The 230,686-nt window shown below is 40.2% G+C and carries 213 protein-coding genes, 12 pseudogenes, 1 riboswitch and 1 other annotated feature (2 of these 227 cut by a window edge); of the genes and pseudogenes, 174 read left to right on the top strand and 51 right to left on the bottom strand.

Annotation, left to right across the window (positions count from 1 at the left end):
• The 7 genes from NQ550_RS19690 to NQ550_RS19660 form a co-directional block, all read right to left on the bottom strand.
• A protein-coding gene (locus NQ550_RS19690) for a sensor histidine kinase (RefSeq protein ID WP_025580197.1) crosses the window boundary here: on the bottom strand, positions 1–140 show its start. It extends 1,225 nt beyond the left edge of the window; the window shows 140 of its 1,365 coding nt (coding positions 1–140); the start codon lies at positions 138–140; the stop codon falls past the left edge of the window.
• Entirely contained in the window at positions 131–793 is a 663-nt protein-coding gene (locus tag NQ550_RS19685) for a response regulator transcription factor (protein WP_025580196.1), read from the bottom strand. Before NQ550_RS19685 ends, NQ550_RS19690 begins: the two co-directional genes overlap by 10 nt.
• 38 nt (positions 794–831) lie before the next feature.
• Positions 832–1,209, bottom strand: coding sequence for a NisI/SpaI family lantibiotic immunity lipoprotein (locus NQ550_RS19680; protein ID WP_025580194.1), 378 nt, complete (start codon positions 1,207–1,209; stop codon positions 832–834).
• Positions 1,202–1,945 carry a lantibiotic immunity ABC transporter MutG family permease subunit gene (locus NQ550_RS19675; protein ID WP_025580193.1) on the bottom strand — a complete coding sequence of 248 codons (744 nt, stop codon included), beginning with the start codon at positions 1,943–1,945 and terminating at the stop codon, positions 1,202–1,204. Before NQ550_RS19675 ends, NQ550_RS19680 begins: the two co-directional genes overlap by 8 nt.
• A gap of 2 nt (positions 1,946–1,947) precedes the next feature.
• Positions 1,948–2,694 (bottom strand): lantibiotic immunity ABC transporter MutE/EpiE family permease subunit, encoded by a 747-nt coding sequence (locus NQ550_RS19670; RefSeq protein ID WP_025580191.1) that lies wholly within the window; start codon positions 2,692–2,694, stop codon positions 1,948–1,950.
• Positions 2,695–3,399 carry a lantibiotic protection ABC transporter ATP-binding protein gene (locus tag NQ550_RS19665; RefSeq protein WP_025580190.1) on the bottom strand — a complete coding sequence of 235 codons (705 nt, stop codon included), beginning with the start codon at positions 3,397–3,399 and terminating at the stop codon, positions 2,695–2,697.
• A 707-nt stretch (positions 3,400–4,106) separates the two neighbouring features.
• Positions 4,107–4,277: a transposon-transfer assisting family protein gene (locus tag NQ550_RS19660; protein ID WP_081703285.1), complete on the bottom strand. Its 171-nt coding sequence runs from the start codon at positions 4,275–4,277 to the stop codon at positions 4,107–4,109.
• 9 nt (positions 4,278–4,286) lie between these two features.
• On the opposite strand from NQ550_RS19660, the gene NQ550_RS19655 reads away from it, so the two are divergent.
• From NQ550_RS19655 to NQ550_RS19600, 12 genes and pseudogenes are all read left to right on the top strand, one after another.
• Positions 4,287–4,769, top strand: a complete 483-nt coding sequence (locus tag NQ550_RS19655; RefSeq protein ID WP_044996722.1) for a hypothetical protein — start codon at positions 4,287–4,289, stop codon at positions 4,767–4,769.
• A gap of 4 nt (positions 4,770–4,773) precedes the next feature.
• A complete protein-coding gene (locus tag NQ550_RS19650; protein WP_025580185.1) occupies positions 4,774–5,148 on the top strand; it encodes a TnpV protein in 375 nt (124 codons plus the stop codon).
• Positions 5,149–5,279: 131 nt separating this feature from the next.
• Positions 5,280–5,876 (top strand): helix-turn-helix domain-containing protein, encoded by a 597-nt coding sequence (locus NQ550_RS19645; RefSeq protein WP_029677128.1) that lies wholly within the window; start codon positions 5,280–5,282, stop codon positions 5,874–5,876.
• Between the two features lie 74 nt (positions 5,877–5,950).
• Positions 5,951–6,714: pseudogene (locus NQ550_RS19640) on the top strand (IS5 family transposase).
• A gap of 10 nt (positions 6,715–6,724) precedes the next feature.
• Positions 6,725–7,216, top strand: coding sequence for a hypothetical protein (locus tag NQ550_RS19635; RefSeq protein ID WP_259838574.1), 492 nt, complete (start codon positions 6,725–6,727; stop codon positions 7,214–7,216).
• Positions 7,217–7,392: 176 nt separating this feature from the next.
• The gene (locus NQ550_RS19630) at positions 7,393–7,641 is read left to right on the top strand and encodes a type II toxin-antitoxin system prevent-host-death family antitoxin (protein WP_021905858.1); all 249 of its coding nucleotides are present in this window, start codon (positions 7,393–7,395) and stop codon (positions 7,639–7,641) included.
• Between the two features lies 1 nt (position 7,642).
• A complete protein-coding gene (locus NQ550_RS19625; RefSeq protein ID WP_025581298.1) occupies positions 7,643–7,942 on the top strand; it encodes a type II toxin-antitoxin system RelE/ParE family toxin in 300 nt (99 codons plus the stop codon).
• A gap of 43 nt (positions 7,943–7,985) precedes the next feature.
• Positions 7,986–8,207: a hypothetical protein gene (locus NQ550_RS19620; RefSeq protein WP_025581299.1), complete on the top strand. Its 222-nt coding sequence runs from the start codon at positions 7,986–7,988 to the stop codon at positions 8,205–8,207.
• Positions 8,200–9,003, top strand: a complete 804-nt coding sequence (locus tag NQ550_RS19615) for an LPO_1073/Vpar_1526 family protein (protein ID WP_025581300.1) — start codon at positions 8,200–8,202, stop codon at positions 9,001–9,003. Before NQ550_RS19620 ends, NQ550_RS19615 begins: the two co-directional genes overlap by 8 nt.
• Before the next feature lie 617 nt (positions 9,004–9,620).
• The gene (locus NQ550_RS19610; protein ID WP_205163130.1) at positions 9,621–10,013 is read left to right on the top strand and encodes a hypothetical protein; all 393 of its coding nucleotides are present in this window, start codon (positions 9,621–9,623) and stop codon (positions 10,011–10,013) included.
• Positions 10,014–10,133: 120 nt separating this feature from the next.
• On the top strand, positions 10,134–10,355 hold the full coding sequence (locus tag NQ550_RS19605; protein WP_015525478.1) for a helix-turn-helix domain-containing protein: 222 nt from the start codon (positions 10,134–10,136) through the stop codon (positions 10,353–10,355).
• Between the two features lies 1 nt (position 10,356).
• Entirely contained in the window at positions 10,357–10,497 is a 141-nt protein-coding gene (locus NQ550_RS19600; RefSeq protein ID WP_172730369.1) for a hypothetical protein, read from the top strand.
• 17 nt (positions 10,498–10,514) lie between these two features.
• Here NQ550_RS19600 and NQ550_RS19595 read toward each other — a convergent pair.
• Positions 10,515–11,278: pseudogene (locus NQ550_RS19595) on the bottom strand (IS5 family transposase).
• Between the two features lie 49 nt (positions 11,279–11,327).
• Here NQ550_RS19595 and NQ550_RS19590 point away from each other — a divergent pair.
• From NQ550_RS19590 to NQ550_RS19530, 13 genes are all read left to right on the top strand, one after another.
• Complete coding sequence (locus NQ550_RS19590) at positions 11,328–12,845, top strand: N-6 DNA methylase (protein ID WP_025580686.1); 1,518 nt, start codon at positions 11,328–11,330, stop codon at positions 12,843–12,845.
• A complete protein-coding gene (locus NQ550_RS19585; protein ID WP_025580688.1) occupies positions 12,832–13,962 on the top strand; it encodes a restriction endonuclease subunit S in 1,131 nt (376 codons plus the stop codon). Before NQ550_RS19590 ends, NQ550_RS19585 begins: the two co-directional genes overlap by 14 nt.
• Before the next feature lie 3 nt (positions 13,963–13,965).
• Positions 13,966–17,412 (top strand): type I restriction endonuclease subunit R, encoded by a 3,447-nt coding sequence (locus tag NQ550_RS19580; RefSeq protein ID WP_025580689.1) that lies wholly within the window; start codon positions 13,966–13,968, stop codon positions 17,410–17,412.
• A 13-nt stretch (positions 17,413–17,425) separates the two neighbouring features.
• The gene (locus tag NQ550_RS19575) at positions 17,426–18,922 is read left to right on the top strand and encodes a DUF3800 domain-containing protein (protein ID WP_025580690.1); all 1,497 of its coding nucleotides are present in this window, start codon (positions 17,426–17,428) and stop codon (positions 18,920–18,922) included.
• Between the two features lie 53 nt (positions 18,923–18,975).
• On the top strand, positions 18,976–19,617 hold the full coding sequence (locus NQ550_RS19570; RefSeq protein ID WP_025580692.1) for a hypothetical protein: 642 nt from the start codon (positions 18,976–18,978) through the stop codon (positions 19,615–19,617).
• 18 nt (positions 19,618–19,635) lie between these two features.
• Positions 19,636–20,088 (top strand): DUF4869 domain-containing protein, encoded by a 453-nt coding sequence (locus NQ550_RS19565; protein ID WP_025580693.1) that lies wholly within the window; start codon positions 19,636–19,638, stop codon positions 20,086–20,088.
• Positions 20,078–20,479, top strand: a complete 402-nt coding sequence (locus tag NQ550_RS19560; RefSeq protein WP_025580694.1) for an ATPase — start codon at positions 20,078–20,080, stop codon at positions 20,477–20,479. The genes NQ550_RS19565 and NQ550_RS19560 overlap by 11 nt, the downstream gene beginning before the upstream one ends.
• A 1-nt stretch (position 20,480) precedes the next feature.
• Positions 20,481–21,152 (top strand): hypothetical protein, encoded by a 672-nt coding sequence (locus tag NQ550_RS19555; protein ID WP_025580696.1) that lies wholly within the window; start codon positions 20,481–20,483, stop codon positions 21,150–21,152.
• A 69-nt stretch (positions 21,153–21,221) separates the two neighbouring features.
• Positions 21,222–22,136, top strand: a complete 915-nt coding sequence (locus tag NQ550_RS19550) for a HamA C-terminal domain-containing protein (RefSeq protein ID WP_025580697.1) — start codon at positions 21,222–21,224, stop codon at positions 22,134–22,136.
• A 22-nt stretch (positions 22,137–22,158) separates the two neighbouring features.
• A complete protein-coding gene (locus tag NQ550_RS19545; protein WP_025580699.1) occupies positions 22,159–24,690 on the top strand; it encodes a DEAD/DEAH box helicase in 2,532 nt (843 codons plus the stop codon).
• Between the two features lie 108 nt (positions 24,691–24,798).
• Positions 24,799–25,836, top strand: coding sequence for a hypothetical protein (locus NQ550_RS19540; RefSeq protein WP_259838555.1), 1,038 nt, complete (start codon positions 24,799–24,801; stop codon positions 25,834–25,836).
• A gap of 245 nt (positions 25,837–26,081) precedes the next feature.
• Complete coding sequence (locus NQ550_RS19535) at positions 26,082–26,330, top strand: type II toxin-antitoxin system prevent-host-death family antitoxin (RefSeq protein WP_025580702.1); 249 nt, start codon at positions 26,082–26,084, stop codon at positions 26,328–26,330.
• 1 nt (position 26,331) lies between these two features.
• The gene (locus tag NQ550_RS19530) at positions 26,332–26,631 is read left to right on the top strand and encodes a type II toxin-antitoxin system RelE/ParE family toxin (protein WP_025581235.1); all 300 of its coding nucleotides are present in this window, start codon (positions 26,332–26,334) and stop codon (positions 26,629–26,631) included.
• Positions 26,632–26,955: 324 nt separating this feature from the next.
• Here the strand turns inward: NQ550_RS19530 and NQ550_RS19525 are convergent.
• A pseudogene (locus NQ550_RS19525) lies at positions 26,956–27,099 on the bottom strand (relaxase/mobilization nuclease domain-containing protein); the annotation flags it as partial.
• On the bottom strand, positions 27,066–27,389 hold the full coding sequence (locus NQ550_RS19520) for a plasmid mobilization protein (protein ID WP_025581237.1): 324 nt from the start codon (positions 27,387–27,389) through the stop codon (positions 27,066–27,068). The gene NQ550_RS19520 and the pseudogene NQ550_RS19525, both read right to left, overlap by 34 nt.
• Positions 27,390–27,674: 285 nt before the next feature.
• Here NQ550_RS19520 and NQ550_RS19515 point away from each other — a divergent pair, with 285 nt between their 5' ends.
• From NQ550_RS19515 to NQ550_RS19505, 3 genes are read left to right on the top strand one after another with little or no spacing between them, the layout of a single operon-like run.
• A complete protein-coding gene (locus NQ550_RS19515) occupies positions 27,675–28,430 on the top strand; it encodes an 8-oxo-dGTP diphosphatase (RefSeq protein ID WP_025581238.1) in 756 nt (251 codons plus the stop codon).
• A gap of 55 nt (positions 28,431–28,485) precedes the next feature.
• Positions 28,486–28,695, top strand: a complete 210-nt coding sequence (locus NQ550_RS19510; protein WP_025581239.1) for a hypothetical protein — start codon at positions 28,486–28,488, stop codon at positions 28,693–28,695.
• Between the two features lie 24 nt (positions 28,696–28,719).
• On the top strand, positions 28,720–29,250 hold the full coding sequence (locus tag NQ550_RS19505; protein ID WP_025581241.1) for a hypothetical protein: 531 nt from the start codon (positions 28,720–28,722) through the stop codon (positions 29,248–29,250).
• Positions 29,251–29,427: 177 nt separating this feature from the next.
• Here NQ550_RS19505 and NQ550_RS19500 read toward each other — a convergent pair whose 3' ends face one another.
• The 5 genes and pseudogenes from NQ550_RS19500 to NQ550_RS19480 all read right to left on the bottom strand — a co-directional run bounded on the left by NQ550_RS19500 (position 29,428) and on the right by NQ550_RS19480 (position 32,032).
• Entirely contained in the window at positions 29,428–30,225 is a 798-nt protein-coding gene (locus NQ550_RS19500) for a YhfC family intramembrane metalloprotease (RefSeq protein ID WP_161293065.1), read from the bottom strand.
• A 19-nt stretch (positions 30,226–30,244) separates the two neighbouring features.
• Positions 30,245–30,547: a hypothetical protein gene (locus NQ550_RS19495; RefSeq protein WP_025581243.1), complete on the bottom strand. Its 303-nt coding sequence runs from the start codon at positions 30,545–30,547 to the stop codon at positions 30,245–30,247.
• A 9-nt stretch (positions 30,548–30,556) separates the two neighbouring features.
• A complete protein-coding gene (locus tag NQ550_RS19490) occupies positions 30,557–30,763 on the bottom strand; it encodes a helix-turn-helix transcriptional regulator (protein ID WP_003865061.1) in 207 nt (68 codons plus the stop codon).
• On the bottom strand, positions 30,760–31,089 hold the full coding sequence (locus tag NQ550_RS19485) for a DUF6442 family protein (RefSeq protein WP_005608366.1): 330 nt from the start codon (positions 31,087–31,089) through the stop codon (positions 30,760–30,762). Before NQ550_RS19485 ends, NQ550_RS19490 begins: the two co-directional genes overlap by 4 nt.
• Before the next feature lie 179 nt (positions 31,090–31,268).
• Positions 31,269–32,032 (bottom strand): annotated as a pseudogene (locus tag NQ550_RS19480) (IS5 family transposase).
• A 235-nt stretch (positions 32,033–32,267) separates the two neighbouring features.
• Between NQ550_RS19480 and NQ550_RS19475 the strand changes: the two are divergent.
• Together NQ550_RS19475 and NQ550_RS19470 are read left to right on the top strand one after the other, a co-directional pair.
• A complete protein-coding gene (locus NQ550_RS19475) occupies positions 32,268–32,447 on the top strand; it encodes a hypothetical protein (RefSeq protein WP_008705291.1) in 180 nt (59 codons plus the stop codon).
• A 624-nt stretch (positions 32,448–33,071) separates the two neighbouring features.
• Positions 33,072–33,197, top strand: a pseudogene (locus NQ550_RS19470) (helix-turn-helix domain-containing protein); the annotation flags it as partial.
• A 237-nt stretch (positions 33,198–33,434) separates the two neighbouring features.
• Here the strand turns inward: NQ550_RS19470 and NQ550_RS22185 are convergent.
• The 6 genes from NQ550_RS22185 to NQ550_RS19435 form a co-directional block, all read right to left on the bottom strand.
• The gene (locus tag NQ550_RS22185; protein ID WP_025580613.1) at positions 33,435–34,034 is read right to left on the bottom strand and encodes a response regulator transcription factor; all 600 of its coding nucleotides are present in this window, start codon (positions 34,032–34,034) and stop codon (positions 33,435–33,437) included.
• A complete protein-coding gene (locus tag NQ550_RS19455; protein WP_025580612.1) occupies positions 34,015–35,319 on the bottom strand; it encodes a sensor histidine kinase in 1,305 nt (434 codons plus the stop codon). Before NQ550_RS19455 ends, NQ550_RS22185 begins: the two co-directional genes overlap by 20 nt.
• Before the next feature lie 33 nt (positions 35,320–35,352).
• Positions 35,353–36,000 carry a hypothetical protein gene (locus tag NQ550_RS19450; RefSeq protein WP_021738928.1) on the bottom strand — a complete coding sequence of 216 codons (648 nt, stop codon included), beginning with the start codon at positions 35,998–36,000 and terminating at the stop codon, positions 35,353–35,355.
• Positions 35,991–36,695 (bottom strand): hypothetical protein, encoded by a 705-nt coding sequence (locus NQ550_RS19445; RefSeq protein ID WP_025580610.1) that lies wholly within the window; start codon positions 36,693–36,695, stop codon positions 35,991–35,993. Before NQ550_RS19445 ends, NQ550_RS19450 begins: the two co-directional genes overlap by 10 nt.
• On the bottom strand, positions 36,688–37,389 hold the full coding sequence (locus tag NQ550_RS19440) for an ABC transporter ATP-binding protein (RefSeq protein ID WP_081703311.1): 702 nt from the start codon (positions 37,387–37,389) through the stop codon (positions 36,688–36,690). Before NQ550_RS19440 ends, NQ550_RS19445 begins: the two co-directional genes overlap by 8 nt.
• A 121-nt stretch (positions 37,390–37,510) precedes the next feature.
• The gene (locus NQ550_RS19435; protein WP_024726896.1) at positions 37,511–38,551 is read right to left on the bottom strand and encodes a hypothetical protein; all 1,041 of its coding nucleotides are present in this window, start codon (positions 38,549–38,551) and stop codon (positions 37,511–37,513) included.
• 302 nt (positions 38,552–38,853) lie between these two features.
• On the opposite strand from NQ550_RS19435, the gene NQ550_RS19430 reads away from it, so the two are divergent.
• The 12 genes from NQ550_RS19430 (at position 38,854) to NQ550_RS19375 (ending at position 49,043) form a co-directional block, all read left to right on the top strand.
• On the top strand, positions 38,854–39,078 hold the full coding sequence (locus tag NQ550_RS19430) for a helix-turn-helix domain-containing protein (RefSeq protein ID WP_008368839.1): 225 nt from the start codon (positions 38,854–38,856) through the stop codon (positions 39,076–39,078).
• A gap of 146 nt (positions 39,079–39,224) precedes the next feature.
• Positions 39,225–39,428: a hypothetical protein gene (locus NQ550_RS19425; protein WP_004614949.1), complete on the top strand. Its 204-nt coding sequence runs from the start codon at positions 39,225–39,227 to the stop codon at positions 39,426–39,428.
• A 287-nt stretch (positions 39,429–39,715) separates the two neighbouring features.
• Positions 39,716–40,033 carry a DUF3847 domain-containing protein gene (locus tag NQ550_RS19420; RefSeq protein ID WP_025580607.1) on the top strand — a complete coding sequence of 106 codons (318 nt, stop codon included), beginning with the start codon at positions 39,716–39,718 and terminating at the stop codon, positions 40,031–40,033.
• A 2-nt stretch (positions 40,034–40,035) separates the two neighbouring features.
• Complete coding sequence (gene mobQ / locus NQ550_RS19415; protein ID WP_025580606.1) at positions 40,036–41,508, top strand: MobQ family relaxase; 1,473 nt, start codon at positions 40,036–40,038, stop codon at positions 41,506–41,508.
• Positions 41,509–41,555: 47 nt separating this feature from the next.
• A complete protein-coding gene (locus NQ550_RS19410) occupies positions 41,556–42,296 on the top strand; it encodes a CHC2 zinc finger domain-containing protein (protein ID WP_025580605.1) in 741 nt (246 codons plus the stop codon).
• The gene (locus NQ550_RS19405) at positions 42,181–43,521 is read left to right on the top strand and encodes a virulence-associated E family protein (protein WP_172730352.1); all 1,341 of its coding nucleotides are present in this window, start codon (positions 42,181–42,183) and stop codon (positions 43,519–43,521) included. Before NQ550_RS19410 ends, NQ550_RS19405 begins: the two co-directional genes overlap by 116 nt.
• Before the next feature lie 270 nt (positions 43,522–43,791).
• Complete coding sequence (locus NQ550_RS19400; protein ID WP_015540918.1) at positions 43,792–43,977, top strand: hypothetical protein; 186 nt, start codon at positions 43,792–43,794, stop codon at positions 43,975–43,977.
• A 107-nt stretch (positions 43,978–44,084) separates the two neighbouring features.
• Complete coding sequence (locus tag NQ550_RS19395; RefSeq protein ID WP_025580601.1) at positions 44,085–45,707, top strand: recombinase family protein; 1,623 nt, start codon at positions 44,085–44,087, stop codon at positions 45,705–45,707.
• A 114-nt stretch (positions 45,708–45,821) separates the two neighbouring features.
• Positions 45,822–46,526: a hypothetical protein gene (locus NQ550_RS19390; protein WP_025580600.1), complete on the top strand. Its 705-nt coding sequence runs from the start codon at positions 45,822–45,824 to the stop codon at positions 46,524–46,526.
• A 56-nt stretch (positions 46,527–46,582) separates the two neighbouring features.
• Entirely contained in the window at positions 46,583–46,825 is a 243-nt protein-coding gene (locus NQ550_RS19385; protein ID WP_025580599.1) for an HTH domain-containing protein, read from the top strand.
• Positions 46,826–47,005: 180 nt separating this feature from the next.
• On the top strand, positions 47,006–47,311 hold the full coding sequence (gene trxA / locus NQ550_RS19380) for a thioredoxin (protein WP_025580598.1): 306 nt from the start codon (positions 47,006–47,008) through the stop codon (positions 47,309–47,311).
• A gap of 22 nt (positions 47,312–47,333) precedes the next feature.
• The gene (locus NQ550_RS19375) at positions 47,334–49,043 is read left to right on the top strand and encodes an FAD-dependent oxidoreductase (protein WP_025580596.1); all 1,710 of its coding nucleotides are present in this window, start codon (positions 47,334–47,336) and stop codon (positions 49,041–49,043) included.
• A 304-nt stretch (positions 49,044–49,347) separates the two neighbouring features.
• Here the strand turns inward: NQ550_RS19375 and NQ550_RS19370 are convergent, their stop codons facing one another.
• Complete coding sequence (locus tag NQ550_RS19370) at positions 49,348–50,031, bottom strand: Crp/Fnr family transcriptional regulator (protein ID WP_044996608.1); 684 nt, start codon at positions 50,029–50,031, stop codon at positions 49,348–49,350.
• 93 nt (positions 50,032–50,124) lie between these two features.
• Here NQ550_RS19370 and NQ550_RS19365 point away from each other — a divergent pair, with 93 nt between their 5' ends.
• The 12 genes from NQ550_RS19365 (at position 50,125) to NQ550_RS19310 (ending at position 60,927) form a co-directional block, all read left to right on the top strand.
• Positions 50,125–50,898, top strand: coding sequence for a DUF134 domain-containing protein (locus NQ550_RS19365; RefSeq protein ID WP_025579658.1), 774 nt, complete (start codon positions 50,125–50,127; stop codon positions 50,896–50,898).
• A 32-nt stretch (positions 50,899–50,930) separates the two neighbouring features.
• Positions 50,931–51,248, top strand: coding sequence for a hypothetical protein (locus NQ550_RS22980; RefSeq protein WP_025579660.1), 318 nt, complete (start codon positions 50,931–50,933; stop codon positions 51,246–51,248).
• Between the two features lie 82 nt (positions 51,249–51,330).
• Positions 51,331–54,255: an EAL domain-containing protein gene (locus NQ550_RS19355; protein WP_025579662.1), complete on the top strand. Its 2,925-nt coding sequence runs from the start codon at positions 51,331–51,333 to the stop codon at positions 54,253–54,255.
• 120 nt (positions 54,256–54,375) lie between these two features.
• Entirely contained in the window at positions 54,376–54,645 is a 270-nt protein-coding gene (locus tag NQ550_RS19350) for an FmdB family zinc ribbon protein (RefSeq protein ID WP_008705279.1), read from the top strand.
• A gap of 159 nt (positions 54,646–54,804) precedes the next feature.
• Positions 54,805–55,704, top strand: coding sequence for an NAD(P)/FAD-dependent oxidoreductase (locus NQ550_RS19345; RefSeq protein ID WP_008705277.1), 900 nt, complete (start codon positions 54,805–54,807; stop codon positions 55,702–55,704).
• A gap of 113 nt (positions 55,705–55,817) precedes the next feature.
• Positions 55,818–56,687, top strand: a complete 870-nt coding sequence (locus tag NQ550_RS19340; protein WP_022379859.1) for a 4Fe-4S binding protein — start codon at positions 55,818–55,820, stop codon at positions 56,685–56,687.
• Positions 56,688–56,699: 12 nt separating this feature from the next.
• Positions 56,700–56,951, top strand: a complete 252-nt coding sequence (locus NQ550_RS19335; RefSeq protein WP_008705273.1) for a sulfurtransferase TusA family protein — start codon at positions 56,700–56,702, stop codon at positions 56,949–56,951.
• Positions 56,951–57,268 (top strand): thioredoxin family protein, encoded by a 318-nt coding sequence (locus NQ550_RS19330; RefSeq protein WP_025579665.1) that lies wholly within the window; start codon positions 56,951–56,953, stop codon positions 57,266–57,268. Before NQ550_RS19335 ends, NQ550_RS19330 begins: the two co-directional genes overlap by 1 nt.
• Positions 57,269–57,296: 28 nt before the next feature.
• Positions 57,297–57,503 carry a sulfur carrier protein ThiS gene (gene thiS, locus NQ550_RS19325; protein WP_025579667.1) on the top strand — a complete coding sequence of 69 codons (207 nt, stop codon included), beginning with the start codon at positions 57,297–57,299 and terminating at the stop codon, positions 57,501–57,503.
• Entirely contained in the window at positions 57,504–58,340 is an 837-nt protein-coding gene (locus NQ550_RS19320) for a HesA/MoeB/ThiF family protein (RefSeq protein ID WP_008705270.1), read from the top strand. It begins immediately after the preceding gene.
• 36 nt (positions 58,341–58,376) lie between these two features.
• The gene (locus NQ550_RS19315; protein ID WP_025579669.1) at positions 58,377–58,808 is read left to right on the top strand and encodes a M67 family metallopeptidase; all 432 of its coding nucleotides are present in this window, start codon (positions 58,377–58,379) and stop codon (positions 58,806–58,808) included.
• Positions 58,809–59,232: 424 nt separating this feature from the next.
• Positions 59,233–60,927, top strand: a complete 1,695-nt coding sequence (locus NQ550_RS19310; RefSeq protein WP_226840121.1) for a two-component system response regulator — start codon at positions 59,233–59,235, stop codon at positions 60,925–60,927.
• 243 nt (positions 60,928–61,170) lie between these two features.
• Here the strand turns inward: NQ550_RS19310 and NQ550_RS19305 are convergent, their stop codons facing one another.
• Positions 61,171–62,754 (bottom strand): glucose-6-phosphate isomerase, encoded by a 1,584-nt coding sequence (locus NQ550_RS19305; protein WP_025579671.1) that lies wholly within the window; start codon positions 62,752–62,754, stop codon positions 61,171–61,173.
• A gap of 371 nt (positions 62,755–63,125) precedes the next feature.
• On the opposite strand from NQ550_RS19305, the gene NQ550_RS19300 reads away from it, so the two are divergent.
• From NQ550_RS19300 to NQ550_RS19265, 8 genes are all read left to right on the top strand, one after another.
• The gene (locus tag NQ550_RS19300; RefSeq protein ID WP_025579672.1) at positions 63,126–64,076 is read left to right on the top strand and encodes an ABC transporter permease; all 951 of its coding nucleotides are present in this window, start codon (positions 63,126–63,128) and stop codon (positions 64,074–64,076) included.
• 2 nt (positions 64,077–64,078) lie between these two features.
• Entirely contained in the window at positions 64,079–65,437 is a 1,359-nt protein-coding gene (locus NQ550_RS19295; RefSeq protein WP_025579673.1) for an ABC transporter permease, read from the top strand.
• 15 nt (positions 65,438–65,452) lie between these two features.
• A complete protein-coding gene (locus NQ550_RS19290; protein WP_025579674.1) occupies positions 65,453–66,460 on the top strand; it encodes an ABC transporter ATP-binding protein in 1,008 nt (335 codons plus the stop codon).
• 1 nt (position 66,461) lies between these two features.
• A complete protein-coding gene (locus NQ550_RS19285; RefSeq protein ID WP_025579675.1) occupies positions 66,462–67,475 on the top strand; it encodes an ABC transporter ATP-binding protein in 1,014 nt (337 codons plus the stop codon).
• A gap of 260 nt (positions 67,476–67,735) precedes the next feature.
• The gene (locus NQ550_RS19280) at positions 67,736–69,400 is read left to right on the top strand and encodes a peptide ABC transporter substrate-binding protein (protein WP_025579676.1); all 1,665 of its coding nucleotides are present in this window, start codon (positions 67,736–67,738) and stop codon (positions 69,398–69,400) included.
• Between the two features lie 296 nt (positions 69,401–69,696).
• On the top strand, positions 69,697–70,200 hold the full coding sequence (locus NQ550_RS19275; RefSeq protein WP_025579677.1) for an NUDIX hydrolase: 504 nt from the start codon (positions 69,697–69,699) through the stop codon (positions 70,198–70,200).
• 146 nt (positions 70,201–70,346) lie between these two features.
• Positions 70,347–70,472: a hypothetical protein gene (locus tag NQ550_RS19270; protein WP_259838520.1), complete on the top strand. Its 126-nt coding sequence runs from the start codon at positions 70,347–70,349 to the stop codon at positions 70,470–70,472.
• A gap of 126 nt (positions 70,473–70,598) precedes the next feature.
• The gene (locus tag NQ550_RS19265) at positions 70,599–71,618 is read left to right on the top strand and encodes a M42 family metallopeptidase (RefSeq protein WP_025579680.1); all 1,020 of its coding nucleotides are present in this window, start codon (positions 70,599–70,601) and stop codon (positions 71,616–71,618) included.
• 214 nt (positions 71,619–71,832) lie between these two features.
• Here the strand turns inward: NQ550_RS19265 and thrH are convergent, their stop codons facing one another.
• On the bottom strand, positions 71,833–72,435 hold the full coding sequence (thrH, locus tag NQ550_RS19260; RefSeq protein WP_025579681.1) for a bifunctional phosphoserine phosphatase/homoserine phosphotransferase ThrH: 603 nt from the start codon (positions 72,433–72,435) through the stop codon (positions 71,833–71,835).
• 594 nt (positions 72,436–73,029) lie between these two features.
• Between thrH and NQ550_RS19255 the strand changes: the two genes are divergently transcribed.
• From NQ550_RS19255 to NQ550_RS19240, 4 genes are all read left to right on the top strand, one after another.
• Complete coding sequence (locus tag NQ550_RS19255) at positions 73,030–73,497, top strand: MarR family winged helix-turn-helix transcriptional regulator (protein ID WP_025579683.1); 468 nt, start codon at positions 73,030–73,032, stop codon at positions 73,495–73,497.
• Between the two features lie 36 nt (positions 73,498–73,533).
• A complete protein-coding gene (locus NQ550_RS19250) occupies positions 73,534–75,267 on the top strand; it encodes an ABC transporter ATP-binding protein (protein WP_025579685.1) in 1,734 nt (577 codons plus the stop codon).
• Entirely contained in the window at positions 75,260–77,143 is a 1,884-nt protein-coding gene (locus NQ550_RS19245) for an ABC transporter ATP-binding protein (protein WP_025579686.1), read from the top strand. Before NQ550_RS19250 ends, NQ550_RS19245 begins: the two co-directional genes overlap by 8 nt.
• A gap of 179 nt (positions 77,144–77,322) precedes the next feature.
• Positions 77,323–78,330, top strand: a complete 1,008-nt coding sequence (locus NQ550_RS19240; protein ID WP_025579687.1) for a GTP-binding protein — start codon at positions 77,323–77,325, stop codon at positions 78,328–78,330.
• Between the two features lie 728 nt (positions 78,331–79,058).
• Here NQ550_RS19240 and NQ550_RS19235 read toward each other — a convergent pair.
• The gene (locus NQ550_RS19235) at positions 79,059–82,391 is read right to left on the bottom strand and encodes a TRAP transporter large permease subunit (RefSeq protein ID WP_173702289.1); all 3,333 of its coding nucleotides are present in this window, start codon (positions 82,389–82,391) and stop codon (positions 79,059–79,061) included.
• Positions 82,392–82,946 carry a TRAP transporter small permease gene (locus tag NQ550_RS19230; protein WP_025580891.1) on the bottom strand — a complete coding sequence of 185 codons (555 nt, stop codon included), beginning with the start codon at positions 82,944–82,946 and terminating at the stop codon, positions 82,392–82,394.
• Positions 82,947–84,021: 1,075 nt separating this feature from the next.
• On the opposite strand from NQ550_RS19230, the gene NQ550_RS19225 reads away from it, so the two are divergent.
• The 7 genes from NQ550_RS19225 to NQ550_RS19195 all read left to right on the top strand — a co-directional run bounded on the left by NQ550_RS19225 (position 84,022) and on the right by NQ550_RS19195 (position 92,862).
• Complete coding sequence (locus tag NQ550_RS19225) at positions 84,022–84,414, top strand: VOC family protein (protein ID WP_020993212.1); 393 nt, start codon at positions 84,022–84,024, stop codon at positions 84,412–84,414.
• A gap of 171 nt (positions 84,415–84,585) precedes the next feature.
• Positions 84,586–86,418 carry a cache domain-containing sensor histidine kinase gene (locus tag NQ550_RS19220; RefSeq protein ID WP_025580894.1) on the top strand — a complete coding sequence of 611 codons (1,833 nt, stop codon included), beginning with the start codon at positions 84,586–84,588 and terminating at the stop codon, positions 86,416–86,418.
• Complete coding sequence (locus NQ550_RS19215; protein ID WP_008705249.1) at positions 86,418–88,031, top strand: response regulator transcription factor; 1,614 nt, start codon at positions 86,418–86,420, stop codon at positions 88,029–88,031. Before NQ550_RS19220 ends, NQ550_RS19215 begins: the two co-directional genes overlap by 1 nt.
• Positions 88,032–88,258: 227 nt before the next feature.
• A complete protein-coding gene (locus NQ550_RS19210) occupies positions 88,259–89,557 on the top strand; it encodes an ABC transporter substrate-binding protein (RefSeq protein WP_025580896.1) in 1,299 nt (432 codons plus the stop codon).
• 74 nt (positions 89,558–89,631) lie between these two features.
• The gene (locus NQ550_RS19205) at positions 89,632–90,516 is read left to right on the top strand and encodes a carbohydrate ABC transporter permease (RefSeq protein WP_025580898.1); all 885 of its coding nucleotides are present in this window, start codon (positions 89,632–89,634) and stop codon (positions 90,514–90,516) included.
• On the top strand, positions 90,513–91,352 hold the full coding sequence (locus NQ550_RS19200) for a carbohydrate ABC transporter permease (protein ID WP_025580899.1): 840 nt from the start codon (positions 90,513–90,515) through the stop codon (positions 91,350–91,352). The genes NQ550_RS19205 and NQ550_RS19200 overlap by 4 nt, the downstream gene beginning before the upstream one ends.
• A gap of 118 nt (positions 91,353–91,470) precedes the next feature.
• Complete coding sequence (locus NQ550_RS19195) at positions 91,471–92,862, top strand: GH32 C-terminal domain-containing protein (protein ID WP_025580901.1); 1,392 nt, start codon at positions 91,471–91,473, stop codon at positions 92,860–92,862.
• A gap of 166 nt (positions 92,863–93,028) precedes the next feature.
• Here the strand turns inward: NQ550_RS19195 and NQ550_RS19190 are convergent, their stop codons facing one another.
• Positions 93,029–94,252, bottom strand: coding sequence for a dicarboxylate/amino acid:cation symporter (locus NQ550_RS19190; RefSeq protein ID WP_259838501.1), 1,224 nt, complete (start codon positions 94,250–94,252; stop codon positions 93,029–93,031).
• A gap of 173 nt (positions 94,253–94,425) precedes the next feature.
• On the opposite strand from NQ550_RS19190, the gene NQ550_RS19185 reads away from it, so the two are divergent.
• Positions 94,426–95,898, top strand: coding sequence for an ISNCY family transposase (locus tag NQ550_RS19185; RefSeq protein WP_025580906.1), 1,473 nt, complete (start codon positions 94,426–94,428; stop codon positions 95,896–95,898).
• Between the two features lie 165 nt (positions 95,899–96,063).
• Here the strand turns inward: NQ550_RS19185 and NQ550_RS19180 are convergent, their stop codons facing one another.
• On the bottom strand, positions 96,064–96,579 hold the full coding sequence (locus NQ550_RS19180) for a DUF2798 domain-containing protein (RefSeq protein ID WP_025580908.1): 516 nt from the start codon (positions 96,577–96,579) through the stop codon (positions 96,064–96,066).
• A 420-nt stretch (positions 96,580–96,999) separates the two neighbouring features.
• On the opposite strand from NQ550_RS19180, the gene NQ550_RS19175 reads away from it, so the two are divergent.
• From NQ550_RS19175 to NQ550_RS19145, 7 genes are all read left to right on the top strand, one after another.
• Positions 97,000–97,392, top strand: coding sequence for a VOC family protein (locus NQ550_RS19175; protein WP_019163158.1), 393 nt, complete (start codon positions 97,000–97,002; stop codon positions 97,390–97,392).
• A gap of 95 nt (positions 97,393–97,487) precedes the next feature.
• Positions 97,488–99,269 (top strand): sensor histidine kinase, encoded by a 1,782-nt coding sequence (locus NQ550_RS19170; protein WP_025580910.1) that lies wholly within the window; start codon positions 97,488–97,490, stop codon positions 99,267–99,269.
• Positions 99,251–100,768: a response regulator gene (locus tag NQ550_RS19165; protein WP_025580913.1), complete on the top strand. Its 1,518-nt coding sequence runs from the start codon at positions 99,251–99,253 to the stop codon at positions 100,766–100,768. The genes NQ550_RS19170 and NQ550_RS19165 overlap by 19 nt, the downstream gene beginning before the upstream one ends.
• A 98-nt stretch (positions 100,769–100,866) precedes the next feature.
• Positions 100,867–102,876, top strand: coding sequence for an alpha-amylase family protein (locus NQ550_RS19160; RefSeq protein ID WP_019163155.1), 2,010 nt, complete (start codon positions 100,867–100,869; stop codon positions 102,874–102,876).
• Positions 102,877–102,899: 23 nt separating this feature from the next.
• Positions 102,900–104,207 carry an extracellular solute-binding protein gene (locus NQ550_RS19155; RefSeq protein WP_025580915.1) on the top strand — a complete coding sequence of 436 codons (1,308 nt, stop codon included), beginning with the start codon at positions 102,900–102,902 and terminating at the stop codon, positions 104,205–104,207.
• A gap of 75 nt (positions 104,208–104,282) precedes the next feature.
• Entirely contained in the window at positions 104,283–105,179 is an 897-nt protein-coding gene (locus NQ550_RS19150; RefSeq protein WP_019163153.1) for a carbohydrate ABC transporter permease, read from the top strand.
• Between the two features lie 12 nt (positions 105,180–105,191).
• Complete coding sequence (locus tag NQ550_RS19145) at positions 105,192–106,025, top strand: carbohydrate ABC transporter permease (protein WP_019163152.1); 834 nt, start codon at positions 105,192–105,194, stop codon at positions 106,023–106,025.
• A 69-nt stretch (positions 106,026–106,094) separates the two neighbouring features.
• On the opposite strand, the gene NQ550_RS19140 is transcribed toward NQ550_RS19145, so the two are convergent.
• A complete protein-coding gene (locus NQ550_RS19140) occupies positions 106,095–107,318 on the bottom strand; it encodes a dicarboxylate/amino acid:cation symporter (protein ID WP_259838489.1) in 1,224 nt (407 codons plus the stop codon).
• 428 nt (positions 107,319–107,746) lie between these two features.
• Here NQ550_RS19140 and NQ550_RS19135 point away from each other — a divergent pair, with 428 nt between their 5' ends.
• The 3 genes from NQ550_RS19135 to NQ550_RS19125 all read left to right on the top strand — a co-directional run bounded on the left by NQ550_RS19135 (position 107,747) and on the right by NQ550_RS19125 (position 110,404).
• The gene (locus tag NQ550_RS19135) at positions 107,747–108,130 is read left to right on the top strand and encodes a DUF3783 domain-containing protein (RefSeq protein ID WP_022380976.1); all 384 of its coding nucleotides are present in this window, start codon (positions 107,747–107,749) and stop codon (positions 108,128–108,130) included.
• A 28-nt stretch (positions 108,131–108,158) separates the two neighbouring features.
• The gene (locus NQ550_RS19130) at positions 108,159–109,280 is read left to right on the top strand and encodes a glycerate kinase family protein (RefSeq protein ID WP_025581049.1); all 1,122 of its coding nucleotides are present in this window, start codon (positions 108,159–108,161) and stop codon (positions 109,278–109,280) included.
• A 188-nt stretch (positions 109,281–109,468) separates the two neighbouring features.
• Complete coding sequence (locus NQ550_RS19125) at positions 109,469–110,404, top strand: LysR family transcriptional regulator (protein ID WP_022380974.1); 936 nt, start codon at positions 109,469–109,471, stop codon at positions 110,402–110,404.
• Positions 110,405–110,422: 18 nt separating this feature from the next.
• On the opposite strand, the gene NQ550_RS19120 is transcribed toward NQ550_RS19125, so the two are convergent.
• Entirely contained in the window at positions 110,423–111,322 is a 900-nt protein-coding gene (locus tag NQ550_RS19120) for an AraC family transcriptional regulator (protein WP_022380973.1), read from the bottom strand.
• A gap of 403 nt (positions 111,323–111,725) precedes the next feature.
• Here NQ550_RS19120 and NQ550_RS19115 point away from each other — a divergent pair, with 403 nt between their 5' ends.
• From NQ550_RS19115 to pduB, 4 genes are all read left to right on the top strand, one after another.
• The gene (locus NQ550_RS19115) at positions 111,726–112,964 is read left to right on the top strand and encodes a galactokinase (RefSeq protein ID WP_025581048.1); all 1,239 of its coding nucleotides are present in this window, start codon (positions 111,726–111,728) and stop codon (positions 112,962–112,964) included.
• 569 nt (positions 112,965–113,533) lie between these two features.
• Positions 113,534–114,136, top strand: a complete 603-nt coding sequence (locus NQ550_RS19110; protein WP_173702528.1) for a hypothetical protein — start codon at positions 113,534–113,536, stop codon at positions 114,134–114,136.
• Positions 114,137–114,258: 122 nt separating this feature from the next.
• Positions 114,259–115,101: an Rpn family recombination-promoting nuclease/putative transposase gene (locus tag NQ550_RS19105; RefSeq protein WP_025581047.1), complete on the top strand. Its 843-nt coding sequence runs from the start codon at positions 114,259–114,261 to the stop codon at positions 115,099–115,101.
• 368 nt (positions 115,102–115,469) lie between these two features.
• Positions 115,470–116,186: a microcompartment protein PduB gene (pduB, locus tag NQ550_RS19100; RefSeq protein ID WP_008705201.1), complete on the top strand. Its 717-nt coding sequence runs from the start codon at positions 115,470–115,472 to the stop codon at positions 116,184–116,186.
• A 229-nt stretch (positions 116,187–116,415) separates the two neighbouring features.
• Here the strand turns inward: pduB and NQ550_RS19095 are convergent, their stop codons facing one another.
• Positions 116,416–117,735: an IS4 family transposase gene (locus NQ550_RS19095; RefSeq protein WP_118568905.1), complete on the bottom strand. Its 1,320-nt coding sequence runs from the start codon at positions 117,733–117,735 to the stop codon at positions 116,416–116,418.
• 520 nt (positions 117,736–118,255) lie between these two features.
• Here NQ550_RS19095 and NQ550_RS19090 point away from each other — a divergent pair.
• From NQ550_RS19090 to NQ550_RS22675, 8 genes and pseudogenes are all read left to right on the top strand, one after another.
• Positions 118,256–118,744: a DUF2798 domain-containing protein gene (locus tag NQ550_RS19090; RefSeq protein WP_008705200.1), complete on the top strand. Its 489-nt coding sequence runs from the start codon at positions 118,256–118,258 to the stop codon at positions 118,742–118,744.
• 202 nt (positions 118,745–118,946) lie between these two features.
• Positions 118,947–119,945, top strand: a complete 999-nt coding sequence (locus tag NQ550_RS19085; RefSeq protein ID WP_025580840.1) for a sulfate ABC transporter substrate-binding protein — start codon at positions 118,947–118,949, stop codon at positions 119,943–119,945.
• A 70-nt stretch (positions 119,946–120,015) separates the two neighbouring features.
• Positions 120,016–120,852, top strand: coding sequence for a sulfate ABC transporter permease subunit CysT (cysT, locus tag NQ550_RS19080; protein WP_025580839.1), 837 nt, complete (start codon positions 120,016–120,018; stop codon positions 120,850–120,852).
• Positions 120,852–121,676 carry a sulfate ABC transporter permease subunit CysW gene (cysW, locus tag NQ550_RS19075; protein WP_025580838.1) on the top strand — a complete coding sequence of 275 codons (825 nt, stop codon included), beginning with the start codon at positions 120,852–120,854 and terminating at the stop codon, positions 121,674–121,676. The genes cysT and cysW overlap by 1 nt, the downstream gene beginning before the upstream one ends.
• A 1-nt stretch (position 121,677) precedes the next feature.
• Positions 121,678–122,736, top strand: coding sequence for a sulfate/molybdate ABC transporter ATP-binding protein (locus NQ550_RS19070; RefSeq protein WP_025580837.1), 1,059 nt, complete (start codon positions 121,678–121,680; stop codon positions 122,734–122,736).
• Positions 122,737–122,847: 111 nt separating this feature from the next.
• Positions 122,848–124,593: an adenylyl-sulfate reductase subunit alpha gene (locus NQ550_RS19065; protein ID WP_025580836.1), complete on the top strand. Its 1,746-nt coding sequence runs from the start codon at positions 122,848–122,850 to the stop codon at positions 124,591–124,593.
• Positions 124,590–124,904 carry a 4Fe-4S dicluster domain-containing protein gene (locus NQ550_RS19060; RefSeq protein WP_008705189.1) on the top strand — a complete coding sequence of 105 codons (315 nt, stop codon included), beginning with the start codon at positions 124,590–124,592 and terminating at the stop codon, positions 124,902–124,904. The genes NQ550_RS19065 and NQ550_RS19060 overlap by 4 nt, the downstream gene beginning before the upstream one ends.
• 57 nt (positions 124,905–124,961) lie before the next feature.
• Positions 124,962–125,048, top strand: a pseudogene (locus NQ550_RS22675) (DUF6783 domain-containing protein); the annotation flags it as partial.
• Here NQ550_RS22675 and NQ550_RS22670 read toward each other — a convergent pair.
• A pseudogene (locus NQ550_RS22670) lies at positions 125,016–125,108 on the bottom strand (DUF6783 domain-containing protein); the annotation flags it as partial. The pseudogenes NQ550_RS22675 and NQ550_RS22670 overlap by 33 nt on opposite strands.
• A 45-nt stretch (positions 125,109–125,153) precedes the next feature.
• On the opposite strand from NQ550_RS22670, the gene cysD reads away from it, so the two are divergent.
• The 6 genes from cysD (at position 125,154) to NQ550_RS19030 (ending at position 131,094) form a co-directional block, all read left to right on the top strand.
• The gene (gene cysD / locus NQ550_RS19055) at positions 125,154–126,053 is read left to right on the top strand and encodes a sulfate adenylyltransferase subunit CysD (protein ID WP_025580835.1); all 900 of its coding nucleotides are present in this window, start codon (positions 125,154–125,156) and stop codon (positions 126,051–126,053) included.
• A gap of 1 nt (position 126,054) precedes the next feature.
• Positions 126,055–127,695 carry a sulfate adenylyltransferase subunit 1 gene (locus tag NQ550_RS19050; protein ID WP_025580834.1) on the top strand — a complete coding sequence of 547 codons (1,641 nt, stop codon included), beginning with the start codon at positions 126,055–126,057 and terminating at the stop codon, positions 127,693–127,695.
• Between the two features lie 157 nt (positions 127,696–127,852).
• On the top strand, positions 127,853–128,041 hold the full coding sequence (locus NQ550_RS19045; RefSeq protein WP_259838474.1) for a hypothetical protein: 189 nt from the start codon (positions 127,853–127,855) through the stop codon (positions 128,039–128,041).
• Positions 128,042–128,213: 172 nt separating this feature from the next.
• On the top strand, positions 128,214–128,468 hold the full coding sequence (locus tag NQ550_RS19040; RefSeq protein ID WP_008705184.1) for a hypothetical protein: 255 nt from the start codon (positions 128,214–128,216) through the stop codon (positions 128,466–128,468).
• Positions 128,469–128,546: 78 nt separating this feature from the next.
• Complete coding sequence (locus NQ550_RS19035; RefSeq protein WP_022380571.1) at positions 128,547–129,311, top strand: SGNH/GDSL hydrolase family protein; 765 nt, start codon at positions 128,547–128,549, stop codon at positions 129,309–129,311.
• A gap of 265 nt (positions 129,312–129,576) precedes the next feature.
• On the top strand, positions 129,577–131,094 hold the full coding sequence (locus NQ550_RS19030; protein WP_022380573.1) for a 4Fe-4S dicluster domain-containing protein: 1,518 nt from the start codon (positions 129,577–129,579) through the stop codon (positions 131,092–131,094).
• Between the two features lie 171 nt (positions 131,095–131,265).
• Here the strand turns inward: NQ550_RS19030 and NQ550_RS19025 are convergent, their stop codons facing one another.
• The 3 genes from NQ550_RS19025 to NQ550_RS19015 all read right to left on the bottom strand — a co-directional run bounded on the left by NQ550_RS19025 (position 131,266) and on the right by NQ550_RS19015 (position 134,589).
• Positions 131,266–132,522, bottom strand: coding sequence for an RNA-guided endonuclease InsQ/TnpB family protein (locus NQ550_RS19025; protein WP_259838470.1), 1,257 nt, complete (start codon positions 132,520–132,522; stop codon positions 131,266–131,268).
• Positions 132,523–132,540: 18 nt separating this feature from the next.
• Positions 132,541–132,951: an IS200/IS605 family transposase gene (tnpA, locus tag NQ550_RS19020; RefSeq protein WP_025580237.1), complete on the bottom strand. Its 411-nt coding sequence runs from the start codon at positions 132,949–132,951 to the stop codon at positions 132,541–132,543.
• Positions 132,952–133,542: 591 nt separating this feature from the next.
• Positions 133,543–134,589 carry an FAD:protein FMN transferase gene (locus tag NQ550_RS19015; protein ID WP_081703288.1) on the bottom strand — a complete coding sequence of 349 codons (1,047 nt, stop codon included), beginning with the start codon at positions 134,587–134,589 and terminating at the stop codon, positions 133,543–133,545.
• Between the two features lie 244 nt (positions 134,590–134,833).
• Here NQ550_RS19015 and NQ550_RS19010 point away from each other — a divergent pair, with 244 nt between their 5' ends.
• The 12 genes from NQ550_RS19010 to NQ550_RS18955 all read left to right on the top strand — a co-directional run bounded on the left by NQ550_RS19010 (position 134,834) and on the right by NQ550_RS18955 (position 151,830).
• Positions 134,834–135,016 (top strand): DUF6472 family protein, encoded by a 183-nt coding sequence (locus tag NQ550_RS19010; RefSeq protein ID WP_008705180.1) that lies wholly within the window; start codon positions 134,834–134,836, stop codon positions 135,014–135,016.
• Between the two features lie 47 nt (positions 135,017–135,063).
• Positions 135,064–135,693, top strand: a complete 630-nt coding sequence (gene upp, locus NQ550_RS19005) for a uracil phosphoribosyltransferase (RefSeq protein WP_025580233.1) — start codon at positions 135,064–135,066, stop codon at positions 135,691–135,693.
• A 548-nt stretch (positions 135,694–136,241) separates the two neighbouring features.
• Positions 136,242–136,384 (top strand) — a sequence feature (ribosomal protein L10 leader region).
• A 41-nt stretch (positions 136,385–136,425) separates the two neighbouring features.
• Positions 136,426–136,929, top strand: a complete 504-nt coding sequence (rplJ, locus tag NQ550_RS19000) for a 50S ribosomal protein L10 (protein ID WP_025580230.1) — start codon at positions 136,426–136,428, stop codon at positions 136,927–136,929.
• Between the two features lie 110 nt (positions 136,930–137,039).
• Positions 137,040–137,411 (top strand): 50S ribosomal protein L7/L12, encoded by a 372-nt coding sequence (gene rplL / locus NQ550_RS18995; RefSeq protein WP_008705176.1) that lies wholly within the window; start codon positions 137,040–137,042, stop codon positions 137,409–137,411.
• Between the two features lie 87 nt (positions 137,412–137,498).
• Positions 137,499–139,589 (top strand): right-handed parallel beta-helix repeat-containing protein, encoded by a 2,091-nt coding sequence (locus NQ550_RS18990; protein ID WP_025580228.1) that lies wholly within the window; start codon positions 137,499–137,501, stop codon positions 139,587–139,589.
• A 209-nt stretch (positions 139,590–139,798) separates the two neighbouring features.
• Positions 139,799–143,659: a DNA-directed RNA polymerase subunit beta gene (gene rpoB, locus NQ550_RS18985; RefSeq protein ID WP_025580227.1), complete on the top strand. Its 3,861-nt coding sequence runs from the start codon at positions 139,799–139,801 to the stop codon at positions 143,657–143,659.
• Between the two features lie 17 nt (positions 143,660–143,676).
• The gene (gene rpoC, locus NQ550_RS18980; RefSeq protein WP_025580226.1) at positions 143,677–147,432 is read left to right on the top strand and encodes a DNA-directed RNA polymerase subunit beta'; all 3,756 of its coding nucleotides are present in this window, start codon (positions 143,677–143,679) and stop codon (positions 147,430–147,432) included.
• Between the two features lie 309 nt (positions 147,433–147,741).
• Positions 147,742–149,649: a serine/threonine-protein kinase gene (locus NQ550_RS18975; protein ID WP_025580225.1), complete on the top strand. Its 1,908-nt coding sequence runs from the start codon at positions 147,742–147,744 to the stop codon at positions 149,647–149,649.
• Positions 149,630–150,448, top strand: a complete 819-nt coding sequence (locus tag NQ550_RS18970; RefSeq protein ID WP_025580224.1) for a PP2C family protein-serine/threonine phosphatase — start codon at positions 149,630–149,632, stop codon at positions 150,446–150,448. The genes NQ550_RS18975 and NQ550_RS18970 overlap by 20 nt, the downstream gene beginning before the upstream one ends.
• Positions 150,449–150,461: 13 nt before the next feature.
• Positions 150,462–151,103 carry a hypothetical protein gene (locus NQ550_RS18965; protein WP_259838461.1) on the top strand — a complete coding sequence of 214 codons (642 nt, stop codon included), beginning with the start codon at positions 150,462–150,464 and terminating at the stop codon, positions 151,101–151,103.
• Positions 151,037–151,690 carry a hypothetical protein gene (locus NQ550_RS18960; protein WP_259838458.1) on the top strand — a complete coding sequence of 218 codons (654 nt, stop codon included), beginning with the start codon at positions 151,037–151,039 and terminating at the stop codon, positions 151,688–151,690. Before NQ550_RS18965 ends, NQ550_RS18960 begins: the two co-directional genes overlap by 67 nt.
• Positions 151,690–151,830, top strand: coding sequence for a hypothetical protein (locus tag NQ550_RS18955; protein ID WP_154108133.1), 141 nt, complete (start codon positions 151,690–151,692; stop codon positions 151,828–151,830). The genes NQ550_RS18960 and NQ550_RS18955 overlap by 1 nt, the downstream gene beginning before the upstream one ends.
• A 112-nt stretch (positions 151,831–151,942) precedes the next feature.
• On the opposite strand, the gene NQ550_RS18950 is transcribed toward NQ550_RS18955, so the two are convergent.
• Together NQ550_RS18950 and NQ550_RS18945 are read right to left on the bottom strand one after the other, a co-directional pair.
• On the bottom strand, positions 151,943–153,043 hold the full coding sequence (locus NQ550_RS18950; RefSeq protein WP_025580220.1) for a serine hydrolase: 1,101 nt from the start codon (positions 153,041–153,043) through the stop codon (positions 151,943–151,945).
• Between the two features lie 113 nt (positions 153,044–153,156).
• Entirely contained in the window at positions 153,157–154,170 is a 1,014-nt protein-coding gene (locus NQ550_RS18945; protein WP_025580219.1) for an N-acetylmuramoyl-L-alanine amidase, read from the bottom strand.
• A gap of 783 nt (positions 154,171–154,953) precedes the next feature.
• Between NQ550_RS18945 and rpsL the strand changes: the two genes are divergently transcribed.
• The 19 genes and pseudogenes from rpsL to NQ550_RS18850 all read left to right on the top strand — a co-directional run.
• On the top strand, positions 154,954–155,370 hold the full coding sequence (gene rpsL / locus NQ550_RS18940) for a 30S ribosomal protein S12 (protein ID WP_008705161.1): 417 nt from the start codon (positions 154,954–154,956) through the stop codon (positions 155,368–155,370).
• A 224-nt stretch (positions 155,371–155,594) separates the two neighbouring features.
• Positions 155,595–156,065 carry a 30S ribosomal protein S7 gene (gene rpsG / locus NQ550_RS18935; protein WP_020993199.1) on the top strand — a complete coding sequence of 157 codons (471 nt, stop codon included), beginning with the start codon at positions 155,595–155,597 and terminating at the stop codon, positions 156,063–156,065.
• 71 nt (positions 156,066–156,136) lie between these two features.
• A complete protein-coding gene (gene fusA / locus NQ550_RS18930) occupies positions 156,137–158,203 on the top strand; it encodes an elongation factor G (RefSeq protein WP_044996708.1) in 2,067 nt (688 codons plus the stop codon).
• Positions 158,204–158,476: 273 nt separating this feature from the next.
• Positions 158,477–159,670, top strand: coding sequence for an elongation factor Tu (gene tuf, locus NQ550_RS18925; RefSeq protein ID WP_019163091.1), 1,194 nt, complete (start codon positions 158,477–158,479; stop codon positions 159,668–159,670).
• A gap of 122 nt (positions 159,671–159,792) precedes the next feature.
• Positions 159,793–160,140 (top strand): annotated as a pseudogene (locus tag NQ550_RS18920) (TnpV protein).
• A 107-nt stretch (positions 160,141–160,247) separates the two neighbouring features.
• A complete protein-coding gene (locus NQ550_RS18915) occupies positions 160,248–160,628 on the top strand; it encodes an eL24 family ribosomal protein (RefSeq protein WP_259838451.1) in 381 nt (126 codons plus the stop codon).
• A gap of 55 nt (positions 160,629–160,683) precedes the next feature.
• Positions 160,684–161,049: an SdpI family protein gene (locus tag NQ550_RS18910; RefSeq protein WP_025580138.1), complete on the top strand. Its 366-nt coding sequence runs from the start codon at positions 160,684–160,686 to the stop codon at positions 161,047–161,049.
• A 49-nt stretch (positions 161,050–161,098) separates the two neighbouring features.
• The gene (locus tag NQ550_RS18905) at positions 161,099–161,290 is read left to right on the top strand and encodes a DUF6019 family protein (RefSeq protein ID WP_008705135.1); all 192 of its coding nucleotides are present in this window, start codon (positions 161,099–161,101) and stop codon (positions 161,288–161,290) included.
• 37 nt (positions 161,291–161,327) lie between these two features.
• Positions 161,328–161,642 carry a DUF3784 domain-containing protein gene (locus NQ550_RS18900; protein WP_019163087.1) on the top strand — a complete coding sequence of 105 codons (315 nt, stop codon included), beginning with the start codon at positions 161,328–161,330 and terminating at the stop codon, positions 161,640–161,642.
• A 150-nt stretch (positions 161,643–161,792) separates the two neighbouring features.
• Positions 161,793–162,734, top strand: coding sequence for a helix-turn-helix domain-containing protein (locus NQ550_RS18895; protein ID WP_025580140.1), 942 nt, complete (start codon positions 161,793–161,795; stop codon positions 162,732–162,734).
• A 399-nt stretch (positions 162,735–163,133) separates the two neighbouring features.
• Entirely contained in the window at positions 163,134–163,745 is a 612-nt protein-coding gene (locus tag NQ550_RS18890; protein ID WP_025580142.1) for a MerR family transcriptional regulator, read from the top strand.
• A 113-nt stretch (positions 163,746–163,858) separates the two neighbouring features.
• The gene (locus NQ550_RS18885; RefSeq protein WP_025580143.1) at positions 163,859–164,614 is read left to right on the top strand and encodes an ABC transporter ATP-binding protein; all 756 of its coding nucleotides are present in this window, start codon (positions 163,859–163,861) and stop codon (positions 164,612–164,614) included.
• Entirely contained in the window at positions 164,580–165,848 is a 1,269-nt protein-coding gene (locus tag NQ550_RS18880; protein WP_025580144.1) for a hypothetical protein, read from the top strand. The genes NQ550_RS18885 and NQ550_RS18880 overlap by 35 nt, the downstream gene beginning before the upstream one ends.
• Before the next feature lie 472 nt (positions 165,849–166,320).
• Positions 166,321–166,986: an energy-coupled thiamine transporter ThiT gene (locus tag NQ550_RS18875; RefSeq protein ID WP_025580146.1), complete on the top strand. Its 666-nt coding sequence runs from the start codon at positions 166,321–166,323 to the stop codon at positions 166,984–166,986.
• Positions 166,987–167,070: 84 nt separating this feature from the next.
• Positions 167,071–167,532, top strand: coding sequence for an NUDIX hydrolase (locus NQ550_RS18870; protein ID WP_025580147.1), 462 nt, complete (start codon positions 167,071–167,073; stop codon positions 167,530–167,532).
• A 70-nt stretch (positions 167,533–167,602) separates the two neighbouring features.
• The gene (crcB, locus tag NQ550_RS18865) at positions 167,603–167,968 is read left to right on the top strand and encodes a fluoride efflux transporter CrcB (protein WP_008705128.1); all 366 of its coding nucleotides are present in this window, start codon (positions 167,603–167,605) and stop codon (positions 167,966–167,968) included.
• A gap of 452 nt (positions 167,969–168,420) precedes the next feature.
• Positions 168,421–169,353 (top strand): calcium/sodium antiporter, encoded by a 933-nt coding sequence (locus NQ550_RS18860; protein ID WP_025580149.1) that lies wholly within the window; start codon positions 168,421–168,423, stop codon positions 169,351–169,353.
• A 77-nt stretch (positions 169,354–169,430) separates the two neighbouring features.
• Complete coding sequence (locus NQ550_RS18855; RefSeq protein ID WP_025580150.1) at positions 169,431–170,051, top strand: DUF3786 domain-containing protein; 621 nt, start codon at positions 169,431–169,433, stop codon at positions 170,049–170,051.
• A 126-nt stretch (positions 170,052–170,177) separates the two neighbouring features.
• A pseudogene (locus NQ550_RS18850) lies at positions 170,178–170,666 on the top strand (hypothetical protein); the annotation flags it as partial.
• Between the two features lie 72 nt (positions 170,667–170,738).
• On the opposite strand, the gene NQ550_RS18845 reads toward NQ550_RS18850, so the two are convergent.
• The 7 genes from NQ550_RS18845 to NQ550_RS18815 form a co-directional block, all read right to left on the bottom strand.
• Complete coding sequence (locus tag NQ550_RS18845) at positions 170,739–172,244, bottom strand: response regulator transcription factor (RefSeq protein WP_025580154.1); 1,506 nt, start codon at positions 172,242–172,244, stop codon at positions 170,739–170,741.
• On the bottom strand, positions 172,213–174,024 hold the full coding sequence (locus NQ550_RS18840) for a sensor histidine kinase (RefSeq protein ID WP_118509166.1): 1,812 nt from the start codon (positions 174,022–174,024) through the stop codon (positions 172,213–172,215). The genes NQ550_RS18845 and NQ550_RS18840 overlap by 32 nt, the downstream gene beginning before the upstream one ends.
• A 21-nt stretch (positions 174,025–174,045) precedes the next feature.
• A complete protein-coding gene (locus tag NQ550_RS18835; protein ID WP_025580157.1) occupies positions 174,046–175,116 on the bottom strand; it encodes a Gfo/Idh/MocA family protein in 1,071 nt (356 codons plus the stop codon).
• A gap of 11 nt (positions 175,117–175,127) precedes the next feature.
• Complete coding sequence (locus NQ550_RS18830; RefSeq protein WP_025580158.1) at positions 175,128–175,949, bottom strand: carbohydrate ABC transporter permease; 822 nt, start codon at positions 175,947–175,949, stop codon at positions 175,128–175,130.
• A complete protein-coding gene (locus NQ550_RS18825; protein ID WP_025580160.1) occupies positions 175,946–176,824 on the bottom strand; it encodes a carbohydrate ABC transporter permease in 879 nt (292 codons plus the stop codon). Before NQ550_RS18825 ends, NQ550_RS18830 begins: the two co-directional genes overlap by 4 nt.
• Before the next feature lie 91 nt (positions 176,825–176,915).
• Positions 176,916–178,217 (bottom strand): ABC transporter substrate-binding protein, encoded by a 1,302-nt coding sequence (locus NQ550_RS18820; RefSeq protein WP_025580161.1) that lies wholly within the window; start codon positions 178,215–178,217, stop codon positions 176,916–176,918.
• A gap of 272 nt (positions 178,218–178,489) precedes the next feature.
• A complete protein-coding gene (locus tag NQ550_RS18815; protein WP_019160295.1) occupies positions 178,490–179,701 on the bottom strand; it encodes an IS110 family RNA-guided transposase in 1,212 nt (403 codons plus the stop codon).
• Between the two features lie 361 nt (positions 179,702–180,062).
• Between NQ550_RS18815 and tnpA (NQ550_RS18810) the strand changes: the two genes are divergently transcribed.
• The 18 genes from tnpA (NQ550_RS18810) (at position 180,063) to NQ550_RS18725 (ending at position 200,320) form a co-directional block, all read left to right on the top strand.
• On the top strand, positions 180,063–180,506 hold the full coding sequence (tnpA, locus tag NQ550_RS18810; RefSeq protein ID WP_044956734.1) for an IS200/IS605 family transposase: 444 nt from the start codon (positions 180,063–180,065) through the stop codon (positions 180,504–180,506).
• Between the two features lie 186 nt (positions 180,507–180,692).
• Positions 180,693–180,971 (top strand): hypothetical protein, encoded by a 279-nt coding sequence (locus NQ550_RS18805; protein ID WP_055058321.1) that lies wholly within the window; start codon positions 180,693–180,695, stop codon positions 180,969–180,971.
• Entirely contained in the window at positions 180,958–181,290 is a 333-nt protein-coding gene (locus NQ550_RS18800) for a hypothetical protein (RefSeq protein ID WP_330366506.1), read from the top strand. Before NQ550_RS18805 ends, NQ550_RS18800 begins: the two co-directional genes overlap by 14 nt.
• A gap of 294 nt (positions 181,291–181,584) precedes the next feature.
• A complete protein-coding gene (locus NQ550_RS18795; protein ID WP_025580240.1) occupies positions 181,585–182,208 on the top strand; it encodes a DUF6088 family protein in 624 nt (207 codons plus the stop codon).
• Complete coding sequence (locus tag NQ550_RS18790) at positions 182,195–183,109, top strand: nucleotidyl transferase AbiEii/AbiGii toxin family protein (RefSeq protein ID WP_025580241.1); 915 nt, start codon at positions 182,195–182,197, stop codon at positions 183,107–183,109. Before NQ550_RS18795 ends, NQ550_RS18790 begins: the two co-directional genes overlap by 14 nt.
• Before the next feature lie 231 nt (positions 183,110–183,340).
• Positions 183,341–183,416: riboswitch (cyclic di-GMP riboswitch) on the top strand.
• A 216-nt stretch (positions 183,417–183,632) separates the two neighbouring features.
• Positions 183,633–185,411, top strand: coding sequence for an ABC transporter substrate-binding protein (locus NQ550_RS18785; RefSeq protein ID WP_025580242.1), 1,779 nt, complete (start codon positions 183,633–183,635; stop codon positions 185,409–185,411).
• Positions 185,412–185,469: 58 nt separating this feature from the next.
• Positions 185,470–187,707, top strand: coding sequence for an ATP-binding protein (locus NQ550_RS18780; RefSeq protein ID WP_259838409.1), 2,238 nt, complete (start codon positions 185,470–185,472; stop codon positions 187,705–187,707).
• A gap of 170 nt (positions 187,708–187,877) precedes the next feature.
• Entirely contained in the window at positions 187,878–188,720 is an 843-nt protein-coding gene (locus NQ550_RS18775) for a MurR/RpiR family transcriptional regulator (protein WP_029677143.1), read from the top strand.
• Between the two features lie 332 nt (positions 188,721–189,052).
• Entirely contained in the window at positions 189,053–190,969 is a 1,917-nt protein-coding gene (locus NQ550_RS18770; protein ID WP_025580245.1) for a beta-glucoside-specific PTS transporter subunit IIABC, read from the top strand.
• A gap of 67 nt (positions 190,970–191,036) precedes the next feature.
• On the top strand, positions 191,037–192,470 hold the full coding sequence (locus tag NQ550_RS18765; protein ID WP_025580246.1) for a 6-phospho-beta-glucosidase: 1,434 nt from the start codon (positions 191,037–191,039) through the stop codon (positions 192,468–192,470).
• 644 nt (positions 192,471–193,114) lie between these two features.
• Complete coding sequence (locus NQ550_RS18760; protein WP_025580247.1) at positions 193,115–194,755, top strand: AAA family ATPase; 1,641 nt, start codon at positions 193,115–193,117, stop codon at positions 194,753–194,755.
• A 333-nt stretch (positions 194,756–195,088) separates the two neighbouring features.
• The gene (locus NQ550_RS18755; protein WP_025580248.1) at positions 195,089–195,598 is read left to right on the top strand and encodes an RNA polymerase sigma factor; all 510 of its coding nucleotides are present in this window, start codon (positions 195,089–195,091) and stop codon (positions 195,596–195,598) included.
• Position 195,599: 1 nt separating this feature from the next.
• On the top strand, positions 195,600–196,253 hold the full coding sequence (locus NQ550_RS18750; protein WP_025580250.1) for a zf-HC2 domain-containing protein: 654 nt from the start codon (positions 195,600–195,602) through the stop codon (positions 196,251–196,253).
• A 188-nt stretch (positions 196,254–196,441) separates the two neighbouring features.
• Complete coding sequence (locus NQ550_RS18745) at positions 196,442–197,296, top strand: YitT family protein (protein ID WP_025580251.1); 855 nt, start codon at positions 196,442–196,444, stop codon at positions 197,294–197,296.
• A gap of 90 nt (positions 197,297–197,386) precedes the next feature.
• Positions 197,387–198,700 (top strand): Na+/H+ antiporter NhaC family protein, encoded by a 1,314-nt coding sequence (locus NQ550_RS18740; RefSeq protein WP_025580253.1) that lies wholly within the window; start codon positions 197,387–197,389, stop codon positions 198,698–198,700.
• A 153-nt stretch (positions 198,701–198,853) separates the two neighbouring features.
• Positions 198,854–199,495, top strand: a complete 642-nt coding sequence (locus NQ550_RS18735; RefSeq protein ID WP_025580254.1) for a MerR family transcriptional regulator — start codon at positions 198,854–198,856, stop codon at positions 199,493–199,495.
• Positions 199,476–199,787, top strand: coding sequence for a YbjQ family protein (locus tag NQ550_RS18730; RefSeq protein ID WP_008705112.1), 312 nt, complete (start codon positions 199,476–199,478; stop codon positions 199,785–199,787). Before NQ550_RS18735 ends, NQ550_RS18730 begins: the two co-directional genes overlap by 20 nt.
• 104 nt (positions 199,788–199,891) lie before the next feature.
• The gene (locus NQ550_RS18725; protein ID WP_025580256.1) at positions 199,892–200,320 is read left to right on the top strand and encodes an SseB family protein; all 429 of its coding nucleotides are present in this window, start codon (positions 199,892–199,894) and stop codon (positions 200,318–200,320) included.
• A gap of 118 nt (positions 200,321–200,438) precedes the next feature.
• Here the strand turns inward: NQ550_RS18725 and NQ550_RS18720 are convergent, their stop codons facing one another.
• Positions 200,439–201,806 (bottom strand): MATE family efflux transporter, encoded by a 1,368-nt coding sequence (locus NQ550_RS18720; RefSeq protein WP_025580257.1) that lies wholly within the window; start codon positions 201,804–201,806, stop codon positions 200,439–200,441.
• 358 nt (positions 201,807–202,164) lie between these two features.
• Between NQ550_RS18720 and NQ550_RS18715 the strand changes: the two genes are divergently transcribed.
• Entirely contained in the window at positions 202,165–202,623 is a 459-nt protein-coding gene (locus NQ550_RS18715) for a ferritin-like domain-containing protein (RefSeq protein WP_025581036.1), read from the top strand.
• 73 nt (positions 202,624–202,696) lie between these two features.
• Here the strand turns inward: NQ550_RS18715 and NQ550_RS22975 are convergent.
• A pseudogene (locus NQ550_RS22975) lies at positions 202,697–202,882 on the bottom strand (hypothetical protein); the annotation flags it as partial.
• On the opposite strand from NQ550_RS22975, the gene NQ550_RS22300 reads away from it, so the two are divergent.
• The 11 genes from NQ550_RS22300 (at position 202,850) to NQ550_RS18665 (ending at position 214,158) form a co-directional block, all read left to right on the top strand.
• Positions 202,850–203,005, top strand: coding sequence for a hypothetical protein (locus NQ550_RS22300; RefSeq protein WP_330671080.1), 156 nt, complete (start codon positions 202,850–202,852; stop codon positions 203,003–203,005). The pseudogene NQ550_RS22975 and the gene NQ550_RS22300 overlap by 33 nt on opposite strands.
• Positions 202,993–203,742: a glycoside hydrolase family 5 protein gene (locus NQ550_RS18710; RefSeq protein ID WP_330671079.1), complete on the top strand. Its 750-nt coding sequence runs from the start codon at positions 202,993–202,995 to the stop codon at positions 203,740–203,742. Before NQ550_RS22300 ends, NQ550_RS18710 begins: the two co-directional genes overlap by 13 nt.
• Before the next feature lie 422 nt (positions 203,743–204,164).
• A complete protein-coding gene (locus tag NQ550_RS18705) occupies positions 204,165–205,211 on the top strand; it encodes a LacI family DNA-binding transcriptional regulator (protein ID WP_227296139.1) in 1,047 nt (348 codons plus the stop codon).
• A 256-nt stretch (positions 205,212–205,467) separates the two neighbouring features.
• Positions 205,468–207,117 (top strand): glycoside hydrolase family 32 protein, encoded by a 1,650-nt coding sequence (locus NQ550_RS18700; protein WP_025581032.1) that lies wholly within the window; start codon positions 205,468–205,470, stop codon positions 207,115–207,117.
• Between the two features lie 550 nt (positions 207,118–207,667).
• Positions 207,668–208,984 (top strand): ABC transporter substrate-binding protein, encoded by a 1,317-nt coding sequence (locus NQ550_RS18695; RefSeq protein ID WP_025581031.1) that lies wholly within the window; start codon positions 207,668–207,670, stop codon positions 208,982–208,984.
• A gap of 72 nt (positions 208,985–209,056) precedes the next feature.
• Positions 209,057–209,953: a carbohydrate ABC transporter permease gene (locus NQ550_RS18690; protein WP_025581030.1), complete on the top strand. Its 897-nt coding sequence runs from the start codon at positions 209,057–209,059 to the stop codon at positions 209,951–209,953.
• Positions 209,954–209,966: 13 nt separating this feature from the next.
• Positions 209,967–210,818 carry a carbohydrate ABC transporter permease gene (locus tag NQ550_RS18685; RefSeq protein ID WP_025581029.1) on the top strand — a complete coding sequence of 284 codons (852 nt, stop codon included), beginning with the start codon at positions 209,967–209,969 and terminating at the stop codon, positions 210,816–210,818.
• A 340-nt stretch (positions 210,819–211,158) separates the two neighbouring features.
• Positions 211,159–211,518 (top strand): MATE family efflux transporter, encoded by a 360-nt coding sequence (locus tag NQ550_RS18680; RefSeq protein WP_025581028.1) that lies wholly within the window; start codon positions 211,159–211,161, stop codon positions 211,516–211,518.
• Positions 211,519–211,845: 327 nt separating this feature from the next.
• Positions 211,846–212,952, top strand: a complete 1,107-nt coding sequence (locus tag NQ550_RS18675) for an RNA-guided endonuclease TnpB family protein (RefSeq protein WP_330671078.1) — start codon at positions 211,846–211,848, stop codon at positions 212,950–212,952.
• Positions 212,953–213,122: 170 nt separating this feature from the next.
• Positions 213,123–213,599, top strand: a complete 477-nt coding sequence (locus tag NQ550_RS18670; RefSeq protein ID WP_242833536.1) for an MATE family efflux transporter — start codon at positions 213,123–213,125, stop codon at positions 213,597–213,599.
• A complete protein-coding gene (locus NQ550_RS18665) occupies positions 213,529–214,158 on the top strand; it encodes an MATE family efflux transporter (RefSeq protein ID WP_242833538.1) in 630 nt (209 codons plus the stop codon). The genes NQ550_RS18670 and NQ550_RS18665 overlap by 71 nt, the downstream gene beginning before the upstream one ends.
• Positions 214,159–214,381: 223 nt before the next feature.
• On the opposite strand, the gene NQ550_RS18660 is transcribed toward NQ550_RS18665, so the two are convergent.
• From NQ550_RS18660 to NQ550_RS18645, 5 genes and pseudogenes are all read right to left on the bottom strand, one after another.
• Positions 214,382–216,412 (bottom strand): right-handed parallel beta-helix repeat-containing protein, encoded by a 2,031-nt coding sequence (locus NQ550_RS18660; protein WP_025577710.1) that lies wholly within the window; start codon positions 216,410–216,412, stop codon positions 214,382–214,384.
• 568 nt (positions 216,413–216,980) lie between these two features.
• On the bottom strand, positions 216,981–218,165 hold the full coding sequence (locus NQ550_RS18655) for an SAM-dependent methyltransferase (protein WP_025577714.1): 1,185 nt from the start codon (positions 218,163–218,165) through the stop codon (positions 216,981–216,983).
• Positions 218,166–218,457: 292 nt separating this feature from the next.
• Positions 218,458–218,649: pseudogene (locus tag NQ550_RS23100) on the bottom strand (IS1634 family transposase); the annotation flags it as partial.
• Positions 218,650–218,737: 88 nt separating this feature from the next.
• Positions 218,738–218,860, bottom strand: coding sequence for a hypothetical protein (locus tag NQ550_RS18650; RefSeq protein ID WP_259838393.1), 123 nt, complete (start codon positions 218,858–218,860; stop codon positions 218,738–218,740).
• Positions 218,861–219,002: 142 nt separating this feature from the next.
• Positions 219,003–219,308: pseudogene (locus tag NQ550_RS18645) on the bottom strand (IS1634 family transposase); the annotation flags it as partial.
• Between the two features lie 347 nt (positions 219,309–219,655).
• Between NQ550_RS18645 and NQ550_RS18640 the strand changes: the two are divergent.
• The 11 genes from NQ550_RS18640 to ureB all read left to right on the top strand — a co-directional run.
• The gene (locus NQ550_RS18640) at positions 219,656–220,378 is read left to right on the top strand and encodes a GntR family transcriptional regulator (protein WP_025577717.1); all 723 of its coding nucleotides are present in this window, start codon (positions 219,656–219,658) and stop codon (positions 220,376–220,378) included.
• A gap of 269 nt (positions 220,379–220,647) precedes the next feature.
• The gene (locus NQ550_RS18635) at positions 220,648–222,219 is read left to right on the top strand and encodes an amidohydrolase family protein (RefSeq protein ID WP_025577718.1); all 1,572 of its coding nucleotides are present in this window, start codon (positions 220,648–220,650) and stop codon (positions 222,217–222,219) included.
• Between the two features lie 35 nt (positions 222,220–222,254).
• Positions 222,255–223,676: a YfcC family protein gene (locus NQ550_RS18630; protein WP_025577720.1), complete on the top strand. Its 1,422-nt coding sequence runs from the start codon at positions 222,255–222,257 to the stop codon at positions 223,674–223,676.
• 43 nt (positions 223,677–223,719) lie between these two features.
• A complete protein-coding gene (locus NQ550_RS18625) occupies positions 223,720–224,691 on the top strand; it encodes an SIS domain-containing protein (protein ID WP_025577721.1) in 972 nt (323 codons plus the stop codon).
• 59 nt (positions 224,692–224,750) lie between these two features.
• Positions 224,751–225,611: a PfkB family carbohydrate kinase gene (locus NQ550_RS18620; protein ID WP_025577722.1), complete on the top strand. Its 861-nt coding sequence runs from the start codon at positions 224,751–224,753 to the stop codon at positions 225,609–225,611.
• Positions 225,612–225,631: 20 nt separating this feature from the next.
• Complete coding sequence (locus tag NQ550_RS18615) at positions 225,632–226,741, top strand: SIS domain-containing protein (protein WP_081703191.1); 1,110 nt, start codon at positions 225,632–225,634, stop codon at positions 226,739–226,741.
• 66 nt (positions 226,742–226,807) lie between these two features.
• Positions 226,808–227,644: a sugar phosphate isomerase/epimerase family protein gene (locus tag NQ550_RS18610; protein WP_025577724.1), complete on the top strand. Its 837-nt coding sequence runs from the start codon at positions 226,808–226,810 to the stop codon at positions 227,642–227,644.
• A 24-nt stretch (positions 227,645–227,668) separates the two neighbouring features.
• Positions 227,669–229,150 carry an ABC transporter permease subunit gene (locus NQ550_RS18605; RefSeq protein ID WP_025577726.1) on the top strand — a complete coding sequence of 494 codons (1,482 nt, stop codon included), beginning with the start codon at positions 227,669–227,671 and terminating at the stop codon, positions 229,148–229,150.
• The gene (locus NQ550_RS18600) at positions 229,143–229,865 is read left to right on the top strand and encodes an amino acid ABC transporter ATP-binding protein (RefSeq protein WP_025577728.1); all 723 of its coding nucleotides are present in this window, start codon (positions 229,143–229,145) and stop codon (positions 229,863–229,865) included. Before NQ550_RS18605 ends, NQ550_RS18600 begins: the two co-directional genes overlap by 8 nt.
• Positions 229,866–230,178: 313 nt before the next feature.
• On the top strand, positions 230,179–230,481 hold the full coding sequence (ureA, locus tag NQ550_RS18595) for an urease subunit gamma (RefSeq protein WP_008705098.1): 303 nt from the start codon (positions 230,179–230,181) through the stop codon (positions 230,479–230,481).
• 14 nt (positions 230,482–230,495) lie between these two features.
• A protein-coding gene (ureB, locus tag NQ550_RS18590; protein ID WP_019163039.1) for an urease subunit beta crosses the window boundary here: on the top strand, positions 230,496–230,686 show its 5' portion. It continues 169 nt past the right edge of the window; only the first 191 of its 360 coding nucleotides appear in the window; the start codon lies at positions 230,496–230,498; its stop codon lies beyond the right edge, outside the window.

Raw genomic sequence — 230,686 nt, 5'->3', positions numbered from 1 at the left:
GCTCTTGTAGCTAATCCAGCATTTACAGCAAGTCCCTCCAAACCAGAAGGGACAATAATTGCCGCTACCAGCATGACAATGAGGGAGATAGCAAACTGGCGAAACAATATTTTCAATGTAGGTTTCTTTTTCACTCCCATTTATATCCTATCCCCCATACGGTGCTGATCGGACTTATTTTGAAATGCTCCAATTTCGCACGAATATTTTTTATATGCGTTGAGATCGTAGAGTTATCGCCTATTCCATCAAACCCGAAAACGGCTTCATAGATTTGTTCTTTTGCAAAAACCTGTCCCCGGTTTTTCGCAAGGTATTCACAGATTGAATACTCGCTTTTGGTAAGGGGAACCGGCTGTTCTGAAACATACAGTACTTTTGCGGAAAGGTCAAATCTTATATCAGGCTCAAATGAAAGTGTGCTGTGATGCTCCCTTTTTTCTCTGCGTAAATGTGCCGCGACACGGGCGCGAAGCTCCTGAATACGAAAAGGTTTCGTAATATAATCATCCGCACCGATGCCCAATCCAAACAATATATCTTCCTCTAATGTCTTTGCGGTCAGAAAGAGAATCGGGCAGTCTACCATATTCCTGATCTGTTTGCAAAACTCAAACCCGTCTGTGCCAGGCATCATCACATCCAAAAGAATGAGGTCATAGAAATGCAGCTTTTTGATGTCTACATCATCCGCATTTTGACAGACTGTTATCAAATATCCATCTTTCCTCAAACTGTTCTTAATCAATTCCAAGATAGAAACTTCATCGTCAACTACAAGTAAGTGGGTCAAAAAATCACCTCCCGCCCCATTATACCACATTGTCGAGGTTACTCATCATTATTTTTAATGTCAGCTTTCCGATATTCATTGTTGATATTTACAGCTACGGCATTGCTTATATCCACATCCACAATACTGTAAACGTAGCCGAAACTGAAATCTTCCCCCGCCACATTTTTGAAGCGTTTCGATACCTGCCCGATTTCTTCTTGCAGTTCTGACATTTCAAGACATTCATCCGTTATGGTATATGTCAGGCCGTTATATGAAATTTCATCATAGTTTGCGGCGTTCAGCTCATAATACGGCAGAGATTCATTTAACGCCTTATTTTTATCGGCGGTATCGCGGAGCGCACCGCAGGCCGATAAGCATATAAGACTTACAAGCACAATTACCACGGCAAACAGGCACTTTTTATTCACTGTTTTTACCTCCCTCCCAACCATGAAACCAAACCAAACTGGCAATCAGCAGACAAACAGTGCAGCATACAGAAATAATCATACCGCTGAAAAAATCGGTTTTTACCTGTGCATACAGTTGGGGGCTATCCCATGCAAGCACAGTGTAATCCATAGCACGAACGCCCCAGGCCCAGGGAATATATTTCCATGTAGCGTCACCAAGCCCTGTTATCATAAGGGCAGCTATTAAACTCCCTGCAATTCCCAATCCCATAGATGCACCTTTTCCGAAGCTCATTCCCACAAACAAATGAATCAGGTAAATGGGAAGCATGGTAATCAACAATAGAATCCCTGCTTTCAGGTAAAGGCTTGCCGGAGCATCCCTATATAGTGCAGCGAATGTTCCTAACGCTAAAAATGTTGCGCCAAAAGCACAGATCATCAGAAAACCAAGTTTACCAATATACGTTGCCATGCGAGATGGGATTGTTCCCAACAAAAGCTGATAATGCCCGGCCTGATTTTCAATCTGAACAACCAGGCCCACAATAATGCCGATCAGAAACGGGAACGCAACGGCCAGCACTTCCAGATAGGCACTGATTTTGGTTGCCAGTTCCCATCTGGATATATGATAGTAACCCGCAAAAATCGCCGCACATATAATCGGAATCATGCTGTGCATATAGAGCAAAATGCTATGTTTACACTTCTGATATTCTGCTTTCCAGCAGCGAACCACAGATACCATAGTTACCCCACCTCCTTTTTCTCAAACCATCTTGCAGTTAAAAATGACAGCGCCGCAAACCAGGCCAGCGAAATGACCAATACAAGTATAATCATCCAAAATGCCATTGCCGTACTCTGATCTGCAACCGGCTCACCATTAGGCAAAATACCTAACACGGAAATCATAAGATGCGGCACCCAGCTATACGGGCAGATCATCCACAAAGAGGTTGTAGCCGTGAAAATCCCTAAAACGCTTCCAAGTCCGGCATTAAGAATAACCGTGACAAAGATACCAACTTTTTTTGATAACCATAAGCACAGCGGAACTTCCCATAGGCTTGCAATGACAATACAAGCTGTTCCGGCCGCAGCCTGCCAAATTCCGATTGTCAGGGGAATTTCGTTGATAACTAATATTGCAAAACCGCCCAACAGATTTAGCGCCAGGAAAATGAAATTCCCCACACAGGAGTAAATACCGGCCACTCCAATTTTTGCTTTCCAGACTTTGTTCTGCGAAACAGGCAATGAAGCAACGGCACGATATTTTAGTTTGCCATTATCCCGCTGTTCAATCAAGGCACAGGTGAGCGTAAGGAATCCAGGATAAAGCAGGTTATACCACCAATTATAAGAATTGAGCTGGAACCAAAGAGGGGCAAAAAAGTTCATAAGCGCAGTTACAAACGGGGCCAGAACGATCAGCGTTTTTGTGAAAGTTCTCTTATGCTTTAGGTTCTCTGCCTGAATATATGCCATCTCCATTTAATATCCCTCCTTACCATTTCTGCGAATAACATCCATAAAGAGTTGTTCCAAATCTTCACCGGCGCGAAGCTCTCCCTCATATCCAAGGACGCCGCCAGCAATGATACCCACATGATCTGCAATCTGCTGGACTTCTGACAGAATATGGCTGGACAAAATAACTGTAATCCCTTTGCAGGGAAAAGAGCGAATTAACTCTCGAAGTTCCTCAATCCCTAAAGGGTCAAGGCCGTTAGTCGGTTCATCCAGAATCAAAAGCTGGGGACTGTTCAGCAATGCAATAGCAATACCAAGCCGCTGCTTCATACCAAGAGAAAACTGCCCGGCCCGTTTCTTGCCGGTATTCGTGAGCTGGACAATTTGCAATACCTCGTTAATTCGTGCATCGTCCAGGCCGAGCAATGTAGTTCTGACTTTGAGATTTTCGTATGCAGTCAGATTTTCGTAAAGCGGGGGCATCTCAATCAAAGCACCGATATGCTCCAGATCATTCCGCTTCCACGGGTGGCCGTCAAACTCGATGCTTCCCGATGTGGGGCGCAAAATGCCGGTGAGCATTTTTAAGATCGTGGATTTGCCAGCCCCATTCGGCCCCAGCAGACCATAAACCGAGTTGCGCCGGATGTTCAGTGACACATTGTTTACCGCCATTTGCCCCTTGAAATTTTTGCAGAGGTCAGTCGTTTTCAAAATCATATCCATATAATCAAGTCCTTTCTTTGATTTTACGGATAGCATACCGGGCAATTTTGAAGATTTCATAAAGATTCCCGAAAACAGAATATGAACAATACACCGTAACCGTGGAGCATATCGCAACAAAGCACCAACCTACGCATTTAGGGCCTTAAAAAGCCCTATATTTCAAGGCTTTTCCCGCATAGTCGGCGGGGTATGTGAGTGTTTTATTCTATCCCCGCCATAGTGCCGCTCTAAATGCGTAGAATTTACCAGCAGAAAATCGCCGGTTTCTCTGGCTCCATACTCCCAGATATGGTATCATGGAAAAAATCAATCTGACGGGGGTATCAGGATGGACGGACAAGAAAAGCTGCTGGACTATGAAACAATCAAAGCCGCCGTTGCCGAGCTTCCCGCTGGAACAAGAATAACGATCAAGAGGGCTGCACCCTCTTACGCCGCTTTGCGGCTATCACCTGTACACCCCCGAAACAGATACACCCGCTGCGCGTCTGTACCTATTTCGGGGGCTAATAATGACTGTAACCTACGCCTTTCGGGGCTGATAACCGCCAGTTTCAAGGCTTCTCCCGCACGTTTGCAGAGGTGGGCGAATACTTTATCCTATCCCCGTCAATACTGGGTTCTAAATGCGTAGGAACAGGCAAAAAGAAAAGACGCCGGACGCAAGCGGCCACATGGCCGCCGCGCCCGGCGTCTGCTGTTATTTATTCGTTCTCGTCTGTGAAATAGAATTTCTGGCTGTCATAGTCAGAATCCGTCATACGTTTCAGCTTGGAAAGGGTCTGCTGGGCCAGCGTCCACATATCCCCGTCCATACCCGGCATGGCTGCGGTGATCTTGCCTATCGTCCTGCGTCGGTCTGCGTTGTGGTACATACAGTTAAAATGTTGTTACCGGAAGCTGGCACGTTGGAACGGGCAGCGACTTACCGGGACAAAAAAATCAAACCGCTGTTTCTTCAGATAAAAAATAAGGTTGGGGCAATGGCTGCACAGGTTAAAGAACTTACAAAAGAGGTGGAAAATTGGAAGAGCAAATATCAAAAGCTGAAACAAAAATATAACGGTATTCAGAAGGAGTTGGATGATATGCGTAAAGAAAATCATAAATTATCAGAAGAAAAGAATATAATGCAAGGCGTTTCTGATAGGTATGATCGTGTTGTGCGTGTTCTGGGAATAGAGACGGTAGATGCGGCAGTACAGCAGGATATTCGCAATGAGAAAGCTCTGGAAGAAAAGCAGCGGATGGAACAAATGCCGAAGGGAAGTATTCATGAAAGATTAGCCTGGGGAATAAAAAAGAGTGAGATGGAGAATCAGCAGCGTAAGAAAAATAAATCAAAAAATAGAGAAATGGAGAGATAAAATCATGGAAAAACACATTTATGATGAAAAGAATGGATTAAGCTATACCCTGTGTGGAAATTATTATTTGCCGGATCTGGTATTGAATGAAGAAGAACCGACATATGGAAAATATGGAATGTTACGGAAACAGTTTTTGAAAGAACATAGACCAATACGGTATCAAAACTTGTTATTATCTGGCAAGCTGACAGCACATCTGAATCAGATTGACCAGGAAGCAACAGAGCAGGTAGAAGTGTTAATGAAACAGATGGTAGAAAAACAGGGTGTAAATGAAAACTTAAAGAGGCAGGATCAGATGAGGTGGGTTAGATTGATGAATAATGTCAAAGCCAGCGCGGAAGAAATTGTGATGAGAGAAATAATTTATGTGTAAGAATAGATGGTAAAGACATGAGATAAAAATTAATTAGAAGTTAAAAAAACAGAATGATAATTAAACAAAGGCTCAATTGTAAACATGAACTAGTAACGATATAATTATAGCGAGAACAGGAGGTGAGAACAATGCGTATTGGTGAACAGATAAAAAACTATAGAAAAACTGTGGGATTAACACAAGAACAGGTGGCAAATTATCTGGGAGTGTCAACTCCTGCGGTAAATAAATGGGAAAAGGGAAATACATATCCGGATATCTCATTACTTCCAGCTTTGGCACGATTATTGAAAATTGATATGAATGAATTGTTTTCGTTTCGTGAAGAATTGACCGAAAAAGAGATTGGACTATTTGTGAATGAACTTTCGGAAGTTTCATTGGACAGCTTTACAAAGGCTTTCGAGATGGCATCTCGTAAAATACAGGAGTATCCTCATTGCGACTTATTAATTTATAAGATCGCAACTGTTCTGAACGCATCTTTGACTTTGTCAGATCTTAATGACGAAGAACGAATGGAATATAATACAGCTATCATTGAGTGGCTGGAACGAACAGCAGATAGTCAGGACGAAAGAGTGAGAAATTCAAGTGTTTTTATACTTGCAACGAAATATGTCCAAATGGAGAAATATGAAGAAGCAAATGTCCTTTTGAAAAAAATTCCTGATACTGTAATTGATGCAACGATTATGAAAACAAGTGTACTAGAGCGTGTCTGAAAAATAAAAATTGCACAAAACGCATGTTTTATTTCCCTTTTTCATGATAAAATAAAGAAAAAGGGGTGTTCACTATGTTGAGACGATATGAGTTGACTGATGAAGAATGGCTTCGCATTGAACCTTTATTACCTCCTGAAAATACTGGAAAACAAGGACGTCCAAGGAAAGACAATCGTATCATTATGAATGGAATTGTATGGCTTGCACGTAGTGGGGCACCTTGGCGCGATCTTCCTGAACGTTATGGTTCATGGAAAACTGTCTATAGCCGATTCCGAAAATGGATCGATGATGGTATCCTTGATAATATTTTCCGTATTTTAAGTCTTGAAGCAGAATTGGAAGAATTATCCATTGATGCTTCTATTATCCAGGCGCACCAGCATAGTGCCGGTGCAAAAAAAGGGGGCCTTCAAATGAAATCGGGCATAGTCGTGGAGGAGCCAGCACCAAAATCCATGCGGTAGTAGATGCCTATGGATATCCAGTTTATTTAATGATCAGTGAGGGACAGCGTAATGATATCAATTATGCAATCCCTTTGCTCGATCAAATTGAAATAAACGGAAGCAATGTGTTAGCTGACCGAGGATATGACAGTAATAAATTGCTTGATTATGTGTACGCACGCGGTGGAGAGCCAACCATTCCATCCCGAAAGGGAGCTAAATTTGAACGTCATTGTGATTGGTGGTTATACAAAGAACGCCATTTAGTAGAAAAGTATTTTCTGAAATTAAAAGCATTCCGACGAATCGCTACACGTTATGACAAATTAGCTGCAACCTACTTGGGATTTATTTGTATCGCCTCAATATTAATTTGGTTAAAATAAACAATTTAAAATGTTTTTCAGACACGCTCTAGCGCATCAGGAAGGAACAGATACTGCTGCGTTATTCTTGGAGGGAAAATTGCTACAGGCAGTTATCAATGTCCAAAGCTACTTGTATAAGTTAATAGAAATGGAAGAAGAGACAGGAAATCATGATAAAGCAGAGAAAATTGCTGAGGTTACAGATCAAATGATATCACTGTTTGGACTATGGAATTACGGCAACACAGTGCCATATCTGCTGATTGCTGGATATCGAAAAAACGTAGAAAAATGTGTTCAATTAATTAAGCAATTATTAAGCGAATCACAGAAGCCTTGGAATATGACACAATCTCCTTTGTATTACAGGTATGAAGATACTGCACAGGGAAAAGCCTTTTCGGGAATTGGAAAAAATTTTGTTCGTGAATTGTATTCGGAAATTGAAAATAAGAAAGAGTATGAATTCTTGAGAGGGAATAAGGAACTCGAATCAATTTTTGAGGAACATTTAAAATAAGTTGTAAAAATATATAGAGATAGAAAAGCTGTAAAAATCTACGTTGAATTTTACAGCTTTTTGTGTATAATAAAAGTAACAGAAACAATATGAATATGGACTGCATAGTAGGTTGTGCTCATGAGCGAGAAGCGAATGCGAATGTCCGCTTTATCAAGGAAAGGAGCTGAAAAAATATGGCAAATATTTTACCAGTGTCTGATTTGAGAAATTATAATGAAGTTCTGAAGAACTGTCATAAAGGAGAACCAGTATATCTGACAAAGAATGGCAGAGGACGTTTTGTAGTTATGGATATTGAAGACTATGAGCGTGATCGTGCAGAGAAAAAGCTTCTCCTGAAGCTGCAGGAAGCTGAAGAAGCAGTGAAAGATGGCGAAGGTTGGCTGGATCTGGACGAACTGAAAGCACTTGTGGGGGAATAAGATGTTAAAATTGCGGATCAATCCGATTGTTGCAAAGGATTTGAAAAACATCCGAGATTATATTGCTGAAGATAACGAAGAATATGCAGCAAAGACCATAAAGGAAATTTACGGTAAATTTGAAAACCTTCAGATGTTTCCTGGAATGGGGTCAGATCTTTCAAAACGAGTCAGCTTTCGGACGGACTATAAATATGCGATATGGGAAGATTATGTGATTATCTACAAGATAGGAAAAGAGTATGTAGAGATTTATCGTGTGATTAATAGGTATCAGGACATTACAAGGATTTTTGAGTAAGATTTATAATACTTAAAAAGCCGGTGCATGAGGAAGCATAATTATGGATAAAGTAATAATTTGGGTTAATGAAAACAAGGAATGGTTTTTTAGCGGTATTGGAGTAACTATTGTAACATTGATATTTGCAGCAATAAGAAAAGTATTTTGTAAGAAAAAGCAAGAAAAAAAGCAGACAAGGATAGAGCAAGTTAATTATGGTACAAAAAGTACTCAAATAGGAATTCAAAATAACTATTATACGAAGGAGAAAAGCGGTGAGTGATGAAACAAAAATAATACAAAAAGCAGCACTGGGATCTGATACAACACAGATTGGGGAACAAAATAATTATTATGGTATGACAGCAGAAGAAGCGAGTAATTTAGCTATAAAATTGTTTATGGATAATTTTCCTAGACTGCAAGAAGAAGCCAAGAAGATTGCTAAAGAGCGAGCAGAAGAATTGTGTAAAAATATAGTAGATAAACTAAAAAAACAAGGGAAAACAAATTTCTCTGAATTTTCAGATCCTGATATTCAATATATTTTAAATAAGTCACATCAGGAATATGCACGATTTGGAACTCAAACATTACATGATTTGTTAAGTGATCTTATTGTTAACAGAATAAATTATGATAATGACTACTATATGAAAATCCTTTTAGATGAAGCTGTAGAAATTGTAAAATCACTATCAGAAGTTCATTTAAATTATCTTTCGCTAATATTTTTATGTAAAGAAATAAGGATGAATTCTATTAATTCTATTGATTTACTTAAAGAACATTGTGAATATATTTGCTCAAAAATGCCAATTACAAATGGGATAGAGAGCAGTGTCCCCTTTTTATATATGCTTAGATTATTAACTATTTCTTTAGGAAATGCAGACGAGGTGTATGCGAAAAGATACAATTTGGATATAGGCAAGGTTAAAGAAATACTACCATTAGCAATGAATAGTATTCCAGGGGATTATAGTTTAACCCCAGTAGGAATTATAATTGCAATTATAAATATACATAATAAAACAAATCTAAATTTAGACTTTAAAATATGGATAAAATCTGTTTAAAGAAATATTGAAAAATTGTCTTAGGAAAATGATAACATATATTTGATAACAAAATGATAACACCGTTCAGTACAGCCTATGGATTTAGGACAGTAGGACACATATAAAACCAAACAGAACCATAATACCAATACTAAAAAGTATAGTGTCAAGATTTTATTTGCGAGTTTGAATAGTTGATATTTTTTGGCACTCCTCTTTGGCACTTTTTTGATAATCTTCTTTGTAAGAATCAGAAAATCCGAGCCATACGGAGCACCCGAGAAAACATCAAAAAAGACACAAAAACATAGAGAAAAAAATTAGAAGCCTTGCATCAGAGACCATCCTGATGCAGGGCTTTTTCAGTCCTGAAAGAAGAGAAAAAAAGAAACCTTAAAGAAATCCACATCTGGAGAAAATGCAGTAAATAAGCTGTTTCCAGCCGTTCTGAGAGAAAAGTTACAAAAGAATCTTATCAAAAGTATGCCTGAAAAGAACCTGGTGTTGTATGCATCGCCGGGAGAAAAAGGCAGAAAGAAAAAAGTAAAAATAGTGCAGTATCCCGGAAGAGCAGGAAAGGGAAGTTTTTACAAGTGAGTTTGCTAAAAAAATGCAAAGTGGGTGTGCGAAGGGACGTGGAGAAAAAGGAAAAAGCCGTTTTTGGGATTCTGGTTCTGGGAAAAGATTGGCGTAAAATCAACGTTTTTCAGGCTTTTGGGGATTCCGGAATGCGGTTTTGGGAAAAGAAACGATGTGATAATCCTGATTTTGGGAGGATAATGTCAGATTTGGGAACATTTCTGGGAAAGGAAGACAGCATAATTGAATTTCAATGCAATGTGATGCTGTCCGGTCTGGAAGCCGGGGAATACAGCTCGGATTTTGTCTGTGAGAAACAGAATGGTGATTTGATGGTCAGGGAGTGTGTGGAACGAAGATTCTTAAAGAAGCCAATGACTGTGAAGTTACTGGATGCATCAAGGGAGTACTGGACAAGAATTAAAAAATTGTTGATGATGTTTTTATGAGAACACGCTTTATATATAATTTAGAGATTGAAAAAATCAATTTCAGATTGAAATAAATCGGATTTGATAATATAATGAAAAGAAATGATAAATAGTTGTAATGATACGAAAGGGATAATAATGGCAATCAGATACAACAAATTATGGAAGAAATTAATAGATGAAAATATGATGAAAGTTGACCTTAGAGATCAGGCAGGAATTACAACAAACGCACTGGCGAAACTAGGGAAGAATGAACATGTAAGTACACAAGTTTTGGAAAAAGTATGTAAAGTATTGCATTGCGAGATACAGGATATCATGGAATTTGTTCCAGACGAGGAAAGGGAAGAAAAGTAATATGGCTAAGAAGAAAACAACTGAAAAGGCATTAAACATAGATAATATTTTATTTAATTGTAGAGATTATTTGCGTGCGGCACGTAACTCCGGCTCATTCTTTGAAAAAAGAGATATGATGCTTACGCTAGAGCGTGTCTGAAAAACATTTTAAATTGTTTATTTTAACCAAATTAATATTGAGGCGATACAAATAAATCCCAAGTAGGTTGCAGCTAATTTGTCATAACGTGTAGCGATTCGTCGGAATGCTTTTAATTTCAGAAAATACTTTTCTACTAAATGGCGTTCTTTGTATAACCACCAATCACAATGACGTTCAAATTTAGCTCCCTTTCGGGATGGAATGGTTGGCTCTCCACCGCGTGCGTACACATAATCAAGCAATTTATTACTGTCATATCCTCGGTCAGCTAACACATTGCTTCCGTTTATTTCAATTTGATCGAGCAAAGGGATTGCATAATTGATATCATTACGCTGTCCCTCACTGATCATTAAATAAACTGGATATCCATAGGCATCTACTACCGCATGGATTTTGGTGCTGGCTCCTCCACGACTATGCCCGATTTCATTTGAAGGCCCCCTTTTTTTGCACCGGCACTATGCTGGTGCGCCTGGATAATAGAAGCATCAATGGATAATTCTTCCAATTCTGCTTCAAGACTTAAAATACGGAAAATATTATCAAGGATACCATCATCGATCCATTTTCGGAATCGGCTATAGACAGTTTTCCATGAACCATAACGTTCAGGAAGATCGCGCCAAGGTGCCCCACTACGTGCAAGCCATACAATTCCATTCATAATGATACGATTGTCTTTCCTTGGACGTCCTTGTTTTCCAGTATTTTCAGGAGGTAATAAAGGTTCAATGCGAAGCCATTCTTCATCAGTCAACTCATATCGTCTCAACATAGTGAACACCCCTTTTTCTTTATTTTATCATGAAAAAGGGAAATAAAACATGCGTTTTGTGCAATTTTTATTTTTCAGACACGCTCTAGTGTTCTTGAGGTTTATCGGCGAAAAGTATGAGGATGGAATTGAAAATCTAAAACAGACACTTAAAGAGCAGGGATTAGATCCGGAAGATGAGAACATTAGAGCAGCATTCTTTGATGATGCTACTTTTGCAGATGGTACATATAATTTACCACCAGAAGCAAGATGGTCGACTATTATCAGTACACCGGCACCACAGCTTAATGTTGCACTTGATACAGCTTTGCAAAGGCTTGAGGAAGAAGATCCACAGTTGAAAGGCTGTTTTGTTAAAGGAACATTTACAGCACGCAATTTAGCAGCTAATGATATAAAGAAAATTGTTGATGAAGTGAACAAAATCAGTCATAAGACATTTGGAGAGGAAAAAGACCTTATTGGTCGTGTATACGAATACTTTCTTAAGGAGTTCGCAGTAAATGCTACAAAGGAGGAAGGAGAATTTTATACACCTCATGACGTAGTTCAACTTATTGCAACGATGATTGAGCCTTATGATGGCACCTTATATGATCCTTGCTGTGGTTCAGGAGGAATGTTTATTCAGAGTGCTGAACTTGTAAAGTCAAAGCAGGGAAACTTAAATGGTATCAATATATATGGTCAGGAAAAAGAACCGGCTACATATCGCCTTGCGAAAATGAATTTGGCTTTGCGTGGAATAAGCCATAATTTAGGAGAAGAAGCAGATTCATCATTTACACATGATTTACACAAGGGGCTGCACTTTAACTATATTATGGCAAATCCACCTTTTAATCTGAAAGGCTGGTATAATGACAATTTGAAAAATGACCCTCGTTGGTCTGACTATCAAACGCCACCTGAAAGTAACGCAAATTATGCCTGGATTTTGCATATACTTTCACATTTGAAGAAAACTGATGGAGTAGCGGGATTCCTTCTTGCAAATGGTGCATTGAATGATAGCGATACATTGGAAATACGTAAGGAACTGATTCAGAATGATAAAATTGAGGCTATCGTTGTTCTGCCAAGAGAATTGTTTATTACTACAGATATTAGTGTTACTCTGTGGATTCTGAATCAGAATAAAAAAGGCGGAAAATATCATAGAAGAAATCTCCGAAACCGCGAGCACGAGATGCTCTTTATGGATTTACGCCAATGGACAGAAAATTCTGTTAAGGGTGAGAGCAAAAAGAAAGTTCGGTTGGATACAGAACAAATTGAGAAGGCAGCAGAGATTTATCACACATGGCAATGTGAGGGGATTGACGGAACAAACTATGAAATACCAGAACTTTATCGCAGTGTTGGTATAGATGAAATTGAAAATAAAGGCTGGGCTCTTACACCGAGCAAATACATTGAGTTTATTGATCATGATTTAGAAATTGATTATGAAAAAGAAATGGTTCGTATTCAATCTGAAATGAAAGAGATTATGATGCAGGAAAAGAAATCCCAGCAGATGCTGGAAGAAGCATTTAGGGGGATTGGATATGGGATTGACTAAATATAAAATCGGAGAATTGATAGAAATAGTTGATGAAAGAAACAATCTTGGTATTAGAGATTTTTTTGGAATCAATATTAATAAAGAGTTTATGCCTACTGTTGCAAATACTGAAGGTTTAGATGAAACTAAGTATAAAGTGGTTAGAAAGAATCGTTTTGTTTATAGCGGGATGCAAACAGGTCGAGATGAATGCATTAGAGTAAGTATGTACAACAAAGATGTTCCGATATTGGTATCTCCTGCATATACAACGTTTGAAGTTGTTGCGACAGATATCGTTAATCCGTTGTATTTCTTTATGAAATTTCTTTCTAAGGAAAAGGATAGATATGGTGCTTTTTGTAGTGATGGAAGTATTCGTTCAAATCTGGATTGGGATGTGTTTTGTGATATTGAACTTGAACTGCCGCCACTATCAATTCAACAAAATTATGTAGATATCTATAATGCTATGCTGGAAAATCAGAAAGGCTATGAGCGTGGTTTGTATGATATAAAACTTGTTTGTGATGCGTATATTGAAGATTTGAGGCGAGAGATGCCTTGTGAAGCAATTGGTTTCTATATAGAAGAGGTCAATCAAAAAAATATTGGTAATCTCAAGTTGGATTCTGTACGAGGTATAGCCACAAGTAAAGAATTCATCAATACTAAAGCTAATATGGAGGGAGTTTCTCTAGAAAATTACAAGGTAGTAGAGCCTGGAATGATTGCTTTTATTTCTGACACTTCACGAAGAGCAGATAAAATGTCGATAGCTTTGAATCAGTCGGAAGAGAACTATTTAGTATCGTCAATATCAACTGTAATACAAACTGATAATACTAAACTACTTCCTAAATATTTGTATTTATTTTTTTGCAGAACAGAATTTGATCGTTATGCCCGTTTTCATTCGTGGGGGAGTGCAAGAGAAACATTTAGCCTTGATGATATGAAAGAAGTACGAATGCCACTTCCATCTATTGACGTTCAAAAATCCATAGTTGGTATCTATGAAGCATACACAATACGAAAAGAGATTAACGAAAAACTCAAAGCACAAATAAAAGACATCTGTCCAATTCTTATTAAAGGCTCAATAGAAGAGGCGACAAAAGCAAAGGAGGCATAGTCTATGGCAAGATTAAAAGAATACAATGGTCATTATTGTGAATCAGAATATGAATATGCCTTCATTGGCTTTTTGGAAGCGGAAGGTTGGAAGTATTCTTCTGGTAATAATATCCGTCGTATTACAAAAAGAGATGTACTGATTGCTGATGATTTCAAGAAGTTTATAGCAGACACCAACCCGGATTTGACAGAAGACGAGGTGACACAGATATATGATAATGTTCGTCTTGTAGGTGCGGAAAGTGATTTTGCTACTTTGCATAAAGTATATGGCTGGATGGTAAATGGTGTTCAGTTTACGACGCAGGATGGATTGCCAAGAATGATACCACTTATTGATTTTGATAATTGGGATAAGAATATTTTCCGTGTAGTGAATCAGTTTACAGTAGAATATACAAATAATGGTCAAAAAGAAAATCGCAGACCGGATGTGCTTCTGTTTGTAAATGGTATGCCCTTGTGTGTCGTTGAACTTAAAAATCCCGTTGATGCCAATGCGACTATTTATGATGCTTGGGAACAAATTAATATTCGATACTGGAGAGATATTCCACACCTTTTACATTATTGCCCTTTGGCTTGCATTTCAGATGGTGTGAAAACAAGATTAGGTACAGTACGTACACCTTACGAGCATTTTTATGCTTGGCGTAGAGTAAACGAAGGAGATGTTGTATCCACTCTTCCTTTTGCAGAAACAGAAACTATGATAAAGGGTGTTTATACACCAGAGCGGTTCGTGGAGATTTTTAGGGACTATATCTATTTCCAAGATAGTATTTACGACAGTGATGAAGTAGAAATCGTATGCCGATATCCTCAGTTCTTTGCAGCAAAACTTTTAAAACAAAGTATTGTAAATTCTGTTGTTACGAGGAGTGGTAAAGGTGGTACATATTTTGGAGCAACTGGATGTGGAAAAACATATACGATGGCTTTTCTCGCACGTCAGCTTGCACTTCGTTGTACTGATATTCCGGAAATCGGTTCACCAACAATTATATTAATTGTTGACAGAGATGAACTGCAAAAACAAGGTTCAAAGCTTTTTACAAAGAGTAAAGAGTTTCTTAATCTGGGAGAAGTATCTGTTGTAAAAAACAGAACACAATTAAGGCAGGAACTTGGTGCAAGACAAAGTGGTGGTTTTTATATTTGTACCATTCAGAAATTCTGCGATAGGGAAGATGACAAAATCGGACTTATCAATGATAGGCAGAATATTATATGTTTTTCAGACGAGGCTCACAGAACACAGCTTGAACATTCTAAGAAAATTCAGTTTAGTAAAGATGCCGATGAAAATATGAAAGCTATGGTTTCAAAACCATATGCAAAAGTATTGAAGGAAGCATTTCCACATGCTACTTTCGTTGGTTTTACCGGAACGCCTATTGCGGAAACTTATCAGACCTTTGGTGATGAAATTGACCGATATACAATGGATCAGGCAGTTGCAGATGGGCTTACTGTTTCCATTAAGTATCATCCGCGTATTGCAAAGGTATTGCTTGATAATAAAAAAGTAAAAGAAATTGAGAATTATTATAAAAAATGTGCAGATGATGGTGCAATATATGAGGATATCGAAGCAAGTAAGAAAGCAATGAGCTCCATGGAAATAATTCTTGGTGAGCCTTCCAGACTTGAGCGTCTTGCTACAGATATCCACAACCATTATGTTGCGTCTTGTGCAGGTGATCCGGATAGAATACAAAAAGCAATGGTTGTATGTTCTAATAGAAAGATTGCTTATGCATTATTACAGAAGTTTAAGGATAAATACTCGGAATGGTTTGAGGAAAAGAAATCACCTGATGGGGTTTCTGTAACAGAAGAGGAACTGAAAGAATTGAAACCGATGCCATTTATGGCAATGGTATCTAGTGTCGGCAGTAATGATGAAAAAGATATGTATGATTATCTTGGCGGAGTTAAAAATGATAAGCGTTCAGAAGAATTGGATGCTGCTTTTAAACAGGAAAAATCAAATTTCAGTATTGTCATTGTTGTAGATATGTGGATTACGGGCTTTGATGTTCCTTGCCTTACATATTTATATAATGATAAACCTCTCAAAAAGCATTTGCTGATACAGACAATAAGCCGTGTAAACAGAAAATATCCGGGGAAAGAATATGGTATGGTTATCGACTATATTGGTATTCGCGACAACATGCGTGAAGCCATGAAGGTATATGGAGGAGATACATCTGTTGCACCGACATCCGATGATGTTGAGCAGGCTACATCAGTGTTTAGAGAAGAACTAGAAGTGTTGAAAAACATGTTCACAGGTTATGATTTATCACCATTTTTAAATTCGGAATGTGATCCGATAGAACGATACAGACTCCTTGCAAAAGCAGCGGAATATGTATTTGTATCAACAGAAGAATTACAGTTGGAAGGAAATAAAGGTGTTCAGAAAGTATCTTTCAAAACCTACTTTTTAAAGACAGTAAAACGAATGAGGGCAGCTTTTGATATTTGTCAGCCTTCCGGTTATCTTGGGGAAGAAGAATCTGCACTTGCACAATGCTTTATGGCTATAGCAGGTTTTGTTCGTAAGATGAGCGGAACAAGTGAAGTAGACACTGATACGATGAATCGTGCAGTTTCAAAGATGGTTGAAGAAGCATTAAAATATAATCAGGTGGAAAGTGTTCTTGAAAGCGGAGAGGAAGAAGATATTTTTTCACCGGAATATTTTGAAAAATTATCTGATGTCAAAATGCCGGCAACTAAATTGGAACTTCTTGTGAAAATGCTCCGTAAACAAATTAAGGAATATGGAAAAGTTAATCAGTTAGCTGCAAAATCATATCAGGAAATGTTGGAAAAGACGATTGCAGAATATCATGAAAGACGTAAACATCTTACTGCTGAAGAAGCTGGTGAAGCACAGGAACAGGCATCAGAGGATATCATTAAGATTGCAACGGAACAGGCTTTAGCTATTCTTCGTCAGATGAACGAAAATAGGGAGAGTTTTCGAAAAATTGGCTTAACATTTGAGGAAAAAGCATTCTATGATATTTTGATTTCTTTGTGTGACCAATATAACTTTGAATATGGAACAGATAAAGAAGTGGATGGTGTTATAGTCAATGATAAATGTAAAGCTTTAGCAAAGAAAATAAAAGATATTATTGATACAAAGTCTTCGTTTGCCGACTGGCTCAATAACCAAAATGTAAGAAATGGATTGAAATTGGAAATTAAAATATGCTTGGTGAAGAATGGTTATCCGCCACAGTATAGTCCGGAAGTATTTAACAAAGTTATGGAACAGGTGGAGAATTTTGAGGAGTATTCTGGAACAGAAGGTATAGGAAATGAAGCATCTACTTCTGGGAAAATTTATGAGTATAAGCCAGAGTATAAGGTGATGATGGTTGCGGAAGATTCGTCGAAGTATGGTGATTCAAAAAATAATCAGTAGGGAGGTGCTGAATATGAAATACATGTTTTTCTATGATGAAACAGAGCATAGTAGAAAAATTAATTATGAGACTGTTACTGCGAATAATTACTGTGATAATTTTATAACTGGAATTGTAGGGTGGAATGCAGAAGAAAATGAATGTATTTCTGACAGATATCTTGCTTTTGAATCGAAGTATACTTATAGAAAAAAAGACGGAGAACTAAAAAGCCAGACTATGAAAGCAAAAGATTTTAGGCTGGGGTTTGCGTCTCTTAATAATCATACTATTGAGTTTTATGAAGACCTTGTATCATTGCTTGATGATAAAATAGTTATATATTTCTCTGTGTTCAGCAAAATAGAATATGTTATTAACCAATTATTTGTAAATTATCACAGTTCTATGTTTATTGATGTTGATTACATGAAATACTCAATAATTAAGGCTATCAATATATATCGACCACAAAAGGTGATAGAAGCAATCTATAAAGAACCACAAATATTTGTTAAAGAACTACGGTCTTTTTTAGAAGATAGGATTATTAATAATCAAGCTAATAATACTTTGAAAGAATGTGAGAATCAAGCTTTTGAAGAAGTACTTATACTGCTTGAGGACACAGAGGTACCCGAAACATTAGATTGGTCCTATTTTGCACCTTTTGATGGATTTAAGAAGTTATTGACAGAGATGAATATTTATGAATATCAGTTGATGATTGACCGAGAAGGGAAAGAATCTCATACATTGAATTCTGCAATAGATGTAGGTCTTGAAAATGTCACCGAAGAAGATTCTAAGGATTATGTTGGAATCAGAATGGCGGATATGCTTGTTGGATTAATATCTCGCTTGATGCAATCATTGAAGATATCATTAACCGGAAATTATAAAGAAGGGAAAATTAAGAGGACTCTTTTGGATTCTGGCTGGTTTGCAGTGAATCAAAGGCAACTTGATTTGTATAAGAAATTATATCTGGCAATTTGTGAGAATAATAAATATTGGTATAAAACTTTTTCTGGAATATATTCGGATGATTTAGTGTCTTTTGTAGCACTTCTTCAATTTATGAATCATTTTTCAGATGCAGATGAGATTCGTAAAAGGAATATAGAAATGCAACCAGAGTATTATAATGCCTTTGTTTGCGAGAGTTTGAACAAACGTTACGAAATAATGAGAAATAAATTGCCGATTTATCCTATATTAGAAGATGACAAAAATTATTTTTACAATCAAAGAGGTGCAATAGTTTATAAGGATATTAGTAATCAACCTATGTTGCCCTTATACAGTAGAAAGAATGAATTCTATGTTCTTTCAGTTGGATTTTCACAGAATGGAACTCCATTAGTAACAATCTCTGAAAATGATAAGCCGATATGTTATAGGTTGCCGGAGGATTATGGAGAATGGGCAATGAATGTAGTTGGAATGGCTAATATGGGTGAAAGATTATTCCCATGTAAAGTAGTGTTTTCGTTAATTGATGGAAGGTATTTGGTTGATATTTTATAACATTTAGGGAGTTCAGTAATTTATATTTATAGTATTAAAAAGTGGGTGAATAGATGGAAAAAATTTCTTCATATAATGTAGATATAGATAAAACAGCATATATGAATTGGAGAACCAGACCGCATCAACCGATTCATGATATGATGATTATTGCTGACGGATATATGAAGGCAGCGATAATGCTCGCACAGGACTGTTTGCAGGACAATATGGATAAGAAGGCTGATATTGTGGTTTTCCCAATATTGTTTTCGGCAAACCATGCAATAGAGTTGTATCTAAAATCTATAAACTGGTCTTTGAATATGTTGCTTAATGAGAAAGAGTCCTTTTGCGGAGGGCACGATATCAGGCAGATATGGCATACAGTAAAAAAACGTATGATAAGTTTTGAATCCGATAAAGACCAGAGAAAACAATTTAAGGAAATGACAAAAGAACTCGACGACTATATTTTAGAATTATATGACAAAATAGATAAAGACCATAATGCTAATGCAAAGATGAAAAATATGGATTTTTCACGGTATCCGTTTAATACAGATGACGAATATCATTTTTATATTGAGAACTATGGAAATGAGGTTGTAGATTTGGAAATGTTTGTGGAGGTATTCAAAAAAATAGGTGATAACTTAAATTGTATTGCTGGATATTATGAAGAAATGGCAACGTTTGTTTCTGATTATGATTGAGAGAAGGAGTGACACCGAATGATAGATATATATACAGAAAAAAATGATTCTAAAGACTGGATACTTCAAAACGATTTGTATTTCAATTTGAATACAGGTAATGAAGAAATGTCTCAAAATGAAATAAATCTCATTCAGCAAGTAGATGAGGCGAAGTTGACACCGGATAAGCATATTGAAACAAAATATGGTTTAGGTACAATCCGTAATTTGTCATCTGGCTGCAAGACATTACTTAATATTGTAAAGCATCCTGATAAGGTGGTGAATGTAGAAGAATGTGGTCCGAATGTGCTTAAAATAATTTTTACTATGGATAATATAAAGATTTATATGTCCAGACCATCGCTTTTTGATATCCCGGATGATGTGCAAATCAGATTCAATGATTCTGATATAGTGACCGGAGGGAAAGGATATAATGCCTGGTGGGGCAAGGAGTATGAAAGGAGAGAAGCAGATGATTTATAAGAATATTACATTTAAAGCAGATCCATTTTCATACAATCTGGAATTTGACGATAGAATAACTCTTGTTGGCGGAAATAGCGGTACCGGTAAAACAGTGCTTTATGAAATGTTAGAAGATCTACGATTAACTAACGAATACAAAGCTATAAAATTGTTTAATTACAAATCAGATAATTTCTCAGAATCGATTGAACAGTGCAGAGATAATTTTATTGTAGTCGATAATGCAGATAATTTGATTAATGATGAGGTCAGACGTTTTATTAATTTTGAGCCGTCGAATCAATATATGCTTTTCCTACGAAATTGCGACGGACTAAATGTATCTGATAAGAGCTTTAAGGTGTTGAAGTTTGACAATAATAGGATAACACTGGAAGAGGAGTTGTGATATGAAGTATTTATGGACAGAAGATACCGGCGCAGGACTTCACTTCTGGAAATTGGTTAACCAACTTTTCTTTAATGATGCACTTGTGGTCGAAAGTAAAGAAAGCAATCAGGGCTTATTGGATGCATTGGCAGAGATAGATATGAAAGAGGACGATAAGTATTATATTTCGTTTGACTATGTGGTTGATAATCAGGATATTCGTAATAAGTATCGTATGTTGAAATCAATAACAGATAAGGCAGAAGGAAAGATTATCATTCTGGATATGATTTGTTTTGAATATCTGATTCTTGCTTTTGATAAGCTGGTGACATGGACAGGCACTGGAAAGACAGATAAAATCAAGATCCGTGAAGAGGTTTTATCAGCAATTGAGGATCATAGAATCAACTTGTCAAAGATTGATGATGTGAAGACATTACAGTACTTGGCAGGTTTTAAGAGATACTCTACAGAGCGTGTGATGAAATCATTGGTGGGTGAATTTACACAAAACGAGAAGTGGTCCGTTAAGGGTTCGCTTATGGGTGAGTGCTGGTACAAGGATTGTTGTGTGTCAGAACATCCGGATAATCTGAGGTGTGGTAAGCCTGAGATTGAGGATGGGAATGAGAAGATGAGAATGCTGATACAGTCGGAGGAAGTACATCGCATATTAGAGTTCATGTAAATTGGTTATTTCTGAGTAATATTAAATTCTTTGAAATAACTATGAAGGAAAAGTGGCGGAGGCGGATTATTGAAGGAGAAGGATATATTGAAGAGGCTTGTTAAGAATGATGCCTTGTTCAGAAATATACACGTAATAACACAAAATTATGATATTATTCCAAAGGACAAAAATCACATGGGAGCTTATATTGAATTCCAAGATTTGAATGAGTTACGTGAAGATTTTTTGGAGGAACTGATAGATTCGATTGTTGACTGGATATATAGCTCCGACAAGTTTGCGGAGTTGAAACAAAAAGCAATGGATAAAGGAAAATCAGATGCTGCAGCAACTCAGGAGGTTGGTAGAAAAGCAAGGCAGAAGTTTAGAGCTGACCATAATACTGATGAATTGTTAATCCAGGGGCAATTCGGAGAATTATTATTATTTCATTTTATACAAAAATTTATGCAGGCAACACCTTTATTGAGAAAAATGAAGATAGCTACATCTTCAGAACATGAAAGATTTGGTGCGGATGCAATTCATTATAAAATTCAGGATGCAAAAAATATTATAATCCTTGGAGAAGCAAAAACATATAGTAGTAATTACAAATTTGCCACAGCATTTTCTGATGCATTAAATAGTATTGTTAATACATATAAAGAGCACAGGAGAGAGTTAAATCTTTATGTGCATGAGGACTTTTTGGATAATGAGATGAATCAGGTTGCAGAAGATTACTTGAATAATACACTTGAAAATGTTGAGGTTCATTTAGTTAGCATAATTACCTATAATGAAAATAAAAAATTGGAATTTGATACGGAGACAGGGATTAAAAATCAAATAGAGACGATAATTGCAGAAAGATATCATTTGTTTGATAATAATAAAATTGATATTGAGAATAATCCTATACTGAGGCGGATAACATATATTGTTTTTCCTGTATGGGATTTGAAAGGTTTGGTTGAAGAATTCCAAAAGATGATATGATTCAAAATGAGGTACATGATCTATGGAAGAGAAAATGAAGCAAGTTCTTTATAAATGGCTTGAAATTGATCTGGTTAATATTGCTAAAAAAATGGGACTGTCAAACAAAAGTTGTGATGTAAATTTAGAGTTACTTATGGATACAATTCGGTGTCTTGATTATGAATCTATTGTAGTTAAAAAACCATCGGTTAATTATATTATTACTGTTATCGGTTTAATGTGGGAGCATGTTGATCATACTAAATTTGATTTAAGAAAATTCGTTATTAAAATCTTATCACGTATCGGATATCCTACTTCTGCAATAATATGTGATAAAGATTTCGATAAAGAGAACGGAACTTTTTCAGGATTAGATAGTTGGATAGATGAGGTTGCTCTGACAATTAATCAAACGAAAAATGAGATTATGGTTGCTAACCAAAAATATCTTCTTACAGATTATCAAAAACAGATATGGGATAGTATGGATAACGATAAGGTATTGGGAATATCGGCACCGACATCAGCGGGGAAATCTTTTGTTATTCTTTTGAAACTTGTAGATAGGTTGATAAATGATAATATAGATATTGTATATATTGTTCCGACTTTAAGTTTATTAAATCAAGTAACTGAGGATTTTAATAGAGAATTGAAAAAAGTTGGAGTAACAGATTATTGGATTTCAAATTCATTTGATGATCAACAATTATCGAATAAAAAGAATATTTATATTATGACACAGGAAAAAGCCATAGCTGCTTTTTCTGATACAGAGAAGGCCTTTACAAAAAGATTGATACTTGTAGCAGATGAAATCCAAAATATTGAAAGAATAAGAGAGGACAAGGATCAAAGAGCTAAAATTTTATATGACACTTTAATTGAATTTAGATATAAAGATAATGTTGAACAAATTATTATATCGGGACCTAGAATAGAAGAAATTGAAAAAGTTGGTAAAAGTATTTTTGGCATTGAAACAAAAGATCATACAACGGATATTAGCCCGGTACTCAATTTAACATATAGTATAAAAAAAGTTGATAAAAAATATTACTTGAAACAGTATTGTGCATTGACGCAGGAACCATTGACTTTAGAAATTGAAAATGCAGAAATTATTGAGGGATATGGAAAAAAACAGTATACGGATAGGTATTTGTCATATCTAAACAATGTAGTAAAAGGAGTAGGTGAGAATTGTCAAAATATAGTTTTTTCACCGACTTCAGATTCCGCGAGAAAGATTGCAATGGCCTTAGGTGACACAAGCAACGGGATTGAAAGAGAACTTATTGAGTATTATGGTATGACGGTTAGAGAAAATTATTCTCTTTGTAAAACATTGGAAAAAGGGGTTGCGTATCACCATGGAAAGTTACCTATGCATGTGAGAAGAACCTTAGAAAAAGCTATAGCAGATAAAAAAATAAATACGGTTGTGTGTACGACTACCTTATTGCAAGGAGTCAATTTGCCGGCTCAGAATGTTTTTATTAGGAACCCACATCTTTATGTTAAGAAACAAAAGCAATCTTCTGAATTGACGAATTATGAGATGGCTAATTTGCGAGGTCGGGCAGGAAGATTGTTAAAAGATTATATAGGTCGAACATTTGTGATGGATGAGGATGAGTTTATAGATTCGGAAGGCTACGAGCAACTTGAATTATTTGAAGATGTTACCAAGGAACTTCCCTCAGGCTATGAACAAAAGTTTGAAGAATATAAAGATTTTATAGAGGAAGCATTAGATAATAATACGCCAGTAGATGCAACTATGAAAAAATATGGATATATTATTTCATATATAAGACAATCTGTTTTGAAGTATGGTGCTGAATCGCGTGGTCGTATGAAAAATGTTGGAATAAAGCTTACACAAAAACAGGTTGCAGCAATTATATTAAAACTCGATTCAATAGACGTTCCTAAAGAAATTTGTTATAAAAACAGGTATTGGGATCCGCTTGTATTGGATTATATTTATAATGAATATGATGGAAAACTCCCTAATACACCGATGGAGAAAGGTGCAAAAAGTAAGTTGGATAAGGCAATGCGTTTTCTTAGGGAAAATGATGTAACGGCTGAAATGTATAATAAAAATATACCTTCAACATATAGAAAGAAGACGATGCGTAGTATAATGTCTAGCTTATCATTACAGTGGGCTACTGGAAAGGCACTTTGTGAAATATTGAACAACTCAAGATATGAGGGAGATGATGGCGCGGATAATATTGATAGTACTATAGAATTGTTGCAAAATACAATCTCGTACAACTTACCATTGTTGCTAAAACCTCTTTATGATATGAAACAATCAGAGAGTCCTTTTTTGAAGTGCATGCAAGTAGGAGCTTTTGGTGTAGTAGAAAGATGCATGATTGAAATGGGAGTTCCAAGGGAATCAGCATTGTATCTGTATAAAGAGATATTTGATGAAAAAGAAATTAAAGTCAAGAATCGATTAGAGTTAGAACAGATAATAAGAGAAAAGATTCGATTAGAATATAAAAACATACCATATTGGATACAGGTGCAGTTGGATTTTTTGATTTAATTTTAGGTATGTTTTATATAAGATTAAAGGAGATGATGCAAAATGATATATGTTATAGAATCTATCATTTTTATTGCAATGACATATATATTTAATAATATACGAAATATGAAATTCTATACATGGGTATTAGAACATAATAAATATACATTTGATGTGTGGGCTCAAGCAAAAGAGAGTTTTGCTTACAATGTAACAAAGATTGTAGAGACAATGCCAACATTTTCATTTGCACCTACAAGCTGGGATTACTATCAAATGAGAAAAGAATGGTATAATACCTATAATATCGGTGAGAAATTTTTAATATGTATTGGAATGACATTATTAGCTATAAGAGGAATAGTCGGGAATGTTTTAATAGATTTAGTATTTGTTATTACATTTTTGTATGAACGTAAAGTTTTGCGGATAAATTCTATAATTAATTTGGTGAAAGAAATAGATGTTGGGGCAATTATAGAGTCTTTGGTAAGTTTTATTTCTGAAAATGGAAATGTCATATTGCTTATAGTGTTTGTTTCCTTAGCGGTATATGCAATGTATGAACGAAAAAAAATTGCAACCTATCAATTAGAGGCTATTTGGGGGAAGGATGCAACAAATGTTAAACAAGTAGCTGATCGGCAAAAAGCAATTGAAGATATATTATTTTGTCTTAGAGTCAAAATCTATAATAATTCATGTGTTATTAAACAAAATATTCGATTTATTGAGGCGAGAAAACACACCAATGATTCTTATTTGATAAGTAGATATGAAGATTACACAACGGAAATAGAGCAAATAAAAAAACTTTTAGCTGAAATATGGAATATTCCGTATGGAATAACAATCTATGCTAAACATAATCGAAAAGCATTTGTTCAGTTAAGAATTTTGGAATTACTTCTAAGCGATAATATTGGACATATAGAATTGGATGAATGCAATAAGCCAGCACTTATAAAAATAGATTTAACTCAATCAAATAGTGAATTAAAGCGGGAGTTTATGATAAAGTGGACGCATTGTATATCTCAAGTGGATGGAATAACTAGGTATTTAAAATATATGAATAAAAAGATGATGAGATATCAAAGGTTGATTACTAATGTTACAGATGTAAAAGAACTAAAAGAAATTGTAGAAAATATAAAAGACTGAGCAATAGGTGAATTATATAGAGCTTGCAATACACATGACACTAGACTATAATGTTCCTATGGCAACAGTTTGGCAACAACCATTCAGTAGGTCGAAATAATCATTGTAATTTATATAAAAATGTGCCCCATATCCGAATATATGAAAGTATAAAGCTGTAAAAATCTACGTTGAATTTTACAGCTTTTTGTGTATAATATAAGTAGTAGAAATAATACGAAATCAAAGGAAGGAGCTAAAGGAATATGGCAAATATTTTACCAGTGTCTGATTTGAGAAATTATAATGAAGTTCTGAAAAATTGTCATAAAGGAGAACCAGTATACCTAACAAAGAATGGTAGAGGACGTTTTGTAGTTATGGATATTGAAGACTATGAGCGTGATCGTGCAGAGAAAAAGCTTCTCCTGAAGCTGCAGGAAGCTGAAGAAGCAGTGAAAGATGGCGAAGGTTGGCTGAATCTGGACGAACTGAAAGCACTTGTGGGGGAATAAGATGTTAAAATTGCGGATCAATCCGGTTGTTGCAAAGGATTTGAAAAACATTCGAGATTATATTGCTGAAGATAACGAAGATTATGCAGCAAAGACCATAAAGGAAATTTATGGCAAATTTGAGAATCTCCAGATGTTTCCAGGGATGGGTGCAGATCTCTCAAAACGAGTCAGCTTTCGGACGGACTATAAATATGCGATATGGGAAGATTATGTGATTATCTACAAGGTAAGCAACGAGTATGTAGATATCTATCGTGTCATCAATCGGTATCAGGATATTACGAGAGTTTTTGATTGATAACAAATTGATAACACCGTTCAGTACAGTCTGTAGACTTTGGACAGTGGAACACATATAAAACCAGATAGAGCCATGATTCTTATACAAAAATGTATAGAGGCAAGATTTTATTTGCGAATTCGAATAAAAAACTATGAGTATTCCAAAAAGAAACCTTAAAGAAGTCCACACCCGAAGAAAAAGCAGTAAATAAGCTGTTTCCAGCCGTTCTGAGAGAAAAGTTACAAAAGAATTGAATATTACGGTTCAAATGAGACTTTTTCTCACAGTCTCGATTATTATCGCCTTTGTCCATTCCATTCTTTTTTCCATTTCTCTTGTCATAGAAAATTCAAGATCTGCAGTTTCCGAGGAACAGCCAAAACTGGAAACTAACAGTTTTTCATCTGTTTTATCTGGATTCGTAATATAGTCCAGAGTTTTCTTGTCTGTTACTTTAATGGGGAAGATCTTAAGATACGCCAAAATTCTTTCTCCATCTCTTTCAATTCCTGCGTTTCTTCAGAATACAGATCTCCGGTACTGTTTACTTTTTTCGTAATCTGATTAATATTCACACCGATCTTATGCATTTCCTCGTATTGTTTTTTTAATGGAGTAGTGTCTGTATTGACAATATAACCGTCAATTGCCATTTTACGAAGATAAGCTCCCATGTTTTTAGTCTTTGATTCAATCATCTTTCTGCGAATCAGCTTCTTTTCTTCGGGGGAAACACAAAACAAGATCTGTATATTTCTTTTTCTCTTTGCCATAGATAGATTCTCCTTTCATTGGTTGCTCAAAGTAGTGGCTTTTGTGTTTTTGATTTAGGGCAGGGTTCCCTAAATTGCTGGTTTTTTTGGAAGTGTATATACACTTCCTGTCCTTGCTATTTACCGGTGGCACAGCCGCTGGAAGAGAGTCTTTTGAAAAGAACCCTCTATAGATAAGGTATTCAGAGAAGAAAAATAGGACATCGCAGATCTGAGGTATGACGAAAGAAGGATTCTATGGTATAGTAAAATCTGAATGAGAAAAGAGGAAAAGAGGTCTTACCGATGTCACGGAAAAACCATGAAATGATAGATGGAAAATTACTGCAGACTGACAAGAAATATGCTCAGTTGAAATTAAAGCAGAAAGAGAAGATTGCAGAATGGATGTTCCAGGCAACCAGGGATTATTATATGAAAAAATACACTTTCCCAAACGACAAACATCTGGAAGAAGTGGTGGATATTGTGTATGAAAAAATTGAAGATGCAGAAATCTGGATTCCGTATGGAGAGGTATTCAAGCATTACAAATCCAAACGATCGGATATCAATAAACGTATCAGAAGATCTCTGAATGAAAAAGAAGAGAGTCGGATTGAGAAGGTTTGCTTTATGAATATGTGTATGATCCAAGATGACAAAGGAAATGTGCTGGCATTGGATAAAGTGAATGACAGCTATACAGGGACAACTTTTCCAGGTGGTCATGTGGAGCAGAACGAGATATTTCAAAAATCTATGATCCGGGAAGTTTGGGAAGAAACAGGTCTTACGATTGAAACACCGAAGCTCTGCGGTTTATATCATTGGCATAAGGGTGGAGTACATTATGTGATTACGCTGTACAGAGCTGATAGATTTATCGGAGAATTGACAAGTTCGGAGGAAGGGCAGGTGTATTGGATTCCGCTGGAAGAATTAAAAACCAAAGAATTGGCTACAGGTATGGAATACGTTTTACAGATCTTGGAGTCTGAGCAGGTGAATGAGTGTTATATGCATCTGGAAGCAGATGGATATGTTGGAGATTTATATTAAACGAAGTATCTACTTGGGATAAAATAGTTGTTGTGATGAAAATGGGAGAACAATAATGAATGAAAAATTAGAAATGGCAAAAAATTCCTTATATAATGCAAATGAAATAAAGGATATTAAAGAAAATCCGGTTGTTGAATCAGTTTTATTGGCACCTATAAAGGCAATCCCTGTTTTGGGGGATTTAATTGATTCATCAACAAATAAGTTATTAAATGATTTTCAGCAAAAGAAAGAACAGGAATTGTTAGATGTTATTTTGTAAGATGATCATTCTATAACATCGGAAATGGTAAATGATGTAGAGTTTATCATCAATTTTGCACGAGCAAAAGAGGCAGTGCAAAGGTTGGCAACGACCGATAAAGTTGAGTATTTTGGAAATCTTATACGAAATGGTTATTTGCAGGGGAAACATATAGATGGTAGTATTTTTGATGAATATATTCACATATTGAATACTATGTCGTATAGAGAAATACAATATTTAGTTGAATACAAAAAATATTGTGAAGATTCATCTAAAAGAGGTAAATCAACGAAACACATAAATGGTAGAACATATAGCAACAAATACGAATCGTTTTGCAATGAATATTCAAAGCAAATAAAGGTATCTCCAGGAGAAGTTGATTACGTGTTCTTACATATTAAACAAACGGGATTCATTGAGGAAGAATTTGAAACAGAGTCTGGAGATGTAGATGAAAATGATAATACATTTGACTCATTGGATGTTGAAAGTAAGGGATATTATATAACAAAAGAGTTTCTGGATTTTTATGAAATGGTTTTGAAAAGAAATAAAAATAATGGATAAATAAAAAGCTACTTCTGTGAGGTTGACTTGCAGAAGTAGCTTTTTTTTAGATATTGGAGGGGGTAATAAATAAAGTTAATTGAATATCCAATCATCAAAAAGGGCACAAAAAACACTGTATTTCTACGGTGCGTTCTGTCAGATATATTCTGTTTTATGATAGCAGAAAACTGGAATTCACAGTTCTTCCATCCTTCCCATCTTCAGCGCCATAACAAGAGTTCCGGCTGCCATCACAAAGACACCAATTTCAATCACATAGATGGGAAGAAGCGCCGGACCTGCCACGGCAAAGAAGTCCACGATAAAATGAATCCCATATGCAAGAACCGCTGTAAAAGCCGCTGTCCTGCATTTGCCTGCCTTTACCGCCCGGTAGATCAGCAGTGACAACCCGATATGCAGAATGATGGCACTGATTCTTTCGATTCCGCTTACAAAAAAGAGTGGTGCCGGTGTTGTCCATAGGGCCGACAGCTGTGACACGATCTGGTTTGCAGACTCAGCAGGAAGTGCCGCCAGCGTATTCTGCATGGCTCCGCTGTTGATCATCAGCATGGACACAAGATTGCTGATTCCGGAGAGTCCTCCGATTAGAATGGCCTCCACACCGCCATGCCCGATTCCATACATCAGTGCATTTGGAAAATCCAGCCATTTCTTCATCCAGAACTTCATGGCAATCAGTCTTCCGGTCTCTTCAAAAACCGCTGCAGCCAAAGCCGCGTACACATAGTAAAGCCATGGCCTGCTCTGTGCGTTCAGTCCGCAGAACTGAATGACAAGAACATGCAGCTGCTGTTCCAACAGCATGGCAAACAGCAGATAGGTTCCTGCTCCGATAAAGAACGAGGAAATCCTTGCCTTAAGCTTCACCCTTCCTGCAATGAACAAAGCAATCGGTACCCCCATCGAGAGGACAACGGAGCAGATAACTCCCGCTATCGCCAGACCTGATATTGTGTTCAATTCCATCTTTATACCTCCCTGATTCTCAAAAAATTCCTTTATTGTATTTGAACTGTCCATACAATATAAAGCCTAATCCGACAATAACTGCTGGAAGAATGATATAATCTATAATTATTTCACTCCAAAACGAAACAATAAAACCTAATACAAGAGATATTCCTATAATCAGCGTTCCTGTGCCGACTGTTTTTCCATACTTTGGTATATCTTCTTCCTTTACTTTTCGCCTGTTATAAGAGTGAATTGTGCTGATATTGCCTTTGATATTTACAATTCCCACAACAGATATGAACACTCCCAAAATCAACATTATAATATCTTCCATAATGACCTCCTAAAAATAGAATAGTTCCTCAAATTTTTTGTCCAATGCAATACAAAGAATTAGAGCCAATTTTGCAGTTGGATTAAACTGTCCTGTTTCAATAGAACTAATGGTATTTCTTGATACCCCTACCATTTCTGCAAGCTGAGCTTGAGAAAGATTTGCTTCTGTGCGAACTTCCTTTAAGTGATTTTTCAGTTGTAATTGTTCTTTCATATTCTCACCTCTAAAAGATGGCTAACAAATCCAACAAATGCCAAAATGGAAAGCACAAAAAACAGAACAGTCAAGACCAAATCGCTCTTTCGCTTCATTTTGATAAAACGAACTAACCATTGTGTTGCAATAATGCTGAAGTATATAACCCACGGACTGTAAATCATAGTATGAGCAAGCACAGAAGATAACAGCGAAAGCAAACAACACACTAAAGCACCAACTCTGCTTGCGTGACTTCCGGCTTGATATACCACTTCCATTTCAGCCAAGTCCTTATTGCGATGTTCTTTTCTGCTTGCATTTAAGATTTCGTCCTTTTTCATAAAAACACCTCCATACCAAGTTTTCTTTGCATATTTTATATCATACACATACCAAGTTTTCTTGTCAATAGAGTTCATAAAAAAGTTACAACCGATATAAGAGATAACTTTTCTACCACTTGGATTATGCGTTAGATTGGAATCTTGCTAGAGCGTGTCTGAAAAACATTTTAAATTGTTTATTTTAACCAAATTAATATTGAGGCGATACAAATAAATCCCAAGTAGGTTGCAGCTAATTTGTCATAACGTGTAGCGATTCGTCGGAATGCTTTTAATTTCAGAAAATACTTTTCTACTAAATGGCGTTCTTTGTATAACCACCAATCACAATGACGTTCAAATTTAGCTCCCTTTCGGGATGGAATGGTTGGCTCTCCACCGCGTGCGTACACATAATCAAGCAATTTATTACTGTCATATCCTCGGTCAGCTAACACATTGCTTCCGTTTATTTCAATTTGATCGAGCAAAGGGATTGCATAATTGATATCATTACGCTGTCCCTCACTGATCATTAAATAAACTGGATATCCATAGGCATCTACTACCGCATGGATTTTGGTGCTGGCTCCTCCACGACTATGCCCGATTTCATTTGAAGGCCCCCTTTTTTTGCACCGGCACTATGCTGGTGCGCCTGGATAATAGAAGCATCAATGGATAATTCTTCCAATTCTGCTTCAAGACTTAAAATACGGAAAATATTATCAAGGATACCATCATCGATCCATTTTCGGAATCGGCTATAGACAGTTTTCCATGAACCATAACGTTCAGGAAGATCGCGCCAAGGTGCCCCACTACGTGCAAGCCATACAATTCCATTCATAATGATACGATTGTCTTTCCTTGGACGTCCTTGTTTTCCAGTATTTTCAGGAGGTAATAAAGGTTCAATGCGAAGCCATTCTTCATCAGTCAACTCATATCGTCTCAACATAGTGAACACCCCTTTTTCTTTATTTTATCATGAAAAAGGGAAATAAAACATGCGTTTTGTGCAATTTTTATTTTTCAGACACGCTCTAGTGTGAAGTATTATATAACCAAATTGAAGGAAAAGAATTATCTGAAGAAGCAGGGAAGTAGCCAAAAAGGGAAATGGGTGATATTAACAAAACGAGATTAACACTTGTATCAATTCATGTTAAACTATGAAATGTAAGGAGAGAAAGATGCCTAGAAAACCATCATTAGACGGCAAAGATTCTAGTCTGAGAATCAGGATGTCACCAGAGCAAAAAGAAAAGCTAGTATCTTATGCAGAGAGACATTATCAGACTATGAGTAATGTAATATTCCAGGCGTTGGACATTCTTTACGCAAGAGAAGAACAACAAAATAATAAAGAGTAAAATGGAGTTATTTTGGAGTTTATTTCTTCATGCTTGAATGAAAAAGTAAATTCTACATTCTAATATACTCTTGCAAGGTAGAATTAAAAAATACATTTAACCCATTTCTTCATAAGCGGTGCGAAAAACACAAAAACAGAACGCACGTTCGAAATATAAACCTCTAATAACAGCCTTTGCGTGTCATGAAACGCAGTCCGCAAAGGAGTTTGAATAATCCACATATTTTTTAGCACTCCTCTTTGGCACTTTTTTGATAATCCCCTTTGTAAGAATCAGAAAATCCGATTCATACGGAGCACCAGAGAAAACATCAAAAAAAGACACAGAAACATAGAGAAAAAAATTAGAAGCCTTGCATCAGGGAACGTCCTGACGCAGGGCTTTTTCAGTCCTGAAAGGAAAGGGAAGAAAAATAGTGCAGTATCCCGGAAGCGCCGGAAAAGGAAGTTTTTACAAGTGAGTTTGCTAAAAAAATGCAAAGTGGGTGTGCGAAGGGACAGGACATATAAGCTTTGTATTCTATCTGGCAAACTAGACAGACTTAAAAGTCATATTCTACCTTCGAGGGGTATGCTTTTCATCTAAAATAGAGTACGATTAATAAAAAAAGGAGGTAGATGGATGGATCTTATCAAAATTGGAAAATATATTGCAGGTAAGCGAAAGTCATTGGGGATGACACAAAAGCAACTGGCAGAAAAATTAGGTATGAGTGATAAGTCTGTTTCTAAATGGGAGCGAGGAGTTTCCCATAGTTAAAGATACCACACCCAATATCACAAACTCACGCTTAAACAATATTCCTTAGTCAACCACATACAATAACAAATACAAAAAAGCTGGAAGCAGACTTAATTTTGCTCCCAGCTTTTCTTTATTGTTTTGATGAAGTCGTTCAATGATACTTGTTTTTGCTATCTGCTTACATAATGTGCATACTTGTCACTTGTGTTCTGATATATCTGTCCCTCTTATTGCCTAAACTCATATTAAGGGTGTGATATATCCAAGTGCAATAGCCTTGTTATAGGCTTCGATAGCATTTTTAGCCCCCAGCTTATCATAGATGCTTTGGATATGGTTGTAAAGTGTCCGTTCACTGATATACAGTTCTTGCGCTATTTCATGCTTTGTTTTCCCTGTTCCAATCGCCTTAATAATTTCCGCTTCACGATCTGTCAGGGGATCTAATAAAGGGGGCGTAGTGGATTTGTGACCTTTACTAATAGCTGTAAGTTTTTTTACCAGCTCATCAGCAGAAGCCGACTTGTCAATATAACTTACAGCACCTCTTTTAAGTGCCTCCTGTCTATAAACCGGCATATCATAAGAGGATAGCATAGCCACTTTTGTTTTTGGCTTTTTGTTATATATTTTTTCTATCAGGTCAATGCCAGAATTCTTTGACTGATCTCTTAGGTTAACATCCAATAATACAATGTCCCATTCGTCTACGGAAAGAATATTCCAAAACTCTGTTTCATTACTTACATAGTGACAGATTGAGATTGCGTCCCAATCTTCCAGAAGTTTGCTTAAACTCTCTCCAAATATCCTGTGGTCATCAAATAGTAATATCTTCATTTTTTCTCCCCAAAACTGCCGTTGCAGTTAAAATACCATCTTTTTCTAAATACTGAATGTTACCGCCATTCCCATTTATCAACACCGTTAAGAACAGCATACCACCTTTAGAAGAAAGAATGTTTTCAATGTCATTCGATTTCGCGCCGTCATTTTGACAGGTAATTACGAGTTTACTTTCTTCATTTAACGCGATTTCCAAATGGATAAAAGAAGCGGCAGCGTGTTTATAAACATTGTTGACAAGCTCTTTGATTATCTGCATAGTCTGTTCCAAACTGTTATCTTTTTTCAAAGCAATCCTTGCTTCGCTGTCAATGGTAAAATCTATAAATATATTTTTCTTTGGGTACAGCTTCTTAATGGCGTCAAGCATATATTCAATATGTTCCCATGAAGCATACCCCGAAAAGATATTAGACGAATAGAAATTCATCATATTTCTTATTCGCAGTTCCAAATCAGATAATATCCTTTTTGTTTCATCAATAGCTGGTGAGCGAAGCGACAGAAGATTTTTGGCACCTCCAATATCTTGAAGCACATCGTTGTGAAGTAGCATTGAAAAATCTTCCCTCTCACTTGCAATATAGTTCGTTAATTCATAATACTTTGTCAGCTCGTTGTAACGAGCTTCCATGTCGCCAAGATGAATGACAGCAAAGGCCTCAAATAAAAGCATTATAAGCTGAAAAAACACATTGACTTGCAGGGTGGACAAATCAAAGCAATAAAGTACGATTGTAAGCAAAGGAATCATGAAAACAAGGACATATCTTGCTTTCCTCTGGGCAATCGGAAGAATATTAACCTGTTTCAAATTTATATATTTATAATCAAGGAAAATTCCCACGAACATTCCAATTAACATAGTTATCGCAGGTAGAATTCGGAAATTGAAAAACGACAGTATGATAGACGCAATTCCAAACAGCAAGCGAACCATTTTCCCCCGGCTTGCGTCAGTTCTTACCAGCATTATTCCGATAATCAATGCAAAAACCAGAAATGCACCCGTGTATAAGGTGGAAAATCCATCATACATCAGCGCCGCAATAAAGGAAACAGAAAGCAGGTTCCAGCCACATTCGGATATTGTTGCTTCTCGCCGTGATGTCATTACATGAAGATAGAGCAGATTGAAATAACAAAGCAAGACGGCAATCGACAATAAGTTGATGACTCCATCATTCGCAATCCCTTTATGTATTCTATCCAATATAACCCATAAAGTCACAATACCCGCATGAAGAAACAGATACGGATAGAAGCGTTTATCCTGCATAGACCCCCCTCCTTTCAGCTAAAATTCATTATGTTAGTAATATGATGATACGATCCGTTCTTTAGTCATCAGACATAAACCACACGCAGTCAAAACTATTATACTCACTGGAGAAAATAGTAGCAACACCCACACATTATTCGTTTTCATAAATATCCCACATTTTAAGACAACCAGCAAAATATGAAGCAGTGTTGCAAAGATAGGAATACTCTTAAACCAGTTCATATTTCTAATCCAGAGAATCAAAACATTTATAAATGCCGAATACAATATGCTAAGGATCAGAAAATAGGTGCCTAATAACAAGATAAGGTTTGGCAGGCGAATGGAAATTATCAAAAGTAGAGGAAACAAAAGGATCAGCGTTCCAATCCATAGTGATAGCAGATTCTCCTTAACAATACTTGAGATTTTAATACCATTAGCAAGTTTCCATTCTATTCTCTTTGTGATTTTTTCTTGCTGCAACATATCCTTGCTTATTTCTCCGGCAAAAAAGATAAATAAGCACAGGTATCCATCAAGCATAAAATACTTTATATCAACGCCAAATACAATGTTTTCTGAAATATCCCCAAAGTTCATCAGAGAGATCATGCCGAAGATAGCTGCTACCGCACTCATAAATATAAAATTCCAGTTCAATACCCTTTTAAGGTTTAATGTTATCAAACCCATTCGCCATCCCTCCTGATGACTGTTTCGTTGCTCATGTGCCGAGCCTTAAAGAAACTTAATAGTGCAAACATCATGCAAAGTGCAACATCAACCACAATAATCAAATAGTCAATTCCTATATGATGTTGATTCACAAACTCTGTAATTCGTTCTGCCGACATCGCAATCAAATAAACCAGTGCAAAATTACCAAAGAACAGAACATTTTTGAACAGTTTTACTCGTTTTACATCCAGTACAATGATATTCAAAGCGACAATCTCACAAAAACTAAGTACAAGAATACTAAGATAAACGCATACGATCCGCCCAAAGCTCATTGTCCAGTCGGTAAAGTAATAGCAACTCATAAAAACAAAGAACGGGATAATACCAGAAAATCGGAAAATCTGTATCGAATACTGTTTTATAATCTCTTTTACTGCAATTCCAGAAGCTGCAAAAAATTCAATTCTCCGGCTTAACTTATCCTTTGCTGTCAAATCTACAATCATAGCACCGGATTGCAGGGAGGTAAGACCAAAAATAACCGCATAGAGCATTAGGACTAAATAATCATCTCCCTTAGACTGCAAGGTGTCCATCTGCATTGCAAAGCTCATAAAAATCGCCAGAATGGCAACAATCGCAGTATCAATTAGGAGGCTTTTACTTCTGGTAAGATAGTAGCCTGCGCCTTTTCCCATGTTACTCATGCCGATTGCCCTCCTTAATAAAGATTTCTTCCAATGATTGTCCTTGCATTTCTTGAATACCCTTATCAAACAGCAATCTGCCATTTTTAATCATAGATACATCATCAGCGCACTTTTCAATCTCGCTAAGGTCATGTGAAGTGATAATAACCGTTTTTCCGTCAGCTTTTAGAGCCTCTATCAAACTACGGATTTCTACTCTGGATATGGGGTCTACACCCGATGTTGGTTCATCCATGAGCAGAATATCCCGTCCCATCATAATCACAATCAAAAGGGACAGTTTTCTTTTCATTCCTTTAGAATAAGTGCTAACACGCTTTCCTAAATGCTCGGTCAATCCTAATTGCGTACAATAGCCGTCTGAACGATCATTTATTTCAAATCCAAAGTATTTCCCAAAAATTCTCAAATTTTCAAGACCAGTCTGTTCTTCATACAGATAGTCATTTTCAAGCTCCATTGCATATTTCCCTGCAATGTTGATTGTCCCTGCATTTGGCTGGTATACCCCTGTAATCAAGCGTAGCAGTGTTGTCTTTCCAGAACCGTTCGGGCCAATAATCGCATGGATTGTATTTGCTTTTACATTCAGGCTAAAATTCTCAAACAAAACTCTGCCACCAAAACCTTTTTTTAAGTTCTTTACTTCAATCGCATTTTGAATCTCAGACATATTTTTTGCTCCTTTCATTTGGTGCTCCACCATATAGGTATAGTGTATAAAACGAAGAAGCATTTTGCATGAGTAATTACTGCAATTTCGATACTGCCATCAGGCAAATGTCACAGAAACCTCACAACGAGAAAAAAATTTAGTATTCTGTCAGTTCCACAATTACATTACTTTGCAGATACAGCCAGTCCGTAAATTCTTTCGGGCTGGCTGTTCCTGTTTTTACAGCCTTTTTTCTCTGCAAGGCTTCTTTCTTAAAGTCGGAAAAGGCAACCTGTATTTTTTCCAGACGGTCAGCCGGAAAGCCTGCGGTATTCTTTACTCGGTTTATTTTGTTGCGCCAGTTCTGGCATTCATTTTTATAAAGCAGGTCATAGTTGTTTTCTCTTGCCCTCTCGTCAAATTCCCGCTTGTTTTGAAGCGCCTGTACTTTTCGGCACTTGTCGCTGCACAGCTCATACCGCTGGCTCTTTGCCAGAAAATATTTCCCGCAGACCTTGCACTGCCGGAAGCAAAGCCCCCAGTCATTCAGCCTGTTCAGATAATAGGTAATCAAGGGGTAGAGGGACGCATAGGCAGACACACATTCTTCTGTGCGCCGGTTGTCCGGGAACCAGAGGTCAAGCCGGGTATCTTCTGACGGTGCGCCTTTGAAATAAAGGCTGCCAGTTTGAAAATGTTTCGGTTTTCCTGTTTCTCTGTCAAAGATCATGGTTTCGTTATGGAATACCCCGGTCAGGCTGCTCATTTTATCCATGAAGCGGTCACAGGCAGCGTTACGGTCACGAGGTTCTCTGGCAAGCAGATAGCTGTTCCAGATACGGAACGCCACATACATTTTCAGAGGGTCGTTGCTAAGATATTTCTCCCAAAGAAATTCGCTTGCCGCCTGCTCCAGCTCCGGCTGTTTCCATCTGTTGGAGTGGAGGGCTTGCCGCAGCGGAGAAAGCCCATATAAGTTCCAATCTCTGTCCGTGTCACGCTCAAAGTTTATCAAAAAAGTTCCCAGTGGGCGTGTCATATCACAAAGCACCTCTGCGTTTTGGCTCCCGTTCAGACGGAAGCGGATCTGCTGTTCTTCCCCAATCAAAATCCGCTCTTTCATTTTCTTCCTGTCCAGCGTCAGGACAAACAAAATCCTCTCAAAACATGGCTCATGCCGTATAAACTGATTCTCCATCCCTATCCCCTGCCTTTGTTTATGGTAATTATATAATTCGGTTATATCTGTTACACTCATGGTATCGCAGAAGCATTGTTTTGCCAATGATAGTCCGCTATGATGATTGCAGTTGGTAATTTCGTGCCACACAGTACCTTGACAAGTGAATGACCGTCCAAAAGGGATATGACCGGCAGGAGAAGTGACGCATCCGGCGCACCAATGCAGGGAAACACCGCAGGAATGGGGCAGGAAAACGGCTTTTGGGGAGAACGGCAGCAGGAAGCATTTTAACCTATTTGATTTATGGGAGGAACAGAATGAACGATAAAAAGAGATTGAACAGCTACGAGGATTTACCGCTGGTTCTGGATGTGGCGGACATTCAGCGGATTATGGGAATTTCAAGAGCGAGCGCCTATGAGCTGGTACACACACCCGGCTTTCCAGCGTTCCGCAGGGGCAGACTTATCAAGGTCAGCAAAATTGCTTTCTTTGAATGGATGGCAAAAGGCTCCGAAACCGTACCGAGAAGCGACAAATAAGCGTGAGTTATCATTCCCTGACTGCAAATACTGCCGCACTTTACAAAGGGGTATACAGAGGGAAAAACCTTAAAAATGATACCGAAACGCTACACCAAAACAGCCTATCTGCGTACATCAGATAGAAACGGAGAAAGGAGCCGGTTATGGCAAGAATGAGCAACAAGCGGCGGCTGGAATGGTCTTTCTTCTTAAATGACCGCAGCCGTATCACTTACAACGAACTGTGCCGGAAATGCCAGCACGAATGTAAACAGAGCTTCCGGGCGGTTGTGGTTGACTGCCCGAAGTATCTTTCCAAGCGTTCCAAGAAAAAGGACAAGACTGCCGGAAACGGCAAAATCCCTTAGAAACTAAGGGCGCACTTCTATACATAGTCTAAAGACCATGTATCGTGCGTCCTGCGGAGCTTACCTCTGCCGCTGATAAAATCAGCAATCCGAGGTCTGCGTTCGCTTCGCTCCGACAAGGTGGCTACACCCCCTTGCGCCGCTAAAGCGGCTATCCCCTGTGTACCCGCCGAAAAGAGAAATCCGCTTTGCGGTTTTCCCTTTTCATCGGGTTTTTATAGAAGCACTGACACACGGACTGTCTGCGGATGGTCTTTCTTTATCTTATCAGCAAAGGATGTGAGAACATGGAAAAATCTTTGGAACAGTTGAAGCAGGAATATGAAAAAACCACTGTCCTGCTGGAACGGGAAAAACAGAAAATGCAGCGTTTGAAAAACCGGCAGGCGTATCTGGAAAGCGGTTCCCGGAAACAGAGGACGCACCGGCTGATTACCCGCGGGGCAGCCGTTGAGAGCATTGCGCCACAGACAAAGGAGCTGACCGAAACGGAATTTTATTCCCTCATGGAAAGCATTTTGAATCTGCCACAGGCGGAGCATTTCATCCGGTCTGCCGCAGAGAACCACGCCCGTATTTCCGGGCAGGAGAAAGGCGGTGACTAAGGATAGCACTTTATCATTTTTCAATCGCACAGATAAAGCGCAGCGCCGGTCAGAGCGCCATTGCCAGCGCAGCCTATCGAGCCGGGGAGCGTCTTTACAGCAGCTACTATGGAGAAGTCAGCGACTACACCAAAAAGGGCGGCGTGATCGCTTCGGAAATCATGCTGCCGCCCCATGCGCCGGAAATATATCTTGACCGGGCGACCCTCTGGAATGCTGTGGAGAACTGCGAGAAACATCCAAAAGCACAGCTTGCCTATTCCTTTGATATTGCCATGCAGAATGAATTGACGCTGGAAGAAAACATGGAGCTGGCGAGGAAGTTCGTACAGGAGCAGTTTGTGACAAAAGGCATGATTGCCGACCTTGCTTTTCACAGCCCGGAGAAAGAGGACGGCGGCATCCCTAACCCGCATTTTCATGTGATGACAACCATGCGCCCTTTGAACCCGGATGGCACATGGGGACAAAAACAGCGTCGGGAATATCTTCTTGATGAAGATGGAAACCGAATCCGGGATAAAAACGGCGATTATATGTTTAACGCTGTCCATACAACAGACTGGCATGAACCGGAAACGCTGGAACACTGGCGGGAGCAGTGGGCGGCTGCCGTTAATACAAAATTTGAGGAAAAAGGGCTGGATGTACGTATCGACCACCGTTCCTATGTGCGGCAGGGGCTTGACCTGATACCTACTGTCCACGAGGGAGCTAATGTCCGGCAGATGGAAGCAAAGGGCATCCGCACCGAGAAAGGGGAACTGAACCGCTGGATTAAAGCCACCAACCGGCTCATGCAGGATGTGAGGAAGAAGATCAAAGCCCTGTTTGTCTGGATGGCAGAGGTAAAAGAAGAACTTTCCAAACCGCAGACACCGAGCCTTGCCGACCTGTTGATCGCTTATTACAACCAGCGCAACGCAGGGGCATGGAGCAATAAAGCCAGAACCGGAAACTTAAAGCAGTTTGCCGAAGCCGTCAATTATCTGACGGAAAACAAGCTGCTCACATTAGAGGATTTGCAGGAGCGTCTTTCCTCTGTCAGTGAAGAATTTGAAGCATTAAGCGGCTCCATGAAAAAGAAATCTGCCCGGATAAAGGAATTGCAGGAATTGATACGGGATGGCGAGAATTACCAGCGGCTAAAACCTGTTCATACGGAATTGAACAATATCAAGTTTAAGAAACAGAGGGAGAAATTTGAAACATCCCACGATGCGGAGTTACGGCTGTTTTATGCCGCCCGCCGTATTTTGAAAGAAAAACTGGACGGAAAACCCATTGCCATGAAAGCATGGAAACAGGAATACGCACAGTTAAAAACAGAGTATGCCGAACTGTCTCCGCAGCACAAGCCGCTCCTGGAGGAAGTCATACGGCTGCGGCAGGTGCAGAACGCCGTAGATACCGCACTGCGCCGGAGGGAGCAGCCACAGGAAGTACAGAGAAAGAACCATGAGATGGAGCTATGATATAACCGGCAGCTTTACCGCTACCGGTATTTTTATGGAGGGAGTATTTGAATGTATTTGAAGCGGTGAAACAGTCTGTTACCACCTGGCAGGCTGCTTCATTCTATGGAATCCGGGTGGGAAGAAACGGCATGGTCTGCTGTCCATTCCACAATGACCGCACGCCCAGCATGAAAGTGGACAGCCGCTTTTACTGCTTCGGCTGCGGGGCTTCCGGGGATGTGATCGACTTTGCCGCTTTGCTGCATGGATTGGGGAAACGGGAAGCTGCGGTCAGGCTTGCGGAGGACTTCGGCGTTTCCTATGAGAAATCCGGCAATGCGCCGCCAGATAGGAAGCGTCACAACAGGTCACAGCCCCGACAAAAATCAGCGGAGCAGAGATTTCAGGAAACGGAACGGTATTGTTTCCGGGTGCTATGCGATTATCTGCGCCTGCTGGAGCATTGGAAAACAGCATACGCCCCACAGCCGCAGGATGCCATCTGGCATCCTCTTTTTGTGGAAGCGTTGCAGAGGATAAGCTACACAGAATACCTTTTGGATATTTTGTTATACGGAGAAATAGAAGAAAAAGCGGCATTGATCGCCGCACAGGGAAAGGAGGTGCTGCGGCTTGAACAGCGAATTTCAGAGCTTGCCGCCGGAAACGCAGGAAGCGGTCAAAAGGACGATGGACACAATGGAACCGGCGCAGACACCGGCAGAAATCCGGGAAACATTAGAGGGGACGCAGAAAGGCGGCGTGAAGAACAGCATCCGAAACTGCCTGACGGTGTTCCAGCGTGACCCTCTGTTTCGCGGGGCGCTGCGCCTGAACCTTTTGACGGAGCAGATTGACATTGTGAAGCCGCTGGGCTGGGAGCGCACCAGTACCACGCTGACCGACATGGACATGAACTACCTGCTTTTGTATCTGGAAGAAAATTACGGGCTTACCAGCGAGAAAAAGGTGCAGAGCGCCATCAAGATTGTTGCCAATGAAAACCGCTACCATCCAGTCAGGGATTACCTGAACAGCCTGCAATGGGACGGCACAGAGCGCATCCGTTACGCCCTGCATCACTTTCTGGGAGCCGATACGGACGAATACACCTATGAAGCCTTGAAACTGTTCCTGATGGGAGCCATCCGGCGGGTATTCAGACCGGGGAGCAAGTTTGAGGTCATGCTCTGTCTGGTTGGTGGTCAGGGAGCCGGGAAATCTACCTTTTTCCGGCTGCTGGCAGGCAGGGACGAATGGTTTTCAGACGATTTGAAAAAGCTGGACGATGAAAATGTGTACCGCAAGCTGCAAGGGCATTGGATTATCGAGATGTCGGAGATGATTGCCACAGCCAACGCCAAGAGTATTGAGGAAATCAAGTCATTCTTAAGCCGCCAGAAAGAAACCTACAAAGTGCCGTATGAGACACATCCGGCAGACCGGCTGCGGCAATGTGTATTTGGAGGGACGACCAACCGGCAGGACTTTTTGCCCCGTGACCGCACCGGCAACCGGCGCTTTCTCCCCGTGACGGTGTACCCGGAACGGGCGGAGGTTCACATACTGGACGATGAAGCGGCGGCGAGGGCGTATATCGAACAGATGTGGGCGGAAGCCATGACGGTTTATCGCAGTGGGAAGTATAAGCTGTCATTCAGCATGGAAATGAACCGATACCTGAACGCCCACCAGCAGGACTTTATGCAGGAAGACACACAGGCCGGCATGATCTACGCCTATTTGGAGGACTACACCGGCGACAGGGTATGTTCCAAGCAGCTTTATGAGGAAGCGCTGGGGAACTTAAATTCCCCGGCAGACTGGGAGACACGGGCAATCTGCGAGATTATGAATACCGGCATTGCGGGCGGCATCATACAGGGCTGGGTAGCCTACAAAAGCCCGAAGCGGTATAAGAAATACGGTTCTCAAAAAGGCTGGGAGCGTGTCAACCAAGCTCCGCCGGAGGGGGACGGTTTTCAGGAAATCACGGAAGAAGAAGCCTGGCAAATGGAACTGCCATTCTGAAAAGCCACCGGTTAACAGTTTGGTTGACACTTTGGTTGACAGCCGGTTGACGGGGAAAAGCCTGATATTTGGGGCATTTCTCTCCTTTGTCAACCATGTCAACCAAGAAATAAAAGAAAAAGTAAAAAGTAATAATAGAGCGCCTATGGATTGTTTTCAAAGTCTTTTCTGCCGGTTGACACGGTTTGGTTGACACGGAGACAGTCTGCGGCTGTACACCTGCCTGACATTCTCTTGTCGGGCATATTTCATTTATGGAGGTAACTGCCTATGGCAAAAAACAAAAACGAGAGCAACAACGAAAACAGCGGCACCCTGCTTACCGAAAAAGACGGCACCCAGTATTTTGTCATGGGGAAAGTCCGTATCAAGGTATCGGAGCATTTCGCACAGGATGGGAAGCCGCTTGACAGCCTGCTGGAAGATGTGATCCAGCACGCTGCCGCCGCTTCCTGAAAAAATACGGAATAACGACTGTCAATCAGCCCACGCTTATGATATACTTGTACCAGCGAGTATTGTATAAGCGTGGGTTGTTTCTTTTAGAAGGAGGATTTTTAACCGTGAAACAACCATACAATACAACGATTTATAACACTGCACTATATTTGAGATTGAGCCGTGACGATGAATTACAGGGGGAAAGCGGCAGTATCCAGACACAGCGCATGATGCTTAGGCAGTATGCCGCAGAGCATGGGCTGACCGTTGTAGACGAGTATATTGACGACGGATGGAGCGGGACAAATTTCGAGCGTCCAAGTTTCCAAAGGATGATTGATGACATCGAGGACGGGAAAATCAACTGCGTTGTCACAAAGGACTTATCCCGTCTGGGAAGAAACTATATCCTGACCGGTCAGTACACGGAAATCTATTTCCCCAGCAAGGGAGTACGCTACATTGCCATCAATGACAATGTGGACACCATCAACGGAGAAAGCGAGCTTGCCCCGTTCTTAAACATCCTGAATGAAATGCACGCCCGACAGACCAGCAAAAAGGTCAAGGCTGCCATGCACACAAGATTTGCCAATGGCGCACACTATGGAGCCTATGCACCGCTGGGCTATGTAAAAGACCCGGACAAAAAAGGTCATCTTCTGATCGACCTGGAAACACGCTGGATTGTAGAGAAGATTTTTGACCTTGCCGTACACGGGAGGGGTGCCGCCAGCATTACACGGATTCTGGTGGAAGAAAAAGTACCTACCCCCGGCTGGCTGAACTATGAAAGATATGGGACTTTCGCCAATATCTACGCCGGTGCGCCCGCAGAAAAAGCCTATGCGTGGACGATAGCACAGGTCAAGAGCATTTTGAAAGAGGAAACCTACATCGGTCGCAGCGTTCACAACAAGCAGAGCAACATTTCATTCAAGAACAAGAAAAAGGTGCGGAAGCCGCAGGAAGAATGGTATCGTGTGGAAAATACCCACGAAGCCATCATTTCCGAAGAAGTGTTCCAAAAAGTTCAGGAGCTGATTGCAAGCAGACGCAGACGACAGAAGAATGGCACAACGCAGATATTTTCCGGGCTGGTAAAATGTGCGGACTGCGGATGGTCATTGGCTTATGGTGTAAACAGCCAGAACAAAAATCCCTATGCACACTACCATTGCAGTAAGTACGGACAGGGATTACGCCAGTGTTCCATGCACTATATCCGCTATGATGTACTGTATGCCTATGTGCTTGCAAGACTGCAATACTGGTCTATGATGGTACAGAAAGACGAGGACAAGCTGCTGAAACGGCTACTCAATGCCAGCGACAGGGAAAGAAACTCTGCGAAGAAAAAGCAGGCTGCGGAGCTGAAAAAGGCAGAGAAGCGTAAAGCCGAGGTTGACGGGCTGTTTGCTAAAATGTATGAGGACTGGTCTGCCGGACGCATAACCGAGTATAACTTCAATATGCTGTCCGAGAAGTACCAGAACGAGCAAAAGGAACTTGAAACAAAAATAAGACAGCTTCACGAAACGATGGAAGCCGCCGTACAGACCGCAGCGGATGCTGAAAAGTGGATTGCCCTAATGAAACAGTATGTCAACCCTGTGGAGCTGACCGCCGAACTTCTGAACACTCTAATTGAAAAAATAACCGTCCACGAAGCTGTCAAGGGCGAGGACGGAAGTCGTGAGCAGGAAGTAGAAATCTACTACCGCTTCATCGGCAAAATCGACTGACCTTTCTTTTTTACCCAACAATATCTTTAATTAAGGGAAACGGGAGTTTGCCTGCCGGATGTATCTGTTTATAAAGAACTTTGTTCAATTCTTGGTATTAGCCTCAATGAGTTTTTGGCTGGAGAAGATATAGCTCAAGAGAATATGATTCAGAAGTCAGAAACAAATATTATTGAAGTGATCAGAGATAATATAGATAAACAGAAATGTCTAAAGGTTATGAAATGTATATTATTAGTCATATCTATCTGTGCGGTATCAGTAATCGGATTTACCATATACCGTCTGAAAAAACCACAGAATTATATTTCTCCTGTTGCAAAGGATAGCATAGAAATGCAGACAGCAGAACTGCTTGCTGGACCGGATGGAGCATTTGTCTATAAGTTTATCACAACGGATGAATATAAAAAACTCAGATTACATATTTATCGATACGAATCAGGAAAATTGAGTGATCAGGACAAAGTTGAAATGGGATTTGAAGATATTGGTTCGCCAAAAAGTGGTGAAATCGTAATGGTGCCTGATTTCGATAATTATGTAATTAAGTTAATTATTTCTGGAGGTGGTAGTAGGTTGTCAACAGAAATTCCTATTTTAGAAAATGTAGAAAATAGAGAATACTATGGCAGAACAGCAACTGAAATAAAAAATGTCGTAGACATTAGATACGATAAGCAGCAGCCACTTATTGCCTTTGTTTATGATAATGATGAAATGAGTGTTCCGACTTTAGACGATTTTATAAATAGCCAAACAGATTTTCTTTCAAAAAATGATTATGTGTATTATGTGGCATTTGAGTTTTGTAAGTAATAGATTTGATAATATGTTTCGGATAGAGCTGTTCCGTAATTCATTTCCGGTGACAAATGAAAAAGAAAACATCGGAGGTAGAGTGGAGAACAGACCTTAACGATACACAGCAAAAGATTATAAAGTTGCTTTCAGAAGATCATCAATTATCAGCGGTTAAGTTAGCTGAAAAAATCGGGGTTGTCAGGCGAAATATTGAGAACAATATTAAGAAGTTAAAAGAATATGGTATTCTCATAAGACATGGCTCTCCAAAGAATGGTTACTGGGAGATTATAGATAAAGATCTACAGGAGTGAGAAGTAAATTAATCCAAGATTAGTCAAATGCTGAGAGAAATAGACCTTCGCAGACGTAATGTTTGCGGAGGTTTTTTTGATAAAAAATTAATCATGATAATAATGTGATGATATCACAGAAAACAAATGAATTTCAGATTATAATAAAGCCACAAAAGAAAAAACAAGGAGGACTGTAAAATGTCTGCTATTAATATCAATAAAAATAATTTTCAGAATGAAATAATGGATTCCGAGAAAACCGTTCTTTTAGACTTTTGGGCTCCCTGGTGTGCTCCCTGTCGTATGGTGGTTCCTATCATGGAGGAGATTGCAAGTGAACGCCCTGATATCAAAGTTGGAAAGATCAATGTGGATGAGCAGCCTGAACTGGCAAGTAAATTTGGGATTATGAGTATTCCAACTTTGGTGGTTATGAAGAATGGGAAGATTGTAACAAAAGTTTCAGGGGCAAGACCTAAGAAAGCGATTTTAGAAATGCTTTAATGAGGAAAGGTGGAAAAATAAGATGAAGGTAATAATCGTAGGCGGTGTAGCCGGAGGAGCTACAGCCGCAGCAAGAATACGCAGACTGGATGAACATGCAGAAATTACTGTGTTTGAAAGATCTGGATACATATCCTATGCAAATTGTGGGCTTCCTTATTATATTGGAGACGTGATCACAGATCCGGAAGAACTTACATTACAGACACCAGAGAGCTTTTTTAAACGCTTTCGCATTAATATGAAAATTCATCATGAAGTTATCTCCATACATCCGGATCGTAAAACTGTTTCAGTGAAAAATTTGGAGAATGGTGAGATATTTGAAGAAAACTATGATAAGCTGATCCTTTCTCCAGGTGCAAAGCCAACACAGCCGAGACTTCCTGGAGTTGGTATTGATAAACTTTTTACACTTCGTACAGTAGAAGACACTTTTCGTATAAAGGAATATATAAATAAGAACCATCCAAAATCGGCTATATTGGCAGGTGGTGGATTTATTGGTCTGGAACTGGCAGAAAATTTGAGAGAGCTTGGCATGGATGTTACAATTGTTCAACGGCCTAAGCAGCTGATGAATCCTTTTGATCCGGATATGGCATCCATGATCCATAATGAAATGAGAAAGCACGGGATAAAATTGGTACTGGGTTATACGGTAGAAGGATTTAGAGAAAAGGACAATGGAGTAGAGATTCTATTAAAAGATAATCCGTCCCTTCAGGCTGATATGGTGGTGCTGGCAATCGGCGTTACACCAGACACAGCATTAGCAAAAGAAGCCGGTCTGGAGCTTGGCATCAAGGGAAGTATCGTAGTGAATGACAGGATGGAAACTTCTGTACCGGATATTTATGCAGCAGGTGATGCAGTTCAGGTAAAACATTATGTTACGGGTGATGATGCGCTGATTTCTTTGGCTGGTCCAGCCAATAAGCAGGGAAGGATCATTGCTGATAATATTTGTGGTGGTGATAGCCATTATTTAGGCAGTCAGGGAAGCTCCGTTATCAAAGTGTTTGATATGACAGCAGCCACTACAGGTATCAATGAAACCAATGCTAAAAAGTCAGGGTTAGAGGTAGATACAGTAATTCTTTCTCCTATGAGTCATGCCGGTTACTATCCTGGTGGAAAAGTGATGACCATGAAGGTGGTTTTTGAAAAAGAGACTTATCGTTTGCTTGGCGCTCAGATTATTGGATATGAAGGAGTTGATAAACGTATTGATGTGCTGGCAACAGCGATCCATGCAGGGCTGAAGGCAACCCAGTTGAAAGATCTGGATCTCGCATATGCACCGCCTTATTCCTCTGCAAAGGATCCTGTAAATATGGCCGGCTTCATGATAGACAATATAGCAAAAGGTACCTTAAAACAATGGCATTTGGAAGATATGGATAAGATTTCTAAAGATAAAAGTGCTGTGTTGCTGGATGTGAGAACGGTAGGTGAATTTAACAGGGGGCATATTAATGGATTTAAAAATATTCCTGTAGATGAACTGAGAGAACGGATCAATGAAGTTGAGAAGGAAAAGCTTGTTTATCTGATATGCCAGAGCGGGCTGCGAAGTTATATTGCCAGTCGTATTCTGGAAGGAAATGGATATGAAACATACAATTTTTCCGGCGGATTCCGTTTCTATGATGCAGTGATTAATGACCGTGCGCTGATCGAAAGGGCATATGCATGCGGTATGGATTATTATAGCAATCCTCTGAAATAATGCATCTTAATCCAGCCCATCAGAGTGTGAAATCCTGCGTCAGATATCTTTGCCGTGCGTCAGCACGCCTGCAGATATCTTTCTTGTCTTTCGCACTCTGCTGAACTGTCTTAAATGCATTATTTACGAGGATTGCTATAGAAATAAACAAAATATGGTTATAGTTTAACCGAATCAAGTAAGTCCCCTGCTTCAATTGCGAATATCCGCTTGACTCGTAGTATAAAAGGATCCCCCATTTATTAGAATGACTTTCATAATTCTAATAAATGGAGGATCCTTTAGATGTTACAGAAAAACAGTTTTATGATCTTTGTAGTGTTTCCAGTCTTTTCGAATCCAAGATTGTGATTTTGCCGCGGGAGAGTTTGACGAGTCCCTCGTCTTGAAAGTATCGAAGCATTCGAGTGATAACTTCCCTGTGGGAACCAAGATGATTAGCAATCGTCTCATGAGTGATTTTCAATTCATTTGTTCCTTCGATAGAGGTCTCTTCTAAAAGAAATGAAGCAACACGCTTATCTAAACTCTTCCACATGATTTGTTCAATCAACCACATGACATCAGAAAAACGGGTAGCCATTAACTCATTGGTATAGTTTGCAACGGGAGCAGATTCCTTCATGATGTCCTTATAGATCTCAGCAGGGATGATCCAAAGATCAGTATCTTTCTCTGCTTCAATGGTTACTTCAAATTGAATGGAGCGTATGATACATGAGGCGGATAAAAGACACATATCCATATCGAACAGACGGTAAAGTGTAATCTCTCGTCCCTCATCTGAAAGTATGTAGGTTCGAAGCTGCCCGGATTTAACCAGTAATAATCCAGTACAGTCCAGGTTTCCGTTGTGAATGATCGTTCCTTTTTTTACATCCCGTGTGATTAAATTGTCTGAAATTATTTTTTTCTGTGCTGTATTTAAGTCATTCCATAGTGGAAAATAATTTTCGAAGTTCATAACAGTTATCTCCTTTACGAACATAGTATACTTGCTTTTTTTAGATGCGTCAATTACATAATTGACATATGCCCTTTATAGGACTATTATATAAGAAAAGCAAGAAAGGAGCAGTTTATGCCGAGACCAGTAAAATGCAGAAAAGTCTGCCATTTTCCGAATGTTTTAGAATTCCTTCCGGCAGATAATGCTGAGAAAAAAGTACCCATTGTTTTGACAGTAGATGAGTATGAGACAATTCGTCTTTTGGACAAAAAAGGTTACAGTCAGGAGCAGTGTGCAGTATCTATGCAGATCGCAAGAACAACGGTTCAACGAATTTATGAGACCGCCAGGAAGAAAATAGCAGATGCACTCATTGATGGACATCCACTTAGAATCGAGGGTGGAGATTTCAGAATTTGTGACGGTCAGAGCAGCAACTGTAGCTTTGGAGGCTGTTACAAACAGGAAATTTACAAAAAATATGCAGCAGAAAAAGGAGAAGGTATCATGAGAATAGCAGTAACATATGAAAATGGACAGATTTTCCAGCACTTTGGACACACAGAGACATTTAAGATTTATGATGTAGAAGAAGGGAAAGTGGTACATTCAGAGGTAGTAGATACCAATGGAAGCGGACATGGTGCATTGGCGGGAGTTCTTAATGCATTGAACGCAGATGTTTTGATCTGTGGCGGAATCGGAGGCGGCGCGCAGACAGCATTAGCGGCAGCAGGCATTAAGCTGTTTGGAGGAGTTTCCGGAGATGCAGATAAAGCGGTGGAAGCTTTTATTAATAAAACACTGGATTATAATCCGGATGTGAAGTGTTCTCATCACGAGCACAGCCACGGGGAAGGACATACATGTGGTGAGCATGGATGTGGAAGCCATAGCTGTCATTAAGAAGAATAGCAAAAAAATAATAATACGAAAGGATGTGTCAAGGCAATGGAGAAGTTACCGCAGCACATCCTTTTTGTGTTATTTTACAGAAAGACAGATTGTATTTTAAAGGAACAGATCGTGCAGTATTTCTTGATAAGAGAGAATTTACAGGACCAATCTACACACAAATCAAAGAAGCTGTAGATTTAGTATTGAGAAATATTCGACTCGGAGCAACGATTGATGGATTGGTGCGAAAAGAGAAATATGAGCTACCGCCGGAAGCAATCAGGGAAATTTTGTTTTTAGTTTGTATTCGATTGTCTGTGGTGGAAATGGGATTAAAAAGTAACACCTGGATTCTGTAAGGGGAAATGTTTGAGCGAGCATTATAAAGATATCTTTTTGGAGAATATTATGTTATAATCACTCAAGAGAGAGGGACGATAGATGAGTGGTAAGAAGAGAAATGTAATGTTGTTCGTTCTGCTGTTTACCTTGCTTCTGGGAGTAATCGTTCCGGTTCAGGCACAGTCGTACGGCGGGACAAAGACAATACGGGTGGCGTATCGTGAGGACGCAGACTTTATTAATAAAAGCAGCAGTGGAGTATACAAGGGATATGGAGTGGAATATCTGAATAAAATATCTCAGTATACCGGCTGGAGATATGAATATATCAATGAATCATGGGAAAATCAGCTGGCAGATCTGAAATCCGGAAAGGTAGACCTGATCTGCAATGCGCAGAAAACAGAGGCCAGGGAGAAGAATTATGATTTCTCCTGTATGCCTGTTGGCACAGAGCAGGCGGTGCTGTATACATCTGAGGATAATGAAGATATTTATTTTCAGGATTATGAGCATATGAATGGTAAAAAGGTAGGTCTGCTGAGAGACAGCTATCAGAATGAAGAGTTTGAACAGCGTCAGGATGAGAAAAATTTTCACTGTCCGGAGAAGTACTATGAATCTGAACAGGATCAGATAGAGGCTCTTAAGCAGAAGAAAGTGGATATGATCTTGACGGGAAGTATATCCAAACATGATTCACTTAAGATTGTGGATAAATTCGGGGCTGCACCTATGTATATCATGACAACAAAGGGAAATACAGAGGTCATGAGTGCGGTAAACAATGCTCTTGAGCAGCTTAAAGCAGAAGTGCCGGATCTTACGGAAAATCTTACAGAACAGTATGTTATGGACAAAAACAGAAATTCAAAGCCTCTTCTGACCCGGGAAGAGACAGAATATGTCAAAAGCGTCAGCGCACCCATAAAGATAGGATGCATTGGTGATCAGCCGCCACTGATATATACAGATAAAGAAACAGGAAAGCTGGACGGAATCTATATAGCGTTTCTGAAGAAATTCAGTGAGATCAGCGGGATACCTTTTGAGTTTGAAAGTCTTTCTCCGGATACCGATCCTATAGAGGCTGCGCAGAGTGGAAAGTATGATTTTGTAGCCGGAATTACCGCCTGTCAGGAAATGATCGATGAACCTGAAGTTCATCTTACAGGTGGATTTTTCACGAGAGAATTTCAGATAATAGCAGAACGTGGAGAAGATATCAATACTCTGGAGACGTCGACCGTCTCTATGAACAGTATATTTGAGAAATATAAAAGTCTGAGACCGGAAGGGGAGTTCCCATATAAAGCGATTTACTGTGATTCACCCCGGACAGTTTTGGATGCGGTGGTAAATAAAAAGGCAGATATGGCCATTATGGACAGTTACGCGGCATCTTATTATCTGCAGGATGAAAAGTATCGTGATCTTGCATTGTCGGGAATTGTTTTTACCAAAGCAGAGACCTGTATGATATACGGGGATAACACAGATCCCGATCTTGTTTCTGTAATCAATAAGAGCATCGGAAGCCTGAGCAGTCAGGATGAGGAGAATATTATCAGGCAGTATTCCATAAATCTGCTGAAATCTTTTTCCATATGGGAATTTATGGAGAAATACAGATATCAGATCGTATGTATCCTGATTTTTCTGGTGGCATTGACTATACTTGTGATTGTTAATAACAGACACAGGACACAGATGCAGGTGGAAGCTGCGGCGCAGGAAGCATATCGCTGCAGGATGGAGACGGATGAACTGACCGGGCTTCTTAATAAAGAAGGATTTTACCAGAGAGGCAGGGAATTTCTGGAGAAGCATTCGGAGGCAGATGCCAGAATTGTCTATATCAATATTGAGAATTTTAAGCTTGTCAATGATCTGTTTGGAGAGGATGCAGGTGACGGGTTTCTGAAGTTTATCGGTCTGGAGCTGGAGAAAATTTTTGGCAGGATAGATATTGTCAGCAGCAGATATGAGGCAGACCATTTTGTGATTCTGACTTTGGATAATGAGGACAGGATACAGGCAAAGATAAATCATTTCTGTAATCGGATCAGAGATTATTATCTGAAGACTACAGTAGAGATTTCTGCCGGGATTTATGAGATACGAGACAGATCAAAGAGTCTGAGAATCATGTGTGACCGGGCTCATCTGGCGGCGGATAGCATTAAGAAGAATCATATGATTCAGGTTGCTGTATATGATGATACACACAGAAAGAAACTGATCCAGGAGCAGATGATCATTAATGAGCTGGATGATGCCCTTAAGGAAAAGCAGTTTAAGGCATTCTTTCAGCCAAAGTATGATATGTGTACTGACCGTGTCATCGGAGCGGAAGCGTTGGTTCGTTGGGAACATCCGGAAAAGGGACTGCTTCCTCCGGGAATCTTCATCCCTGTACTGGAGAAAAACGGATACATTGCAAAAGTAGATCTCTACATTTATGAAGAGACCTGTATTTTCCTGAAGAAAAGTATGGATGAGGGTATTCCTCTGCATCCGGTGTCCGTAAATCTGTCCAGGGTTGGATTCTATAATCCGAATCTGTTTCAGACCCTTTGCGAAATAGCAGAACGCTATCAGATTCCGAGAAAATATCTGGAACTGGAGATAACAGAAACTGCGTATGCCACTGATTCGGAAATGATCTTTTCGGTTGTGGAGAAGCTTCGCCAGGGAGGATTCCGTATTCTGATGGAGGATTTTGGAAGTGGATATTCTTCCCTGAATATGCTGAAAGAAGCTCCTGTTGATGAGATCAAACTGGATATGCGTTTCTTAAGTGCAGCAGATCCTTATGGAAGAGCAGAAGAAATCCTGCACATGATCATTACTATGGGAAATCATATGAAGCTTTCTATTATTGCGGAAGGTGTGGAGACCGAACAGCAGAAGGTAATGCTTCAGGGGTTCGGCTGTAACAAGGCTCAGGGATATTTCTATGCCAGACCTATGAGGGAAGCAGAATATACAGAGCTGCTCAGAAAAGAAAAAGCAGAAAATTAGATGTACAGAAGGTTGAATAAAGGGCTGTCCGGGAATCATCAAAACCGGCAGCTCTTTGTCATCAGAAGACCAATCATATAAAAACTAATCATATAAACAAAAAAAGGAGAAAATTAAAAAATGTATTATGTACCAGACGGCACGAAAGAGTGCGGATATTATGAATGTAAAAAATGCGGCAACCGTTTTCTGTCTATGCAGACGATGAAGAGGATTCCATGCCCGGACTGTGAGGCTGAAATCGACTATGAGATCGGTCCGGACGAGTCACTGGAGGATGTGCTGGATACAGCAGAACTGATCCAGAAGATTGAGGGTGAAGAAGAGGTAGAGAAGATGGACACACTTCTGAGCCTTGCTCTGACCGGCGGAGATTACAGCTGGATCTAGTACAGCGAATATTAAGTAACTGCTATAACCTGAGTCCATAACGAATCCTAAAAAATTTTTATAATCTTATTTATTGACAGAGGAAATTATCGGTGTTATTATGTTTATTATAAAACATACTAATTCGATAGGAATAATAGGTGTAAAGGAACTGACGATATGAAATATGATGTAGGTATCATTGGAAGCGGTCCGGCGGGTTTAAGTGCGGCAATCTATGCAAAGAGGGCTAATCTGTCAGCCGTAGTGATAGAAAAAGAATATGAAGGAACCGGACAGATCGCAGAAAGCGGACAGGTAGATAACTATCCGGGATTTCCGGGCATCAGCGGTTATGATCTGGGTGAGAACTTCCGGGAACATGCAGTGAAGCTTGGGGTATCCTTCATGGAACAGGAAGTAACAGAGATAAAGAAAGAAGCTTCATCAGATTTTGAACTTGTATTTGCAGATGGTTCGCAGGTGGAAGCGAAAACCGTAATCTATGCGGCGGGAGCCACACCGCGAAGAGCGAATATTCCGGGAGAACAGGAATATGCAGGAAAGGGTGTCTCTTACTGTGCAATCTGTGACGGATCATTTTACAGAGGTAAATCAGTCGCAGTTCTTGGTGGTGGAGATACAGCACTTGATGATGCTGTTTACCTGGCGGATGTGGCAGAGAAAGTATATGTGATCCACAGGAGAAAGGAATTCCGAGGAGCAGCTGTTACAGTGGCGAAACTGAGAGAGAAGGAAAACGTTATCTTCGTACTGGAGCATCAGGTAAAAGAGATCATCGGAGAGCAGAAAGTAACCGGAGTAGTTCTGGAAGATGCAGCTGTGATAGATGTGAACGGTGTATTTGTTGCTTACGGAGCAGTACCACAGACAGATCTTCTGAAAAAATTTGCAGTACTGGATGATTCAGGTTATGTCAGAGCAGGGGAGACAGGAGAAACCGCTCTGGAAGGGCTGTATGTGGCAGGAGATGCAAGAACAAAGAAACTGCGTCAGGTGGTAACTGCGGTTTCGGATGGTGCCAATGCAGCAACCGCAGTGGCAGAATATCTGAAATAGAAGAAACTGAGAGAGTATTACGATAATTCAACCGGCTGTAAGGATACCGGACAGTCGCAGATCTGGAAAAAATATTTGAAAAAACGCTCTAAAAACACAAAGGAGAGATAAAAATGGCACAGAAAGTAGATTATGCAGCCTTAAAAAAAGGCGGATATATGAGACAGAAACAGAAAGGTTACGGTTCCCTGAGACTGGCAGTGGTCGGTGGAAACCTGACTGCAGAGAATATTAAGACAGTAGCAGAAGTAGCAGAAAAATATGGCCGCGGATATGTACATATGACTTCCCGCCAGGGCATTGAGATTCCCTTTATTAAAGTGGAAGAATTGGCAGAGGTAAAAGAAGCACTGGCAAAAGGCGGTGTGGGAACCGGTGTGTGCGGACCACGTGTACGTACAGTTACAGCCTGTCAGGGTTCAGAGGTCTGTCCAAGCGGATGTATCGACACCTACACACTGGCAAAAGAGCTTGATGAGAGATATTTCGGACGGGAACTCCCGCATAAATTCAAATTTGGTGTTACAGGATGCCAGAATAACTGCCTGAAAGCAGAAGAAAACGATGTTGGAATCAAAGGCGGCATGAACATCGAATATAAGGAAGACGACTGTATTTCCTGTGGTGTGTGTGTGAAAGCCTGCAGACAGGATGCACTGAAGATGGTGGACGGCAAAATAGAACTGGATGCGCAGAAATGTAATCATTGTGGCCGCTGTGTAAAGAGCTGTCCGGTGGATGCATGGAAAGGAACTCCGGGATATATCGTATCTTTTGGAGGAACCTTCGGAAATAATATCTATAAAGGAGAAGAACTGCTTCCTCTGATTCCGGATAAAGAAACACTGTTTCGTGTGACAGATGCGGCAATTAATTTCTTTGAAAAAAATGCAAATCCAAGTGAACGTTTCCGCAAAACATTGCAGCGTGTGGGAGAAGAAGATTTCCGCAGTCAGCTGAAAGATGCGTATGAAGGACAGTGAAAGGAGAACATAATGGCTGAATTAGATTTTGAAGTAACCGATGAGGTTGATATTACCGATAAAGTATGCCCCCTGACATTCGTGAAGGCAAAAGTAGCAATCGAAGAACTGGAGGATGGAGAGATTTTGGCTGTCCGCATGAACGATGGCGAACCAGTGCAGAATGTTCCACGTAGCATGAAAGAAGAAGGGCATAAGGTACTGAAATTAACCGATAATGAAGATGGTACTTACACCATGTATGTAAGAAAGGTGGAAGACTGATGGCAGTACGGGTAAGTAAGGCGGATTTTGAAGAGAAGGTCCTGAAGGAAAAACTTCCGGTTCTGGTGGATTTTTATTCAGATTCCTGTGTGGCATGTAAAAAGCTGGCACCGGTTCTCGGAAATGCGGAAGATGATTATGAGGATAAGATTAAAGTATATAAAGTAAATACGAACTTTGATGTGGAGCTGGCAGAGCAGTATGAAGTGCAGGCAAATCCGACGTTGATCCTTTTTGAAAACGGACAGGCGAAAGACCGGAAAACAGGAGCACTGAAACAGGCAGAGTTAAACAGCTGGATTGAAGGATTACTCTAAAAAGAGAGCAGGCATAAAGGAGAAAAATATGTTTATCACAGTAGCAGGAGAGAAAAAAGAAGTAAAAGACGGACTGACACTTCCGGAACTGATCGCACAGGAAAATGTAGAGATGCCGGAATATGTAACCGTTTCTATTAATGAAAAATTTGTTGCATCAGAGGATAAAGAGTCTACCGTATTAAAAGAGGGAGACAATGTAGAATTTCTGTATTTCATGGGAGGTGGATGCTAAATGGCAATGACAGATGAACAGATCGAGCGTTATTCCCGTCACATCATCTTAAAAGAAGTGGGTGCAAAGGGACAGAAGAAGCTCCTGAAAGGAAAAGTACTGATCATCGGTGCAGGCGGTCTTGGTGCACCTGCGGCAATGTATCTGGCAGCAGCAGGTGTGGGAACAATCGGTATTGTGGATGCGGACGAGGTAGATCTTTCCAATCTGCAGAGACAGATCATCCACAGCACAGCAGATATCGGAAAAGCAAAGGTAAAATCAGCAAAGGAAACCATGAATGCCATGAATCCGGATGTGGAAGTAAAAACTTACCGGATGTTCGTAGACGCATCCAACATCCGCGAACTGATTCGAGAATATGATTTTATTATTGACGGAACTGATAATTTCCCGGCAAAATTTCTGATCAATGATGCATGTGTACTGGAGAAAAAACCATTTTCCCATGCAGGTATCATTCGTTTTAAAGGTCAGCTGATGACCTATGTACCCGGGGAAGGTCCATGTTACCGCTGCGTATTCAAGAATCCGCCGCCCAAGGATGCAGTTCCTACCTGTAAGCAGGCAGGTGTCATCGGAGCAATGGGAGGTGTCATCGGTTCCCTACAGGCAATGGAAGCAATCAAGTATCTGATCGGTGTAGGTGATCTTCTGACAGGATATCTTCTGACTTTTGATGCGCTGACAATGGAATTCCATAAGGTTAAACTGCCGAAGGATACTCATGACTGTGCAGTATGCGGAGATCATCCGACAATCCTGGAACCGATCGACTACGAGCAGGAGGTCTGTGAGGAAACAGCAGGCCGATTTGCCACAAGAGATGAGCAGTAAATACAAGAAAAACCTGATGCAAAACAGGAGAAAAGTATGGCTATAATAAGAATGAGAGATCATCTCTATGATGAGATCGTTAATTATGCAAAAGAGCATCTTCCGGAGGAAGCCTGCGGGCTTTTGGCCGGAGTGGAAACCGGGGAGGGAAGGGAAATCCGAAAGGTATATTTTCTGGAGAATAAAGATCATGCAGAAGATCACTTCACCCTGGATCCCAGAGATCAGATAAATGCGATCAGGGATATGCGTGCCAATGGATTGAAACCGCTGGGAAACTGGCATTCCCATCCGTCTTCTCCATCCCGTCCGTCAGTGGAGGATATCCGTCTTGCTTTTGATTCAAAGGCAAGTTATCTGATCCTGTCACTGATGGCGGACTATCCGGTATTGAACAGCTTTCATATTGAAGGTGGGGAATGGACAAAAGAGGATCTGAGGATTTATTCAGAAGAATATTTTTTTTAAAGATTTACAGACAGGACAACAGAGGCAGAAATGTTTGAAGCAGGATTATTTGTGGAAACATTTCTGCCTCTGTTTATACTGTCAGCATATAAAAATTCCGTACATTGTAAAAGTATAGAGCAGTCCTCGTAAATAATGCATCTTAATCCAGTCCATCAGAGCGCGAAATTTCCATAATAAAGTCGTGGCAAAATCATGTCAACTGCAGAATAAGACTTGAAAGATTATGCAAAATAATGTAAACTCAAAGAGTTAAGATACGTAGACATTATGTCTGCCTGTAACGTTTAAGTATAGTATATTCCCATAATGGCTGGACGGTTGCAGATAACAGATCGGTTACTATAATAATTTGAGCATTTTCGGTTCGGATATCCGGAGATGCTTTGCTTTGGAAATTGTGTGTGAGGGGTATAAAAAAAGTATGAGAAAAGATTCTGACAATGCAAAACTGTTGGAACCGGGGGAATTACCGTCCAAAAGAAAAATCCTGGTCGTAGAAGATAATGAATTAAACAGAGATATCCTCTCTTCTTTTCTGGAAGAGAAATTTGATGTTTTTCTCGCAGAAAACGGGGAAGAAGGACTGGAACTTCTTTCCGAGCATTACAGAGAATTATCAGTAGTGCTGTTGGATATCTGTATGCCTGTGTGTGATGGATTTGAATTCCTCAGACGCAGAAACACAGATAAATTTCTGTCAACCATACCGGTTATCGTTATGACCGGAAACCATTCCAAAGATGCAGAACTTCAATGCCTGGATCTCGGTGCAGTTGATTTTATTCCGAAGCCCTACAACTTTAAGCTTGTAATGGGCAGGATCAACAGTGTGATCAAGCTGAGGGAGTCCGTAATGGCACTGACCGCAGTAGAACATGATGAGCTCACCGGAGTTTATACCAGACAGGCGTTTTTCTATCATGCAAAATCTTTTCTGAAAACCAGGCATGGGGAGAAATTTCATCTTGTAATTGCTGATATCAGGGATTTCAAACTGATCAACAGCAGTTACGGGGAGAAAGTAGGAGATGAAATCCTCTGCTATCTGGCAGGAACTTATACAGAGATGCTGAAAACAGGTCTGGTGTCCAGATACGGAAGTGACCAGTTCGTATGCCTGACCTGTGATGACTGTGATCTGTCACCGGAAGCGATAGACAGGATAGAAGAAGAAATCTCAGAGAATGCGCCAATCCCCAATCTTATGGTCAAATATGGAGTTTATCAGGATATTGATAAATCTTTACCTGTTTCTGTAATCTGTGACAGAGGATTTATGGCAATCAGAAGTATCCGCGATAACTATGAGTGCAACATTGCCTATTATACAGAGAAAATGAAACAGAAGCAGATGCAGGACCGTTTGCTGGAGAACAGATTTGAATCTGCGATTAAAAATAAAGAATTTGTGGCATATTTCCAGCCAAAATATGACGTAAAGACAGAGAAGATTGCAGGAGCGGAATCACTGGTGCGATGGATCAACCCGGATGGTTCCATGGTAATGCCCGGAGATTTCATCCCGCTATATGAAAAGGACGGACTGATCGTGAAGCTGGATGAATACATATTCCGGTATGTCTGCGAATTTCAGCGTGAACTGATGGAGAAGGGGCAGGAGCTGATTCCGATTTCTGTAAATCTGTCGCGTACAAGCATCCATCATTCCGATATTGTTGAACGTTATATGAAGATTGTAGAGGAGAATGGAATCCCGTTTTCCTGTGTGCCTGTTGAACTGACGGAAACAGCTACTCTGAATAATGTTATGATCAGAGATTTTACAGAGAAACTGGTAAATGCAGGATTTGCACTGCACATGGATGATTTTGGTTCAGGATATTCTTCACTGATCACATTGAGTGAATTACCGTTTAATACACTGAAGATTGATAAGAGTCTGATTGACTGTATTCACCAGCAGAAGGGAAGAATGGTCGTGCAGCAGGTGATCATCCTGGCACATGGACTTGGCATGAAGGTGGTTGCAGAAGGTGTGGAGACTGCAGATCAGGTTGAACTTCTGAAGGAGATGGAATGTGACAATATTCAGGGATTCTATTATTCCAGACCATTGCCGAAAGCAGAGTTTGTTAAGAAGTCAGAAGAGAATTAGAAAAGAAAACAGAAAAATCATCATAAGGAACTTCCTGATAATATTTATCGGAGTTCTGTATGATGATTTTGTTATGTTACAGGAAATTACTCCGTAATGTTCCTATAACATAACAAAGCCCTTCGGGCAGGATTCTTTCTTGTAGCACTCCTCCTGAATGTATTATTGAAGAGGAGTGCTATAGTTTGAAACCGCTTTTTGCGGTTGAATCTTGGCTTGTGTATTTTTTGTTTTCTGATGAAATCAGATGTTTAACAGGTCACTGTATACTTTCAGTGCTCCGTCAGTGTCATGTGCAAGAACACGTTTTGCAAGGACTTTACCAAGCTGAACACCTTCCTGGTCGAAGCTGTTTAAGTTCCATACGAATCCCTGGAACATGATCTTGTTCTCGAAGTGAGCAAGTAATGCACCCAGAGATGCTGGTGTAAGTTCTTCACCTGTGATGATGCTGGAAGGACGTCCGCCCTTGAAGTTCTTGTTCAGGTTCTCATCCTTTTTACCGCATGCAAATGCTACGATCTGAGCAGCAACGTTCGCGCAGAGTTTCTGCTGGCTTGTGCTGTTCTCGATATCTACGTCTACACCAAGCTGGCTCTTCTTGAAGCCGATGAACTGAAGCGGAACAATGTCAGTTCCCTGATGTAATAACTGATAGAAGGAATGCTGTCCGTTAGTACCTGGCTCACCGAAGATAACCGGTCCTGTTACATAATCTACAGGTTCACCGAAGCGGTTTACAGATTTACCGTTGGATTCCATGTCACACTGCTGTAAGTGTGCAGGGAAACGGCTCAATGCCTGAGAGTATGGGAGAACTGCTGTTGCAGGATATCCCTGTACGTTTCTCTCATAAACACCGATCAGTGCATCCAGCATATCCGGATTCTCAAGGATGTTCTTATTAGTAGCAAGCTTGTCCTCAGCAGCAGCTCCGTCAAGGATCTGTGCAAATACTTCAGGACCGAATGCAAGGGAAAGGATCGCACCGCCTACACCGGAAACAGAAGAGTAACGTCCGCCAATATAGTCATCCATGAAGATTGCTGTCAGATAATCCTCGCTCTTAGCCAGAGGAGATGTCTCACTTGTTACAGCAAGCATATGTTTGGATGGATTTAATCCTGCTTTTACCAGAGCGTTCTTGACGAATGCTTCGTTTGTCAGAGTTTCAAGAGTTGTACCGGATTTGGATACAACGATGAACAGAGAATGAGCAAGGTCTACTGAAGCAAGGACAGCAGCTGCATCATCAGGATCTACGTTGCTGATGAATTTTGCTTCCATTTTAAATGTGTTGTTTGCTTTTGCCCAGTTCTCAAGAGCGATATATAATGCACGAGGACCTAAGTCACTTCCGCCGATACCAATCTGTACGACTGTTGTGAACTTCTCGCCGTTTTCATTAGTGATCTCACCTGTGTGAACTTTATTTGCGAAGTCAGCGGCTTTCTTCTGCTGTGCTACGTAGAATTCACGTTTGTCAACACCGTCTACAACTACAGCGTCACCGAGCTGAGTTCGTGCAAGGTGATGAAGAACCATACGTTTCTCTCCTGTATTGATCACAGCGCCGTTGTATAATTCCTGAAATTTGTCGATAAGCTGGGCTTCGTCTGCCAGATCTGCAAGTGCGTTCAGGACTGTTTCGTCAACCTGTTTTGCGGCATAGTTATAAGCCAGGCCGGCTGCCATTGGTGCGCTGTACTTCTTTACACGTTCAGCACCATTTTCGCCTGTCATGGCCTCTGCGATATTTACATGACCCTTCAGACCGGCAAGCTTACTGTAGGAAGCAAGAGTGTCCAGATTTTTCCATGTTGCCATAATAATATTCCTCCTTTAAATGACTGTAGCTGTATGGCTGCAGTTGCTAATATTGATTATACTGAATAAATGTTTTAATTTCAATGCAAGGATGCAGGGATTTTAAATATATTTTCCAGTTTACCGGAATGTTATTTCTGAAAAATTTAGATTTTTTATAAATATTTAACAAATTAAAGCGTAAGCATTTTCCAGTAGTATTAGCTTGAAATGGTATGAGAAAGTATGGTATAATTTCCTTTATATCTGCACAGCTAGAATACATACGAATAATAGCAGAAAAACAGTTACTGTTCCAATGTTGCTGAGAACAGTAACGAAAATATCTCCACAAAGCGAAAAGCAATATATAAGGAAGAAAGGAAAAACATATGGCTAACGCTAAATACTTCTTAAAGAGATTTGCAATGGCATTGCTTACGATCTTTCTGGTAGCATGCCTTACATTTCTTCTGATGAACGCTGTGCCTGGAAGCCCGTGGCTCAGCGAGAAAACGCCATCTGCCGCAACCCTGGCAGCGCTGAATGCAAAATATGGCCTGGATAAGCCTGTTCATGTTCAGCTTTTCATGTATCTTAAAAATATTCTGCATGGTGACTTTGGCGTGTCCCTGAAGATGCAGAAAAACCGCGCAGTTCTGGATATCATCGTTGAGATGTTCCCGGTATCTGCCAAAGTAGGTGCCCTCGCTCTGTTATGGGCGATCATCGTAGGTGTACCACTTGGATGTCTCGCAGCATTTAAGAGAGGTAAGCTCACAGACAGTATCCTCAGAGTTATCTGCACTCTGGGTATCTCCATGCCGAGTTTCGTAGTTGCATCTGTTCTTCTTGTAACACTCACAGGTGACGGAGCACTGAATCTGTTCCCGTCCATTTTTGATGCGTCACAGGGGATCAGAGCCTACATACTTCCGTGCTTTGCATTGGGATTTTACCCGATGTGCTATACTGCACGTCAGACCCGTTCTGCTATGCTGGATTCCTTAAGCCAGGAATATATCAAGACAGCCAGGGCAAAAGGTCTTAAGAATAAGAAGATCATCTTCAAACATGCATTAAGAAATGCCCTGATCCCGGTTATTACTTACCTGGGACCGCAGGTTGCTTTTACTTTATGCGGTGGTTTCGTAGTAGAGAGTGTATTCTCTATCCCGGGACTGGGACGTTATTTCGTACAGTCTATTCAGAACCGTGACTATCCGGTTATCATGGGAACTACTATTTTCCTTGCAACATTTATTATTCTGATGAATCTGGTCGTAGACCTCCTCTATAAGGTAGCTGACCCGAGAATCAGCCTGACAAAGGGAGGAGACTGATCATGGCAGAGAATAAGAAGATCAAGAAATGTCCGGTAAGTCTTCAGCCGGATATTGAGAACCTTCTTCAGGACTTGACACCGGATGATTTTGCTTCGGCTTCCAGTCAGGAGAAAGAAGATTTCATCCAGGACCGCCAGAGTGTATCTTACTGGAAAGATGCCTGGAGAAGATTAAAGAAGAATGTTGTGGCGATGGTCGCACTTGGAGTTATTATATTCCTGTTTCTGTTTGCGTTCGTCGGACCACTTCTGATCCCATATGGATATGATGAATTTAACGATGGCGCTGAGAACCTGTTTCCATATCATTACACACTGGAAGACCAGCAGCGTGTAGATGAAGAGATTGCATCCAGAACTCAGAGTGAGGTTGTTGATGTTGATTCAATGATCGAGCAGGCTAAGGCAGAGGCGGAAGCCAAAGGTGAGAAGTTTACAAAAAAAGATGAAGCAATCCTTCGCGCAAAAGCAAAAACAGCAGCAAAGAATGATACAGCGAGTGAGTCTGAAGAGAGCACAGACCCAGATACAGTCCGCAAGGAACTGGGAATTAAGAAACATATCTTCGGATATTCAAAGAAAGAACTTGAGCGTAAAGCAGCCGGCGAGAAAGTTTTCCCACATGTCTTTGGAACAGATATGTACGGACGTGATATTCTTGTCCGTGTTATGTATGGTGCACGAGTTTCTATGTCAGTTGGTGTATTTGCCGCACTTCTCGTACTGATCATTGGTGCTTTATATGGTGCGATCTCCGGTTACTGTGGCGGTAAGGTCGATGCAGTGATGCAGCGTATCGTAGAGCTGATCTATGCAGTTCCTGAAATGCTGGTCGTACTTCTGATCGCAACTGCACTGAAACCAATCCTGACAGAATATATCAACTCCCCGGGCGGCGGTCCGCTGAAGTCCTTTGCCAATGTACTTGGTCCGAACCTTATCTCCATGTTCATTGCCTTCGGTCTTCTGTACTGGGTAACTATGAGCCGTATCATCCGTGGACAGGTACTTCAGCTGAAACAGCAGGAATATGTAACAGCAGCCAGAGCACTCGGTGCTTCAGGCGGACGTATCATCCGTCGTCATCTGCTTCCGAACTGTATCGGACAGATCGTTGTAACAACCTGCCTGCAGATCCCGTCTGCGATCTTCCTGGAGTCATTCCTTTCCTATCTTGGTGTTGGTGTATCTGCACCGCTTCCAAGCCTTGGATCTATGGCAACAGACGCATTAAGCGGTATGTATACATACACTTACAGACTGATCGTTCCGTCTGTAGTCCTCAGTGTAATGATTCTTGCATTTAACCTGTTCGGTGATGGTCTGCGCGATGCACTTGACCCGAAACTTAAGAAATAAGAGAGGAGGAGAATCATGTCTGAACAGAAACATAAATTATTGGAAGTTAAGGACTTAAAAGTCTCCTTCTTTACACCGGCCGGTGAAGTTAAGGCTGTAGGAGGAATCTCCTACGACCTGGACTACGGCGAAGTTATGGGAGTAGTAGGAGAGTCCGGTTCCGGTAAGAGCCAGGAAGCCTACTCTATTATGGGACTTCTTCAGTCTCCTGGTAAGGTTGTCGGAGGTTCCATTACTTTTGAAGGACAGGATGTCCTGTCTTTTACCAAAGATCAGATGACAGAATTCCGCGGCAGTAAAGTAGCGATGATCTTCCAGAACCCGATGACCTGTTTAAACCCGGTTTACACCATTGGAAATCAGTTAGTAGAAGCACTTCGCGCTCATGATAAAAAGATCAGCAAGGAAGAAGCTGAGAAGCGTGCCATGGAAATGATGGAAATGGTTGGTATCAACAATGTACAGAAGCGTATGAAACAGTATCCTCATGAGTTCTCCGGTGGTATGCGCCAGCGAGTTATGATCGCCATGGGTCTGATCTGTCATCCGCAGCTTCTGATCGCGGATGAGCCGACTACAGCTCTGGATGTTACGATCCAGGCACAGATCCTTGACCTGATGAAAGACCTGCAGAAGAAAACAAAAATGGGAATCATTTTTATCACTCATAACCTTGGTGTTGTTGCGGATATCTGCGATAAGGTTTCCGTTATGTATGCAGGCCGTATCGTTGAACAGGGCCCTGTTGATGATATTTTCTATGAACCTGCGCATCCGTATACAAAAGGACTTCTGCGTTCTATGCCTCGTGTAGATGCAGAGAGTTACGAACGACTGATCCCGATAGAGGGTACTCCGGTCGATATGCTGAATCCGCCGGAAGGCTGTCCTTTTGCACCACGCTGTGAGCATTGTATGAAGATCTGTCTGAAGAAGATGCCTCCTTATGTAGAAGTAGGCGAGAAACACCGTTCAGCCTGCTGGCTGTGTGTTCAGGAACTGATGGGCAAGGAGGAGAACTGATATGGCAAATGAAGAAAAGAAACTTGTCGAGATAGAGAATTTACGTAAATACTTCCCGATCAAGGGAACAAACGGTCCAGGTGTTCAGGCAGTTCAGGATGTTTCCCTCTATATTAAGAAAGGTGAGACATTAGGACTGGTAGGAGAGTCCGGATGCGGTAAAACAACTCTGGGAAGAACCATTCTCAGATTGTATGAGCCGACCGGTGGTAAGATTATCTATGACGGTCAGACAATTTTTGACAATCCGTTGGACAAAGACGGCAAACCACTTGGCAAAGCGAAATCTGTAAACATGCTTCCTTACCGTAAGAAAATGCAGATTATTTTCCAGGATCCATCCGCATCTCTTGATCCTCGTATGACAGTCGGAGAGATTATCGGAGAGGCTATCGACATTCATAAACTGGCTGCAAATAAAAAAGACCGTGCGGATATGATCAAAGGTCTACTTGCAAGAGTAGGATTAAATACCGAGCATGCAAACCGTTATCCTCATGAGTTCTCCGGCGGACAGCAGCAGCGTGTCGGCATTGCCCGTGCACTTGCCGTTAAACCGGAATTTATCGTATGTGATGAGCCGATTTCCGCATTGGACGTTTCTATCCAGTCACAGGTTGTAAACATGCTGGAGGATATGCAGGCAGAAATGGGACTGACTTACCTGTTTATCGCTCATGACTTGTCTGTTGTGCGTCATATTTCAAACAGGATCGGTGTTATGTATCTGGGATCTCTGGTAGAACTTGGTGAGAGCTATGAGCTGAACCGTCATCCGATCCATCCATATACACAGACGCTTCTTTCTGCAGTTCCGGTACCGGATCCTAAGCTGAGCCGTACCAGAAAGCGTATCATCCTTGAGGGAGATGTGCCAAGCCCGATGAACCCGCCGAGTGGATGCCGTTTCCATACCAGATGTCCATATGCGACACAGAAGTGCCGTGAGGAGATGCCACAGTTCAAAGAGCATGAACCTGGACACTGGGCAGCATGTCATCTGCTGGATAAATAATACAGTCAAGCGGATATTCGCCTGACTATTTATCAGAGTACTTACAGAATACGAAAAAATATAATGTAAACTGGTGGGTAATACTGAAATAAATAGAAAGAATAAAAATAGGAAATAATTAACAAAATTATTGTTGCAATTATAGTAAAAAATCCGAAAGAAAAAGCTTAACATAGGTATTGGGTTCCTGTATAATGGAATTTATAATACAAATCGCTGACTTCTCATACAGCGAAAACCATAATAAAGGAGGACAAGTAATGAGAAAGGCAAAAACAATTATGTCTCTGGCTCTGTCAGTAGCTATGGTTACAAGCATGGCAGCTACAGCACCTGTAATGGCAGCAGAGAGCGAATCAACAGACGGATTTAATCTGAATCTCTGTATCGCATCTGAACCACAGAGTATCGACCCTGCACTGAATACAGCAATGGATGGTTCTGTCATGTGCCACCATATGTTCGAAGGTCTGGTCAAATGGGCAGACGACGGTGAAGGAAATGCTGTTACAGTTCCAGGACAGGCTGAATCCTGGGATAAAGAGACAAACGATGACGGAACAGTAACTTATACTGTACATCTTCGTGATGGTATCAAATGGTCTGACGGACAGGCCGTAACAGCAGGAGATTTCGAATATTCCTGGAAACGTCTGGCAAACCCGGAAACAGCAGCAGACTACTGTTACATGATCGACATGGTAAAAGGATATGCAGAGGTAGCTGACGGAAGTGCGGATCCTGACACACTTGGAATCAAAGCTACAGATGATACAACACTGCAGATCGATTTAACTTATGACTGCCCGTATTTCGAAGAGATCATGGCATTCCCGGCAACCTTCCCTGTTCGTAAAGATATGGTAGAGGGAAGCGAGAACTGGACATTTGATCCTGCAACTTATATCAGCAACGGACCTTACAAGATGAAAGAATGGTCTCATAACTCCTACATTCTTATGGAAAAGAATGAGAACTACTATGATTATGAGAACCTTGGACCGGACACAATTAAATTTGCACTTCTGGACGACAACAACGCGATCCTTAAAGGATACAACAACGGAGAACTTGATTTCATCGAGAACCTTCCTGTAGACGAAGTTGCTACTTACCTTGCATCCGGAGAACTTAACATCGCTGACTATATCGGAACATACTATGTATGCTTCAATACAGAAAATGAAGTATTCTCTGATCCTGCAATCCGTAAAGCATTCTCACTTGTAATCGATCGTAACTACATCGTAGATAACGTAACTCAGTCCGGTGAAGTTCCTGCAACAGGATATGTTCCATCCGGTATCTATGATGCAGACGGAGCAAGCGGAGATGACTTCCGTACAGTAGGCGGTGAATATTACAGCGTTTCTGAAGATGATTATGAGAAGAACTGTGAAGAAGCACGTCAGATCCTTGCAGATGCAGGATATCCAGACGGCGAAGGTTTCCCGACAGTTGAATATCTGTACAACACAGATGACAAACACAAAAAGATCGCTGAAGCACTCCAGAACATGTGGCAGAAAGAACTTGGCGTAACTGTTAACCTGGACAACCAGGACTGGAACGTATTCCTTCAGAACAGAAAGAATGGTGACTTCCAGATCGCACGTAACGGATGGATCGGTGACTACAATGATCCTTGTACATTCCTTGATATGTGGTATACAGGCGGCGGAAACAACGATGCTCAGTATTCTAACCCGGATTACGATGCACAGATCGATGCAGCAAAAGCTACTTCTGATCAGGCAGAGCGTATGAAAGCATTCCATGCAGCAGAAGATATCCTTATCGGTGAAGACAATGTACTGGCTCCTCTGTACTTCTATACACAGCCATACATGCTGAAAGATAATATCAAAGGTATGTATTACACACCACTTGGATACTTCTTCTTCGGATACACAACCCAGGAATAAGATCTGAGACAGGAATGAGTCTGGAAACGGACAGAGAAAGTAGTTTCGCATTCCTGCATAAAAATGCATAATTTTGAAAGTAAAAACAGCTCTGTGCGGAAGAGTTTAAGACTCTCCGCAGGGGCTGTTTTTGTTTTAGAACAGGAGATGGTAAAGTTTTCAGGCTGCCACTTTTTTATGATAAAAAGGTAAAATAAAAAACTAAATTTTACAGTATATGTTTGCATAAAAATCTATAAGATGATATGATTATAAATAAACGTTACAATAGCAATCTTACAGGGAGATAACTGGAAATGGAATTTTGGGATATTTATGATGAGAATAAGAAACCTACAGGACGTACCATGAAGAGAAATGACTGGTGTCTGAAGGACGGAGAGTATCATCTGACTGTGCTTGGCGTAGTAGCCAGACCGGATGGTACTTTTCTAATCACTAAACGTGTCATGACGAAAGCGTGGGCACCTGGATGGTGGGAAGTATCCGGCGGCGCTGCACAGGCAGGAGAGGAATCTTATGAAGCTGTTCTGCGTGAGGTGAAAGAGGAAACAGGACTGGATGCCCGAAACGCAGAAGGTGGTTATCTTTTTACGTATAAGAGAGAGAACCCGGGTGAAGGAGACAACTATTTTGTAGATGTGTACCGTTTTATCATGGACATTGATGAGAATGACTTACATTTACAGACTGAAGAGACAGACGGATATATGTTTGCCAGTCCTGACCAGATCAGAGAATTTGCAGCAGATGGAAAATTTCTGCATTATGACAGTATAAAAAAGGCATTTGAGATGTAAATATATGCAGAGATCCGTGGGAAAACCTTTCGGATGCTGCTTATGATATAAAGAGAAATGCAGCATCCGGAAGGTGATTCCTGAGAGGAAAGATAATGAAAAATATAATAAAGAACAGTCAGAAAAGGTTCGGGAGAATAATCCTGGTGATTATTAATATTCTTCTGATCCTGGCGGCGGTTCTGTCTTCTCTGGTTTATTCCGACCATAGAAGAACAGATCAATATAATGGGATCTGTAAAAGGAATGCCGCCGGAAGTGAAGAACACTGAGGGCGCTTTCTTTCTGCCGTGATATAATCAAATCAAACTGCGAAGCAGTTATTCGGTTATGAGCAAATAGCGGAGCGGATGATTTTATCCGCTTAATCAAGTATGAAATGATGAGAGGAAAAAAATATGGAAAAAAATCTTGAGTTTATCGGGGAACAGTTAAAGAAATTAACTGCAATCCCAAGCCCGTCCAGCTATACGGAAAAGGCGGCAGAGTATCTGATGGAAACACTGAAAGAAATGGGATATGAGCCGGAGCTTTCCAATAAGGGAAATGTGCTCGTGACGATCGGAGGAGAGGGAAATCCGCTGGTCCTGGCATCTCATATTGATACTCTTGGTGCAATGGTACGCTCCATAAAAGATAACGGACGCCTCCGTCCTACAACTCTGGGCGGACATCAGTGGAGAACTGCTGATGGTGAGAACTGTACTGTTCATACGAGAGACGGCAGGGTTTATACAGGGGTTGTGCTGAATACAGAACCATCTGCGCACGTGGCAGATGAGAAAGTGGAACAGACAGAAGAGAATATGGAGATCCTGCTGGATGAGAATGTAGAAAACAAAGAGGATATTGATGCACTGGGAATCCAGGTAGGAGATATCATTGCTATGGATCCGCGGACTGTGATCACAGAGAGTGGATATATCAAGAGCCGTTTTCTAGATGATAAGCTTTCTGCAGCAATCCTGCTGGGACTGGCGAAGGCAGTGAAAGACGAAGGGATTACACTGCATCGTAAGGTATCATTGCTTTTCACAGTATATGAAGAAGTTGGACATGGCGGAAGCTATGTACCGGCAGATACAGCGGAAATGATTTCTGTAGATATGGGATGTGTGGGTGCTGATCTTGGATGTACAGAGCGTATGGTATCCATCTGCGCCAAAGATTCCGGCGGTCCGTACAATTATAATCTGATCACTGCACTGGTCAATACAGCGAAAGCACATGGTCTGGATTTCGCGATCGATGTTTATCCGCATTATGGATCTGATGTGGAGGCAACTCTCCGCGCAGGATATGACATCAGACATGGCCTGATCGGACCTGGGGTTTATGCTTCACATAATTATGAGAGATCTCATATGGATGGAGTGAAGAATACGTATGAGCTTGTGAAGGCGTATGTGACGGAATAAAAAATAAAGCAGCTGTTCTTTTATATGTTTTTTGGTAATTGGAATATTGGACAGGAACTGCTTTATGAGGTTAAATTACAAAAAATCTGCAGGAGATATCATATAATGGATATCTTATCTGCAGATTTTATTATTTGTGGATATTTATATTAATGAAATTTCCCATTCCAGATGTGAAATATAAATAGCAATAATATTTTGATATAAAGCTGATTTATTTCATTGCATTCTTAATAGCAGCCAGCAGTTCATCATATTCTTCATATGCCGGGATCTCCGGATAATCTGCTTTGATCTTATCTGTACTGCGGAACAGGAATCCAGCCTTGCTTGCCTGGATCATACCCAGGTCATTGTAGGAATCACCGCTTGCAATGGTATCGAATCCGATAGACTGTAAAGCCTTTACAGTAGTTAACTTGGATTGTTCCACTCTCATCTTAAAGCCTGTGATCTCACCGTTGTCTGCAACTTCAAGAGTGTTGCAGAATAAGGTAGGTCTGCCAAGCTTCTCCATGAGCGGTGCTGCAAACTGTGTGAAAGTATCGCTGATCAGAATTACCTGAGAGAAAGAACGAAGTTCATCCAGGAATTCCTTTGCACCCGGAAGCGGATCGATCTTTGCGATCACATCCTGAATTTCTTTCAGTCCGAGACCATGTTCCTTCAGAATACCAAGCCTCCAGTTCATCAGCTTATCATAGTCCGGCTCATCACGTGTGGTTTTCTTCAGCTCCGGGATTCCGCTTGCTTCAGCAAATGCGATCCAGATCTCAGGTACCAGTACGCCCTCTACGTCAAGACATGTAATATACATAATAGAAATCCTCCTTTGTGTGAAACCTCTTTATTTTTGAAAATCCTTTAATGCTTTATTTAGTGAAATCATTCTAACATATTCTGAGAGTCCTTGCAAATTTAATTTTTGAGTTGCTTAAAAGGAGAATATTGATTTCCTAAAATGCATATGATATAATGCCAATAGGCAGAAGAAAGAATAATTAATCTGACAAGAATAACAAGAATGAAAGCCCTGGGAGTGGCAGCTCCCAGGGCTTTCTTCTTGTTTTAACAAAGTGGACAAGCAACCACCAGGCTAGTGTTGTCCTATTTATCTCCGTCTAGCCATTTGCAGATATAGTGGCAGATTATACCTGCTGCACAGGAGATAAGAAAAGAAAGAATAATTTCTGACAAGAATATCACCTCCTCCCGTTGCCGGGTATTGGTTGGACAACGTTAATACTATATCATATATAGAACAAAAATAGAAACATAAAATAAGTATTGACATAAAAAAACCAAAGCCATATAATAGTTAGGCAACTAATGGATAGCAACCTAACTATTTATATGGCTTTGCAATAGTATGGGTACTGATTTTAGGAGGTGCGGCGAGATAGACGAGGAAATGAAACAGAAGCTGAATGAGATGCATGTAGGCAGGCTGATACATATTTTATCCCATACAATGAAACGGCATAATCCGGCAGAGGTGATGGAGAATGACGATCTGACGACCATGCAGAAGCATGTGCTGAAATTTATACTTCTGGAAACCATGCACAGAGATCTCTATCAGAAAGATATTGAAGAGGAATTCCAGGTCAGGAAGCCTACAGTGACAGGAATCCTGAAGCTGATGGAGAAGAACGGTTACATTTACAGAGAGAGTGCGAAACAGGATGCACGCCTGAAACAGATCATTCCCACAGAGAAAGCAGAGAAGATCCGTCCTGCAATCTTAAAGAGTATTGAAGAAGGCGAAGTCAAAATGCTCCGGGGAATTCCGAAGGAGGATGTGGAACTGTGCAAACAGGTTCTCTGGCAGATGTATGAAAACCGGAAAAAATCCTGCGATAGCAGGAATGATTTTTAACAGAAATAACGAGACATAAGGAGGACATCGACAAAGATGAATAAGAAACTTTTACGTTCAGTCCGGGAATATAAGAAGCAGTCTGTACTGGCTCCGATCCTTGTAATCCTGGAAGTACTGATGGAAGTTCTGATTCCTCTGGAGATGGCGAAGATTATCGACGTAGGTATTGCAAACGGAGATATGGGCTATATCATCCAGCGTGGAGTCATCCTTGTTGCAATGGCAATGCTTTCCCTGTTCTTCGGCGTACAGGCCGGAAATATGGCAGCAGTTGCAGCAGCAGGATATGCAAAGAATTTACGACACGATATTTTTTATAAGGTGCAGGATTTTTCATTCAAAAATATCGACCACTTTTCAACCTCAGGTCTGGTCACACGACTGACCACTGATATCACAAACGTACAGCAGGCATATATGATGAGCATCCGTCTTCTTGCCAGAGCACCGTTTATGATTATCCTGTCATGGATCATGACACTGACGATCAACAAACCGATCGCAATGCTTTTCCTGATAGTTGTTCCTGTTCTTGGCGGTACACTGATCTTTATTGCGAAAAAGGCACATCCACATTTCATCAAGGTATTTGATGAATATGACAATCTGAACAATTCCGTTCAGGAGAATGTAAATGCCTCACGTGTAGTTAAGGCTTTCGTAAGAGAGGACTATGAGATTGAGAAATTCCATGGAATTTCCAGATATGTTTATAATCTGTTTACCAAAGCAGAGAAAATCGTTGCATGGAACTCACCGGTTATGATGTTTGCCATGTATACTGTAATCATTATCATTGTTGCAATCGGTGGAAGAGGAATTGTTCTCGGCGGCATGGAGACCGGTGAACTGACAAGTATCATTGTCTACGCACTTCAGATTCTCATGTCCCTGAACATGGTAACCTTCGTGTTTGTTATGATTATGATAGCAGAAGCATCTACAGATCGTATTGTAGAGGTTCTGGATGAAGTTCCTGAGATGCAGGATAAAGCTGATGCAGTAAGGAATGTGGCAGATGGTTCCATTGACTTTAATCATGTAGATTTCAGCTATGCAGGAGAGGGAGGAAATCTTTCCCTGAAGGATGTGAATCTTCATATTAAATCCGGTCAGACAGTAGGTATCATCGGCGGAACCGGAAGTGCAAAGTCTACCCTGGTGCAGCTAATCCCCAGACTCTATGATGTCACAAAGGGTAATGTCCAGGTGGGAGGCGTGGATGTACGCAACTACAATCTGGAAGTACTTCGTGACCAGGTTTCCATGGTACTTCAAAAAAATGTGCTGTTCTCAGGAAGCATCTATGATAATATTCGCTGGGGTGATGAACATGCCAGTGAGGAAGAAGTTCGGAGGGTCTGTAAGCTGGCCCAGGCAGATGGATTCGTCAGTGAGTTCCCGGATGGCTACGATACAATGATCGTTCAGGGCGGTAACAACGTATCCGGCGGTCAGAAGCAGCGTCTGTGTATTGCAAGGGCTCTTCTCAAGAAACCGAAGATCCTGATCCTGGATGACTCTACCAGTGCAGTAGATACAAGAACAGATGCCCTGATACGTAAGGCTTTCCGCGAGGAGATCCCGAACACAACAAAGATTATTATCGCACAGCGAGTTTCTTCTATTGAAGATGCAGATCAGATCATCGTACTGGATGACGGTAAGATCGCAGGTGTGGGTACTTCAGAAGAACTGCTGAAGACAAATGATATTTACAGAGAAGTATATGAATCACAGGTCAAAGGAGGCGGAGACGATGAATAAGAAGAAAAAATTAGATCAGAACACCATCCAAACTGCCAAAAGACTTCTGAAATATATGACAGGAACCCATAAGATACAGTTTATCATCGTATTTATCTGCATCTTTATCAGTTCCGCAGCAAGTATTGCAGTATCCCTGTCCCTGAAATTTCTGCTGGATGACTTTATCATTCCGCTGATCGGACAGACAGATCCGAACTTTGCAGAACTCTATAAGGCACTTGCAGTCCTTGGCTGTATTTTTGCACTTGGTGTGATTGCCACATTTATTTATACCCGAATGATGGTTTATATCGGTCAGGGTGTGCTTAAAAGTGTCCGTGATGATATGTTCGAGCATATGCAGACTCTTCCAATCCGCTATTTCGACCAGAATACAAACGGATCTGTCATGAGCCTCTATACTAACGATACAGATACCCTGCGACAGATGATCAGTCAGGCGATCCCACAGGCACTGATGGCACTGTTTACGATCGTGGTTACCTTTATTTCCATGTTACTGTTAAGTCCGTTGCTTACGATTCTGGCAGTTGTGATCATCTTTATCATGCTGAAGGTTACCAATAAGATTGGTTCCAACAGTGGCAAATATTTCATCCGTCAGCAGGTATCTCTGGCAGATGTGACCGGTTTCGTGGAAGAACGAATGAATGGTCAGCGTGTGGTAAAAGTTTTCAACCACGAAGATAAATCAAAAGAAGAATTCGATAAACTCAATGAAGCACTTTTCGAGAGCTCCGCAAATGCCAATAAATACGGAAATATGATGGGACCGGTGATCGGTAACATCGGTAACCTGCAGTTCGTACTGACAGCAGTACTTGGGGGACTTCTCTCTGTAACAGGTGTGGGCGGCATCACCCTCGGTGTTATAGCTTCCTATTTACAGTTCACCAAGAGCTTTACCCAGCCATTCATGCAGGTGGCACAGCAGTTCAACGCCATCGTTATGGCACTTGCAGGTGCAGAACGTATTTTCAGGCTCATTGACGAGAAGCCGGAAGAGGATGAAGGTTACGTAGAACTTGTTAATGCAAGAAAGGATGCCAACGGCAATATCACAGAATGCAAAGAGAGAACAGGTATGTGGGCATGGAAGCATCCACATTCTGCAGATGGCTCCGTTACTTATACAGAACTGACTGGAGATGTCCGCTTTGAAGACGTTACATTCGGATATAACCCGGACAAAGTTATTTTGAAAGACATCAGTCTTTTCGCCAAGCCGGGACAGAAACTTGCTTTCGTAGGTTCCACAGGTGCAGGAAAGACAACAATCACAAACCTGATCAACCGTTTCTACGATATTCAGGAAGGTAAGATCCGTTACGATGGAATCAACATTACCAAGATTAAGAAGGACGACCTGAGACGTTCTCTGGGAATCGTACTTCAGGATACTCACCTGTTTACAGGAACTATTAAAGAAAACATCCGCTATGGTAAACTGGATGCTACAGATGAGGAAGTATACGAGGCTGCAAGACTGGCTCATGCAGACCAGTTTATCAAAATGCTTCCAAAAGGTTACGATACCATGTTAAGCGGAGACGGTGAGGAACTGTCCCAGGGACAGCGCCAGCTTCTCTCCATTGCAAGAGCAGCAGTAGCCAATCCGCCTGTACTGATCCTGGATGAAGCAACTTCAAGTATTGATACCCGTACAGAGAGTATCGTACAGAAAGGTATGGATAACCTGATGAAAGGCCGTACTGTATTTGTAATCGCCCACAGACTTTCAACTATCAGAAACAGTGATGCCATCATTGTACTGGATCATGGAAAGATCATTGAAAGAGGCGACCATGAAGATCTCATTAAGTTAAAAGGAACTTATTATCAGCTTTATACCGGTAAGCTGGAATTGTCATAAGAAACGATCAGAAAGACTGCAATTATTTCAGAACATGAATAATTGTGGTCTTTCTTTGCGGGCGTTGCGTTTTCTGCGTTATAATGTTATGATCGTACAGGTATGTGGATCACAGATGATGAAGTTCCGGTTTACGGATAAAAAAGAAAAATTATGCAGCAGCAAGGGAGAGATATACGATGGTAAAGGTAGATTTGATCACTGGTTTTCTTGGTTCAGGGAAGACGACGTTTATCAGGAAGTATGCGCAGTATCTGATGGATACTGGTAATAATATTGGGATTCTGGAGAATGATTACGGGGCTGTGAATGTGGATATGATGTTGCTTCAGGATCTGATGGGAGAGAATTGTGAGCTGGAGATGATCTCAGGAGGGTGTGATAAGGACTGCCATAGGAGGAGATTTAAGACGAAACTGATTGCTATGGGTATGTGCGGTTATGACCGTGTGATCGTGGAGCCGTCTGGGATTTTTGATGTGGATGAGTTCTTTGATATTCTTCATGAGGAGCCGTTAAATCGTTGGTATCAGATTGGGAATGTGATTGCAATCGTGGATTCTAAGCTGGAGCGTGATCTGTCAGAGGAGGCGGATTTCATTCTGGCTTCTGAGGTGGCAGATGCCGGATGCATTGTGATGAGTAAGAGCCAGGACGCATCACCCGAGGAAATCCAGGGTACGATTGAGCATGTGAATCAGGCGTTGGAGAAGGTTCATTGCAGCAGGAGATTTCATTGTGAAATGAATGGTGTGGATACTGCTAATGTTATCCACAAGAATTGGGATGAGATGTCGAAAGAGGACTTTGACAGAATCGCATCCTGTGGATATGTGATGGCAAGCTACAGGAAACCGGAGTTTGAGGCAGAGGATGCCTTTACTTCTCTGTACTTTATGAATGTGAAGATGACTGAGAAGGAGCTTCGGGAAGCAGCTGAGAAGATTCTGTCTGATCCTGAATGCGGGCGTGTGTTCCGGATGAAGGGATTTATGAGAGTAGACAGTGACAGCGAAGACGGTTCTGGACTATCTGCATGGGCAGAGTGCGATAGACGGCAGTGGATTGAATTAAATGCTACGAAGAATGAAATTACAATCCGTCCGCTTCATGTAGGGCAGGAGGTTCTGATCGTGATCGGGGAAGAACTGCAGGAGGAGAAAATCAAGTCTTACCTGAAGATCTGAGATTTGAACGCAGGTCGCGAAGTGACTGCGTTCATGAGCAAGTAGCGAAGCGGATTGCGAATGTCGTTACTGTTCACTCCGTTCTCAGTAACGTAGCCAAAATTCATTCCAGATTGCCTGCGGCAATGGAATTTTGGCTTGTATGTCTCGGGATAGTGGTGTGTGAACAGTAACGAATGTCTGCTTTACTTTATAAAAAAGGGCACTTGAAAAATCAGGTGCCCCATTGTATAATCTACTTAGAAGATGACCGGAAGCGTGTTCCGGTTGCCCTCGGTATAATTAATGAGTAAAGAAATTAAGCATCCAACTTTGGGCGGTGGGATGCTTATTTCTTTTTATGTTGATCTATGTAAGTCAATGCCGTAAAGATTACTAACAGTAAAGTAAGAACTTCCATTGTATTCATCTGGCATCACCCTCCTTTCGTGAAACTGGAGGGCAGGGGTCGAAACTTCGCATCCGGGTCTGTTCAATTATACTTGTTCAGTATAACATGATGAAAGAAATGACTCAAGTACTTATTGTTCTGTATAAAATCTGAATTATAAAAAGGGAACTTGAAGAAATAGGTGCCCCATTGTATAATCTACTTAGAAGATGATTGGAAGCGTGTTCCGGTTGTCCTCTGTGATTAATTATAATGTTAAAAAGAAAGTAAGCATCTCACTTTGGACGGGGGATGCTTACTTCCTTTTTATTTTTATGGAGTTTTATAACCGTAAGGATTATTTGGTAAACAGATCAACCAGATCCTGGCCGTCTTCGTAGCCTTGGCTCTTCAGCTCATTTACGAACCAGTCGTCTACGCCGTCTACAGCTTTCTTGAAGGAATCGATATCCATATCAGCTTTCTCTGTGAAGGTTACGTCGTTTTTGGATTCCCAGCGTTCTTTAATCTCATTGTCGCTGGAACGGTTGATGTAACGTTCGTATTCAACTGCCTTCTGACCGCATTCATCAACAACTGCCTGCTGTTGTGGTGTGAGGCCATCGTAGATATCCTGATTGATGCAGAAGAACAGACAGTCATAAATTGCATCCCACATGGAACAGTAAGGCTGAACCTCCTGAACGCTTGCTGCGTCAATAGCAGGAAGTGGATTTTCCTCACCTTCAACCGTGTTCTGCTGAAGTGCTGTGTAAGTTTCTGACCAGTTCATGTTTGTGGCATCAGCACCCCATCTCTTGTAGCATTCCATCAGAAGGTTGGAACCTGCTACACGGACCTTCAGGTTCCTCATATCATCTACAGATTTGATTTCATGTTTGCTGTTTGTGATCTCGCGGAAACCGTTTTCTGCGATACCCATGCAGTGGAGTCCGTATTCGCCAAGGATTTCTTTCAGTTTTTCACCAGCTTCGCCATCGAATTTCGCATCTGCATCGTCGTAAGAATCATAGACGAATGGAAGAGAAACAACGTTGAAACGTGGATCAAATGCAGAGTAGATCAGGTTGGAGTGCATGGAGATCTGAACCGGGTCCCCATTCATCAGAGCCTGAATACCTTCGGACTGGTTGCCGTTTGTAAGCTGGTCAGCTGCATAAATATTGACTTTAACCTTTCCGCCTGTAGCTTTTTCCATCAGTTCACCGAACTTACGTCCGCCGTCAGCCCAGGTACTTGTCTCAGTAGTGGAGCATGCAAAGTTCCAGGTTGTTTCCGGCCAGTCTAGATCACTGTAATCTTCCACTGTGTTGAAGGAATCCTTTGTGAAAAGGTCAACCAGATCCTGGGCATCGTCATAGCCCTGGCTCTTCAGTTCGTTTACAAACCAGTCATCGATACCGTCAACTGCTTCTTTGAAGGAGTCGATGTCCATGTCTTCTTTTTCTGTGATTGTTACACCGTTCTGGCTTGCCCAGCGTTCTTTGATCTCGTCATCTCCGGAACGGTTGATGTAACGCTCATATTCAACTGCTTTCTGTCCTGCTTCGTCAACAACTTCCTGCTGTTGTGGTGTGAGACTGTTGTAGATGTTTTCGTTGATACAGAAGAACAGGCAGTCATAAATTGCATCCCACATAGAGCAGTAAGGCTGAACCTCCTGAACACTTGCAGCGTCGATAGCAGGAAGCGGATTCTCCTGACCTTCTACTGTGTTCTGCTGAAGTGCTGTGTAAGTTTCTGACCAGTTCATGTTTGTGGCATCAGCGCCCCATCTCTTGTAGCATTCCATCAGAAGGTTGGAGCCTGCTACACGAACCTTCAGGTTCTTCATATCGTCTACAGATTTAATCTCATGTTTGCTGTTTGTGATTTCGCGGAAACCGTTCTCTGCAATACCCATGCAGTGGAGTCCGTACTCACTGAGGATTTCTTTCAGCTTTGCACCTGCTTCGCCATCGAATTTCGCATCTGCATCGTCGTAAGAATCATAGACGAACGGAAGAGAAACAACGTTGAAACGTGGATCAAATGCAGAGTAGATCAGGTTGGAGTGCATGGAGATCTGAACCGGGTCCCCATTCATCAGAGCCTGAATACCTTCGGACTGGTTGCCGTTTGTAAGCTGGTCAGCAGCGTAAATGTTGACTTTGACTTTGCCGCCTGTGGCTTTTTCCATCAGTTCACCGAACTTACGTCCGCCATCAGCCCATGTACTTGTCTCAGTAGTGGAGCAAGCGAAGTTCCAGGTCATTTCCGGCCAGTCAAGGTCGCTGTAATCTGCGATTGTGTCAAAGGAGTTATTGCCGTCTCCTGCCTCCTTGGAAGCTGTGTCAGAGGAAGCGGAGGACTGATCACCTGTGTAGGAGCCTTCTTTTGCAAGAGCTTTCGGAAGGAAAGTGGAGGTGATCGGGATGTATGTAACGATCAGAAGAACTGCAACGCAGGCTGCGATCATTGGCACAACTGCCCTTGAGATCTCCTGCAGAGTAACTTCCAGACCTTTTTTGATCTTGATGCTGATTGCTACGAAGAGGTTTACGCCTACAGGAGGAGTTACCTGTCCGATTGCAAGGTTTACAGTTGCCATAACACCGAATGCTACTATATCGTATCCAAGAGCCTTACATACAGGAAGCATGATCGGGATGAAGATGTACATAGCGGAGTTTGCATCGATGAAGCATCCTGCGATCAGGAAGATGATATTTACAATCAGCAGGAAGGTAAACTGGTTATGTGCGATGCTTCCAAGTAAATTGGAGGCTGCATCTGCAATACCGAATTTGGTACATACAAAGGAGAACAGAGAGGCACTTGCTACGATGAGCATGATACCGCCGGTTGTCTTTGCTGAGTCTACCAGAATGTCAAACATATCGCGGAAGGAAACTTCGCGGTAGATGACCATACCTACAAAGAGACCGTATACAACGGATACGGCTGCTGCTTCTGTTGGTGTGAAGATACCGCCGTAGATACCGCCCAGAATGATGACCGGCATCAGGAATCCCCAGAAAGCATCTTTAAAAGCGTCCCAGCGTTCTTTGCCTGAGGCTTTTTCTCTGGATGGTTTGATGTTGTGTTTCTTTGCTTCCAGCATTACTACGATTACCAGTGCCACGCCCATAAGAAGACCTGGTACGATACCTGCCATGAACATATCTGCGATGGATGTGCCTGTGATGGAGGCATATACAACGAAGGCGATACTTGGCGGGATGACAATGGCGATGGAGCTTGAGGTTGCCATCAGTGCTGTGGAGAATGGTGCGGAGAAACCGCCCTGTTCTACCATTGCAGGGATCAGTACGGCGCCAAGAGCTGCAACAGTTGCAGGGCCGGAACCGGAGATGGCGCCGAAGAAGCAGGCTACGATAACACATACGATGGCGATACCGCCTTTTTTGTGTCCTACGCAGGTATCAACGAATTTGATCAGTCGTTTGGAGATACCGGCTTTTGCCATGATGTTTCCTGACAGTACGAAGAATGGGATTGCCAGGAGCAGGAATTTGCTGATTCCTGAGTACATGTTGGTTGCTACGATCGTCAGGGATGTACCGGAGTAGAGGATTGCGCATACGGAGGAAAGTCCGAGGCAGATTCCGATGGGTACACCCAGGATCAGGAATATGAAGAAGGAGATAAATAAGATTGCACTGATCATTTATTTGCCCTCCTTTTTGTCTGTTGTGATTGTGTTCATGTTACTTTTTGTGCTGTTGTCGGTATTTTTGGCGCTGTCGGTTTTGCAGCAGAAGTCCAGACAGAATTCAATGAAGTGAAGGATCATGCATCCTGCACCGATGGGTACGAAGGACCAGAAGATCCATTCAGGCCAGTTTAATACGAAGGTTCTTTTTCCATTCTGAAGCTGAGTGATTACCTTGTCCATTCCGTATTTGAAAAGGATGACGCTGAAGATGATGCTCAGGACTGTGATCAGAATTACGGATGGTTTCTTCAGTTTCTTTGGAAGGCGGTCTGTGACCAGTGTCAGGCTGACCAGTTCTCCTTCGCGGCAGGCCAGTGCGGCTGCCAGCAGGGTGATGAGTACGAATACCGCTACTACAAGTTCTTCTGTGAAGGACCAGGAACGGTGGATGACTTTACGGGAAAATACGTTTCCCACAGTCAGCACCAGGATCAGCAGTGTGGAGATCACAAGGACGATCTTTTCTACTGCAGCCAGTGCGTTCATGATTTTTTTGTAGATTTTCATGCTCTCTACTCCTCTCAAAAAATTTACTGCTGTTTTTCGGAATTTGGAGCAGATTCAAGGCAGATGGAATGTAATGGTTATAATATGTAATTAGTTACATTTTTCATCTGTGGTGAATTCTGTTGTCTGCGAAAAACAGAAGTGGTGTTTCGGTTTCAGATCGACAGCCTGGAAAAGAAAGTATGTCTCGTGTGTCAGGGCTTTTTTATGTTATAGGAATATTATGGAGTAATTTCCTATAACATAAAAAAAGTCCGCCCCACGCAGGGACGGACATATGATATTCCGTAACCACCCTGTTTCACCTTTGAAACAAGTACGATTCTGCAACGTACCGATATACGCGGCTCCTGTAACGGGGGGCGGCCGGGGAAGCTTACTGTGAATATGGCAATATCTGTGATGGCTGTATTCAAGGGTTCGGCTTTCCTTCTCGGGGATGATATTCGAAACAGGTCTGTCACTGCATTTCACCGGACTGCAGTTCTCTGAGGACAGGGGGACTGTTTTTACTGGTTCCCTTCGTTGAATTTATGCGTTATAGGTTTAGCTGTTTAAAAAGCTAAAGCAATTTTAACGCTGTTTGTTTTGAAAGTCAAGAGGTTTTTGTAAGTATTTGGGGGAAGTTTGTTGGTGTGGGGCGTACACAGACAATAAGGGACGCGCGAAGCAGCATCTCTCTGCAGGTTCAGTTCCGGGGGCTAAGTAACTCTAAGGTGGGGGAAATCCGCTAAAAGCATGAAGAAAAATGCAAAACTCGCTCCGTCGCAGACTCCGCTCAGACAGGTTGCTATTTTTCTTCATAACGCGGATTTCCCCCACCTAAGAGTTACTAAGCCCCCTCCAAATTCACCTGCAGAGAGATGCTGCTTCACGCTGGCTATTGGCTGTGTAAGAGAAAATGGATGAGGTGGTGGGAGCGGAGGGGTCAAGTGAAAAGAATCAGTTGTTACTCTTGACAATCGAATGATTTTCTGCGTATATTGTAAAAAATAAAATATTAAATATTGGATAAGTAAAATTATGAAAATAAATGAGTAAAAGCTACAAAGATGAGCAGAAAGAGGTAAAGATCATGGATTTAAAGAATTATTCAACAGGGGTACAGCATATCGGGATTCCGACAAATGACATTGATAAAACTGTGGAGTTTTATCATAAGCTGGGATTTGAGACGGCGTTTGAGACTGTGAATGAGGAAGCGAATGAGAAGGTTGTTTTTCTGAAGCTGGGAACTTTGGTTGTGGAGACTTATGAGAATCATGCGGCGAAGATGGAGCATGGGGCGATTGATCATGTTGCGCTTGATGTGAGAGACATTGAGGAGATTTTCCAGTATATTAATGAAGCTGGTTTAAACTCCACACAGGATACCATTCATTTCCTGCCATTCTGGGAAAATGGTGTAAAATTCTTTACCATTGAGGGTCCGAATAAGGAGAAAGTGGAATTCAGTCAGTATCTGTAAAACAGAAAAAGTTACGGAATATACCTACATAATAAAATTCCGAACATAATAAAATGAAGCAGTAAAGCCGATACATTGACTGGAAACAGTGTGTCGGCTTTTTCACTGTTCGAAATAGACTGTAGCAGTAAAAACCGGGAAAAATAAAGGGATATTAAAGGGAAGAGAAAGATGAAATATTTAAAGAAGTGGTATATTAATCTGTCAATACAGAGAAAAATTCTGTATTGTACATTAGGGGTAGCATTGGTTGTTCTGTTGGCTGCCAGTGTTTCGCAGTATATGTCTGCATCTTCAATTGTGACAGAACAGACAAGGAAACAGTCTGCGGGAGTGGTGAACGAGTTGTCGGTGAATTTGGATCATTATTTTGATATGGTGAGGAATTCATTTGAGTATATTGCAAATAACAGTACGGTTCAGGAGGAATTGGAGTCTGATGAACCATATAAATCGAATGGCACAGAGCTGTATCCCTATTATTCAAGATCGGGGCAGATCAGAAGGCTGCTTTTGCAGGGATATACAAGTATTTATATGAAGGATATCCAGCTGTATGGTTATAACGGAGCAAATCATCTGCTGGCAAATAATCGTGAGATTCATGAAAAGACCGCTCAGATATCCTGTGAACTGGCGGAGCAGGCAAAAGGACGCTGTATTTATTATAATGCTTCTGAGGAAGGCCTGATGTATATGGCAAAGCAGATCAAAGATTCTCTGACTATGAAGCCAGTGGGAATATTGAGAGCATCTATTAAGCTGAGCTATCTGAAAAAAATGACGATCACAGCCAGAGATTCTTTGGCTGCACATATTTTTCTTCTGGACAATGACAAAAATGTTCTGATAGAGAGTGCAGAGAATGATGCGACAATCAGTGACAGAAGCTGGATAGAAAAAATATCAGGCAACACAGGAGAATTTCTGTTTACTGCAGATGGACAGGGTTATGACTGTGTATATCAGAGAAGTTCTGACACAGGACTTACAGTTGTAGGAATGATCCCTATGAGTTTCTTGCAGAAAACAGCCAGAGGATTACAGAAAACGACAATCATGCTTATTCTGGCAAGTTTGATGTTGTGTATTTTTCTTGCTAATATTCTGGCAAAGGGAATCGCTGGTCCGATCAAGCGTACAAGTAAAGCAATGCAGCAGTTTGCGGAGGGTGACTTTTCTGTCCGTCTTCCGGAAGGAAGAAGGGATGAGATTGGAACCATGAATTCTGTTTTCAACCAGACGATAGAGAAAATAGAGCAGCTGATAAAACAGGTTGTGGAGATGGAAACAGTTAACAAAGATATTGAATTCCAGGCTTTGCAGGCACAGATCAATCCGCATTTTCTTTATAATGTACTGGATACGATCAACTGGATGGCGCGAAAGAAGGGCGAGGATAATATTTGTCGTATGGTTACTTCTATCAGCAGTCTGATGCGTGCAAGTATCAGTAATAAAAGAAGTATGGTTTATATTCGTGAGGAAATAAAATATGTACAGGATTATCTTTACATACAGGAAACCAGATATGGAGATAAATTTACATCTTATATTGAAGTGGATGAGAGATTAAATGAATTAGAGATTCCGAAGATGACTATTCAGACACTGGTGGAAAATGCGGTGGTTCATGGTGTGGAAAATGCGACATGGGACTGTTTCCTTTATGTTTCAGGAGAAATTACAGATGGAATGGCAGTATTTACAGTAAAGGATGATGGCGTTGGAATGTCACAGGAGCAGTTGGAGAAACTGATGGGGACAGAGGAAGAGCCAGATCATGAAGCAGAGCGGACACATACTCATCTGGGAGTGTATGCGGTGAGAAAGAGACTGGATTATGTATATCAGAACAAGGCAAGGATGAGCATTACATCAGAACCGGGGAAGGGAACACAGGTAATACTGGAAATCCCGATGAACGGTAATGTCGGAGTTACCTACAGGAAATGTGATGAACCTGTTAATGAAAATAACAAAAAAAGGGGAGACGAGAGATAATGGAATTGCAGGTAATGATATTAGATGATGAATATATTATTCTGGATGGTTTATGTTCGTTTCCATGGAGCGATTATGGATACCGTATATCCGCAACTGCAAGGAACGGATTGGAAGGGCTGGAGAAACTGGAGCAGGCGAAACCGGATCTGATCCTTACAGATGTGAAGATGCCGGGAATGGATGGACTGGATTTTGCAGAAAAAGCACATGAGATTTATCCCAATGCGGTTATAGTGATACTGACAGGATATGACAGTTTTGCCTACGCTCAGAAAGCAATCAGCATTGGTGTGGAAGAATATCTTCTCAAACCGGTGGACTATGATGAGTTAAAGGCAATGGCTGCCCGGATTGCAGGGGAAATTCATGCAAGGAAGGAAAAACAGCAGGAAATCCGGGATCTGAAGAAATATTTCAACAGGTCAGTTCCGCAGCTGAGATCCAAATTTGCGGGAAATCTTCTGTATGGAAGAATCCAGGGAAAAGGAGTTGTAAAAGAGCAGGCAGAATCTCTGAATCTGACAATAGAGAAATATATTGTGTGTGTAGGGCGAAAAGTTGTTGGAGAAAATAAAATCCATACAGGAGATAAATGGATAGAGGAATTTGCATGCATCAATATTTTTGAGGAAATTTTTAATGATTTTGGAATTCATGTTTTGAGCGATTATAATACAGCAACTGCAGAATATAATTTTATTCTTTTGTTTGAAAAGGAAGAAGAAAACGCAGTATGTATGGAAAAAGCATTGCAGGCATGCAGTAAGATACAGGTAGAAGTAGAACGGTATCTGAAAGCACATATGAATTTTGGATTGAGCGATGTAGAAGTGGACGAATATCAGGCAAATGCACAGTACCGTAAGGCACAGACAGCATGCAGGCAATGTGTTTATCTGGGTACGAATATCATACTCAGATACGAAGATCTGCAATATAAAAAACAGACAGACTTTGTGATTACTTCCGGTGAAAAAACACATTTTATGATGACTTTGTTTCAGGACAGTTTTGAGAAAGCGGAGGATGAACTTCATCAGATATTTCGAAACGCACCGGAAGATGTATCTCCGGTGAAATTTGCAGCAATGGATTTACTTTTGGGATGTATGAAATTTCCATATATCTGTGCAGTTGACAGTGAAATTCATAATAAAAACTGGAATCTTTCTGTGCTTCAGGATGGAATAAAAAGAATCTGTCAGTGCGAGAACACAGAAGAGGTGTTGAATTGTCTGCTGAATCTGTTTGGAACGCTGATTAAACAGAATACAGAAGGAACTGATGAACGGAACCGGAAACTGGTTCAGAGTGTTCTTTCTTACATTGAGAAGAATTATTCAGGAGATTTATCTATGGATGATCTGACTGAGAAATTCCATGTAAGCAGAACCTATATCAGCCGCCTTCTTAAGAAATATGCCGGAAAGAGTTTTCTGGAATATCTGACAGATGTCCGGTTCCAACAGGTGGAGAAACTGATTGCAGATAATAAATATAAACAATATGAAATCGCAGAAATGGTAGGATACAAAGACTTTGGATATTACATAAAAGTATTCAAAAAGCGTTACGGTATTACACCCAATGAATTCAGGAAATATATATAAACAGCGAGGTTAACTGTATCAGGTAAGTCATTTAATCGAATCAGGCAAGTAGCGAGGCGGATGATTTTATCTGCCTGACGATAGAACAGGAGATTTGTGCACAGTATAAAATTTGTGCACAAATCTCCTATTTTTACTTTTATTTCCAATTGTTTATAAAAGGCAAAAAGACTAAAATAAAATCATCAAGAACGAGGAAACACAAATTAAAAGGAGGAAACAAGTAAATGAGGAAAATGAAAAAAGTGTTATCACTTGCCATGACGGCAGCTATGACAGCCAGTCTTCTGACAGGCATGGGAGCAGTTACAGCTTCTGCGAAGAAATCGGATGATGGAAAAAGAACGAAGATTACTGCTTTATTAAACTCAACAGAATCGACAGAACAGTATCAGGTTTATGACTATTTGTTGAAAAATTTCTGTGATGAGAAAGGCATTGACTATGAAATAGAAATGGTTAATGATAAACAAGATTATTTTACGAAATTACAGATGTATATCAATAGTGATACATTACCAGATATCTTCGGATGCCCCAATGGAACACTTTCTAAAGCATGTAAAGACATTGATGCATTAGTGGATTTAGGTGCTGAGTTAGATCGAAATGGATATGCGGATAAGATGAATGGTGCGGTACGAGATTTCCTTACAGATGCAGATGATGGTAATTTGTATCTTTTCCCACAGGGATTATATTGTGAATTCTTTATGTATAGGAAGGATCTCTTTGAAAAAGCCGGTATTAAAGAAACTCCGACAACATGGAAAGAATTTGAAGAAGACTGTCAGAAACTTGCGGATATAGGAGAAATTCCGGTTATTATCGGTGGTTCAGATGTATGGCAGATTATGAGATATCTTTCATTCTCTCCATGGAGAGTAACAGGTCCGGAATTTATCACTGGATATCAGGCTGGAACAGACTCTTTTGCCCAAAATGAAGCTGCCAAATATGGTGTAAATCTGGTTTATGATCTTGGAACAAAAGGATATTTTGAACCAGGATTTGCAAGTGTAGATTACACTTCAGCCACAAACTTATTCTATGGTGGCACTGGTGGAATTTTCTACAGTGGTTCAGGTCAGATCAATCTTGCTGAGGATATGTATGATGCAGGTCAGATAGGATTTTTCCCTGTGCCTGACACAGAAGAAATGGATAATATGGAGACAAATATTCCAATTCACGCAGGATTTGGTATTGGATATAATAAGGCTACATATGACGACACTATGCAGGAATTCTTTGATTATGCATGTGAACATTATTCAGAGGCTTGTTACAACAAAGGAAATATTTTCTCACCGTTTAACGATGATATTCCAGAAGGACTTCCACAGCTTTTCTATGATCTTCAGCCGTTATTTGAAAATGCTGAAACAGCATGGACCTCATGGGATGATAAGCTTGATTCAGAAAATCTGACCCAAATTGCAGATGAACAGCAGAAACTGGCTCAGGGAATTACCACTCCGGATGAATTTATCGAAACCTGTGATTCTTTTGTAAAAAGTAAGTGATTTTTCAATAATAATAAACAGAGACTGACAGCTGCCTTGTCAGTCTCTTTCAGAGAAAGAGAGGAGGAAGAACTGTGCAGAAAGCATTTGGAAAAAAGTCAGTCATCCTTTTATTCATCTTTCCAGCATTTCTTATTTATACAGCATTTGTAATTGTTTCCATCATATGGGCTGGTTATTATAGCTTTTTTGACTGGGGTGGTGTTGGAGAGAAAGTATTTGTAGGATTAAAAAACTATATAGAACTTGTTACGCAGGATGAAGTTTTCAGAGCTACAATAGGGCATACTCTTGTTTATACTGTAATTAATGTGGCAATTCAGGTATTTGGAGGTTTATTATTTGCGATTCTCCTCAGTCGTATTAAAAAAGGAAGAGTTGCTTTACAGACTCTGTATTATATTCCGGTAGTTATTTCTTCTGTAGCGATTTGCCAGATTTTTACAAAGTTATTATCAGTAACGCCAACCGGTATTGTGAATCAGGTATTATCATTCATCGATCCATCTCTGAAACTGATGGAGTGGATTTCAAATCCTCAGATTTCACTGTATGTAACAGCTTTTGTAGAAGCATATAAATACCTGGGACTGTATATGGTTATCTTTTATGCAGCACTGATCGGTGTTCCGGATGAACTGGGAGAAGCAGCACTGATCGATGGAGCATCAACATGGCAGGAATATCTTTATGTAAGAATTCCTTATATTAAACCGGTTATCATTGCAAACTGTCTGCTGGTACTGAATGGTTCCCTGAGATCTTTCGAGTTCTCTTATCTGTTAACACATGGAGGACCGGGAAATGCGTCTGAACTTATGACAACTTATATGTATAAACAGGCGTTCAGCAGTATGAAATATGGTTACGGAAGTTCTGTAGCGATCATGATCGTAATCATCTGTATGGTAGTTGGAATGTTATTCCGTAAATTTACAGGAGGAGGGGATGACGAATGAAAAAGAAAAAAACAACCATTCCGAGCATCATTAAATGGGTTATCGCATTAATCCTTGTTGTGATGCAGGTTTATCCTTTCTTCTATGTATTTACTTCAAGTTTTAAGTCACTGGATGATTTCAGACAGTTACCGGCATATGCACTCCCGTCAAAATGGGTGCTGACAAACTTTATCAATGTTTTTACAAAAAGCCATATGCTGACTTATTTTAAAAACAGTATCATTGTTTTGATCGGTGTATTGATTCCTCTGCTTTTATTTGCACTGATGGCTGGATTTGCATTAAGCAAAATCAAATTCAAAGGCAGAAAATTTGTCCTTAATTATTTCCTTCTTGGATTGATGCTTCCTATGCAGGTTGCACTGATTCCATTGTTTACTATTTTTAATAAGATGGGACTGATCAATACATACCCGGCAATTATTTTGCCACAGATTGCTTTTTCACTGTCTTATTCCATTCAGCTGTTTTATTCATTTAGCAAATTCTTCCCTGAAGAAATGCTGGAAGCAGCGATCATTGATGGATGTTCACCGATAGGATGTTTCTTTAAGATGGTGGTTCCGATGTCACTGAACTCTATTATCACAGTAGCAACCATGCAGGCAGTATTCTGCTGGAATGAGTATATTAATGCTTATACATTTACCAGATCTACAGATATGAAAACCATTACACTTGGTTTAAATGACTTCGTAGGAAGCATGGGACTGACAGACTGGGGTGGTACATTTGCAGCCATCACTGTAACAGTACTTCCGGTATTTATTTTCTACTTCTTCAGCAGCAAGAAGATGCTGGCAGGTATGACAGCAGGTGCAGTAAAAGGTTGATAATATGCAAGAATTACCTGATAACAGTAGTTTGATTTATGAGTAAATAACAGGCTTGCCGGAAAAGTACAAGCAGGCCTGTAAAGTGAAATAAAGTATAAAAAAGGAGATTAAGACTATGCAGAAATTATACTATCAGTTCCCGGGAACATGGTTTGGCGATTGCATGCCATTTGGACATGGAGATAAATTCTATTTATATCATCAGAGAGATACCAGAAAACCGGGACCATTTGGAGAACCATTTGGCTGGGATCTGGCAACAACTTCTGATTTTGTACATTACGAAGATAAAGGTGTGGCAATTCCGAGAGGAACAGATGAAGAGCAGGATCAGTTTATCTTTGCAGGAAGTGTTTTCGAGGCAGAAGGACAGTATCATATTTTCTATACAGGTTATAACCGTGATTATCCGGCACTTGGAAAACCATCTCAGGTTCTGATGCATGCATACAGCGATGATCTTGTAACATGGCACAAAACTCAGGATGCACTTACCTTCACTCCACAGGAAGGCTATGACCCGGATGACTGGAGAGATCCATGGGTGATCCGCGATGAGGAAAATGATCAGTATCTGCTGATCCTTGGTGCAAGATTACAGGGACCAAAGACAAGACAGACAGGAAGAACTGTTAAATTCACATCTAAAGACCTGAAAAACTGGAAGTTTGAAGGAGATTTCTGGGCACCGGATCTCTATACTATGCATGAGATGCCAGACTTATTTAAGATTGGTGACTGGTGGTATCATATTGTGACAGAATACAGTGACAGAAGTAAAATGGTATACCGTATGAGCAAGAGTCTGGAAGGTCCATGGATCGCACCGAAAGATGATGCATTTGACGGCAGATCTTATTATGCAGGACGTACTTTTGAACTGAACGGACAGAGAATCCTCTTTGGCTGGGTTGCTACCAAGGATCAGGATGATGATGACAATAACTTCATCTGGGCAGGAACATTTATGGCACATGAGGTTTACCAGAGAGAAGATGGAACCCTTGGTGTAAGAATTCCGGAAACTGTATGGAATGCATTTGATAAAGAAGAAAAGACAGAAGATTTTGTAATTGATACTCCAACTAAGAGTACAGAAAAAGTAGTTGCAAAAGATACAGGAGATATCTTCAAATTCGAAGCAGATGTGGAATTCACAGAAGGAACCAGAACTTTCGGTGTGAGATTCTATGAAGATGAGGATAAAGCTGAATCTTACCAGTTCGTATTTAATGTAACAGAAGACAGATATGTATTTGAGAAAAAACCAAACTGGCCATGGCCTGCAAACCAGAATATCGGACTGGAGAGACCGCTGGAACTGGTACCTGGTAAGAAATACAATATTAAAATGATCGTAGATGATACAATTGCTACAATCTATGTAGACGGTGTTGCATTAAATGCAAGAGCATATAAACGTCCGGGAGAAAGTCTGTCACTCTTTGCTTCTGAAGGAAGCCTGAAAGTAACTAACTGTAAGGTTACAACCGGATTAAAGAAATAGAGACAGACAGCAATTTAATCGATAAACCGCGGAGCAGTGATTCGGTGTAGAGTAACGTGACGAAGAAATTGCTGTAAATAAAAAAGTTGCTGTGCGTTTCAGTTATAGAAATGCACAGCAGCTTTTTTGCGTTAAGTCGATTGGAAACAACAGATTTAGGGGTTGCTTAATCTTCTAATTTAATCTTCTCCTTAAGAACCACACATCCTGCCATGTCTCCGATAACATTGACGCAGGTTGCGCCCATGTCGCAGAGTGTATTGATGCTGATGTAAACGCCCATAACTCCTGCAGGCAGACCTGCCATGGTTGCCAGGGCTGCGAAGGATGCGATGGCACCGCCAGGGATTCCCGGGGTTCCTACTGACAGGAGTACGTTTGCCAGAAGGATTATGATCATCATGGAAATGCTTACGTTAATTCCGCATGCATTGGCGAAGAACATGATCATGAATGACATCAGGATGGATACGGCATCCATGTTTACAGTAGCGCCAAGAGGAATGGCAATACTTGTGATCTTGTTGGATACGCCCATTTCGTCTTCCATACGCTGTTTACTGATCGGAATGGTCGCTGAACTGGAACAGGTTCCGAATGCGTTCAGAGCGGCAGGAAGCATTGCTTTGAAGAATTTCACAGGGCTTTCTTTGCCGATGAATTTCACGGAGCCGCCGTAAATGACCAGGGCAAATCCGAAGAATGCCACATACAGGATGATCAGCTGAGTTGCCAGTGGAATGATGGTTTCTGTACCGTTGGCTTCTACAACAGGAACGATAGTACAGAATACACCGATAGGTGTGAAGTACATAACTGTGCTGATGACTTTCAGACAGACTTCGTTACAGGAATCGATGACTTTCAGAAGTGCAGTACCCTTTTCGCCGATGGCGATAAGTGTGAAGCCTACGATGACTGCGAATACAAGTACCTGAAGCATATTTCCGTTTGCGAAAGCTGCAACCGGATTGGATGGGATTAAGTTTTTGATGGTGTCCAGAATGCTGGTCATCTCAGTTGCCTGAATGTCGGAAGTTGCCATCTCGAATTTAACACCCTCACCGAGATGGATCAGCCGCGGGATGATCAGTCCTGCCAGGCTGGCAAGTGCTGTGGTGCACAGGAAAAAGATCATGGCGCCGGCTGTGATCTTGCCGGTTGTGCGGGCATTACCGATGCTGGAGATACCCATGATAATGGAACAGAAGACCAGTGGAAAGATCATCATGTTCAGGGCATTCATGTAAATGCTTCCTATGAGGCTTGTGACGGTAAGAACCGGTTCGAAACGGTTTGCCAGAAACAGTCCGGTAATGATACCCAGGATCAGTCCGGTAAAGATTGCTGCGGTAATATGTTTTTTGTACCACGAATAGAATTTTTTCATTTGTTCCCTCCTCTTTATTTTCATTTCCTGTAGGCGTTTGCGAAACGCCACAAGCCGCATAAATACGGCATTTTTTGTTACCTATAAACAAATAACTCCTCACCGGATATGGTATAATAGAGTTGACTAAAAACTATAAACCTACATCCAAGAAAGGAGTTATTCTGATACTTATGATACCATATAAACAGCTTTCTTTGGCAGATATTTTTTCAGATTGCCATGAAAAATTTGAAAATGACAAACCTGCTTTTCTTTCTCTATTAGAAACCCATATCGATATTGATGAGTTAATTCCGATTTCTTTTAGAAATCATTTCTATGCATCGACGGGCAGAACCCGTAAATACCCTTTGCAAGCTTTTCTGTGGGCTTTGATTATTCAACGTATTTTCTCTATCCCTACGGATCAGCTTCTCCTGACTTTTCTCGCTTACTCAAAATCACTTCGGGAATTCTGTGGTTTTACTAAAGTCCCAGACGCTTCCAAAATCACCCGATTCAAACAGGATTTTTTAGATGACCTCCAGCTTGTTTTCGATAACCTTGTTGATGTTACCGAGCCTATCTGTCAGGCGATTGACTCTGCAAAAGCGGATATGACCATCTTTGATTCTTCCGGCATAGAAGCATTTGTTACCGAAAATAATCCCAAGTATGCTAACAGGATCATCAAACAGCTTAAGGCATACGCGAAAGCTCAGGGCTTTGATAAATCCTATGATCCTTATAAAGCTGCCTATGGTTCCATGCCTTCTCATGCTTCTGCTAATCCTGAGATTAAGCAGCTCTATATCAATGGGCATTTTTGCTATGTCTTCAAGTTCGGCATTGTCACTAACGGATTGGGCATCATCCGCCACATATCTTTTTATAACAAAAACTTTATGGCTTCACATCCTGATATCGTTGTCGAAAAGAAATCCGATTCCCCTGACGAAGATAAATGTGTTCATGATTCAAAGCTTTTAATCCCCACACTTAAGGACTTCTTTTCCAAGCATCCTTTGATTAATCCAAAAACCTTCCTGGGTGATGCTGCTTTCGATACCGCACAACTCTATAAGAGCCTTCTTACCGGTGACACTTTTGGTAATGACAAACATTTCTCGAAAGCTTATATTCCGCTGAATGCAAGATCCGGACTTGAAAATCTGGATTATTCCATCAATGAAGATGGTATTCCGTGTTGTCCCCATGATCCTTCTTTACAAATGAAGTACGAAGGCACTTCCAAACTTCACAGTGGAGTAACAAGATATAAATTTGTCTGTCCAAGAATGAAATGGATTTATGATAAATCAACTCAAAAATCCCATCGTCATTGTTTCTGTGACAACCCTTGTACTTCTTCTAAATGTGGGTGGATGGTCTACATCTACCCGGAAAAGGATCTTCGTGCTTATCCCGGAACGATCCGCGGCACCGAAAAATGGGATGATACCTATAAAATCAGGACTGTTGTCGAAAGAGATATCAACCACATCAAAGACAATCTCTGTCTTGCAGGACGCCGAACCCAAAATGAGAGGACTCTGCATGCTGATCTGATTCTTGCCGGGATCACACAACTTATTACTGTTGTTCTCGCAGATAAGATCAATCACCACGAATATATTCGAAGCATAAAACCACTCATAGCTTAGGACTTACCACTTTCATAAAGTCCATAGCTTATTAAAGTGCGCCTAACATGTGCGATTATCCATTTTTCATTCCACAAGTCGTGCTCTTCGCGAATTCTTCCTTGTTTTGGTTCAAGGTTACGAACGAGCACCGCGAGTTTCGCAATTACCTATTATTATATGGACTTATTCCGCAAATCCTTGCTGTTCCATTTCATGTTCTATTTTACCTTCATTTTCCTGACTTGCTGATACGAACAGGTGACGGAATACGAATCTGCAGAATGGTCCGACAACCAGGATCTGCAGTGGGTAGGCTATGATGAAGTTCAGGCAGATGGTCTGGAGCCAGATGAAGATGAGATTTGAAGTGATTCCTGAAGATTCGATGGTTCCAAGCAGGCTCATCAGCGGTACCATTGTGCAGACGGTGAAGGTCTGGATGCAGAGGATGATGAAGATCGGGCGGTCAGTTGGTTTGGCTACGCGGAACGCGAAATATTTGGATGTTTTGCTGGCGATGAAGAATGCGCAGAGGAATCCGATGAACCATTCCAGCGGAAAAGAATGCAGTGCGTGACTGAATGTAGCCGCCTGAAGTCCACCGGTGTGGATAGCGACGTTATAAACGCCCATGATAAAGATTATACAGCCGGATGTGATAAGGGTGAAAATAAATTCCTGAAATTTTGTTTTTGGCATAGTTAAGCCCTCCTCATAAAATAATAAAAAACTCCATATAAACGCAAAAATGCCGCCTACCCGTCTGACAATGGATAAGCGACATTTTTTGTCGTATTTATTCTATCAGTTATTGGGATTCTATGTCATGGGAATTTTGCACAAAATATAATCGTGAAATAATAGCTTTAGAGTCTTTTTGACAAAGGGATAGGAACGTTTATTCATGGATGAGGATAAAATAAAGTATAAATAGAAGTTACAAATTCACTTGACAACCGAATAATTTTCTGCGTATATTGTAAAAAAATGAGATATTCAGTGACTGAGAAGTCTGATTATGGTTACTGGTTATTGCGTTCTCAGTAACGGATTATGAAAAGCAGTCTGACATAACGAGCGACAAAAAGTCACAAGGATCAGCAGAAAGGGGCAAAAACTATGGATTTAAAGAACTACTCAACAGGGGTACAGCACATTGGAATTCCGACAAATGACATTGGTAAAACAGTAGAATTTTATCACAAATTAGGTTTTGAAACAGCATTTGAGACAGTAAATGAGGAAGCAAACGAGAAGGTTGTTTTCCTGAAACTGGGAACTCTGGTAGTGGAGACTTATGAGAACCATGCAGCGAAAATGGAGCATGGCGCGATCGATCATGTTGCACTTGACGTAAAAGATATTGAAGAGATTTTCCAGTATATCAATGAAGCTGGTTTAAATTCTACACAAGATACCATTCATTTCCTGCCATTCTGGGAAAATGGAGTGAAGTTCTTTACAATTGAAGGACCGAATAAGGAGAAGGTGGAATTTAGTCAGTATCTGTAAATAAAAAGGAAATAATCATTAAGGGTCGATACATTGACGGAAACAGTGTATCGGCTTTTTTGGTAATGTTGGATTAATAAGTGGGGGTGGTGCGAATGCGTAAAAAATATCATGAGCTGTCTTTGGCGAAAAAATTTTCTCTTACAAGTATTGGCTTCTTTTTTCTCACAATCCTTGTATTAACTGTATTGATTCAGTTTTTATACGAAAAATCAGTATTAAATATCACCAGCGAAAGCTATAAGGAAAAGTTTGAGATAGTGTCTGATAACAGTCAGAGTATATTAGAGAATTCGGGAAAGATAGCTAAGGTAATATTAACAGATGAAGCAATACAAAACTGGTTTTTACAGGATTCTGAGGAATCAGCAGATCAGTTAAAATATAAAATGCAGGTAGAGAAACGTCTGGATTATTTGGATGCATTGTATCCAGATAAACAGTATAGCAGTATTTCTGTTTTTGACTCATATGGACATATGGTAAATTCTAACAGTATTCGATCTGAGGCATCAAAATACGAACAGTTTTTTAACATAATAAAAGAGAATTATAACGTAAAATGGTTGGATTTATATGAAGTATCCCTGGGAGATTATGAGAAAAATGGAATTGGTTATATCAGATATTATAGAGATTACGATTCGGGACTTATTAAAGGATATGTTCTTATAGAATATCAGTCGCCACTTCTGATAAATAATTTTGCACATATCAGATATGGGGAGACAGGCAGTTATCTGATTGCTGATACAGATGGAAACAAAAAAATAGAAAATGATCAGGATGTATCAGGAAATATTTCGGAAGAAGAGTATTTTCAATGGGCTGAAGATAATAAAAAAGGAGGAAAAGTATTCAGGATTGACGGTAAAAGATATCTTGTGACAGCGTCAGTAATCCCTACACTGGATTGGCTTATGATTGGTCTGACACCAGTGAATGAACTTACAAAAGCCGGGAAAGCGATGACACAGATTATTTATGTAGTAGGAATTATTGCTGCTTTAATCAGCACATTTTTCAGCCTGAGGGTTTCTCACAGTGTAACAAAGCCTTTGATATATTTGACAGATACCATGAAAAAATTTGGAAAAGGAGATCTTTCTGTACGTGTTCCTGTATTGTATGAGGATGAAATTGGAATATTATCGGAAGAGTTTAATAAGATGTCTGAACAAATCAGGCAGCTGGTTGATCAGGTATATAGAGAGCAACGGGCAAAAAGAAAATCTGAGCTTGCAGCACTTCAGGCACAGATTAATCCACATTTCTTATATAATACATTGAATAGTGTAAGTTCGCTTATCAAAATGAATTGTCCGGATGAAGCATTTATCATGATTCAGGCGATTGGTACATTTTATAGAACTTCACTTAGCGATGGAAAAACATTAATACCGCTGGAACAGGAAATAACAAATATAGAGAATTATATAAAAATACAGAAAGTCAGATATGGAAATAAAATAGAATATGAGATTGATATAGAAAATGAAATTTTGCAGGAGTGGATTGTAAAACTGACACTTCAGCCATTGATAGAAAATTCTATATATCATGGTATAAAGGAAATGAGGGGAAAAGGAATTATCCGAATCAAAGGATGGAAAGAGAAGAATAAGGTTTTTATTCAGGTGTCAGATAATGGGCTTGGAATTCCAGAAGAAAAATTAGAAGAACTGTTTAGTAAAGATTACAGAGAAAAAGGCTCAGCATTTGGATTATTTAATATTCAACAAAGATTGCAGATTTATTTTGGAAAAGAATATGGTCTTACAGTAGAAAGTAAACTGAGTCAGGGAACGAAGGCAACAGTGTGCATTCCTGTAGATTTTAAGAGAGAAGAGGATAGAAAATGCGGGTATTCCTTGTAGATGATGAATTTTTGCAGAGAGCGTTAGTGAAAAAAACAGTTGACTGGAATAGTCTGGGTATGGAAATATGCGGAGAAGCAGAAGACGGAGAAGAAGCATTAAAGAAAATTTTGGAAGAAAAGCCGGATATTTTAATTATGGATATTAATATTCCATATATGAATGGAATTGAAGTATCTAAAAAAGTAAAGGTTATTTTTCCAGAAATACAAGTAATTATATTGACCGCTTATGGTGAATTTGAATATGCAAGGGAGGCACTTTCTTTTGGAGCAGTCAGTTTTGTGCTGAAACCGTTGGACCCTGAAGAATTAACAAAAGAGCTTCAGAAGTGTAAAGAAAAACTGGAACATATTTATAGACAGAAATCTTCTGTAAAGAAAATGCAAAAGGATCAGTTTCTTTTAGAACAGCTTTCAGGTATGGTACCTTCTGAAAATCAGCAGAGTAAATGGGAGGAAATGAAGATTCCGTTTGATAAACCATTATCAGTGGCCTTGATTAGACCTGAAAATAAACAACAGAATAACAAAATGGCAGAAGAAATGGAAGAAATAATCCAGGATTATTTTCCGGTATATGAAATGATTTCTATGAACCAAGGATATGCTTTTATTCTATTTGGAGAAGAGAATATGGAATATCAGATTCAGCTTCTCTGTACTTATATGCAGGAAATTATGAATAGTAAAAGGAACTGGAATGGAGGAATCAGCAGGGTATTTTCAGACATCAGAGAATTGAAAGCGGCCTATCAGGAGGCATATTCTGCAGCCAGAAAAGGAAAAACAGAACAGAAAATTCTGATTTACGAGCCAGTAGATATGTTTCAATTTATACGATCATCGTTATATGATTCGGAAGTATTTTTGTATTATATCAGAAAAAATGAATATGAAATGCTTACAAAAGAGATAGGTGAAATGTTTATTCAAATGGAAGAACAGAATGTCCTTTCTGACACAGCAGTATATATATCTACGGATATTCTGATCCATATTTGTCTGTATATGTCTGAACTGGGAGTTGATTTTTCTTTAGTTGTGGAAAAAGAACAGAGACAATTAACAGGATTGCAGAATAATGGTGGAATTGAAGAAATTAGAAGTGTATTAATGTGTATATTGGAAAAATGCCGCATATGTGCAGCAGAAAATAAACTTCCTGCAACAAAGAAAAAAGTAAATGATGCAGCAGATTTTATTGATAGTAATTATAGTAGGATTGATATGAGCTTGAATCTGGTAGCAGATACAATTGGGGTGAATGCGAGTTATCTAAGTAATATATTTAAAAAAGAAAAAGGATGTTCATTAAGTAAGTATTTGACTCAGACACGTCTGGAACAGGCAAAGAAATATCTTACAGAGTATCCGGATAAAACACTTATAGAAATTGCAGAGTCAATAGGATACAGTGACGTTTATTATTTTAGCAAGAATTTTAAAAAGTATTATGGTATTTCTCCGTCTAAGTACCAGGAAGAGAGAAAAATGTAATTATCCAAAATATTTCCCAGACGTCCAAAGAATCTACATTCACGTAATAGCACAAAAATGGTAATCTTGTCTCATCAAAAGACAGGAGGTAAAAGGAAATGGCTGAAAAGGAAATTCCATTTCGACAAATTCATCTGGATTTTCACACCAGTGAAGCCATTGAGGGGGTCTGCTCAGAATTTGATGCGGAAGAGTTTGCCCAGACTCTTGCGGATGCGCACGTGAATTCTATTACTTTGTTTTCTTGTGGACATCACGGAAATTTATATTATGATTCCAAAATGTTTCCGGAAATGGTCCATCCTCATCTGGCACACAGAGATTTGTTGAGAGAACAGGCTGAAGCCTGCAGAAAACGAGGAATACAGGTAAACCTTTATACAACCATTCGCTGGAACAAGAGAATCGCAGATATGCATCCGGAATGGATCTGTATTGATGAAAACGGAGCACTTCAGGACTATAAGGGAAAGGGGTATTTTGAGGCTGGTTTTTATAAAAACCTTTGTGTAAATACACCGTATCGTGATTTCCTGAAAAAGCAGTTCGGAGAAGTTCTGGAAACGATTCCGGGAGATGGAGTATGGTATGATGCAGCTTTTATGAATGAATGCTGCTGTCCATCCTGCCAGAAACTTATGCGGGAAAAAGGTCTGAATCCTGCAAAAAAGGAAGACCGTCAGGAATTTGCAAGGTGGACTTATTATGATATGGTCGAAGATCTGACCGCATTTGCAAAAAAATATAATCCAGATTTTCATGTCTGCTATAACAAAGGACATGTTGGATATCTCGATAAACCAGTGATAAAGGATTATTCGTATTTTTCTTTTGAATCTCTTCCGGGAGTAGAATGGGGATATCTTGATTTTCCTGTTTCTGCTAAATATATGAGGAATTTTGGAAAAGAGTGTCTTGGACTGACAAGCAGATTCCACACAGAATGGGGCGATTTTCATGCATTTCGTAATGAGGCAGCTATGGAATATGAAGTATTTTCCATGCTTTCCCATGGATGCAAATGTACGATTGGTGACCAGATGGATTACTGGGGAAAATTGAATAAGGATATGTATCAGCAGATCGGAAGGGTTTATAAATCTGTAGAAGAAAAAGAACCCTGGTGTGAGAATGCAAAACCAGTATCTGAAATTGGTGTTTTTACAGCAGAAGAATTTTATGCTACAGGCGTAGCAGGACAGATTCCAGGTGCATCTGAAGGTGTGGCAAGACTTCTGATGGAATATGGATATCAGTTTGATTTTATTGACAGTACTTCTGATTTTGGAAAATACAGGTTGTTAATTTTACCGGATGTAATTCCTGTAGATGAAATATTAGGCCGGAAACTGAGTGCTTATATAAATGCAGGAGGCAAATTACTGGCAAGTTATCAGTCTGGTCTTGACAAAGATCACCAGAAATTTATGATCTCAGAACTGGCAGTAAAATATCTTGGAGATGCACCATATAGTCCGGATTTTATATGGCCGAAAGAACATCTGGCAAAGGGTCTTGCAGATGCAGAACATGTAATGTATGACAAAGGAACACTTGTAGAAGCGACAGATGAGGCTCAGTTTGTCCAGAAAGTAATCCCGCCGGTATTTAATCGTACATATGAACATTTTTGTTCTCATCTTCATTCTCCATCAGGAAGAAAAGAAGTATATCCTGGTATTGTGGAAACAGAAAATACAGCGTATTTTATTCATCCGATTTTTACAACATATCAGAACTGGGCACCTGCATGGTATAAAAAGATCCTGAGAAATGAATTAGACAGAATGCTTCCGAATCCGCTGATTCAGCATAATGGACCATCAACAACACAAGTTACAGTGTTAGATCAGGAACAAGAGAACAGAAGAATTGTACATGTACTTCATTATGTACCGGTGAAGAAATGTAAAAATCTTGAGATTGTTGATGATATTATTCCTTTATATAATCTTAAGATTACTATGACAGAAGAACGTGAAGTAGAGAAAATTTATACAATACCCGATAAACAGGAAGTTCCATTTGTACAGGATGGAAAAAAACTTGAATTTACTCTAAAAGAGATTAAGGGACATCAGATGACTGCTGTTTGTTACAAAAATTAGTAAGGAAAAGAGGAGGTTTTTATATGAAGACAGGGAAAAAAGTTTTAGGGGCTGTATTAGCGGCAGCAATGGCATTATCATCTATTACACCGGTATTTGCAGCAGATAAAGTTAAGATTACATTTATGAGCCGTGACAGTGGTGATACACCTATGGCAAAGGTTTATGAAGACCAGATTGCAGCATTTATGGAAGAAAATCCTGATATTGAAGTTCAGAACGATTCTGTTTATGAGGAATCTGCTTATAACAATAAACTGAAAGTTGCATTATCTACAGGAGAAACACCAAATATCTTTTATTATCCGGCAATTGCCGGCCTGAAAGAATGGGCACAGAATGGAGTTCTGTTGGATCTGACAGATTCACTTAACGAAGATGAAGAATGGAAGAACACGTTCCTGGATGGAGCATTAGATACATATGATCTGAGTGCTTATGGAGTGGATGGAATCTATGCATTGCCAAATGAACTGAATGTGGATGCTATTTTCTACAATAAGGCTTTATTTGAAAAAGCCGGTATTGAGAAAACTCCAGAAACAATGGATGAACTGTATGAGGATATTGATAAGCTGGTTGCTGCCGGAATTACTCCGTTTGGAGTAGGCGGAAAGAATACCTGGGTTATGGGACATATCTTTAATAATATTCTTGCTAAAAGAATCGGAAGAGATGGCATTATAAAATTGGGTACTGGCGAGAAAAAATGGACGGATGATGATGTAGTAGAATGCCTGCAGATTACAAAAGATTTAAAAGATAAAGGTGCTTTTGCAGAGGGATTTGAAGGAATGGATTATAATACTCAGATGAATCAGTTCCTCACCGGAGAAGTAGCAATGATTTCTCACAGCAGCCCTATCATTCCTGAAATGTTTAATTCTGAATCAGAAATTTTGGATGATATTTCATTCTTTGCATTCCCATACTTTGAAGATAAACCAGAGTATAAAGATACACATGTAGTATATACTTCCGGATGGATGCTTTCAGGAACTATGAGTGATGAGGAAAAAGAGGCAACTCTAAAACTGGTGAAATATATGACATCTAAAGAGTCTATTCAGGAACGTATGAATGCAGCGATGAGAGTTGCTCCATATAAAGATATTGATGCACCGGAAGACGCACCGCAGATTTTCAAAGATATGGTTGAATATACAGGTACTATTACAGATTCTGTAGGAGAATATTTTGACTATGATACCTGCTCTACATTAGTAGATACTTCAAGAAATGGAATTTTGAACATGATGCTGTCTGATTCCGCTGAGAATACAGCACAGACTATTCAGGCAGATATTGATGCAAACCGTCCACAGAGCTGACAGATAAAGCAAAAGGAAGGGGGGAGAGCACCCTTCCTTTTGTTTACTCAAAAATAGAAAAGAGGAGGGGTTATTTTGGAAAAAATAAGGAAAAATAAGAAAGTTATTGCGGTATTTTTGATACCTGCAGTATTGATCTATCTTTGTTTTGAATTGATACCTGTAGTTATGTCTGTCTATTTTTCATTTAATGACTGGCCTGGGCTTCAGGCGGTGCCGCTTAAATTTGTAGGATTTAAGAATTATAGTAATCTGTTCCATAATGCAGTTTTTCTTAAGTCGTTGCAGAATGTTCTTATTTACGTTGTTGTAAGTGTTATTTTGCAGGTTCCTATTGGATTTGGACTTGGATTACTGATCCATCATTTCAAAAAAGGACAGAGATTTTTTAAAGCTGCATTTTTTATTCCTATGATTTTATCAGTGACAGCAGTAGCATTGTTATGGAATTTTATTTATTTTCCTACTGACAAGGGAATTCTGAATAGTCTTCTTATTAAAATTGGACTTGGAAATTATATTCAGCAGTGGCTGGTTAATCCTAAAACTTCTTTGATATGTCTGATTGTTGTCAGTACATGGACCAGTGTAGGATATTATATGATCATTTGTTTGGCTGGTCTTACTTCTATACCGGATTCTGTTTTGGAAGCAGGAGAATTAGATGGAGCAACTGGCTGGAAAAAGATTTGGAATCTTTATATTCCAATGCTTTGGGAACCATTAAAAATGTCTACGATCATGGTAATCACTGGAGTATTAAAGATTTTTGATACTGTATACATTCTGACACCTACAGGAGGAACCAGTAACTGTACTATTGTACCAGCACTTTTAATGTATAATGAAGCTTATAGATATGGTCATTATGGAACTGGAAGTGCGATTGCTACGGTCATCTTTGTATTAAGTGCTGCTGTTTCTATTTTTAGTTTGAAACTTATGAATCAGAAAGAATCCATAGAATATTAGGGGGGATAGATCATGAAAACAAAAAAACATTCCGCAGGGTATTATATAGGATTTCTGATATTTATTATAGTTGCTTTGATCAATATTTATCCGATGGTATTTTCAATCTTCTGTTCTTTTAAAGGAAATTTGGAAATATTTTCATCATTTACTGCTTTACCTAAGAAATTACGGATAGAAAATTATTTAACTGCATGGAATGTGGGAAATATAGGAAGATATTTTTTGAATACAATTATTCTTGCAGTTGGAACTCTTGCGATATCAGGTCTTTTTGGAGCAATGGCATCGTATGTTCTGGCAAAATTTAAGTTTCGCGGAAAATCAAAAATATATTTACTGTTTATTTCAGGAATGATGATTCCTATTCAGGCGGTATTAATTCCGTTGTCTTATATTTTTGGAAAACTTGGAATTATGAATAATTATCCGGTATTGATTTTGCTTTATGCGGCGTTTTGTTTTCCAATGACAATTTTGATTCTTACTGGATTTATGAATGGAATTCCGACAGAATTAGAAGAAGCGATGGTAATTGATGGAGCAAATATTTATCAAGTATTTTTTAAGATGATTTTGCCACTGTCAGTTCCGGGAATTGTAAGTGTTTCAATTTTTAATTTTATACAGGTATGGAATAACCTGTTGTTTCCTCTTATTTTTATTTCTGATAAAGATAAAGGTACTATTTCTATGGGACTTCTTGCATTTTTTGGAGAATACAGTACAGATTATAGTTCCAGCATGGCAGGAATTTGTCTTACAACCATTCCGGTAATTATTGCGTATATTTTCTTCCAGGAAAAAATAGAGAATGGTTTAATGAGCGGAGCTGTTAAAGGGTGATAAAAAAGTTGTTGTACTTTTCATTTCCAATATGAAAAGATACAACAACTTTTTTGTATTCCTTATGTATTAATCCTCAAGCTTAATTTTCTCTTTCAGAACTACACAGCCTGCCATATCGCCAATAACGTTAACGCAGGTAGCACCCATATCGCAGAGTGTATTGATACTGATATAAACACCCATAACACCTGCCGGCAGGCCTGCCATAGTTGCGAGGGCTGCGAAGGATGCGATGGCACCGCCCGGGATTCCCGGGGTTCCTACTGACAGGAGTACGTTTGCCAGAAGGATTATGATCATCATGGAAATTCTTACGTTAATTCCGCATGCATTGGCGAAGAACATGATCATGAATGACATTAGGATGGATACGGCATCCATGTTTACAGTAGCGCCAAGAGGAATGGCAATACTTGTGATCTTGTTGGATACGCCCATTTCGTCTTCCATACGCTGTTTACTGATCGGAATGGTCGCTGAACTGGAACAGGTTCCGAATGCGTTCAGAGCTGCAGGAAGCATTGCTTTGAAGAATTTCACAGGGCTTTCTTTGCCGATGAATTTCACGGAGCCGCCGTAAATGACCAGGGCAAATCCGAAGAATGCCACATACAGGATGATCAGCTGAGTTGCCAGTGAAATGATGGTTTCTGTACCGTTGGCTTCTACAACAGGAACGATAGTACAGAATACACCGATAGGTGTGAAGTACATAACTGTGCTGATGACTTTCAGACAGACTTCGTTACAGGAATTGATGACTTTCAGAAGTGCAGTACCCTTTTCGCCGATGGCGATAAGTGTGAAGCCTACGATGACTGCGAATACAAGTACCTGAAGCATATTTCCGTTTGCGAAAGCTGCAACCGGATTGGATGGGACTAAGTTTTTGATGGTGTCCAGAATGCTGGTCATCTCAGTTGCCTGGATGTCGGAAGTTGCCATCTCGAATTTAACACCCTCACCGAGATGGATCAGTCGCGGGATGATCAGTCCTGCCAGGCTGGCAAGTGCTGTGGTGCACAGGAAAAAGATCATGGCACCGGCTGTGATCTTGCCGGTTGTGCGGGCATTACCGATGCTGGAGATACCCATGATAATGGAACAGAAGACCAGTGGAAAGATCATCATGTTCAGGGCATTCATGTAAATGCTTCCGATAAGGCTTGTGACGGTAAGAACCGGTTCGAACCGGTTTGCCAGAAACAGACCGGTAATGATACCCAGGATCAGTCCGGTAAAGATTGCTGCGGTAATATGTTTTTTATACCACGAATAGAATTTTTTCATTTGTTCCCTCCTCTTTATTTTCGCTTCCTGATATGGAAAAATAACACGACAATACTTTACCACAATAATGTGTGAATTACAATATTTCCCGCTGTTTTCTTATTTGAGTGGGAGTGTTTCCGAAATGCTCAAGGAACATCCTGCGAAATAGTTTGTAATTGATAAAGCCATGCCGCTTCAAATTGTAACACAGAAAAACAGGCATCGATGAAACAGATATCGAAGCCTGTTTTTTTGCGTTGCCGGAAATTATTTTATAATATTCCTGTGACATAAAAAGTCCTATGCAGGCTATTATGATTGTCAGGTGCGGGTGAAGAGGGTATAATAGTTGTAATTATTTAACCAAATCAAGGAAAACCCTGCTTCAATTGTAAAGAGCAATAAGTAGTAGGTGGGGACTTACTTGTATCAGAAGGAGTGTTTATATGAAACCAACTATTTTATTAATAAATTTTCAGGATCAGCAGAAGCTTCGCAAGTTAAAGATGGCATTACTGCCTTTTAAGATTCGTTTAAAAACTGTAGAAACTCAGGACTATAGTCAGCCAATCGGATATCTGGCAGGAGTGAAAGAGATTTCTCAGGTACAGATTCCATCAGCGCTGATCCCTCAGGAGCAGATGGAGAAGGAAATGCTGATTCTTGCAGGAATCACGGGGAATCTGTTTGACCAGGTGCTCTATACCTTGCGGAAAGCAGGTACACCTGTGGATTACAAGGCGGTTCTGACGGAGCATAATCAGAACTGGAACTGTATGCAGCTTTATAAAGAACTGGAGAAAGAACATAATATGTATCACCCGTCTTAAATAATAGAAATAGTTGGAGGTTTTGGCTATGAAGGTTGTAGTTGCAGTTGATTCATTTAAGGGAAGTATGACTTCCATGGAAGCAGGAATGGCTGTCAAAGCAGGTATTCTTGCAGCAAAAAAGGACGCAGAAGTGATCGTAAAACCTCTGGCTGACGGTGGAGAGGGAACTACGGATGCGCTGATCGAAGGTCTGAAGGGAGAACGTGTGGATGTGACAGTTACAGGTCCTTATCATGAGCCGGTTCAGGCATATTATGGATATCTCAGGGAAAGTAATACCGCAGTCATGGAAATGGCAACAGCAGCAGGTATCACACTTTCAGATAAGAAGGAGCCTATGACCGCTACCACCTATGGAGTGGGAGAACTGATCTTTCATGCAATCGGCAGAGGTATCCGCAACTTCATTATCGGTATTGGCGGAAGCGCCACTAATGACGGTGGAGTGGGAATGCTGAGAGCCTTTGGATATAAATTTCTGGATGAAAAGGGAGAAGATGTAGGGGAAGGTGGACAGGCACTTGCAAGGATTGCATCTGTAGAAATTTCAGACAAGAAGGAACTTCTTTCCCAGTGTAATTTCAGGATTGCCTGTGATGTGACCAATCCTCTCTGCGGTTCTCAGGGAGCTACATATATCTATGGACCGCAGAAGGGAGTTACCCCCGATATCCTTCCGGTTCTGGATGCAGGCATGAAAAACTATGCAGAGGTTACTGCCAAAGTGATTGGTAAAGATAACCAGAATGCAGCTGGTGCAGGTGCGGCAGGCGGACTTGGATTTGCATTTCTGAATTATCTGGATGGAAAGCTGACACCGGGAATACAGCTTATTCTGGATGCTGTCCATATAGAGGATGAGATGAAGGATGCAGATGTGGTTGTGACAGGGGAAGGTCGTCTGGATCATCAGACTGCCATGGGAAAAGCCCCGGTGGGCGTTGCGAAGCTTGGCAGGAAATATGGCGCAAAAATCATTGCATTTGCAGGAAGTGTTACGAAGGAGGCAGTTGCCTGCAATGAAGCAGGAATAGATGCTTTCTTTCCAATTGTACGCGGAATTTCCACGCTGGAAGAAGCAATGGATCCGGACACTGCAAAAGCAAATATGGCTGCAACTGCAGAGCAGGTATTCAGACTGTTGTAATTATTTTTTATAAAAAATCTTCTGAAGCAGATAGGAAATCGATTTGATATGTCTGCACAGGAGATTTTTGTTTGCAGAAATTGCAATGTTGAGAAACTTCAGATGATATAGTAAAATTATTACAGCCAGAGAAAATACTTTGAAAAAAGTTGATTAAAAGATCTAAGGATATGTAAGGGAGAGACAACATGACACTAACACAGATGAATTATATCATCACAATTTCCGAAACTGGTTCATTAAATAAAGCTGCGGAGGCGTTGTATATTTCCCAGCCTTCTCTGACCAATGCAGTGAAGGAGCTTGAGAAGGAGCTTGGAATCATTATATTCAACCGTAGCGGTCGTGGTGTGACACTGACCAATGACGGGACAGAATTTCTGATGTATGCCCGTCAGATATACGGACAGTATGAAAGTGTGGTTGAGAAATACAGTGAGGGTGGTTCCTATAAGAAGAAATTTGGCGTTTCCACCCAGCATTATTCTTTTGCAGTGAAAGCATTCGTGGATATGGTGCAGAAGTTTGATGTGTCGGAATATGAATTTGCCATCAGGGAGACAAAGACTGCAGATGTGATCAGTGACGTCAGCACCATGAAAAGCGAGGTGGGAGTACTTTATCTCAGTGATTTCAACAGAAAGGCACTGCTAAAGCTTCTCCACTCTGCGAATCTGGAGTTTCATCATTTGATTGACTGTCAGGCATATGTATATTTGTGGAAAAATCATCCACTGGCAAATGAGAAATCCATCAGCTACAGCCAGCTGGCTAAATACCCCTGCTTGTCCTTCGAACAGGGAGATAAGAGCAGTTTTTATCTGTCAGAGGAGATTCTGTCTACCAATGAATATTCCAGAACAGTTAAGGCTTCAGACCGGGCGACTATGCTGAATCTGATGGTAGGACTCAATGGCTACACCCTGTGTTCCGGAATCATCTGCGAGGAGCTGAATGGCAGTGACTATCTGGCAATTCCCTTCGAAGGGGATGAGCAGAACCAGAACAGCGACATGGAGATTGGCTATATTACCAGAAAGAATTCAATCCTCAGTAAGGTGGGGAATCTGTATGTCTCTTCATTGAAGAAATACCTAGAGCAGAATACTGTTTCTGTGGAGTAATATAACCTGTATATAATCTCACATATCTTTCCGTATATTCTGCTTCCTGTATTTCTGCGGGCTGCAGCCCTTTACTCTGGAGAATACCTTGGCATAGTAGTTGGAGTCTGTGAAGCCGGATTTCTGGGCGACTTCCATGATGCTGTCGTCGGAGCTGAGGAGAAATTCAAGGCTCCGTTCCACCCGGTATTCCTGCAGAAATGTAAACAGGGATACGTTCATGTATCTCTTGAATAACCGGCTGCATTCGCTCTCGCAGAGGTGGATTTCCTCTGCGATATCTTTCATCTGGATTTTGTTCATGTAATTGTGTTCCAGATAATCCATGATTTCACGCATACGGTTGCGTTCCAGTTTGCTGTGTTCCGTATAGGGGAGGTTCTCCGGAAGATTCTGCAGCATACAGCGCCACAGCTTTTGCAGAGTTCCGGTGATATCCAGTTCGTAAAATTCCTTTTTCTCTTCATACAGAGTTATGATTTCTCTCACATATTCGGAAAAAATTTCATGCCAGGGCTGCGAATAGTCAATGTAGACTGCAGGAAGGGAGAAATTGTGTAAAAATGGCTCCACATATTTCCTGCGCAGGATACTTCCGTAGGAACCATAGATAATCTTTGGCAGAAAAGTGATGGAGACATATTTGCCGTCTTTCATATCTTCCATGAAGCCTGCGTGGAGTACATTGGCATTTCCCAGAAGGATATCTCCTGCTTTCATGTGGTAGGTACACTGGTTTACTTTATAGAGAATCTGTCCATCCAGGACAAGGGTGATTTCTATCTCAGGATGCCAGTGCCAGAGAAAGGAGCCGGATTTGTAGCCGGAAAGTTTCTCATAGCTTACCAGCAGCGGAAATTCATCACTGCCATGTTTCTTCAGTTCTTTCTGTGAGCCGTCGGTTATGATCTCTGCCATTATATATGCGTCCTCCATTGAGAATATATGATGATCTTTAATTATCCTATCTTATAGCAATTCCGGAAAATATTGCAGACAACCTGCTGCATCAGAGAAAGACCGTTATGCGGAATTGCTGTTGATGACTTATATAATATATTGTACACTTATATAGATATAAACGCAAGATTTTACTATTTTCCCCTTAGATTATCAAGGAATTTTATGACACAGCAGGGTATACTTTAATTCAAGAGTGTAGCTGATAAGGCTGCTCCCAAACTTTCATACACATATTCCCGTCTGCCGCTGGTTTTCACACCTGCACTGCCACTGTAAACCGTGAAAATTGTCAGTACATAGTACTCATAAAACTATGTATCAGCGGTCAGACCGGAAAAATGAACGGAGGATTTTTACAATGAATATTCCAAATAAAAATGAATTGACACGTATTTACGGCGAAGCAGAGAAATCAGCAGCACGTTTTCAGGCTGTAGCTGATCATTTCGCAGAAATTTACCATCATGATATAGCAGAATTTTTTACAGCACCGGGAAGAACAGAGATCATCGGAAACCATACAGATCATAATGGCGGTCGCGTAATCGCAGGCAGTATTGACATGGATACCATCGGTGCAGCTTACCCGAACAACAGCAGTGTTATCCGTATCACAAGTGAAGGATATGATAAGGAAGTTGTCGTAGACATCAATGATCTTGCCAGCGTACCGAAGGCTCAGGGAACCGTATCTCTGGTAGCAGGTATGGTGGAAGCTATTCAGAAATTCGGTTTTAAAGTAGCCGGTTTTGATGCTTATGTGACCACAAATGTAATCCGCGCAGCAGGTGTAAGCTCTTCTGCATCTTTCGAAATGCTGGTATGTTCCATCATTAATTATTTCTTTAATGATGGTGCAATGACATACATCAACTATGCAAAAGCAGGACAGTATGCTGAGAATGTTTACTGGCTGAAGGCTTCCGGATTAATGGATCAGCTTGCATGTGCAGTTGGCGGACCGATCCTTCTGGACTTCTCAGACAGAGAGAATCCAAAATATGAGAAAGTAAACTTCTCTTTCCATGATTATGATCATCATCTTGTAATCGTTAATACAGGAAAAGGTCATGCTGATTTAAGTGAAGAATACTCTGAGATCCCTATGGAAATGAAAGAAGCAGCCAAGGCAGCAGGAGCAGAGCTTCTCTGTGAGACAACTCTTGACAAAGTGCTTGCAAATATGGATAAGATCGATAATGACAGAGCAATCTTAAGAGCGATTCATTTCTTCAAAGAGAACGAACGTGTAGAGAGAGCTGCAAAAGCAGTTGAAGAGAAAGATGGTGAGACTGTACTGAAGCTACTCAGTGAATCAGGAAAATCTTCCTGGGAATTACTTCAGAACTGCTATCCGATCAAAGCATATACAGAGCAGAAGATTTCTGTTGCGCTTGCTCTTACAGATCTCTTCCTTGAGAAACTGGGCAAAGGTATCTGCCGTATCCATGGAGGCGGATTTGCCGGTGTTATCATGTGCGTAGTGCCGGAAGAAGAAACAGAGAACTATGTTTCCTATATTTCTGAATTTGCCGGAAAAGAGAACGTATATCCAATGAATATCCGCGCAGTAGGTGCAGTACATATTGAAAAGTAAATATGCCGTAAAAGGTGTTACTGAACATAAAATTATGAGCAGCCAGCGAAGCGGATTGTGAATATCTGTTTGACAAATATTGAGTTAAATGTTATCAGGAAAAACAGGCAGCAGTAAGGTGGATTGGATTGACATACACTTTACTGCTGTTTTTTTGATGGAAGTTTCCTGTTTTGCTTTTCAATGCAAAATTCCTGTATTATAATTGTGATAATGTATAATTATGATAAGGATATATGGTGATTTTTTGTAGATAATGCATTTTGTATCTGTTTATCAGAATGTGAAATTTACAGGAATTGCTACAGAATTATCAGGTATCTAACCGAATAAACTGCGGAGCAGTTATTCGATGTAGAGCCGCATAACAAAGCGGATGATTTTTATCCGCTTGACATGAGGGGGAAGGAATAATGAAAAAAAGGTGGACAATGCGGAGGGCACTGCTTGTTCTGTGCATTGCAAGTGTAGTGTTCGCACTTCTTCTGCAGACATTTCTGTTTCATCAGTCTCTGCGCAGATAGATTCGGGCAGAAAGCATTTCAGATCATGAGATTTCTCTGAATAAAATGCAGACAGATTTGTCTAATTTTATCCACACAATACACTTGGACCTGACTACGAGAGTAAATTTAGTCCAAAACCTTTTGAAGACTAAAGAACTTCCAGTTGGATTCAAAAAGAAACTTAATGAATTTGCTGCTCTTTTATCGATCACACGTTCCAATGTTCACCTTGTGACCGTGAAAAAGCAAAAATACTACGTGTATCGATATGAGGGAAAACTCAATGGTATTGAAAATGCCGTAGTTCTTTTATGTTATCCGGAAAAAGCATTTGGAAATCCCAAAGCACTACAGGCCTTTCTCAGCACAGACGTCTCACTGTCAGTGGACGAAACACTGTCTTATTATGCTGGCCGGTGGCCGATATATTTTTTCGCCAGTGTAAGAATAAACTGGCACTGGACAGCTACCAGATACGTTCTGCGCAGGGGATCCGAAGATATTGGCTGCTCATGTCAATGGCACCTTGTATGTGTGTGGCAGGGACCGGTGAATTCTGTTCTTTTGAAAAAGGCTACCACCGAATTGGAAGCATTATCCAGACAGAAAAGTATCAGTATCTCTTCCGATGTGCAAAAGAAAGTAATGATTTTGATGCATTTATGAAGTTAGCGGGATAATGTTGTGCAATTTTTATAAAGTTTTGTCGAAAAGTTCTTCTTGCTGAACCTATCTTTCTGCGGTATACTAAGCCCGAAGAGTTCTTCTGCTTCGGAAAGGACAGAAGAATGGAAACTAGAAAATTCAAAGATCTGACAATACGGGATGCGTTTATGTTTGCAGCAGTGATGTCTGATCCGGAAATCTGTCGAAGAGTGCTGGAACTGGCATTGGGAATTCCGATTTCGGAAGTACACATTCAGACAGAGAAAACCATGGCATATCATTCAGAATATCATGGGGTTCGTCTGGATGTTTATGCTGCAGATGCTGACAGAACACGTTTCAATGTGGAGATGCAGGTTACTTTACAGAGATTTCTTCCGAAAAGAAGTCGATATTATCATGACCAGATAGACATGGATGCATTACTTGCGGGTGATTCCTATGAGAATCTTCCGGATACTTATGTTATTTTTATCTGTGATTTTGATCCATTCGGTGATGGATTGTATCGTTATTCAACAGGTATGGTCTGTGAAGAAACGGGAAAATCTGTAAGTGATGGTGTGAAAACTATTTATCTCAATGCACATGGAAGGAACAGAGAGGATATTCCAGAAGAATTACTGCAGTTTCTGGATTATGTAAAAAATACCGGGCGAACAGAAGGGATTTCAACGACAGATTCATTTGTCAGACATCTGCAGGACAGTATTGATAAGATCAAGCAGAATCGTGGGATGGAGGAAAGATATATGCTGTTAGAGGAAATGATGAGGAATGAAAAACGGGAAGGAAATACAGAAGGAAAACAGGAATTTCTTCTTACTGCGCTTGAATTCAAATTTTCAGTTCCGTCTGAGTTAAAAGAGAAAATCATGTCCGAAACAGATATTGAAAAACTTAACCTGTGGTTCCAGCTTTCGCTTAAAGTGTCTTCTCTTGAAGAGTTTGAACAAAATATGTGAAGGTTCTGAAGTATTTCTTAAAACCGGTAGTTATTTTTACCGGAAAATTTGCACGTATCTATAAATTCTAAGCCCATATCGGGCAATCTATCAGAAACTTGTTATTATTAATGTAGTGGGAAACAGAAGGACTCTTTTGCTATAAGTCAGGCAGATATTCATAATCTCCGCAGGGGAGAAAAAGTCGCAGAAATCTAAGGAATGTGCATGATCTAACTTTACGGTAAAATGGTTTCATGTTATCATTATTTTATGGAATTGCTATAAGAAAAAACGCGCAGAAAGTTGTTGCCTGACTCAGAGAGCGGTATACGGAAGATACCCATTAACAGAGTAAATACAGGAAAAAGAACGGGAGAGGATTTCAAATGATAGATGTACACAAGATAAGTACAAACTGTACAAGAAATGAATTTGTAGGAACCGCAGTTCTGGATACGATCGGGCTTGTGATTTCAGGGATTGATGATACTTTGCTGGAGACTATGAACGTAGGAATGAAGTATCGCTGTCTGGGATTGTTCAGCTCCCGTACAGGTGCTGCAGGGCAGATCACTGCTATCGATGATGCGGTGAAAGCAACCAACACAGAGGTTCTTTCCATAGAATTGCCGAGGGATACCAAGGGATGGGGTGGTCATGGAAACTATATTGTTCTTGGGGGAACTGATGTCTCGGATGTTCGCCATGCCATATCTATGGCTTTGGAACTTACGAATAAATATGCAGGTGAACTCTATATCAGCGAGAGTGGACATCTGGAATTTGCCTATTCAGCCAGTGCAGGACAGGCTCTGAATAAAGCATTCGGAGTACCGGTTGGAGAAGCCTTTGGGTTTATGGCGGGTTCTCCGGCTGCAATAGGGCTTGTGATGGCAGATACTGCGATGAAATCAGCGCCTCTTTCCATTGCGAAATATATGACGCCGAATAAGGGAACCAGCCATTCCAATGAAGTGATCCTGGCAGTTTCCGGAGATGCCAGTGCTGCTAAGACAGCGGTATTAAATGCCAGACAGACAGGTCTGGAGCTTCTGATCGGAATGGGCAGTTATCCGGAGATACCGGGGATCCCGTATTTGTAGAGATAAACTTTGTTCGTTACTGTTCACTCCCAATGTCATTAACTTAAGCAATTTGCTAATACTGCATTGATGAAAATATCAGCAGAAGGATTTGATTATGATAAAAAAGGGGATATTGAGGGATTAAGATACAATGTTTTACTGAAATTTGGGTATAACAAAAAGACAAAATCAATATTTAACATTGAAATTTGTCTAAAGATGAAATATAGTAATATATGAGTTAATGCTAATGTCTATAACAAAAACTCATCGGAAGTTTAAACCTATGCTGGCGGGCAAAGGTTCTTCCAGGTCTGATCGGCTCAATATTTTGAGCGATCAGACCTTCTACATTTATCTTTGTTATCCCATCGTGAATCCTTAAAAAATCCCTGCATGTTTTAAGCGCGGATGAATAATTCGCCTGATATTCATAAGCACGATCTTCCCGATCAATAGTTACATTTATGATTATGCTGGAACTGAAATTATATAGAATAACTCTTGCCCATACTTCCTGCACAATATAATCATATTTTTTTGAGTGAAACGCTTTCAGACACAGGGAATATTTTAAATCTCGGAAAGAGTTTTCCTCCTGCCATCTCAGATGATAAAGAGCTTTGAAATCTTCAGCTTTAAACTCTTCTTCTGGAAGATTCGTAGCAATGTTTTCATAAGAGCCATCATCAAGCTGTACGCGTAACAAACGTAAAGCAAGGTCATATTCCGTTCTTTGATCATTGAGATAATCCATCGGAGCATTCTGATAAATGTATCGGTATGAAGAGAATAGTTCAGGTCTGGAATATTTGCTTACAGCTTTAGACCTCGTCAGTATAAGAGAGATATCTTCATCAAAAGCTGGCAGGGTATCAACCGGATATCCCATCATTCCGGAAGCTCTTTTATCGTTACATCGGATAAGGAAGTACTGCCCCTTTTCAATCACATGGGCAAAGTTGTTGTAAGAAGTATAACCTCTGTCCCCAAAGAAAATGACTTTGTAGTGTTCATGGATATCTGCAGAATCAACCATGGAACAAAAAGCAGAATACTCATTTCGCTTTCGGGCAGGCTGGACTAAAATATCAGTAAAACGCTTATCAAGTAAAGAAAACATAGCATTGATATGGATCTGGTTAAATCCTCTGGTAGATTTACCATTTGGTTCAAAATAGGTATCCTTATCTTCAGGGTTAAGGAAAATATCACAGGAAGAACCATCGCAGGCCCAGAATTCATATTTACCGTTATATAGTTTTTTAGGAAGTTTCCTGTTAAAAGCAAGAAGAAGATTCCGAAAAGCATCTTCCCTGATCTTTTTACGCTGTCTGTAAAAAGCCGCTTTGGAAGGTGCATCGATAGTACGTCCGAAAAAACGGTACAGTTCTTCCCTGATACAGTCAGCTTCCATAGTCAGAAACATCAGCATATAATCTTTAAAACCAAGTTTTCTGTTTCTGATAAAATCAACTCCGGGTTTGACAGCATATTTTTCCGGTGTTTTGGAAAGATCATTGATAGCAGCAAGTAAAATAGCTTTGATAGAATCTGAATAGTTCATAAATAAATACTCCTTTGATTAAGTAATTAAAAATAACAGTGCCTAATTAAAGGGCGTTATTACTGATTGATCAGTAATAACGCCGCATATTGAGGAGTATTTGTCAAGTAATATTTTAGGAAATATCAAGCAGGTATCAGAGAGAGCATTGCCCGTTTAACAAGCAACAATCTCTTAAGTTAATGACATTGGTTCACTCCGTTCACAGTAACGTAGCCAAAATTCATTCCAGATTGCCTGCGGCAATGGAATTTTGGCTTGTATGTCTCGGGATTTTGGCATATTCATGCCAAAACACCTCGCGGGACAGTGGTGTGTGAACAGTAACCTTTGTTTCCTGATTCACACTGCAGGTACTGAAAAAATCCTTGACTTTTTTTAAAACAGTCCGTATAATAACCAACGGTAAATTTAAGAAACAGATATTTGGTATTATTGGAAACGGTACATCCTCCTGGATGGTTATGAACAACACAAATCTCTAATTGATGTTATTCATACTATCTAAGGAGGATTTTTTATGCCTAAAAACAAGTTTCAGGAAGTTATTTTTACAATTATCATGGTGTTTGTAATGGTTTATGCCATGATCTGCTACAACATTGTACTGAACACAGGGACAATGACAAATGAGACATTTCTGTTAGCTTTTCATGAATTAACATTTATGGGACCGATTGCATTTATTCTTGATTTCTTTATCATCGGTGGTCTTGCAAAGAAGATTGCATTTGGTATTGTGGATATGAGAAGAGATAATCCGTTCCACCTTGTACTTGCAATCTCAGCAGTATCCGTTGCATTTATGTGTCCATGTATGAGCTTTGCGGCAACTGTGCTGATCAAACATGCACCGGCAAGTCAGATCATTCCCACATGGCTCCAGACAACAGCAATGAACTTCCCGATGGCATTCTTCTGGCAGATCTTTTATGCCGGACCATTCGTAAGATTTATTTTCGGAAAGCTTTTCCCGGAGAAAGAAAAGGCAGCAGCTTCTGCCGAATAAAAAATATGTAATTTTGACTGCAGCATTCTGTATTTCAGGATGCTGCTTTTTTTGTGTTCTTATCTACACAACATAAATTGTACTTATTTTAATACACTATTGACAAATTCTGTCATTTCTTGTAATATCATATAAAACATATCGAATAACTATGAAAAGTAGAGAATGCAAAAAACTACTGGTACTTTAAAGGAGATGAAACATGATCAGAAAATTATTTGCCTTTGGTCTTGCAGTTGTACTGGCCCTGATGCCGGTACAGGCTTTTGGAAAAACGGTGTCTGTCACCAATGTTTCCTATGATCCTACCAGAGAGATGTTTGAACAGTATAATAAAATATTTGAAGACCACTGGAAGGAGAAGACGGGGGAAGATGTGGAAGTGATACAGTCCCATGGCGGTTCAGGGAAACAGGCACTTGAGGTAGCCAATGGTCTGGATGCAGATGTGGTAACCCTGGCACTGGAATATGATATTGAGTCTATTGAAAACGCAGGGCTGATCAAGGCAGGATGGAAAGATAAATTTGACAATGACAGTTCTCCTTATACATCCACTATCGTATTTCTGGTGAAGAAAGGAAATCCCAGGGATATCAAAGACTGGGACGATCTGACGAAAAAAGGAGTGGGAGTAGTAACACCAAATCCGAAAACCTCCGGCGGTGCCAGATGGAACTACATGGCAGCGTGGGCTTACGCAGATAAAAAGTATGGTGGCGATGAAGCACAGATGAAGGAATTTATCAAGAAACTTTACCGGAATGTGGTGGTTCTTGACTCAGGCGCAAGAGGCGCAACGACCTCTTTCGTGGAGAACGGACAAGGAGATGTGCTGGTTGCGTGGGAAAATGAAGCTTATCTATCCATGCGGGATTATCCGGATGAGTATGAGATTGTTACTCCAAGCGTAAGTATTCTGGCACAGCCTTCTGTGGCGGTGGTAGATGAAGTGGTGGATTACAGAAATACAAGAGATGTGGCAACTGAGTATTTGAATTATTTGTATTCCGACGAAGCACAGGAGATCGCAGCAGAGAATTATTTCCGCCCCACTAATGAGAAAATCCTGAAGAAGCACAGTGATACGTTTGATCTGAATATAAATCTGGCAAATATCAGTGATTATGGCGGATGGGATAAAGTGCAGGAGAAACATTTCACAGATGGCGGAATTTTCGATCAGATTTATGAGAGATAAAGGAAGACAAGATGAAGCAAGAGCATAAGCACAGACAGAATATATGAGACAGGAGAGGTGGTAATTGATTATGAAAAAAAGAAATAAATCGGTGATTCCAGGGTTTGGGCTCTCCATGGGAATTACCATTTCCATATTGAGTCTGGTAGTTCTGATTCCCCTGGCAAGTCTGGTGGTCTACACAGCGAAGCTGAGTTTTAAAGATTTTATCGAAACCATCACAAGAGCCAGAGTGCTGGCATCCTTTTATACCAGTTTTGTATGTGCTTTTGCAGCAGCAGTAATAAATGGAATTATGGGAACTGTTCTTGCGTGGGTGCTTGTGAAATATGATTTTCCGGGCAAGAGACTTATGGATGGGATGATCGAACTTCCCTTTGCTCTTCCCACAGCGGTAGCAGGTATTGCACTGACATCCCTGACCTCAGATTCCGGAATTGTAGGCAGCTTTTTTGCAGGATTCGGTATCAAGATTGCATACACAAGAATCGGCATTACAGTGGCCATGATATTTGTAGGGATACCGTTCGTTGTGCGAAGTGTACAGCCGGTTCTGGAAAAGATGGATAATTCTTACAGCGAGGCAGCAGGAGTGTTGGGAGCAAAGAAAACAACTATCTTCTGGAAGGTCATTTTTCCGGAACTGAAGCCCGCAATCTTTGCAGGGACCGGACTTGCGTTCGGAAGATGTCTGGGTGAATATGGAAGTGTTGTATTTATCGCAGGAAATAAACCCTATTATACAGAAATCACACCGCTGGTTATTATGTCAGAGCTTCAGGAATTTGATTATTCAAGTGCAACGGCAATCGCACTTGTGATGTTGGCAGTTTCATTTTTTATTCTGTTCCTTAACAGTATGATACAGCAGAGAAATGCAAGAATTTTAAGAGGAGGAAATGCCTGATGGACAACAATGAAAAGACTTCGGAGAAAATTACAAAATGTCTGCTTGTCGGGATCAGTGTTCTGTTTCTGGCAGTCATGCTCCTTCTTCCTCTGATCACTGTGATCACAGAAGCATTGCGGAGCGGATGGAAGGTCTATGCAGCTGCAGTGACAGATGAGTACACCATCAAAGCACTTCTTCTTACAGTGAAGGCAACACTCTTTGCAGTTGTTTTTAACACTGTTTTTGGTGTTTTTGCAGCCTGGGCACTGACGAAGTTTCAGTTCAGGGGTAAAAAGCTTCTCACTACCCTGATCGATCTTCCGGTTACTATTTCCCCTGTTATTGCAGGTTTGATCTTTCTTCTGATTTTCGGACGACAGAGTCCTGTTTACTTTTTTCTCATGAAGTTAGGGATGAAAGTTGTATTCTCTGTACCGGGAATCATTATTGCAACTGTATTTGTAACCTTTCCTTTTATTTCCAGAGAACTGATTCCGGTTCTGGAAGCAGAAGGAAGCGATGAGGAGGAAGCGGCAGCCCTGATGGGAGCAGGTGGATGGACCATTTTCTGGAAGATCACATTCCCTCATATCAAATGGGCATTACTGTATGGAGTTGTGCTCTGTACGGCAAGAGCAATGGGAGAGTTTGGAGCGGTATCTGTACTTTCCGGACATTTAAGAGGAAAGACCAATACACTTCCTCTTCATGTAGAGATTTTGTTTAATGAGTTTCAGTATGTTCCGGCGTTTGCCGTATCTTCACTGCTTGTGATCATGGCGGTTATCATTCTGGTAGTCAGAAGCCTGATTGAATATAAAGGAAAGAAGGAAGCCTGATATGTATGTAGAGTTAAAAAATATCAATAAGACATATGGTTCTTACCAGGCATCAAGGAATGTGAATTTCGGAATTGAGAAAGGTAAACTGATTGGTCTGTTGGGACCAAGCGGAAGCGGAAAAACAACTATTCTTCGAATGATCGCAGGTCTGGAAACCCCGGACAGCGGAGAGGTCATTATTGATGGAAAAGTGGTAAATGATGTTCCGGCCAGTCAGCGTGGGATTGGATTTGTATTTCAGAATTATGCGTTGTTTCGCTATATGACAGTTTATGACAACGTTGCATTTGGTTTGAAGGTTCAGAAGGCTGATAAGAAGAAAATTGATGCCAGAGTCAGAGAGTTGATCAAACTGGTGGGGCTGGAAGGACTGGAAAAAAGATATCCAAGCCAGTTATCCGGCGGTCAGAGGCAAAGGGTGGCATTTGCCAGAGCCCTTGCTCCAAATCCCCAGGTGCTGCTTCTGGATGAGCCCTTTGCAGCCATTGATGCAAAAATCCGTCAGGAACTGCGAAGCTGGTTAAAAGAGATGATCGGGAAGCTGGGAATTACCAGTATTTTCGTTACTCATGATCAGGATGAGGCCATTGAAGTAGCAGATGAGATTATTATCACTAATGCAGGACGGATCGAACAGAAAGGAACTCCTATAGGGGTTTATAGAAATCCTGAGACAGCTTTTGCAGCGTCCTTCTTCGGACAGCCATCTGTGTTGAAAGATGCGGATGATTTCCATACCTTTGCTCAGGCAGAAGGAGCAGACAAGATCATTGTCCGCCCGGAATTTGTAAAAATCTCCAAACTGGATGAGGTGGAGAAGTTCAAAACTTCCGTATCCCGGGGAGTGGTTGAACGGGTTTCTTTCAGGGGAGATAATCTGGAACTTCAGGTGAGAGTCAACAATTCCGTAGTAACTGCCAGAAGAAGTCTGGAGAAAGCAGATATCCGGGAAGGTGAGACTGTGAATGTATTCCTTTACAGGATTTTTGCACTGAGAGGTGACAGTGTACAGCTGATCGAAAATGAGGCTGTAAGGGATGACTTTGTAATTATCTGACAGCGGTGGCTGCGGCGACTGACGACAATGAAGAAATAAGAAATTCAGACGCAAGACTGATCGGGAAATCAACTTGTTGGCACACTGGTATGGAGGAAAGGGTAAGAGAGAATGAGAACAGAGAGAATCAGGACAGATGTGCTGATCATCGGTGGCGGTACGGCAGGATGCTTTGCAGCCTATGTGATCGGCAAAAAAAGCGGCAGAAAAGTTCTGATCGCAGAGAAAGCGAATATTAAGCGAAGCGGATGTCTGGCGGCGGGCGTGAATGCATTGAACGCATATATTACAGAAGGCAGAGTGCCGCAGGATTATGTGGATTATGCCAAAAAGGATGCCCATGGAATCGTAAGAGAAGACCTTCTTCTTACCATGTCAGAGAGACTGAATCATGTGACAAAGGTGATGGAAGATCTGGGGCTGGTCATCCTGAAGGACGAAAACGGAAAATATGTTGCCAGAGGAAACCGAAACATCAAGATCAATGGCGAAAATATGAAGCCAATCCTTGCAAAGGCGGCAGCTGAACAGGAGAATGTTACGGTTCTCAATCATGTAAATATTACAGATTATAAAACAGAAAACAAAAAAGTCACAGGCGCAGTTGGATTTAGCGTTAATGAGGATATTTTCTATGACATTGATGCGAAAGCAGTTCTTTGTGCCACAGGTGGTGCAGCGGGACTTTACAGACCGAATAATCCGGGATTTTCCAGACATAAGATGTGGTATCCTCCGTTTAACACAGGTGCAGGATATGCAATGGGACTTCTTTCCGGTGCGGAGATGACAACCTTTGAGATGCGTTTCATTGCATTGAGATGTAAGGACACGATTGCTCCTACAGGAACTATTGCTCAGGGTGTTGGGGCCAGACAGGTCAATGCACATGGTGATATTTATGAAACAAAATATGGTCTGACAACTTCCCAGCGAGTTTACGGTACAGTCATGGAGAACAGAGAAGGAAACGGTCCATGTTATCTCAGAACGGAAGGCATTTCCAAAGAACAGGAGCAGGACCTTTATAAAGCTTACCTGAATATGGCACCGTCCCAGACTCTGAAATGGATGGAAGCCGGAAAAGGACCATCCGAAGAGAATGTAGAGATTGAGGGCACAGAACCATATATTGTAGGCGGACATACAGCCAGCGGTTACTGGGTAGATAATAACAGAGCTACAACTATTGAAGGTTTATATGCAGCCGGAGACGTAGCAGGAGGATGTCCGCAGAAATATGTAACCGGCGCACTGGCAGAAGGTGAGATCGCAGCAGAGGCGATTTTGGAATATCTGAATGGCAAAGATGATGACCGGATCGCAGCGGAAAATAAGGAAGAGGCTTTAGAGCGTGGCGGAGAACAGGAGCTGTCTCAAACTGCAATAGCTAAGAAGGCAGAATACGAATCACATTTGAATGCTTCCCGTTCTTTGATGAATGCAGAGCAGCTTGAGGAAGCCATGCAGAAGATCATGGATCAGTACGCAGGAGGAATCGGTACAGACTACAGATACAGCGGGATGAGTCTTGCAAAGGCAGATGAAAAGATCGCAGCATTGTTGCCAGTAGTTGACACTCTGGCAGCAACAGATACTTATGAACTGATGCAGATTTATGAACTTCGCGAACGACTGATCGTGTGTCAGGCAGTGATCGCACATTTGGCAGCCAGAAAGGAAACCAGATGGCATAGTTTCGGAGAGAATACAGACTACCCGCAGCAGAGCGAAGAGTGGATGAAATATGTAAACTCCCGTATGGAAAACGGCGAGATTAAGATCGTATATCGTGACCTGATCACAAAGGAAAATACAGGTTTGAATACAGCAGAGAAAGGAGCAGGTGAGAGATGAGCATTCGGATTCAGAAAAGTAAATGTGCAGGATGCGGCAGATGTATCGAAGCCTGTCCCGGAAATCTGATCAAAAAGGATAAAGAGAACAAAGCCTTTATCCGTCAGGTAAGAGACTGCTGGGGATGTACTTCCTGTATTAAGGAATGCAGGCATGATGCCATCCGCTTTTTCCTTGGAGCTGATGTGGGAGGCAGAGGTGCAAGTATGGTTGTATCAGAGAAACCGGATATTTCCACATGGACAGTGGAGAAGCCGGATGGCACTAAGATCACTATTCAGGTTAATAAGAAAGACGCTAATAAATATTAAACATAAGTATGTATTCTCAGAGTCTTTAGAGTGTGTTTGAAAAATGCTTTACGCAAGATGTGCGTCACAATTTGTGGGAGATTTTGTTCGGATGAGGGCGTCGTAGCGGGCTACGACAACCGAATTCGGACAAAATATACCGCAAAGTGGGGCGTGCAGATTGCGGGAATGATTTTTCAGACACGCTCTAGTGTATTTGCTCAAGTACGAAAAGATTCCGAGTATAAACAAACAGAGGAGGATAATGCAATGAGTAACTTATCTCATCTTGATGCGCTTGAGGCAGAGGCGATTTATATTATGCGAGAAGTAGCAGCCGAGTGTGAAAAGCCGGTTATGCTCTATTCTATAGGAAAGGACAGCTCCGTTATGCTCCATCTGGCGATGAAGGCATTTTACCCGGAGAAACCTCCATTCCCGTTCCTTCACATTGATACTACATGGAAATTCCATGAGATGATCGAATTCCGCGACAGAATCGCAAAGAAAAACGGAATTGATATGCTGGTTTACACCAATGAAGAGGGTGTAAAGGCAGGAATCAACCCATTTGACAATGGTTCTGCATATACAGATATCATGAAAACACAGGCGTTAAAACAGGCTCTGACCAAATATGGATTTACAGCGGCATTTGGAGGCGGCCGCCGTGACGAGGAGAAATCCAGAGCAAAAGAAAGAATCTTTTCTTTCCGCAATTCAGCTCAGGCATGGGATCCGAAAAACCAGAGACCGGAGATGTGGAAGCTTTATAACACTAAGATCCAGAAGGGAGAGAGTATGCGAGTATTCCCAATTTCCAACTGGACAGAAAAGGATATCTGGCAGTACATTCAGCGTGAAAATATCGAAATTGTACCGTTATATTTTGCGAAAGAAAGACCGGTCATCTACAGAGACGGAAATATCATTATGGTGGATGATGACAGATTAAAACTCCGTCCGGGTGAAAAGATTGAAAACAAAAAAGTCAGATTCCGTACTCTTGGGTGCTATCCGCTTACTGGAGGTATTGAATCTGAAGCAGATACTCTGGATGAGATTATTGATGAGACGTTAAGTGCTGTTTCTTCTGAACGTACCAGCAGGGTGATCGACCACGAGGCAGCAGGCAGCATGGAGAGAAGAAAGAGAGAGGGGTATTTCTAGAATGAAAGGATTATTGAAATTTATTACATGCGGAAGTGTGGATGATGGAAAATCCACTCTGATCGGACATATTCTTTATGATGCAAAGCTTCTCTATGCAGATCAGGAGAAAGCTCTGGAGCTGGATTCCAAAGTAGGAAGCAGAGGCGGTGCCATTGATTATTCTCTTCTTCTGGACGGTCTGATGGCAGAGCGTGAACAGGGAATTACCATTGATGTTGCATACCGTTATTTTACAACAGATAACAGAAGCTTCATTGTTGCAGATACACCCGGACATGAAGAATATACAAGAAACATGGCAGTGGGTGCGTCCTTTGCAGATCTGGCAGTTATCCTGGTGGATGCTTCACAGGGAGTACTGGTACAGACAAGACGTCATGCAAGAATCTGCGCATTGATGGGAATCCGTTACTTTGTATTTGCAGTAAACAAAATGGATCTTATTGAATATGATGAAAAACGTTTCCGCGACATTGAGAATCAGATCGCAGCACTGATAGAAGAACTGAAACTTGCCAATGTAACTATTATTCCGGTATCTGCCACAGAAGGTGATAACGTTACAACCAAATCTGACAATATGCCATGGTATAAAGGTGAGGCGCTTCTTTCCCATCTGGAAACCGTAGACATTAAGGAAGATACAGAGAAGGGCTTCTATATGCCTGTACAGAGAGTCTGCAGACCAAATCATGAGTTTCGCGGATTCCAGGGACAGATTGAAAATGGTGCCATCAGGGCAGGCGACCTTGTGACTACTCTTCCCAGTAAAGAAGAAGCTCATGTAAAGAGTATTCTTGTTGGCGATAAAGAAGTTCAGGAAGCGGTACAGGGACAGCCTGTTACCATCCAGCTTGACAGAGAAGTAGATGTTTCCCGCGGATGTGTACTTACCATTGATTCCGGCGCAGTTCTTACAGACTCTGTGGAAGCAGATATCCTCTGGATGGATGACAATGCTCTTACGGATGGCAAGAACTTCTTTGTAAAAATCGGTACAAAGATGATCCCCGGCCTGGTTACAAAGATCAATTATTCTGTGGATGTTAATACAGGTGAAAAGAAAAGCGCATATACCTTAAAGAAAAATGAGATTGCTTCCTGTACTCTGGAATTCTCAGAGAAGATCGTTGTAGACGAATTTGACAGGCACAGAACACTGGGTGAGCTGATCCTGATAGATCGTGTCACAAATATGACTTCTGCATGCGGTGTTGTGAGAAAAACCTTTGTTTCTCAGGATAGATCCCAGATCGGAAAAGTGGACGAGCAGGTTCGTGCAGGACTGAAAGGTCAGACACCGGTAGTAGTGGAATTCCCGATCGGTAAAGAAGGAATCACTCTTGATTTTGTAGAGCAGGTAGAAAAGGGACTGACTGTACTTGGAAAACATACCTATCTGTATCATCCGGCAGCGAGTGAAAACTATGCAGAAACTGTCCGCCATCTTAAGGCAGCAGGTCTGGTCGTACTTCTTGTTCTTGATGAAAATACAGCAAAAGACGAGACATTAAAGACTCTGGATGGTTTCTATGCGAACTGGCAGATTGACGGAATCACTGTGAAAGATGCGATTGATTTCGTGAAAAAGAAATCTGCATTTACAGTGCAGAGTGTACATGATGGAAATTATATCTGATTATAACAGGGCTATAAATCGCCGCAGAGACAAAGAAAGTCTCTGCGGTATTTTGTTTTCTTGACAAGTGTCGTTACAGCGGATTATACTTATTTTCAAATATTCAGAATCCATAATAATACAGACAGGAAAGATAACAGAAATATGCAAACGAACAATGAAAGTAAACAAAACCAAAAAAAGAGATGATGCTTGGAACTTTGTTTGTAATTGCTACAATCATCATCCTGGCGATACCAACGAAGAAAAGACAGAAATAAAGATGAGTGAATATCGATCAGAATGTAGAATGGGCAATTGTGAAGTGGCATTCAGATTACATATTATGCAGCAGAGTATGATATAATTCGTTTTGTATAATGGCGTCAGGATTAAGAGCATATGTAGAGCTGTGTAGCGAAGCGGATTGCGAATATCTGTTTGACTTTTGATGGGTGTACACGAGAACATTTTTTTACAGTGAAAGTTATCTGTATTATATTACAGAAGGTACTGTACAGATAATCAGGAGGTATTTTATGCGTTTGGAAAAAGTACAGGAAGCGTTAAAAACAAAGAAAATTCATTATGAATATACAGAGGAAAATGGATGCGGAAGCATCGACTTTATGTTTCGCGGTCTGAGATTCCATATATGGGAATATGAAGATCGTGTCTGGGGAGCGGAGACAAACGTGTTCGAAGCAGGCAGAAGCCAGGATATTGAAGGAGATTACGAGGAAATTATTTCCGGAGAAATCCTCTCATGGCCGGATATGCTGCCTGGGATGTAAGTATGTTACTGTTCACAGCAACACACTCCAGGGAGTTGAGATATGTGAAAAGTAACGTAAGTATTACTGCAGAAGGGAATGATATTTACGAAAAAATATAGAACCGGACAAATCGTATTAACCGCATGTATTGCAGCTGTCTGTATGTTTTCAGATGTCCATGGGGCAGAAGTGGCAGGTCCGCCGGCACCGAAATCCAAATCGGCACTGACACAAAAACCTGAAGCAACACCAATACCTGCATCTACTCCAACACCGGAGCAGGAAACTGAGACAGATAAACAGAATCCGGCAGACCAGGGAACTTTAAGCAAGCCAGACCATCCGGACACTATCTCCGCAGATAAACTGGTATTTATCGGAGATTCCAGAACAGAGGGATTGAGGGATGCGGTAAACGATGACAGCATTTGGTCCTGTCTTTCTTCTATGGGATATGACTGGATGGTATCTACAGGAGTGCCGCAGGTAGAAGATCAGATTGAGGACAATACAGCGGTTATTATCCTGATGGGTGTTAATGATCTTTATCATGTCAATGACTACATCAGTTATATTAATTCCAAAGCTGCTGAATGGGGGAACAGAGGAGCGCAGACTTATTTCGTGTCTGTAGGTCCGGTGCAGAATGATCCCTATTGCAGTAATGCGGAGATTGAAAGTTTTAACGCGGCAATGCAGGCAAGCCTGAGTGGAGTTACCTACATAGACGTATATTCCCATCTGGTATCTGAGGGATTTTCCACCGTAGACGGAACCCACTATCCGGACAGTGTGTCCGTAGATATTTATAATTATATCTTGGACCATCTGGAGGAACAGATGAGTGGAATCTGGGGATAACAACATATGAACAGCAACTTCGGGGGCGACAATTCAGCGAAAATTCTGATGTTGTGTTGAGCCTGGAAGCATTTGGTGATATGATATGCAGATAAGGAAACGGAAATGAGCGGAATTTCGTTTCTCTGTGAAGTGGCTGAAAGTTCAGCAGGAGGAAAAATGAGTGTGCTGATTGCAGCAGTGATGAAATTATAAATGGAAATTGTTCGGTGTCCCTGCATTGGATTGCCGTACAGTTATCCGAATCGAAAATCAGGAGGAAAAAATGAGAGGACTGTATTCATCCAAAACAGAAATCAGACACAAAATTTTTACAGAAATTGCGAGGATGGCATATGAAGGCCAGTCTCCGGAGATGCTGGAAGAGCTTCCCTACAAGATCGTACCCGGTGAAATTGCGACTTATCGTGACAGTATTTTTCTGGAAAGAGCGGTAGTTGGTGAGAGACTTCGCGTTGCAATGGGGATGTCACTGAGAAAGGTTACAGAGCATGCGCCAATTTCCAAAGGTGTGGAGGCCAGCGTTATTGAGGAAAAGTATTATGAACCGCCGCTTATCAATGTGATCAAGTTTGCCTGTAATTCCTGCCCTGAAAAAAGGGTAATGATCACAGAGGGCTGTCAGGGGTGCCTGGAGCATCCCTGTGTGGAAGTCTGTCCAAAGAAAGCAGTGCATATGGAAGGCGGCAGATCCCATATTGATGAAGATGCCTGTATCAAATGCGGAAAGTGTCTGGAAGCCTGTCCGTATAATGCAATCATCAAACAGGAACGTCCATGTTCAAAGGCATGTGGTATGAATGCTATTGGCTCTGATGAATATGGAAGAGCAGAGATTGATCAGGATAAATGTGTATCCTGCGGACAATGTCTGGTAAGTTGTCCGTTCAGTGCTATTGTAGACAAAGGACAGATTTTCCAGACTATTATGGCATTAAAAAGTGAAACACCGGTGTATGCAATCGTGGCGCCTGCCATTGCAGGCCAGTTTCCGGGTATGGAGAATAATAAGATACGGGGAGCATTTCAGGCACTTGGCTTTACAGATGTAAGAGAGGTTGCCGTCGGTGCAGATCTGTGCACAGTGGAGGAGGCAAAGGACTTTTTGGAAGAAGTTCCTGAGAAACTTCCTTTCATGGCTACATCCTGTTGTCCGTCCTGGTCTATGATGGCTAAGAAATTATTCCCGGAACAGGCGAAATGTATCTCTATGGCACTGACACCTATGGTTCTCACTGCAAGGCTGATCAAGCAGAAGGAACCAGATTGTAAGATCGTTTTCGTAGGTCCCTGTGCAGCCAAGAAGCTGGAAGCCAGCCGTAAGAGTATCCGCAGCTATGTGGATTTTGTGCTGACCTTCGAGGAAGTAGCAGGAATGTTTGATGCCAAAGGCGTGGACTGGAAAGATATTCCGGAAGGAGAACCACTGTTTCATGCCAGTGCTGACGGAAGAGGTTTCGCAGTCAGCGGTGGTGTGGCAGAAGCGGTTGTCCATGCGGTGAAGCGTATTGATCCTGATCGGGAAGTAAAGGTAATGAATGCAGAAGGTCTGCAGAACTGTAAGAAGATGCTCCAGATGGCCAAGATTGGTAAATATAATGGATATCTTTTGGAAGGAATGGCATGTCCGGGCGGCTGTGTAGCAGGTGCCGGTACTATCCAGACAGTTAAAAAAGCAGCAGCAGCTCTCGAAAAAATGAAGAAAGAGGCTTCGTTTACAGATGCCTATGACTCCAAATACAGAGCAAGACTGGAAAGCCTGGAGAAATTTGATGTGGAGTGAGATTCTGACTGAATCAGTGAAATCCTATATGGATTGCAAGTGTTTGAATGCAATCAGTATATAGCAGAGTGAATTACTCGGCAACTGAGTTACCAGAGCATCTGAATTAAGGCGGGATACCGCCTTTTTTCAGGGTGCATCCATGACACCACTACTGTTTGCTCTTTAGAGTTATACAGCTACTTTTATTATTTCCGGTGTTTTCAGTCCGGTTACGGACAGTTCTCTTTTTACTCCGGATACGGAGTGATATTTTCTCAGGATATTATATGCGCCTACGGCATCTGCGTTATAGGTTCTGTTTCCATCTCTGTACAACCCTCTCTCTTTCCGTTTGGACGGCTCTGCATATCTTTTCCCTACTTCCGGTGACAGTGGGCTGCACTGGCTGGTATAACTTTCTTCCTGTTTTACAAAACGGATCCCATATCTTTTCAGCTTATATTCCAGCATGATGTAGATCCTGTTATACGGCAGGCTGTGAAGCTTCTGGTTTGTCCTGTGTCCCAGGTCTTTTTCTCTCCGGATATTCCGGATATCCCCTGCAATGACACAGGTGATCCCCTGTTCCCGGCAGTATTCTGCAAGATACCTTGTGACCTTGTGCAGATAATCCGTTACTGAATCATGTTTTCTCTTATATAACTTCCTGATATGTTTTGATGTGGTCGGATGTTTGACTCCCTTTCCGGACTGCTGTCCATACCACTGGGCCTGCACCCTTGCGATCTCCTTATGGAAATATCTTTCCAATCCAAGATACTTCCTGCCCAGAATAAACGTATTCCCATTTTCAGAATCATAACACGTCATAAGGTTGTGAAGCCCCAGATCAATAGACAGTTCATGTCCGTTCTGTGGAAGTTCTTCCTGGTCAGGGACCTCATAAACAACAATAATTTTACAGCTTCCCTTCTCCGGCGGATAGATCCGCAGCTGTTTGATCTGGTCCATGCCCCTGAAAATCTTATTTTCAAGGTAAAGAAAGTTTTCATGGATCTGATATGTTTCTTCCATATATTTTTTTAATGTCTTTGGAAGGGACAGGCGGACTCTGTCCGTATCCCGCTCATGCACGATCCCCATCTGCATATAGGTAATGGGGATACTTTCCTGCTTAAACCGCGGCGGTCTGGGAGTCTCGATCCCCCCGGATCTTTTCAGGGCATAGAAAGACTTCCATGCCTTGTCCAGCAGCCTGCAGACTTCCTGGGCAGTCTGGGACGGGAGCTGTTTATACCACAGATCCTCTTTATGGGCTTTTTTCTGATAGTACCAGTCAGGATACTGCTCCATCCCTGTTTCTTTGTAATGCTGACGCTCGTAATTACAGACATTCCAGAGCTTGGATGCTGCATAGCACATATGCCCGATGAGGTTCGCATATTCCCGGCTGACCTTTATGGATGTTTTCTTTGACAGCAGCATTTCCTCTCCTCCATCGTATCAGTAAGCTTTGCTCTGATGTTCGATATACCTGCGGATATTTTCTTCCGATACAGATCCGACCGTTTCCACATAATAGGAATGGTTCCACAGCTCCCCTTTCCAAAGCTGGTTTCTTATTTCCGGAAAACGTTCGAAAAGCTTCCTGCCGGAGATCCCCTTCAGGTATTTCACGATCGCAGTTATGGATAATTTCGGAGGGGCTGACACAAAACAGTGTACATGGTCTCCTTCCCCACATTCAAACAGATGGATCGTAAAGCCCTTATCTTCTGCGATCTCCTGCACCAGTTCCTGCAGATATGCCTCGACCTCCGCATTTAATATCTTCCGCCGGTATTTCACTGACCATACCATATGGTAATTAATATTACACACACAAGTGCGGTAATGTATAAGATTTTCTTTCATGCATATAGTATACCATGATATCAAAAATTTCGCAATAAAATATCGAACATATTTTCTTTTTTATAATGCTGGATACAGCTTTTTATAGGGAGGAGAAGGGAGAAATTGAATGAAAATCATTTTGTTATTTTTATTTATTATGAGTGCAGATATGCACAGTTTGCGCTTTCATCGGTAATTGAATTGCCGAGGATTCCCGCTTATTATCCTAAAAATGAATAATCGTCAGAAGAACTGTCAGGCTGAGTGATAAGTTTAACTGAATAGGGTAAGTCCCCTGCGGAGGTTGCGAAAAGCAATAAGCAGGGGACTTTTGTCAGCTATGTACAATATTGACTTAAATCAAAAAAAGTTTCATATAAGTCATGAAATAATTAACAGTATGTTGACTGAGATTTTATAGAATAACAAATTAAGTCAAGCGAACAGGCAAAAATATTTGACTGGAAATTTACAAATTGCAAATTAGGTCAAGAAATTAGTGTGGATTGTATGACTTGAAAATCAAAATCTATTGATTAAGTCAAAACACCAGTTAATAATTGTTGATTTATATTTCTGTTTTTTCAATTTAAGTCATCAGAGACAGATTTATTCTGTTTCCGTAACTTTGATTTTTTTCTGGAAATCTCTGGTATAGTGAATCTCATAATCAGAAGTTACGAAAAATGCTTGTACATCGTCCAGAGACTCGGCCAGTTTCATGCCATCCTCCAGACCAAGAGCAAAGCAGGTCGTGCTCAGCGCATCCCCATCCACAGACTGATCGGAAATAATGGTAACTGCAATCAGCCCGTTATCATAAGGATAGCCGGTTTTAGGATTGAGCAGGTGATGATACAAAGTGCCATCTTGTTCAAAGCATCTCTCATAAATTCCTGAGGAAACCACTGACTTATCCCTGATGTCCATAACAGCAATAGTTTCGCTTCGGTCTGCAAATGGTTTCTGGATCCCGATCTTAAAAGCAGAATTGTCTGTTTTTTCGCCAATACAGAGAACATTTCCGCCAAGATTGATGATCGCACTTTTTACATTCTGAGAAACCAGATAATCCTTCAGGCGATCTGCGATATAACCCTTGGCAATGGCACCGAGTTCGATTGCAGTATCGTCTGTCTTTAATGTAATCTCATTTTTATCTGTATCAACAGAGATATTGTGATAATTACATTTGGGCAGTGCTGCCCGGATCAGACTGTCCTTGGGCACTTTTGGATTTTCAGCAGTAAAATCCCACAGAGAAGTCAGCGGTTCAATAGCAATATCAAATGCACCCTCAGATAATACAGAATAATCAAGTCCCTTAGAAACCAGCTCCGCCAGAGAAGCCGACACCTGATAAGTATCCTCTGTCCCCTTCACAGGTGTAAGTTCCCGATGGTTTAACTGATATAATTCACTGTCATCTGCGGTGCGGCTGAATATTTTCTCATACTTGTCACAAAGATTCATGCATTCTGTAAGCAGCTCTCTGTCCTGAGAATCATAGATAGTGACCGTAACTGCAGTATTCAGTTTGATCGCAGTGGCAGAGATGGGATCCTGAGAACTGGCATCCGTATTTTTGACATTTTCCGTTTTTGCCGAACATCCGGAAAAAACAGCCGGACATAATATAAGAGATGCTGCGAGCATTGAAAAAGTACAGCGTGTTATTAATTTTTTTGCAGATATATGATATAATATCATAAATGTAACCTCATAGTTATTTTATGGAATTGCTATAAGCAATAGTTCAGGGAAGAAATATCTTTTGATCCTAACACCATAGTATATCAGAAACAGCAAACTTTGCACAGGTACAAAGGCAACATAAAAAATCCAAAAGGAGATACCGGATAGAAATGAAATATGCCGGAAACAAAGAGAGGAGTAAATAATGTCCGATGCAGTAAACTGCGAATATTGTGTAAACTACAGTTATGATGACGACTATGAATGCTACACCTGTGAAATAAATCTTGACGAAGATGAAATGGTGAAGTTCATCACCGGAAACTTCAATCAGTGTCCATACTTCAAGATGGGTGACGAATACCGCATTGTACGTAAGCAGATGTAGAATTTATAAAAAGTAACAAATATTCAACTAAGCGAGGAATTAAGATAATGGAAAACGTTTATATTATGAACCATCCGCTGATCCAGCATAAAATATCCATGCTGAGAAACAAAAACACAGGAACAAATGAATTCCGTAAATTAGTAGAAGAGATTGGAATCCTCATGGGATACGAAGCTCTCCGGGATCTTCCTGTAGAAAATGTAGAAGTAGAAACCCCTATTGAAACCTGCATGACACCAATGATTTCAGGGAAAAAACTGGCGATTATCCCTGTGCTCCGCGCAGGCCTTGGAATGGTAAACAGTATTCTCACACTTGTGCCATCTGCAAAAGTAGGCCATGTAGGACTCTATCGTGATCCTGTAACCCATGAACCACACGAATACTACTGCAAACTCCCGGAAGCAATTGATGAACGAATTTCAGTGATCGTAGATCCAATGCTCGCAACCGGTGGCTCCGCAGAAGCAGCCGTTGACTTTGTCAAAAAACAGGGCGGAAAAAACATTAAATTCATGTGCATCATCGCAGCCCCTGAAGGGCTCAAACGTCTCCACGAAGCACATCCGGATGTTCAGATTTACTGTGGACATCTTGATCGTGAATTAAATGATCACGCCTACATCTGCCCAGGTCTTGGAGATGCCGGAGATCGTATCTTTGGCACAATATAAGAATAACGTGATTCGTTACATCTTATACCTATACTGTACTATACTATACTGCGCATATGAAGAACTCACCCTGCATCAATATAGCAGAAAGTTGTTTTATGATATACTGACAATTTATTACTGTTCACTCCGTTCACAGTAACGTAGCCCAAATTCATTCCAGATTGCCTGCGGCAATGGAATTTTGGCTTGTATGTCTCGGGATTTTGGCATATTCATGACAAAACACCTCGCGGGACAGTGGTGTGTGAACAGTAACGACAATTTTCCAACTACCAGCGTATGCAGGATTCTCTTTTGGGGTGAATCTTGTAGGGAGTGTAGCAACTCTTAGGCCTGCGGAATCTGCGTTATGAAAAAAGAAGGCAACTGTCTGAGCCGCAGGCGAGTTTTGCCTTCTTTTTTCATGCACTTAGCAGATTTTGCAGGCCTTAGAGTTCCTGCTCCCGAAACTGAACCCCAAAAGAGAATCCTGCTTACGCGTCCCTTAATGAAAAAATCAACAAAAAACCGAAAAAACCTCTTGACAACCCAAATCTCATATGCTATCTTATACCAGAACGCTGCCGAAGACAGTAGGTGCCGCAAGGCATAAGTTGTAAACGCCTACCGAGGACTAAGTATTCTTTATATTTTTATGTAAGATTACGCAAGCCCTACTGCCAGACAGTAAGGCTTTTTATTTACTCATTTGCAGCGGTATACAAAATCTATAAGGAGGTGTACCATTTCATGGCAAAAGTAGAACTTAAACAACCAATCGTAGACGAAATTATCAACAACGTGAAAGATGCAGAATCTGTAGTACTTGTTAACTACAGCGGTCTTACAGTTGAACAGGATACTGCTTTACGTAAGGAATTAAGAGAAGCTGGTGTTGTATACAAAGTATACAAAAACACAATGATGCATCGTGCATTCGAAGGTACTCAGTGCGAAGAACTTATCCAGCACTTACATGGAACAAACGCTATAGCAATCTCTGCTACAGACGCAACTGCTCCTGCAAGAATCCTTGATAAATTCGCAAAGAAAGCACCGGCTTTAGAATTAGTTGCAGGTATCGTTGAAGGAAACTACAACGATCAGGCAGGTATTCAGGCACTGGCTGGAATCCCGTCCAGAGAAGAACTTCTCGGCAAACTGCTTGGAAGCATCCAGTCTCCGATTACAAACTTCGCTCGTGTGCTTAATCAGATCGCTGAGAAAAACGGCTCTGAAGCAGCAGCTGAATAATTTTTGATGCCAGAGGCATAAAACGAATCTAGTAACTATTCGAAAATCACCATCCACGAGGATGCTGAAGAGTTACCGAATTAAATAATATTATATGGAGGGAATTTAAAATGGCAAAATTAACAACAGAAGAATTTATTGCAGCAATCAAAGAATTATCTGTATTAGAATTAAACGACTTAGTAAAAGCTTGTGAAGAAGAGTTTGGTGTATCCGCAGCAGCAGGTGTTGTAGTAGCAGCAGCTGGAGCAGCAGAAGCAGCAGAAGAGAAAGATGAGTTCGATGTAGAACTTGCAGAAGTTGGACCAAACAAAGTTAAAGTTATCAAAGTTGTTCGTGAAGTAACTGGCTTAGGTCTTAAAGAAGCTAAAGAAATGGTTGACGGAGCTCCTAAGGTTGTTAAAGAAGGCGCATCCAAAGCAGAAGCTGAAGATATCAAAACAAAACTTGAAGCTGAAGGCGCTAAGGTTAATCTTAAATAATTATCTTCCTATTATATATAGAAGATTTGCAAGCAGGAATGCCACTGGTATTCCTGCTTTTTTTACAGAGCCGGAGGATTACAGACTATGATGAAAAGAAAAACGGCAGTCATATTTGGTATCATCATTGCAGCCCAGCTTTGCCTGACTCCATATGCAGGTGTAAAGGTACAGGCGGCTGAACTGGAAGAAGGACAGATGTTTGAAGATTCATCAGAAGATTCAGAGACTTTTGGAGATGTGTCAATACCGGATACGCAGTCGGCAGAGAAAACTGAAGAGAATGAATTTGGGGATGACGACGGTTTCAGTGATGGAGACGTTGAAACTTTTTCTGCGGAGGATGCGGATCAGTTCCGCGAAAATATGCAGGAACTTGTGCTGAATGTGCAGGATGGAGAGGATATTACTGTAAAGTTAAATACACTGCTGGCACAGGCCAGGGACAAGGCAACGGATGAAAAGCAGTGCAAAGTTATCGTGCCACCCGGAAATTATACACTTACGGGAACTTTGCATATGTACAGCAATATCTATCTATATGCAGAGGGTGCCACGATAACAAAGACTTCACCGCGAAAAGAAATCCTGCTCCGTCTTGGCGATACAAAGAAATCTGCAGGCGGATACGAGGGATACCGTAATATAACTATCGATGGCGGAACCTGGGATTCAAACTATGAATGTGTGGAAGACAAGGGGGGACCTGGAGGGTTTGTAGGTTTTAGGATCGGTCATGCTACGAATGTTACAGTGAAGAATGTTACATTTCTTAATAACCTTAAATCGCATTTTCTGGAACTTGCAGGAGTGAAGAATGCAGAAATTACAGGATGTACGTTCAGGGGCTACTGGAAAGAGTTTACAGGCGGCGGACAGGAATGTATCCAGCTGGATGCCTGTATGCCGAGAATTTTCCCGGGATATCTTCCATATGACGGAAGTGTCTGTGAGAACATTGTGATAAAGGATAATACCTTTGAAGATGTATTTGCCGGCATTGGAAGCCACAGCATGATGTTTGATAAACCGTATAAAAATATCACGATCAGTAACAACCGGTTTAATAATCTGAAAAAGAGAGCAATATGGTGCCTGAATTATCAGGATACGGTTGTGACGGGAAATACCATGACAAATGTGGGCGGTGGTGTTTATGTGCGTTCTGTTTATACCAGAAATGCACATACTGTCAGCGGTCAGGAAGTATCTCCGGAGGGAAATCAGTACGCAGAGAATATTCTGATCGCTGATAATCAGATCACAGTTCTGGAACCAACCGTAATAGATGGCAAACAATGGAATGGATATGGAATCTGGATCACAGGCGAGGTATCTCTGGGCTCAGCAGGAGAAACTATTCCTTCTGAAGATGATGATCCTGAGAATACAGCAAATCCGACGACCAATGGAATTCCGGCGGGAAGATATATTATTCGCGGAGTTACAGCCAGAAATAATACGATCAGCGGAAATTGCGACGGAATTAAATTTTCCCTTGCAGAAGACTGTTCATGCAGGGGGAACACAGTCAGACTTTCTGATAGTCATACCTACAACAATATGGGGATCAGTGTTGCCAAGGGAAGCAATATCAGAGTTTCCTATAACAATCTTTCCGGCGGAAACGGATATGGGATTTATGCAGTCGGAACAGAGGCTTCACAGAAAATCTGCCGGATTTACGGAAATACAGTCTCCGGATTTATGAAAGATGGGATTCTGGCTTCAGGGCTTGCAGCAGGAAGCCGTATTGAACACAACAGAGTCAGTACCAGTGCGGCAAATGGCATACTTGTAAAATGTATTGATAAGAGTGTGGTTGATGGCAATTACAGTTTTAAAAATAAGGCAAGAGGAATTCTTCTGCAGAGATGTGAGTCAGCAATGGTAGCGGATAATTTTGTTTCTGAAAATGCGATCAATGGAATTGAACTCAATATAAGAAGCAATCATTCTTCTGTGCAGGGAAATGTCTGTGGTTCCAATAAAAAATCAGGTCTGCGCATTGCCGGATCAAAGGGGATTTCGGCAGACGGAAATTCCTTCCGCGGCAACAGAGGATATGCGGCGGAATTTATCCGTTCTCATATCAGCAGTTATAAAGGCAATCGTTTTGAAGAAAATGGATATTCAAATCGTATCCATGTAAGAAACAGTAAAATCCCGAAGAAATAGCGTTACTGTTCGCTCCGTTCACAGTAACGAAATAGCGACTGTTGCAATTATTTGAAAAAATTAAAAAAATATCAAAAAAGTGATTGACAGGCGCAACTTGCTGTGCTATAGTGAAGAATGCTATATTATGGCAAGATGTGCCTTTATGTCTTTTGGCAAAAAGGGTCAAGTTATAATAAATTTAAAGAAAAAACAGGGGTGAAACGTCAATGGAAAAAAACAGAATTCGTTCTGTAAAAACTGGAAAAAGCATGCGTATGAGCTACCAGAGACAAGAAGAAGTCCTGGAAATGCCAAACCTGATCGAAGTCCAGAGGGATTCTTATAAATGGTTTCTTGATGAAGGACTTAGGGAAGTCTTTGATGATATTTCTCCGATCGCGGACTACAGCGGAAAGCTCAGCCTGGAATTCATCGACTTTACATTTGACGAGAAGGATGCGAAATATACTATCGAACAGTGTAAAGAACGTGACGCAACTTACGCCGCACCTTTGAAGGTTCGAGTGAGACTGATTAACAAAGAAACAGAGGAAATCAACGAACACGAGATTTTCATGGGAGATTTACCGATCATGACTGTTACAGGTACCTTTGTCATCAATGGTGCAGAACGAGTAATTGTCAGCCAGTTAGTACGTTCCCCTGGAATCTATTACGCAATAGCGCATGATAAACTTGGTAAGAGACTGTTCTCCAGTACTGTTATCCCGAACAGAGGTGCATGGCTGGAATATGAGACAGACTCTAATGATGTTTTCTATGTACGTGTTGACAGAACAAGAAAGGTTCCGATCACTGTTCTGATCCGAGCACTTGGTGTAGGAAGCAATGCAGAGATTATTGATCTCTTCGGTGAAGAGCCAAAGATCCTTGCAAGTTTTACAAAGGATACATCCACCAACTATCAGGAAGGTCTTCTTGAATTATACAAGAAAATCCGTCCGGGTGAGCCGCTTGCAGTTGAGAGTGCGGAGAGCCTTATCAATGCAATGTTCTTTGATCCGAGAAGATATGACCTTGCGAAAGTTGGACGTTATAAATTTAACAAGAAGCTCCACCTCAACAGAAGAATCGTTGGTCACAGACTGGCTGAGGATGTTGTTGATGCTTCTACAGGCGAAATCCTGGCAGAAGAAGGAACTGTTGTGACAAAAGAAATGGCAAATACCATCCAGAACAGCGCTGTTCCATATGTATGGATCCTTGGCGAGGAAGACCGTAGAATCAAGGTTCTTTCTAACTTAATGGTTGATATCCGCCACTATCTTCCGGAAATCGAAGATCCAAAGAGCATCGGTGTTACAGAAGCAGTATACTACCCTGTTCTCGAAAACATTCTGGAAGAAAATGATACATTAGAAGACAGGATTGCAGCAATCCACAGAGATATCCATGATCTGATCCCGAAGCATATCACAAAAGAAGACATCTTTGCTTCTATTAACTACAATATGCATCTGGAATATGGCCTTGGCAATGCCGATGATATCGACCACCTGGGCAACCGTCGTATACGTGCGGTAGGTGAGCTGCTTCAGAACCAGTACAGAATCGGTCTTTCCAGACTGGAACGTGTGGTTCGTGAGAGAATGACAACTCAGGATACAGAGAATATTTCTCCACAGTCCCTGATCAATATTAAACCTGTAACTGCAGCAGTGAAAGAGTTCTTCGGTTCTTCCCAGCTGTCACAGTTTATGGATCAGAACAACCCTCTTGGTGAGCTGACACACAAGAGACGTCTTTCCGCCCTGGGACCTGGCGGTCTGTCACGAGACAGAGCCGGATTCGAGGTTCGAGATGTCCATTACTCCCATTACGGAAGAATGTGCCCTGTCGAGACACCTGAAGGTCCTAACATCGGTCTGATCAACTCTCTTGCATCTTATGCAAGAATCAATCAGTACGGATTTATTGAGGCACCATACCGCAAGATCGACAAAGCAGATCCTAAGAATCCTCGTGTAACAGATGAGGTTGTATATATGACTGCTGATGAAGAGGATAATTACCATGTAGCACAGGCGAATGAGCCTCTGGACGAAGAAGGACATTTCATTCATAAGAATGTATCCGGCCGTTTCCGTGAAGAGACTCAGGAGTATGAGCGTCATATGTTTGATTACATGGACGTATCTCCTCGTATGGTATTCTCCGTCGCTACTGCCCTGATCCCGTTCCTGCAGAACGACGATGCCAACCGTGCGCTGATGGGATCAAACATGCAGCGTCAGGCTGTGCCGCTTCTGACAACAGAGGCTCCGGCAGTTGGTACTGGTATGGAAGTGAAGACAGCAGTTGACTCCGGTGTCTGCGTAGTTGCAAAGAAATCCGGTACTGTACTTCGTTCCACATCTACAGATATCAGCATTAAGAATGATGATGGTACAAAAGATGATTACCATCTGACTAAATATCTGAGAAGTAACCAGAGTAACTGTTATAACCAGAAACCAATCGTATTCCAGGGTGAGCACGTAGAGGCAGGACAGGTTATCGCAGATGGTCCTTCCACAGCAAACGGAGAACTTGCTCTTGGTAAGAACCCGCTGATCGGATTCATGACATGGGAAGGTTATAACTACGAGGATGCGGTACTCCTCAGTGAAAGACTTGTTATGGACGATGTTTATACATCTGTTCATATTGAAGAATATGAATGTGAAGCCCGTGATACCAAACTGGGACCGGAAGAGATCACACGTGATGTTCCTGGCGTGGGTGATGACGCTCTGAAGGATCTGGATGAGCGTGGTATTATCCGTATCGGTGCTGAAGTACGTGCCGGCGATATCCTTGTTGGTAAAGTTACTCCTAAGGGAGAGACAGAGCTTACGGCAGAAGAGAGACTTCTTCGTGCGATCTTTGGTGAGAAAGCACGTGAAGTACGTGATACTTCTCTGAAAGTACCTCACGGTGAATACGGTATTATCGTAGATGCCAAGGTATTTACAAGAGAGAACGGCGATGAGATGTCACCTGGTGTTAACCAGTCCGTACGTATCTACATCGCACAGAAGAGAAAGATTTCCGTTGGTGATAAGATGGCCGGACGTCATGGTAACAAGGGTGTTGTTTCCCGTGTACTTCCTGTTGAAGATATGCCATTCCTTCCGAACGGACGTCCTCTTGATATCGTGCTGAATCCTCTGGGTGTGCCTTCCCGAATGAATATCGGACAGGTCCTGGAGATTCACTTAAGTCTTGCTGCGAAAGCACTTGGATTCAACGTTGCAACTCCTATTTTCCAGGGTGCAAACGAGCATGATATCCAGGATACACTGGAACTTGCAAACGACTATGTAAACACAGAAGACTTTGAAGAGTTCCGCGAGAAATACAAAGACATTTTAGCACCGGATGTAATGCAGTATCTGGATGAGAACAAAGCCCACAGAGCACTGTGGAAGGGTGTTCCGATCTCCAGAGACGGTAAAGTGCGTCTGCGTGACGGCCGTACAGGAGAGTACTTCGACAGTCCTGTAACAATTGGTCACATGCACTATCTGAAGCTGCACCATCTGGTTGATGATAAGATCCATGCACGTTCTACAGGTCCTTACTCTCTGGTAACACAGCAGCCACTGGGTGGTAAAGCACAGTTCGGTGGACAGCGTTTCGGTGAGATGGAGGTTTGGGCACTGGAAGCATACGGTGCATCTTACACACTGCAGGAAATCCTGACAGTAAAATCCGATGATGTTGTTGGACGTGTTAAGACATACGAAGCAATCATCAAGGGTGACAATATTCCTGAGCCGGGTATTCCGGAATCCTTCAAGGTTCTCTTAAAAGAACTTCAGTCTCTTGGTCTGGATGTGAAGGTACTCAAGGATGACAATACAGAAGTACATCTTCTTGAATCTGTAGATTACGGTGACACAGACCTTCGTTCTGTCATCGAGGGAGATTCCAGAAGACATCACGACAGAGAAGAAGACTACGGCAAACATGGCTATACAAAGCAGGAGTTTGACGGAGAAGAACTCGTTGACATTGACGAGGATGAAGATGAGGATGACTTCATTGAGCTGGATGAGGCTCTTGAAGACAATGACGAAGAGTAAGAAAGGGGAAAGAATACATGGCAGAAACAACTAACGCCAATGAAACATATCAGCCAATGACTTTCGATGCCATCAAAATCGGACTGGCGTCCCCTGAGAAAATCAGAGAGTGGTCAAGAGGCGAGGTTTTAAAACCTGAGACCATCAACTACCGTACCTTAAAGCCGGAGAAAGACGGACTTTTCTGTGAAAGAATCTTTGGACCGAGCAAGGACTGGGAGTGCCACTGTGGAAAGTACAAAAAGATTCGCTATAAAGGCGTTGTCTGCGACAGATGTGGTGTAGAAGTTACCAAATCCTCTGTACGTAGAGAGCGTATGGGACATATCGAGCTGGCTGCTCCGGTATCCCACATCTGGTATTTCAAAGGAATTCCGTCCCGTATGGGACTGATCCTTGACATTTCTCCGAGAACTCTGGAGAAAGTTCTTTACTTTGCTAACTATATCGTACTGGATCCGGCTAATTCCGGACTCCAGTACAAACAGGTACTTACAGAGAGAGAATATCAGGATGCACGTGAGGCTTATGGATATGATTTCCGCGTAGGTATGGGTGCAGAATCCATCAAAGAGCTTCTTGAGGCAATTGATCTTGAGAAAGATTCTGTTGAACTGAAAAAAGAATTAAAAGATGCTACAGGCCAGAAACGTGCCAGAATCATCAAACGTCTGGAAGTTGTAGAATCCTTCCGCGAGTCAGGAAACCGTCCTGAGTGGATGATCATGACAGTGATCCCTGTAATCCCGCCGGATCTTCGTCCTATGGTTCAGCTGGATGGAGGACGTTTCGCTACATCTGACTTAAATGACCTTTACAGAAGAATCATCAACCGTAACAACCGTCTGAAGAGACTTCTGGAATTAGGCGCACCGGATATTATCGTTCGTAACGAGAAACGTATGCTTCAGGAAGCTGTTGATGCCCTGATCGACAACGGTCGTCGCGGACGTCCTGTAACAGGTCCTGGAAACAGAGCCCTGAAATCCCTTTCTGATATGCTGAAAGGTAAATCCGGACGTTTCCGTCAGAACCTTCTCGGTAAACGAGTTGACTATTCCGGACGTTCCGTTATCGTTGTAGGACCGGAACTTAAGATTTATCAGTGTGGTCTTCCGAAAGAGATGGCCATTGAGCTGTTCAAACCTTTCGTTATGAAAGAGCTTGTTGCCAACGGAACTTCACACAACATTAAGAACGCCAAGAAAATGGTTGAGAAGCTGGAGCCTGCTGTATGGGATGTTCTGGAGGATGTTATCAAAGAACATCCGGTTATGCTGAACCGAGCACCTACACTGCATCGTCTTGGTATCCAGGCATTCGAACCGATCCTTGTAGAAGGTAAAGCGATCAAACTGCATCCGCTGGTTTGTACCGCATTCAACGCTGACTTCGATGGTGACCAGATGGCCGTACATCTTCCGCTTTCACAGGAAGCACAGGCAGAGTGCCGTTTCCTTCTGTTATCACCGAACAACCTGCTGAAACCTTCTGATGGTGGTCCTGTAGCCGTTCCTTCACAGGATATGGTACTTGGTATCTACTATCTGACTCAGGAAAGACCTGGAAACAAGGGTGAAGGCAAGTTCTTCAAGAGCGTAAACGAAGCAATCCTTGCTTATGAGAATAAAGTAATCACACTGCAGTCCAGAATCCATGTTCGCTGCAGCAAGACAATGCCGGACGGATCCGTTCTGACCGGTACAGTAGAATCTACACTTGGACGTTTCCTGTTTAACGAAATCCTTCCACAGGATCTTGGTTTCGTAGACAGAAGTGTTCCGGGAAATGAACTTCTTCTTGAGGTTGACTTCCTGGTAGCCAAGAAACAGCTGAAACAGATTCTTGAAAAAGTTATCAATACTCACGGTGCTACAAAGACTGCTGAGGTTCTTGATGCGATCAAAGCTACAGGTTACAAATATTCCACACGTGCAGCCATGACTGTTGCCATTGCCGATATGACAGTTCCGCCTCAGAAACCGGAAATGATCAAACAGGCTCAGGATACTGTAGACCTTATCACAAAGAACTATAAACGTGGTCTTATCACCGAGGAAGAGCGTTACAAAGAAGTTGTTGATACATGGAAGAAGACTGACGATGAGCTTACACATGCTCTGCTGACCGGTCTTGATAAATACAACAACATCTTCATGATGGCTGACTCCGGTGCCCGTGGTTCCGATAAACAGATCAAACAGCTTGCAGGTATGCGAGGACTGATGGCCGATACAACCGGTCACACCATCGAGCTGCCTATCAAGTCAAACTTCCGTGAAGGTCTTGACGTACTGGAATACTTCATGTCTGCACATGGAGCACGTAAAGGTATGTCCGATACAGCTCTTCGTACAGCCGATTCAGGTTACCTGACAAGACGTATGGTTGACGTTTCTCAGGATCTGATCGTACGTGAGACAGACTGCTGTGAAAACAGAGATGAGATCTCAGGTATGTATGTAGAATCTTTTGTAGATGGTAAAGAAGAGATCGAAGGACTTCAGGAGCGTATCACAGGTCGTTTCTCCTGTGAGACAATTAAGAATAAAGATGGCGAAGTTATCGTAAAAGCCAACCATATGATCACACCGAAACGTGCTGCCCGCATCATGAAAGAAGGCGTGGACAACCAGACAGGCGGATCTATCGAGAAAGTTAAGATCCGTACAATCCTTACATGTAAATGTAAAGTTGGTATCTGTGCGAAATGTTACGGTGCGAACCTTGCAACCGGCGAGCCGGTACAGGTTGGTGAATCTGTCGGTATCATCGCTGCTCAGTCTATCGGTGAGCCAGGTACACAGCTTACCATGCGTACTTTCCACAGTGGTGGTGTTGCCGGTGGAGATATCACACAGGGTCTTCCTCGTGTCGAGGAGCTTTTTGAGGCAAGAAAGCCGAAAGGTCTTGCCATCATCACAGAGATTCCTGGTGTTGCTGTTATCAATGACACTAAGAAGAAACGTGAAGTTATCGTTACAGATCAGGAAATAGGAGAATCCAAGACTTACCTTATTCCATACGGATCCCGTATCAAGATCACAGACGGACAGATCCTTGAAGCAGGTGATGAACTTACAGAAGGTAGCGTAAATCCGCATGATATCCTGAGAATTAAGGGTGTACGTGCAGTTCAGGATTATATGATCCGTGAAGTACAGCGTGTATATCGTCTCCAGGGTGTTGAGATCAGCGATAAGCATATCGAAGTTATTGTTCGTCAGATGCTGAAGAAAATCCGTATCGAAGATAACGGGGATACAGAATTCCTTCCTGGAACACTGGTTGACTTCCTTGAATACGAGGACGTTAACGAGCAGATGGAAAAAGAAGGCAAACAGCCTGCAGATGGAAAACAGGTTATGCTTGGTATTACCAAGGCATCTCTTGCTACAAACTCCTTCCTGTCAGCCGCTTCCTTCCAGGAAACAACTAAAGTTCTGACTGAAGCCGCTATCAAGGGTAAAGTTGACCCGCTGATCGGTCTGAAAGAGAACGTAATCATCGGTAAACTGATTCCTGCAGGTACCGGTATGAAACGCTACAGAGATGTAAGACTCAACAGCACAATGCCTGAACCGGAAGTAAAGGTTGAAGATATAGCCGAAGAACTTACGGAAGATGAAGAAATCAAAGATGATGAGATGATCACAATGGATGAAGAACTTCCGGAAGACGAAGAATTCGATGTTGAAGAATCTGATGAAGAAGAGGCTGCTGAAGACGAAGCTGATGATCAGGCTTCAGACGATGCAGAAGACAACGAATGATTCAACGGAGTAGATAACTTATCCGGACTGATTTGATATGAATTCACAAGAGAACTATCTGTGCCGACAGATTTTGCCGGCGAGGTAGTTCTCTTTTATTTTCCGGAACATTCCATTGCCGAAAAAAGAGAAAAATACAAAGAAACTGCTTTTTGTGTTATAATACCAGTACATTATGAGCAGGTAATGAACTGTGAAGTATTTTTACAGTTATGATAAATATACATTTTTGTTTCCGGTAACAGCTTGTAAAAAGCATTGACCGGGACAGGGAAGGAAATAGAAATTGAACAGAAATGGAGGTGCAATATGGATAAAGAACTTCCGGTTTCAGCATGGCCGGAATGGAAAATCATAGAGAAAATCGGCGAAGGCTCTTTTGGAAAGGTGTATAAGGCACAGAGAACAGAACGTGGAAAATCTTTCTATTCTGCTATCAAGATCATCAATATACCCGGAAGCCAGAGCGAGTTGAACAGCGTACGTTCTGAAACAGGGGATGAGCAGTCCACAAGACAGTATTTTCAGAATCTGGTTGAGGAATGTATTCAGGAAATCAGTACCATGGAATACTTTCGAGGAAACTCTTACATTGTCTCTGTAGAAGATTTTAAGGTTATGGAATATCTGGATGTCATTGGATGGGAGATTTCCATAAGGATGGAATATCTGACAAGTTTTATGGATTACTGTGCGGAAAAGCAGCTTACTGAGAAAGAGGTAATAAAGCTGGGAATGGATTTGAGTAAGGCACTGGAATATTGCCGGAAACTTAAGATCATTCACAGGGATATCAAGCCGGAGAATATTTTTGTATCCAGATTTGGCGATTTTAAGCTTGGAGATTTCGGAATTGCACGTGAACTTGAGCGAACCATGAGCGGATTTTCCAAGAAAGGTACTTACTCTTATATGGCGCCTGAGATGTATAAAGGTGAGAAATATGACAGCAGGGTAGATATTTATTCTCTTGGGATTGTGCTGTACAGGCTGGTGAATCATAACAGACTGCCATTTATGAGTCTGGAAAAACAGTTTATCACTTACAGGGATAAGGAAAATGCATTAAATAAGCGTGTTGCAGGAGAGCAGATGAGTGCACCTGTGGATGCAGGAACACAGTTTGCCCGTATTATCATGAAGGCCTGTGCTTATGATCCTGCACAGAGATATCAGACACCGGAGGAGCTTTATAGTGCGTTGGATGATCTGAAAAATGGAAGATCTGGCAGAATCCGGCAGTTACAAAACGGTGTTCAGAAAGCAGGAACGGATAAAACAGAATCATATAGTGCAATTGCACAGAACGGCAGAGCAGCACAGAATGTTACATCAGATGCTGAAAATGTACGAAAAAGTACAGTGCAGAATACGTCGGTACAGAATACCCAGGGAAATAAAAAAACATCAGATTTTCAGAATACTGCAAAAAGAAAACGTGCTGTAAACAATGTTCCGGCGAGCGGCTTTACAGATAAAGAAACAATGTCAGTTGTAGCAGAACAGAAAATACAGCCACAGGAAACGCCATCAGAAACAGTTGCGATAAGATCTGCGCGTGCTGTGGAAGCCAGAAAGCGAAGACGCAGGAAGAAACAGCTGCTGCGCAGGGCATTGCTTGCAATTGTGGCAGGTACAGCGATACTTATGATGGCCGCCGTCTATTACAGAGTAAGTACAGATCATGCTCAGGAAGGACAGGAGGATAATCCGATCGCAATTCTGGATGATGAGAAATACAGCTCCACAAAATCCGGATCCAAAGATTTCTCCAAGGCTCTGGATACGATCAAGGAGCAGGCAACAACTATCACAGATAATCTGAACAGTTACGACTGGGTTGGAACAGAAGGAGCTGTTCTGCGATATCTGAGAAGGGTAAAGACCACTCAGCAGGCAGATGGAAATCTGGATATTGAGAGTGAATGCATGAAAGCTCTGGTCTATCCGGCAGAATCCGGAGATGGAGTTTATGAAGAATATTTCTACTGGGGAGAGAAGTTATTCTTTGCATATATCTGGTATGATGAAACTTCAGAATATTATTATTATAACGACGGCGAACTGATAAGATGGATCGATTCCAATGGAAAGTGTCACGATAACGAAAAAGATAATGAGGAATTCGTGAAACGTGGCGAGAAATACTGGAACAATTCATTGAAAGCATTGAAGGGAGAAGGAACAAAGACAGATAATGGCAATGTATCAGATTGAATGTGCATATACCTGCCATACAGGAAATATCCGGGCAAATAATGAAGATAATTTCTGGTGTTTTGGGGAATCCCTTCCGGTGAACAATGAAGGAACAAAGGGTATCTGCTCAAAGATTATTTCGGGTAACAGAGCACCGGCAATGGCGGTATTTGACGGTATGGGAGGAGAAAGCTGCGGCGAGATTGCAGCCTTTCTTGCATCAGAAGAATTTGGAAAATTTTATAATGCGAATAAAAGAATGCTGAGGGATATGCCGGAAGATTTTATAGACGATGTATGTGAGAAGATGAATCAGGCAGTATGCAGATATGGAACAGATCATCATATTTGGAGCATGGGAAGCACAATGGCAATGCTCCTCTTTACACCAGAGTCTATGTTTGCCTGCAATCTTGGGGACAGCAGGATTTATTTTATGGATGGCGGTAAGCTTCAGCAGATTTCCACAGACCATGTTTTTGGTGGTACGGCAGTTGGGAAAGCCCCGTTAACCCAGTATCTTGGACTTCCTGAAGAGCTGCAGAGACTGGAACCTTCTGTGACAGAAATCGAGCATAAGGAGGGATACAGATATCTTCTGTGTTCAGATGGAGTAACAGATATGCTTTCGGACAGTGAGATAGAGGCGATTCTGTCACAGGATATGGAAATCCCGGAGATTGTAAATGATCTTCTTAAAAATGCTCTCCAAAAAGGTGGGAGAGATAATGTGACGATCGTGCTCTGTGAAGTACAGAAGCTGGATACAGTCCGCAGAATGAAAGAATGGATGAAAAATCTGAAAGATAAAAAATGAGAGGTGGGGCAGCATGAAGAACCGTATGCAGGATCTGGATTTTGAACAGAATGTTGCGTTTGATAAAGTACAGGAGTATGAATTTACCAGAAGGGCGGCACAGAGATTTCGGCAGGTGGTAAGCCTGGACAGTTTTGAAGACGAAGATGCGGATGTTATTTTCCACTATTTATATAAAGAGATGGAACTGGTGTCCTTTGGCGACCATCTGAAGAGATATATTTATGAAAGGGCAGAGCTGGAAGAACCCTTCTCGGAGGTTCCACAGGAAGTGTATAAGGAGATCGTAGTAGATTCCTTTAAGGAAACCTATACGCCCAAATCTATGAATCCTACCTCTACCAAGTTGTCGGCACTGGTGAATAACTGGCTGAATCAGGCATCTGTAAAAAGAGAAACTGTTTTTCTTCTGGGGTTTGGGTTGAAAATGACCACAGAGGATGTGTCGGATTTCCTGACAAGAGTACTGAAAGAACAGGATTTTGATTTTTACAATCCGGACGAGGTGATCTACTGGTATTGTTACAGTACGCAGCAGGGTTATCATAAAGCAGAGGAATTGAAAAAAAATATGAGATACTCGCTCCTGTGGAAGTGGAAAATACTCAGGTTTTATACGGAAGCAACCTGTGCCTTGATACGGAGGAGAAACTGATCGATTATCTTGCCCGACTGAAATCAAAAAGAGTAGATCCCATATCTGAGAAAAGTCAGGCATTTCAGGAGTTTACAAAGCTTTTATATCATGCGAAGCAGATTATTGCCGGACTGTATCAGCATGATGAAGAGGAAAAAGGTGGGGATAAGGTGTGGACAGCAGAAAGAATTACACCTTCTGATGTGGAAAAAGTAATCTGCAGCGGAATCCCCATCAACAAAATGGGCAATCTGAAGAAAATGTCTGCCTCCATTCTGGCAAAGCATTTCAGCCAGAAGCGTTTCAGCAGGCAGAGGATTACAAATATTTTAAGCCACAAACTCCCGGTGGAGCGCTTTGACCTGATCACACTGGAATTCTTTATCGTATCCCAGGAAATGGAGGATGATGATCCTTTTAACAGATACAAGCATTTTCTGGATGAGATTCAGGATATTCTGCTTCGATGTGGAATGGGAGAGATATACATAGTAAATCCATACGAATGTTTCCTTCTCATGTGCCTTCTCACAGACTGTCCGCTGGCAGTATTTTCGGAGATATGGGAGAAGTCCTATGAAGAGGGGGAAGCTGAAGAGGCATAATGGTATCAACAATTGTACAGCCGGTGCCGGATATGGCACGAAAGGCTGTGGAACTTTTATTAAAGAAAATAAAAGGGGAAGAGATTGAGACATTGACGATTCTTCCTGTTGAATTTGCAGAAGGAGGCACAACCCGTTAAGGGATGTGCCTCCTTCTTTTAACCGAATCAAGTAAGTCCCCTGCGTAGGTTGCGAATATCTGTCTGATTTATGACAATTATCTGGATAGACTGTAGATTCAGAAGAGTGTGTTTATTCATTATAGTATCCGTAGATAGCACGTGCATCTGCAGCAATGGTGCTTTGGGCTGCACCGGTATCAGTAAGATCCTGTGACATAAAGCATACTACAAGATCAATTCCTTTGGCTGTATCATAGATGATCGCTGCATCATTTTCTACAGTGTCAAGTTCGCCGGTCTTATTGGCAGTACCGACGCCTTCTGGAAGTTGTGCAGGGATCTTGTTTTTACGCTGCTGCATTTTTAAGTGATAATACATTGCATCTGCGTTTGGAAGGGTAGAAGCGGGAAGGGTTCCATTGACAGTCTGGTATATCTGCTTTAAAAAGGTTCCACAGTCTTTGACGGATGTATAGTTGTCGCCGTTTTCTTTACCTGCGAGAAGCAGGCGGTTCATCTGGGTGCTGGTGAAACCATGTTCCTGGCAGAAGCCATTTACTTTTGCCATGCCTGCAGAGTCATCGCCGTTTCCAAGCCAGTTTACCAGAGTGTTGGCAGCATCATTATCACTGACAGTGATCATGGCTGAAATATTACTGTCAATTTCGTCTCCGTTGTGAGACTGGGAGAGGGTATCGTAGTTTTCGTATACAGCTCCCATAATATACAGTTTGATCAGGCTTGCTGCCTGCATGGGAGTATCGTTGATCATGCCTTCAGAATCTTTCGACAGGTTGCAGACATAGACGGACCAGGTTCCGTTATCAGCCGGCAGCAGGGACTGTACCTGTTTCAGGAGATTGTCCATGCTGGAATCAGTGTTGTCGGTAAATGTGTTGTTGGAGGAAGGGGAAAGTGTTCCGTTCTGTTGTTCGGGTTCTGAAGATGGTTCAGCGGATTCTGACTGTGCAGGAGATGTTTCTCCGGTGGCTGCCTTGACAGAACTTTCCTGTTCTCTTAATTCATCTAACTGATCTGCCTGACTGATAAGGGTATTTGCATCAGTGGAAATCTCCTCTACGGTTTTGGAGAGTGTCTGTACTTTTTGCTGTAGTGTGACGAGATGGTTCAGTGATAAAAATGAAACAGCTGCCAGTGCAATCACTGCAACAGTCAGTATGCCGATCACTATATAGAGAAAAATAGGTTTTTCATTTGGCTTTTTATTCATTGCGGTTTTCCTTTCGTAATTATTATTGTAATCAGGATTGCGGGAACTGCGAAGCTGCGTAACAATCCGCAGATATCAAGTCAGGGGCAAAATGCTTTTTGACACTTACATCATCATGATGCAAAGTAGCTGTCAATGCCATTTGCGATTCCCTGTACCATTGTTTTCTGGAATTCTGCGTCATTCATTTTCAGATCGTCATTCTGGCTTGTCATAAATCCCATTTCAAGGATCGTAACAGGAACAGTGCTCCAGTTAATTCCTGTCATTGTGTCAGTGTACTGGATTCCAAGGTTCTGAAAACCTGTTGCAGCACAGTAGGAATCGATGATGCACCGGGATAATCGATCAGACTGTTCAAACAGTTGTGGGATATAAGGGTTATTCTGAGAGGGCGACATGGTCAGTGCTCCTGATGCAGTATGGGAATCATCGCCGTTTGCATGGATGCGGACATAAATCTCTGCGCCTTGTGCAGCAGCATATTGTGCGCGTTCCATGTTGCTGATGGCTGTTTCATTGTCTGTTCGTGTCATGACTACCTGATAGCCTCTCTGTTCCAGTTCATCCTTTAGTTGAAGAGAGACCTCCAGATTGAGCTGGTATTCGGGAACACCACTGTAGGTTCCCTGAGTTCCGCTGGTACATTTTGCTTTCATTTCAGAAGAACCGGGACCGTTGGGCTCCGGGGCACTCATATCCACGGACTCACTCTGATGCCCTGGATCGATTCCTATTATATGTCCGCCTGTTTCGGCATCGGAGGAGAAAACGCCGGCACTGGAATCAGAAGAGGCGCTGGTGCTGTTCTGGCTGAATACAGAAGGCTTTGATGAAGATTCTTCCGGGATTTCAGCTTTTTCTTTTGTTTTCTTCTGTGTGGCTGTCTGTTGTTTTTGTTTCATGCGATTGATATTTGACTGGACTGTGTCTATGGCGGTAGTGTACTTGTCTACTGCCTGTTTGACTTCGTCGTGTTTTGCAGTGATCTGTTCGGAGATTGTGTCGACTTCTTTTTCGGTAGAGAGGATCTGGTGCAGTGTGGTCCTGTTAAAGAAGATCAGGGCTATGATGCACAGGAGTCCTGTCAGAAACAGAAGGATGCTGATCATGCTGGGTTTCTTCATATATTATAGTGTCCTTTCCTGAGTTTATAGAATGTTATAGTGTGTCTGCAAGTTGATTTGCCTGCTTTGGTTGTTATTATAATAAAAGGGAGGGGGAAATGCAATTGTTAGTGAAGGGGACGCGCCGGATAATATTTATTTTGTGTGCGGTTTCGGACGCTAAGAGATATTATAGCAGTTCTAGTAAATAATGCATCTTAATCCAGCCCATCAGAGTGTGAAATCCTGCGTCAGATATCTTTGCCGTGCGTTAGCACGCCTGCAGATATCTTCCTTGTCTTTCGCACTCTGCTGAACTGTCTTAAATGCATTATTTACTAGGACTGCTATAAATCTGCAGAAATCTGCTAAAAGCATGAGCAGCCCTCTCAAACTCGCTACGTTGCAAACTTCGCTCAAACACGTGAGACGGTCTGCTCATAACGCAGATTTCTGCAGATTAAGTATCTCTAAGCATCCTGCAAATGCACACAAAATAAATATTATCCGGCGCTGGGATTCGCGGTGGGGAAGTGGCAGTAAAGTGGTTGGAGGGGGAGCATATTGTCAGATAAGTTTAATATGGTGATGTAGTGTATGAGGAAAGGATTTTTTGGTTATGATAAAAATATGAAAAAATACTGTAAAATTCAGGAGAAATGCCTTGACAGTGTGAGTTTTACGGGATATAATGAGCAAGCGTGCAAAAGGAACGTTTAATTTTTTTGTGCGTAATTACACGAATAGCAACCGCAAGGCCCCATAGAAAAATCTATGGAGAAATAAATCGGGAGGTGAAATGGAATGCCAACATTCAACCAGTTAGTAAGAAAAGGACGCCAGACATCTGTAAAGAAATCTACAGCTCCGGCTCTCCAGAAAACATTCAACTCTTTAAGAAAGAAAGCAGTTGAACAGTCTGCACCACAGAAACGTGGCGTTTGTACAGCAGTTAAGACTGCAACTCCTAAGAAGCCTAACTCAGCTCTTAGAAAAATCGCCAGAGTTCGTCTTTCCAACGGAATCGAAGTAACAAGCTACATCCCAGGAGAAGGTCACAACCTTCAGGAGCATAGCGTTGTTCTTATCCGTGGTGGAAGGGTTAAGGACTTACCTGGTACAAGATACCACATCATCAGAGGTACTCTTGATACTGCAGGTGTTGCTAACAGAAAACAGGCCCGTTCTAAATACGGCGCTAAGAGACCGAAAAAGAAATAATTCTAAAAAGGTTTCATAAGAATTTTAAGAGCTGATCCTATTGTTTGGGACAGCAGGAATTAATCAATCGAAAATTCACGGAAGACTAGAACTATGAATTTGTACGGTATTCCATATACCCTGCCGGTTGCGGGTTAAATATAGGACCTTACCAGTGCGAACATGCAATAGTTATCTGCGTGAGTACCGATGATTTAATCACAATGATTAAGGAGGGAAGTAACGTGCCACGTAAAGGACATACTCAGAAAAGAGACGTTCTGGCAGATCCAATGTACAACAATAAAGTGGTTACCAAACTTATCAATAACATCATGTTAGACGGTAAGAAAGGTGTAGCACAGAAAATTGTTTACGGTGCATTCGCCAGAATCGAAGAAAAAGCTGGTAAACCAGCACTTGAAGTTTTCGAAGAGGCTATGAACAACATCATGCCACTTCTTGAAGTAAAAGCTAGACGTATCGGTGGTGCTACTTATCAGGTTCCGATCGAGGTAAGAGCAGACAGACGTCAGGCACTGGCTCTTCGCTGGTTAACAATGTTCTCTCGTAAAAGAGGCGAGAAAACAATGGAAGAAAGACTTGCAAATGAGCTTTTAGATGCAATGAACAACACAGGTGCATCCGTTAAGAGAAAAGAAGACATGCACAAGATGGCTGAGGCAAATAAAGCATTTGCTCACTATCGCTTCTAATATAGGAGGAAAATCCATTGGCTAAAGAGGGAAGAGAATATCCATTAGAGCGTACCAGAAATATTGGTATTATGGCTCATATCGATGCGGGTAAAACAACTCTTACAGAACGTATCCTGTATTATACAGGTGTCAACTATAAGATTGGTGATACTCATGAAGGTACTGCTACCATGGACTGGATGGAACAGGAGCAGGAGAGAGGTATCACAATCACTTCAGCGGCTACAACATGTCACTGGACTCTGGAAGAGAACTGCAAACCGAAGCCAGGTGCTCTGGAACATCGTATCAACATCATTGATACCCCAGGTCACGTTGACTTCACAGTAGAAGTTGAGCGTTCTCTTCGTGTACTTGACGGTGCTGTCGGCGTTTTCTGTGCTAAGGGTGGTGTTGAACCGCAGTCTGAAAACGTATGGCGTCAGGCCGACACTTACAATGTACCACGTATGGCATTCATCAACAAGATGGATATCCTTGGTGCAAACTTCTACGGTGCAGTAGAGCAGATCAAGACTCGTCTTGGTAAAAACGCAATCTGCTTACAGCTGCCAATCGGAAAAGAAGATGATTTCAAAGGAATCATTGACTTATTCGAAATGAAAGCTTACATCTACAACGATGAAAAAGGTGATGACATCTCCATCGTTGATATTCCTGAAGACATGAAGGAAGATGCTGAGCTTTATCATACAGAGCTCATTGAGAAAATCTGTGAGCTTGATGACGACTTAATGATGGAATATCTTGACGGTGAAGAACCAACTGTTGAGAGACTGAAAGCAACATTAAGAAAAGCGACATGCGAGTGTACAGCTGTTCCGGTTTGCTGTGGTTCTGCTTACAGAAACAAAGGTGTTCAGAAGCTTCTTGATGCTATCCTTGAGTATATGCCGGCTCCTACAGACATTCCTCCAATCCAGGGAACTGATCTGGACGGTAACGAAGTAGTGAGACATTCTTCTGATGAAGAACCATTCTCAGCTCTGGCATTTAAGATCATGACAGACCCATTCGTTGGTAAACTTGCATATTTCCGTGTATACTCCGGTACAATGAATTCCGGTTCTTATGTACTTAACGCTACTAAGGACAAGAAAGAACGTGTTGGACGTATCCTTCAGATGCATGCTAACAAACGTATGGAACTTGATAAAGTATATTCCGGTGATATCGCTGCAGCAATCGGATTTAAATTCACAACAACTGGTGATACAATCTGTGACGAGCAGCATCCGGTAATCCTGGAGTCCATGGAATTCCCAGAACCAGTTATCGAGCTAGCTATCGAGCCTAAGACTAAAGCTGGACAGGGTAAACTTGGTGAAGCTCTTGCAAAACTTGCAGAAGAAGACCCGACATTCCGTGCACATACAGATCAGGAAACAGGACAGACCATTATCGCTGGTATGGGTGAGCTTCATCTGGATATCATCGTTGACCGTCTCCTTCGTGAATTCAAGGTAGAGGCTAACGTAGGTGCTCCTCAGGTTGCTTACAAAGAAACAATCACCAAACCTGTTGATGTAGACAGCAAGTATGCAAAACAGTCCGGTGGTCGTGGACAGTATGGTCACTGTAAAGTTAAATTCCAGCCTATGGATGCCAACGGAGAAGAACTGTACAAGTTCGAATCCACAGTTGTTGGTGGTGCTATTCCGAAGGAATACATCCCTGCAGTTGGCGAAGGTATCGAAGAGGCTATGAAAGCCGGTATCCTTGGCGGATTCCCAGTAGTCGGCGTATATGCTAACGTATATGATGGTTCTTACCATGAAGTCGACTCTTCTGAAATGGCATTCCATATTGCAGGTTCTCTTGCATTCAAGGATGCTATGCAGAAAGCAGCTCCTGTACTTCTTGAGCCGATCATGAAGGTAGAGGTTACAACACCTGAAGATTACATGGGTGATGTAATCGGTGATATCAACTCCCGTCGTGGACGTATCGAAGGTATGGAAGATATCGGCGGTGGTAAGATGATCCGCGGATATGTACCGCTTTCCGAAATGTTCGGATATGCTACAGACCTTCGTTCCAGAACACAGGGACGTGGTAACTACTCTATGTTCTTTGAGAAATATGAGCAGGTTCCGAAGTCTGTACAGGAAAAAATCCTTTCTAAGAAAGACTGATAATTATTGATCATCTGCAGTCTGCCGGTGTTTAAAGCCGGCAGGGTGTAGGAGATATAAAGTTACTGTTCACTATGTTCTCAGTAATGTGTGAACTGTAATGATACAACAATTGATAATAATACACTGTTTATAGTGTGAAACTTATCAAATTGTATAAAATGCTTGCAAATATTCCGGTTATGCAATATAATCAAGGATAGCAAGTTTAAAACCGAAAAAGGCGCTCTATAATAATATAAGAGCCAAATGTTTTAAGGAGGACGTTTTAAAATGGCAAAAGCTAAGTTTGAGAGAACAAAACCGCATTGTAACATTGGTACCATCGGACACGTTGACCATGGTAAAACAACTTTAACAGCAGCTATCACAAAAGTTCTGTCTGAAAGAGTTGCTGGTAACACAGCTACAGATTTCGCTAATATCGATAAAGCTCCAGAAGAAAGAGAACGTGGTATCACAATTTCTACAGCACACGTTGAGTATGAAACAGAGCATAGACACTATGCACACGTTGACTGCCCAGGCCATGCTGACTACGTTAAGAACATGATCACAGGTGCAGCTCAGATGGATGGTGCTATCCTCGTTGTTGCTGCTACAGATGGTGTTATGGCTCAGACTAAAGAGCACATCCTTCTTTCCCGTCAGGTAGGTGTTCCTTACATCGTTGTATTCATGAACAAATGTGATATGGTTGATGATGAAGAACTTCTTGAACTGGTAGAAATGGAAATCCGTGAACTCTTAAGCGAGTATGACTTCCCAGGAGATGACATCCCGGTTATCCGTGGATCAGCTCTTAAAGCTCTTGAAGATCCGAGCAGCGAGTGGGGAGACAAGATCATGGAACTTATGGATGCTGTTGACAGCTACATTCCAGACCCACAGCGTGACACAGATAAACCATTCGTAATGCCTGTAGAGGATGTATTCTCTATCACAGGTCGTGGTACAGTTGCTACTGGTAGAGTAGAGGCTGGTGTACTTCATGTATCTGACGAAGTTGAAATCGTTGGTATCAAAGAAGAAACACGTAAAGTTGTTGTAACTGGTATCGAAATGTTCCGTAAACTCCTTGATGAAGCTCAGGCTGGTGATAACATCGGTGCACTTCTTCGTGGTGTTCAGAGAAACGAAATCGAGCGTGGACAGGTTCTTGCTAAACCAGGAACACTTACATGCCATACAAAATTCACAGCTCAGGTTTACGTTCTGACAAAAGATGAAGGTGGACGTCATACTCCATTCTTCAACAACTATCGTCCACAGTTCTACTTCAGAACAACAGACGTAACAGGTGTTTGCAACCTTCCAGAAGGAACAGAAATGTGCATGCCTGGAGATAACATCGAAATGACAATCGAACTGATCCACCCAATCGCTATGGCTCAGGGTCTTACTTTCGCTATCCGTGAAGGTGGACGTACTGTTGGATCAGGACGTGTTGCTACAGTTATCGAATAATTTTAGCATAACATCTTAAATTATATATATTGAGTACCGTAAGGTACATTGTGTCCAAACGTAAGATACCCCGGAACCGTAAGGTTTCCGGGGTTTTTCTGTTGCCTGGAAACATAAAAATTATGAAAAATAATTCTATATTAAAATATGGATATTTGATGAAATCTTTGCTGTTGAATGAAGAAGAACCGATATATGGAAAATATGGAATGTTGTGAAAACAGTTCCTGAAGGAACACAGATCAGCAAAATATCAATACTTGCTATTGACTGGAAAGCTGACGGAACACCTGAATCAGATTGATCAGGAAGCCAGAAAGCAGGTGGAAATACTTATGGAACAGATGGTGAAAAAACAGGGTGCGACGGAAGAATTAAAGGCACAGGATCAGATGAAGTGGGTTAGATTAATGATTAATATAAAATCCAGTGCAGAAGAAATTGTAGTGAAAAATACGATATATATGTAGGTGGAAATAGGCGGTCGAAAAGGATCGCTTTTTTCTGTTTTGTGTGTATTGGAATAGTATTTTAAAATGAACTATGGTAGAATAAAGTAAAGACAAATCGAGAGCTTTTGGATAAAATTTTGAAAATTATCGAGGAAGTTACTATGAAAAAATGTAGATATTGTGGCAAAGAATTAGATAGTAATTTGGAATTTTGTAGCAGTGAGTGCGAAAACAGCTATAGAAAGATAATTGAAAAAGATAGACATAAAATTAAGTATTTCATTTCGGGCATTATTTTAGGGTTTTTAGCTATGTTTTATGGTGTTGTGTCAAGCCGCAATTGCATGATTGGAAGTGGAATTATAGTAATGGGGGTCACTGTTGTTTTGCTTCCATTTACTACTTCAGAAACAACTGCTTTATTTGGAAATAAAAAGGCGAGATTTGTTGGAAGAATACTAGGCATGATACTTATAGCGGTTGGAATATGGGTAGGGTTTATTTGATGACAACTTTAGTCTTTAGAGCAAATTAATCAGAAGTTGAGAGGAGATCTCTGTAATGTTTATATTTTTATCTGCGTGTTCACTTTTAGTACCGTTATCTATGATTATATTGGGATATACGTGGAAAGATAAGCCTCCTAAAGATTGGCAGGGGAGTTCGGGATATCGAACTACTATGTCAAGGATGAATGATGAAACATGGAGATATGCACACAGGTGTTGGGGCTGGATAAACTTTGTTTTAGGAATCATCCTGGTGATACTATCGATTTTTATTTTGATTTTAACGAAAGATGATACAAACTTTGAAATGATTTCTGTTTATTTGGTGTTTTTACAATTAGGAATTATGGTGCTTACAATTATTCCGACAGAATTTTTGTTGCATAAACATTTTACAAAGCAAGGAATGAAAAAATAGCTAATTTCCAATTGGCGGAAATGAAAATCGGAAGTTGGAGGATTGAATTATGTGGAATGAATTAGGTATAAGCGGTGGAACCGCAATTGTTATTTTGATTGCACTGTATTTCGTTATCAAATGGGCAGTGAAGAATGGAATCAAAGAAGCCTACAGTGCTATCACTGGAAAGAAAACTGATGAAGATATCCAAAACGAAAAAGAGTTGAAAGAACTTGGATTGGATTCAGAAGATCAATAACTTCAAGTTTGTGGAATCGACTGAAAGGAAGCATTATATGTTCTATATTATTTTTGACTTTGCAATGGCAGTGATTATGCTTTTATTTGGAATATGGTTTTATAGGTCAAAAGGACAAGCATCCAAATTCTTGTCTGGTTATAATATGAAATCAGCAGAAGAACGAAAAAAATATGATGAAAATGCTATGTGTAAGGCATATGGGAAGAGAATGATGTTTATGTCAATTCCTTTTATTGCTGGAATGATTATAGATATTTGGCATATAGGAATCGGTTGTTTAATTGCATGGGTGATATGGTTTGTTATGTTTATTCTGCTGCTTATGGATAGACATAAAAGAGAAGGTTAATTTATAGAGGAATAGAATGCTTTTGGGGTGAAAATACCGTTTATTTGTTTTAGACATACGATGTCCGGTTGAAAATTAGCGGATTCTCGTTTTATGTCGTGGTAATTTGGGTACATATTGGTAAGCTGTAAGTGGAAGAGAGGTAGAGACATGGACACAAAAAAGATTGGAGCTTTTTTAAAGCAATGTCGTAAAGAAAAGAATCTTACGCAAGAGCAGCTTGCCGAGAAGTTTGAGGTATCTGCAAGAACAGTTTCCAGATGGGAAACAGGAATAAATATGCCAGATCTCAGTATACTTGTTCAACTTGCTGAATATTACGATGTTGAGATGAGAGAGCTCCTGGATGGAGAAAGGAGCCAGACTATGAATAAAGAGATGAAAGAAACACTGGACAAAGTTGCGGTGTATGAAGGATGGGTGAAACAAAAAGCATTAAAGGCTGGAAATCTTGCATTTGCATCAATGTTTGTGATTAGTGTGTTAGCGATTATTATTCAGATGTTATTAACTGTGGATATTCGCTTGGTTTTAGGAGAGACAGCAACTGCTTTGGTAGGAGGAATCCTGTACGCCTCTATTATGGTGTATAATGGAATATGGGATAAATGTTTGCCAAAAAGTGCTACTATATGGCGAGATTTTCTCACCAGTGTGATATGTGCAGGAATTTTTACAGTCATCTATGGCATATGTTTATTTAGAATGGGAGCTACAGAAACACAGGTAACACGATTAGCATTGGGATTTCTGATTGGTATTATTATTGTGGCATTTATTATTCTTAGGCTCTTGGCATTTATTAATCGAAAAAGAAACCAGAATTCGTCAAATGTTCAGGAGAAAAAGGAAACTTCTCTATCTAAGGCAGAATGGACAAAAATTTATAATGCACAGAATATAGTAGAGACAGAACAACTTGTAGAAATGTTAAAGCAAAATGGAATAGTAGCTTTTTCTCAGGAAGCAGGTGCGAATGTTGCAATGCATGGGGCACCAGGATTTGGAATATATGGTGTGGATATATTTGTGAAAACCGATGATGCAGAGAAGGCAGTACAGTTGATCAAGGAGATTAATAACCAAGAATGAAGAAAATTTTTGACATTTTCACACATGCGTGCTAATATGATTATAGAAAAAGAGTGCTACCGATAGACGGTTAGTCCGATATATGTTTTGACAAAAATTGCCGCTTAGTTTACCAGACCAGGGCGGCTATTTTTGTGGTTTATTATTATCCTTGCCAAAGGTATATCCAAGACCAAAGCAGGTTAAGCCGAAGCTCACTACTGCTATAAAATCAACAATACTCATGGCTTAGCCCTCCTTTCCAGTGGATTCTCTTTCGAGTTTCTATGTAATCAGAGGGTCACAGTCCCTCTGCTGAAGGACTAACCGCCTACCGTTATGATAGCACCCATGATGTAAATTATAGCAGTTAGGGACATTGTATGCAATAAAAAAATACGAAACATAAAAGAGGCTATAATGAAGATAAAAGATGTTGAAAAACGAACTGGAATTACAAGTTATAATATCAGATTTTATGAGAAAGAAAATTTATTAATTCCGAAAAGAAATCCTGTAAATGGATATCGTGAATATACAGAGGAAGATATTCTTTTGTTAAATCGTATAAAAATGTTAAGGATGTTAGATATTCCGGTTTCAGATATTAGAAAAATTTTATATGAAAAGGAAGCATTAACCAGTGTTTTAAATACACATTTGCTTAAAATTAAAGAAGAAGAAAATAGACTTAGGCAGAATTATTTTTTATGCGAAGAGTTGATAAAAATGGATATGAGTGTGACTGATTTATCAGAAGAGATGTTAGATAAAATGATATCAGGAAAAGAGGAATATATTTACCAATTGGAGAGAATAAAACGGCAGGACAGGATACAAAAAATTTTCGATATTTCTAAATTAATTGTTTGTATTGTAGGGGGAGTAATTGCTGTCATTATGTGCGTGCAATTATATTTGGAATTATGTAATACATATATGAGTGCTCCGTTTAAAGTAATAACTTTTGTTTTGGGTTTGATTTTGGTTGTTTCAATATTACGGATTATAGTGTGTAATGAAACAAAATAAGAATGCGAAGATATTTTTGAGAAAAAGAGGACAAATAGAAAATGTTCTCTTTTTTTCTTGACCTTAAACTTCCTCTAAGGTGTATATATAAGAAAAACAGGGAGGCGAGAGATATGTATGTAAATGTAGAAAATGTAAATTTTGCTTATGATAAGAAGCCAATATTACATGATATTAATTTTGGAATGAATAAGGGAGAGATAACAGGCTTAATTGGTCCTAATGGCGCAGGAAAATCAACAATGCTAAAACTCATGATAAAAAAAATGAAACCTAATAATGGTAAAATTATTATTGGTGATAATGATATATTTTCTATTAAAAGAGAGAATAATCCTGTGACGTTCATTCCAGATATTCCAGTGTACTATGAAGAATTGACTGTTTGGGAGCATCTTCAGTTTATTAAAGCACTGTACCCTGAGAACTCAGTGACAGTTGATTCATTAATTCGAGAATTTAATCTTAATCAGCACCTTAACAAAATTCCATCAGCGCTTTCAAAAGGAACGTTGCAGAAACTTATGATTGCACTTGCATTGTTGCGGCAATACGATGTGCTGCTGGCAGATGAACCGTTTAATGGGTTGGATCCAGCACAAACATATAAATTCAAAAATACTTTAAAAAATTTGAAGAAACAAGATAAAACGATACTCATATCTACACATTTACTAAGTTTGGCTGAAGATTTTTGTGACAGATATATTTTTTTATATGATGGAAGAATAGTCGAACAAGGAACAAAGACAGAAATATTACAAAAGCAGCAGATGAATAAGGAAACTTCGTTGGAACAAATATATATGTCCTTAATTGGTGAGGGAGAGCATTATGCAGGAGTACAGAAAACTGTTATGTGTGAATAAGATTAGAGAAACTAAAAGATTAATAGAAAATATGCTGATACCTATATTGTCTTTGGTAGTTGCGGTAGCTGTTGTTGGATATCAAATTGTGATTAAATTTTTTCCAATAATTCGGAAAATAAATGCATGTAATCTTCGAATATGTTATCTGGTATTTGGATTTTTGATATTATACTCGTTTGGCGTTTGTTTTATTAATGTTAAACCGGCAATTATAATAAAACCGGCATCATTGTTTTTCATTCAAGAGAAAAGGATAAGACAAATGATATCAATAAAATATATAGGGTTAACCTTAAAGGACATTATATTTTCAATCATTCTTTCAGCTTGTATTAATGGAATCCATTTGAATAGAAATTTTCTATTTATATTACTCATAATATTTTTGTTATTAAATACAACTAATTTAATGAGATGGAAAATATATCATGCAAATCAAAGAAGAGATATTGGAATATGGCTGTTATTTAGTATAATCTTGGTAATATCGCTTAAATATTTTTTTATGTGTATTATTATAGATATAGGAATATGGATGTATATGCTAGTTTATGATTTTGGTGTTCTGGAAATAAATGCTTTAAAGTATGAAGATGAGATGCAATTTTTGGAAAAAGTACGTATTGCTCAAAATTTTAATAATACTGTATTGTTAGATCAATATGCAAAAGAAAAAATGGTGAGATATTTACAGAGAAAAAATAAAGTATCCAATTTTTTATATTACTTTCCATTGATATGGAAAGCTCAAATATCTATTTATAGATTAGGCAGAAATTGGATAATAATGGGAATGATTTTGTTTACGATATGTCTAGGAATTTATAAAATGCCTTTTTATTGGACGCTGCCATTTTTACAGCAAGAAGAAATACGTTATATGTTGTTAGGCAGTATATTTGCCGTTTTTCGATTGACTTTACGGAGTATGGTTCAACAGTTGGATAGTATTCTTGAAAAAGCCACAGATGGTCTATTTATTCCTATATCGGAAAATCGAATTGTGAAACAGTTTATGGTGATACCAATTACAATTGTTTGTGGCGAAGGAATTATAATGGCTTTTGTTGTAAACAGCAGTATAGCGCAAATACTGTTAGGGTGTGCAATACTTATATGTGCGACAGTCCTGAATCTCTGGCTAGAAGTGAAATATAAAAATTTTCTGGTGAAAAAGGATTTTATTTTAAGTATTGCTGTTTTCTTAGGAGCATTGATACTTACCAAATAGATAAGAGATATTATAGTGAGAAATGAAGTCGCTATGATACCATTTTGATACTAAAAAATGCAGAGAATAGAAATATAGCCTGGAAAATCCACAACACAAGAAAATATGGACACGGAAATCACAGAAAATAATGGAATTTTAAGAACCTCACAAACGTGAAGGTGGACGTACTGTAGGATCAGGACGTGTTGCTACAGTTATCGAATAATTTTAGCATAACATCTTAATTATATATATTGAGTACCGCAAGGTACATTGTGTCCAAACGTAAGATACCCCGGAACCGTAAAGTTTCCGGGGTTTTTCTGTTGTGTAAAAAGTTTAAAATAAGGCTGTAAAGAATAGCGAATAAATTGAAAACGTAAGCGACGAATAATTGACGAAGAATGATAAAATCCTTATAATAAATTAGTATCTGAACAACAGATAAAATCAATTACACAAAAATCAATAACAAGAGGGAGGTCATTTTATGTTTGGTTTTATGGTAACTGCTGATGGTGGACTTACAACTGCCGGATATGTGATTACAGTTATTGCCGGAATCATTTTGTTTTTCTTGGCGATTTATTTTGCAGGGAAGAATTCAGACAAGAAAAAGCTTACCACAAGACAACTGGTATTCTGTGCCGTAGCTATTGCACTTGCTTTTATTACGTCTTATCTGAAAATCTTCAAACTGCCGTGGGGAGGAAGCGTCACTCTTTGCAGTATGCTTTTTATTGTTCTGATCGCAAACTGGTATGGGGTTGGAACAGGTATTATGGCTGGGTTTGCTTACGGAATCCTGCAGTTTATCCAGGAGCCTTATATACTTTCATTTTTTCAGGTGTGCTGTGATTACATACTTGCATTTGCGGCACTTGGACTGGCAGGACTATTTGCAAAACAGAGTCATGGACTTCTGAAAGGATACATAATAGCTGTAATTGCCAGAGGAGCTTTTCATTCTCTGGGCGGTTATCTTTATTGGATGAGCTATATGCCGGACAATTTCCCGAAATCTCTGACAGCCGTATATCCGATCTTATACAATTACAGCTATCTGCTGGCAGAGGGCATTATCACAGTAATCATCATTTCAGTACCTGCGGTGTCGAAGGCACTGACCCAGGTAAAGCGTGCCGCACTGCAGTAGTTTGTTTTGTCTGGCAACAGGGATGTGTCGTTGCCCGGTACTCAGAACATTTGGTATGGTAATTTTGTTTAGGGAAGTGTAAGAATGACAATAACGACTTTATGCTATATAGAAAATAATGGCAAATATCTGATGCTTCACAGGGTAAAAAAGCATAATGATATAAATGAGGGAAAGTGGATTGGAGTTGGCGGACATGCAGAGGGTCAGGAATCCCCGGAGGAATGTCTTTTGCGTGAAGTGAAAGAAGAAACAGGATTAACACTGACATCATATAAACTTCGAGGCCTGGTTACATTTATAAGCGATAAATGTGAACCGGAGCTTATGTGTGTGTTTACGGCCAACGAATATATCGGTGAATTAACAGAATGCAATGAAGGAGAACTTTACTGGATAGATAAAGCTGTTGTGCCGACACTTCCCACATGGGAAGGTGACAGAGTCTTTCTGGATTTGCTTCTTTCAGGAGATGAGCGATTTTTTTCTTTAAAATTGCAGTATGAAGGGGAAAAACTCGTAGATAAGCAAGTAAATTTATATTAACCGAATAAACTGCGAAGCAGTTATTCGGTATAGAGCCGCGTAGCGAAGCGGATGATTTTGGAGAGATAAAATGATGAATTGTTTGGCAGTAGGGCTGGGTGGTTTTGCAGGAGCAGTATTGCGGTACCTGATCGGGCTGATTCCCACAGGAGAAACCATGATTTTTCCGGTAAAAACCTTTTGTATCAATGTGATTGGATGTATTGTGATCGGAGCAATCACAGTACTGGCGGCGAAATTGTCTGTTCCGCCAAGGATGATTTTGTTTCTGAAGGTGGGAGTCTGCGGTGGATTTACCACATTCTCAACCTTTGCACTGGAATCTTCGGATTTGATCCGGGATGGACATATGGGAATAGCTCTGTGTTATGTATTACTTAGTGTGCTGGTAGGCGTGCTGGCGATTTTTGCAGTGGAATATCTTACTGTAAGATAAGCTGCTTCCTGATTCTGGAAAATAAAGACCCTTTTTTCAGTATGCGCAATTACCTGCTGAATGGACATACGGAAATTTTAAATACTGCAGATTTCTGATGCAGATTCTGACACAGGGAGGTGGCTACATTACTGTTCACTCCGTTCGCAGTAACGAGGCTTCTTTTTATATTATGGATTATGGAGAATCTTATGATAAAAAATAATTGATTTTTAAGAGCCAGTCTGTTAGAATATACCTGTGAAAAGGGAGTAGCTTGCCGAATGGATTTGGTTCACTTCTTCGTCAGGACAGTTATTGAAACATATAACTCGGAAAGTGATGAAATTGCGAGACTTTTACTGTGAATGCAGTAGGAGTCTCTTTTTTTATACCTACTGCAAAATAAATGTATTCCGAAATCTTTTTATATTTGATTTTGTGAGTACGTAATAAAAGAAAGAGAGGTAGAAATGATGTTTTTACAGGTTATTATTTTGTTGGCAGGTTTTTTGTTTCTGGTGAAAGGTGCAGACTGGTTTGTGGAGGGTGCAGCCAGTATTGCGAAAAAGCTGGGAATTCCACAGTTGATCATTGGATTAACCATTGTAGCAATGGGAACCAGCATGCCGGAGGCAGCAGTCAGTATTACTGCTGCAATAAATAAGAATGCAGGTATTACCATTGGAAATGTAGTCGGAAGTAATATCCTGAATATTTTCATCATCCTGGGAATCACAGCAGTAATTACGAATGTAGCGATTCAAAAATCCACGCTTCTTTACGAAATTCCGTTTATGACAGTGATAACAATTGTTTTGTTGATCTTTGGTATCACAGGTTCAGAGGTGACTTTTATTGAAGGTGTGATTTTCTGGATACTGTTTCTGATATATCTGGGATATCTGTTTGTGATGGCAAAGAAAGGGAACGATCAGGAAGAAGCAGAAGCAAAGGATAATCCGATATGGAAATGTATGCTCCTGATGGTGATCGGTGGAATTCTGGTCGTAAAGGGCAGTGATTTTGCAGTCAGCGGAGCAACGGAGATTGCCCGTTATTTTGGTATGAGTGAGAGATTTATCGGGCTGACAATTGTTGCACTGGGAACATCTCTTCCGGAACTTGTCACATCAGTAACAGCTGCCAGAAGAGGAAATACAGGAATTGCCATTGGAAATATAGTCGGAAGCAATATTTTTAATATTTTGTTTGTTATCGGTACAACAGCACTCATCTGTACTGTGCCGTTTGAGAGCAAATTTATTATTGATACTGTAATTGCAGTTCTGTGTGGAGCGATACTCTGGATCGGTACATTCAGACATAAAGAATTAAGAAAACCCTGTGGTGTGGTTATGCTGTTGTGTTATGTTGCATATTTCATGTATTTATGTCTGGTATAACGAATAATTGTTTTTCGCAACCTCCGCAGGGGACTTACCTGACTTCGATTAAAATAAGAAATGGAATAAAGTATATTATGGATAATTATGAAAAACAGGTATACACAGGAAGAGAGTTGTTTTTAAAATATGATCAGGATAAGCTGATAAAAAAATATGGTTTGAAACACGATGAAGAATATCTGTATTTGAAATATATTGGAACAGAATATCGGATCAATCGCAGAAACGGTGCTGTTGAATATGCCACAGGTGAAGAATGGACGGATTGCAGAGAATATACAGTTGTTATGACAATCTATGATTTTCTCTGCTGTTCCGAGCAGGAGATACTGCCCCCTTTTACCGGGCAGTGGCAGCCTGTGGGCAGGTTTGTAACTGCCGGGAGCAGTCCGTCAACAGATCCCTTTGTGGAAAAGTATGCAAGAGCATTTTCCGGCAAAGTGGAAGAGGTAAAGCAGGCCTGTATCTGTCTGTGCGGAAAGCAGAGGGAGCGTCTGGCAGGGGCAGATCTGACATTTGAAATGCCTGTTCTTCCGGATTTCTCTGTGTTGCTTCAGTTCTGGGATGGGGATGAAGAATTCCCGCCAAAGATCTTATTGTTGTGGGATAAAGTATCGTTATCATACCTTCATTTTGAGACGACCTATTATCTTCAGGGGGATCTTCTGAAGGCTATACTGCAGACAATCGGCTGAATACACTGCAGCCGATCCCTCGGAGGGGATATATGGAATCGGATAAATATGTCCCTCAGGACATTTTAAATACTACGGATTTCTGAGATGTAAAATTATAAGAAGCAGTGTAATAAGGAGGCAGCTTTGCAATACGAATTTCTGAAAAACTTTCCAAAACGAATGAAAAATGTAGGTTTGTACGGTGTCCTTATCCAAAACAGTATTCAGAAGACATCTTGGAAACAGTTTGGCTTTCTGAAATTTGATGAACAGATGAATCTTATTTTTGCAGTAATGCTTTATATTATGGAGCAGTCTCTCCGGGAAGAGAACTGTACTATGGATGATATAGGCGCCTATATTGATACTGTCAATACCAGGTATCTGGGTAAAGAAATTTCCTATGATGACTGCAGAAAATTAGGAGATTTTGTTGTCAATGTGATCTTATCAAATGAAGGCCGCGCTATGTATTTTGACGGCTATGATTTTGAAGAGAACGATTATCATATTATGCATATCAGCTATGTGGCGAACCGGATCGTGTATCTGGATCAGGAGGTTCGCAGAACCTCTTATTATCTTACAGATGACGGATACAATCTGATACTTTCCACCCTTGAATCCCAAAATTTAAATATATAAAAAATCGCAGGACTTGAAAATATTGTTCTGCGATTTTTTAGTTGAATTAAAAGAATATTTTTATGAATCAATTTTTTCTGAACGGATATATTCTTTAGGACTTACACCTGTGATTTTTTTGAAAACCTTTGAAAAGTAGAGAGAATCTTCGTATCCCACTTCATTGGCAACCTCTTTAATTTTTAACGAACTATTTGTCAGAAGGAACTTGGACTCATCAATTCTTGTTTTTACCAGATAATCCATTGGGGTTAAACCATAATAGGTCTTAAAAATACTAACTATGTACGATGGGACAAATCCGAAACGAGCTGCCAGTAATTGGTTGGTAATATTAGTCCGAAACATTTCGTCCAAGTAGTTTTTTATTTTTAAAGCAATTATTTTCTTGTCTCCGGAGTCATACATTGCGATTCCAAAAATATCTTTTAACAAGAAATTGAACTCCTTAAGTAGTTCTTTTTCACTATAATAATTCTCCAGAATAAACTGAATATCTTCTTCAACTTCAAAAAATTCTCTGTTTCCAGGATATAATTTATATATTTCAGATACAAAATATTTGATGTTGCGCAAGGCTTCTTTTTGGATGATTGGACGCATAGTAAGTAAGTGAAGTAATTGAGCAAAAGATTCGATTATGTTATCAATATTTGTATTTTTACACTGAAGTATCAGATAGTCGATTTTATTTCTGAGATCAGAAAAATCTTGTCTGAATTCTTCAGAACTGTAAATTAAAACAGAATTTTTTAAAAAAATCATATGTTCACGGGTGTATTTTTGTAACAAATGATATGTTGAAAAAATATCAGGAAGCTCTACGGTTTCTTTATAATATACAACCGTAACAATAATATCAGAACATTTTACTTTTCTAAAAAATTGATTCAAATGATTAATATCGGGAATACTGTCTTTGCGAATAAAGATTAATTTTTCATTAATGCTTTTTCCATCTACAAGCCAGAAGTTTTCAGGAGGAACAATAAGTGAAAATGCTTTTTCCAGATCCATGTTTTTAAAGATTTCCTGATAATTTCTTTCATTTTCATAGAGACACATGCCAAGAGAGACCAGTAAAATACTGTATGAGGAATTCACTTCTGAAGGTATTTCCTTTGTTGGAAACATTTCAAGTCCTCTTACTGCATCTGTCAGATTTTGAACCTTTTCTTTAAGGTACTGTTTTTGGATTTTTTCTTCTATTTTTTCTAATACCAGTTTTAATTCCTGGACCTTTAAGGGCTTTAATAAATAATCAATAGCATGGTTAGTTATTGCGCATTTTACATATTCAAAATCTGTATATCCACTTAAAACTACAGGCAATACCGATAGCTTTTCATTAGAACAAAAGTCCAGTAATTCTTTACCGCTTACAATGGGAAGATTCATATCTACAAACATGACATCAACAGGATGTTCTTTCAGATATTGTAGTGCATCTTTCCCATTGTCGAAGGCGGCTACTACAGTAAAGTTTTTATTGGTTTCTTCTATCTTTTGACAGATACTCCTCTGAATTGGAGGCTCATCTTCCACAACCATTACACGTATTTTCATAGTTCCCTCCAACTGTAATGCAAGTTCCGTTAGGATTGCTTTGTATATCAAAAAGCATATGATTTCCATAGGTAAGATACAATCTTATATAAACATTTTTTATAGACAAACCGCCGATTTTCATCTCTTTCATAAGCATTCTTACATCGCGACTACGCATCTTAAATAATTCTAACTTTAAATTTTCCAGTTCTTGCGGAGAGATTCCACATCCATTATCCTGAATCTGTACTTCCCAACATTCTTCGGTGCAATAGATTTGAATATTAATTTGCCAGGGAAATTCTTTATTTCGAAAGCCATGTGCAAAACAATTTTCAAGAAGCGGTTGAATGATAAATTTGGGTAAATGACAGTTTTGAATTTCACCCACATAGGACATTGAATATTGAAATTTATCTTCGTATCGTATTTTCATTAGTTCAAGATAGTTTTCAGCATGTAAAATCTCACCATCTAAATTTCCAAAATCTTCGGAAGAACTGATATTATATCTGATCATACTTGAAAGTTTCTCACAGATTTCCGGTATCTTTTCATACTCGGAAGTACTGGACATTGCTGAAATAATTGTCAGGATGTTATGAATAAAGTGAGGGTTCATCTGCGTTTGTAATGCATACATCTGGCACTGTATTTCGTTTACTTTGCTGGCCATTTCTTTTTCCATGGACAGTTTTAAATTTTTTATCAATTCGTTAAATGCATTATTTAACTGCCTTAATTCATCTGTTTCATCACAGATCACAAGAGGTATTTCCTGTAAATTCTTATCAACCTGTAATCCGGTTAACATTTCACACATCTGAACAATGGGCTCAGTTGTCCTCTGGATAATAATTTTTTGTGCTAAAATCATGATAGTAATTAAAGAAAAAAGTAGAAAGATTCCCCAGGTAAAAGTAGACATAAGACTATGAATCAGGCCTGTGTTTTTTGATACAATCAGAACTTTTATTCCATATTTTTCAGAGTCCCAGAGTTTACAGTACAATCCTCCTTGCAAATTGTTAGTTTGTCTCAGAAGTGTTTTTATTTCTGATTCTTTGCGATTACTTTGAAAGGAATATAGCACATGGTCATTTTTCTGATCTAAAACAAAACATTCCGTTTCTTTTCCAAGGAGTTTTCCAAGACGTGCGAAACTATCAATCTGAATTTGAACCTGTGCATATCCAAGACATTCGGAAGGTATTAACTGATAGTTTTTAATTTCACGCAGTACGGAAATTGTTGGTGATATTTCTCGCATGTAAGGATCAGAAGAATCGACTCGGAATAAACTGCCTTTTCCTTTTTGATCTGCGAAATAAGATTGTGTATCTGTAAAAATATCAGGGTTCGGACAATCTTTTTTCAAATATCCAAAATCCACAGCTTTTCCTACATAAGTGATATCCTGATTGGAATTAAATAAACTGATACGTTTTAGAATATTTTGCTTTAGCATATAAGAAATCAGATGTTGTTTTATAGTATAATCAACATCTGTATTTTCAACAAAATAGTTTTTTTCATCGTGATATTCCTGAAGTCCGCTGAATGCATCAATAATTTGATAATTTGCAGCAATTTGCAGAGCAATATCATCGGCAAGCCGAAGTGTATTATCAATTTGAGTGGTGATTCCTCGAAGTTGAACATCAATTTGTTCTTCGAATTCTGCTGTGCTGGTTTTGATGACATAACTGGAAAATACCATAGTTAGTATGATAAATAGTATTAGCATAATGAAAATGCTGCGCAATAAAATTCTCTTTTGAAATTGATATTTCTTCAAGTCCTCACCCCTCTGTGATTCTTAAAAGCCCCAGGGCTGTGTTTCTGTTTTTACTGTTTTTTCGCTTTCAATTGCCTGCTCAAGCATAAAAGATAAATAAGTATCCTGAAGTGCTTCGCGTAATGAATAAAATTCTGTTCCGTTTTCTGTGAAGTTTTTCATACATGCAAGGCAAGACGCTACGGCAATTTCATCATCATTCATTCTTGCGGGATAAAAAGGATTTTGATAAACTTGTTTATCTAAAAATAGAATTCCCTTATGTGCCCATTCGCTATTATTATTTATGCCTACGTCTACTCTTTGGAGAGTTTGTTCTATTGGTTGATTGGAGGCATTTAGAAATCTTACAGTATTGTCATTAATTTCACCTCGAACACCACGAACATTCCAACGTCGTGTACGAATTTGTGAAAAATACTGTTCACCTTCAAAATCTAAAAAGGCGTTTTTTCCATTTTCAAATTGCATAAAAGCCCAGTCTCTGTCTTCCTGAATAATGGTTCCACTTTCATCAAAACCATTTCGACCATTGGTAGCAGTTACTTCTGACCAGAATTTTTTTCCCTGAATGATACAATTTTCGTATTTAATACCGAGAAATTTTCGGAATATGCTAACTGCATGATATCCGTGAAGTGCAGATAACATAACGCTGGAGGTTGTGCCTAAATAACCCTGTTTGATAATATCTAATATACTTGCGTAATAAGGCTGGAGGAAATATTGTTCTACGATTTGTACACGACCATTATATTTTTGGGACAATGTCCATAATTCATTTAATTCTGCGACATTTTTTCCAGGAGGTGTTTCGCAGAGTACAGGAATTCCTTTTTCCATTAATTGTACGAGATAATCCTTTGCAATTTCCCGTGGAACGCAGAGGACTGCAAAATCTGGCTTTTGAGAAAGTGCTTCGTCTAAATCAACGGTAGTAAAAATATGTTCCTTTGATGCAACTTCTTTTGCACGAGCCTCTGTACGTAATACACCGGCACATATTGAAAACTGTTCTGGTAAAAGTTTTGCAATCCGGTAATAAAAATCAGCTCTCCAACCATATCCAATAACCATATAATTTGCTTTCATCTGTTTTCACCTTATCCTTTCACAGCACCGGCTGTCATACCGGCAATAATATGTTTTTGAAGAATTATAAAAAAGATTAACATTGGCAATACGACCAGCATCAATGCAGCAAACACATATTGCCAGTCTCTGTTGTAGCGTCCAAAAAAGCTGTAAATTACCATGGAGATAGTTGATTTTTTGGCAGATCCCAAATAGAATAACGGAATCATAAAATTGTTCCATACATCAATAGCGGTAATTACAACGTTAGTTACCATGATTGGCTTTAAAATTGGAAATAATATCTTAATAGTCATTTGCCAAAAATTACAACCGTCCATTATGGATGCTTCATCAATCTCTCGTGGTACTCCCTTTACAAAGCTACAGAATGTCATAACAGTAAAAGGAATCCGTAATGAAATAAAGATACAGATTACAGAGAAAAAAGTACCATATATATGTAAATATTGCAACAAAAAGAAAATAGATGCAATCTGTAAGGTCAATGTAAGACCAAAGATAAAATAATAATAAATTCCCTGCGATAATTTGTCATTTCGTCTGGAAATGACAATGCCGGCTATTGCTCCCAAAAAAACGGAAATCACCGTTACGGGAATAGTAATAATAATACTGTTAAGATATCCCAGCCATATTTTTCCAGATTCCAATACATGAGTATAGTTGGAGAAAAGCCATTTTGATGGCAAGGCAAGGTCAAATCTTGCTGCTTCTGCCTGGGTTTTGAAAGAACCCAATCCCATCATAAAAAATGGTATTACGTATAACAATGCCAAAGCAACCATGAATAAAAAAAGAATACATTTTCCTGCGTGTTTTTTCTTCACATTTCTACCTCTCGTTTCGTAAAATAACGATTCATAGTAAACGATATGATTACTACAATAACTGCCAGAATGACACTTCCGGCTGATGATTCCCCAAGAAATCCGAGACTGAAGGATTGATAGGTATAAGTTGCCAGAACCTGTGTGTCAAAACCTGGACCTCCATTTGTGAGTACATAAATAATATCAAATACTTTTAAACCACCAGCAATACTTAGTGTCACAACAACGGTCATTGACGGAACAATTAAAGGAAGCGTGATGTTTTTTAGCTTTGCAAAAGCAGAGGCACCATCTAAGGTAGCACTTTCATAGTAATCCTCAGGAATTGCCTGCAGACCGGAAATGAAAATGAACATATTGAATCCTGCCCACATCCATGTCTCTACCAAAATTACACTTCCAATAGCAGTGCCATAACTTCCAAGCCAATCATGAGTTAAGTTGCTTAATCCTATCATTTGAAGGATATTATTGAGTAATCCTTTATTTGCTAAAATAGATTTAAATAACACTCCGACAACCGTGATACTAATTACACAGGGAGCATAATAGATGGTTCGCATAATTCCTCTTCCGGGTATTTTTTTTACCATAACAAGCGCAAGAAGAAAGCCAACTACTGTTTTTAAGATGGTAGTTGCCAATGCAAACAAAAAGGTATTGCCAATAGAACGCAAAAAAACAGGATCTTTTAAAAGTTCGATGTAATTGGCAACTCCATTAAATGCGGGTGTATATAATCGGCCCATATTCCAGTCTGTAAAAGAACATACCAGGCTGATCACAATGGGAACAACGGAAAAAACAGTGTATATTAAAAGCGCTGGAATAAGCACCCATAAAGGATAAATTGATTTCTTTTTTTTGGGCATATTAGATCTCCTTAACAGAAAGGAACTAAAGCTCTCTGCCTCAGTCCCTTTCTTTTGAATAAATATTGTTAATCAGACTTCAGAGATTGTGTTATTTCCAACCTTCTGCTCTTTTTTCGGTCATAAATTTATCTACATCTTCCTGGAAACGGTCCAGAACAGCTTTTCCATCCATATTTCCTTTAGATGGAGCTTCCAGATAGTAAACCCAAATTGTATTTCCAAACAGTGGCTGGAGAGTGTCAAGGTACTGATTCATCTGTGCGACTACTCTTCCTTCGTCCATATATTCGTTGTAGATTTTAGGGATATCTGGATTCATTGCACCTTCGTTTCCGTCAATTCCTTCAATATTTGGGAAGCCTGGACGAGACTGGAAATATAAATCTCCATATTCCGGAGTACTCCACAGATCAAATACTTTTTTAATAGTATCAAGGTTTTCAGTATCTTTATTTACAGCAAGTCCCATTGCTGTAGGAAGATATGCCAGAACATCTTTATCATCATAGCCTACTGGAGGATTAAAAATAGTCAGATTGGCATCAGGGTAAGATTCTTCAATGGAAGTTAAAATTTCTGTCGCACCATAGATCATTGCAGTTTCTCCGCTTGCCAGACGTCCCAGAATTTCATCATAGCTTACTGTCATATAATCATCATTCACGTATCCTCTTTTAAACAATTCTAAGTATTCGTCAATTACAGAAGCCATTTCTGGATAATCATTAAATTTTGCCTGATTTGTTAAAATTTTATTTGCAAAATCTTCACAAGCATCTTTACTTCCAAGTGCTCGTGACATACCAGAGGTCATCCAAATCTGTGGAACCCAGGTATCTGATGGCATCGCAATAGGAACAATTCCTGCTTCTTTTAATTTGTCGCAGACAGCATAAAATTCATCTAAGGTTTTTGGAAGTTCTGTTATTCCATTTGCTTCAAAAACATCTTTGTTGTAAATAAGTCCCTGAAAACCGTTGGATGCTTCGAAACAATAACCGTAATGTTTTCCATTATATTCTGTCAGTTCGGGAGCTTTTACTTTGGAAGCCCAGCTTTCATCATCTAATGAAACAAAAAATTCTTCAGGATCTACAGCGGCAAATAAATCTGCAAACTGATAAGCAATCAGATCTGGAGCTTCATGAGAATTTAATCTCATTTTCATCAGGTTATCATACTGGTCATCTGGAACAACTTCAAATTCGATAGAAATATTTTCCTCTTCTTCCAGCTTCTCAACCATGCTCTGTAATCCTGAGTACCATCTGGATTGCTGTACCATACCGGTAAGCTCTACCTTATCGTCGGCATGTACAACTGGAGCAATGGAAAGTGTCATGATTCCGCTCATGAGTAATGCTGCCAGTTTTTTTGTTTTTGTTGTCATACTTTTTGTCCTCCTTTTTATTAAAAGTGATTATCGAGTAAAATAAGTATATAGTCATTTTGATATATTTGAAATGGAGAGAAATAAAATAATATATGGAAAATTTGAGAGTGATTTCTTGAATATCTGCGCGTCGCATTCTCGTTACTTCAGCCTGCAAATAAAAAGTCAATACTAAAATTGAAGAAAGTTAAAAAACTTTACAGGTTAAAAATTAGGCATTAAAATAAGGCCACCACAACCAGTGCTGGTCTGAAAGTAAAAGTTTTGAATTAGCTTGGATCAGGAAGAACAGAAAGATATTCTTTCACTCGTCCATAGTATATTCTGAGAAATTTATTAGCACCTGCAGTCATATAAACATAGTAAGGCTTACCCTGGGTGCGTTTTCTGTCCATGAATTGATATACAGGATCATCCTGAGGCATGGTTTTGATAAGAACATCCATTACTTGAAAAAGAGTCTTTCTTAAATTTGAAGATCCACGTTTGGATGTTGGGACGCTTTTTTGTGCATAGGAACCAGATTCGTTTACCCCAGGATCAACTCCGGCGAATGCAGTAAGGGCTCCTTTATGCGTGAATCTGGTTACATCACCGATCTCAGCCATAAGCTGTGGACCGAGAGATGGACCGATCCCTTTAAACTGCATGACAATTGAGTATTCAGGAAGCTTTGAGGCAGTCTCGTTCATGAGAGTGCGTATTGTTTCGACAGTAACGGAAGTACTGTTGAGCTGATCGATAGCTTGTCTGATGATATGTTTGGTTATTTCATTCTTAGGAAATACTGGAACAAGTTCCTTTGTTTTGGTGTAAATTTCTTCCGCTTTTGATTTATTGAAGGCATATTTTTTGCGCTTGCACCAGTTCTGATAATGTTCAACAAAAGCGTTTAGAGACATTTTACGAATGCAATCTACATGCCAGTATGTAGAGACAAAATCAACCCATTTCTGGGAACCATCACTGCGGGTGGGACTATTGAAATAAGTATTTGCATTTGGATAGGTCTGGTCAATGAGGCCAATAAGATTATTTTTCATAGCCGTTTTTTGTTTCACATAGAAATGGAACTGACGATTCATGACCTTTAGCTGAGCGCGTAATTCATCTGTAATACTATACGGTTCAAGACTTTGCCATTTGTCAAGAGCGTAGCGGGCAATCTTGACAGAATCAGCTTTGTCGGACTTGATTTTGCGAAGAGAATCGTTATTAAAATCTTTGACCAACTTGGGATTAACAGCACTGACAAAGAGATCTGCTGCTGAAAGCTGGTGAGCAAGTGCTTCGTAGTAGCGGCCGGTATGTTCCATTACAACCCGGGATTCACCTTCGATAGAATGAATAAGTTTAATAAGTGAATGGATATCACTGGATGTGTGCTTAATCTCAAAAGGAGAGGATACAATCTCCCCAAATGGTCTCAGAATTGTAACCATACTTTTACCTTTTGAAACATCGATACCTACTGCGTTCATAAATTTATCACTCCTTAAAAAATATTACAATGGATAAATACCAGTTTTACTCATTACCTGTTCAAACTACTGTGTGTGACACGAATGCACCTAATGTGATCCAACCTGCATAAAACGAACACTGTGAATGAGGAGCCGGTTATCAGTCTAAAGTACGGACGCGAGGTCCAAGTGATGAAGTCGATATACCATTGCATCCTACATTCTAACAGTTTAAGTAATGAGATGGATAAATCCTTACTGGAAGTAAGGGGATTACCCATAAATATATTGTAGTAGTGATGAGTTAGACGCGCAATTTTTATAAAAAATATCCAGAACAAATGTTTGCTTAAAGAAATGCATATGGTATAATATAGACATGGAAAAAGATATATTTAATATAAATAAAAATCAGCTTTCATATGGTAGAGGATATGTATATTCTCTGCAGTATCATCTGGTCTGGTGTACGAAATACAGGAAGAAAGTATTAAAAGACGGGATCGACCTGGAATGCAAAAAGATGTTGCAGGATCTGGCAGAAGAGTATCGGTTTCAGATCCTGGCAATGGAAGTCATGCCGGATCATATCCACATGCTTGTGGATTGTCGGCCGCAGTTTTATATTTCAGATATGATCAAGATCATGAAAGGGAATCTTGCACGTCAGATGTTCCTTTTACATCCGGAGCTGAAAAAAGAACTGTGGGGAGGACATTTGTGGAACCCGTCTTATTGTGCCGTTACAGTCAGTGACCGGAGCCGTGAGCAGGTATCTGCCTATATCGAAGGCCAGAAGGAAAAAGAAAAGAGAAAGCCCTGAGTACAGGAATCATTCCAGAAACGTTTGTTTTTGCGGGAAAGGTGGAAGAAGATGCGGACAGTATCCAGCTATGGTGTGGAGATACGAAAACAGAATATCCCGATCCGTCAGACAATGGAGATCTATCGTCAGGCAGTCGGTTACCTGACATAGATCTACGCACAGGTCTGGGAAGAATTGAGGAAGATGCCGTCTTACCTCCGCAGGTCCGCGATCCAGCATGCGCTTGGAAGTGTATCTTCGTATGAGACCTGGCTGGGGCAGTGGAAAGAGACCGGAGTGCTGTCCGGAAGGCCGAAACTTACCTGCAGGAACCATGCCATGCCGGTCTTTTACCGGGATGTGATGTACCGCGAAGGAGCAGAAGGAAAAGATGAAGCATATCTGAAACTGTACGACGGGCATGACTGGAAATGGTTCCGTGTATATTTAAAACGTACCGATGTATTATATGAGACGGGATGATACGGACATTTTTGCAGATAAAAATGAGGGAAAGGTTCTGATCATGGACAACCTGTTCGCACAGACCAATGCCTCCCATCTGCTGATCCCTTTGATGGATATGGCAAAAAAGAGCAACACACAGTTTATCTGCCTTACCGGTCTGGGCGGAGAGTCCATCTATAATCGTTTTGACAATATATATGTGCTGAATCTGATCGCTGCAAGTCTGAGAGGCGGTACGCAGTATCTGAAAGCCGAACACAAAAGAGGGAAAGAACCGGATGAGCTTGTCACTGCGAGAATTGAAGTGGGGGATCAGATGGAGCTGTTGTTTTAAGAAAAATTACAGCAATCATTCTGTGTGTCATATCATTATCGTTGCAGGTTGTGATTGCGAGTGCTGAAGATATAAGAAAGAATATTACGGTATCACATGAGCTGGTCTGTGTGATGCCGTATTTTTATTTGTCCAGAGAAAAGAATGAAAGATTCTTTTATGTTTTATTTTGCTCTGGATACACTAACAATAGCTATCAAAATAACATTGACAGAGCTTAAGAATAAGAATAGAATATAATTAACAAAAATAACTTAACTTGTTACAAATATTTAGATAGAAGGAGAGAGGTTTATGCTATATGAATTTTTGAAAAACAATTATAAGGAAGCAGAGCCTATATTCTTTTCTGATATAGTGATTAAGGGAATTACAAAATCTGCAGTAAACCAGCAGTTAAAAAAGTTATGCAATGAAGGAAAACTGCAGAAATATGAGAACGGCATTTATTATTTGCCTAAGAAATCACGATTAAAAACAAGTGTAGGTGTAAATGCAGATACGGTTGCCAGATACAAATATGTTTCCAGAGGTGGGAAAGTAGATGGCTTCTATTCGGGAAATACATTTGCCAATCAGTTGGGAATTTCAACGCAGGTTCCCAATAAAGTTGAGATTGTAAGCAACAATATGGCTGCAAAAGTAAGAGAAGTTCCAATTGGAAAGAGAACATTCATTGTAAGAAAGCCAGTGGTTCCGGTAAATGAAGAAAATGTTTATGTGCTGCAGTTACTTGACTTATTAAAGAATCTGGATGTGTATCTGGATGAAAGCTATGATGTGGCTCATGATAAAGTATCTCAATTTGTGCGGATACATGGCATCACAAAAAAAGACGTGGATAGTTATATAAGAGAGTTTCCGATTGCAATATTTAAATATTATTATGAATTGAGGTTGGATGATGTATTTGCATAAAGATGATAAGGAATTGTTGAGGGATATTATTGTAACGGTATCAGAGCGAACGGGCATAGATGAAAGTATCGTGGAAAAAGATTATTATGTGACAATGATATTAAAAGAACTTGTACAGAGAAATCCTAATGTGGTGTTTAAGGGTGGAACATCCCTTTCCAAGGCTTATCATGCTATAGACCGTTTTTCAGAGGATATTGATATTACATTTGAAGAACATTTGGGAGAAGCCAGAAGAAAGAAAATCAAATATCAGTTATTACAACCAATTAGCGAAGATTTAGACTTAGCAATTGATAATTGGAAGTTTATTGAAAGCGATAAGGACTATAATCACTATGATTTCTTATATGGTTCAGTTTGCTCAGAAGATAAAAGAGGTCTGCGACCATATGTGAAGCTGGAGACAGCATTGATGTCGTATTCTTATCCAACAGAAGAAAAGGAAATTACAAGTATAATATTTGATTGTCTCGCAACAGAAGAAGCGGAGATTTTGAGAGACTATGGGTTAGAACCATTTAAGATGAAGACACAGGCACTATCCAGAACAATTATAGATAAAATTTTTGCTGTGTGTGATTATTATATGGTAGGAAGAGCAACGAGAAATTCCAGACACTTATATGATATCTTTAAGCTGAAAAATTATATTTCAATGGATGATGATTTCAAAAGGCTCTTTGCAGATGTTAGAAAGCACAGATCAGGCATGGATATTAAAATAACCCCGTCTGCCAGGGAGGATGTTGATCTGCTGGCTGTAGCAGAAAAACTCATAAGAGAAGATTTTTATGCTGATGATTATGCTGATTCAACTATGAAATTGATTTCTGACAATATTTCCTATGAAACGGTAAAGCTGAATTACATTGATTTGGTTAGAAGTATATTACGATAAGAGAAAATTTTCTCTCGAATTCTGTTGAGAATAATGCAATTTCAAGTCAATTAATCATAATAAACGGGGGGAACCGCTAAACAAAAGTTTTTCAGGTTATAGGAGAACAGTTCGAATATATAATCGGCTGTTCTTTTTTTAGCGTTAAAGCGGCGAGGTTTTTCTTGTGTACAGTGGAATGTAGGAGTATAATGAAATCAATATTTTGCATAAATTTACAATCTGTAATAGAACGACGATCGGCAAAGCAGATGAAAGTCTGTGACGCAAAGCTACAGGGCCTGTAAAATGGTAGCCAGTTGCATGAAATGATGTGCGCTGTCTGTGAGACGGTGTTTTTTTATGTTATAGGAAATTACTCCGTAATGTTCCTATAACATAAAAAAGCCCTCCGGGCAGGATCGCACTGCGACGGAGGGAATTATGTTGCTGAAGCGACCCTTCGCAGGCGAAGAATCCTGCAAGCAGGGATGTTATTTCATAAACGGAACCATAATGATTTTATCGGAGAAGAGAGAAAAATATGAAAATCAAAAAAGTACAAAGTGCATGTCTTATTTTGGCATGTATAGCGGCAACAGGACTTATAGGGTGTGGGAAAACAGATGAAACACCAAAGAAGCACGAAGCAATTACTTTTATGGCTCCTTATCTGGAAGTGGACAATTTTATAGAAGAAGTGCATAAAACATATCCAGAGATTGAGCTTGAAGTAGTCCCGTACAGCGGAGCAAATACAACAACCTGTCTGCAGAATATGTTAGAGGCAGATGATCTTCCGGACATCTGCACACAGACTTTTTATAAGCCAGATGTGGTGGATGTCAGTGATAAGATGATTGATCTCTCAGGATACGATTTTACAGATAATTATGTGGAATCACGTCTGAAAGATGTATCCGATGAGGGTGCACTTTATATGCTTCCATCTTTGTACAACTGTTATGGAATCACCTATAATAAAACACTGCTTGAGAAGCATGGCTGGAAGCTGCCAACATCTTTTACAGAGCTTGAAGAACTTGCAGACAAGGCAAAAGAAGCAGGAGTTACGTTATGTATGGCACAGATTCAGTATCCTGGTTCAGCCTTCCAGTATATATGTAATATTGCGGATGCGGGATTCCTTGGTACTATGTCTGGAAAGCAGTGGCAGAAAGATTACCTGTCAGGAAAGGCAAATGTCAGTGACACGGAAGGCATGATGGACAGCATGGAATATATCCAGAAATGGAAAAATCTCGGTATGCTTGACTGCAGCAACAGTGATCCGGTAGATGATAGTAAAACAAGAGAAGCTTTTATAAAGGGAAATTCACTGTTTCTATTGGGACCACAGAATGGCATTATGGAATCAGAAGATACAACGGACAAATTTGGTCTGATGCCATACCTGTCTGAAGATGGAAGCAAGAATGTATTTATTTTAAATGTAAACCGTTTTTATGGATTGAATAAAAAGCTGGAGAATGATCCTGAGAAACTTGAAGATGCATTAAAAGTCATGAAGGTGCTGTCTACGGTAGAAGGAACCAGTGCCCTGTATCCGGACAGTACATTAAAAGCAGGACTGCTTCCTTTCAAAGATGCAAAGGCGGATGACACCTTCTATGCAGATATTTCGGATTTTATCAATGCAGGGAATACGACACCGTTTATTTATTCCGGATGGGAAAATACGATTGTAAATACCGGAACCAAAATGCTGGAATTCATGCAGGATAAGGCATCAATAAAGGATGTGGCAGATCAGCTGGATGAGGATCAGGACAGCGTGGTAAATAATCAGCCGGAAGTGATCACAACAGCTACAGAGGAAATTTCACAGGAAAGCTGTGCAAAGCTGGTGGGCAGATGCTTTGCCGAGGCAACCGGAAGTGACGTTGCTCTTATATCCCTTGGAACATGGATCAGTGGAAATGGTACGAACCAGAACAATGATGGTGTGAGCGGAAAACTGTATGCAAAGAATATTACAGACTATGATGTATGTATCATTCTTCCGACTGGCTGGTCACAGACGATTAAAACAATCAGGCTGACAGGAAAACAGATTCAGGCATTGTATGAAGAAGGTTATGATGCAGTTGGTACAGGCAAGAATTATCCATATATGTTGGTAAATCCTGAAGATATGGAACTGGAGGATGGAAAGACTTATCAGGTTGCAATTTCCGGAATCAGTGAAAAACTGGCATCAGAAACGGAAGTGACAGACAGTGGTGTTGTGGGTATGGATGCGGCAAAGGAGTTTTTTGGGCAATTTGAAACTTTAAGTGAAGCAGACGCTGAATGGAAATAAGCGGAGGAGAAGGATGCAGAAGGCAAAGAGTTACCGGAACTTAATATTGGGTTGTTGTATGACTGGTATAGCGATGTTTCTTGCATTCTTTTTCCTGTATCATACTTATATCCAGGATATTATCTATGAGGAACGATTAAACCAGATGGAAGAGGTTACCCGTCAAATGTTTCAAAATCTGGAGGATGTGATCGATTCCCATTGGAATCGGGTAACGGAAGAATGTAATTATCTGAGAGATGCAAACGTACAGACTACAGATGAACTCTGCAGACACATGAAAAAGAAATATGAATTATCAGCATATGCAGAGCAGAAGATTACGTTGATGGCAGTGGATTCAGAAGGCGGATATTATACAGAATCCGGAAACAAGGGACTTTTCCGGGAACTGGATTATTTTGAAGAAAGTCCTGAAAAGATCAGTTTTGTTTTTGATTCTATGACGGATAACCAGTCAAAGATGGTATTTCTGAATCGTTTGCCGGAGCCCATACATCTTCAAAATGGAGAAAAGAAAACTTCAATTCTCTATTTTGGAATTGCCCAGGACATGGAACAGCTAAATCCATATTTTAACTGCGAAGCTTATAACGGAAACAACAGTGTGTATGTACTGGATGATAATGGATCTAAACTGTTCAACAGCAATCAGGTGGAACTGATCAAGGGCCATAATGTATTTTCTGTTTTACAGAATATGAAGTATCTTCACAATTCTTCCTTTGAGAAAACAAAGGCGGAACTGGAGAAAAAAGACTGCAGTTATTCTAATGCAGTTCTGGATGGAACAGAATATTTTTACGGATTAAAAAGAATGGAAAATGCCGAATGGACACTTATCTTTCTGGTTCCGGCGGAGTATGTTGCTACGAATACATTAAAACTTGTCAATTTTGTTATGGTATTTATCGTTATCTTTACGGTTATCGTAGCTGCCTGTGTTATGATGGGGATTTCCTTTGTTATGTACAGAAATCAGCAGGAAGCAATCCGTTTGGAGCGGGAAAATAATGCCAAGCTGGAAACAGTGAATACAAAGCTGCGGCAGGCAAAACAGGCGGCAGAGGATGCTTTTCAGGTGGCACAGGAGGCGAACAGATCCAAGAGCAGTTTTCTTGCCAATATGTCTCACGATATACGTACTCCTATGAATGCGATCATTGGTATTACGTCCTTAATCAGACATGATGCCGGTGATAAAGGCAAGGTAATAGAGTATGCGGATAAAATTGATACTTCCTCACAGCATCTGTTAGGAATCATTAATGAGGTTCTGGATATGAGTAAGATTGAAGCAGGAAAAACTGTCTTCAAGTATTCTGATTTTTCTATTCCGGATTTTATACAGGAGATTGACACTATATTTCGTTCTCAGATATCTGAAAAGAAGCAGACTCTTACAATTACAAAAGAAAACATCAGGCATGAGTGGGTGAACGGGGATCAGGTTCATCTGATGCAGATTTTTAGTAATCTGCTGTCTAATGCAATAAAATATACACAGGAAGGTGGAGAAATTCAGCTTCTGGCAGAGGAATGTGAATCAAATTCATCTGTTTATGCAAAGTATCGCTTTTTAGTCTGCGATAATGGTATGGGAATGTCGGCAGATTTCAAGAACACGATTTTTGATGCCTTTACCCGTGCAGAAAATTCTCTGACAAATAAGATACAGGGAACCGGTCTTGGAATGGCAATCACCAAAAATCTGGTTGACTTGATGGGCGGAACCATTGATGTAGAAAGTGAACCGGGACAGGGCAGCTGTTTTGAGGTTTTTATGGATCTGAAAATCGCAGAAGAAAGATCTGCTTCTCCGGCTTCACAGGCAGAAACAGAAGAGCAGGATGGCAATATCCTGAAAGGAATGAGATTCCTATGTGCAGAGGACAATGAGCTGAATGCGGAGATTCTGACGGAACTGTTAAAGATTGAGGGCGCGGAGTGTACGATCTGTGAAAATGGTAAAAGGGTCCTGGAGACATTTGAACAGTCTGTCCCGGGTGACTATGATATGATCCTGATGGATGTGCAGATGCCTGTCATGAACGGCTATGAGGCAACGAAGGCAATCCGCAGAAGTTCCCATGAGCTGGCAAAGACAATTCCGATCATTGCCATGACCGCCAATGCATTCTCAGAGGATATTCAGCATTCTCTGGCAGCCGGTATGAATGCCCATATTTCAAAACCGGTTGATATGAAGACGCTGGAAAAGACAATAAGAAGCATAAAATCCGGCGGCGGGGGGGGGTACCGAAACGCAGGTCATTGCTCAGTAACCATTAAATAATAAACCCGTACTCTAAAGAATAATAAGAAAGCAAATATCCCAATCGTTGCCATGACCGCAAATGTATTTGAGGAAGATAAAGAGAAGTCATTTAAAGCCGGTATGAATGCACATATTACGAAACCAATTGGTACAATTATAGAATCAAATCAGACGATGGAGGAATGTCTATGTCGCTGATACAGGATATGAAAAAACATAAGAATCTGACGGAACGGGAACAGGATATCCGGAAGTATATTCTGGAACATCCGGAAAAGATTGAAGAGATGTCATCCAGAGAACTTGGTCATGCCACATTTGCCAGTGCGGCGTCGGTGACAAGATTCTGTCAGAAATTAGGAACGAAGGGATTCCCGGAATTCAAACTGCAGCTGGTCAGGGAATTACAATATGAAACGATTGAGGAAGAAGAAGTCATAACGATGTCTGAACGTGAGAACGTTGTAACGATGGTGAGAAAGGCAACACAGGTTCAGAGGCAGGCAATTGAAGAAACAAAGAAGGAATTGTCGTATAGTCATTTGGTAAAGATCGGCCGTATGATCGCAGATGCATCGTGCGTGGACTTTTACGTATATGATATGAATGTGTATCTGGCAGATTATGGATGTTCACTTTTCTTCCATGCAGGAAAAGTGGCGAATGTCCATTCCGCGACGAATATTCAGGGACTGCATGCAGCAATGCCGGCAGATGGGCATGTAGCGATTCTGATCAGTCATACGGGGAAAAATGAACGACTGGCAGAGATTGCCGGAATGCTGCGAAAGGGCGGTACGAAAGTTATCGTAATCTCTGCAGTGCGTGACGGGATTGTATCAAAACAGGCGGATGAGTTCCTGTATGCAGCAGGTTCTGAGAAAGTAGAAGAGTTCTGGAGTTCAATGTTCTTTGCTTCGGGAAAATATCTGCTGGATATCTTATATGGCATGGAATTCAGCAGGAAATACGATGAGAATCTTGCATTGAATAATAAATATGAGAAGTCGGGCAAAAAGTTGTTATGGTAAATGTTCTGGATCAATGTCGGGAAGTGATACCGGAAATGTAAATTTTGATATAGGCAGATTTCGCAAAGACATGTTGTGCAATATATACAAAAACAACATGTCTTTTTTTACGCCTGAAACATTGTTTCGAGAAAGATAAAAAACAAAAAGAAAAATATGAAACGATTTAACAGAATAAAGCAAAAGAATTGTAAGAAAACGATAAATTATTTATAGTGTACTTGTCAGATAGAAAGAGAGATACATGCATGTAAAAACTCTTAAACAAACATACAGAGGTATACAGATTCCGGAGGATACAGGGATCAGAAAAAGGAAAAGGAGAGTTTCATATGGCAAAGGTAAGAGATTATCATAAGCTTGCCCTGGATATCATCGATGTCGTGGGCGGACAGAAGAATATTGTAAATGCCACAAGATGTGCGACAAGACTCCGTCTGGTATTAAAAGAGACGCCGGAAGGAGCAAAAGAAAAAGTATCTGCACTGGCAGGAGTTATCACGGTTGTGGAAAATAACGGACAGTTCCAGGTTGTAATCGGAACTCATGTTGGAGAAGTCTATGATTCGGTTGCAGAAGCCCTGCATCTGGATGCATCTGCACAGGAAATCGAACAGCCTAAGCAGAACATTGTTAACCGTATTATCGCAACGATGTCTGCAGTATTTGCACCATTCGTATACATTCTTGCAGCAGCAGGTCTGTTGCAGGGAGCCTTGATCCTGATCACGATGGCGGCACCTTCATTTGCAGAGACAGGAACTTATGAAGTGCTGAACTTCATGTCATGGACGCCATTTACATTTTTACCAATCTTCATTGCGATCACTGCATCAAAGCATTTTAAATGTAATACATACATTGCAATCTTATGCTGCTGTGCACTGGTTAACCAGTCATGGGCAGATATCGCAGCAAGAATCGCAGATGGTGATGTGGTAAGATTCTTAGGTGTGAAGTTATCAGAGACAACTTATACATCTACCGTACTTCCACCACTGCTTCTGGTATGGGTACTTTCTTATCTGGAGCATTTTATCGAAAAGAAACTTCCGGATGCAGCCAAGCCGCTTTTGACACCACTGATCTGTTTTGTGGTCATGGTTCCGGCAACGATCATGGTAATCGGACCTGCATCTGCGATTACAGCAAATGCAATTGCGAATGGTTACAATGCATTAGTAGCTTTTGCACCGGCACTGGCAGGAGCGATCATCGGTGGATTATGGCAGGTAGTCGTTATCTTTGGCGTGCACTGGGGAATTACACCGGTCGTACTTGCCAACTTCGATATGAATGGCTGTGATACATTCCAGGCATTCCAGACAATCGCTGTTGTGGCACAGGTAGCTGCAGCATTCGGAGTATTTATCAAATCCAGAAATAAAGAATTTAAAGGTGTGGCACTTTCAGCCGGAGTAACAGGAATCTTCGGTATTACAGAGCCTACCATCTATGGAGTAACATTAAGACTTAAGAAACCATTTATCTGCGGATGTGCAGGCGGTGCAGTCGGAGCAGTTGTAATGAGTTTCTTCCATTCTGCATACTACGCATATGCCGGACTTCCGGGACTTCTGACAATCGTAAATGCAATCAGCAAAGATGCACCGATGTCCTTTATCGGGGAGGCACTGGCATGCGTGATTGCTTTTGTGATCACGATCGTGGCAATTCAGATTGTCGGATTTGACGATCCGGTTGATGAAGCAGAAGAAAGTGAAGAAGAAACAAAAAAAATTACAGGGACAGAGATGCTTTCCGGTGAAAAACAGGAGCAGAAGGAACAGACAGCAGAGATCAAAAAGATTGAGAGCCCACTTGCAGGAACAGTCATTCCGTTAAGCGAAGTACACGATGAGGTATTTGCAAGTGAGATGATGGGAAAAGGATGTGCGGTCATTCCGGAAGAAGGAAAGGTTTATGCGCCGTTCGATGGTAAAGTTGTCGGATTATTAGACAGCCATCATGCAGTTGGAATGGAAAGTACAGACGGAGTAGAAATTCTGATTCATGTAGGTATGGATACTGTAAAACTGAATGGAAGATGCTTTACCATCCATGTAGAAGAAGGTGAGCAGGTGAAAAAAGGACAGCTTCTTCTGGAATTTGATATTCCGGGAATCAAAGAAGCCGGATATGAAGTGACTACACCGATTGTTGTTACAAACAGTGACGAATTCAATGATGTAGAGATGAAGGCAGAAGGACAGGTAACTGTCGGAGTGGAGCTTCTTGAACTATCTTAAAAAATATAGAAAAAAGAGTGCGGAAATCTTTGAAAAGATTTCCGCATGAAGTGCAGGAGGAAGAATTATGGCATTACCAGATACATTTTTATGGGGCGGCGCGGTAGCTGCCAACCAGTTAGAAGGCGGATGGAACGAAGGTGGAAAAGGCCCAAGTGTCATTGATGTTATGACTGGCGGAAGCGCAACAAAGATGCGTGAGATTACAGACGGAGTAGTAGAAGGAAAGTATTATCCGAACCATGTGGCAGTGGATTTCTATCATGAATACAAAGGAGACATTGCTCTGATGGCTGAGATGGGATTCAAGTGTTTCAGAACAAGTATTGCATGGACACGTATTTTCCCAAATGGTGATGAGGCAGAGCCGAATGAAGAAGGTCTTAAATTTTACGATGATATGTTTGATGAATTGTTAAAATACGGTATCGAGCCGGTTATCACATTAAGCCACTTTGAGATGCCGTATCATCTGGCTAAGGAATACGGCGGATGGATCAACCGTAAGGTGATAGATTTCTTTGTACGTTATGCAGTAACCGTTATGGAACGTTATAAAGATAAGGTAAAATACTGGATGACATTTAACGAGATCAATAACCAGAGTAATACATCGGCAGACATCTTTGGATGGACAAATTCAGGAGTGCGTTTCTCGGAATATGATAATAAGAAGAAAGCCCTGTATCAGGCAGCACATCATGAACTGGTGGCAAGTGCACTGGTGGTGAAGAAAGGCCATGAGATCAATCCGGACTTCCAGATCGGATGTATGTGTTCATTCGTACCGTTTTATCCTTATTCCTGCAACCCGGATGATATTATGGTTGCAACAGAGTGTATGCATGAGAGATATTATTTCTCAGATGTACATATCCGCGGCCATTATTCGGCATTCGCAAAGAAGGAATGGGAAAGAGAAGGTACAAAACCAGTGATGGAGTCTGGGGATGAAGAGATTCTGGCAGAAGGAAAATGTGATTACCTTGGATTCAGTTACTATATGACCAATGCAGTGAAAGCAGATGTTCAGAAAGATACTGCAGAATCCCTGGACGGAAGTTCTCCAAATTCAATTGCCAATCCATATGTAAAGGCAAGTGACTGGGGCTGGCAGATTGACCCAGTGGGACTGCGTTATGCACTGGTTACTTTATATGAACGTTATGAAGTACCTTTATTTATAGTAGAAAATGGATTCGGAGCAATTGATATTCTGAAGGAAGATCATACCTGTGATGACGATTACCGTATCGAATATCTGAAAGAACATATTACTGAGATGAAGAAAGCGGTAGAGATTGATGGCGTAGATTTGATGGGATATACTCCATGGGGATGTATCGATCTGGTATCATTTACAACAGGTGAATTAAAGAAACGTTATGGTTTTATCTATGTTGATAAGAATGATGATGGAACCGGAAGTGGTAAGAGATATAAGAAGAAATCCTTTGGCTGGTATCAGAATGTGATCCGGACGAACGGAGAAGAGCTTTAATCAGTTATAATATAAAAAGAAGATGAGGACTGTTATTTACATATGCAGATGTAAAATAACGGTCCTTTATTGAAAACTAATAATAACTTAAAAACTTGATTTTAACAAATACTAAGTTAAAATGAAATAAATTAAGTTAAAAGGAGAATGAGAAATATGCTCACAAGCGTATTCGGGATTTCTATAAAATATGAAGCATGGAATCAACAGGATTCTTTGCCTGTTTATATTGCAGGGAGTTATGATTTTTGCACAGCATATACAGTATCTGGTACGTTGTAGCTGTAATAGCTGTGGGTATGTTGGCAGTGTCTTTGACCAAAGGAATATTGCATTATAAAGTCAAACAGGTAGTGTAAGTATCCGCAGTCATAGTTATTATTTGTAGAAGAAAAGTCGATAATCAGCTACATGGTGTCCAAACGTAAGATATCCCGCAACAGTAAGGTTTCTGGAGGTTTTTCTGTTGAGAAAATGAAAATGAAAAATCGCATATAGAAATAGAATTCCCAAAAGAATTATGATAAAATAAAATCAGTATTGATGATTCACAGAGTAAAAAGCATAATGACATAAAATTGTTGGTGTTTATGAGCAAGTAGCGAAGCGGATGATTTTATCCGCCTGACTTATGAGGTGACAGTATGGGGATATATCTGAACAGTATTTCATCCTATTCTTTATACAAAAGCGAATATACCAGACCTTATTTTGTAGATAAATCCAGTCTGTTGAAGGAATTGATTCCACTGGCAGAGCAGGGAAATGCACATATATGTATTACCCGCCCCAGGCGATTTGGAAAAACTGTCATGGCAAACATGATTGGAGCATTTTTCAGTAAAGGTGTTGAAAGCAGTGATGTTTTTGACAGGCTTCAGATTTCAGCAGATAAAGATTACAGAAAACATTTGAATCAGCATAATGTAATTTATATTGATTTCAGCAAAATGCCGGGAAATTGTAAATCCTATATGGAATACATTACACGTATTGAGGAACGTTTAAAAAGGGATCTTCTGAAAGTATATTCTGAAATAGAAATATATCCGGAAGACTCTCTGTGGGATATTTTAGAGAGCATTTTCATCGAATATAATGGACAGAAGTTTATTTTCATTTTTGATGAATGGGACTGTATTTTTCATAAAAATTTTGTTACCGAGGAAGACAGACAGAATTACATTTCTTTTCTGAGCAATCTGTTAAAAGATCATGCCTATGTTTCTTTATCCTACATGACTGGAATTTTACCGATTGCCAAGTATTCCAGCGGTTCTGAATTAAATATGTTCATTGAATATACAATGGCTTCAGAAGAGAAATTCAGTGAGGATTTTGGATTTACTGAATCAGAGACAGATATGCTTTACAGAAGGTATCTGGAGATATGCAGAAATGAAGAGAAAACACCTTATGTGACCAGAGAGGGACTGGAAACATGGTATGACGGATACTATGCTAAAAATGGAGAGAGAATGTACAATCCAAGATCAGTAGTGGCTTCTCTGACAAACAATAATCTTGACAGCTACTGGACAAGTTCAGGACCTTATGATGAAATTTTCTACTATGTAAAAAATAATGTAGCAGAAGTAAGAAATGATCTTGCAGTTATGATATCAGGTGAAGGAGTTCCGGCTAAGATAAAGGAATACGCAGCTACGTCTATGAATCTGACAACCAGAGAGGAAATTCTGTCAGCAATGGTAGTGTATGGTTTCCTGAGCTATTATCAGGGAAAAGTTTATATTCCGAATAAGGAACTGATGGACAAATTTGATGAAATGCTCCAGAAAGAAGCCTCTTTGGGATATGTGTACAGACTGGCAAAAGAGTCCGAACGCATGCTTAAGGCAACACTTGAAAAAGATACTTCTACTATGGAAGAAATACTGGAATATGCTCATAATACGGAGACGCCGATACTTTCTTATAATAATGAAGTGGAGTTATTTTCTATTGTAAATCTGGTGTATCTTTGTGCGAGAGACAGCTACCGGGTGGAGAGAGAGGACAAGGCAGGACTTGGATTTGTGGACTTTATTTTTTATCCTGAAAATCCGGCAGATACAGGCATTATTCTGGAATTAAAGGTAGACCATACTGCAGATGAAGCTGTTCAGCAGATTATAGATAAAAAATATAGTTTACGCTTTTCGGGAAAAGCAGGAGAAAAGGCAAAATACACAGGAGAAATCCTTGCAGTAGGAATTGGATATAACAAAAAGACAAAGAAACATCAGTGCAGAGTGATTACTTTACGGAAGGGCACGTTATATTAATTCTTGTATAAGGTGGAAGATAGAGGATATAAGCGGCTGTATAGAAATTTTATACAGCTTTTTTTATGTATAAGTTTGGTGAACTTTTTTTCATCATTTATGGTTATATAAATTTTCCTGTAACGTTTCTTCTGTCTGTGACTTAGTTATATAGAAAGACATCAGATAAAATAATGATACAGCAGACAGGAGGATCATCATGAAACGATATTTTGGAATATTCAATGCAGATGAAACAAAATCAGGACCATGTTCAGACATTCAATGGAAGAAGACCGGGCTATTAAAAATCCCGAAAGATGCAGTAGGATAATAAAAATACAAGGAGCAGGAATGGAGAAATCAGAAATCGAAACAATCTACCGTAAGTATTTCCATGATGTCTTTCTCTATATCCGGGCACTTTCCGAAAATGAAAGTCTGGCAGAGGAAATCACCCAGGAAACATTCCTGAAGGCAATGAATAATATTGAGAAATTTGATGGCCGGAAGGATATCCGCGCATGGCTATTTGTAATTGCGAAGAATACATATTTCCGCTATTGCAGACGAAATAAAATCTATGTGGGCGAAGAATTTTCAGAAATAATGCAGGATTCCATGCAGGATACATCCCCGGCCGTACTGGATCAGATCGTGCAGGATGAGACAGTTCGGAATCTCAAACGCTATGCAGAACTGATACCGGAACCCTACAGGGAAGTATTTCACCTGCGGATATACGGTGAGCTCTCCTTTGAGCAGATCGGAAAATGCTATCAGAAAAGTGCAGGGTGGGCAAGAGTAACCTGCCATCGTGCACGACAGATGATAAGAGCACAGATAAGTCAGGAGGAAAAGTAACATGGAAAAAATAAACTGTAATGTGATCCAGGATATTCTGCCATTATACATTGATGATGTGGTAAGTGATGACACAAAAGAACTTGTAGAAGAACACCTGCAAAACTGCGAAATCTGCCAGCGGGTATACCATGAGACAAAGACAGACCTTGAAAATGATATGAAAATCTCTGCACAGACAAAAGAAAGCAGCAATGAAGCAAATGATCTGAAGAATTTCAGGAAATTTTTAAAGAAAAGAAAGATAAAAACAATCCTGCTTTCCATAGCAGCAACCATAGTTTGCTTTGTGGCAGTGTTCACTTTTATGAATAAACATGTTACATATATCAGCTACAAAGATGCAGGGATAACTATTGTTGAGGATAATAAAGATGAAGTAACATATAGAACAAATATAAAAGGAAATTATCGCTGGAGCACATCTTTGGACAGGAAAACAGGTGTAATGACTATCCATTTTGAACAGAGTTTGTGGGAAAAATATGTAAGCTGTATTTTTTATCCATATGATCATATTCATGATATTTTGAAGAAAGATGAGATAAAAGAAGTATATGTAGATAAGGATGGAACTACAACAACAATCTGGGAAGCTCCGGAGGAAGAACAGAAGGCTTATTTATCTGAAGAACATACAGAGCCGTTAGGATAAAATATTAGAGTATTTTTCAAACACGCTCTAAAATGTGAAAGCGAATTTTAAAGCAGTCCTATAGGTTATAAGGATTTACAAAGGGGTTGTCATGGAAGGCAGCCTCTTTTTATAATTGCTGATGGACATTCTCTTCCCATATGTTACAATAGAACAAGAATATGGAAAGAAAGACAGGAAAATTAACAATGAAAAAACAACTAAATTATGCAGATATCATAAAGGAAGCGCTGATCCTGACAGGTGCGGTAGCGATCATTGCGGCAGCAGTTTATTTCTTTCTGGTGCCGAGCCATACCTCTGTAAGCAGTATCTCCGGTCTTGGTATCGTGTTATCAAACTTTGTACCTTTATCATTGTCTGCAATCACCATGATTTTGAATGTGGTACTTCTGATCATTGGCTTCATCACCTGCGGACGCGAATTTGGCGTAAAAACGGTTTACACCAGCATCGTTTTGCCTTTATTTCTCGGATTATTTGAGAAAGTATTTCCGGATTTTGGCTCTATGACCAACAGTCAGGAGCTGGATGTGCTGTGCTATATCCTGGTGGTCAGCGTAGGACTGAGCATTCTTTTTAACAGAAATGCATCCTCTGGCGGACTGGATATTGTGGCAAAGATCATGAACAAATATCTCCACATGGAACTGGGAAAAGCAATGTCTCTTTCCGGTATGTGTGTGGCTCTTTCCGCAGCGCTTGTATATGATAAGAAAACAGTGGTGCTGAGTATTCTGGGAACATACTTTAATGGAATAGTTCTGGATCACTTTATCTTTGACCATAATATTAAACGTCGTGTCTGTGTCATCACTCAGAAAGAGGAAGAACTGCGTAAATTCATTATCGAAGATCTGCACAGCGGAGCGACGATCTATGAAGCGACAGGTGCCTATAATATGAAGAAACGCAATGAGATCATCACGATCGTAGACAAAACAGAATATCAGAAGCTGATGGCTTATATCAATCACGAAGATCCAAAGGCCTTTGTGACGGTTTACAATGTATCGGATATGCGCTATCAGCCAAAACTGTAAGAAATATTATGGCAGGAAAGCTGTGGGTATGCTAAAATAGCAGAGTGATTATATAACCATAAAGAGATTATGGTAGAAAGAGGATGAAAGATGAAAAAAGGAAAAGGAATTGCCCTGCTTCCCATTGGTGTATTTCTTGTATTATACCTTGGACTGGGCATTTTGTTTGAGTATGTGATGGAAATCCCCATGGGATTTTATAATGTGCCGATCGTAGTAGCATTTCTTGCTGCAATCCTGGTTGCCTGTCTGCAGAACAGAGCACTGGATTTTGATAAGAAACTGGAAATCATGGCACAGGGAGTTGGGGACAAAAATATCATCACCATGCTTCTGATCTTCCTTGCAGCCGGATCTTTTGTAGGAGTTGTGGGAAGAAGCAGTGCTGAGAGTGTTGCATATTGTATGCTGAGTCTGATACCTGCCAGATTTTCAGTGTCTGTGCTGTTTATAGTTGCCTGTTTTGTGTCTGTGGCTATGGGAACCTCTGTGGGAACCATTACCCTTCTGACACCGATTGCAGCAGCAGTTTCCACAGCATCAGGATTTGATCTGGCATTTTGTGTGGCTTCTGTTATGGGTGGAGCCATGTTTGGAGACAATCTTTCTTTTATTTCAGATACGACGATTGCTGCATGTAATGGTCAGGGATGTGAGATGAAAGACAAATTCAGGGAGAACTTCTGGATCGCTCTTCCGGCAGCCGTTGCCACACTGATCTTAATCCTGATCCTGTCATTTCAGACAGAAATCCAGGGCCGTGTGATTCAGCCCTATCATCTGACTCAGGTAATACCGTATGTGCTGGTATTGATCGGAGGAATTGTTGGGATCAATGTGTTTGTGGTATTGCTGACAGGAATCGTATCCGGAGCATTTATTATGCTGATCGGAGGACATACCACACCTGTAGAGATCCTGAAAAATATGGGATCCGGTGTATCCGGAATGTTTGAGACTTGTATGGTGGCGATTCTGGTAGCTGCCATGTGTGCGCTGATACGTGAGTATGGTGGATTCGATGCGCTTCTTGGCTGGATCCATAAAATTTTCCGCGGAAAGAAAGGCGGACAGCTTGGAATGGGACTTCTGGTAGGAACTATGGATATTGCCACTGCCAATAATACAGTGGCGATCGTAATGGCAAACCCTATCGCAAAGGAAATGGCAGAAGAGTATGGGATTACACCAAGAAAGACAGCTTCCATACTGGATACTTTTTCCTGTGTTTTCCAGGGAGTGATTCCATATGGTGCACAGATGCTGGTTGCAATCTCAGCAGTGAACGAACTGGGTGGTGAGATTTCTGCATTTCAGATTATGCCGAAATTGTTTTATCCCATGTTATTGCTGCTCAGCTCTCTGATCACAATTATGAGAGGTTCAGACCGTACAGGAGCTTAAAAGATTCCCCCTGCCGGAAGCTATATTTTTTTCAATTTCTTTCAAAAAATACTTGACCTTCCTCCTTGTGGAAGCAGTATAAAGGAAGCACAGACAGGGCAGTAGAGCAGCGGATCAGCTATATCTGCTGTCAGGAAAGCAAGAGGTAGCAGTATGAAGATCAAACAGGTGGAAGAGCTGGTAGGCATCACCAGAAAGAATATCCGTTTTTATGAAGAGCAGGGTCTCCTGAATGTGGAGCGTGCAGAGAACGGATACCGGGAATATCATACGGCAGATATTGCCAGACTTCAGGAAATCAAATTATTCCGGAAGATGGATATTTCCATAGAAGAGATGAGAGCTCTTTTTGAAAAAAGGAAAAGCCTGCAGGTCTGTCTGGAACAGCACCTGGGAGAACTGGAACGCCGCAGGGAAGGCCTTGTGAAAATGCAGGAAATGTGCCAGCGCCTGATCGCAGAGCATCAGTCTCTGGATACCTTGAATGCCGAGAACTGTCTGGAAGAAATCGAGCAGATGGAGAAAGAGGGTGCAAGGTTTATGGATATAAAGAAAACAGATATCCGTAAGAAAAGAAGGACAGGAGCGATCATTGGAGCAGTAGTTATGATCTTGCTTATGGGATTTACCATAGGGCTTATGCTGTGGGCAAATACACAAGATCCCATACCGACCGGACTGCTGATATTTCTGATCGCCATACCGGTTGTGATCATCGGAGGAATTCTGGCAGCACTTGCAGGACGCATGAAAGAGATTGAAGGAGGAGAAGAGGATGAAGCTTCTAAGTATTGAATATATTCCGGGTGTAGAGTTTGAGGCACTGGGAATTGTAAAGGGAACAGTTGTACAGACAAAAAATGTAGGAAAAGATTTCATGGCAGGGATGAAGACTCTGGTAGGCGGAGAGATCACAGGCTATACGGAAATGCTCAATGAGGCAAGACAGATTGCCACCAAGCGTATGGTGGATGAAGCCAAAGAGATGAATGCGGATGCTGTGATCGGTGTAAAATACGGCTCCTCTCAGGTAATGTCAGGGGCAGCAGAAGTGATCGCATATGGAACTGCTGTGAAATATAAATAAATGACAGGATGCCGGCGGCATGAGAGATTTGCCGCCGACATCCCTGAAATATGATCTTACACACTGTCTGAAAAGTGATATCACCACAGATGAAAGGTAACAATATGAGCGATAATAAGAATGTAAATCAGGATAAAGGTCTTCAGGGAAATGAAAAAATAGAGCAGGCGATCGCTGCTCTGCAGCAGGAAGCCACTCAGGAAATGCTGGCACATACACTGACTGTAATCCGTAGACGAATGAGAGAAAACGGCCAGTTTATCCTTTCAGTAGAACCGCCCACAGGAGACAGCCAGCTCCGGATCGGCACAGTGAAAACCGGAGATGAAAAAGTCTGGTGGGCGGCATTTACAAGCTTTGAGGAAGAACTGAAAGGTGGCGGAAGCGTACAATCCACTTTTCTGACAGACATAGATCAGCTTTTTCATTCAGCATTACAGGTAAATGAAATTGAGGGAATTATTCTTAACCCATGGAATCGCACAATCATGCTGGATAAGAACCTGATTAATATCATATTGGGAAATGTGTGAAGTTATGTAAAGAACTTTCATGTTCAGTTAAATAAAAGTCCTCATTGTTTATCCTTTTTACAATTTCTGCAAAGTTATGCGATAGTTAAAAATGGATAAATACTGAGGACTTTTCTGCTTATCGGGAGTTTCCCATTTTGTTCAATTCAGGCAAGATTGTAACCAACATGGTAATAAAACACAGAGAACCACCGATCACATTGGATACAGGCTCTGCCATAAACACGCCATCTGTGCCCATGTGTAATCCATAGGGCAGGAAATAAGTCAGCGGAACCACGATAAATACTTTACGAAGCAGGGAGAAAAAAATCGCCTGCTTTTTTTTATTCAATGATTTAAACACTGTCTGACCAATATACTGCAGATCCATAAAAATAAAGGCTGCAAAGTAAAGCTTCAGCGCAGGAACGGCATCCTTCAATAACAATTTATCTGAACTGAAGATTCCGATCAGAAATTCAGGGGCAATGAGAATGACGCTCCACATGATACCTGTATAGATCAGAACCATAATGATCAGAACAACCCCTGCTTTCTTTACTCTGTCAGGACGTCTGGCTCCGTAATTGTAGCTGAGAACAGGAGAGGTTCCCTCATTGATCGCATGGATAGGCGTCTCCACCATCTGGCGAACACTGGATATAATAGTCATGACAGAGATATAAATATCACCGCCTGTCACGGAAAGAACATTATTGCAGCAGATACTTACCAGGCTGTTAGTCAGCTGCATGATAAATCCAGCAGACCCCAGACTGATGATATCCCTGGCATGTCTGGTGCACTCAGAAATCTCATTTATATGAATCCATCTTACCTTCAATTCTGATTTTCCATGAAGAAAATAAAATACAAGCAAGGCAGAGAGAATCTGAGAGATGACAGTAGCAATCGCTGCACCCTTAATCCCCATATCCAGAACAAAAATAAAAATCGGATCAAGAATAATATTTGTCACTGCACCGACTGTTACTGACAGCATACCGATAATGGCATATCCCTGTGCATTGATAAAAGGATTCATTCCTGTTGCTATCATGGAAGGGAGAGTACCCAGAAGGTAAATCATCAGATAGGGATACGCATAAACCAGAGCATCATCTGAAGCACCAAACAGAGTCAGTAAGGGGCGGGCAAAAAGAAATCCGATCAGCATCAGCACAGCAGCACTTCCACATAACATGGTGAAAGCAGTATTCATGATCATGTCAGCAGTCCTGGAATCTCCTTTTCCGCGGTTGATAGAGAAAATTGGTGCACCTCCGGAACCAAAGAGATTACTGAAAGCAGTAATGATCATGATGATCGGAAAGCATAAGCCCACAGCGCCAAGTGCAGTTGTTCCTATATCATGGATCCTGGCGATATAGATACGGTCCACAATGTTGTATAAAAGATTCAATATCTGCGCTACCAGCATGGGAAGCGCAGCGCTTAATATATTGTTGGTCACAGTTCCGTTTTCAAAATCAATTCGTTTCATTATAAATCTTCCTAAGTTTAAAACTTTTATCGTGCATATAAGTATATCATAAAGTAAACAGAAATTCACTCTGATACAGTGGTGTTGGAACAAAATAGTTACTGTTCACTCCGTTCACAGTAACGTAGCCAAAATTCATTCCAGATTGCCTGCGGCAATGGAATTTTGGCTTGTATGTCTCGGGATTTTGGCATATTCATGCCAAAACACCTCGCGGGACAGTGGCATGTGAACAGTAACACAAAATATTCTCTGAAATTGTCATAAGTCATGATACAGAGAATAAAAAAGCATTTTTTATCCATACTATTTTCATGTAACAAAATACAGTATTTCTTAAAAAAGGAGACAACAGACTATGATTTTAAAAGAAAAGGAACGTTCAGTAATCGAAGATCTTCAGACACAAGAGAAAAGCTGTGTGGAAAAGTATGGAAAATACGCAGAACAGGCCAGAGACCCGGAGCTTAAAAATCTTTTCCGGAATATCCAGCAGGAAGAACAGAAGCATTATGAGTCTTTGTCAATGATTCTTTCCGGAAGTGTGCCTGAATGTAACTGTAATGACAGATCAGGCAGAGATTATCAGCCAAAAGCGGTCTATACAGCTATGAGTTCACCGGAAGACAAAGAGCACGATGCGTTTCTTGCAACAGACTGTATTGGTACAGAGAAGCTGGTGTCAGGAACATACAATGATGATGTATTTGCCTTTGGCGACAGTGGTGTACGCAAGCTGCTGGCAGATATCCAGATTGAGGAGCAGAATCATGCGGAGATGCTGTATAAGTATAAAACAGTGAATGGAATGGCATAACAGCGAAAATTCCCAGATGACTCTGAGAGGAAAATCCCAGATAAGTGGCGATTTCAATATAAGAATAGGGGGAACAAGCCAGAAGATTCCTGGTAAGCTTTACCTTTTCCTGTAAAATGAAATCCGTAAGAGTAACGTTTTCGCATTGCCTGAATAGTTCAGAAAGATAATTCGCATTCAGATGCAGATACTCTGCAATATCCTGGATGCGGATTTTTTCGTGTAAATGTTTGAAAATGTAATCTTTGGACTGCTCCACCCAGATATTTTTGGTGGCAATATCAGAAAGAAGTCTATGAAGCAAGAATCAAGATCCATCGTTCTGAGTACATTACAGAAAGAGACTTCACAAGAATTAAATCCATGGGAATGGATGCAGTGAGAATCCTGGTTCCATATTTCATTTTCGGTGACAGAGAACCATTCATCGGATGTATTGAAGAACTGGATAAAGCATTTAACTGGGCTGAAAAATATGGACTGCAGATTCTGATTGATCTTCATACAGCACCGGACAGCCAGAATGGATTTGACAACGGTGGAATCAGTGGTGTATGCAAATGGTCACAGGAGCCGGACGAAGTGGAGTTCGAGCTTACAGTATTGGAAAGACTGGCAGAGAGATACGGAACAAGAAAAGGATTATGGGGAATTGAGATCCTGAACGAGCCAATACTGGAAGATATGTGGGAATCCATGAAGGATACAGAACGCTATCCTGCGGTTGATCCTGAGAAAGCTAAAGGAACAAAGCTAAATACAATGGAATTCATCCGTGGTTTTTATCTGGAAGCATACGACAGAATCCGCAAACATATGTCGGAAGACAAATATGTGGTATTCCATGATGCATTCTGCTTAAAAGCATGGAAAGATTTTATGCGTGAAGACAAATACAAGAACGTAGTTCTGGATATTCATCAGTATCTGATGGTTGCAGAAATGAAGGGCTGCCAGCAGACTGTAGAAGAGTACGTGAAATATGTAAAAGAGCTGAAAAAGGACATCGCAGAAATGCAGGAATACTTCCCGGTAATCTGCATGGCATTCTTCAGCGTAGATAAATACTATGCAAAAGTAGTGGAGGATCTGTCTCAGGGTAAACACAGAGGCGAATAATAGTAGCAGGATAACAAATAAATTGCATCATTTCTATAGCAAACCTCTCAAATGTATTATTTATGAGGATTGCTGCAAATAAACATAAGTTAACAGCAAAAAGGATGTCGGATTTGTCCCCCGGCATCCTTTTTACATAAAACAAAAATGAAGAACAGAAGTAAGCGGAGATGTTTAATAAGTATAAAACGTAAATTGTATGGTATAAGAGTTGGAAAAAAGAGGCAGTCTGTGCAGGACTGTCTGGATACATAACTGGAACATGTTCCAGTTTGACGAAAGAAAGGGCCACTTTTCGGCAACTTATTAATTGTAAGAACAAATGCGCAGTGCTATACTTATCTTATTAAAATTTATTCCAGATTGCCTGCAGCAATGGAATTTTGGTATATGCATGTCAAAACACCTTGCAGGATAGGCGTATGAACAGTAATTATTATGTGATTGTGAAAAGTAATAACAGAACAGGAAAAGTAGGTATGGCGAGTATAAGAGATGTAGCGCGCAGAGCAGGCGTAGGGGTGGGAACCGTTTCCAGAGTTATAAATGGAACTGGTTATGTATCTGCAGATACAAGAAAAAAGATAGAAAGTGCAATTGAAGAATTACAATATAAACCTAATGAGCTGGCACGAAATCTGTTCCGCAATAAAACCGGAATCGTAGGTATTCTTGTACCAGATGTAGATCATCCGTTTTTCTCTAGTTATGTGAGACAAACGGAGGCAGCTCTTTATGAAATGGGATACAAGACACTGATTGGAAATACCATAGGTATAAGTAACAGAGAACGGGAATTTCTGGATATGCTGGATCGAAATATGGTAGATGGTATTATTACCGGATCACATACGCTGGAAGGTGATGAGTATCTGAAGAGAAAGAAAACAATTGTTTCCCTTGACAGAGATTTCGGTTCTGGAATTCCCATGGTAGGATCGGACCATATGTCCGGAGGAGAAATGGCTGCTAATATTTTAATAAAAAATAAATGTAAGAAAGTCCTGAATATTTCAGGTGTGGCTCCTGATATTGCGGCTAATGACCGACATGCTATTCTTGAAACCATTCTGACAGAGCATGGAGTGGAAGTCATAGATGTGATTATGGAGTGGAACAAATTTGGTCATGAAGATTACCGGGAAATAGCCAGAAAAGCGATGCAGAAGTGTGATGGGATAGATGGTGTATTTGGGACTGATCAGCCTGCACTTTATTATATGCATCTGGCTATGGAAGCAGGCAGAAAAGTTCCGGATAACTTTAGGGTTGTTACTTATGATGGAACAGATATCACCAGACTTTGTTATCCGGAAGCAACCAGTATCTGCCAGAACATAGAAATGCTTGCGGAAATCAGTGCAAACTCGGTGGTTGATCTTATCGAAGAACGTCGTCCGGTTCCTCACAAGCAAATTATTCCGGTAGAGGTGCGTCAGGGACAGACTACATATCCTGTGAATCTATAGGTGACAGCATTAATACAAAAAATTATAGAAAAGCTCTTTGGCATATGTGAAAAGTGTACAAAGAGCTTTCCTATATTTGTGAGACATGGAGAAGAATCAGAAGTGTGTTGACAAATAGTATTATTCATTATATAATCCAAATAAATGGAACGGGTACCATATATAAAAGCGTAGGAAACCTGCGTTATATTTTTTGAAAATATATGGAACGGGTACCACATCTAAATGTGACAAATATCAGAAAGGGGATTTACGTATGTACACAGGAAATTATGAGTGTCTGGAATTATTTGTAAAACCGGATGAAGGCAAAAAAGGCAGTGTGCTCCTGAAAAATGTAAAAGAAAGCACAACAGAGACAAAAGAACCGAAACATATCTATGGAAACTGGATCAAATTTCCGGTAAGCAGAAATACAGAATATGAAATCTCAACACAGGATTGCACAATAACGTTTGCTTATTTAAGCGAATGTGAAAACATTATGGAAAATGGAATCTGTGTGCTGGATACTACAGACAATTATAAAGAAATGAATAAAGAAGAGTTCCTTCATTTCATAGATACTCCATATAGAGAACAGTATCATTTTTCGCCGGTTGTGAACTGGAATAATGATCCTAACGGACTTTGCTGGTTTAAGGGCTATTATCACCTTTTCTATCAGATGAATCCTTTTGGACAGGAGTGGAATAATATGTACTGGGGACATGCAGCAAGTAAGGATCTGGTGCATTGGACACATCTTCCGGTTGTATTAGAGCCTCAGGAAGAAATTCTGGATAATCTTGCGATTAAAGGAGGTGCTTTCTCCGGAAGTGCACTTCCGATGGGAGATGAGGTGTACTTCTATCTCACAAGACATATCGGACCGCAGGATGACGGATGGGACACTATTCAGTATCAGACAATGACAAAGAGTAGCGATATGATCCATTTTGAGCCGGAAAAAGAGATTATCAGGGAGAAACCGGAAGGTACTAACTATGATTTCCGCGATCCGAAAGCAATTAAGATCGGTGAGAAGTATTATATTGTATTAGGTGCATGCGTAGATGAAAAAGGAACATTTCTTCTGTATGAATCTGAGGATGCAGAGAACTGGAAGTACAGATGTCCTCTGATCACAGAGGAAACAAAGATCAGAACCATAGAGTGTCCCGACTTTTTCCCGCTGGATGATAAATATGTAGCTATGGGCGCATGGATGAGTCATTATGATGAATACGGAAGATTCCAGCAGTGCAGATATTATGTGGGAGACTGGAATGGTGATGCAATGGATGTCCATACACAGCAGTGGGTGGATTTTGGAAGCAACTGCTATGCAGCGCAGAGCTTTCAGCATGAAGACCGTAGGATCCTGATCGGTTGGATCAGTGATTTCTATGGAGAGCATATTGCTACAGAGCCGGGAGCTTATGGAAGCATGACTCTGCCAAGAGAGCTCCATGTGAAGAATGAACATGTATATACAAAACCTGTAGAGGAAGTTTATACTCTTCTGGGTGATATAGTATATGAAGGCACAGGCAGTGAGATTAAAGTCGGCTCCATTGCAGATAACAGATATTATGCATCTGTATCATTTGAAGAAACAGGAGATTTCAACATTCTTCTTGGTCAGGATGGGGATAAATCCATCAGTCTGACTGCAGAAGGGGGAAAAGTATTCTTCAAAATGACAGGTGTGAAGAGCGATAAGGTACAGTTTGTTTCTTCTGTGGAGAAATGCAGAAATGCAGAAATTTTTGTAGACGGAAGAACAATTGAGGTATATTTAAATGATGGAGAAGATGCAGGAACCAGACTGTTTTACAATAGCAGCAGCCAGGGAATCTTCTGTCTGAACAGTGATAAAGAAGCGCAGGTTAAAATCTGTGAAATGAAATCCATCTGGAAATAAATCCGCAGAATACAGATATTTGGCTAAGTTACTGAGAACGGAGTGAACAGTAACGATATTTGCTTAAAGCAATGTGCCATATATCTGCCGGCAGTAAAAAAAATGGTAACGGTTCCATAAAAATAAAAAAATAAATAGAAAGAAGAGGGGGGAAAATTGAGAATTTTATTTTCCCCCTCTCTTTTTTGGAAACGTGTAAAAAAATAACGGAATATAGGAAATTTAATATAAATATAGCAAAGAAAAAACCCAGATATGATTGTAAAAAATATATAAAAACAGATAACTTATATTGTGAAAATATACGAATTGATGCGAAAACAGGATTTTTAAGTTAAAATCTATTGACAAATAAGGCAAGAGAGATTATGATAAAACCATCATATGAAACGGGTTCCACAAGAGGACAAATAAAGCTTTTAACCACAGCAAAATAGCTGTGGTTAAAAAAGGAAATACATGGAACGGGTTTCATAAAAAGGCATTTCCTGAACGAGATTAAGGAGATGTAACCGCAACAACCAATATATTTTATCAGGAGGAAAGAAACATGAAAAAAAGAATGAGCGTAATTCTGGCACTCACAATGGCGGCAACTACAATGTTCAGTGCAGTACCGGCAATGGCAAAAGATGGTGATGTAGTAAACATTACAATCTGGAGCCCGACAGACAGAGAACAGGTAGAGGCATGGTGGACTGAGAAGCTTGCAGAGTGGAACGAAGCAAACCCGAATATCCAGGTCTCACGTGAAGCAATCGACCGTTCCGATTCCTATGCATATGATAACAAAATTGCTACAGCAGTAACATCCAATGACCTTCCGGATATCTTCTATGTAGACGGACCGCAGGTTTCCTACTATGCAGCAAACGGAATCAGCATTCCGCTGAGTGATTATTTTACAGAGGATGATCTTTCTGATTTCGTTCCTTCATCCATTGCCCAGAATACCTATGACGGACAGTTATATGCAATCGGTGCAACAGAATCTTCTGTAGCATTCTATTACAATAAAGATTATCTCAAAGAGTGCGGTGTTGATACAGATGACCTTGATTCCCGTACATTAGACAACCCGATCACATGGGATGAGATGGCAGAGATCGCTGAAAAGTGTACAACAGATAATTATGTGGGAGCACACATTATCATGGATCATGGTGAAGGTCTTCCATATGCATTAGAGCCAATGTATATCTCTGAAGGAAAAGACTACATCAGCGAGGATGGTAAGGAAGCTGACGGATATGTAAACAGCGAAGAAGCAGTAAAAACAACTTCTTACCTTGCAGATCTTATTGCAAAAGGATATGCAAACATTGAGCCGATCACAGACGAGTTCTTAAACGGTGCATGTGCAACAATGCTTGGTGGTTCATGGGAAGTTGCAACTCTGGAAGCAAATGCAGATTTTGACTGGGGTGTAACATACTATCCGGTATCTGAAACAGGTACAGCAGTTTCTCCTTGTGGTGACTGGGCAGCAGCAGTAAGCAAGGACTGTGAGAATCCGGATGCAGCAGGCGAATTCCTTCAGTGGCTGATGAACAGCGAAAATGTAGCAACTTATGCAGCTGCAATCGCAAAACCTGCAACACGTAACTCTGCTTATGATGAAGAAGCAATGGCTGATTACAAAGAAGGAGCACGTGCACTTATGGTTGAACAGCTGAACAACACAGCAGTTCCGCGTCCAAGAACACCTTCCTATGCAACATTCTCTTCTGCATATGCTGAAGCAATGACAAATATCCTCTCTGATGCAGCTACAAACGGAGAAGTTGATGATGATTATATCCAGTCTGAACTTGATACAGTAGCAGAAACATTCACAGAAGATTACGAAACATACTACGCTGAATAATCAGGATAGAAACCTGGCCGCATCGCTTTTGCGGTGCGGCCGTTTTAAGTTTGTTAAAAGGGGGAAAGGATTATGGCTAAGACGAAGCTGACAGGCAGAAAACGTGACGAGAGAATCACTGCATATGCATTTACTGCTCCGGCAGTTATCCTTCTGATCGCATTTCTGGTTGTACCGATGATCTATACCGTTTACTATTCCGGATTTAAATATCAGATTATGAGACCGGATGCCATAAAGATGATTGGTATTGAAAACTATCAGAAACTGTTCCAGGATAAAAACTTCTGGATGGCTCTGAAAAATACTGTATATTTCACAGTAGTTGTTGTACCTGTACAGTGTATACTGGCACTTGGACTGGCGCTTCTGGTTTCAAAGAAATTCCGCGGAGTCGCAATATTCAGAACAATGTATTTTAGTCCACAGTTAACCTCCATGGTTGTTATCTCTGTTCTGTGGTCAGTACTTTACAATGCAAATCCAAGCACTGGTCTTATTAATTCTCTGCTGGTATCACTGGGAATGGATCCTATTAATTTCCTGAGCAATGAGCATACAGCCATGAACTCCATTATCTTCATGTCTGCATGGCAGGGCGCAGGTTATCAGATGATGATTTTCCTGGCAGGTCTTCAGGGAATTCCGAAAGATCAGTATGAGGCAGCATCTGTAGATGGTGCAAACAAATGGAATCAGTTCCTGTTTATCACACTTCCGGGACTGAAAGGAACTATAAAATATGTTATTATGATCACTATGATCCAGGCAATGAAGCTGTTCACACAGCCATATATCATGACACAGGGCGGACCAAAGAACTCCACCAAAACTCTGGTATATTACATTTATACACAGGGCTTCCAGAAAGGTAACTTTGGTTATGCCTGCTCAATCGCAACTGTATTCTTCGTTATTGTTGTGGCAATGTCACTGTTAATGAAGAAAGTAACTACTGCAACTGATTAAGGAGGACAGGAAAATGAAAAAATCATCAATGAAATTTTCTGCGGCTTTTTCCAAATTTATGTTTTATTTTGGAAATATTGTCATAGGTATTATCTTTGTTTCTCCTCTGATCTGGATGATTTCCGCGTCTCTGAAACCGGAATCTCAGATTTTTGCAAATATGAACTCCCTGAAAACATTCTTTCCGGTATCGGCTTCTTTTAATAACTATGTAGAAGTATTTACCAGAATGAATCTTCCTCAGGTATTTAAGAACACCTTGCTTTACATTGCACTCATCCTGGTTCTTGATCTGCTTGTAAACTCCATGTGTGGTTATGCGCTTGCAAAATTTGAGTTCAAAGGAAAAGGCGCGATCATGAATCTGGTAGTAGCCCTGATGGTACTTCCGATGGAAGCAATCATGCTTCCGTTATATATTGAAATGTCACAGCTTGGCTGGGTAAATACACTTGCAGCACTGGTAATTCCTTTTGTAGCAAAATGTTTCTCCATCTATATGTTCCGTCAGTTTTTCTGTGATATTCCAGATGATCTGATCGAGGCGGCTGCAATTGATGGATGTCGTCCGGCAGGAACTTTCTTCAAGATTGTTATGCCGATTTCCAAGACTGTATATGCAACTGTATTTATCCTTGATTTCGTCGCTCACTGGAATGACTTTATGTGGCCATTCCTGGTTATGACCGGTGAAGACAAGCGTACGATCCAGCTCGCAGTTCAGTCCTTCTTCGGAACACAGCCTGTACATTATAGTGCAATCATGGCAGCACTGGTAATCTCTGCAATCCCGATGATCATCATGTTCATCTTCATGCAGAAATATTATGTAGAAGGTATTGCATCTTCCGGTATTAAAGGCTAAGTCAATATATAAAGCCCTACAATGCGCCTGGATGGCGTTTTGTAGGGCTTTTTTATGTTAGAAGAATTATGTCGCTGAAGCGACCCGTCGCAGGCGGAGAATCAAGTAGTCTCCTGATGTAATTGCGAATATTCGCCTGACGTATGAAAACACTTGGCTTTAAGATAAAATATGTCAAAATTTCTTATTGAAACTAAAAATAGGAATGTTATGATAATGAAGGAATTCTGTTGAAATTGATATTTGTATTTCAATGGAGATTCAATCAAATCAATAGCAAAGCAGATAATTTTATCAGCTGGAATTGTTATAGAAATATAGAGAATGGGAGTAAAGAGAAATGACCACATCTATGATAAAAGGGAATCCGCTGAAACTGATGCTGCAGTTTGCGCTTCCTTTATTATTAGGAAATTTGCTGCAACAGACTTATAATATTATTGACGCTGCGATCGTAGGACAGATCCTTGGCGCAAAAGCGCTGGCAAGTGTAGGAGCCAGCAGCAGTATTCAGTTTCTGGTACTGGGATTCTGCATGGGAAGCTGTACAGGGTTTGGTGTTCCTGTAGCTAAATATTTTGGCGCAGAGAAAATAGAAAAAATGCGGGATTATATCTTTAACAACCGTAGCAAGAATTCCCTCACCTCTATAGGGACGCTACTGAAAAACTATTTTTATACACATTATATAGTAGATTAAAACAAATAAAAACACTTTATATTGTACTGCTTTATGCAAAATAAAGACTTTTTCAGTGGCGTCCTATAGGTGAGGGGATGAATTGCACATTCGAGCATGTCTGCTCAAATTCATAAAAAATCACAAAAACACTTGTTCTGATACAATAAATATATTATAATAGAAAAGAAGAACAATATGCTCTTTAATTTTCATTCAGTGTTTTTGGCTGATCATGGTTATGAAATATAGCAGAAAGATGCTAGACGATAAGATGTCAGAGAGAGCAAAAGAAATCTTGAAATATAGTACCTGTTGAAACAATCCATCAGTATATAGAGAGTCAGGGTGAGAAAGATAAATCGGGCAGTAAAAATAAGGATCTATCCAAATAAAGAACAGATAACCCAGATAGAGAAAACAATCGGCTGCAGCCGCTTTCTCTATAACCGGATGCTTGCGGATAAGATCCGTTATTATCAGGAAGAAAAAAAGATGCTGAAAAATACGCCGGCCGGATATAAAAAAGAATATCCATGGCTGAAAGAAGTGGATTCTCTTGCGCTGGCAAATGTACAGTTAAATCTGGAAGGGGCTTTCCGGAAATTTTTCCGGGAACCGGGAGTGGGATTTCCGCATTATAAATCAAAAAAACATTCGCGGAAATCCTATACAACGAATATGGTAAATGGGAATATCTGTCTGCAGGACAGGTTCCTGAAGCTGCCAAAGATGCAGCCGGTAAAAATAAAACTCCACCGTATGATCCCGGAGGGATGGAAGCTGAAATCAGTGACTGTGAGCAGGGAACCGTCCGGGAAATATTTTGCCAGCCTGCTGTTCGATTGTGAAAACCAAACAGCGGAGAAAAGACAGGCGGAAAAATTTCTGGGGATCGATTATGCCATGCATGGGATGTGTGTATTTTCCACCGGTGAAAGGGCCGGATATCCCATGTTTTACCGGAATGCGGAGAAAAAACTTGCCCGGGAACAGAGAAAGCTTTCCAGATGTGAAAAGGGCAGCCGTAACTATCAGAAACAGAAGAAAAAGGTTGCATTATATCATGAAAAGATAAAGAACCAGAGGAAGGATTTCCAGCATAAGCTCAGTCACAGCCTTGCAGAAGAATATGACGCGGTATGTGTGGAGGATCTGAACCTGAAGGGGATAGCCGGAGGCCTGCATTTCGGAAAAGGGATACAGGATAACGGATACGGTCAGTTCCTTTCCATGCTTGGATATAAGCTGGAAGAACGTGGAAAATATCTGATAAAAGTAGACAGATATTTTGCATCCAGCAAGATATGCAGTGTATGCGGGCATAAAAAGAAAGAGCTGGCATTATCAGAACGGACATACCTGTGCGAATGTGGAAACCGGATGGACCGGGATGTGAATGCGGCGATCAATATTCTGGAAGAAGGAAAAAGAATATATAAAAAATGTGCATAATAGCACAGAAAAGATCCGTAACCGGATAAAAAAGAACCGCGGGACACGCGGGGATAGCCTGTTTTAGCTTTGCCCTGAAGGGCAATCGAGCAGGAAGCCCCATTTCAAAATCTGTAAGATTTAAGTGGCGGGAGCATGTCACTGGAGCTGTATTATGTGCAGGAATCGCAGTGATCCTGACAGCATTATGCAGTGTTTTATGTCCTCAGATTTTGCATATTTTATCTGTACCAGAGGACATTTATGACAATGCATACAGCTATCTGCTGATTATTTTCCTGGGGATTCCCTTTACGATTTTATATAACTACCTGTCCAGTATTTTACGATCAGTGGGAGACAGCAGGACACCGTTTATATTTCTGGCGTTATCTGCTGTTCTGAACATTTTTCTGGATTTATTCTGTATTATAGTGCTGAGACTTGGATGTGCCGGAGCTGCTATTGCAACGATTTCTGCACAGGCGATCAGTGGGATTTTGTGCCTTGTTTTTATTATCCGCAAAATGAAACTTCTGTGGCTCAAGAAAGAAAACAGGGCAATAAAGGGGGGATGCAGTAAAGGAGCTTCTGGCAATGGGAATGCCTACGGGACTTCAGTTCTCCATCACAGCTATCGGAAGTATGGTCATGCAGTCTGCCAATAATGGACTTGGAAGCACTTATGTATCTGCATTTACGGCAGCAATGAAGATCAAGCAGTTTACCATGTGTCCGTTCGATGCTATCGCAACCTCTGCATCTGTATTCTGTAGCCAGAATCTTGGCGCAGGACAGTCTGACAGGATAAAAAAAGGTCTGCGCTGTGGTATTGCAGTAGGAATTTTACTGATTTTTGCAGGGCATACACTTTCTATGCTGTTTGTTGGAAAGAGTGCGGTGGCAGTTCTGGATGCCTCTGCCAAATACCTCAGATGTATGGGATTTTTCTACTGGAGTCTTGGTATTCTCAATGTCGCCCGTATGGTAACTCAAGGACTTGGATATTCAGGCAGAGCCGTTTTCTCCGGCGTAACAGAAATGATCGCCAGAACAGTTGTCTGTCTTGGATTTGTAGGAACTTTTGGCTTCACAGCCATCTGCTTCGCAGACCAGACGGCCTGGATCACAGCAACCTGCTATATTTTTCCGACATGCCTGTGGTGCATCCGAAAGTCTACAAAAATGCTTGCATCTATAGCAGTCCGAGTAAATAATGCATCATAATCCAGCCCATCAGAGTGTGAAATTCTGCGTCATATATCTTCCTTGTCTTTCGCACTCTGCTGAACTGTCTTAAATGCATTATTTATTAGGACTGCTATAAAAAAATATGACAAAATAAGAAAACAGCTATGCAAGAGTAGCAGATAAAAATATCTGTACTCTTCATAGCTGTTTTTATGTATGGTTTATATATGGTAAAGCTATTGACTATATGGATATCAGGTTAAAAGAGCTTCTGCTCAGATGCTTTTTTATCCGTAAATGGTCCTGCGACAGTTTTGACATCTCTGTGATTTCCAAAGAAATCCTGATTAAAGATAATCGGGCTTCCGTCAGGATTTTCGTATTTCTGCTCCGGTTCGAATGCCATACCAAGTGTTTCAGTTGAGATGATACCGTCGTTTTCTTCTTTGATGATATCATACAGGTTGGTCTTCAGATACCAGCCATCTTCTTTCTCTTCAACAGAGATATCTACAGTGTGTTCTGCATCTGTGACTGCATCTGTTTCTTTTTCCCATGCACGTGCTCCATTGAAATAGAGATTGCCGGATGCCCATACAGGAAGATGATCATAATAGCAGTTGCCTGTTGTTTCAGAACCCATTCCGCAGTAACCTTCGAACTGTCTGTTCCATTCATCAAAGGTTGGATATCCGTTAAATTTGAAAGTTCCTGTGATCACATTGCATTCATCCCACATATTTCCATTGTTACCCATAAGATCAGCTAGATCCTGCATACAAGGACGGATCGGTTTCTGAACGAAGATGTTGTTGTAGAATCTGTCATCTCCATGAAGGATGGTCATAAATCCTGCAACCTGAGTTCCGTGTTTGGTGTGATATGGAGTATATCTCGGAGATGGAATATCAGGTGCACCGTTGTCTGTACCGATACCAACAGAAACGAAGCCGCCGCAGATCAGGTTATGTACAAGGGCAACACCCTGGGTTGCAATTTTCAGTGCACGGTCAGACAGCAGGATATTGTGGTCGATCAATGTCGGACCATGAGAAACCTCAACGAAGATATCTTCTCCTACGCTTGTGACAGCGTCATCGCCTGCTTCGAAATCATTTGGAAGAGCATTGTCATGGAAGAGATTTCCTGTAACGCGGGTTCCCTGTGCCTGCCAGTCAAGCCACAGACCACGGGTGCAGTTGTGGATATGGTTGCGGCGGAAAATAACATCGATAGCAGCATGCATTTTGATACCGCCGATCTCTGCTCCTGCCAGATTCTGCTTGTTGTTAATGTGATGAATATGGTTGTCTTCAATAACAGAGAATACGCCTCCAAGATGTCCTACAATACCTGTCTGACCGCAGTCATGGATCTCACATCTGCGTACAATATGGGAACCGATGTGTTCTTTATCCCATCCTTCATAGGAAGCCTGGCAGATGCAGTCGCGTTCTGTCTGAGTTCCGTCTTTGTATTTCCATTTTAACCATTTGTTATCATTTTCAGGCTGCAGATATTTACCAAGAGAAATACCGCTGCATTTGGATTCATAGATTTCACAGTCTTCGATGATCCATCCTTTGGACCAGTGAGGACCGACCATTCCCTCCTGATAAGCAGTAGGAGGAGCCCACTGAGTAGCAGCCTGACTGATACGGAAACCGGAGAGAGTGATATATCCGATTCCTTCACTTTCCGGATAGAAGCAGTTTCTTCTTACACTGATCTCAACGTTTTCTTTATTGGGATCTTTTTCATGGAAGTTTGCATAAATAATGGTCTGATTATTGGCTTCATTCTGTTCTGCGTACCATGTATATACAGAGAAATCAGGATCCCATGAGATAGTACTTTTTTGTGGATTTTTAACTTTATCCAGAGTGGTTACTTCATACATGGATTTTTCATTCAGATATACATCTCCTGTATGAGCAATAAATGTAGCGATAAACCAATCTCCGGATACCAGGGTAGTAAATGGGTTATAATTACCGAAGATTCCGTTCGGAATGACTGCTTTCCATACAGTGCCTTCTACATTTTCCCAGTCTTTGACAGCTTCGCTTCCCGTAATGTGAGCCTGTCCTTTTATTGCAGAACGGTAGGTGATACGCTTGTCTGCGGTTCCTGCGTGAATCGGATTAACAGCTTCGCGGTATAATCCCGGTGCAACGATGACTTCATCTCCCGGAAGTGCCTTTGCGGCGGCTTCCTGAATAGTTTTGAATGGATTTTCTTTTGTTCCGTTTCCGGTCTGGATTACGGATGCATCAACGTAAATAATCATTATAAAAACCTCCCGGCCTTCTGGCCTGAATCTTTCTGTTTGCGGGCGAAATGCCCATAAGATATGTGAGTTAAGTGTAGCATGTAAATATGCAGCGAAACAATGGAATACTGTGTCATCTTGTATGAATTTTGTGATGATTCATTACTGTTCACTGAAAACGTCGGATTCGAAAATAAGAGAACGAAAGAATTTCTGGCAAAAATCCTGTAAATAGAATAAATCTTGATACTTAAAACTTAAAATAGTGAGTAAATACCGGGCTTTATTTACCAGTAACTTTTACCTGCATATTACATAGATTTTGATGTAAATACTCTGCAGATGATATATTATAAAAAATACAAATATTTTCAGAAAGTGCAGGCTATCATGAATAAAAAGAAATCAAAGAATAAAAAACAGGATAAGCAGAGTGAGAAGCCGGTTCCGAGGAAAAAGGAAGAGGAGCAGACAGAAGGAACTGGTAGAAATTCAGCTCAGAACCCTTGCTATGTATTACTGGTCTGTACTGGAATATCATATATATACTGCCTGGATTTCAAAAACAAAAATCCAGGCAGTTATTTTAATACCAGCGTGTCATTGGCAGATCATTATTGATTCCTTTAGTCATCAGAATCTGGTGCAGATCAATAATTCCGTTATGGAAGGTTGCAGCACATGCTGACAGGTAAAGTTCCCACATACGCAGGAAGGATTCATCAAACATGGTCTTTTCCTTTTCTATATTCTCACGGAAATTCTTTTCCCAGTGGAGCAGAGTTTTATTGTAATGCAGACGCAGATTTTCAATGTCCAGAGTGTGGAAATTGTCCTCTGCCATATGATTCAGGATTTCTCTCAGACTGGGAACGGTTCCGCCTGGAAAGATATATTTCTTGATCCATGGATCACCCGGATGTTCTTTCAGTGCACTGATAAAATGAAGCAGGAATAATCCGCCCGGTTTCAGAACTTTCTCTACACAGTCAAGGAAGAGCTGATAATTGTCACGGCCAACATGTTCCAGCATTCCCACACTGACTACCCGGTCAAACTGATAGTTATGTTTCGGCAGATCACGGTAATCCATCAGTTCCACTGTAAGATAATCTTCCAGGCCCTGATCTTTGATGCGCTTTTGGAATTCTGTATATTGTTCGTGGCTTAAAGTGATTCCTGTACCATGTACTTTGTATTTTTGGGCAGCCTCAATCAGCAGAAAACCCCATCCGCAGCCGATATCAAGAAGACTCATACCTTCTTCCAGGTGTAATTTTTTCAGAATATAATCTACTTTATTAACCTGTGCCTGATATAAAGAGTCATCGTCATGAATGAAGTAGCCACAGGAATAACTCATGGTTTCGTCCAGCCATAATTTATAAAAATCATTTCCGATATCATAGTGGCTGGTGACTTCCTTTTCCTGATTTTTTTTGGATGTAGAACTGAACATGATCTTTTTCAGAGCAGATTCATTGGTAGAAAATTTGCTCATCTGTCCCAGAAAATGATCCAGTGCCTCGTAAAGATTTCCTTCAATATCCAGATCTCCCCGCATATAAGCCTCGCCTAATGCCAGGGAAGTGCTTTTGAGCAGCTCGGCCAGAGGAATTGTTTCCTTAAAATTTACTGTAAATGTGGGTTCTCCCTCTCCGATCGGATATTCGGAATTCTTGAACTTTACCAGAAATGGATAGTCCGTAAAGCGTTCAAGGAATTGCACCATTGCTTTTTCTTCAGCCTTTTCTCCTAATGTCTCAAACATAATAGTTTACCTCCTTTAACACCAAACTATGATACACCTTTGGGGGCGCTTATCGTCAAGGGGAGAATTAAACAAAGATATCTGGGAAATTGGTCAGACTTGTAGCAGAATAATGGAAATAGAAGAAGAAACAAAAAGTTCACAAAAAACATCTTGACCATCAAAGAAACACAAGTTATAATCCTGTCTTTGACAGTTACTAAACAAAAAAATTGCTGTACCTCTTGATTTTACTGAGGTTCGGCGATTTTTTGTGTTGTTTTGGAATATAGTATTTTATTCCCGGCCTTTTCATCGTTCTTAGTTTATCCAAGATCGTTTCGTAGCTGATGGCATTTTCCAGGTCTCTTTCAAGGTAACGATATATCACTAATGCAAGGAAACAGATAAGGAAATGGGCTTTTATGCGTATATCGTCTTGAAGAAAAAATGGTTTTGTTTCAAAATCAGTTTTCATTATACGGAAACATTTCTCGATTTCCCATATGTCGATATTTTAGAAATGCCGATAAATTTTCTATAAGATTCCATGCCTGACCCAATGTCAGGCACAAGTAATGAACTATCGGCATTTATTTCAATCCACAAAGCCGCTTGATAGTATCTTCGTCATTGGCATACTTGAACATCACATCATCCTTAAAGATGGAACTGTCACTATCGCTAAGTTTATACCGTGTCTTCATCATCAACATCGCTTATCTCATAGATTGTCTCATACTCATCAAATGAAATACTATAATAATGACTGATTACGTCTCTATAGTGAGAAATGCCGATATATTTACAAAGTCTTATAAATCCAATATTTCAGAAAGTCAAAAATCGGCATTTCTAAAATATCGGCATAATATTCCAACGACCTTCGCTGACTTTTAAGATATCTTTTACGTCATCGTCTAAGAGGTCTGTAGTTACTGCATACATCCCATCATATAAGGCTTCCTGTTCGATCTTTTCTGTGTCCAGATAATTGTGGATCTTTGCAGTTTCTCCATCTTCAGTTGCTGCGACTTTCCCTATGAATCGAGCAGGATCATTCGGATTCCTACGTTCCTTCTTTATCGTACCGGTGCTGAGCATTTTTTCAGCACGTTCTATCTGGGCATCTCAAACGGATTTCTGATATCTTGCATACTGTGGTTTTAAAGAAGTTTGTTTATTTGCATTTCCCTTATTGTTAATATAGCTTTTGGCAATATAAAAGGATTCCGAATTTTTTGATTTTGATGTAGTTACTTTCATGGAAAATCCCTCTACACACTTCTGAAAATAATGCTATATAATACTATAAAATAAAGCAAAAAATTTGACATAAAAAAGCAGGTACCATAAGGACTGCAAGCATTTTTTCTTATATTCAACTGTCAAACTCCCGTGTTCACTGACAATGTCGGATTCTGATTTTTTTCTGACAGTTTTTTGCGATTTTCTAAGAAATATGATATAATATAACATTATATAATGTTTGCATATGGAAGGAGTCATCAATGAGTTTGGATAAAAAATCACAGTTACCATTATATGCTCAGTTAATGAAAGAGATAAAAGATCAGATTCGAAAGGGAACATATAAGGAGGGAGATCAGATTCCCACAGAAGGAGAATTATCCACTGCCTATCAGGTCAGCAGGATTACAGTACGCAGAACAATTGAAGAGTTATGCTCTCAGGGATTTCTTGTAAAAAGACAGGGAAAAGGAACTTTTGTGGAAATACCCAAAATATATCGTAAAATAGAAAATGATAACAACATGAGTTTTTCAGAAGCGTGTCGTTCAAATGGAAGAAAGCCGTCTTCACATATCATTTCCTGTCATATTACGGAAATGCAGGAATGGCAGCAGGATTTTTTTAAACCTGAACATACTAAGATATATCATATAGAACGAATTTTGTCAGCCGATAACTTGCCGATTATTTATGAACATATTTATATTCCAACCGATTTTCTGCCGGATTTTCAGGTGGAAAAGCTGGAAAATGGATCTCTTACACGTCTTCTCAGTAAAGAATATCATATGAAAGAATCTGAAAAAGCGAGAAGTACAGTAGAAGTCAGTACAGTTTCTCAACCAGTGTCAGGATACCTTAGAATGAATGAAGGAGAACCGGTTATGATTCTGGCAAGCTATATTAATAATGAAAAAGAAGAACCTTTATATATCAGTTATGAAATTATTGCTGGTTCACGTTACAAAATTTCTATATAAACAACGAAAATGTAATATTAATAGATGGTGAAGAACCGTTTAAACACGAAAGGTTATATTAAACAAAAAGAAGGATTTCAAATCTTGTTTTCAGCACAGAAATATACTTTGAAAATGAGAAACGGAAATCCTTTTTTTGTGTGTTATAGACAAAAAAATAAAGAATAAAATATCAAGAATTCACAAAGTTATGATTTGACCAAAAGATCATATTGTATTATGACGTTATATGATGATATAATACAAACCAAGAAAGGAGGACGTGATAAATGAAAAAAAGATTTTCAAAAGTGATTATTGCAAAACATCTTTTTGACGGTATAAATGAGAAAGATTACGAAGGATATCTGTGTTTAAGTGGAAATCATATTGTCGAAAAAAAAGCAGGAAAACCTGAAAAAGATATTTTGGATCAGGCACAGGAAGTTCTTAATTTCAGGGATGAACTGGTTATGCCGGGAATTACAGATACTCATACATTTTTTACCGGATATGCAATTTATCATGTAGGAGCAGATTTTTCGAAAGTGACAGATAATGAAGAGGGATGCTGTATTCTGAGAAAATATGAGCAGAAGAAACATCCGAAGGGAGCATTACTGGGTCATGGATGGAATCCGGAGATGTGGGACAGGCAGAACGGAGAAGAAATGCTGGAAGAGAAATTTCCAAATAAAGCGGTGATCATTTTTTCGGCAGATCGTTCCTGTTGTATTATGAATCAGAAAGCCAGAAATATTTATCAGTTTTCGGCAGAAACATGTTATCCGGAAAGCTATTACCGCATCATGAGAGAATATCTGAATGACCGGGAATTTATTAAAAAGGAATTTTCAGATTATACGAAAATGATGAATTCCAGAGGGGTAACTACTGTAAAGGAAATGGGATTTGATGACTTTTATGGATTTACAGATTATCTTAAGGAACTGGAAGATTCTGATGATCTTAATCTGAGAACCTTCTTTATGTCACAGCCTGTAGGTGAAGGAATGAATCTTGTTTATGCCCGCAGAATGAGAGAGCAGTTTACAGGAAATAAGATTCGTTTCAGTGGTTTTAACCGGATGACTGATGGTACGATTGCTTCTTATAAGGGTGATTTAAAAGAGCCATATGAAAATCAGGATTTCTGCTGTAAAGATCCGGTTCCATATGAAGAAATTGAAAAAGACGTTCTTGCAGCAGATGCAGAAGATTTCAGATGGTCTTTACATGCACAGGGAGATGGTGCAGTAGGAAAAATTACAGAAATTTATCAGAAATGCAAGAAGGTTCAGGGAAAGCTGAAAAACAGACATGCAATTACAGATATGGAGTTTACAGATCCAAAAGATCTGAAAATCCTTGGTCGGATTGGGGTAACAGCAGAATTATATTTTCAGATTATGTCACTGGATCCGGCAGATGTGCTGATTAATAATATTAAACAGACGATAGGTGCAGAGCGTGGAAAATATTACTGGAACCGCCGTAAAATGCAAGACAGTGGAATGAATTTAAGTGGTGCCACAGATTTACCGTTACTGCTTACCAGTATACCGGAATCTATCTATTATTCCTGTGGAGGATACATGGATGGACGTGCTGAGGCATTTCAATCGGAAAATACTCTTACTGTACCGGAACTTCTGAAAGCATGGACAATCGGTGGACAGAAAAATCTGGGTATGGAAGAAGTGCTTGGAACGTTAGAAGAAGGGAAACTGGCAGATATTACTGTGTTTGACAGAAATTTACTTGAAATTGATCCGGTAGATGCCAAGGATGCAAGGGTTGTAATGACAATCATGGACGGAAGAACCGTTTTTACAGAAAAAAGTCAGACAGAAAAAAATTGATCTGACAGAAAACAATAAGAAAAGGGGAAGGTAAAATGGAAGAAAAGAAAAAATTCAAACTTCATATGCCACATGTGCTCACATTGATTTTTTTTCTGATCATTGTAGTGGCAATACTTACATGGATTCTTCCAAGTGGTGAGTTTGAACGAAAGGTAGTGGAAACTTCTGCAGGAGAAAGAAGTGTAGCAGTAGCAGGAACTTATCATTCGGTAGATAAAGTTCTTGAAGATGGAACAAATTTAAGACAGGGAATTGCTCAGGTACTTATGGCACCTGGAAAAGGAATTCAACAGATGGTAGAGGTTCTTGCATTTGTCTTTATTATCGGCGGTGTATTTCAGATTATGGCCAAGACTAATGCACTGAATATGGGAATTCAGAAGATTGTGAAAAAACTTGGAGCAAAAGAAATTCTGATCATACCGATTCTAATGGTTCTTTTTGGATTAGGTGGAAGTACCTTTGGAATGTCAGATGAGTTGATTCCATTTTATTTGTTGATCATGCCAATTATGTTTGCAATGGGATATGATTCCATGACTACTTTTATGACAGTCTGCTTATCTGCAACAGTTGGTTATGCTGCATCTACAGTAAATCCGTTTTGTGTATTGATTGCACAGGGCATTGCCGGGATTCAGGGAAATCCACAGCTGGTATTTAGAATGCTCCAGTTTGCGATTATGATGGCTTTGGTTATTGCTTTTGTAACCTGGAGAGCATTTAAGATTAAGAAAAATCCTGAAAAGTCTATTACGTATCAGGATGATCTGATCAAGAAAAAAGAAATGAATACGGATATTGATTTTAATCAGGAAATGACAATTCGTCAGAAGTTGGTGCTCCTCACTTTTGTGATCGGAATGGTCATAGTGGTAGTAGGACTTGTAAAAAATGGCTGGTATATGAATGAATTATCCATGTGCTTTCTGGGAATGGGAATCCTCATGGGAATCTTTGGTGGTATGAATGAAACAGAAATAGCAGAAGAGTTTATCAATGGTGTAAAGGATATTGCATTTGCAGCTATGGTAATTGGCTTTTGCAGTGGAATCATGGTAATTGCGCAGGATGGGATGATTATTGATACTATTTTAAATGCATTAAGTGGACTGGTAGAAAAATCCAATAATGTTGTTTTCTCAGCAGTGATGTATGTGGTTCAGTCTTTATTGACATTGTTAGTACCGTCCTCCTCAGGACTGGCAGCATTATCTATGCCAATCATGGCACCTTTATGTGACCTTCATGGTGTAAATCCGGAAGCGGCAGTTACAGCTTTACAGTATGGAAATCAGTTGACAAATCTTATGAGTCCGGTAGCAGGAACAACAGTAGCAGGGCTTGCAATCTGCAAGATTTCATTTGGACAATGGTGGAAAACTATCTGGAAAATGTTTTTGATCATGGCGGTTATAGCAATTGTATTCTGTACAATTTCAGCAGGATTATAGAAAACTATAAAATAAAAAATATAAATAAAAGGAGATTATTAAAATGAACAGACCAGAAGAATTAATCAAAAAAATCTATGAAGAGCAGGGACAGATTAATGATGTATTTTTTACAGCATGTGGAGGTTCTTTAGTAGATCTTTATCCAGGATTCTATTTTATCAATGCAGAATCAGAAACTATGCATTCTCATTGGCTTACAGCAAAAGAGTTGATTGTATCCCCATCCAAATTTCTGAAAAAGGGAGCACTTGTAATTCTTTGCTCTCATGGTGGTAATACAAATGAAACTGTAAATGCAGCGAAACTTGCCAAAGAACGTGGTGCAGCAGTGATTACTATGACACATAATCCAAATTCTATCTGTGCACAGGAAGATATGAATCCAGTCGTATATAGCTGGGAAGATGATACAAATGAAAAAGAAAGACCACAGGGAATTGTAATGCGTGTTCTTAATGAACTGATGAAGTTACAGGAGCCATCTTATACAAAATATGAAGCTGTACTGGATGGACTTGAAAAAGCTGACGGTATTGTCCGTGCAGCAGTAAAGAAAGTACAGAACCGTACATGGGTATTTGCTGAGAAATATTTTGAAGAGCCGTTCCTTTATATTATGGGCTCTGGTGCTTCTTATTCACAGGCATATGGTTTCTCTATCTGTTCTCTTCAGGAAATGCAGTGGATGGATTGCTGCTATCTGCATTCCGGCGAATATTTCCATGGACCATTCGAGTGCACAGATGAAGACCATCTCTACATTCTTCTTATGGGAACAGGTGCAGCCAGAGTTATGGATGAACGAGCACTTACTTTCCTGAAAAAATATGGAAAGAAATATGAAGTAATTGATGCTAAGGAACTGGGAATTGATGCAATTGACGAAAGCGTAAATGAATATTTCTGCCCAATGGTATTCTATGCAATGTCAGTAGCATATCGTACAGGTTTACAGGACAAGAGAAGACATCCTCTTGATATGAGAAGATACATGGGTGTTGTAGAATATTAATATTCTTTCGTAACAAGTCTGGCAGATATGAATCTGCCAGATAAAAAAGGAGAAGAAAAATGGTAAAGTATAATACAAAAGTATTGGGATTTGGTGATAATGTAGTTGATCTGTATGAACATTCTCATATGATGTATCCAGGCGGGAATTGTGTAAATCTGTGTGCATATTCCAAAATGTTTGGTGTAGAGAGAGCTGCATATATGGGATATTTTGGAAGTGATGACATTGCAGAATTTGTAATTTCAGTATTAAATGAACTTGGAATTGAAACTGTAAAGTGCAAACAGTTGGTAGGAGAAAACGGATGGTCTAAATGTACACTTCGTGATGGAGACCGTATATTTGGGGATTATAATGAAGGTGGAGTAAGAGGAAAGACTCCGTATATTCTTGACCGTTTTGACCTTGAATATATGAAAGAATTTGATTTTGTGCATACGGGAAATTATTGCTATACAGAATCACAGCTGAAAGTTATGAAAGAGGCTGGTATAAAAATTTCCTTCGATTTTTCTGATGACTCTTCCAAAGAATATTATGAAAAATATGCACCATACATTACATATGCATTTTGTTCCTTTGACGGAGATGATGAAGCAGCAAAAGAACATCTGAAATTTATTCATTCCCTGGGACCGGAGCTGGTATCTCTTACCAGAGGTTCTAAAGGCTGCATTATGTATGATGGTGAACAGTTTTATACACAGCCGGCAACACTTATTGACAATGTGGTAGATACAATGGGTGCCGGAGATTCTTTTCTGACCTCTTTTATGGATTGTTATATTGATCAGCTGAAAAGAGGAACTGACAGACAGGAAGCAATCCGTACTTCTTTAAAAGAAGCTTCTAAATTTGCAGCACATGTATGTACACTCAATGGTGCTTTTGGATACGGAAAACCATACGAGGATTAGAAATATAATATATAGAGTGAATGACAAAGAGGAGAAAATATATGCTGTACCATGGAAATGCAATGGATTACATATATGAGACTCCTGATATCCTGCAATACATATTGGAAAATAAGAAGGAAATTCTTGAGGACAGCAACAGAGTGCTGAAAGATAAGAAAATATCAGAAATTTACCTGACAGGTTCAGGATCTTCTTATAATGCAGCAGTAGCTGTAGCCGATTTTGCAAAGAAATTACTGGGTATACGGGTTACACCTGTATACCCAGTAATGCTTATAGAGGATTATGAATTTATTTCAAAAAGCGCAGTGGTAACAGGAATTTCACAACAAGGAACCAGTGCAGCAGTCATAAAGGCACTGGACGATGTTAGAGAGCGCGGTATTGCCACAATTTCAATGACCGGTGAATATGATACGGAAATTACCAGACATGCAGATGCTAACATATATATTGAATGTGGTTATGAAGATGCTGGTGCAACAACCAAAGGTTTTACGGCAACAGTATTGACTTTGATGATATGGATTATTGATACTGCCGAAAGCATTGGAAGGATTACAGAAAAAGAAACTGAAAACTATAAAAAGCGAATAGATGTTGTAATAAAGAATATGAAAAATATTCTGCAGATAAGCAAACTCTGGTGCTCAGAAATATCAGAGAAACTAAAAGATAATGAAGATATGATACTTATTTCCGGTAATAAAATGAAGAGTTTGCTACTGGAGGGAATATTAAAATTTTCTGAGACCTGCAGATTTCCGGTGAGGGGATATGAGGCAGAAGAATTTATGCATGGTATGTATAATGCTGTCACTTCAAAAACTAACTTTTTATATATTTTTCCACCTAATGGTTATGAAAGAAATCGAATGGAAAAATTGTTCGATTATTATACAAAGCAGGGTTACTGTTTATTTGGGATTAATTCCAAACAGGTAGATGAAAATATAAAATATATACTGAACTGTAAATTTACAGACGATCCTGAGTTTTCAATTCTGGAATATATTCTGCCTGTACAAATGTTGTTTGTTATGACATCACGGGCAAGAAAGATAGATTTGAATATTCCGTCAGATCCTGATTTTCATAGATATATGGGTAGTAAACTGGAAAAATAGGAAAGTGAAATTATATGGGTATTATTGAGCTGTGAACAGGTAACAGAAGAAAGCATGGAGGATAAAATGGAGAAATTAATCAACAGAGAACAATTGGCAGGTATGAATATTCATTATTTATTTTATTCATTGGAATATTTTCTTGATGCACAAAAAGAAGCCGGATTTAAAACAATTGAGTTATGGCCTGGAACACCGCATTTCTTTTTAAGCTATATAGAATATTCTGACTGTAAACATGTCAGAAAACTTCTTGATGAAAGAGATTTGACTGTGAAGGTGATTACACCGGAAAATTGTACATACCAATATCAGTTCGCTGCACAGGAAAAAGAGCAGTTTGAAAAAAGTATGGCATATTTTAAGAAAGCTCTGGATGCCGGTGAAGAATTGGGTGTAGAAACAATGGCAATCAATTCAGGATGGGGATATTGGAATGAAGACAGGGAGGAAGCCTGGAAACGTTCAAGGGAAATGCTGTCTGTTCTGGCAGAATATGCCAAAACAAAAAATATCCGACTGGCAATGGAATCTCTTCGCCCGCAGGAATCCAACCTTGCTACTACGGTATATGATGTAAAAAGAATGCTGGATGAAGTAGATCATCCAAATCTGAAAGCGATGATTGATACCACAGCAATGGGAGTTGCCGGTGAAACAATTGATCAATGGTTTGATATACTTGGAGATGATATTATCCACATGCATTTTATTGATGGAAATCCTTATGGTCATCTGATTTGGGGGGATGGAACGCATAATCTTGAGGAGTTTCTGAAGGCAATCAATCGTCATGGATATAAGGGATATCTCGGACAGGAAATTACAGAATTTGACTATTTTAAAGATCCGGCTAGGGCAGATAAACGGAATATGAAAGCATATGAAACATTTATACGCTAAAACTCATATTATAGGAGACCAGCTATGAGTGATAAAATGAGAATAAAAATTTTTTCATGCATCATGCTTACTCTGTTTTTCTTATGTGCATGTAGAACGCAGAGTGTCTATGCTAAGGAAAAGATAACTGTCGGAACGAATGCAGAATATGCACCGTTTGAATATCTGGACAGTGATGGAAATCTCACGGGTTTTGATTATGAACTTCTGGAAGCAATTGCCCAAGAAGAAAATCTGGAATTGGAATGGAAAGATATGCCCTTTGATTCTTTGGTTGGTTCTATGGAAACCGGAAATATTCAAATTATTGCGGCAGCGATAGGACCAACAAAAGAAAGGGAAAAAAGTGTAGATTTTTCGGATGTTTATTATACGGGATCCCAGAGTATTGTAAGCAGTCAGAAAACACCTTTGTATGATTTTGCTGGATTATCCGGGAAAAGAGTAGCAGTTTTGGAAGGATCCCAGAGTGATTTCATTGTATCCGGAGAGAATACAGATTATGGTGTTGTTGAAAATGCAACAGTTGTCCGCTTTAAGAACGCTGCAAGTGCAGTAATGGAACTGAAAAACGGAGGTGTAAATGCTGTCTTAATTGATACTATTATGGCAGAGATTTACTGCAGACAGAATGATGATATTGTTTATCAGAAAGTGGATGGAACGGAAGAGGATACAGTGTATTGTATTGAAAAAGGAAATGCAGAACTTTTAAATACAGTAAATAAGGGACTGAAAAAGTTAAAAGATAATGGAGAATATGACCAGATTTATGAAAAATTTTTCTCAGGAGAAAATGATACAACGCAAGTTCAGATAGCAGATAACACAGGAATAATTGGAACTTTCAAATTTATTTTTCTGCAGGATAACCGTTGGAAATATTACCTGAATGGACTACAGGTTACGCTCTTGGTTTCAATCATGTCAGTACTTTTGGGAACTGTGATTGGATTAATGGCAGCAATGATAAAATTGAATGCCGATCGTAAGAAAAAAGAAACTGTATTGTCGAGGATTATCCATATATATGTAGATGTGATTCGTGGAACCCCTTCGGTATTACAATTGATGATCGTGTATTTTGCTGTCTTTCATAGCCGGTTGGGATATGTGGCAGCAGTTGTGAGCTTCGGGATTAACAGTGGTGCCTACGTGTCTGAAGTGATACGTGCCGGAATTATGGCAGTTGATAAAGGACAGCAGGAAGCCGGAAGATCTCTGGGACTTGGATATAAAGATACAATGAGATTTATTATCATTCCACAGGCTTTAAAAAATATTCTGCCTGCAATGGGAAATGAATTTATACAGTTGATTAAGGAGACTTCCATTTTGGGATATGTAGGTATTATGGATCTTACCAAAGCTTCCAGTTATGTTTCATCAAGAACCTATCAGATGTTTATACCGTTGATAACTGCTGGAATTATGTATTATCTGATTGTGAAAATACTCTCTATATTTCTCGAAAAGATGGAAAGGAGAATGAGACAAAGTGATTAGTGTACATAATCTGAAAAAATCTTTTGGAAATGTGCAGGTTCTCAAGGGTATTAATATAGAGATACGAAAAGGTGAATGTGTCTGTATTATTGGCCCTTCAGGATCTGGAAAATCTACTTTTTTGAGATGCCTGAATCTTCTGGAGGTACCAGATGAAGGAGAAATTATTATAGAAGGGGAGAGCATTCTGGAAAAAAGGAAAGATATTGATAAATATCGAGAAAATGTAGGAATGGTATTTCAGCATTTTAATTTATTTCCAAATATGACAGTACTGAAAAATATAACTCTTGCACCTGTAAGATTAGGAAAATGGAAAAAAGAGGAAGCAGATGAAAAAGCAATAGGACTGTTAAAAAGAATTGGGTTGGAGAAGAAAGCACTATCTTATCCATCAAAGCTTTCCGGAGGTCAAAAACAAAGGGTTGCGATTATAAGAGCACTGGCTATGAACCCTGAAATTCTTTTATTTGATGAACCAACTTCAGCATTAGATCCTGAAATGGTAGGAGAAGTACTTGATGTAATGAAGAAATTGGCAGGAGAGGGAATTACAATGCTTATAGTTACCCATGAAATGGGATTCGCCAGAGAAGTGAGTGACAGGGTATTGTTTTTTGATCAGGGATCTATATTAGAAGACGGTTCTCCAGAAGAAGTATTTGAAAAGCCACAACATAAGAGAACGAAAGAATTTCTTGCGAAAGTTTTATAAAATTCGAGTTACAAAAAGAAGATAGTGTTATGGTTGGTGTAATGTAAAAAAAACAAAAAGTTCACAAAAAACATCTTGACCATCAAAGAAACACAAGTTATAATCCCCTATATAAAAATTTTCGTGCAAAGAGCAGACAATGGGGTCTGAGAAAGAATCCCATTGTCTGCTCTTTTTTGCGTACTACGAAGATTTTTGTTACTGTTCACACACCACTATCCCGCGAGGTGTTTTGGCTACGTTACGGAGAACGGAGTGAACAGTAACAGATTTTTGCATATTATAATCCGCACAATTCGAGAGGAGGAATATCATGAGGCTGAATCCCAAAGAACAGGAAAAATTAATGCTTCATATGGCAGGAAATCTTGCAAAAGAGAGAAAGGAAAGAGGTCTGAAACTGAATTACGTGGAGGCACTTGCGTATATCAGTTCTGAACTCCTGGAGCTTGCAAGAGATGGTAAAACAGTAGTAGAGCTGATGCAGCTTGGAACCAAGATTCTTACAAAGGATGACGTAATGGACGGTGTTGCTGATATGATCGGTGAAGTCCAGGTAGAAGCAACATTCCCGGATGGAACCAAGCTTGTGACAGTACATAATCCAATTCAGTAAGGAGGAGAATGAGCATGAAGATCGGTGAAATTATGGCCGCAGATCGTGAGATCACACTTAATGAAGGCAAGAAAACAGTGACAGTAACAGTGGCAAACAAAGGCGACAGACCGGTTCAGGTCGGTTCTCATTTTCACTTCTTTGAAGTAAATAAATGCCTTTCTTTTGACAGGGAAAAAGCCTATGGATATCATCTGGACATTCC

The organism is Blautia wexlerae DSM 19850, from assembly GCF_025148125.1.
GTDB classification, from domain to species: Bacteria; Bacillota; Clostridia; order Lachnospirales; family Lachnospiraceae; genus Blautia_A; species Blautia_A wexlerae.
This window is presented reverse-complemented; position numbering and strand designations above follow the sequence as displayed.

What these genes read in the sequence shown, in the direction of transcription:
- NQ550_RS19675 (WP_025580193.1), bottom strand. Translation starts at nt 1,945, where the DNA reads ATGGTATCTGTGGTTCGCTGCTGGAAAGCAGAATATCAGAAGTGTAAA.
- NQ550_RS19670 (WP_025580191.1), bottom strand. Translation starts at nt 2,694, where the DNA reads ATGGAGATGGCATATATTCAGGCAGAGAACCTAAAGCATAAGAGAACT.
- NQ550_RS19665 (WP_025580190.1), bottom strand. Translation starts at nt 3,399, where the DNA reads ATGGATATGATTTTGAAAACGACTGACCTCTGCAAAAATTTCAAGGGG.
- NQ550_RS19660 (WP_081703285.1), bottom strand. Translation starts at nt 4,277, where the DNA reads ATGTACCACAACGCAGACCGACGCAGGACGATAGGCAAGATCACCGCA.
- NQ550_RS19655 (WP_044996722.1), top strand. Translation starts at nt 4,287, where the DNA reads ATGTTGTTACCGGAAGCTGGCACGTTGGAACGGGCAGCGACTTACCGG.
- NQ550_RS19650 (WP_025580185.1), top strand. Translation starts at nt 4,774, where the DNA reads ATGGAAAAACACATTTATGATGAAAAGAATGGATTAAGCTATACCCTG.
- NQ550_RS19645 (WP_029677128.1), top strand. Translation starts at nt 5,280, where the DNA reads ATGCGTATTGGTGAACAGATAAAAAACTATAGAAAAACTGTGGGATTA.
- NQ550_RS19635 (WP_259838574.1), top strand. Translation starts at nt 6,725, where the DNA reads ATGTTTTTCAGACACGCTCTAGCGCATCAGGAAGGAACAGATACTGCT.
- NQ550_RS19630 (WP_021905858.1), top strand. Translation starts at nt 7,393, where the DNA reads ATGGCAAATATTTTACCAGTGTCTGATTTGAGAAATTATAATGAAGTT.
- NQ550_RS19625 (WP_025581298.1), top strand. Translation starts at nt 7,643, where the DNA reads ATGTTAAAATTGCGGATCAATCCGATTGTTGCAAAGGATTTGAAAAAC.
- NQ550_RS19620 (WP_025581299.1), top strand. Translation starts at nt 7,986, where the DNA reads ATGGATAAAGTAATAATTTGGGTTAATGAAAACAAGGAATGGTTTTTT.
- NQ550_RS19605 (WP_015525478.1), top strand. Translation starts at nt 10,134, where the DNA reads ATGGCAATCAGATACAACAAATTATGGAAGAAATTAATAGATGAAAAT.
- NQ550_RS19600 (WP_172730369.1), top strand. Translation starts at nt 10,357, where the DNA reads ATGGCTAAGAAGAAAACAACTGAAAAGGCATTAAACATAGATAATATT.
- NQ550_RS19590 (WP_025580686.1), top strand. Translation starts at nt 11,328, where the DNA reads ATGCGTTTTGTGCAATTTTTATTTTTCAGACACGCTCTAGTGTTCTTG.
- NQ550_RS19585 (WP_025580688.1), top strand. Translation starts at nt 12,832, where the DNA reads ATGGGATTGACTAAATATAAAATCGGAGAATTGATAGAAATAGTTGAT.
- NQ550_RS19580 (WP_025580689.1), top strand. Translation starts at nt 13,966, where the DNA reads ATGGCAAGATTAAAAGAATACAATGGTCATTATTGTGAATCAGAATAT.
- NQ550_RS19575 (WP_025580690.1), top strand. Translation starts at nt 17,426, where the DNA reads ATGAAATACATGTTTTTCTATGATGAAACAGAGCATAGTAGAAAAATT.
- NQ550_RS19570 (WP_025580692.1), top strand. Translation starts at nt 18,976, where the DNA reads ATGGAAAAAATTTCTTCATATAATGTAGATATAGATAAAACAGCATAT.
- NQ550_RS19565 (WP_025580693.1), top strand. Translation starts at nt 19,636, where the DNA reads ATGATAGATATATATACAGAAAAAAATGATTCTAAAGACTGGATACTT.
- NQ550_RS19560 (WP_025580694.1), top strand. Translation starts at nt 20,078, where the DNA reads ATGATTTATAAGAATATTACATTTAAAGCAGATCCATTTTCATACAAT.
- NQ550_RS19555 (WP_025580696.1), top strand. Translation starts at nt 20,481, where the DNA reads ATGAAGTATTTATGGACAGAAGATACCGGCGCAGGACTTCACTTCTGG.
- NQ550_RS19545 (WP_025580699.1), top strand. Translation starts at nt 22,159, where the DNA reads ATGGAAGAGAAAATGAAGCAAGTTCTTTATAAATGGCTTGAAATTGAT.
- NQ550_RS19540 (WP_259838555.1), top strand. Translation starts at nt 24,799, where the DNA reads ATGAAATTCTATACATGGGTATTAGAACATAATAAATATACATTTGAT.
- NQ550_RS19535 (WP_025580702.1), top strand. Translation starts at nt 26,082, where the DNA reads ATGGCAAATATTTTACCAGTGTCTGATTTGAGAAATTATAATGAAGTT.
- NQ550_RS19530 (WP_025581235.1), top strand. Translation starts at nt 26,332, where the DNA reads ATGTTAAAATTGCGGATCAATCCGGTTGTTGCAAAGGATTTGAAAAAC.
- NQ550_RS19520 (WP_025581237.1), bottom strand. Translation starts at nt 27,389, where the DNA reads ATGGCAAAGAGAAAAAGAAATATACAGATCTTGTTTTGTGTTTCCCCC.
- NQ550_RS19515 (WP_025581238.1), top strand. Translation starts at nt 27,675, where the DNA reads ATGTCACGGAAAAACCATGAAATGATAGATGGAAAATTACTGCAGACT.
- NQ550_RS19510 (WP_025581239.1), top strand. Translation starts at nt 28,486, where the DNA reads ATGAATGAAAAATTAGAAATGGCAAAAAATTCCTTATATAATGCAAAT.
- NQ550_RS19505 (WP_025581241.1), top strand. Translation starts at nt 28,720, where the DNA reads ATGGTAAATGATGTAGAGTTTATCATCAATTTTGCACGAGCAAAAGAG.
- NQ550_RS19500 (WP_161293065.1), bottom strand. Translation starts at nt 30,225, where the DNA reads ATGGAATTGAACACAATATCAGGTCTGGCGATAGCGGGAGTTATCTGC.
- NQ550_RS19495 (WP_025581243.1), bottom strand. Translation starts at nt 30,547, where the DNA reads ATGGAAGATATTATAATGTTGATTTTGGGAGTGTTCATATCTGTTGTG.
- NQ550_RS19490 (WP_003865061.1), bottom strand. Translation starts at nt 30,763, where the DNA reads ATGAAAGAACAATTACAACTGAAAAATCACTTAAAGGAAGTTCGCACA.
- NQ550_RS19485 (WP_005608366.1), bottom strand. Translation starts at nt 31,089, where the DNA reads ATGAAAAAGGACGAAATCTTAAATGCAAGCAGAAAAGAACATCGCAAT.
- NQ550_RS19475 (WP_008705291.1), top strand. Translation starts at nt 32,268, where the DNA reads ATGCCTAGAAAACCATCATTAGACGGCAAAGATTCTAGTCTGAGAATC.
- NQ550_RS22185 (WP_025580613.1), bottom strand. Translation starts at nt 34,034, where the DNA reads ATGAAGATATTACTATTTGATGACCACAGGATATTTGGAGAGAGTTTA.
- NQ550_RS19455 (WP_025580612.1), bottom strand. Translation starts at nt 35,319, where the DNA reads ATGCAGGATAAACGCTTCTATCCGTATCTGTTTCTTCATGCGGGTATT.
- NQ550_RS19450 (WP_021738928.1), bottom strand. Translation starts at nt 36,000, where the DNA reads ATGGGTTTGATAACATTAAACCTTAAAAGGGTATTGAACTGGAATTTT.
- NQ550_RS19445 (WP_025580610.1), bottom strand. Translation starts at nt 36,695, where the DNA reads ATGAGTAACATGGGAAAAGGCGCAGGCTACTATCTTACCAGAAGTAAA.
- NQ550_RS19440 (WP_081703311.1), bottom strand. Translation starts at nt 37,389, where the DNA reads ATGAAAGGAGCAAAAAATATGTCTGAGATTCAAAATGCGATTGAAGTA.
- NQ550_RS19435 (WP_024726896.1), bottom strand. Translation starts at nt 38,551, where the DNA reads ATGGAGAATCAGTTTATACGGCATGAGCCATGTTTTGAGAGGATTTTG.
- NQ550_RS19430 (WP_008368839.1), top strand. Translation starts at nt 38,854, where the DNA reads ATGAACGATAAAAAGAGATTGAACAGCTACGAGGATTTACCGCTGGTT.
- NQ550_RS19425 (WP_004614949.1), top strand. Translation starts at nt 39,225, where the DNA reads ATGGCAAGAATGAGCAACAAGCGGCGGCTGGAATGGTCTTTCTTCTTA.
- NQ550_RS19420 (WP_025580607.1), top strand. Translation starts at nt 39,716, where the DNA reads ATGGAAAAATCTTTGGAACAGTTGAAGCAGGAATATGAAAAAACCACT.
- NQ550_RS19405 (WP_172730352.1), top strand. Translation starts at nt 42,181, where the DNA reads ATGGACACAATGGAACCGGCGCAGACACCGGCAGAAATCCGGGAAACA.
- NQ550_RS19400 (WP_015540918.1), top strand. Translation starts at nt 43,792, where the DNA reads ATGGCAAAAAACAAAAACGAGAGCAACAACGAAAACAGCGGCACCCTG.
- NQ550_RS19385 (WP_025580599.1), top strand. Translation starts at nt 46,583, where the DNA reads ATGAAAAAGAAAACATCGGAGGTAGAGTGGAGAACAGACCTTAACGAT.
- trxA (WP_025580598.1), top strand. Translation starts at nt 47,006, where the DNA reads ATGTCTGCTATTAATATCAATAAAAATAATTTTCAGAATGAAATAATG.
- NQ550_RS19375 (WP_025580596.1), top strand. Translation starts at nt 47,334, where the DNA reads ATGAAGGTAATAATCGTAGGCGGTGTAGCCGGAGGAGCTACAGCCGCA.
- NQ550_RS19370 (WP_044996608.1), bottom strand. Translation starts at nt 50,031, where the DNA reads ATGTTCGTAAAGGAGATAACTGTTATGAACTTCGAAAATTATTTTCCA.
- NQ550_RS19365 (WP_025579658.1), top strand. Translation starts at nt 50,125, where the DNA reads ATGCCGAGACCAGTAAAATGCAGAAAAGTCTGCCATTTTCCGAATGTT.
- NQ550_RS22980 (WP_025579660.1), top strand. Translation starts at nt 50,931, where the DNA reads ATGTGTCAAGGCAATGGAGAAGTTACCGCAGCACATCCTTTTTGTGTT.
- NQ550_RS19355 (WP_025579662.1), top strand. Translation starts at nt 51,331, where the DNA reads ATGAGTGGTAAGAAGAGAAATGTAATGTTGTTCGTTCTGCTGTTTACC.
- NQ550_RS19350 (WP_008705279.1), top strand. Translation starts at nt 54,376, where the DNA reads ATGTATTATGTACCAGACGGCACGAAAGAGTGCGGATATTATGAATGT.
- NQ550_RS19345 (WP_008705277.1), top strand. Translation starts at nt 54,805, where the DNA reads ATGAAATATGATGTAGGTATCATTGGAAGCGGTCCGGCGGGTTTAAGT.
- NQ550_RS19340 (WP_022379859.1), top strand. Translation starts at nt 55,818, where the DNA reads ATGGCACAGAAAGTAGATTATGCAGCCTTAAAAAAAGGCGGATATATG.
- NQ550_RS19335 (WP_008705273.1), top strand. Translation starts at nt 56,700, where the DNA reads ATGGCTGAATTAGATTTTGAAGTAACCGATGAGGTTGATATTACCGAT.
- NQ550_RS19330 (WP_025579665.1), top strand. Translation starts at nt 56,951, where the DNA reads ATGGCAGTACGGGTAAGTAAGGCGGATTTTGAAGAGAAGGTCCTGAAG.
- thiS (WP_025579667.1), top strand. Translation starts at nt 57,297, where the DNA reads ATGTTTATCACAGTAGCAGGAGAGAAAAAAGAAGTAAAAGACGGACTG.
- NQ550_RS19320 (WP_008705270.1), top strand. Translation starts at nt 57,504, where the DNA reads ATGGCAATGACAGATGAACAGATCGAGCGTTATTCCCGTCACATCATC.
- NQ550_RS19315 (WP_025579669.1), top strand. Translation starts at nt 58,377, where the DNA reads ATGGCTATAATAAGAATGAGAGATCATCTCTATGATGAGATCGTTAAT.
- NQ550_RS19310 (WP_226840121.1), top strand. Translation starts at nt 59,233, where the DNA reads ATGAGAAAAGATTCTGACAATGCAAAACTGTTGGAACCGGGGGAATTA.
- NQ550_RS19305 (WP_025579671.1), bottom strand. Translation starts at nt 62,754, where the DNA reads ATGGCAACATGGAAAAATCTGGACACTCTTGCTTCCTACAGTAAGCTT.
- NQ550_RS19300 (WP_025579672.1), top strand. Translation starts at nt 63,126, where the DNA reads ATGGCTAACGCTAAATACTTCTTAAAGAGATTTGCAATGGCATTGCTT.
- NQ550_RS19295 (WP_025579673.1), top strand. Translation starts at nt 64,079, where the DNA reads ATGGCAGAGAATAAGAAGATCAAGAAATGTCCGGTAAGTCTTCAGCCG.
- NQ550_RS19290 (WP_025579674.1), top strand. Translation starts at nt 65,453, where the DNA reads ATGTCTGAACAGAAACATAAATTATTGGAAGTTAAGGACTTAAAAGTC.
- NQ550_RS19285 (WP_025579675.1), top strand. Translation starts at nt 66,462, where the DNA reads ATGGCAAATGAAGAAAAGAAACTTGTCGAGATAGAGAATTTACGTAAA.
- NQ550_RS19280 (WP_025579676.1), top strand. Translation starts at nt 67,736, where the DNA reads ATGAGAAAGGCAAAAACAATTATGTCTCTGGCTCTGTCAGTAGCTATG.
- NQ550_RS19275 (WP_025579677.1), top strand. Translation starts at nt 69,697, where the DNA reads ATGGAATTTTGGGATATTTATGATGAGAATAAGAAACCTACAGGACGT.
- NQ550_RS19265 (WP_025579680.1), top strand. Translation starts at nt 70,599, where the DNA reads ATGGAAAAAAATCTTGAGTTTATCGGGGAACAGTTAAAGAAATTAACT.
- thrH (WP_025579681.1), bottom strand. Translation starts at nt 72,435, where the DNA reads ATGTATATTACATGTCTTGACGTAGAGGGCGTACTGGTACCTGAGATC.
- NQ550_RS19255 (WP_025579683.1), top strand. Translation starts at nt 73,030, where the DNA reads ATGAAACAGAAGCTGAATGAGATGCATGTAGGCAGGCTGATACATATT.
- NQ550_RS19250 (WP_025579685.1), top strand. Translation starts at nt 73,534, where the DNA reads ATGAATAAGAAACTTTTACGTTCAGTCCGGGAATATAAGAAGCAGTCT.
- NQ550_RS19245 (WP_025579686.1), top strand. Translation starts at nt 75,260, where the DNA reads ATGAATAAGAAGAAAAAATTAGATCAGAACACCATCCAAACTGCCAAA.
- NQ550_RS19240 (WP_025579687.1), top strand. Translation starts at nt 77,323, where the DNA reads ATGGTAAAGGTAGATTTGATCACTGGTTTTCTTGGTTCAGGGAAGACG.
- NQ550_RS19235 (WP_173702289.1), bottom strand. Translation starts at nt 82,391, where the DNA reads ATGATCAGTGCAATCTTATTTATCTCCTTCTTCATATTCCTGATCCTG.
- NQ550_RS19230 (WP_025580891.1), bottom strand. Translation starts at nt 82,946, where the DNA reads ATGAAAATCTACAAAAAAATCATGAACGCACTGGCTGCAGTAGAAAAG.
- NQ550_RS19225 (WP_020993212.1), top strand. Translation starts at nt 84,022, where the DNA reads ATGGATTTAAAGAATTATTCAACAGGGGTACAGCATATCGGGATTCCG.
- NQ550_RS19220 (WP_025580894.1), top strand. Translation starts at nt 84,586, where the DNA reads ATGAAATATTTAAAGAAGTGGTATATTAATCTGTCAATACAGAGAAAA.
- NQ550_RS19215 (WP_008705249.1), top strand. Translation starts at nt 86,418, where the DNA reads ATGGAATTGCAGGTAATGATATTAGATGATGAATATATTATTCTGGAT.
- NQ550_RS19210 (WP_025580896.1), top strand. Translation starts at nt 88,259, where the DNA reads ATGAGGAAAATGAAAAAAGTGTTATCACTTGCCATGACGGCAGCTATG.
- NQ550_RS19200 (WP_025580899.1), top strand. Translation starts at nt 90,513, where the DNA reads ATGAAAAAGAAAAAAACAACCATTCCGAGCATCATTAAATGGGTTATC.
- NQ550_RS19195 (WP_025580901.1), top strand. Translation starts at nt 91,471, where the DNA reads ATGCAGAAATTATACTATCAGTTCCCGGGAACATGGTTTGGCGATTGC.
- NQ550_RS19190 (WP_259838501.1), bottom strand. Translation starts at nt 94,252, where the DNA reads ATGAAAAAATTCTATTCGTGGTACAAAAAACATATTACCGCAGCAATC.
- NQ550_RS19185 (WP_025580906.1), top strand. Translation starts at nt 94,426, where the DNA reads ATGATACCATATAAACAGCTTTCTTTGGCAGATATTTTTTCAGATTGC.
- NQ550_RS19180 (WP_025580908.1), bottom strand. Translation starts at nt 96,579, where the DNA reads ATGCCAAAAACAAAATTTCAGGAATTTATTTTCACCCTTATCACATCC.
- NQ550_RS19175 (WP_019163158.1), top strand. Translation starts at nt 97,000, where the DNA reads ATGGATTTAAAGAACTACTCAACAGGGGTACAGCACATTGGAATTCCG.
- NQ550_RS19170 (WP_025580910.1), top strand. Translation starts at nt 97,488, where the DNA reads ATGCGTAAAAAATATCATGAGCTGTCTTTGGCGAAAAAATTTTCTCTT.
- NQ550_RS19165 (WP_025580913.1), top strand. Translation starts at nt 99,251, where the DNA reads ATGCGGGTATTCCTTGTAGATGATGAATTTTTGCAGAGAGCGTTAGTG.
- NQ550_RS19160 (WP_019163155.1), top strand. Translation starts at nt 100,867, where the DNA reads ATGGCTGAAAAGGAAATTCCATTTCGACAAATTCATCTGGATTTTCAC.
- NQ550_RS19155 (WP_025580915.1), top strand. Translation starts at nt 102,900, where the DNA reads ATGAAGACAGGGAAAAAAGTTTTAGGGGCTGTATTAGCGGCAGCAATG.
- NQ550_RS19145 (WP_019163152.1), top strand. Translation starts at nt 105,192, where the DNA reads ATGAAAACAAAAAAACATTCCGCAGGGTATTATATAGGATTTCTGATA.
- NQ550_RS19140 (WP_259838489.1), bottom strand. Translation starts at nt 107,318, where the DNA reads ATGAAAAAATTCTATTCGTGGTATAAAAAACATATTACCGCAGCAATC.
- NQ550_RS19135 (WP_022380976.1), top strand. Translation starts at nt 107,747, where the DNA reads ATGAAACCAACTATTTTATTAATAAATTTTCAGGATCAGCAGAAGCTT.
- NQ550_RS19130 (WP_025581049.1), top strand. Translation starts at nt 108,159, where the DNA reads ATGAAGGTTGTAGTTGCAGTTGATTCATTTAAGGGAAGTATGACTTCC.
- NQ550_RS19125 (WP_022380974.1), top strand. Translation starts at nt 109,469, where the DNA reads ATGACACTAACACAGATGAATTATATCATCACAATTTCCGAAACTGGT.
- NQ550_RS19120 (WP_022380973.1), bottom strand. Translation starts at nt 111,322, where the DNA reads ATGGCAGAGATCATAACCGACGGCTCACAGAAAGAACTGAAGAAACAT.
- NQ550_RS19115 (WP_025581048.1), top strand. Translation starts at nt 111,726, where the DNA reads ATGAATATTCCAAATAAAAATGAATTGACACGTATTTACGGCGAAGCA.
- NQ550_RS19110 (WP_173702528.1), top strand. Translation starts at nt 113,534, where the DNA reads ATGCAGACAGATTTGTCTAATTTTATCCACACAATACACTTGGACCTG.
- NQ550_RS19105 (WP_025581047.1), top strand. Translation starts at nt 114,259, where the DNA reads ATGGAAACTAGAAAATTCAAAGATCTGACAATACGGGATGCGTTTATG.
- pduB (WP_008705201.1), top strand. Translation starts at nt 115,470, where the DNA reads ATGATAGATGTACACAAGATAAGTACAAACTGTACAAGAAATGAATTT.
- NQ550_RS19095 (WP_118568905.1), bottom strand. Translation starts at nt 117,735, where the DNA reads ATGAACTATTCAGATTCTATCAAAGCTATTTTACTTGCTGCTATCAAT.
- NQ550_RS19090 (WP_008705200.1), top strand. Translation starts at nt 118,256, where the DNA reads ATGCCTAAAAACAAGTTTCAGGAAGTTATTTTTACAATTATCATGGTG.
- NQ550_RS19085 (WP_025580840.1), top strand. Translation starts at nt 118,947, where the DNA reads ATGATCAGAAAATTATTTGCCTTTGGTCTTGCAGTTGTACTGGCCCTG.
- cysT (WP_025580839.1), top strand. Translation starts at nt 120,016, where the DNA reads ATGAAAAAAAGAAATAAATCGGTGATTCCAGGGTTTGGGCTCTCCATG.
- cysW (WP_025580838.1), top strand. Translation starts at nt 120,852, where the DNA reads ATGGACAACAATGAAAAGACTTCGGAGAAAATTACAAAATGTCTGCTT.
- NQ550_RS19070 (WP_025580837.1), top strand. Translation starts at nt 121,678, where the DNA reads ATGTATGTAGAGTTAAAAAATATCAATAAGACATATGGTTCTTACCAG.
- NQ550_RS19065 (WP_025580836.1), top strand. Translation starts at nt 122,848, where the DNA reads ATGAGAACAGAGAGAATCAGGACAGATGTGCTGATCATCGGTGGCGGT.
- NQ550_RS19060 (WP_008705189.1), top strand. Translation starts at nt 124,590, where the DNA reads ATGAGCATTCGGATTCAGAAAAGTAAATGTGCAGGATGCGGCAGATGT.
- cysD (WP_025580835.1), top strand. Translation starts at nt 125,154, where the DNA reads ATGAGTAACTTATCTCATCTTGATGCGCTTGAGGCAGAGGCGATTTAT.
- NQ550_RS19050 (WP_025580834.1), top strand. Translation starts at nt 126,055, where the DNA reads ATGAAAGGATTATTGAAATTTATTACATGCGGAAGTGTGGATGATGGA.
- NQ550_RS19045 (WP_259838474.1), top strand. Translation starts at nt 127,853, where the DNA reads ATGAAAGTAAACAAAACCAAAAAAAGAGATGATGCTTGGAACTTTGTT.
- NQ550_RS19040 (WP_008705184.1), top strand. Translation starts at nt 128,214, where the DNA reads ATGCGTTTGGAAAAAGTACAGGAAGCGTTAAAAACAAAGAAAATTCAT.
- NQ550_RS19035 (WP_022380571.1), top strand. Translation starts at nt 128,547, where the DNA reads ATGATATTTACGAAAAAATATAGAACCGGACAAATCGTATTAACCGCA.
- NQ550_RS19030 (WP_022380573.1), top strand. Translation starts at nt 129,577, where the DNA reads ATGAGAGGACTGTATTCATCCAAAACAGAAATCAGACACAAAATTTTT.
- NQ550_RS19025 (WP_259838470.1), bottom strand. Translation starts at nt 132,522, where the DNA reads ATGCTGCTGTCAAAGAAAACATCCATAAAGGTCAGCCGGGAATATGCG.
- tnpA (WP_025580237.1), bottom strand. Translation starts at nt 132,951, where the DNA reads ATGAAAGAAAATCTTATACATTACCGCACTTGTGTGTGTAATATTAAT.
- NQ550_RS19015 (WP_081703288.1), bottom strand. Translation starts at nt 134,589, where the DNA reads ATGCTCGCAGCATCTCTTATATTATGTCCGGCTGTTTTTTCCGGATGT.
- NQ550_RS19010 (WP_008705180.1), top strand. Translation starts at nt 134,834, where the DNA reads ATGTCCGATGCAGTAAACTGCGAATATTGTGTAAACTACAGTTATGAT.
- upp (WP_025580233.1), top strand. Translation starts at nt 135,064, where the DNA reads ATGGAAAACGTTTATATTATGAACCATCCGCTGATCCAGCATAAAATA.
- rplJ (WP_025580230.1), top strand. Translation starts at nt 136,426, where the DNA reads ATGGCAAAAGTAGAACTTAAACAACCAATCGTAGACGAAATTATCAAC.
- rplL (WP_008705176.1), top strand. Translation starts at nt 137,040, where the DNA reads ATGGCAAAATTAACAACAGAAGAATTTATTGCAGCAATCAAAGAATTA.
- NQ550_RS18990 (WP_025580228.1), top strand. Translation starts at nt 137,499, where the DNA reads ATGATGAAAAGAAAAACGGCAGTCATATTTGGTATCATCATTGCAGCC.
- rpoB (WP_025580227.1), top strand. Translation starts at nt 139,799, where the DNA reads ATGGAAAAAAACAGAATTCGTTCTGTAAAAACTGGAAAAAGCATGCGT.
- rpoC (WP_025580226.1), top strand. Translation starts at nt 143,677, where the DNA reads ATGGCAGAAACAACTAACGCCAATGAAACATATCAGCCAATGACTTTC.
- NQ550_RS18975 (WP_025580225.1), top strand. Translation starts at nt 147,742, where the DNA reads ATGGATAAAGAACTTCCGGTTTCAGCATGGCCGGAATGGAAAATCATA.
- NQ550_RS18970 (WP_025580224.1), top strand. Translation starts at nt 149,630, where the DNA reads ATGGCAATGTATCAGATTGAATGTGCATATACCTGCCATACAGGAAAT.
- NQ550_RS18965 (WP_259838461.1), top strand. Translation starts at nt 150,462, where the DNA reads ATGAAGAACCGTATGCAGGATCTGGATTTTGAACAGAATGTTGCGTTT.
- NQ550_RS18955 (WP_154108133.1), top strand. Translation starts at nt 151,690, where the DNA reads ATGGTATCAACAATTGTACAGCCGGTGCCGGATATGGCACGAAAGGCT.
- NQ550_RS18950 (WP_025580220.1), bottom strand. Translation starts at nt 153,043, where the DNA reads ATGAATAAAAAGCCAAATGAAAAACCTATTTTTCTCTATATAGTGATC.
- NQ550_RS18945 (WP_025580219.1), bottom strand. Translation starts at nt 154,170, where the DNA reads ATGAAGAAACCCAGCATGATCAGCATCCTTCTGTTTCTGACAGGACTC.
- rpsL (WP_008705161.1), top strand. Translation starts at nt 154,954, where the DNA reads ATGCCAACATTCAACCAGTTAGTAAGAAAAGGACGCCAGACATCTGTA.
- fusA (WP_044996708.1), top strand. Translation starts at nt 156,137, where the DNA reads ATGGCTCATATCGATGCGGGTAAAACAACTCTTACAGAACGTATCCTG.
- tuf (WP_019163091.1), top strand. Translation starts at nt 158,477, where the DNA reads ATGGCAAAAGCTAAGTTTGAGAGAACAAAACCGCATTGTAACATTGGT.
- NQ550_RS18910 (WP_025580138.1), top strand. Translation starts at nt 160,684, where the DNA reads ATGTTTATATTTTTATCTGCGTGTTCACTTTTAGTACCGTTATCTATG.
- NQ550_RS18905 (WP_008705135.1), top strand. Translation starts at nt 161,099, where the DNA reads ATGTGGAATGAATTAGGTATAAGCGGTGGAACCGCAATTGTTATTTTG.
- NQ550_RS18900 (WP_019163087.1), top strand. Translation starts at nt 161,328, where the DNA reads ATGTTCTATATTATTTTTGACTTTGCAATGGCAGTGATTATGCTTTTA.
- NQ550_RS18895 (WP_025580140.1), top strand. Translation starts at nt 161,793, where the DNA reads ATGGACACAAAAAAGATTGGAGCTTTTTTAAAGCAATGTCGTAAAGAA.
- NQ550_RS18890 (WP_025580142.1), top strand. Translation starts at nt 163,134, where the DNA reads ATGAAGATAAAAGATGTTGAAAAACGAACTGGAATTACAAGTTATAAT.
- NQ550_RS18885 (WP_025580143.1), top strand. Translation starts at nt 163,859, where the DNA reads ATGTATGTAAATGTAGAAAATGTAAATTTTGCTTATGATAAGAAGCCA.
- NQ550_RS18880 (WP_025580144.1), top strand. Translation starts at nt 164,580, where the DNA reads ATGCAGGAGTACAGAAAACTGTTATGTGTGAATAAGATTAGAGAAACT.
- NQ550_RS18875 (WP_025580146.1), top strand. Translation starts at nt 166,321, where the DNA reads ATGTTTGGTTTTATGGTAACTGCTGATGGTGGACTTACAACTGCCGGA.
- NQ550_RS18870 (WP_025580147.1), top strand. Translation starts at nt 167,071, where the DNA reads ATGACAATAACGACTTTATGCTATATAGAAAATAATGGCAAATATCTG.
- crcB (WP_008705128.1), top strand. Translation starts at nt 167,603, where the DNA reads ATGATGAATTGTTTGGCAGTAGGGCTGGGTGGTTTTGCAGGAGCAGTA.
- NQ550_RS18860 (WP_025580149.1), top strand. Translation starts at nt 168,421, where the DNA reads ATGATGTTTTTACAGGTTATTATTTTGTTGGCAGGTTTTTTGTTTCTG.
- NQ550_RS18855 (WP_025580150.1), top strand. Translation starts at nt 169,431, where the DNA reads ATGGATAATTATGAAAAACAGGTATACACAGGAAGAGAGTTGTTTTTA.
- NQ550_RS18845 (WP_025580154.1), bottom strand. Translation starts at nt 172,244, where the DNA reads ATGAAAATACGTGTAATGGTTGTGGAAGATGAGCCTCCAATTCAGAGG.
- NQ550_RS18835 (WP_025580157.1), bottom strand. Translation starts at nt 175,116, where the DNA reads ATGAAAGCAAATTATATGGTTATTGGATATGGTTGGAGAGCTGATTTT.
- NQ550_RS18825 (WP_025580160.1), bottom strand. Translation starts at nt 176,824, where the DNA reads ATGCCCAAAAAAAAGAAATCAATTTATCCTTTATGGGTGCTTATTCCA.
- NQ550_RS18820 (WP_025580161.1), bottom strand. Translation starts at nt 178,217, where the DNA reads ATGACAACAAAAACAAAAAAACTGGCAGCATTACTCATGAGCGGAATC.
- NQ550_RS18815 (WP_019160295.1), bottom strand. Translation starts at nt 179,701, where the DNA reads ATGAACGCAGTAGGTATCGATGTTTCAAAAGGTAAAAGTATGGTTACA.
- tnpA (WP_044956734.1), top strand. Translation starts at nt 180,063, where the DNA reads ATGGAAAAAGATATATTTAATATAAATAAAAATCAGCTTTCATATGGT.
- NQ550_RS18805 (WP_055058321.1), top strand. Translation starts at nt 180,693, where the DNA reads ATGCCGTCTTACCTCCGCAGGTCCGCGATCCAGCATGCGCTTGGAAGT.
- NQ550_RS18800 (WP_330366506.1), top strand. Translation starts at nt 180,958, where the DNA reads ATGAGACGGGATGATACGGACATTTTTGCAGATAAAAATGAGGGAAAG.
- NQ550_RS18795 (WP_025580240.1), top strand. Translation starts at nt 181,585, where the DNA reads ATGCTATATGAATTTTTGAAAAACAATTATAAGGAAGCAGAGCCTATA.
- NQ550_RS18790 (WP_025580241.1), top strand. Translation starts at nt 182,195, where the DNA reads ATGTATTTGCATAAAGATGATAAGGAATTGTTGAGGGATATTATTGTA.
- NQ550_RS18785 (WP_025580242.1), top strand. Translation starts at nt 183,633, where the DNA reads ATGAAAATCAAAAAAGTACAAAGTGCATGTCTTATTTTGGCATGTATA.
- NQ550_RS18780 (WP_259838409.1), top strand. Translation starts at nt 185,470, where the DNA reads ATGACTGGTATAGCGATGTTTCTTGCATTCTTTTTCCTGTATCATACT.
- NQ550_RS18775 (WP_029677143.1), top strand. Translation starts at nt 187,878, where the DNA reads ATGTCGCTGATACAGGATATGAAAAAACATAAGAATCTGACGGAACGG.
- NQ550_RS18770 (WP_025580245.1), top strand. Translation starts at nt 189,053, where the DNA reads ATGGCAAAGGTAAGAGATTATCATAAGCTTGCCCTGGATATCATCGAT.
- NQ550_RS18765 (WP_025580246.1), top strand. Translation starts at nt 191,037, where the DNA reads ATGGCATTACCAGATACATTTTTATGGGGCGGCGCGGTAGCTGCCAAC.
- NQ550_RS18760 (WP_025580247.1), top strand. Translation starts at nt 193,115, where the DNA reads ATGGGGATATATCTGAACAGTATTTCATCCTATTCTTTATACAAAAGC.
- NQ550_RS18755 (WP_025580248.1), top strand. Translation starts at nt 195,089, where the DNA reads ATGGAGAAATCAGAAATCGAAACAATCTACCGTAAGTATTTCCATGAT.
- NQ550_RS18750 (WP_025580250.1), top strand. Translation starts at nt 195,600, where the DNA reads ATGGAAAAAATAAACTGTAATGTGATCCAGGATATTCTGCCATTATAC.
- NQ550_RS18745 (WP_025580251.1), top strand. Translation starts at nt 196,442, where the DNA reads ATGAAAAAACAACTAAATTATGCAGATATCATAAAGGAAGCGCTGATC.
- NQ550_RS18740 (WP_025580253.1), top strand. Translation starts at nt 197,387, where the DNA reads ATGAAAAAAGGAAAAGGAATTGCCCTGCTTCCCATTGGTGTATTTCTT.
- NQ550_RS18735 (WP_025580254.1), top strand. Translation starts at nt 198,854, where the DNA reads ATGAAGATCAAACAGGTGGAAGAGCTGGTAGGCATCACCAGAAAGAAT.
- NQ550_RS18730 (WP_008705112.1), top strand. Translation starts at nt 199,476, where the DNA reads ATGAAGCTTCTAAGTATTGAATATATTCCGGGTGTAGAGTTTGAGGCA.
- NQ550_RS18725 (WP_025580256.1), top strand. Translation starts at nt 199,892, where the DNA reads ATGAGCGATAATAAGAATGTAAATCAGGATAAAGGTCTTCAGGGAAAT.
- NQ550_RS18720 (WP_025580257.1), bottom strand. Translation starts at nt 201,806, where the DNA reads ATGAAACGAATTGATTTTGAAAACGGAACTGTGACCAACAATATATTA.
- NQ550_RS18715 (WP_025581036.1), top strand. Translation starts at nt 202,165, where the DNA reads ATGATTTTAAAAGAAAAGGAACGTTCAGTAATCGAAGATCTTCAGACA.
- NQ550_RS22300 (WP_330671080.1), top strand. Translation starts at nt 202,850, where the DNA reads ATGTTTGAAAATGTAATCTTTGGACTGCTCCACCCAGATATTTTTGGT.
- NQ550_RS18710 (WP_330671079.1), top strand. Translation starts at nt 202,993, where the DNA reads ATGGATGCAGTGAGAATCCTGGTTCCATATTTCATTTTCGGTGACAGA.
- NQ550_RS18705 (WP_227296139.1), top strand. Translation starts at nt 204,165, where the DNA reads ATGAACAGTAATTATTATGTGATTGTGAAAAGTAATAACAGAACAGGA.
- NQ550_RS18700 (WP_025581032.1), top strand. Translation starts at nt 205,468, where the DNA reads ATGTACACAGGAAATTATGAGTGTCTGGAATTATTTGTAAAACCGGAT.
- NQ550_RS18695 (WP_025581031.1), top strand. Translation starts at nt 207,668, where the DNA reads ATGAAAAAAAGAATGAGCGTAATTCTGGCACTCACAATGGCGGCAACT.
- NQ550_RS18690 (WP_025581030.1), top strand. Translation starts at nt 209,057, where the DNA reads ATGGCTAAGACGAAGCTGACAGGCAGAAAACGTGACGAGAGAATCACT.
- NQ550_RS18685 (WP_025581029.1), top strand. Translation starts at nt 209,967, where the DNA reads ATGAAAAAATCATCAATGAAATTTTCTGCGGCTTTTTCCAAATTTATG.
- NQ550_RS18680 (WP_025581028.1), top strand. Translation starts at nt 211,159, where the DNA reads ATGACCACATCTATGATAAAAGGGAATCCGCTGAAACTGATGCTGCAG.
- NQ550_RS18665 (WP_242833538.1), top strand. Translation starts at nt 213,529, where the DNA reads ATGGGAATGCCTACGGGACTTCAGTTCTCCATCACAGCTATCGGAAGT.
- NQ550_RS18660 (WP_025577710.1), bottom strand. Translation starts at nt 216,412, where the DNA reads ATGATTATTTACGTTGATGCATCCGTAATCCAGACCGGAAACGGAACA.
- NQ550_RS18655 (WP_025577714.1), bottom strand. Translation starts at nt 218,165, where the DNA reads ATGTTTGAGACATTAGGAGAAAAGGCTGAAGAAAAAGCAATGGTGCAA.
- NQ550_RS18650 (WP_259838393.1), bottom strand. Translation starts at nt 218,860, where the DNA reads ATGTTGATGATGAAGACACGGTATAAACTTAGCGATAGTGACAGTTCC.
- NQ550_RS18640 (WP_025577717.1), top strand. Translation starts at nt 219,656, where the DNA reads ATGAGTTTGGATAAAAAATCACAGTTACCATTATATGCTCAGTTAATG.
- NQ550_RS18635 (WP_025577718.1), top strand. Translation starts at nt 220,648, where the DNA reads ATGAAAAAAAGATTTTCAAAAGTGATTATTGCAAAACATCTTTTTGAC.
- NQ550_RS18630 (WP_025577720.1), top strand. Translation starts at nt 222,255, where the DNA reads ATGGAAGAAAAGAAAAAATTCAAACTTCATATGCCACATGTGCTCACA.
- NQ550_RS18625 (WP_025577721.1), top strand. Translation starts at nt 223,720, where the DNA reads ATGAACAGACCAGAAGAATTAATCAAAAAAATCTATGAAGAGCAGGGA.
- NQ550_RS18620 (WP_025577722.1), top strand. Translation starts at nt 224,751, where the DNA reads ATGGTAAAGTATAATACAAAAGTATTGGGATTTGGTGATAATGTAGTT.
- NQ550_RS18615 (WP_081703191.1), top strand. Translation starts at nt 225,632, where the DNA reads ATGACAAAGAGGAGAAAATATATGCTGTACCATGGAAATGCAATGGAT.
- NQ550_RS18610 (WP_025577724.1), top strand. Translation starts at nt 226,808, where the DNA reads ATGGAGAAATTAATCAACAGAGAACAATTGGCAGGTATGAATATTCAT.
- NQ550_RS18605 (WP_025577726.1), top strand. Translation starts at nt 227,669, where the DNA reads ATGAGTGATAAAATGAGAATAAAAATTTTTTCATGCATCATGCTTACT.
- ureA (WP_008705098.1), top strand. Translation starts at nt 230,179, where the DNA reads ATGAGGCTGAATCCCAAAGAACAGGAAAAATTAATGCTTCATATGGCA.